General features: G+C 69.2%; 198 protein-coding genes and 4 pseudogenes (1 of these 202 only partly in view). 106 read left to right on the forward strand and 96 right to left on the reverse strand.

Annotation, left to right across the window (positions count from 1 at the left end; all coding sequences use genetic code 11):
- Together C3L37_RS16450 and cyaB are read right to left on the reverse strand one after the other, a co-directional pair.
- Positions 1-364 carry the 5' portion of a methionine adenosyltransferase gene (locus tag C3L37_RS16450; protein WP_129115688.1) on the reverse strand. It extends 842 nt beyond the left edge of the window, so only the first 364 of its 1,206 coding nucleotides appear in the window; the start codon lies at positions 362-364; the stop codon falls past the left edge of the window.
- A 60-nt stretch (positions 365-424) separates the two neighbouring features.
- Positions 425-988: a class IV adenylate cyclase gene (gene cyaB / locus C3L37_RS16455; protein ID WP_129115689.1), complete on the reverse strand. Its 564-nt coding sequence runs from the start codon at positions 986-988 to the stop codon at positions 425-427.
- Positions 989-1,170: 182 nt separating this feature from the next.
- On the opposite strand from cyaB, the gene C3L37_RS16460 reads away from it, so the two are divergent.
- Positions 1,171-2,259: a LeuA family protein gene (locus C3L37_RS16460; protein ID WP_129115690.1), complete on the forward strand. Its 1,089-nt coding sequence runs from the start codon at positions 1,171-1,173 to the stop codon at positions 2,257-2,259.
- Between the two features lie 18 nt (positions 2,260-2,277).
- On the opposite strand, the gene msrA is transcribed toward C3L37_RS16460, so the two are convergent.
- On the reverse strand, positions 2,278-2,826 hold the full coding sequence (msrA, locus tag C3L37_RS16465; protein WP_129115691.1) for a peptide-methionine (S)-S-oxide reductase MsrA: 549 nt from the start codon (positions 2,824-2,826) through the stop codon (positions 2,278-2,280).
- Between the two features lie 157 nt (positions 2,827-2,983).
- Between msrA and C3L37_RS16470 the strand changes: the two genes are divergently transcribed.
- Both C3L37_RS16470 and C3L37_RS16475 read left to right on the forward strand, forming a co-directional pair.
- Positions 2,984-4,021, forward strand: coding sequence for an FKBP-type peptidyl-prolyl cis-trans isomerase (locus tag C3L37_RS16470; RefSeq protein WP_129115692.1), 1,038 nt, complete (start codon positions 2,984-2,986; stop codon positions 4,019-4,021).
- A gap of 62 nt (positions 4,022-4,083) precedes the next feature.
- Positions 4,084-4,356 (forward strand): hypothetical protein, encoded by a 273-nt coding sequence (locus C3L37_RS16475; protein ID WP_129115693.1) that lies wholly within the window; start codon positions 4,084-4,086, stop codon positions 4,354-4,356.
- A gap of 37 nt (positions 4,357-4,393) precedes the next feature.
- Here C3L37_RS16475 and C3L37_RS16480 read toward each other — a convergent pair whose 3' ends face one another.
- The 4 genes from C3L37_RS16480 to C3L37_RS16495 all read right to left on the reverse strand — a co-directional run bounded on the left by C3L37_RS16480 (position 4,394) and on the right by C3L37_RS16495 (position 7,452).
- Positions 4,394-5,020 carry an RAD55 family ATPase gene (locus C3L37_RS16480; RefSeq protein ID WP_129115694.1) on the reverse strand — a complete coding sequence of 209 codons (627 nt, stop codon included), beginning with the start codon at positions 5,018-5,020 and terminating at the stop codon, positions 4,394-4,396.
- Positions 5,021-5,044: 24 nt separating this feature from the next.
- Positions 5,045-5,668 (reverse strand): MinD/ParA family ATP-binding protein, encoded by a 624-nt coding sequence (locus tag C3L37_RS16485; protein WP_129115695.1) that lies wholly within the window; start codon positions 5,666-5,668, stop codon positions 5,045-5,047.
- 102 nt (positions 5,669-5,770) lie between these two features.
- Positions 5,771-6,505: a TMEM175 family protein gene (locus C3L37_RS16490; protein ID WP_129115696.1), complete on the reverse strand. Its 735-nt coding sequence runs from the start codon at positions 6,503-6,505 to the stop codon at positions 5,771-5,773.
- A complete protein-coding gene (locus C3L37_RS16495) occupies positions 6,502-7,452 on the reverse strand; it encodes a DMT family transporter (RefSeq protein ID WP_164974781.1) in 951 nt (316 codons plus the stop codon). Before C3L37_RS16495 ends, C3L37_RS16490 begins: the two co-directional genes overlap by 4 nt.
- Before the next feature lie 299 nt (positions 7,453-7,751).
- On the opposite strand from C3L37_RS16495, the gene C3L37_RS16500 reads away from it, so the two are divergent.
- The 4 genes from C3L37_RS16500 (at position 7,752) to C3L37_RS16515 (ending at position 14,547) form a co-directional block, all read left to right on the forward strand.
- Positions 7,752-10,382, forward strand: a complete 2,631-nt coding sequence (locus C3L37_RS16500; protein WP_228546293.1) for a hypothetical protein — start codon at positions 7,752-7,754, stop codon at positions 10,380-10,382.
- A gap of 84 nt (positions 10,383-10,466) precedes the next feature.
- Positions 10,467-11,216: a helix-turn-helix domain-containing protein gene (locus C3L37_RS16505; RefSeq protein ID WP_129115698.1), complete on the forward strand. Its 750-nt coding sequence runs from the start codon at positions 10,467-10,469 to the stop codon at positions 11,214-11,216.
- Positions 11,217-11,357: 141 nt separating this feature from the next.
- A complete protein-coding gene (locus C3L37_RS16510; protein ID WP_129115699.1) occupies positions 11,358-13,655 on the forward strand; it encodes a heavy metal translocating P-type ATPase in 2,298 nt (765 codons plus the stop codon).
- 100 nt (positions 13,656-13,755) lie between these two features.
- Positions 13,756-14,547 carry a glucosaminidase domain-containing protein gene (locus tag C3L37_RS16515; protein WP_129115700.1) on the forward strand — a complete coding sequence of 264 codons (792 nt, stop codon included), beginning with the start codon at positions 13,756-13,758 and terminating at the stop codon, positions 14,545-14,547.
- Positions 14,548-14,831: 284 nt separating this feature from the next.
- Here C3L37_RS16515 and C3L37_RS16520 read toward each other — a convergent pair whose 3' ends face one another.
- The 3 genes from C3L37_RS16520 to C3L37_RS16530 form a co-directional block, all read right to left on the reverse strand.
- Positions 14,832-15,206: a YlbF family regulator gene (locus C3L37_RS16520; protein WP_129115701.1), complete on the reverse strand. Its 375-nt coding sequence runs from the start codon at positions 15,204-15,206 to the stop codon at positions 14,832-14,834.
- A 72-nt stretch (positions 15,207-15,278) separates the two neighbouring features.
- The gene (locus C3L37_RS16525) at positions 15,279-15,938 is read right to left on the reverse strand and encodes an alpha/beta hydrolase (protein WP_129115702.1); all 660 of its coding nucleotides are present in this window, start codon (positions 15,936-15,938) and stop codon (positions 15,279-15,281) included.
- A 60-nt stretch (positions 15,939-15,998) separates the two neighbouring features.
- Positions 15,999-16,199, reverse strand: a complete 201-nt coding sequence (locus C3L37_RS16530; RefSeq protein WP_129115703.1) for a hypothetical protein — start codon at positions 16,197-16,199, stop codon at positions 15,999-16,001.
- Positions 16,200-16,345: 146 nt separating this feature from the next.
- On the opposite strand from C3L37_RS16530, the gene dph2 reads away from it, so the two are divergent.
- On the forward strand, positions 16,346-17,380 hold the full coding sequence (dph2, locus tag C3L37_RS16535; RefSeq protein WP_129115704.1) for a diphthamide biosynthesis enzyme Dph2: 1,035 nt from the start codon (positions 16,346-16,348) through the stop codon (positions 17,378-17,380).
- A gap of 51 nt (positions 17,381-17,431) precedes the next feature.
- On the forward strand, positions 17,432-17,680 hold the full coding sequence (locus C3L37_RS16540; protein WP_129115705.1) for a hypothetical protein: 249 nt from the start codon (positions 17,432-17,434) through the stop codon (positions 17,678-17,680).
- 26 nt (positions 17,681-17,706) lie between these two features.
- Here C3L37_RS16540 and C3L37_RS16545 read toward each other — a convergent pair whose 3' ends face one another.
- On the reverse strand, positions 17,707-18,063 hold the full coding sequence (locus C3L37_RS16545; protein ID WP_228546294.1) for an SLOG cluster 4 domain-containing protein: 357 nt from the start codon (positions 18,061-18,063) through the stop codon (positions 17,707-17,709).
- 89 nt (positions 18,064-18,152) lie between these two features.
- Here C3L37_RS16545 and C3L37_RS16550 point away from each other — a divergent pair, with 89 nt between their 5' ends.
- On the forward strand, positions 18,153-18,440 hold the full coding sequence (locus tag C3L37_RS16550) for a GYD domain-containing protein (protein WP_129115706.1): 288 nt from the start codon (positions 18,153-18,155) through the stop codon (positions 18,438-18,440).
- 22 nt (positions 18,441-18,462) lie between these two features.
- Here C3L37_RS16550 and C3L37_RS16555 read toward each other — a convergent pair whose 3' ends face one another.
- Together C3L37_RS16555 and C3L37_RS24460 are read right to left on the reverse strand one after the other, a co-directional pair.
- Entirely contained in the window at positions 18,463-19,242 is a 780-nt protein-coding gene (locus C3L37_RS16555; protein WP_129115707.1) for an SIR2 family NAD-dependent protein deacylase, read from the reverse strand.
- Positions 19,243-19,288: 46 nt separating this feature from the next.
- Positions 19,289-19,426 (reverse strand): hypothetical protein, encoded by a 138-nt coding sequence (locus tag C3L37_RS24460; protein ID WP_164974782.1) that lies wholly within the window; start codon positions 19,424-19,426, stop codon positions 19,289-19,291.
- A 96-nt stretch (positions 19,427-19,522) separates the two neighbouring features.
- On the opposite strand from C3L37_RS24460, the gene C3L37_RS16560 reads away from it, so the two are divergent.
- The 5 genes from C3L37_RS16560 to C3L37_RS16580 all read left to right on the forward strand — a co-directional run bounded on the left by C3L37_RS16560 (position 19,523) and on the right by C3L37_RS16580 (position 24,742).
- On the forward strand, positions 19,523-20,356 hold the full coding sequence (locus tag C3L37_RS16560) for an MBL fold metallo-hydrolase (protein ID WP_129115708.1): 834 nt from the start codon (positions 19,523-19,525) through the stop codon (positions 20,354-20,356).
- A gap of 123 nt (positions 20,357-20,479) precedes the next feature.
- The gene (locus C3L37_RS16565) at positions 20,480-21,931 is read left to right on the forward strand and encodes a hypothetical protein (RefSeq protein WP_129115709.1); all 1,452 of its coding nucleotides are present in this window, start codon (positions 20,480-20,482) and stop codon (positions 21,929-21,931) included.
- Between the two features lie 117 nt (positions 21,932-22,048).
- On the forward strand, positions 22,049-22,945 hold the full coding sequence (locus C3L37_RS16570; protein WP_129115710.1) for a hypothetical protein: 897 nt from the start codon (positions 22,049-22,051) through the stop codon (positions 22,943-22,945).
- 109 nt (positions 22,946-23,054) lie between these two features.
- Positions 23,055-23,648 carry a small multi-drug export protein gene (locus C3L37_RS16575; protein WP_129115711.1) on the forward strand — a complete coding sequence of 198 codons (594 nt, stop codon included), beginning with the start codon at positions 23,055-23,057 and terminating at the stop codon, positions 23,646-23,648.
- A gap of 68 nt (positions 23,649-23,716) precedes the next feature.
- Entirely contained in the window at positions 23,717-24,742 is a 1,026-nt protein-coding gene (locus C3L37_RS16580; RefSeq protein WP_129115712.1) for an FAD-dependent monooxygenase, read from the forward strand.
- 262 nt (positions 24,743-25,004) lie between these two features.
- On the opposite strand, the gene C3L37_RS16585 is transcribed toward C3L37_RS16580, so the two are convergent.
- The gene (locus C3L37_RS16585) at positions 25,005-26,042 is read right to left on the reverse strand and encodes a tyrosine-type recombinase/integrase (RefSeq protein ID WP_164974783.1); all 1,038 of its coding nucleotides are present in this window, start codon (positions 26,040-26,042) and stop codon (positions 25,005-25,007) included.
- The gene (locus C3L37_RS16590; RefSeq protein ID WP_129115713.1) at positions 26,032-26,460 is read right to left on the reverse strand and encodes a DUF5805 domain-containing protein; all 429 of its coding nucleotides are present in this window, start codon (positions 26,458-26,460) and stop codon (positions 26,032-26,034) included. Before C3L37_RS16590 ends, C3L37_RS16585 begins: the two co-directional genes overlap by 11 nt.
- 1,286 nt (positions 26,461-27,746) lie before the next feature.
- Between C3L37_RS16590 and C3L37_RS16595 the strand changes: the two genes are divergently transcribed.
- A complete protein-coding gene (locus tag C3L37_RS16595; RefSeq protein ID WP_129115714.1) occupies positions 27,747-28,412 on the forward strand; it encodes an HD domain-containing protein in 666 nt (221 codons plus the stop codon).
- Positions 28,413-28,638: 226 nt separating this feature from the next.
- Here C3L37_RS16595 and C3L37_RS16600 read toward each other — a convergent pair whose 3' ends face one another.
- Complete coding sequence (locus tag C3L37_RS16600) at positions 28,639-29,793, reverse strand: epoxide hydrolase family protein (protein ID WP_129115715.1); 1,155 nt, start codon at positions 29,791-29,793, stop codon at positions 28,639-28,641.
- Between the two features lie 134 nt (positions 29,794-29,927).
- On the opposite strand from C3L37_RS16600, the gene C3L37_RS25380 reads away from it, so the two are divergent.
- Positions 29,928-30,062 (forward strand): hypothetical protein, encoded by a 135-nt coding sequence (locus C3L37_RS25380; RefSeq protein ID WP_267195333.1) that lies wholly within the window; start codon positions 29,928-29,930, stop codon positions 30,060-30,062.
- Positions 30,063-30,079: 17 nt separating this feature from the next.
- Here C3L37_RS25380 and C3L37_RS16605 read toward each other — a convergent pair whose 3' ends face one another.
- Positions 30,080-30,763: a dienelactone hydrolase family protein gene (locus C3L37_RS16605; RefSeq protein ID WP_129115716.1), complete on the reverse strand. Its 684-nt coding sequence runs from the start codon at positions 30,761-30,763 to the stop codon at positions 30,080-30,082.
- A gap of 157 nt (positions 30,764-30,920) precedes the next feature.
- On the opposite strand from C3L37_RS16605, the gene C3L37_RS16610 reads away from it, so the two are divergent.
- A complete protein-coding gene (locus C3L37_RS16610) occupies positions 30,921-32,132 on the forward strand; it encodes a cation:proton antiporter (protein WP_129115717.1) in 1,212 nt (403 codons plus the stop codon).
- A 4-nt stretch (positions 32,133-32,136) separates the two neighbouring features.
- Here the strand turns inward: C3L37_RS16610 and C3L37_RS16615 are convergent, their stop codons facing one another.
- The 3 genes and pseudogenes from C3L37_RS16615 to glnA2 form a co-directional block, all read right to left on the reverse strand.
- Positions 32,137-33,078, reverse strand: coding sequence for a DMT family transporter (locus C3L37_RS16615; RefSeq protein WP_129115718.1), 942 nt, complete (start codon positions 33,076-33,078; stop codon positions 32,137-32,139).
- 144 nt (positions 33,079-33,222) lie between these two features.
- Positions 33,223-34,455, reverse strand: a complete 1,233-nt coding sequence (locus tag C3L37_RS16620) for an MFS transporter (protein WP_129115719.1) — start codon at positions 34,453-34,455, stop codon at positions 33,223-33,225.
- Between the two features lie 3 nt (positions 34,456-34,458).
- A pseudogene (gene glnA2, locus C3L37_RS16625) lies at positions 34,459-35,805 on the reverse strand (gamma-glutamylputrescine synthetase).
- A gap of 232 nt (positions 35,806-36,037) precedes the next feature.
- Between glnA2 and C3L37_RS16630 the strand changes: the two are divergent.
- Positions 36,038-37,865, forward strand: a pseudogene (locus C3L37_RS16630) (IucA/IucC family protein).
- Positions 37,866-37,877: 12 nt separating this feature from the next.
- On the opposite strand, the gene C3L37_RS16635 reads toward C3L37_RS16630, so the two are convergent.
- The 6 genes and pseudogenes from C3L37_RS16635 to C3L37_RS16660 form a co-directional block, all read right to left on the reverse strand.
- Entirely contained in the window at positions 37,878-38,603 is a 726-nt protein-coding gene (locus C3L37_RS16635; protein ID WP_129115720.1) for a maleate cis-trans isomerase family protein, read from the reverse strand.
- A 40-nt stretch (positions 38,604-38,643) separates the two neighbouring features.
- Positions 38,644-40,242: a hydantoinase B/oxoprolinase family protein gene (locus tag C3L37_RS16640; protein WP_129115721.1), complete on the reverse strand. Its 1,599-nt coding sequence runs from the start codon at positions 40,240-40,242 to the stop codon at positions 38,644-38,646.
- A complete protein-coding gene (locus tag C3L37_RS16645) occupies positions 40,239-42,281 on the reverse strand; it encodes a hydantoinase/oxoprolinase family protein (protein ID WP_129115722.1) in 2,043 nt (680 codons plus the stop codon). Before C3L37_RS16645 ends, C3L37_RS16640 begins: the two co-directional genes overlap by 4 nt.
- Complete coding sequence (locus tag C3L37_RS16650) at positions 42,282-43,538, reverse strand: Nramp family divalent metal transporter (RefSeq protein ID WP_129115723.1); 1,257 nt, start codon at positions 43,536-43,538, stop codon at positions 42,282-42,284.
- Positions 43,539-43,633: 95 nt separating this feature from the next.
- Positions 43,634-44,187: pseudogene (locus C3L37_RS16655) on the reverse strand (ribbon-helix-helix protein, CopG family).
- A 52-nt stretch (positions 44,188-44,239) separates the two neighbouring features.
- Positions 44,240-44,956 carry an SOS response-associated peptidase gene (locus C3L37_RS16660; RefSeq protein ID WP_129115724.1) on the reverse strand — a complete coding sequence of 239 codons (717 nt, stop codon included), beginning with the start codon at positions 44,954-44,956 and terminating at the stop codon, positions 44,240-44,242.
- Positions 44,957-45,105: 149 nt separating this feature from the next.
- Between C3L37_RS16660 and C3L37_RS16665 the strand changes: the two genes are divergently transcribed.
- Together C3L37_RS16665 and C3L37_RS16670 are read left to right on the forward strand one after the other, a co-directional pair.
- Positions 45,106-45,855: a ribonuclease H-like domain-containing protein gene (locus C3L37_RS16665; protein ID WP_129115725.1), complete on the forward strand. Its 750-nt coding sequence runs from the start codon at positions 45,106-45,108 to the stop codon at positions 45,853-45,855.
- 471 nt (positions 45,856-46,326) lie between these two features.
- On the forward strand, positions 46,327-47,244 hold the full coding sequence (locus tag C3L37_RS16670) for a hypothetical protein (RefSeq protein ID WP_129115726.1): 918 nt from the start codon (positions 46,327-46,329) through the stop codon (positions 47,242-47,244).
- A gap of 40 nt (positions 47,245-47,284) precedes the next feature.
- Here the strand turns inward: C3L37_RS16670 and C3L37_RS16675 are convergent, their stop codons facing one another.
- The gene (locus C3L37_RS16675; protein ID WP_129115727.1) at positions 47,285-47,482 is read right to left on the reverse strand and encodes a DUF5800 family protein; all 198 of its coding nucleotides are present in this window, start codon (positions 47,480-47,482) and stop codon (positions 47,285-47,287) included.
- Positions 47,483-47,578: 96 nt separating this feature from the next.
- Between C3L37_RS16675 and C3L37_RS16680 the strand changes: the two genes are divergently transcribed.
- From C3L37_RS16680 to C3L37_RS24465, 3 genes are all read left to right on the forward strand, one after another.
- Positions 47,579-48,436, forward strand: a complete 858-nt coding sequence (locus C3L37_RS16680; RefSeq protein ID WP_129115728.1) for a polymer-forming cytoskeletal protein — start codon at positions 47,579-47,581, stop codon at positions 48,434-48,436.
- Positions 48,437-48,518: 82 nt separating this feature from the next.
- Complete coding sequence (locus C3L37_RS16685; protein ID WP_129115729.1) at positions 48,519-49,700, forward strand: redox-regulated ATPase YchF; 1,182 nt, start codon at positions 48,519-48,521, stop codon at positions 49,698-49,700.
- Between the two features lie 50 nt (positions 49,701-49,750).
- Positions 49,751-49,927: a hypothetical protein gene (locus C3L37_RS24465; RefSeq protein WP_164974784.1), complete on the forward strand. Its 177-nt coding sequence runs from the start codon at positions 49,751-49,753 to the stop codon at positions 49,925-49,927.
- A 42-nt stretch (positions 49,928-49,969) separates the two neighbouring features.
- On the opposite strand, the gene C3L37_RS16690 is transcribed toward C3L37_RS24465, so the two are convergent.
- Positions 49,970-51,091 (reverse strand): pyridoxal phosphate-dependent aminotransferase, encoded by a 1,122-nt coding sequence (locus C3L37_RS16690; RefSeq protein WP_129115730.1) that lies wholly within the window; start codon positions 51,089-51,091, stop codon positions 49,970-49,972.
- 137 nt (positions 51,092-51,228) lie between these two features.
- Between C3L37_RS16690 and C3L37_RS16695 the strand changes: the two genes are divergently transcribed.
- A complete protein-coding gene (locus C3L37_RS16695; protein ID WP_129115731.1) occupies positions 51,229-52,578 on the forward strand; it encodes a DEAD/DEAH box helicase family protein in 1,350 nt (449 codons plus the stop codon).
- Between the two features lie 91 nt (positions 52,579-52,669).
- On the opposite strand, the gene C3L37_RS16700 is transcribed toward C3L37_RS16695, so the two are convergent.
- Positions 52,670-52,903 carry a hypothetical protein gene (locus C3L37_RS16700; RefSeq protein WP_129115732.1) on the reverse strand — a complete coding sequence of 78 codons (234 nt, stop codon included), beginning with the start codon at positions 52,901-52,903 and terminating at the stop codon, positions 52,670-52,672.
- A gap of 102 nt (positions 52,904-53,005) precedes the next feature.
- Positions 53,006-53,419: a transcriptional initiation protein Tat gene (locus C3L37_RS16705; protein WP_129115733.1), complete on the reverse strand. Its 414-nt coding sequence runs from the start codon at positions 53,417-53,419 to the stop codon at positions 53,006-53,008.
- Between the two features lie 146 nt (positions 53,420-53,565).
- On the opposite strand from C3L37_RS16705, the gene C3L37_RS16710 reads away from it, so the two are divergent.
- Together C3L37_RS16710 and C3L37_RS16715 are read left to right on the forward strand one after the other, a co-directional pair.
- Positions 53,566-55,107, forward strand: coding sequence for a DUF790 family protein (locus tag C3L37_RS16710; protein WP_129115734.1), 1,542 nt, complete (start codon positions 53,566-53,568; stop codon positions 55,105-55,107).
- Between the two features lie 108 nt (positions 55,108-55,215).
- Entirely contained in the window at positions 55,216-55,422 is a 207-nt protein-coding gene (locus C3L37_RS16715) for a hypothetical protein (RefSeq protein WP_129115735.1), read from the forward strand.
- Positions 55,423-55,437: 15 nt separating this feature from the next.
- Here C3L37_RS16715 and C3L37_RS16720 read toward each other — a convergent pair whose 3' ends face one another.
- Together C3L37_RS16720 and C3L37_RS16725 are read right to left on the reverse strand one after the other, a co-directional pair.
- On the reverse strand, positions 55,438-55,965 hold the full coding sequence (locus tag C3L37_RS16720; RefSeq protein WP_129115736.1) for a DUF7122 family protein: 528 nt from the start codon (positions 55,963-55,965) through the stop codon (positions 55,438-55,440).
- Positions 55,962-56,897, reverse strand: a complete 936-nt coding sequence (locus C3L37_RS16725; RefSeq protein WP_129115737.1) for an RsmB/NOP family class I SAM-dependent RNA methyltransferase — start codon at positions 56,895-56,897, stop codon at positions 55,962-55,964. Before C3L37_RS16725 ends, C3L37_RS16720 begins: the two co-directional genes overlap by 4 nt.
- A gap of 120 nt (positions 56,898-57,017) precedes the next feature.
- Here C3L37_RS16725 and C3L37_RS16730 point away from each other — a divergent pair, with 120 nt between their 5' ends.
- A complete protein-coding gene (locus C3L37_RS16730; protein WP_129115738.1) occupies positions 57,018-57,758 on the forward strand; it encodes a proteasome assembly chaperone family protein in 741 nt (246 codons plus the stop codon).
- Between the two features lie 23 nt (positions 57,759-57,781).
- On the opposite strand, the gene C3L37_RS16735 is transcribed toward C3L37_RS16730, so the two are convergent.
- Positions 57,782-58,783 (reverse strand): glycerophosphodiester phosphodiesterase, encoded by a 1,002-nt coding sequence (locus C3L37_RS16735; protein ID WP_129115739.1) that lies wholly within the window; start codon positions 58,781-58,783, stop codon positions 57,782-57,784.
- A 283-nt stretch (positions 58,784-59,066) separates the two neighbouring features.
- Here C3L37_RS16735 and C3L37_RS16740 point away from each other — a divergent pair, with 283 nt between their 5' ends.
- The 4 genes from C3L37_RS16740 to dnaJ all read left to right on the forward strand — a co-directional run bounded on the left by C3L37_RS16740 (position 59,067) and on the right by dnaJ (position 64,472).
- Positions 59,067-59,810, forward strand: coding sequence for a nucleotide exchange factor GrpE (locus C3L37_RS16740; protein WP_129115740.1), 744 nt, complete (start codon positions 59,067-59,069; stop codon positions 59,808-59,810).
- Positions 59,811-60,056: 246 nt separating this feature from the next.
- Positions 60,057-61,928 carry a molecular chaperone DnaK gene (dnaK, locus tag C3L37_RS16745; protein ID WP_129115741.1) on the forward strand — a complete coding sequence of 624 codons (1,872 nt, stop codon included), beginning with the start codon at positions 60,057-60,059 and terminating at the stop codon, positions 61,926-61,928.
- 204 nt (positions 61,929-62,132) lie between these two features.
- Positions 62,133-63,278, forward strand: coding sequence for a sugar-transfer associated ATP-grasp domain-containing protein (locus C3L37_RS16750; RefSeq protein ID WP_129115742.1), 1,146 nt, complete (start codon positions 62,133-62,135; stop codon positions 63,276-63,278).
- A gap of 51 nt (positions 63,279-63,329) precedes the next feature.
- Positions 63,330-64,472, forward strand: a complete 1,143-nt coding sequence (gene dnaJ / locus C3L37_RS16755; protein WP_129115743.1) for a molecular chaperone DnaJ — start codon at positions 63,330-63,332, stop codon at positions 64,470-64,472.
- Between the two features lie 10 nt (positions 64,473-64,482).
- Here the strand turns inward: dnaJ and C3L37_RS16760 are convergent, their stop codons facing one another.
- A complete protein-coding gene (locus tag C3L37_RS16760; protein WP_129115744.1) occupies positions 64,483-65,043 on the reverse strand; it encodes a metal-dependent hydrolase in 561 nt (186 codons plus the stop codon).
- A 180-nt stretch (positions 65,044-65,223) separates the two neighbouring features.
- On the opposite strand from C3L37_RS16760, the gene C3L37_RS16765 reads away from it, so the two are divergent.
- Positions 65,224-65,946: an AMP-binding protein gene (locus C3L37_RS16765; protein ID WP_129115745.1), complete on the forward strand. Its 723-nt coding sequence runs from the start codon at positions 65,224-65,226 to the stop codon at positions 65,944-65,946.
- Between the two features lie 31 nt (positions 65,947-65,977).
- On the opposite strand, the gene C3L37_RS16770 is transcribed toward C3L37_RS16765, so the two are convergent.
- Positions 65,978-67,969: an AMP-binding protein gene (locus tag C3L37_RS16770; RefSeq protein ID WP_129115746.1), complete on the reverse strand. Its 1,992-nt coding sequence runs from the start codon at positions 67,967-67,969 to the stop codon at positions 65,978-65,980.
- 198 nt (positions 67,970-68,167) lie between these two features.
- On the opposite strand from C3L37_RS16770, the gene C3L37_RS16775 reads away from it, so the two are divergent.
- The 4 genes from C3L37_RS16775 to C3L37_RS16790 all read left to right on the forward strand — a co-directional run bounded on the left by C3L37_RS16775 (position 68,168) and on the right by C3L37_RS16790 (position 71,714).
- Complete coding sequence (locus tag C3L37_RS16775) at positions 68,168-68,650, forward strand: peroxiredoxin family protein (protein ID WP_129115747.1); 483 nt, start codon at positions 68,168-68,170, stop codon at positions 68,648-68,650.
- 89 nt (positions 68,651-68,739) lie between these two features.
- Positions 68,740-69,513, forward strand: a complete 774-nt coding sequence (locus C3L37_RS16780; RefSeq protein ID WP_129115748.1) for an SDR family NAD(P)-dependent oxidoreductase — start codon at positions 68,740-68,742, stop codon at positions 69,511-69,513.
- A 79-nt stretch (positions 69,514-69,592) separates the two neighbouring features.
- Positions 69,593-71,047 carry a short-chain fatty acid transporter gene (locus tag C3L37_RS16785; protein WP_129115749.1) on the forward strand — a complete coding sequence of 485 codons (1,455 nt, stop codon included), beginning with the start codon at positions 69,593-69,595 and terminating at the stop codon, positions 71,045-71,047.
- 79 nt (positions 71,048-71,126) lie between these two features.
- Positions 71,127-71,714, forward strand: coding sequence for a GNAT family N-acetyltransferase (locus tag C3L37_RS16790; protein WP_129115750.1), 588 nt, complete (start codon positions 71,127-71,129; stop codon positions 71,712-71,714).
- Positions 71,715-71,775: 61 nt separating this feature from the next.
- Here C3L37_RS16790 and C3L37_RS16795 read toward each other — a convergent pair whose 3' ends face one another.
- Positions 71,776-72,039, reverse strand: a complete 264-nt coding sequence (locus C3L37_RS16795) for a hypothetical protein (protein ID WP_129115751.1) — start codon at positions 72,037-72,039, stop codon at positions 71,776-71,778.
- 37 nt (positions 72,040-72,076) lie between these two features.
- Positions 72,077-72,331, reverse strand: a complete 255-nt coding sequence (locus C3L37_RS16800) for a DUF7520 family protein (RefSeq protein ID WP_228546295.1) — start codon at positions 72,329-72,331, stop codon at positions 72,077-72,079.
- Between the two features lie 101 nt (positions 72,332-72,432).
- On the opposite strand from C3L37_RS16800, the gene cdd reads away from it, so the two are divergent.
- The 5 genes from cdd (at position 72,433) to C3L37_RS16825 (ending at position 76,412) form a co-directional block, all read left to right on the forward strand.
- Positions 72,433-72,843, forward strand: a complete 411-nt coding sequence (cdd, locus tag C3L37_RS16805) for a cytidine deaminase (RefSeq protein ID WP_129115752.1) — start codon at positions 72,433-72,435, stop codon at positions 72,841-72,843.
- 41 nt (positions 72,844-72,884) lie between these two features.
- Positions 72,885-73,715 carry a nucleoside phosphorylase gene (locus C3L37_RS16810; RefSeq protein WP_129115753.1) on the forward strand — a complete coding sequence of 277 codons (831 nt, stop codon included), beginning with the start codon at positions 72,885-72,887 and terminating at the stop codon, positions 73,713-73,715.
- Positions 73,716-73,762: 47 nt separating this feature from the next.
- Positions 73,763-74,257, forward strand: coding sequence for a universal stress protein (locus C3L37_RS16815; RefSeq protein ID WP_228546296.1), 495 nt, complete (start codon positions 73,763-73,765; stop codon positions 74,255-74,257).
- Positions 74,258-74,373: 116 nt separating this feature from the next.
- Complete coding sequence (locus C3L37_RS16820; RefSeq protein WP_129115754.1) at positions 74,374-75,555, forward strand: NAD(P)/FAD-dependent oxidoreductase; 1,182 nt, start codon at positions 74,374-74,376, stop codon at positions 75,553-75,555.
- A 191-nt stretch (positions 75,556-75,746) separates the two neighbouring features.
- The gene (locus C3L37_RS16825; protein ID WP_129115755.1) at positions 75,747-76,412 is read left to right on the forward strand and encodes a helix-turn-helix domain-containing protein; all 666 of its coding nucleotides are present in this window, start codon (positions 75,747-75,749) and stop codon (positions 76,410-76,412) included.
- A 68-nt stretch (positions 76,413-76,480) separates the two neighbouring features.
- Here C3L37_RS16825 and C3L37_RS16830 read toward each other — a convergent pair whose 3' ends face one another.
- Positions 76,481-77,014, reverse strand: a complete 534-nt coding sequence (locus tag C3L37_RS16830) for an Rrf2 family transcriptional regulator (RefSeq protein ID WP_129115756.1) — start codon at positions 77,012-77,014, stop codon at positions 76,481-76,483.
- Positions 77,015-77,199: 185 nt separating this feature from the next.
- Between C3L37_RS16830 and C3L37_RS16835 the strand changes: the two genes are divergently transcribed.
- Positions 77,200-78,132 (forward strand): NAD-dependent epimerase/dehydratase family protein, encoded by a 933-nt coding sequence (locus tag C3L37_RS16835; protein ID WP_129115757.1) that lies wholly within the window; start codon positions 77,200-77,202, stop codon positions 78,130-78,132.
- On the opposite strand, the gene C3L37_RS16840 is transcribed toward C3L37_RS16835, so the two are convergent.
- Entirely contained in the window at positions 78,129-79,424 is a 1,296-nt protein-coding gene (locus tag C3L37_RS16840) for a TIGR00341 family protein (RefSeq protein ID WP_129115758.1), read from the reverse strand. The two genes, C3L37_RS16835 and C3L37_RS16840, sit on opposite strands and share 4 nt — an antisense overlap.
- Before the next feature lie 176 nt (positions 79,425-79,600).
- On the opposite strand from C3L37_RS16840, the gene rocF reads away from it, so the two are divergent.
- Positions 79,601-80,509, forward strand: a complete 909-nt coding sequence (gene rocF, locus C3L37_RS16845; protein WP_129115759.1) for an arginase — start codon at positions 79,601-79,603, stop codon at positions 80,507-80,509.
- Between the two features lie 67 nt (positions 80,510-80,576).
- Positions 80,577-81,917, forward strand: a complete 1,341-nt coding sequence (locus C3L37_RS16850; RefSeq protein WP_129115760.1) for a DUF389 domain-containing protein — start codon at positions 80,577-80,579, stop codon at positions 81,915-81,917.
- On the opposite strand, the gene gyrA is transcribed toward C3L37_RS16850, so the two are convergent.
- Together gyrA and gyrB are read right to left on the reverse strand one after the other, a co-directional pair.
- Complete coding sequence (gene gyrA, locus C3L37_RS16855; protein WP_129115761.1) at positions 81,885-84,359, reverse strand: DNA gyrase subunit A; 2,475 nt, start codon at positions 84,357-84,359, stop codon at positions 81,885-81,887. The genes C3L37_RS16850 and gyrA overlap by 33 nt on opposite strands.
- A 115-nt stretch (positions 84,360-84,474) precedes the next feature.
- Positions 84,475-86,391: a DNA topoisomerase (ATP-hydrolyzing) subunit B gene (gyrB, locus tag C3L37_RS16860; RefSeq protein ID WP_129115762.1), complete on the reverse strand. Its 1,917-nt coding sequence runs from the start codon at positions 86,389-86,391 to the stop codon at positions 84,475-84,477.
- A 216-nt stretch (positions 86,392-86,607) separates the two neighbouring features.
- On the opposite strand from gyrB, the gene C3L37_RS16865 reads away from it, so the two are divergent.
- From C3L37_RS16865 to C3L37_RS25385, 3 genes are all read left to right on the forward strand, one after another.
- Entirely contained in the window at positions 86,608-89,040 is a 2,433-nt protein-coding gene (locus C3L37_RS16865; protein WP_129115763.1) for a DNA topoisomerase VI subunit B, read from the forward strand.
- On the forward strand, positions 89,040-90,134 hold the full coding sequence (locus C3L37_RS16870) for a DNA topoisomerase IV subunit A (protein WP_129115764.1): 1,095 nt from the start codon (positions 89,040-89,042) through the stop codon (positions 90,132-90,134). The genes C3L37_RS16865 and C3L37_RS16870 overlap by 1 nt, the downstream gene beginning before the upstream one ends.
- 158 nt (positions 90,135-90,292) lie before the next feature.
- The gene (locus tag C3L37_RS25385; protein ID WP_267195334.1) at positions 90,293-90,415 is read left to right on the forward strand and encodes a hypothetical protein; all 123 of its coding nucleotides are present in this window, start codon (positions 90,293-90,295) and stop codon (positions 90,413-90,415) included.
- Positions 90,416-90,462: 47 nt separating this feature from the next.
- On the opposite strand, the gene C3L37_RS16875 is transcribed toward C3L37_RS25385, so the two are convergent.
- On the reverse strand, positions 90,463-91,173 hold the full coding sequence (locus tag C3L37_RS16875; RefSeq protein ID WP_129115765.1) for an MBL fold metallo-hydrolase: 711 nt from the start codon (positions 91,171-91,173) through the stop codon (positions 90,463-90,465).
- 55 nt (positions 91,174-91,228) lie between these two features.
- Positions 91,229-92,893: an ATP-dependent DNA ligase LigA gene (ligA, locus tag C3L37_RS16880; protein WP_129115766.1), complete on the reverse strand. Its 1,665-nt coding sequence runs from the start codon at positions 92,891-92,893 to the stop codon at positions 91,229-91,231.
- A gap of 193 nt (positions 92,894-93,086) precedes the next feature.
- Between ligA and C3L37_RS16885 the strand changes: the two genes are divergently transcribed.
- The gene (locus tag C3L37_RS16885; RefSeq protein ID WP_129115767.1) at positions 93,087-94,643 is read left to right on the forward strand and encodes a hypothetical protein; all 1,557 of its coding nucleotides are present in this window, start codon (positions 93,087-93,089) and stop codon (positions 94,641-94,643) included.
- Positions 94,644-94,662: 19 nt separating this feature from the next.
- Here C3L37_RS16885 and C3L37_RS16890 read toward each other — a convergent pair whose 3' ends face one another.
- The 3 genes from C3L37_RS16890 to C3L37_RS24470 form a co-directional block, all read right to left on the reverse strand.
- Positions 94,663-96,852 carry a cation:proton antiporter gene (locus C3L37_RS16890; protein WP_129115768.1) on the reverse strand — a complete coding sequence of 730 codons (2,190 nt, stop codon included), beginning with the start codon at positions 96,850-96,852 and terminating at the stop codon, positions 94,663-94,665.
- 84 nt (positions 96,853-96,936) lie between these two features.
- Positions 96,937-97,662 carry an archaeal proteasome endopeptidase complex subunit beta gene (gene psmB / locus C3L37_RS16895; RefSeq protein ID WP_129115769.1) on the reverse strand — a complete coding sequence of 242 codons (726 nt, stop codon included), beginning with the start codon at positions 97,660-97,662 and terminating at the stop codon, positions 96,937-96,939.
- Between the two features lie 139 nt (positions 97,663-97,801).
- Positions 97,802-97,975 carry a hypothetical protein gene (locus tag C3L37_RS24470; RefSeq protein WP_164974785.1) on the reverse strand — a complete coding sequence of 58 codons (174 nt, stop codon included), beginning with the start codon at positions 97,973-97,975 and terminating at the stop codon, positions 97,802-97,804.
- A 251-nt stretch (positions 97,976-98,226) separates the two neighbouring features.
- Between C3L37_RS24470 and C3L37_RS16900 the strand changes: the two genes are divergently transcribed.
- The gene (locus C3L37_RS16900) at positions 98,227-98,583 is read left to right on the forward strand and encodes a DUF555 domain-containing protein (protein ID WP_129115770.1); all 357 of its coding nucleotides are present in this window, start codon (positions 98,227-98,229) and stop codon (positions 98,581-98,583) included.
- A 51-nt stretch (positions 98,584-98,634) separates the two neighbouring features.
- Positions 98,635-99,174 (forward strand): CBS domain-containing protein, encoded by a 540-nt coding sequence (locus tag C3L37_RS16905; protein WP_129115771.1) that lies wholly within the window; start codon positions 98,635-98,637, stop codon positions 99,172-99,174.
- Positions 99,175-99,333: 159 nt separating this feature from the next.
- On the opposite strand, the gene purM is transcribed toward C3L37_RS16905, so the two are convergent.
- Positions 99,334-100,311: a phosphoribosylformylglycinamidine cyclo-ligase gene (purM, locus tag C3L37_RS16910; protein WP_129115772.1), complete on the reverse strand. Its 978-nt coding sequence runs from the start codon at positions 100,309-100,311 to the stop codon at positions 99,334-99,336.
- Positions 100,312-100,653: 342 nt separating this feature from the next.
- Between purM and C3L37_RS16915 the strand changes: the two genes are divergently transcribed.
- The gene (locus C3L37_RS16915) at positions 100,654-100,923 is read left to right on the forward strand and encodes a hypothetical protein (RefSeq protein WP_228546297.1); all 270 of its coding nucleotides are present in this window, start codon (positions 100,654-100,656) and stop codon (positions 100,921-100,923) included.
- 65 nt (positions 100,924-100,988) lie between these two features.
- Here the strand turns inward: C3L37_RS16915 and C3L37_RS16920 are convergent, their stop codons facing one another.
- The 4 genes from C3L37_RS16920 to C3L37_RS16935 form a co-directional block, all read right to left on the reverse strand.
- Positions 100,989-102,563, reverse strand: coding sequence for an acetolactate synthase large subunit (locus C3L37_RS16920; protein ID WP_129115773.1), 1,575 nt, complete (start codon positions 102,561-102,563; stop codon positions 100,989-100,991).
- Complete coding sequence (locus C3L37_RS16925; RefSeq protein WP_228546298.1) at positions 102,563-103,954, reverse strand: NAD-dependent succinate-semialdehyde dehydrogenase; 1,392 nt, start codon at positions 103,952-103,954, stop codon at positions 102,563-102,565. Before C3L37_RS16925 ends, C3L37_RS16920 begins: the two co-directional genes overlap by 1 nt.
- An 86-nt stretch (positions 103,955-104,040) precedes the next feature.
- Entirely contained in the window at positions 104,041-104,691 is a 651-nt protein-coding gene (locus tag C3L37_RS16930; protein ID WP_394345801.1) for a metalloprotease, read from the reverse strand.
- The gene (locus C3L37_RS16935; RefSeq protein ID WP_129115776.1) at positions 104,673-106,343 is read right to left on the reverse strand and encodes a TraB/GumN family protein; all 1,671 of its coding nucleotides are present in this window, start codon (positions 106,341-106,343) and stop codon (positions 104,673-104,675) included. Before C3L37_RS16935 ends, C3L37_RS16930 begins: the two co-directional genes overlap by 19 nt.
- A 195-nt stretch (positions 106,344-106,538) precedes the next feature.
- Here C3L37_RS16935 and C3L37_RS16940 point away from each other — a divergent pair, with 195 nt between their 5' ends.
- The 5 genes from C3L37_RS16940 to C3L37_RS16960 all read left to right on the forward strand — a co-directional run bounded on the left by C3L37_RS16940 (position 106,539) and on the right by C3L37_RS16960 (position 110,359).
- A complete protein-coding gene (locus tag C3L37_RS16940) occupies positions 106,539-107,885 on the forward strand; it encodes a glycerate kinase type-2 family protein (protein WP_129115777.1) in 1,347 nt (448 codons plus the stop codon).
- Between the two features lie 95 nt (positions 107,886-107,980).
- Positions 107,981-108,595, forward strand: coding sequence for an ArsR/SmtB family transcription factor (locus C3L37_RS16945; RefSeq protein WP_129115778.1), 615 nt, complete (start codon positions 107,981-107,983; stop codon positions 108,593-108,595).
- A gap of 194 nt (positions 108,596-108,789) precedes the next feature.
- Positions 108,790-109,278: a bifunctional nuclease family protein gene (locus C3L37_RS16950; protein WP_129115779.1), complete on the forward strand. Its 489-nt coding sequence runs from the start codon at positions 108,790-108,792 to the stop codon at positions 109,276-109,278.
- 79 nt (positions 109,279-109,357) lie between these two features.
- Positions 109,358-109,843: an acyl-CoA thioesterase gene (locus C3L37_RS16955; RefSeq protein ID WP_129115780.1), complete on the forward strand. Its 486-nt coding sequence runs from the start codon at positions 109,358-109,360 to the stop codon at positions 109,841-109,843.
- A gap of 60 nt (positions 109,844-109,903) precedes the next feature.
- Positions 109,904-110,359, forward strand: coding sequence for a hypothetical protein (locus tag C3L37_RS16960; protein WP_129115781.1), 456 nt, complete (start codon positions 109,904-109,906; stop codon positions 110,357-110,359).
- 478 nt (positions 110,360-110,837) lie between these two features.
- On the opposite strand, the gene C3L37_RS16970 is transcribed toward C3L37_RS16960, so the two are convergent.
- The gene (locus C3L37_RS16970; protein WP_129115782.1) at positions 110,838-111,470 is read right to left on the reverse strand and encodes a ferritin-like domain-containing protein; all 633 of its coding nucleotides are present in this window, start codon (positions 111,468-111,470) and stop codon (positions 110,838-110,840) included.
- 548 nt (positions 111,471-112,018) lie between these two features.
- Entirely contained in the window at positions 112,019-112,192 is a 174-nt protein-coding gene (locus tag C3L37_RS24965) for a hypothetical protein (RefSeq protein ID WP_228546299.1), read from the reverse strand.
- A gap of 69 nt (positions 112,193-112,261) precedes the next feature.
- Here C3L37_RS24965 and C3L37_RS24970 point away from each other — a divergent pair, with 69 nt between their 5' ends.
- Together C3L37_RS24970 and ileS are read left to right on the forward strand one after the other, a co-directional pair.
- Positions 112,262-112,498, forward strand: coding sequence for a hypothetical protein (locus C3L37_RS24970; protein WP_228546300.1), 237 nt, complete (start codon positions 112,262-112,264; stop codon positions 112,496-112,498).
- 147 nt (positions 112,499-112,645) lie between these two features.
- Positions 112,646-115,969 carry an isoleucine--tRNA ligase gene (ileS, locus tag C3L37_RS16980; protein WP_129115784.1) on the forward strand — a complete coding sequence of 1,108 codons (3,324 nt, stop codon included), beginning with the start codon at positions 112,646-112,648 and terminating at the stop codon, positions 115,967-115,969.
- A gap of 49 nt (positions 115,970-116,018) precedes the next feature.
- Here the strand turns inward: ileS and C3L37_RS16985 are convergent, their stop codons facing one another.
- The 4 genes from C3L37_RS16985 to C3L37_RS17000 all read right to left on the reverse strand — a co-directional run bounded on the left by C3L37_RS16985 (position 116,019) and on the right by C3L37_RS17000 (position 118,790).
- Positions 116,019-116,861 carry a hypothetical protein gene (locus C3L37_RS16985; protein WP_129115785.1) on the reverse strand — a complete coding sequence of 281 codons (843 nt, stop codon included), beginning with the start codon at positions 116,859-116,861 and terminating at the stop codon, positions 116,019-116,021.
- 55 nt (positions 116,862-116,916) lie between these two features.
- Positions 116,917-117,726 (reverse strand): hypothetical protein, encoded by an 810-nt coding sequence (locus tag C3L37_RS16990; RefSeq protein ID WP_129115786.1) that lies wholly within the window; start codon positions 117,724-117,726, stop codon positions 116,917-116,919.
- Between the two features lie 69 nt (positions 117,727-117,795).
- Positions 117,796-118,131 (reverse strand): hypothetical protein, encoded by a 336-nt coding sequence (locus C3L37_RS16995; protein WP_129115787.1) that lies wholly within the window; start codon positions 118,129-118,131, stop codon positions 117,796-117,798.
- Positions 118,128-118,790 carry a hypothetical protein gene (locus C3L37_RS17000; protein ID WP_228546301.1) on the reverse strand — a complete coding sequence of 221 codons (663 nt, stop codon included), beginning with the start codon at positions 118,788-118,790 and terminating at the stop codon, positions 118,128-118,130. Before C3L37_RS17000 ends, C3L37_RS16995 begins: the two co-directional genes overlap by 4 nt.
- A 228-nt stretch (positions 118,791-119,018) precedes the next feature.
- Here C3L37_RS17000 and C3L37_RS17005 point away from each other — a divergent pair, with 228 nt between their 5' ends.
- Complete coding sequence (locus C3L37_RS17005; RefSeq protein ID WP_228546302.1) at positions 119,019-120,263, forward strand: FAD-dependent oxidoreductase; 1,245 nt, start codon at positions 119,019-119,021, stop codon at positions 120,261-120,263.
- 5 nt (positions 120,264-120,268) lie between these two features.
- Here the strand turns inward: C3L37_RS17005 and C3L37_RS17010 are convergent, their stop codons facing one another.
- From C3L37_RS17010 to glpA, 3 genes are read right to left on the reverse strand one after another with little or no spacing between them, the layout of a single operon-like run.
- On the reverse strand, positions 120,269-121,681 hold the full coding sequence (locus tag C3L37_RS17010) for an anaerobic glycerol-3-phosphate dehydrogenase subunit C (protein WP_129115788.1): 1,413 nt from the start codon (positions 121,679-121,681) through the stop codon (positions 120,269-120,271).
- 16 nt (positions 121,682-121,697) lie between these two features.
- Positions 121,698-122,966 carry a glycerol-3-phosphate dehydrogenase subunit GlpB gene (gene glpB, locus C3L37_RS17015; protein ID WP_129115789.1) on the reverse strand — a complete coding sequence of 423 codons (1,269 nt, stop codon included), beginning with the start codon at positions 122,964-122,966 and terminating at the stop codon, positions 121,698-121,700.
- Complete coding sequence (glpA, locus tag C3L37_RS17020; RefSeq protein ID WP_129115790.1) at positions 122,956-124,716, reverse strand: anaerobic glycerol-3-phosphate dehydrogenase subunit GlpA; 1,761 nt, start codon at positions 124,714-124,716, stop codon at positions 122,956-122,958. The genes glpB and glpA overlap by 11 nt, the downstream gene beginning before the upstream one ends.
- Before the next feature lie 275 nt (positions 124,717-124,991).
- On the opposite strand from glpA, the gene glpK reads away from it, so the two are divergent.
- From glpK to ptsH1 (C3L37_RS17040), 4 genes are all read left to right on the forward strand, one after another.
- Positions 124,992-126,530, forward strand: a complete 1,539-nt coding sequence (gene glpK, locus C3L37_RS17025) for a glycerol kinase GlpK (RefSeq protein ID WP_129115791.1) — start codon at positions 124,992-124,994, stop codon at positions 126,528-126,530.
- 3 nt (positions 126,531-126,533) lie between these two features.
- Complete coding sequence (locus tag C3L37_RS17030; protein ID WP_129115792.1) at positions 126,534-127,607, forward strand: hypothetical protein; 1,074 nt, start codon at positions 126,534-126,536, stop codon at positions 127,605-127,607.
- A gap of 177 nt (positions 127,608-127,784) precedes the next feature.
- Positions 127,785-128,963 carry a Cdc6/Cdc18 family protein gene (locus C3L37_RS17035; RefSeq protein ID WP_129115793.1) on the forward strand — a complete coding sequence of 393 codons (1,179 nt, stop codon included), beginning with the start codon at positions 127,785-127,787 and terminating at the stop codon, positions 128,961-128,963.
- Between the two features lie 90 nt (positions 128,964-129,053).
- Positions 129,054-129,323: a phosphocarrier protein HPr gene (ptsH1, locus tag C3L37_RS17040; protein ID WP_129115794.1), complete on the forward strand. Its 270-nt coding sequence runs from the start codon at positions 129,054-129,056 to the stop codon at positions 129,321-129,323.
- 50 nt (positions 129,324-129,373) lie between these two features.
- Here the strand turns inward: ptsH1 (C3L37_RS17040) and dhaM are convergent, their stop codons facing one another.
- The 3 genes from dhaM to dhaK form a co-directional block, all read right to left on the reverse strand.
- Entirely contained in the window at positions 129,374-129,778 is a 405-nt protein-coding gene (dhaM, locus tag C3L37_RS17050; protein ID WP_129115795.1) for a dihydroxyacetone kinase phosphoryl donor subunit DhaM, read from the reverse strand.
- Entirely contained in the window at positions 129,778-130,491 is a 714-nt protein-coding gene (dhaL, locus tag C3L37_RS17055; protein ID WP_129115796.1) for a dihydroxyacetone kinase subunit DhaL, read from the reverse strand. The genes dhaM and dhaL overlap by 1 nt, the downstream gene beginning before the upstream one ends.
- Before the next feature lie 298 nt (positions 130,492-130,789).
- Positions 130,790-131,791 (reverse strand): dihydroxyacetone kinase subunit DhaK, encoded by a 1,002-nt coding sequence (gene dhaK, locus C3L37_RS17060; RefSeq protein ID WP_129115797.1) that lies wholly within the window; start codon positions 131,789-131,791, stop codon positions 130,790-130,792.
- Positions 131,792-132,124: 333 nt separating this feature from the next.
- Between dhaK and C3L37_RS17065 the strand changes: the two genes are divergently transcribed.
- A complete protein-coding gene (locus tag C3L37_RS17065) occupies positions 132,125-132,790 on the forward strand; it encodes a phosphoglycolate phosphatase (RefSeq protein ID WP_129115798.1) in 666 nt (221 codons plus the stop codon).
- 3 nt (positions 132,791-132,793) lie between these two features.
- Here C3L37_RS17065 and cutA read toward each other — a convergent pair whose 3' ends face one another.
- Positions 132,794-133,099 (reverse strand): divalent-cation tolerance protein CutA, encoded by a 306-nt coding sequence (cutA, locus tag C3L37_RS17070; protein WP_129115799.1) that lies wholly within the window; start codon positions 133,097-133,099, stop codon positions 132,794-132,796.
- A gap of 141 nt (positions 133,100-133,240) precedes the next feature.
- On the opposite strand from cutA, the gene C3L37_RS17075 reads away from it, so the two are divergent.
- Positions 133,241-134,626 carry a dihydrolipoyl dehydrogenase family protein gene (locus tag C3L37_RS17075; RefSeq protein WP_129115800.1) on the forward strand — a complete coding sequence of 462 codons (1,386 nt, stop codon included), beginning with the start codon at positions 133,241-133,243 and terminating at the stop codon, positions 134,624-134,626.
- Between the two features lie 129 nt (positions 134,627-134,755).
- Here the strand turns inward: C3L37_RS17075 and C3L37_RS17080 are convergent, their stop codons facing one another.
- Complete coding sequence (locus tag C3L37_RS17080) at positions 134,756-134,941, reverse strand: HEWD family protein (protein ID WP_129115801.1); 186 nt, start codon at positions 134,939-134,941, stop codon at positions 134,756-134,758.
- A 109-nt stretch (positions 134,942-135,050) separates the two neighbouring features.
- Here C3L37_RS17080 and C3L37_RS17085 point away from each other — a divergent pair, with 109 nt between their 5' ends.
- The gene (locus C3L37_RS17085; RefSeq protein WP_129115802.1) at positions 135,051-135,368 is read left to right on the forward strand and encodes an EthD family reductase; all 318 of its coding nucleotides are present in this window, start codon (positions 135,051-135,053) and stop codon (positions 135,366-135,368) included.
- 53 nt (positions 135,369-135,421) lie between these two features.
- On the opposite strand, the gene C3L37_RS17090 is transcribed toward C3L37_RS17085, so the two are convergent.
- Positions 135,422-135,988 carry a GNAT family N-acetyltransferase gene (locus C3L37_RS17090; RefSeq protein ID WP_129115803.1) on the reverse strand — a complete coding sequence of 189 codons (567 nt, stop codon included), beginning with the start codon at positions 135,986-135,988 and terminating at the stop codon, positions 135,422-135,424.
- A 76-nt stretch (positions 135,989-136,064) separates the two neighbouring features.
- On the opposite strand from C3L37_RS17090, the gene C3L37_RS17095 reads away from it, so the two are divergent.
- Positions 136,065-136,619 (forward strand): class I SAM-dependent methyltransferase, encoded by a 555-nt coding sequence (locus tag C3L37_RS17095; protein ID WP_129115804.1) that lies wholly within the window; start codon positions 136,065-136,067, stop codon positions 136,617-136,619.
- 104 nt (positions 136,620-136,723) lie between these two features.
- Here C3L37_RS17095 and C3L37_RS17100 read toward each other — a convergent pair whose 3' ends face one another.
- From C3L37_RS17100 to C3L37_RS17130, 7 genes are all read right to left on the reverse strand, one after another.
- Positions 136,724-137,017, reverse strand: coding sequence for a PadR family transcriptional regulator (locus C3L37_RS17100; protein WP_129115805.1), 294 nt, complete (start codon positions 137,015-137,017; stop codon positions 136,724-136,726).
- A 427-nt stretch (positions 137,018-137,444) separates the two neighbouring features.
- Positions 137,445-138,407 carry a DUF368 domain-containing protein gene (locus C3L37_RS17105; RefSeq protein ID WP_228546303.1) on the reverse strand — a complete coding sequence of 321 codons (963 nt, stop codon included), beginning with the start codon at positions 138,405-138,407 and terminating at the stop codon, positions 137,445-137,447.
- Positions 138,408-138,568: 161 nt separating this feature from the next.
- Complete coding sequence (locus tag C3L37_RS17110; RefSeq protein WP_129115806.1) at positions 138,569-141,871, reverse strand: oligosaccharyl transferase, archaeosortase A system-associated; 3,303 nt, start codon at positions 141,869-141,871, stop codon at positions 138,569-138,571.
- Between the two features lie 103 nt (positions 141,872-141,974).
- Positions 141,975-142,871, reverse strand: coding sequence for a glycosyltransferase (locus C3L37_RS17115; RefSeq protein WP_129115807.1), 897 nt, complete (start codon positions 142,869-142,871; stop codon positions 141,975-141,977).
- Positions 142,872-143,005: 134 nt separating this feature from the next.
- Complete coding sequence (locus C3L37_RS17120) at positions 143,006-144,598, reverse strand: sulfatase (protein ID WP_129115808.1); 1,593 nt, start codon at positions 144,596-144,598, stop codon at positions 143,006-143,008.
- 1 nt (position 144,599) lies between these two features.
- On the reverse strand, positions 144,600-145,562 hold the full coding sequence (locus C3L37_RS17125) for a hypothetical protein (protein WP_129115809.1): 963 nt from the start codon (positions 145,560-145,562) through the stop codon (positions 144,600-144,602).
- A 193-nt stretch (positions 145,563-145,755) separates the two neighbouring features.
- Complete coding sequence (locus C3L37_RS17130) at positions 145,756-146,019, reverse strand: hypothetical protein (RefSeq protein ID WP_129115810.1); 264 nt, start codon at positions 146,017-146,019, stop codon at positions 145,756-145,758.
- 141 nt (positions 146,020-146,160) lie between these two features.
- Between C3L37_RS17130 and C3L37_RS17135 the strand changes: the two genes are divergently transcribed.
- The 3 genes from C3L37_RS17135 (at position 146,161) to C3L37_RS17145 (ending at position 150,667) form a co-directional block, all read left to right on the forward strand.
- Positions 146,161-147,573 carry a sulfatase-like hydrolase/transferase gene (locus C3L37_RS17135; RefSeq protein WP_129115811.1) on the forward strand — a complete coding sequence of 471 codons (1,413 nt, stop codon included), beginning with the start codon at positions 146,161-146,163 and terminating at the stop codon, positions 147,571-147,573.
- A gap of 104 nt (positions 147,574-147,677) precedes the next feature.
- Positions 147,678-149,213 carry an alkaline phosphatase family protein gene (locus C3L37_RS17140; RefSeq protein WP_129115812.1) on the forward strand — a complete coding sequence of 512 codons (1,536 nt, stop codon included), beginning with the start codon at positions 147,678-147,680 and terminating at the stop codon, positions 149,211-149,213.
- A gap of 5 nt (positions 149,214-149,218) precedes the next feature.
- Positions 149,219-150,667, forward strand: coding sequence for a lipopolysaccharide biosynthesis protein (locus tag C3L37_RS17145; RefSeq protein ID WP_129115813.1), 1,449 nt, complete (start codon positions 149,219-149,221; stop codon positions 150,665-150,667).
- A 16-nt stretch (positions 150,668-150,683) separates the two neighbouring features.
- Here C3L37_RS17145 and C3L37_RS17150 read toward each other — a convergent pair whose 3' ends face one another.
- Both C3L37_RS17150 and C3L37_RS17155 read right to left on the reverse strand, forming a co-directional pair.
- Positions 150,684-151,847, reverse strand: coding sequence for a glycosyltransferase family 4 protein (locus C3L37_RS17150; protein WP_129115814.1), 1,164 nt, complete (start codon positions 151,845-151,847; stop codon positions 150,684-150,686).
- A complete protein-coding gene (locus C3L37_RS17155; RefSeq protein ID WP_129115815.1) occupies positions 151,844-152,986 on the reverse strand; it encodes a glycosyltransferase in 1,143 nt (380 codons plus the stop codon). Before C3L37_RS17155 ends, C3L37_RS17150 begins: the two co-directional genes overlap by 4 nt.
- Positions 152,987-153,124: 138 nt before the next feature.
- On the opposite strand from C3L37_RS17155, the gene aglJ reads away from it, so the two are divergent.
- Positions 153,125-154,093: an S-layer glycoprotein N-glycosyltransferase AglJ gene (gene aglJ / locus C3L37_RS17160; protein WP_129115816.1), complete on the forward strand. Its 969-nt coding sequence runs from the start codon at positions 153,125-153,127 to the stop codon at positions 154,091-154,093.
- On the opposite strand, the gene C3L37_RS17165 is transcribed toward aglJ, so the two are convergent.
- Positions 154,070-154,396 (reverse strand): DUF5789 family protein, encoded by a 327-nt coding sequence (locus C3L37_RS17165; protein ID WP_129115817.1) that lies wholly within the window; start codon positions 154,394-154,396, stop codon positions 154,070-154,072. The genes aglJ and C3L37_RS17165 overlap by 24 nt on opposite strands.
- 151 nt (positions 154,397-154,547) lie before the next feature.
- Between C3L37_RS17165 and C3L37_RS17170 the strand changes: the two genes are divergently transcribed.
- The gene (locus C3L37_RS17170) at positions 154,548-154,757 is read left to right on the forward strand and encodes a ribbon-helix-helix domain-containing protein (protein ID WP_129115818.1); all 210 of its coding nucleotides are present in this window, start codon (positions 154,548-154,550) and stop codon (positions 154,755-154,757) included.
- Between the two features lie 69 nt (positions 154,758-154,826).
- On the opposite strand, the pseudogene C3L37_RS17175 reads toward C3L37_RS17170, so the two are convergent.
- Positions 154,827-155,237: pseudogene (locus C3L37_RS17175) on the reverse strand (hypothetical protein); the annotation flags it as partial.
- A 213-nt stretch (positions 155,238-155,450) separates the two neighbouring features.
- Between C3L37_RS17175 and C3L37_RS25390 the strand changes: the two are divergent.
- Positions 155,451-155,585, forward strand: a complete 135-nt coding sequence (locus C3L37_RS25390; RefSeq protein WP_267195335.1) for a DUF7503 family protein — start codon at positions 155,451-155,453, stop codon at positions 155,583-155,585.
- 40 nt (positions 155,586-155,625) lie between these two features.
- Here the strand turns inward: C3L37_RS25390 and C3L37_RS17180 are convergent, their stop codons facing one another.
- Both C3L37_RS17180 and C3L37_RS17185 read right to left on the reverse strand, forming a co-directional pair.
- Complete coding sequence (locus C3L37_RS17180) at positions 155,626-157,692, reverse strand: hypothetical protein (protein WP_129115819.1); 2,067 nt, start codon at positions 157,690-157,692, stop codon at positions 155,626-155,628.
- A 98-nt stretch (positions 157,693-157,790) separates the two neighbouring features.
- Positions 157,791-158,477, reverse strand: a complete 687-nt coding sequence (locus tag C3L37_RS17185; RefSeq protein WP_129115820.1) for a hypothetical protein — start codon at positions 158,475-158,477, stop codon at positions 157,791-157,793.
- A 121-nt stretch (positions 158,478-158,598) separates the two neighbouring features.
- Between C3L37_RS17185 and C3L37_RS17190 the strand changes: the two genes are divergently transcribed.
- Positions 158,599-159,321: a VOC family protein gene (locus C3L37_RS17190; RefSeq protein ID WP_129115821.1), complete on the forward strand. Its 723-nt coding sequence runs from the start codon at positions 158,599-158,601 to the stop codon at positions 159,319-159,321.
- Between the two features lie 31 nt (positions 159,322-159,352).
- On the opposite strand, the gene C3L37_RS17195 is transcribed toward C3L37_RS17190, so the two are convergent.
- Entirely contained in the window at positions 159,353-159,640 is a 288-nt protein-coding gene (locus C3L37_RS17195; RefSeq protein WP_129115822.1) for a DUF5779 family protein, read from the reverse strand.
- Positions 159,641-160,045: 405 nt separating this feature from the next.
- Here C3L37_RS17195 and C3L37_RS17200 point away from each other — a divergent pair, with 405 nt between their 5' ends.
- The 15 genes from C3L37_RS17200 to C3L37_RS17270 all read left to right on the forward strand — a co-directional run bounded on the left by C3L37_RS17200 (position 160,046) and on the right by C3L37_RS17270 (position 174,523).
- Positions 160,046-161,206, forward strand: a complete 1,161-nt coding sequence (locus C3L37_RS17200) for a LeuA family protein (RefSeq protein ID WP_129115823.1) — start codon at positions 160,046-160,048, stop codon at positions 161,204-161,206.
- 350 nt (positions 161,207-161,556) lie between these two features.
- Positions 161,557-163,323 carry a biosynthetic-type acetolactate synthase large subunit gene (ilvB, locus tag C3L37_RS17205; RefSeq protein ID WP_129115824.1) on the forward strand — a complete coding sequence of 589 codons (1,767 nt, stop codon included), beginning with the start codon at positions 161,557-161,559 and terminating at the stop codon, positions 163,321-163,323.
- A complete protein-coding gene (gene ilvN / locus C3L37_RS17210; RefSeq protein WP_129115825.1) occupies positions 163,320-164,015 on the forward strand; it encodes an acetolactate synthase small subunit in 696 nt (231 codons plus the stop codon). Before ilvB ends, ilvN begins: the two co-directional genes overlap by 4 nt.
- A 21-nt stretch (positions 164,016-164,036) precedes the next feature.
- Positions 164,037-165,089: a ketol-acid reductoisomerase gene (ilvC, locus tag C3L37_RS17215; protein WP_129115826.1), complete on the forward strand. Its 1,053-nt coding sequence runs from the start codon at positions 164,037-164,039 to the stop codon at positions 165,087-165,089.
- 64 nt (positions 165,090-165,153) lie between these two features.
- A complete protein-coding gene (locus C3L37_RS17220; RefSeq protein WP_129115880.1) occupies positions 165,154-165,396 on the forward strand; it encodes a hypothetical protein in 243 nt (80 codons plus the stop codon).
- On the forward strand, positions 165,389-166,810 hold the full coding sequence (gene leuC, locus C3L37_RS17225; RefSeq protein WP_129115827.1) for a 3-isopropylmalate dehydratase large subunit: 1,422 nt from the start codon (positions 165,389-165,391) through the stop codon (positions 166,808-166,810). Before C3L37_RS17220 ends, leuC begins: the two co-directional genes overlap by 8 nt.
- Positions 166,807-167,472, forward strand: coding sequence for a 3-isopropylmalate dehydratase small subunit (gene leuD, locus C3L37_RS17230; protein ID WP_129115828.1), 666 nt, complete (start codon positions 166,807-166,809; stop codon positions 167,470-167,472). Before leuC ends, leuD begins: the two co-directional genes overlap by 4 nt.
- Complete coding sequence (gene leuB / locus C3L37_RS17235) at positions 167,465-168,451, forward strand: 3-isopropylmalate dehydrogenase (protein WP_129115829.1); 987 nt, start codon at positions 167,465-167,467, stop codon at positions 168,449-168,451. The genes leuD and leuB overlap by 8 nt, the downstream gene beginning before the upstream one ends.
- Before the next feature lie 155 nt (positions 168,452-168,606).
- On the forward strand, positions 168,607-169,371 hold the full coding sequence (gene glpR / locus C3L37_RS17240; protein ID WP_129115830.1) for an HTH-type transcriptional regulator GlpR: 765 nt from the start codon (positions 168,607-168,609) through the stop codon (positions 169,369-169,371).
- Positions 169,368-170,276 carry a 1-phosphofructokinase gene (pfkB, locus tag C3L37_RS17245; protein ID WP_129115831.1) on the forward strand — a complete coding sequence of 303 codons (909 nt, stop codon included), beginning with the start codon at positions 169,368-169,370 and terminating at the stop codon, positions 170,274-170,276. Before glpR ends, pfkB begins: the two co-directional genes overlap by 4 nt.
- A 138-nt stretch (positions 170,277-170,414) precedes the next feature.
- Entirely contained in the window at positions 170,415-171,569 is a 1,155-nt protein-coding gene (locus tag C3L37_RS17250) for a PTS fructose transporter subunit IIC (RefSeq protein WP_129115832.1), read from the forward strand.
- 68 nt (positions 171,570-171,637) lie between these two features.
- Positions 171,638-172,099 (forward strand): PTS sugar transporter subunit IIA, encoded by a 462-nt coding sequence (locus C3L37_RS17255; RefSeq protein WP_129115833.1) that lies wholly within the window; start codon positions 171,638-171,640, stop codon positions 172,097-172,099.
- The gene (gene ptsH1 / locus C3L37_RS17260; RefSeq protein WP_129115834.1) at positions 172,099-172,377 is read left to right on the forward strand and encodes a phosphocarrier protein HPr; all 279 of its coding nucleotides are present in this window, start codon (positions 172,099-172,101) and stop codon (positions 172,375-172,377) included. Before C3L37_RS17255 ends, ptsH1 (C3L37_RS17260) begins: the two co-directional genes overlap by 1 nt.
- On the forward strand, positions 172,374-174,074 hold the full coding sequence (gene ptsP / locus C3L37_RS17265) for a phosphoenolpyruvate--protein phosphotransferase (protein ID WP_129115835.1): 1,701 nt from the start codon (positions 172,374-172,376) through the stop codon (positions 174,072-174,074). The genes ptsH1 (C3L37_RS17260) and ptsP overlap by 4 nt, the downstream gene beginning before the upstream one ends.
- Entirely contained in the window at positions 174,071-174,523 is a 453-nt protein-coding gene (locus C3L37_RS17270) for a PTS fructose transporter subunit IIB (RefSeq protein ID WP_129115836.1), read from the forward strand. The genes ptsP and C3L37_RS17270 overlap by 4 nt, the downstream gene beginning before the upstream one ends.
- On the opposite strand, the gene C3L37_RS17275 is transcribed toward C3L37_RS17270, so the two are convergent.
- A complete protein-coding gene (locus C3L37_RS17275; RefSeq protein ID WP_129115837.1) occupies positions 174,520-175,302 on the reverse strand; it encodes a class I fructose-bisphosphate aldolase in 783 nt (260 codons plus the stop codon). The two genes, C3L37_RS17270 and C3L37_RS17275, sit on opposite strands and share 4 nt — an antisense overlap.
- Positions 175,303-175,441: 139 nt before the next feature.
- On the opposite strand from C3L37_RS17275, the gene C3L37_RS24475 reads away from it, so the two are divergent.
- Positions 175,442-175,591: a DUF7557 family protein gene (locus C3L37_RS24475; RefSeq protein WP_164974786.1), complete on the forward strand. Its 150-nt coding sequence runs from the start codon at positions 175,442-175,444 to the stop codon at positions 175,589-175,591.
- Positions 175,592-175,597: 6 nt separating this feature from the next.
- Here the strand turns inward: C3L37_RS24475 and C3L37_RS17280 are convergent, their stop codons facing one another.
- Positions 175,598-176,059, reverse strand: coding sequence for a DUF5799 family protein (locus C3L37_RS17280; protein ID WP_129115838.1), 462 nt, complete (start codon positions 176,057-176,059; stop codon positions 175,598-175,600).
- 100 nt (positions 176,060-176,159) lie between these two features.
- Here C3L37_RS17280 and C3L37_RS17285 point away from each other — a divergent pair, with 100 nt between their 5' ends.
- Positions 176,160-176,675 carry an MOSC domain-containing protein gene (locus C3L37_RS17285; protein WP_129115839.1) on the forward strand — a complete coding sequence of 172 codons (516 nt, stop codon included), beginning with the start codon at positions 176,160-176,162 and terminating at the stop codon, positions 176,673-176,675.
- A 39-nt stretch (positions 176,676-176,714) separates the two neighbouring features.
- On the opposite strand, the gene C3L37_RS17290 is transcribed toward C3L37_RS17285, so the two are convergent.
- The 6 genes from C3L37_RS17290 to C3L37_RS17315 all read right to left on the reverse strand — a co-directional run bounded on the left by C3L37_RS17290 (position 176,715) and on the right by C3L37_RS17315 (position 182,149).
- Positions 176,715-177,695, reverse strand: coding sequence for an acetamidase/formamidase family protein (locus tag C3L37_RS17290; protein WP_129115840.1), 981 nt, complete (start codon positions 177,693-177,695; stop codon positions 176,715-176,717).
- A gap of 169 nt (positions 177,696-177,864) precedes the next feature.
- Entirely contained in the window at positions 177,865-179,103 is a 1,239-nt protein-coding gene (locus C3L37_RS17295; RefSeq protein ID WP_129115841.1) for a mandelate racemase/muconate lactonizing enzyme family protein, read from the reverse strand.
- Positions 179,104-179,196: 93 nt separating this feature from the next.
- Entirely contained in the window at positions 179,197-179,646 is a 450-nt protein-coding gene (locus tag C3L37_RS17300) for a luciferase domain-containing protein (protein ID WP_129115842.1), read from the reverse strand.
- 142 nt (positions 179,647-179,788) lie between these two features.
- Positions 179,789-181,018 carry an HAD family hydrolase gene (locus tag C3L37_RS17305; RefSeq protein ID WP_129115843.1) on the reverse strand — a complete coding sequence of 410 codons (1,230 nt, stop codon included), beginning with the start codon at positions 181,016-181,018 and terminating at the stop codon, positions 179,789-179,791.
- 90 nt (positions 181,019-181,108) lie between these two features.
- Positions 181,109-181,306 (reverse strand): DUF7835 family putative zinc beta-ribbon protein, encoded by a 198-nt coding sequence (locus C3L37_RS17310; protein ID WP_129115844.1) that lies wholly within the window; start codon positions 181,304-181,306, stop codon positions 181,109-181,111.
- Positions 181,307-181,513: 207 nt separating this feature from the next.
- The gene (locus C3L37_RS17315) at positions 181,514-182,149 is read right to left on the reverse strand and encodes a rubrerythrin family protein (protein WP_129115845.1); all 636 of its coding nucleotides are present in this window, start codon (positions 182,147-182,149) and stop codon (positions 181,514-181,516) included.
- Between the two features lie 127 nt (positions 182,150-182,276).
- On the opposite strand from C3L37_RS17315, the gene C3L37_RS17320 reads away from it, so the two are divergent.
- The gene (locus C3L37_RS17320; RefSeq protein WP_129115846.1) at positions 182,277-183,464 is read left to right on the forward strand and encodes an MBL fold metallo-hydrolase; all 1,188 of its coding nucleotides are present in this window, start codon (positions 182,277-182,279) and stop codon (positions 183,462-183,464) included.
- Positions 183,465-183,556: 92 nt separating this feature from the next.
- Here C3L37_RS17320 and C3L37_RS17325 read toward each other — a convergent pair whose 3' ends face one another.
- Entirely contained in the window at positions 183,557-183,892 is a 336-nt protein-coding gene (locus C3L37_RS17325) for a 2Fe-2S iron-sulfur cluster-binding protein (protein ID WP_129115847.1), read from the reverse strand.
- Between the two features lie 196 nt (positions 183,893-184,088).
- Here C3L37_RS17325 and C3L37_RS24480 point away from each other — a divergent pair, with 196 nt between their 5' ends.
- Entirely contained in the window at positions 184,089-184,247 is a 159-nt protein-coding gene (locus C3L37_RS24480) for a hypothetical protein (RefSeq protein ID WP_164974787.1), read from the forward strand.
- Between the two features lie 49 nt (positions 184,248-184,296).
- On the opposite strand, the gene C3L37_RS17330 is transcribed toward C3L37_RS24480, so the two are convergent.
- Positions 184,297-184,797: a universal stress protein gene (locus tag C3L37_RS17330; protein WP_129115881.1), complete on the reverse strand. Its 501-nt coding sequence runs from the start codon at positions 184,795-184,797 to the stop codon at positions 184,297-184,299.
- Positions 184,798-184,943: 146 nt separating this feature from the next.
- On the opposite strand from C3L37_RS17330, the gene C3L37_RS17335 reads away from it, so the two are divergent.
- Positions 184,944-186,578: a flippase activity-associated protein Agl23 gene (locus C3L37_RS17335; protein WP_129115848.1), complete on the forward strand. Its 1,635-nt coding sequence runs from the start codon at positions 184,944-184,946 to the stop codon at positions 186,576-186,578.
- 25 nt (positions 186,579-186,603) lie between these two features.
- On the opposite strand, the gene C3L37_RS17340 is transcribed toward C3L37_RS17335, so the two are convergent.
- Positions 186,604-187,557 (reverse strand): transcription initiation factor IIB, encoded by a 954-nt coding sequence (locus C3L37_RS17340; RefSeq protein ID WP_129115849.1) that lies wholly within the window; start codon positions 187,555-187,557, stop codon positions 186,604-186,606.
- A 310-nt stretch (positions 187,558-187,867) separates the two neighbouring features.
- Between C3L37_RS17340 and C3L37_RS17345 the strand changes: the two genes are divergently transcribed.
- Both C3L37_RS17345 and C3L37_RS17350 read left to right on the forward strand, forming a co-directional pair.
- Entirely contained in the window at positions 187,868-188,281 is a 414-nt protein-coding gene (locus C3L37_RS17345; RefSeq protein WP_129115850.1) for a hypothetical protein, read from the forward strand.
- A complete protein-coding gene (locus C3L37_RS17350; RefSeq protein ID WP_129115851.1) occupies positions 188,281-188,913 on the forward strand; it encodes an METTL5 family protein in 633 nt (210 codons plus the stop codon). Before C3L37_RS17345 ends, C3L37_RS17350 begins: the two co-directional genes overlap by 1 nt.
- 1 nt (position 188,914) lies before the next feature.
- Here the strand turns inward: C3L37_RS17350 and C3L37_RS17355 are convergent, their stop codons facing one another.
- From C3L37_RS17355 to C3L37_RS17365, 3 genes are all read right to left on the reverse strand, one after another.
- A complete protein-coding gene (locus tag C3L37_RS17355; RefSeq protein WP_129115852.1) occupies positions 188,915-190,603 on the reverse strand; it encodes a rhomboid family intramembrane serine protease in 1,689 nt (562 codons plus the stop codon).
- A 101-nt stretch (positions 190,604-190,704) separates the two neighbouring features.
- The gene (locus C3L37_RS17360; RefSeq protein WP_129115853.1) at positions 190,705-190,983 is read right to left on the reverse strand and encodes a UPF0058 family protein; all 279 of its coding nucleotides are present in this window, start codon (positions 190,981-190,983) and stop codon (positions 190,705-190,707) included.
- Positions 190,984-191,076: 93 nt separating this feature from the next.
- Entirely contained in the window at positions 191,077-191,286 is a 210-nt protein-coding gene (locus C3L37_RS17365; RefSeq protein ID WP_129115854.1) for a ribbon-helix-helix domain-containing protein, read from the reverse strand.
- Between the two features lie 200 nt (positions 191,287-191,486).
- On the opposite strand from C3L37_RS17365, the gene C3L37_RS17370 reads away from it, so the two are divergent.
- The 6 genes from C3L37_RS17370 (at position 191,487) to C3L37_RS17395 (ending at position 197,435) form a co-directional block, all read left to right on the forward strand.
- The gene (locus C3L37_RS17370) at positions 191,487-192,080 is read left to right on the forward strand and encodes a sulfite oxidase-like oxidoreductase (protein WP_129115855.1); all 594 of its coding nucleotides are present in this window, start codon (positions 191,487-191,489) and stop codon (positions 192,078-192,080) included.
- Positions 192,081-192,112: 32 nt separating this feature from the next.
- On the forward strand, positions 192,113-193,579 hold the full coding sequence (locus C3L37_RS17375) for an isochorismate synthase (RefSeq protein ID WP_129115856.1): 1,467 nt from the start codon (positions 192,113-192,115) through the stop codon (positions 193,577-193,579).
- A gap of 97 nt (positions 193,580-193,676) precedes the next feature.
- Complete coding sequence (gene menD, locus C3L37_RS17380) at positions 193,677-195,431, forward strand: 2-succinyl-5-enolpyruvyl-6-hydroxy-3-cyclohexene-1-carboxylic-acid synthase (protein WP_129115857.1); 1,755 nt, start codon at positions 193,677-193,679, stop codon at positions 195,429-195,431.
- A gap of 67 nt (positions 195,432-195,498) precedes the next feature.
- Positions 195,499-195,834 carry a hypothetical protein gene (locus C3L37_RS17385; RefSeq protein WP_129115858.1) on the forward strand — a complete coding sequence of 112 codons (336 nt, stop codon included), beginning with the start codon at positions 195,499-195,501 and terminating at the stop codon, positions 195,832-195,834.
- A gap of 83 nt (positions 195,835-195,917) precedes the next feature.
- Positions 195,918-196,412 carry a hypothetical protein gene (locus C3L37_RS17390; RefSeq protein WP_129115859.1) on the forward strand — a complete coding sequence of 165 codons (495 nt, stop codon included), beginning with the start codon at positions 195,918-195,920 and terminating at the stop codon, positions 196,410-196,412.
- 111 nt (positions 196,413-196,523) lie between these two features.
- A complete protein-coding gene (locus C3L37_RS17395) occupies positions 196,524-197,435 on the forward strand; it encodes a 1,4-dihydroxy-2-naphthoyl-CoA synthase (RefSeq protein ID WP_129115860.1) in 912 nt (303 codons plus the stop codon).
- Positions 197,436-197,927: 492 nt separating this feature from the next.
- Here C3L37_RS17395 and C3L37_RS17400 read toward each other — a convergent pair whose 3' ends face one another.
- A complete protein-coding gene (locus C3L37_RS17400; protein ID WP_129115861.1) occupies positions 197,928-199,226 on the reverse strand; it encodes an MFS transporter in 1,299 nt (432 codons plus the stop codon).
- A gap of 135 nt (positions 199,227-199,361) precedes the next feature.
- Here C3L37_RS17400 and C3L37_RS17405 point away from each other — a divergent pair, with 135 nt between their 5' ends.
- Together C3L37_RS17405 and C3L37_RS17410 are read left to right on the forward strand one after the other, a co-directional pair.
- Positions 199,362-200,297, forward strand: coding sequence for a 1,4-dihydroxy-2-naphthoate polyprenyltransferase (locus C3L37_RS17405; protein ID WP_129115862.1), 936 nt, complete (start codon positions 199,362-199,364; stop codon positions 200,295-200,297).
- Position 200,298: 1 nt separating this feature from the next.
- On the forward strand, positions 200,299-201,426 hold the full coding sequence (locus C3L37_RS17410) for a mandelate racemase/muconate lactonizing enzyme family protein (protein ID WP_129115863.1): 1,128 nt from the start codon (positions 200,299-200,301) through the stop codon (positions 201,424-201,426).
- A 103-nt stretch (positions 201,427-201,529) separates the two neighbouring features.
- Here C3L37_RS17410 and C3L37_RS17415 read toward each other — a convergent pair whose 3' ends face one another.
- Positions 201,530-201,910: a halocyanin domain-containing protein gene (locus tag C3L37_RS17415; RefSeq protein ID WP_228546305.1), complete on the reverse strand. Its 381-nt coding sequence runs from the start codon at positions 201,908-201,910 to the stop codon at positions 201,530-201,532.
- 138 nt (positions 201,911-202,048) lie between these two features.
- Here C3L37_RS17415 and C3L37_RS17420 point away from each other — a divergent pair.
- On the forward strand, positions 202,049-203,171 hold a 1,123-nt coding region (locus tag C3L37_RS17420), incomplete at its 3' end, for an AMP-binding protein (protein ID WP_129115865.1).

Genomic DNA, 203,171 nt, shown 5'->3' on the forward strand with positions numbered 1-203,171 from the left:
GAACCTTCTCGTTCAGGTAGTCGCGCGCCGCCGCGAGCGCGACGGAGTCGACCGGGATCTTCTGCCCGTCGTATTCCCGCGTCGCGCGTCCGACGATGAGCACGTAGATGGGCTCTATCACCTCTCCGCCGCCGAAGGCGGGAGCCGCCGATCCGGCGACGAGCTGCGTCTCGTCCGTGTTGTAGTGGAGCACCTTCCCGACGCGATCGATGTACGTCTGCGACAGCGCCCGGGAGACGCTCTCTGCGATCCCGTCGCAGATCGAATCGGGGTGGCCGATCCCCTTCCGCTCGACGATCTCGACCGCCTGGTCCTCCACCGCCGTCCGGTCGAGCTCCGCGATCTGGATGTTCCGCGTGGTCATTGGTCCGAACTTCTACACGCCGGATGCTATAACTTGCGGAAACCTCCAGCGAGTGCAAGATTACTCTTGGTTATTTTCCCGCAGCAGTAGCCCGAGGTACGAGGTTCGGATCCCCTCGTCGGGATCGAGATCGAGCGACCGCAGCACCGCGACAGCCCCTTTCCTCACGGATTCGACGCGGTCTTCGGTCGCCTCGCGTTCGACCTCCACGAACTCCCCCAGTCCGTCGACGCGGTCGAGCGTCACCGCGTACCCGTCCAGCGAGTAGCGCTCCCGCTCCTTTTCGACGACCGCGGCCTCCTCGAATCCCAACCCGCGCAGTATCCCGGCCATCGCGCCGTCGTCCGCGACCTCCGTCTCGAACTCCTCGCGCGTCTTCGACTCGGCCTCGACGAGCGGGCCCTTGTACGTGACCTTCGTGGCCGATTCCGCCTCGCCGTCGCCGTCCGCCGGCGTCTCCCGGCGAATCCTGAGCGCCTCGTCCGTCTCGGCGAAGTCGCGGTGGGGTGCGTCGTAGTAGGTGTCGCGCTGCGCGACCGCCGCGACGCGCTCCGCGCCTCGTTCGTCGAGTCGCCGCCGCGCGGTGACGTGGTCGGCCCGGACCTTGAGTTCGACCTCGTACATGGGTGTCGGATCGGGCGACGGGGGCAAAAGACGCCCGCTCTCGGATCGGCGGGGACATAAACGGCCTACCTGTGAGGGAACAACGCTCTTTCCGCGTTCGACCGTATACGAGCTATGGTACCACTCGACTCGGTCACCGGGGCGCGAACGCGCGGGCGGTTCGGACCGACGGGCGTCGTCCGATGAAGCTGTGCGACGTGACCCTCCGCGAGGGCGACCAGATGCCCGGCCGATCGTACTCGGTCGAACAGAAAGCCGAGGCGGGCCTGGCGCTCGACCGCCTCGGCGTCGACTTCGTCGAAGCCGGCTTCCCGGCCACGGGCGAGAAGGACCGGCGCGCCGTCGCCGAACTGGCCGACGCCGCCGAGGCGGACGTCGCCGCGATCGCCCGGGCGGTGCCGGCCGACGTGGAGGCGGCGCTCGAAGCGGAAGCGGACGTGATCTCCGTGTTCGGGCCCGTGTCGTCGCTGCAACTGGAGCACGCCCTCGGGAAGACCCGGGAGGAGATGCTCGACGCGATGCGCGACGCGGTCGACCTCGCGCACTCGGGCGGCGCGCGCGTCCACCTCAGCCTCGTCGACGCGTTCCGAACCGAACGCCGGTACGTCGTCGACGCCTGCGAGCGGTTCTCCGACGCCGAGTACGTCGTCCTCGCCGACACGGTGGGCGTCCGCACGCCCCGCTCGGTCGCGAGCACCCTCGCGGCGCTCGGCGAGTCGGTCGACCTCGGGCGAGTCGGCGTCCACTTCCATCAGGATCTCGGGGTGGCCACCGCGAACGTCCTCGCCGCGTACGAGGCCGGCGCGGGCAAGGCGGACGTGAGCGTCGCCTCGCTCGGCGAGCGGGCCGGCAACGCCGCCCTGGAGGAGGTCGTCGTCGCCGGAACGATCGAGCACGGCGAATCCTTCGGCGTCGACGCAGCCCGTCTCGTTCCGGCCTGTCGCGAGGTGCTGTCGGCGCTCGGCGAGCGCGTCGACGCCAGAAAGCCGATCCTCGGTCGAGAGGTCGCAGAACACGAGTCGGGCATCCACACCGCCGCGATGCTCGGGGAGCCGGGCGTCTTCGAGCCGTTCGACCCCGCCGACTTCGGCGGCGAGCGGCGGCTCGTCTTCGGGGCGGGGACGGGCCGCGGCGGCGCGCGCGGGCTGCTCGAACGCGCCGGCTTCGAACCGACGGACCGGCGGGTCGAGTCGCTGCTGTCGGCGCTCGCGGACGAGGGGCCGATGGGGACGGACGGGGCGGTCGCGCTCGCGCGGCGGCTGTTCGGCTGACCCGCGTTCGGCTCCGCTCTACCCCTTCAGCTTCGACGCGAAGTTCTCCCGGAGCTTGTCGAGCTTCGGCGGGATGTGAACCGCACAGTACGCCTGCTCCGGGTTCTTCTCGTAGAAGTTCTGGTGGTACTCCTCGGCCTCGTAGAACGCCTCCAGCGGTTCGACCTCCGTCACGATGGGGTCGTCGTACGCGCCGGCCGCCTCCAGTTCCTCGATGAGGGCCTCCGCCGTCTCCCGCTGCTCGTCGTCGTGGTAGAAGACGGCCGAGCGGTACTGCGTTCCGACGTCCGGCCCCTGTCGGTTGAGCGTCGTCGGGTCGTGGATGGTGAAAAAGACCTCCAGCAGCTCCCGGTATCCGATCTCGTCGGGGTCGTAGGTCACCTGCACGACCTCCGCGTGGCCGGTTTCGCCCGAGCACACCTCCTCGTACGTCGGGTTCTCGGTCGATCCGCCGGCGTAGCCGGAGACGACGGATTCGACGCCCCCGAGCCGCTCGAACGGGGCCTCGATGCACCAAAAGCAGCCGCCCGCGAGGGTCGCCTGCGCCGCTGTTTCGCGTTCGCTCATCGCGTCCCCCTTGGTGCTCGACGCGTTAAGCGTCTCTGGTCGATCGCGATCCCGCGCGCTCGCCGGCGGTGCGGGCCTCGATCCGTCCCTCGCGTCGACGTTTCGCCGACGGGGTCGAAACGTGATTCTTAAGGGCGGCACGGGAGACGTACCCTACATGAGCGATGAACAGCAGGCAGAGTCGGCGGACGAGCGCGGAGACGCCGACGCATCGGACGAAACCGAAGGCGGGATCCAACGCGACGACTTCGTCAGGCTCGACTACACCGTCCGGACGGTGGAGGAAGGGACCGTCGTCGACACGACGAGACAGGACGTCGCCGAGGAGGAGGGCATCGACGACGAGGACTACGACTTCTCCCCTCGCGTCATCGTCGTCGGCGCGGGCCACGTCTTCGAGGCGGTCGACGAGGAGATTCAGGGGAAAGAGCAGGGCGACTCGGGCACCGTCGAGATCCCGGCGGCCGAAGCGTTCGGCGAGTTCGACCCCGACGACGTCCGGACGATAAGCGCCGAGAAGATCTCGGAGGACGACCGCTACCCCGGCGCGCGCGTCACCATCGACGGCCAGCAGGGGCACCTCGAAACGATCATCGGCGGCCGCGCCCGCGTCGACTTCAACCACCCGCTCGCCGGCGAGGACCTCGAATACGACTACGAGATCGTCGGCGTCGTCGACGACCGCGAGGAGAAGGCGCAGGGGCTGCTCGGCATGTACCTCCAGCAGTCGCCGGAGGTCTGGATCCAGACCGACGAGGTCGAAGAGGAGACCGTCGTCGAACCCGACGAGGACGAGGAGGAAGGAGAGGACGAGGACGCGGAACCCGAGACGGAGATCGAAACCGTCGAGAAGGAGACGCTGTACATCGAGGCGACGCCGCAGATGACGATGAACCAGCAGTGGCTGTTCTCGAAGCAGCAGATCGCCCAGGACGTCATGGATCGCCTCGACCTCGACCGCGTGATCGTCCAGGAGACCATCGAGGGGATGGGCGGTATGATGGGCGGCATGGGCGGCATGATGGGTGCCGGCGGCGCGGACATCGAGGAGGCGCTCGAAGACGTCGACGTCGACGCCGACGAGATCGTCGAGGAACTCGAAGGAAGCGAGGCCGAGGAGACCGGAGACGTCGAATCCGACGCTGACGCTGCCGACGGTGACGACGCCGACTCCGCCGACGAGGCGGACGAGTAGTAACTCCACGCGCGCGTCCCGAAACCGCGGTTTTCTTTATCGCCTCGCGCACAGTCGCGCCCATGGACGCCGCAGCGGAGCTGGACATCACCGACGACCTGCTCGTCGCGGGCGTCGCGGCCGGCTGCACGATCGCGCTCACCGCCGCGCTGAAGTACGGTCTCGGCCTCGACGCGAGCCTCGTCGCGCGGCTCGCGCCGCTGTACGTGTACTTCCTCTACGTCTTCTCCCGCAAGGGCGGGCCGTACGGCCGGTACGACACGCCCGCCGCGTGGTCAGTCCTGCTCGTCGCGGTGACGGCGGGGACGGCGCTGTTCTACGTCGCGACGGGGTAGGCGTCCGAACCGCGCAGGCCGATATCGTGGAACCGCGCTACGCGATGTCCCGGCTGGTGTCGATGGTGACCCGCTCCGCGAGGGTGAGCTTGATCGTCTCGTCGAGCGCGGCGCCGCCGCGGAACTTCGGCACGGCGAGGCGGTTTTCGATCTCCGACCCCTTGACCCGCGTCCGCAGGTCGAACACGACGTCCGCCACGTGCGCCGTGACGTCGCGATTTTCGGGCACGGCACCGCCGCTGAGCGCGTGGAGCACCGCCACGCCGCCCGTGTTGACCATGTGGGTCTGGAGCGCGTTCAGGAAGTTCCGGTAGCGGGCGGGCTCCTCCCGTTCGAGCACGTCCACCGCGTCGACGATGAGGTTCGAGTCGTCGGGGAGCGCCCCGACTAGCCGGTTCGCGTGGTCGAGCGGCGCGTCGCTGCCCACGTCGCGGATCGTCGGCTTGCCGACGCGGGCGCTCGATCGGTCGAACGCGTCCTGGACGGCCTCCGCGGAGCGGATCGTCGTGAGGTAGAGCGTCCCCCGCGCCGCGGTGAGTTCGTGCAGGAACAGCTCCGACTGGCTCGCGGGGCTCGCCGACAGCAGGACGAGACTGCCGGCCGGGATGCCGCCGCCGAGCCGGCGATCGAGCACCGTGATTCCCGTGGGGAGCCGGCCGGCCATACCCCGAACGATGTATCGCGATCGTTATATGTCTTCCTCCACGTCGAGCGTCGACGCGAGTCGAGCGTACGCCCTCCGGAGGGCGGGGGCGGAGAGCACGGGCGGGTCGACCTCCGGTACTGCCGCCAGAATCGGACACCCCAGGAGGTCCGCGACGCGATCCGGCGCGAGTCGCGTCCGCGTCAACACCGCGCCCCGGACGGGCGTTCCGAGCGCCCGCGCCATGGCGGCGGTCTTCGCCGCGTCGCGCAACCCGGGCGCGCAGAGCGTCGACACGAGCAGGACGCCGTCGGCGACCCGCAGCGGCGCGGCCGCGTCGACGCTCGCGCCGGCTGGGCAGTCGACGAGCACCGTCGCCTCCGCGGACGCGAGGCGCGTCAGCCCCCGCCGGACGTCGGCGTCGCTCCCGACCGGCGGGGCGGGCAGCACCGACACGCCGTCACCGTCGGAGCACGGCTGCGCGGTGGCGACCGGATCGCTGCCGACGTCGGCGAGCGTCGGTTCGCGCTCGACCCCCGAAAGCGAGTGGAGGTTCGGCATGTCCCGGTCGGCGTCGACCGCGAGCGTCGATCCGGGGAGCGCGGCCGCGAGGCCGAGGGTGGTCGTCGTCTTTCCGCAGCCGCCCTTGCCGCCGCCGATCGCGAGCATACCGTCGGTGGTTCCGGCTTCGGATTTGAACCTGCGCAGGGCGAGCCCGCTCGGCTCGCTTCTCGGGGCGGACGGTCGTTAGCCCTTCGGACGGACCAGTCGTCACCCTTTCGGGCGGACCAGCCGCTCGAAGAACGGATCGGAGACGAGGAGCAACAGCCAGGTGTACATCGCCAGCCGCGCGCTGTAAAACGACACGCCGACGGAGAGGAGGAACACGCCCGTGGGAACGAGCGACTTGAGGACGCCGTAGCGCACCTGTTCGCGGTCGAGTCGGCGACTCGTCAGCCCCTCGTGGCTGGCCGCGTACCACCACAGGGCGGCGAAGACGATCCCGACGGCGGCCAGCGTGGCGGCGTAGAGTCCGACCGAGAACCGTCCGGTGTAGTCGCCGAGGAGCGCCGTCGTGAAGGGGATGAAGGCGATAAACAGCAGGTAGACGACGTTCAGCCAGAGCAGCTTCCAGTCGTAGCGGTCGATTCGCTGGAAGACCCGGTGGTGGATGATCCAGTAGTTCCCGATGATGAGAAAACTGACGACGTAGCTGACGACGTCGGGCCACTCGCCGAGGACGAACCCCACCGCCGTCGTCCCCGGCGGGAGGCGGTCCGGAACCTCGATGTTCAACACCAACAGCGTGATCGCGATGGCGAAGACGCCGTCGCTGAAGCCGACCAGCCGGTCGACCCCCCTCCTGTGTTCGGCGTCGGTCAGCGACTCGTCGTCGAACGCGTCGAACCCGTCGCCCGAGTCCGTCGACGATTCGGACCGTGACGAATCGGACGGCAGAGGGTCGTCCCGCGACGATTCGGACCGCGCCGGGTCGGACGCCGTCATCGCCGCCCGATCGCGCCCGAACGGGCTCGGATGCGTTTTCCGGCACCCTTGGCCGCGTCGGCGTTCAACAGGACGAACCCGAGGAAGACGAGGAGGAAGCCGACGGCCGCCTCGGGCGGGAGTCGCTCGCCGAGGAGCGCCCAGCCGCCGAGGACGGCGAAGATCGGGATCACGTACTGGACGAGGCTGGCGCGAGCGGGGCCGACGTCGTCGATCAGCTCGAAGTACAGCGCGTAGGCGATGGCGGTCGAGAAGACGCCGATGTAGACCATCGCGACGAGCGCCGTCTCCGTGAGGCGGACGGCCGCGAACGACTCGCCCGCGAGGAGGCTCGCGGCGTGCATCGCGGGGGCCGCGAGCGCCATCGACCAGGCGGTCTGCGCCGTGGCCGGTATCGACGACCCGGCTCGCCGGACGAGCACGCTCCCCGTGGCGATGCTCGTCGCGGCGAGCAACACGAGTTCCTCCCCTTCGAGATCGCCGCCGAGGAGGTCGCTCGGATTCGGTTGGACGACGATCGTCACGCCGATCAGCCCGACGACGAGCCCCGCGACGCCGGCGCGGGAGAGGCGCTCCGCCGGGAGGAGAAACGCCGCGAGGGCGGTCGCCAAAACCGGATCGAGCCCGTAGATGATCGCCGCGACCCCGCTCGTCGTGTACTGCTGGCCGAGGAACAGGAACGCGTTACTCGCGAAGACGACGAGCGCGCCGCCGGCGAGGATCGCGCGCGCGTCCCTCCCGGTGGTCGGCCGCCAGCCGTCGGTTCGGAGCACCACGTACGCCAAAAGCAGCGCGGCCGCGATGTCGATCCGGAACGCGGCGAAAAGAAGCGGCGGGAAGAACGCGAGGCCGGCTTTGATCGCGACGTAGCCGAACCCGAGCAACGTCGAGACGAGGAGAAACGCGACCGCGCTCCCGTTTCTTGTCAACGATATCTTATGTAGCATGACGGGATACAGGACTCCCGGCCAGCTAACGCTTCCGTCCGTCAATCGACCCGACATTTGCCGGCTCTGACTTTCGTTCGCCGCTCGGTCGAAGGCGATCGGCTCCCTTCCGTTCGCACCGACCCGTGCCGACCGAATCGAGTCGACGAGCGCCCGCCGGTCACCCGGCCGCTTCCGCGGCGCCGAACTTCCATCCACAGACAAGTATGGTAACGTAGAATTCAGGTATTTTTAGTAGTAATTCATGATAGTACGACAAAAATTACTATATGTTGTGTAAAAAATTGTCCCGGGTAGATATGACAGACGATCGTTTGACCGGTCGGCGGCTCTCTCGACGGCGATTCGTACGTGGAACGGCGGCGGCGGGTGCCCTGCTCGCCTACCCGTCTCTCGGGGGGCGGGCGGTCGGCGACGACGCCGCGACGTCGATCGACGTCGACTCGCCCGCGCTTTCGGTGACGGACAGGCTCGAAGACCGTCGGTACGTCGTCCCCGGGAGTCGGGCGTACGCGGTCGGCACGCAGGACGGTCGGTTTCCGGCGATGGGCTTTCACACCCGCGGGGAGATGGGCGGGATCTGGAGCCCGCCGATCAAGCTCCTCGACGGGATCTGGTTCGGTATCGACGGCGAGTGGTTCGACGCGGCGGAGCGCTTTACGAGCGGCTACGGCCACGTGGAGATGGACCTGCCGGACCGCGGTTCCTTGGAGATCACCCGGACGGAGTTCGCGCCCGACGGGACCCGCGCGGTCCTCTTCGGGCTGTCGTTCGCCGCCCGCGGCGACGACGAGCGGTTCACGCTGACGGTGGACGCCCACTCCGAACTCATGAACTCCTACCCGTGGGGCGAGACGGATCCCTCCCAGGAGGAGTACGACCTGGCCGACAGCGCCGAGTTCAACGGCGAACGGCTCGTGTTCCGCGACCGCGGCACGCCGCCCGTCGAGAACGCGCTGGAGCACGACTGGGCCGCCGTCGTCGGATCGACGCTGTCGCCGACCGACGGCGAGACCGGCGACGACTACCGCGGCCCGCAGGACCCGCCGGAGGTGTGCCCGGCCACGGGCGACGCGCCCGACCGCTGCGACGACACCGAGTTCGGAAACGGCGCGGGCGGCCGACTCAGCTACGACGTGTCGGTCGCGGCCGGCGAGACCGAGACGGTGTGGATCGCCGTGGCCGGGGCCGACTTCGACGGCCCCGATCCGGACGACGCGGTCGACGCCGCGATCTCCGAACTCGACGCCGCGCTCGCGGACCCGGCGGGCGAACTGGCGGCGAAAGTCGAGGACAGGCTCGACCTGCGCGAGCGCACGCGGCTCGACCTCCCGGACAACCCGGAACTGGAAGCGAGCATCGACTGGAGCAAGCAGAACCTCGCGGACTGCGTCCTCGAGATGGAGGATCTCGACATCCGCGAGACGAACGCGGGTGAGAACTACCCCGAACCCGAGGGCACGATCGACCGCGCGCGCTTCGTGGCCGCCGGCTACCCCGACTACCCGTGGCTGTTCGCCACCGACGGCGAGTACACGGCGTTCGCCAGCGTCGCGGTCGGCCAGTTCGGGCCGATCAAGGATCACCTGCGCGCGCTGAAGGAGGCGAGCGAGATCGACAACGACGGGAGCGGCAAGGTCGTCCACGAGGTCGTCTACGACGGCTCCGTGTACTTCGGTTCGAACGACGACGACGGGAACACGGACGAGACGGCGAAGTTCCCGAGCGCGGTCGCGCTCGTCTGGCGCTGGACGGGCGACGACGACTTCCTCGACGAGATGTACGACTTCGCGCGGCGGAACCTGGAGTACATCTTCGAGGAGCTGGACGAGGACGACGACGGCTGGCCGGAGGGGCTGGGCAACGTCGAGCGCGAGGGCATGGGCGAGGAGAAACTCGACAACACCGTCTACACGATCCGCGGCCTGTACGATCTCGCCGACATGGCGCGGGCGGTGGGCGACACGGCGACCGAAAAGCGGTCTCTCGCCCGCGCGAGGCGGCTCGAAAACCGGTTCGAGGGGACGTGGTGGTTCGGACGCGACGGCGCGACGCAGTACGCCGACTCGCTCGAAGACGGTGAGCCGGTGTTCCAGCGCCACTGGATCGGCGTCACGCCGATGGAGATCGAACTCGCCGACGAGGACGGCGAGGCGCGGCCCGGCCTCGCGTCGAACGAGCACGGTACCGCCGCGCTCGAAGAGCGCGAGGGCGACTGTTACACGGACGAGTACGGCATGTACCACACCGGGACCGGCCCGACCGAAGCCGAGGGCGGCAACCCCGGCTCGAGCTGCGACGACCACGTCTCGGAAGTCCCGTCCGAACGCCAGATCTTCACGCTCAACACGGCCGTCATGGCGGTCGGCGAGGGCAACTACGGGCGGCTCGGCGAGGAGCAACAGGAACGTTACCTGAACGCCAACGCCGCGCTGCAGCTCCGACCGGACGAACAGCCGGGCGCGATGCCGGAGATCGCGCCGTCGCCCGACTACGGCCGCTCGATCGACCTGCCACTCAATGAGCGGGCGATGGTCCTCCAGGCGTGGGGCGCGTACGGCACGGTCTGGCCCGTCGTCCACCAACAACTCGGCGTCCGACCCGACCTCGGACGCGGGCGGCTCTCAGTCGTCCCGCAGGTGCCGCCGCAGTCGTCGGAGCTCTCGGGGGAGAACGTCCGCCTCGGCGACGGTTGCGCGGCGGTGTCCGTCCGCGCCGACGGCTCGACCTACGAGACGGCCGTCGACCCCGACGTCGACCTCGACGAACTCGTCGTCGGTCACGCGGTCCCGCGCAACGCCGAAGTGTCGTCCGTCACCCTCGACGGCGAGGAGGTCTGCTACGAGACGCGCGAGACGAACAGGGGACTCGAGATCCTCGTCGAGGCCGATCCGAGCGGCGAGCGGACGCTGGTCGTCGAGACGCGGTAAGCGCCCCCGATCCGCACGTTCGCCTCCGCGGCCGTCGACGCCGCCGACGGTGCCGTTTTTGTCGCCGCGGTCTTATCGTCCCGCATGCGAGAGTTCGTCTTCGCGCTCGACTACGAACCCGACTCCAATCCCGTCGCCGACGTGCTCGCCGCCCACCCGGAGACGACCGTCAGGTCCCTCTCCTGTCACGTCACCCCGGAGAGCCTGTGGCGCGTCGACCACGCGACGGGACCGCCGGACGCGCTGGCGGCGCTCGAAGACGCGTTTCTGACAGCGGACTACTGCTCCGACTGCCTCGTCACCGAAGACTGCGGCGCGGACTGCGACTCGCAGGTTCTCGACCGGGCGGACGGCACGCTCGTCCTCTACACGTACTGGGCGCGGACGCCCGTCTGCACCTCCGTCCCCCACCTCGCGCTCGAACACCTCGGGGAGGGACTCCTCTTCGAGACGCGCCGCGAGGGCCGGCGCTACCGCTGGCGGATCGTCCTCTCGGACGCGGCGAACGTCCCCGGCTTCTTCGCCGCGCTCGGCGACGAGGTCGGCGAGTGCGCCGGCATGGAGATGATCCGCCTGACCGATCTCTCCCCGCGCCGCGCCCGGGCGGACGCGGACGAGGAACTCCTGCCGCGCGAACAGCGAGACGCCCTCCGCGCCGCCGTCGAGCACGGCTACTACGAGACGCCCCGCGACGTGGACCTCTCCGAACTCGCGGCCGATCTCGGCGTCCCACGGTCGACGCTCTCGTACCGGCTCCGCCGCGCCGAAGCGCAACTCGCGACGCAGTTCGTCGCGGGCGACGACCGGCTCGACTCGCTCTCGCCGACGGTTTGAACGGCCGTCCGAGCCGCCCGAGCGCGCGTCGCCGCTCGGATCGAAGCCCCGCGAGCCGACCGCGACCATTCGTCGCTCGCCAACCACGACTTGGCGCACGACAAATAACTCCTATCGGCCATCCGGACGTAGCGACGGTCGATGAGTGACTCCTCGGAACGGCCGCGGGCGGGGGCGACTCGGACGGTTCGGGCTACCGTCCCGGAGATGGACTGTCCGTCGTGCGCGGAGAAGGTGACGAAGAGCGTCGCCGCGCTCGGCGACGGCGTCCGAGAGATCGACGCACGCCCCACGACCGGCGCGCTCGTCGTCGCGTTCGATCCGGCGGACGCGACGGCGGAAGACGTGCTCGACCGCGTTCGGAAGGCCGGGTACGACGCGACCGCGGTCGCCGCCGACGAGTCGGATCGGTCGGTCGAGATCGCGGAGTCGGCCGAGATCTGGACGGGCCCCCGAGCCGTCAAAACGTGGATCGGCGCGGGCTTTCTCGCCCTCGGACTCCTCTTTCAGTTCCTCCTGCCCGGCCAGAACGCCGTCGTCGCCGCGCTCGGCGTCGAGTTCACCCTCGCGGACGCGCTCCTGCTCGCGGCGACCGCGAGCAGCGGCGCGCCGGTCGTCCGGAGCGGGTACTACTCCGCGCGCAACCGCAGCCTCGACATCGACCTGCTGATGGGGACCGCCATCGTCGCCGCGACCGGGATCGGCTACTACGTCGAGGCGGCGACGCTCGCGGTGCTCTTCAGCATCGCCGAACTCCTCGAAACCTACGCGATGGATCGGACGCGCGACTCGCTGCGCGAGCTGATGGAGTTGTCGCCCGACGAGGCGACGGTCCTCCGAGACGACGGGCGCGAGGTCACGGTCCCCGTCGAGGACGTTCACGTCGGCGACGTCGTCGCCGTCCGACCGGGCGAGAAGGTCCCGATGGACGGCGTCGTCGTCGACGGCGCGAGCGCGGTCGACGAGTCGCCGATCACCGGCGAGAGCGTCCCGGTCGACAAGGGGGAGGGAGACGCCGCGTACGCGGGGACGATCAACGAGACGGGCTACCTCGAACTCGAAGTCACGTCGGAGGCGTCGGACAACACCCTCTCGCGGATCGTCGAACTGGTTCGGGGCGCACGGGAGACGAAGACGGAGAGCGAACAGTTCGTCGACCGCTTCGCCGGGTACTACACGCCGGCGGTCGTCGCGCTCGCGATCCTCACCGCCGCGGTGCCGCCGCTCGCGTGGAGCGCCCCGTGGGAGCCCTGGTTCGTCCGCGGGCTGACGTTCCTCGTCATCGCGTGTCCGTGCGCGTTCGTGATCTCGACGCCCGTCAGCGTCGTCTCCGGCGTCACGAGCGCGGCACGCAACGGCGTCCTGATCAAAGGCGGGAACTACCTCGAAGCGATCGGCGAGGCCGACGCCGTCGCCTTCGACAAGACGGGGACGCTCACGCGGGGCGAACTCGCCGTCACCGACGTCGTTCCGCTGAACGGGTGCTCCGAGTCCGAGCTGCTGGCGTGCGCCGCCGGCCTCGAACGGCGGAGCGAACACCCGATCGCCGACGCGATCGTCGCGCACGCGGCCGACCTGGACGTCGACCCCCGCGACGTATCCGGGTTCGAGAGCATCCCGGGCGAGGGTGTCGTCGGCGAAATCGACGGCGAGACGTACTCCGTCGGCAAGCCCGCGCTCTTCGCCGAACTCGAGGACCATCCGTCGCACGCCGATCGGACGACCGACGGCGGCGTCGCCGATCCCACGATCGAGGGGACGCGCGCCGCCGATCCCTTCGGTCGGCTCGTCCCCGACCTCCAGGCGGCGGGCAAGACCGTCGTCCTCGTCGGCGCTGGCGCGACGGTCCTCGGGGCGATCGCCGTCGCGGACGAGATCCGTCCGGAGGCGAGGAGGTCGGTCGAACGCCTCCGCGACCGGGGCGTCGAACGGATCGTGATGCTCACGGGCGACAACGAGCGGACGGCGCGGGCGATCGCCGCGGAGGTCGGCGTCGAGGAGTTCCGGGCCGACCTGCTGCCCGAAGAGAAGGTCGACGCGGTCGACGAGCTGTCGGACGAATGCGGGACGGTGGCGATGGTGGGCGACGGGGTGAACGACGCGCCCGCGTTGGCGACCGCTTCCGTCGGGATCGCAATGGGCGCGGCGGGCACCGACACCGCGCTCGAAACCGCCGACGTCGCGCTCATGGGCGACGACCTCTCGAAGCTCCCCTACCTGTACGCGCTCTCGCGCAAAGCCAACGGCGTCATCCGCCAGAACGTCCTGGCGAGCCTCGGAACGAAAGCCCTCCTCGCGGTCGGCGTCCCGCTCGGCTACGTGAGCGTCGCGCTCGCCGTCGTCGTCGGCGACATGGGGATGAGCCTCGGCGTCACCGGCAACGCCATGCGGCTCTCGCGGCTGTCGCCGACGCAGTTCTCCGAGCGGACGTCGAAGTAGGCCGCCGACGGGATATCGTGGCGAACGTAGCAGTATATATTTCCTATCTTTTAAGCTAGAAAAGAATTAATGTCAACGTCTTCCTCCGCTCGGCCGGAGCATGAACCACTCACGACGCACCGTCCTGAAGCTCGCGGGCGCGGGTCTCGTCGGACTCGGCGGACCCTCGCTCGTCGGCACCGCCGCGGCGCAAACCACGTACACGGTCGACAGCGATCTCACGAACACCGTCTCGGCGACCGGGGCGGAACTCGACGAGGCGGTCCGAGGCGTTCGATCCGACAGTCCGCTCGTCGGCCTCGGCGACACGTGGGTCGCCGTCGGTAACGAGGAGGGAATAAACGCGGTCTACATGGCGGCCCACGCGGCGTGGGAGTCGGCGTGGGGGACCAGCACGATCGCCCAGGACAAGAACAACATCTACGGCTGGGGGGCCGTCGACAGCGACCCGTACGACGGCGCGAAGGCCTTCGACTCGTTCGACGAGTGCGTGCGGTACGTGATGCCGCGGATCAAGGACCTCTACCTGAGCCCGGACGGACAGTACTACACGTCGCACGGCCCGACCCTGCGGGGGATGAACGTACACTACGCGACCGACGACAACTGGGCCGACGGCATCGCGGGCGTGATGAACAGCATCGCCGACGAGCTCCCGTCCGGCGGCGACGGCGGCTTCGGCGACGGCGACCGCGTCGTCGCGACGGAGGGTCTCAACACCCGCGAGCAGCCGGGACTGGACTCCGAGGTCGTGGCGACGATGGCCGCCGGCTCCGTCGGCGAGATCGTCAACGGACCGACCGCCGCCGACGGCTACACGTGGTGGGGGATCCACTGGCTCGAACGCGACATCTGGGGCTGGTCCGTCGAGCAGTACCTCGATCCGGCGTAGCCGCGAGCTACGAATACCGCAATTCGAGTTTTTCGATTCGAGAGGATCCGCGAATTGTTCGCGAGCGGCGAGCACGCCGGAACCGACGCGTGACCGATCCGAGGGCTCACCGGCCCGCTCTCACCGCGACGACCGGACCGACCTCGGTTTCATATCGCAGAGTTTGATTTATTTACTCGGTGTCGGTCGCGATCGTCGCTTCGGTGGCAACCGGGCCGAGTGCGCGAGACGCGTCGCTCTTCCAGCAGGTGGCCCGAAAAACGCGCTCGCTCCACGGCCGCCGATCAATCGTGACAGCAGCCGCCCGCCTCGCCGCCGAAGTCGACCGCGAGCGGCTCCGAGATCGCCTCGTTGACGCCTTCGAGTCGGCTCTGGAGTTCCTCCTGCGCCTCCAGGTACTCGGCCATCACCGGCAGCGCGTGGAGCTCCTGCTGGGCGCGCTGGACCTTCTGGAGGCCCTCCTGCGTCGCCTGTCCGGTCTGCCGCGCGAGCATGAACTCCTGTCGGAGCTGTTCGAACTCCGAGATCGTCTCCTGTGCCTCCGCGTCGTTCTCGACGGCCGCCTTCGCCTCCTCGAAGGCCCGATACTCCGAGGTCTCGGCGATGGCGTCGCCCAGTTCCCGGCCGAGGTCTTCGATGGAAGTCGTTTCGACGCTCATGGTCTCGATTGGGACCGGATTCGTTTAGGCCTGCCGGATGCGCGCGTCGGTCGCCGCGACGCTCGGTTCGCTCTACTCTACCACTCGCTCCGCGAACGCCACCAGATCCGCCAGCTCCTCGGGGCCGACGCCGTGGGCCGCCTCGTACGCGCCGAACGCCACGTCCGCCCCCAGTTCGCGCAGGCGGCCGGCCGCCGCCTCCGCCCGGTGCGGCGGGATCACCTGATCGGCCGATCCCGCCGAGACGAACACCGGTTTGCCGTCGATCCCGTCGGGGTCGAGGGCGGCGTGTGACTCGGCGAGGTAGCCGTGGAGCGCGGCGACCCACGCGTACCGGTCGGGATCCTCCAGCAGGAGCGCGAGGCTCGTGATGGCCCCCTGACTGAACCCGAGCAGGCCGATCCGATCGGGGTCGATCGCGTACGCTTCCACCGCGGCGTCGACGGATTCGGAGACGAGGTCGAGGCTCCGGCGGAAGTCATCGCCGTCAGGCTGACTGCTGTGCAGGCCGCCGGCGGACGTGTCCAGCTCGTACCACGTGTACCCGCCCATCAGCCGCTCGGGGGCGCGGAGACTCACGACGCGAAGCTCGTCGGGAAACCGCCGCGCGAGAGGGAGCAGGTCCTCCTCGTTCGCGCCGCGGCCGTGCAGGACGAAGACCGCGGGCGCGGGTCCGTTCGACGTTCGCTGCGGCTCGACGTGGACGTGTTCGAGCGGGAGGTCGTCGCTCATACCTCCGATTGGGACGCGAGCCGCTTCAATCACCCAGTGACGCGTCCGTCACCGGTCCCGCTAGTTGACGCCGAGCACCTTGCCGCAGCGCCTGCAGAGCCAGAGGTTCCGCCGTCCGGCCCCGAGCACGACGCGGGGCGGTTCGTCGGTCCCCTCACGCTCGTCGAAGGTGATCTCGCGGACCGTCTCCCCCTTCTCGACCCCGTCTTTCGACGCGATCTCGGCCCCGCAGTCCGGACAGTCGAACGATTCGTCGCTCATGTCGGGAGGGTACGATCGCCGCGGGCATAATCCCGAGCGGTCGGTGTGCGATCGGCGCACGACCCGTTCGCCGGTCGCCCGCGACGCCGCTGAGCGACTCCGCCGAAGCGCGGTCGTTAAACGTCCCGGCCCGCAACGACGAGTCAATGAGTCGGGACGCCTATTCCGAGGGGGATCTGCGGAAGACCGGGATGGCCCTCAAACACGACAGGGAGTGGGACTACGAACTGGAACGGATCGTCGAGGCGATCGAGGAACGCGGGGCGACGAAGGTCGGCCTCCAGTTCCCGGAGGGACTGAAGCGCCGCGGCCCGGCCGTGGCCGACGACCTCCGGGCGCTCGTCGGGGACGGGGTGACGTTCATGCTCTCCGGGCAGCCCTGCTACGGCGCGTGCGACCTCGACACGTACCTGATGCGCCGGACGGACGTGTTCGTCCACTTCGGCCACTCGCCGATGAAGGAGTCGGACAAGATCATCTACGTCCCGCTGTTCTCGAACGTCGATCCCTTCCCGATCATGGAGGAATCCCTCGACGAACTCGAAGCGGGCGACGTGGGTCTCGTCACCACCGCCCAGCACATGAACCGCTTCGAGGAGATGGCCGACTGGCTCGAAGCGCGCGGCTTCTCCGTGCACACCCGACGAGGCGACGACCGCCTCACGCACGAGGGGCAGGTCCTCGGCTGCAACTACGCCTCGGCCGACGTCGACGCCGATCAGGTGCTCTACGTCGGCGGCGGGAAGTTCCACCCGCTCGGCCTCGCCATGGAGCACCCCGAGAAGACGGTCGTCATCGCGGACCCGGTCAACAACGTCGTCACGGTCGCGGACACGGAGAAGTTCCTGAAGCAGCGCTACGGCGCGGTCCACCGGGCGATGGGGGCCGAAAAGTGGGGCGTCATCTTCTGCACCAAGATCGGCCAGGGTCGCTGGGAGACCGCCCAGGAGATCCTCGACGACAACGAGGACGCCTACCTCATCACCATGGACGAGGTCACGCCGGACCGCCTGCGCAACTTCGACATGGACGCGTTCGTCAACACCGGGTGTCCGCGCATCACGACCGACGACGGCCCGCGGTTCCACAAGCCGATGCTGACGCCGGGCGAGTACCGGATCGTCGTCGGCGACGAACCGCTCGACTCGCTGTCGTTCGACACGTTCCACGGCACCTGGTGATCGCGACCGACGCCGTTTCGACTCGCCTCGCTCCTCGTCATCACGATCATCGTGACGATTCCGGCGTTTTTCGTCCTCGCCATCGTCGGCGGCGCGACCAGGACCGTCGCGCTCGGCACCGTCGTCGGCGAGGAGTTCACCGATCCGGGCCTGTTCGCCGCGCTCGGCATCGGTGCGCTCGTCTCGGCCGTCGTCGGCGTCGTGCCGATCCTCGGCGGGCTGTTCAACGTCTCTCTCGCCCTCCTCGGCGGCGGTTCGATGGTCCTCGGGCTCTGGAAGAAACGGGAAGCGTCGTCCTGACCGGAGCCGGGGTCGTGCGCCACGACTCACCCGACGGCCCGCTCGACGTACTCGACCGCTTCCTCGGGAGTCTCGACGGATTCGATGCCCGAGACGTCGTGCGTTCCGATGCCCGCGACCGGTCGGTCGAACACGCCCGCGAAGCCGATCTCCGAGAGCGTCCCCGCCGCACCGCCGATCGCGACGACCGCGTCGCCGTTCATCGCGACCAGCGCGTTCCGGGCGTGACCGATCCCGGTCGCGATCGCGGTGTCGACGTGGGGGTTCGCGGCCGTCGGGTCGTCCCCGGGGAGGATGCCGATCGTCTCGCCGCCCGCCGCCTTCGCGCCCCGGCAGGCCGCCTCCATCACCCCGCCGAGACCGCCGCAGACGACGACGGCCACGAAGTCGCCGGACCGTCGGCGCGGATCGAGTCCGACCCCGTCCGCACCCGGCCGGAATCACTTTTAAACTTCGACCGTTGTGTCCCGATATGGGCACGTACTCGGCACTCGTCGACGTGGACGAGTCGTCGTTCCAGAACGCGCAGGAGCTCGCGACCGTCTGGGGCGAGATCCGGCGCGACGTCGAAGAACTCGGCGGGGAGCTTCTCGACGCCTACGCGGTGCTCGGCGAGCGCGACTTTCTGGTGCTGTTCGAGGCCGACGACCGCGATCAGGCGTTCAAGATCTCCATCGCGATGGAACGGTACGGGCTCGACACCCAGACGATGGAGATCATCCCGGTCGACGACCTCGGATCGATCGTCGAGGACTTCTGAGCGGGATCGCCCGGCGACCTGCTCACCGGGAGACGAGTTCCGCGAGCTTCGACAGCGTCGCCGCCGCGTCCGCGCGGAATTCGGCGTGGGCCCGGTCGCTGTAGGGCGTCTCCTCCCTGTTGACGAGCACGAGCGTCCCCCCTTCCGCCGCGACGCCGGGGAGCGACGCCGCCGGCTCGACGGTGAGCGACGAGCCGACGGCGAGGAACACGTCGCTGTCGGCCGCCAGCCGCCGCGCCTCCGCGAACGTCTCCCGCGGGAGCGCCTCGCCGAAGAGCACCACGTCGGGCTTGTAGACGCCGCCGCAGCCGTCGCATCGCGGCGGGAGTTCGCCCGTCCGGACGCGCTCTCGGACGGGCGCGGCTTCCTCGCGACGGCCGCAATCGCGACAGACGACGCGGGCGCCGGTGCCGTGGAGTTCGAGCACCCGATCGCTCCCGGCCTCGGCGTGCAACCCGTCGGTGTTCTGTGTGATCACCGCGTCCAGAAACCCCTCCCGTTCGAGCCGCGCGAGCGCCTCGTGGGCGGCGTTCGGGGCGACCGACTCCGGGAACATCGCCTCGTGGAGGCGCAGCCGATCCCGCCAGAACCCCGCCGGATCGGCGTCGAACCGACCGATCCGAAAGTCGCCCGGGTCGAACTCGGTCCTCCAGATTCCGCCCTCGCCGCGGAAGCTGGGAACGCCGGAGGCGGTGCTCACGCCCGCCCCGGTGAGCGCGACCGCGACGTCCGCCTCGGTGAGCGCGTCCGCGACCGCCGCGAGATCGTCGTCCGTGGTCGACGACGGGAGGGAATCACCCATGTCCGACGGTGGGTGGGATGCGAGAAAAAACGCGCGCTCGCGCCGGTCACCGGCGTCGGGCGTCGCGGGTGAGCCGGCGCTTCGGGGCCGGCGTCGTCAGCCGGATGAAACGGAGCATGTCAACATACGTCGCGCTCGGTCGACCGACGGGGTTGCGGCGATCGTTCACGGTGTCGCGTCTCACGCCTCGCGGACACCTGTACCTTCTGCCTGTACTGCCCGGGCGGGCCGCCGCCGCGACTCCACAACGTTTAGACCGTCCGCGCGCGCAGGGGTGCGTATGACAGTCAGTGACTGGGGCGACTGGCTCCCGCGCGCGGTCGACGACGCCGACCCGGACACCGTCGCCGTCTGGTACCTCGGCTGCAACGGCTTCGTACTCAAAGGTAGCGGCGGAACGACGCTGTTCATCGATCCGTACGTCGGCACCGGCGACCCGCCGCGGACGGTCCGGATGGTGCCGGTTCCGTTCGACCCGGCGGACGTCGAGGCGGCCGACGCGATCCTGGCGACCCACGAGCACACGGATCACACCCACGGTCCGAGTCAAGCGCCGATCCTCGCGAACACGGGGGCGACGTTCTACGCGCCGGACGACAGCCTCGCGGTCGCCCGGGAGGACGAGCGTTGGACCGAGAACTGGGACGTCGCGGAGGACCAGTTCGAGGCGGTCGAGGAGGGAGACGCGCTGGAGATCGGCGAGTTCACCGTCCGCGTCGAGACCGCCGACGACCCCGACTCGACCCACCCCGTCAGTTACGTCCTCGAGCACGACTCGGGGACGATCTTCCACGGCGGCGACACGAAGCCCGCGGAGGCGTTCGAGGACCTCGGCGAGCGGTACGACGTCGACCTCGGCATCCTCGCGTTCGGCGCGATCGGCAACGTCCCGGACAAGGAGACGGGCGAGCCGATCCGGACGAAGTGGTACTCCACCGAAAACGAGATCGTGAAGGCCGCGAGCGACCTGCAGTTCGATCGGCTACTCCCCAGCCACTGGGACATGTGGAAGGGGATGACCGCGGATCCGAAGGCGCTGCACCACCACGCGCGGAGCTACGAGTATCCCTCGACGCTCGAACTCGTCGAGATCGGCGACAGGGTCGATCTGTAGGCCGGCGAAGCGGACGAACGACGGAGGATCGATCGAGCGGACGAGCGATCGAGCGATCGAGCGATCGAACGGACGGACGTTCTCGCCGATTGATTTATGTGGTGTGTCAGAATTGTGTTGAATATGAGCCAGGGCTCCGCAGGGGACGAGGTGGTCACGGTCGAAAGCGAGGGGATAACGGTGAGAAAACGGTTCGTCGCGGACGAATTCCCGGTTCCGGCGATCAGGTTCGAGATCGACTCCGACCGGTCGGACGACGTCATCATACGGGTGACAGATACGATTCCGGAATCGTTCTCGATGGAGCGGGTGGGCTTTCACCCCGACTACGAGAACGACAACTGGACCGCCTACAAGGATCACCGCGTCGAGTACCGCCGCGCTCTCCAACCGGGGGAGTCGGTCACGACCGTCTACGGCGTCCGCCTCGACGATCCGGCCGAGGGCGCGTCGTTCCTCGGCGAACCGGTCCTCGAACGCGTCGTCGGCGACGCGGACGACGAGCGCGGCGGCGAATCGCTCGACGACGTCGTTGGCGAGGACCGAACCCAGGTCGTCCGCGAGGCGCTCGCGGGCGACCGGGAGTCCCTCCCGGGGATGGGTTCGGGCGAAGCGGACGGTCCCGCGGAACTCGACTTCGACGACCCGACCGGCGCGGGCGGCGCGGATCCCGGCGAGACCGCGGACGCGTCGAGCGAGGTCGACGCTGACGATCCGACCGCGTCGAACGACGACGACGCGAAGGAATCGGTCGACGGACCCGAAATCGAACCGCTCGCGCTCGAAGATCCGGAGGAGCCGAGCGAGGTGGACGAGAGGCACGACGCCGACGAGACCGTCGAGGGTGTCGAAACCGACGTCACCGCCGACGAATCGAGTCCCCGCGCGCTCGCCGCCGACACGACGCCGGCCGTTACGACGCGCGATTCCGGTTCGGATCCGATGGACCCGACGGACCCGACGGCAGACCCGTCGACGGCTCCGACCTCCGCTCCGACGGTACCCGAAGCGGCGTCAGCCGGCGTCGCCGAGGCGCTGGCGGCCGAAATCCGCGACGGTCGGGTCGACGACGACGACCTCGCGCTCTTGCGGCGCGAACTCGACCTCGAAGAGCCGACGGCCGGGGAGATTCCCGCCAGCGTCGACGCGCGGATCGGCCACCTCCAGTCGAAGGTGGACGATCTCGAAGCCTACAGCGACGCGCTCGCCGCGTTCCTCGACGAGGAGGGGACGGGCGAGGCGATCATCGCCGACCTGCGAGAGCGCGTCGAGACGACGGACGAGGCGATCTCCGACCTCGCGTCCGAATTCGACGACGCGGCGTCGGAGCGGGCCGACCTCCGCGACGCCGTGGAGGGCTTCGACGGCCGACTGGACACGCTGGACGCCGCCACGGAGACGAACGCCGAGGCGTTCGAGCGCCTCGACGAGGAGATGGGGGACGTGCGCGCGGACCTCGCCGATCTCGACGGCGACGTCGTCGCCCTGCGGGAGGAACTCGCCGCGTTCGACGACGAACTCGCAGAGTTCCGCGCCTTCCGCGCGCGCCTCGACGACGTCTTCGGCGGGGCCTGAGGCGTCGATCCGTCGGAAATCCACCTCGGACGGTCCACGTTATCGAATAACGCGCTGACGCGCCCGGAAGTTGCGAAAAGCGCAATCGGTTTAGCCCCCGATACCCTCGGTCCGGTAATGAGCCGGACGGTCAGCGTCGCCGTGCCCCGAAAGGGGCGACCACTCGAAGCGGTTCTCGAACGCCTCGCTACCGGGGCGGGCGTCCACGACCTCGCGGACGAGATCGCCTCGACGCTCCGCTACGAGAAGGCCGTCACGAAGGGCCGAACGCAGCCCGACCGCGACGTGTACGAGCGCCTCGCCGAGTACAGCGACATCTCGGATCCCGCCGCGCCCGAGTACACGCTCCTGCGCGACGACCGGGACGGCAACCCTCGACGGATCGTGTTCGACAGCGCCACGGTCTCCGTCGACGGCGTCGACGTCAGGTTGGTCGGCCGCGAGGAACCGTTCCGCGCCCTCCGGACCCACGAGTTCGCGCTCGGGTTCGACAGCGCCGACCTCGTCCTGGAGGAGGTCGTCGCGCTTCGCCCCGACGGCATCGAGGATCTCGGCGACGTCAACGCCCGCATCGATCCCCGGGACACCGACGTCCGGGTCGTCACCGGCCTCGGTGATACCGTTTACCACACCCTGATGGCGACGCCCGAGGTGTTGCCGCCCGGGGCGGATCTGACCCGAGGGTTCGTCGCGGACTACGAGGGCGGTCTCTGCATCTCGCCCCGCTACGAACGACTGGTCGAGGCGGTCATCGGAACCGACGCGCTGGACGGCATCGAGTTCGCCTATCCTGCCGCGGGCGTGGAGGAGGAGGCAGCGATCGCCGACACCGGCCTCGGCGTCTACCTCACCGTGACGGGTTCGACCGCCCGGGAGCACGGGATGGTTCTCGGCGAACACCTGTTCCCGAGCGAGACGGTGCTGATGGAGAACGTCGCGGAAACGAACGCGACGACGGAGCGGCTCACGTCCCTACTCGTCGCGCAGCCGCTCGAAACGGCGATCCGGGTCTGACGGGTCGCGCCCGGATCCGTTTCCCCCGTTCGAAATAACGACAATAAACTGGTAGTACGTGGGTTCACGTTCGAGAACGGCTATCTCCGCTCGAAGGCTCTACGCGGACATGCCGACGAGATCATCCGAAGCGATCGTCCCGTCCTTCTCGCCGAGGCTCTCCGCCGGAGGATCGCCCGCGGACGCCGCGTGGCTGTTCGATGCACCGGGGATCGTCGGTATCGAGAGCGCCGCGCGCGACCTCCTCGCGTCCACCGACGGACCGGCACAGTATCTGCTGATCTTCCTGCTCGCGGCGACGCCGCTACTGGAGATTCTGGTGGTCATTCCGATCGGCGTCGCGCTCGGGTTGAATCCGCTGGCCGTCGCCGTCGTCGCTTTTTTCGGAAACGTCGTCCCGATTTACGGGCTGATCCTGGCGCACGAACGCGTGGATCGGTACCTCCGCGCTCGACGAGGAGGCCGATCCCCCTCCAAACGCGGCGCGCGAGCGCGGCGGATCTGGGCCACGTACGGGCTCCCCGGGCTGGCGCTCTCCTCGCCGATCATCACCGGCGTACACGTCGCCGCACTGCTCGCCCTGGGGCTCGGCTCCCCGCGTCGCTCGACGGCCATCTGGATGACGGTCGGTATCGCGCTGTGGACGGTTTTCGTCACGTTCGTCGCCGTCACCGGCGCATCGATCCTCTCGGGAGCCCTCTGACGCTCTCCGACGGGCCCTTTTACGACGACCGAAAGATTTAGGTCGTTGTTTAGGTATGCCTAAATCATATGTCCGACGGCTCATCGACCGGCGGCGGGCGACTCACGTCGAGCGACGGGAGCACCTCCTACGACGTGCTCGTCGTCGGCGGCGGTCCGGCCGGTTGTTCGGTCGGCGTGTTCACGGCGCGGTACGGCCTCGAAACGTGCATCCTCGACCGCGGAAACTCTTCGATCAAGCGGTGTGCGTACCTCGAAAACTACCTCGGGTTCCCCGCGGGCGTCGACGTCGACACCTTCTGCGCGCTCGCGCACGACCACGCCCGGGAGGCGGGCTGTGAGATCGTCCGCGATCTGGTCGAGGCGGTCCACCGAGACGACGCCGCGTCGCGCTCGAACGGCCGAGGACCGGGCGCCGCGTCCGGCGCGTTCCGGATCGAAACGCAGGACGGACGCGAGTTGACCGCGAACCGCGTCGTCGCCGCCGCGAAGTACGACGCGGAGTACCTCCGACCGCTCGACGCCGAGGGCGCGATGTTCGAGACGTACGAGTACGACGGCGAGGAGCACGAGCGGTTCGACCGCGCGTTCCCCGACGCTGACGGACGAACGCCGATCGAGGGGCTGTACGTCGCGGGACCGCTCTCCGGCGTCGGCGATCAGGTGATCATCAGCGCCGGCCACGGCGCGCAGGTCGGACGCAGCATCATCGCCGACGCGCGGCGCGAGGCGGACTACTGGGACGACGTGGCGGAACGCTACGACTGGATCCGCCGGAACGCGGAACTGGACGACGAGTGGCGCGATCGGGATCGCTGGCGGGAGTGGTTCGACGGCAACAAGGTCCCGGATTCCCCCGCCATCGACGACGACCGGGTCGAATGCGTCCGCGAGGAGTACATCGATTCGACCCTCGCGACGTACGTCGAAGCCGACGAGATCGACCGTCGGACGGCGCGCGGCCAGCGGCGGATCGCCCGACACCTCGACGACGCCGCGCTCCTCGACGCCGTCGACGACGACCGAATCGTCGAGTACGCTCGCCGGCTGGAAGCGGGCGGTTCGCGGGCGGAGACGGTCAGGAGCGCCGAGTAGCCACCCGCCCGCTGTTCCCGCTACGGTCAGTCCTCCCGGTCTCGCCGCCGGCGCTCGCGCCGCCGCTGTCGTCGCTTCTTTCGAATCATTCGCCTCGTCCGGCGCGCGAGACGGCGCGCCAGCCGACGAAACTGTCGGCGGTTGCTCACTGTGTTACCCCCCGTCGCGTACTTCCCGAAGGACGCGAATAACCGTGGCGGCCGCGAGGGTTCGATTTGATATATCGACATACGATTCATTCGACCCGGTTCGACCACGGATCTTAGTCGAACAGCCGATAGACGTTCGCCTCGTACGACGTTCTGACCCGATCGCCCCAGTTGTGCGTGTAGGTGTCGATGATGTCGTCGGCGACGTCGCCCCGGAGGTACTTGACGATCCCGCGGTCGCCCGTCCGATCCCGCAGGTGGGTGGTGAAAAAGTGCCGGAAGTAGTGCGGGGTCACGTTCTCCTCGGCTCCGCCCCCCGGCCTGTGCCAGTTTCGCCGCGCGGCGTGCGCTTCGACGGCGTGGTGCACCATGTGCGGGGTGAGCCGCTCCCCCCAGCGCTCGCTCGTGCTGAGAAACAGCGGCTCGGCGGGCGAGACGGGGTCGGGGCGGATCGCGAGCCAGCGGATCAGCTCCCGCCGGAGTTCGTCGTCGACAGGGACGACGGTCGAGCGCTTCCGCTTGTTCGAGGCGGTTCTGCGCTCGCCGTCCGTGACGTCGCCCGCGCTGTGGTCCGCGGAGACGTACAGCGAGTCCCCCCGCCCGTCCAACTGCGGGCGGACGCGTACGCCCTCCATCCCTCGAACCACGTCGACGGAGAGGTCCCTAAGGTCGAGGTTGCAGAGTTCTCCGGCCCGGATGCCGGTCTTCAACAGCGTGACGACGACCGCCCTGTGAAGCGGGTGGGCGATCTCGTCGACGAACTCGCGCATCTCCTCGACCGAAATCTCCCTGCGGGTGGGGTTGGCGTCGATCGACTCGTCCAGTTCCTCCATGACGAGGACCATCGGATTCGTGTCGAACTCACCGACCTGCGTCATGTACGAGTAAAACCGGTGGAGGTAGGACGCGTACGTGGCGACCGTGCTCCGGGCGACGCCGCCGCGCAGCGTGTGGATCCACGCCATGCACTCGCGGTGCGTCGCGGTTTCGAGCGATGCGTCCGGCCGTCGCTCGGCGAGGAACGCCTCGAACTCCCGAAGGACGCGCTCGTACGCCTCGCGCGTCCGCCGCGTCTTTCCGTGGTACGTCATGTCCTCGACGAAGTACGCGATCGCGTCTCCCGACGCGTGAGTGGACGACTCAGTCGCCACGAGCGCCTCCCGAGAGTGCGTATCCGTCCGCCCGGCCGCTGTACCGAATCCGACCCGTCGTCTGGAGCCGCTGCAGCGTCTCGTCGAGCCTGCCCTCGATGTCGTCGGTCAACCGGTCGATGAGTTCCTCCCAGGAGAGGTGCTCTCCGTCGGCGAGCAGACGGACGACGCGCCGCTCCAACTCGCCGTCCGCGTCCGCCGGGCTTTCCGAGTCGTCGTCCGCAGCATCGGTCGATCCCGCGCGCGCTCGGGCGGACGGTATTTCGAACTCCCGTCGTCCGGCCTGAACCATCGTTCGAACGAACTCGCTTTGGCTCATCTCCAGCCGCTCCGCGTGTCTTCGCCACTCGTCTTTTTGATACGCCGGTACGTACGTCTTCACCGCCGACCGCGACGTGTCCAGATCGGCGTCTTTCATCACGCCGATACACTCTCGTCGACCGTCATCAAGTTATGCCTTGTAGCACAAATAAGGGCTCTTATTTGTGGGTACAGACCTACCTTCTCCGCCGAGATGGTCAATTATTTGTGTAGATGGGTATACTATGTCGGCAGATCGTGACTACACACACAACTAAAGAATACGGTCCCTCGTCGCCGGACATCGCCGCGTCGGACGGTCCGACTCCGTGATCGTCTCGCCGCGCGCGCCCGGTCGAGCGGATGGCGTTCCACGCGTGTTCGAGATCCCAGTTTTGGGGCGGTTCTGGAGGGCCGTTTTCTGTGCGTCACCCCTGGGGGTTCGCACCCGAAAAAGTACCTTCGACGAACCAATGTACCGATCGAACGATCCGCTTGAATGACCTCTTTCGGGATGGTACCTCGCGCGCGCTTCGATGGTTGACTCGCGAATTCACGAGCGCGGACTCAAAGTTGCTCCCCCTCTGACAAGGCGCCGTGCGCTGACTTTGGAATCATCGACGTCCGAGCGGAGAATCGGACGGGACCGACCGAACGTCGAGGCGGCCGGTGTCGTGAAAGCGCACCCTCGGACGGAAACCGCGCGTCCGGTGGGAGCGTTCGAGGGCCGAGACGGCGGGTGATCCGGACGGTCAGCCGGTCGGTCGAACCTCGGCCACGCCGTCCTTCGTGCGCCGCGTCGATCGGCGACGAGGCGGATCGGTCTCGATCGTCCTTCTCGGCGGGATCGCCGGTTTCGCGTCGGCGGTCACGCGACCGTTTGAGCGTTTCGCGTCTTTCTCCCCGTTCGTTCGGGAGGACTCTCCAGCCGTCGAGAGGGAAGCCGCGGCCGACGGGCGTCCTCGTCGTTACGGCTTTGCGACTTCCCGCAGTTTCGACTCGGCGGTGTGATTCCGACCGCTCGTCTGCGGCTCGACCGCGTCGAGCGTTCTGCGCCGTCAGTCGCCGGCTGACCCTGGCCGCGTGGCGCGGTCGCGTATTTGCGATCGTGCGTTGTTCGCTCGTCGCCCGGGAGCGCGCATCCACCCCCGACCACGCGACGGCCCACCGAAGATTTTCGGCGGTGTCGCTCCGTTGTCGTAAATTCATCGAATGTTTAACGTTTGTTGTTTAGCAGAGTTCTCAGTCCGTAGCGAGGAATATACACGTTATATCGCTATACGTAATGTGGTCCGGGTTGCGAATTCCGCCGAAAACGTTCACGATTCGCCAGTTTCGGCGGCCGTTCCGTCCTTTCTCGCTCCACAATCACTATACGGTCCCCGAGGGATTTCTCGCGCACTTATGCCACAGAGAGTCGGTCCCCTCGCGCGGACTCTCGCGTTGCCTTATTACGAAGACGCCCTCCCCGCGCACGATAGCTTCCACGCCAATCGAGTCCGCGATCTATCGCTCCGGTTAGCGAACGAGTGTGAGCGGGCCGTCGATCGAGACGTCCTTTCCGCAGCGGCTTGGCTGCACGACATCGGCCGCCCACTGGAGCGGTCGGGAGAAATCGACGATCACGGTAAATGGGCTACGGTAGAAGCAGAAGAACTACTCGAAGCCAAGGAAGTTCCAGCTGATCAACTCGAGGCAATCAAACACTGCATTCGGGCACACAGCATCCGGGCTAGCTCTCCAGACCCGGAGACGCTCGAGGCAGAATTACTCTTTGATGCGGACAAGTTAGACACGACTGGCGCGGTCGGTATCGCTCGCCTGGCCTGCATTGTCGGGGAGCGGTCGGGCCGGGCGGGCGAAAAATACGCGGTGATCGACGATCTGTCGGCTCCCCGGAGGGTGACATCAGATCACCCCGATGTTTCGTTACTTCAGGAGTGGGCGAGAGAGCGTCTGGATGAGCTGCATACCGGTCCTGCGCGCCGACTGGGGAAGTCCAGGTGGGAGTTCATGGAAGACTTCTTCGCCCGATTTAACGACGAAATAGGACTCGAAGGAGAGCGCTGAATCGGTTCGACTCGAGTCTGTGAATGTAACTCGCGGACGTCTCGTGGGGTATATACATTCACCGACAAAATTTCGGTTCCTCGAGGATTCGAAAGAGCGGCCAGAAATCTCTCTCCGTCGTCCGGTTCGTCTCCGTATCGGGCGGTCATCGGCCACGAGTAGTACGCTCGACGATACGGCTCCGGCGTTCCGAAGCCGACGCCCGAGCGTGGGAGTTCGAACCGCCCTACTCGATCGCCGTCTCGTCCTCTCGACCCTCTCCGAAGAACGCCCGGAGGTCCTCGGCGACGGTTTTCGGAACCTCCCACTCGAGGAAGTGCCCGCCGCGCGTCGTCTCCGTCCACCGGTCGATTCGGTAGGATCGCTCGGCCCACTCCCGCGGCGTCGGGAACATATCTCGCGGCGACATCAACATCGCCGTGGGAACCTCGGGTTTTCCCCACTTTCCGGGGTCGCGCGCCGATTCGTAGTAGAGTCGCACTGAAGAACCGATCGTCTCCGTCGCCCAGTAGACGGTGAGGTTCGTGAGGAGGTCGTCCTTCGCGTAGACGGCCTCCAGATCGCCGTCGTGGTCGCTCCACGACCAGAACTTCTCGAGTATCCAGCCGGCCAGACCGGCCGGCGAGTCGTTCAGCGCGTAGGCGAGCGTCTGCGGCTTCGTCGACTGTTCTTTCGCGTAGGCCATCTCCCGGATATCCCACTCGCGCGCCGTTTCGACGAACTCGGCCTCCGCCTCGGACAGGTCGTCGGGAACCTCACCGAGGTACGGATTCGTCCCGGAGAGGTGGATCCCGATCAGCGCGTCGGGGTGCGCGAGGGCGAGCTGTTGGATCACGCCCTCACCGAGATCGCTCCCGCGAGCGGCGTAGCGCTCGTAGCCGAGCTCCTCGGTCATCAGCCGGTGGAAGTACTCGGACATCTCCGCGACGCTCATACCCGGTTCCCTCGGCCGGTCCGAGAACCCGAAGCCGATCAGCGACGCGGCGACGACGTCGAACGACTCTTCGGGCTCACCACCGTGGGCGCTCGGATCCGTCAGCATCGGGAGCAGATCCAGCATCTGGACGAACGAACCGGGCCACCCGTGCAGGAGGAGCAACGGGGTCGCGTCCCCGCCCGTCCCCCGTTCGTGGACGAAGTGAATCCCGAGACCGTCGACTTCGGCTCTGTAGTGGTCGAACCCGTTGAGTCGCGTCTCCTGAGCGCGCCAGTCGAATTCCTCGCCCCAGTAGGCGACGAGGTCGCGCAGGTACTCCCCGTTCGTTCCGTAGTCCCAGCCGACGTCCGAGAGCGAATCGGGCCACCGGGTGGCCGCGAGCCGCCCGTTTAGGTCGTCGGTCTCCTCTTCTGGAATGTTGATTTCGAAGGAACGAACGCTCATGCAACCACCTTACAGGAGAGTACCGACGCGATCGATCATAAAACGAGCCGTGCAGTGTACGTTGCCGAGACGTTCGTCGGGGGCCGGATCCGACCTTCCAGTGCGCGGAGTGCGACTCGCCCGCTTCGTGAGCGATGCGTTCGGAGTTCGAGGGTCTCGACGCGGCCCGCCACCCCTACGAGGAACGCGGTTTCGAACTCGGCGAGGAGGACGTCCACGACGAGTGGGGGCCCGAGGTGCGGTACCGGTGGTTCGAACGCGTCCGGTGACGACGGGACATCGTCCCTCAGTCGCACGCGTCGGCGACGAACTCCCGAAGGAGGCGACGTACGTCGTCGCCACGGTCGCCGGAGAACAGCCGCTGTGCGTGGTCGTCGCCATCGTACGCCACCAGCTCCTTCGGCTCCGGCGCGGCGGCGTGCAGTTCCCGGCCGATCCTGACGTACTTTTCGTGCTCCCGCTCGCTGATCACGAACAGGAGCCGCCCCTGGAGGTCGGGCGCGTGATCCACGCCGCCGCTGGCCGAGAGCGTGACCGTTCCGTCGACGGTGCCGGACGGAGCGTGCGCGTTCGCGATGACGGCCGCCCGGCCGCCGACGCTCGCTCCGACGAGCACCAGACGGTCCACGTCTTGCGCGTCGCGCATGTACCGTATCGCCCCCCGAACCGAGCCGGAGCGGTCGTCGGCGTCGACGTCGATCGCGAGGACGTGTCTCCCCCGACGGGCGAACCGTTCCGCTTGCTCCTTCCAGCTCGTCCTCTCCCTGTCGATCTGCGGGATCAGCACGACGCCGCACGCGCCGTCCCCGTAGAGCGTTCCCTCGACAGTCGAGCCGCGCGCCGCGTCGAAGGTGACGTCCCGGGGCCGCCTCGGTTCTTCGTCGTCGCCGAGACAGCCGACGGTCGCACCGGCGAGCGCGAATCCGGCGAGCGTCAGGATTCGCCTTCGATTCGCCGCCCGGAGTCCCATGCGTCCGGAGAGGCCTCGTTCGTATATTGTTAACCGCGGCTTACGCGTCGAACGCCCCCGGTCGCCGACTGAGCGCTTATGACGATCGACGATCGTTATCTCCCTCGGGTGTGTAGATTGAATTACACGAATCGGGCGGCGAGCGGGGACGGCGTCGATGGCTGACGTCGAACTGTACCTGATCATCGGAGCCGGACTGCTCCTCGCGCTCGTCCTGAGCGAGGCGATAGAGCGCCTCGGCGAGCCGGGATTTCTCGGCGAAATCCTCACCGGCGTCGTCTTCGGACCCTCGCTCTTGATGCTCGTCAATCCGCGGCAGGGGACGCCGTTCGAACTGTTCGCGCTCCTCGGCGGCGTCCTCCTGTTCTTCGACGTCGGTTACGAGCAGATCGACCTCGACGACCTCCTGAAGGCCGGGCGACCGGCGCTGATCATCGGGCTCTCCGGTATCCTCCTCCCCTTCGCGACCGGTGTCGCGCTGGGGTTCGAATTCGGGTACCGACTCGAGGCGAGCCTCTATCTGGGGCTCATCCTCGGCGTCACCTCGATCTCTATCGTGGTCCGGACGCTGATGTCGCTGGAGCGGCTCGACACGGAGTACGGGCGCTGGATCCTCGGAGCGTCGGTCGTCGACGACGTGATCGGCCTCCTGAGCATCTCGCTTCTCCCCCTCTTTTTCGTCGGCGGCTCGACGACGGCGACGCTCGAAACGGTCGGCGTCGCGCTCTCGTTCTTCCTCGTCGCCGCGGTCTTCTACCGCTTCTTCCTCGGTCGGATCTCGGGGCTCCTCTCGCGCGCGACGGAGGGTCAGGCGGATTTCATGGGCGTCATGGGACTGCTCTTCCTGTTCAGCTACGCCGCCGAGGCGGTCCGGCTCTCGGCGACGATCGGCGCGCTGACGATCGGGCTCATCATCTCGACCGACCGCCGCTTCGAGGAGAGGGACATCCGCGGGAGCGTCGAGGGGATCGCCTACGGCATCTTCATCCCCCTCTACTTCATCTTCGTCGGGTCGAACGTCAACCTGCGAGTCCTCGCCGACCTCAACCCGTTCATCGTCGTCTTCACGGTCGTCGGTCTCCTGTCGAACTTCGTCGCCGGCTACGTCGGCAACATCCTCGCCGGCGGAAAACGGGAGCTGTCGATCGTGTTCGGCGTCGGCCTGCTCCCCCGATCCGAGGCCGGCGTCGCGCTCGTCGCGCTGGCGGTCGCGCAGGGCATCGTCCCGAACGAGATACTCATCGCCTACCTCGTCATGTTCGTCCTCTCCGTGTTCGCCACGCCGTCGCTCCTGAAGCGGGCGGTCGACCGCGCCGACCCGAGGGGCGGCTCGAAGCCCGGTTCGAGGGCGGACTCGAAGACCGGCTAACGCGTCAGTCCCCTCCGCTCTCCACGGACGTCGCGTCCCGGCGGAATCGGGCCAGTTCCGCCGCGAGCGCCCGCCGTTTTATGAGCGCGAAGCCGACGAGGATGACCAGAAAGCCGACGACGGTCGTCGATTCGACGGTCTCGCCGAGCGCGAGCCAGCCGGCGAGCGCGGCGAAGATCGGGATGACGTACTCGATGAAGCTCATCTCGATCGGACCGACCCGTTCGAGCAGGTGGAAGTACGTCAGAAAGCCGAGCGCGCCGGCGACGACCCCGAGGTACGCGACGGCGGCGACGGCATCGATCGCCCACGTGACGTCCGAGAGCGGTTCGGTCGGAAGCGCGAGGCTCGTCGCGTGGAGCAAGAGCGCGCCGATCGCCATCATCCACGCCTGCGTCGAGACGAGCGGGAGCGACGGCTCCCGGCTGTAGGTGGCGACCGCGCCGACCGCGAAGGCGACGGCCGCCGCCAGCACGAGCGCGACGCCCCGGACGTCGCTCGAAAGCAGGTTCGTCGGATCCGGATCCGCGATGACGACGACGCCGACGAAGCCGAGGGCGACGCCCGCGACCCCGAGCGGCGAGAGGCGCTCGCCCGTCGAGAACAGCCGCGTGAGCGCCGGGGTGATGACCGGAACCAGCCCGAGGAGGACGGCCGCGACCGCGCTCGACACGTGTTGTTGACCGGCGAACAGGAACGCGTGGTGACCGCCGATGGCGAGCGCGCCGCCCGCGAGGACGTACGCGGCGTCGTCCGCGGTCCGCGGCCGCCAGCGCGCGCCGGTGGCCGCCACGTAGCCGAACAGGAGCGCGGCGGCGAGATCGAAGCGCAGCGCCGCGAAGAGCGCCGGCGGGAGGTGGTCCAGCCCGGCCTTCGTCACCATGAACGCCGTCCCCCAGATCGCGGAGAGGGCGAGAAAGATCGCCGCGTCTCGGTATCGTCTCATCGTCCGCCGCTCCGAAGCGCGCGCGGATAACGACTGTTTTTCCGGTCGGCGCGTCCGCGATCGACGCGCGGTTCCGGATCGGCGCACCTCCGCTCGCGCACGGGCCGGCCGTTCGTGCAGCCCGTCCCGCTCGCGGTCGGACGTTCACGCGGTCCGTTCCGCGGCCGGGAGGACGCTCCCGGTGACGCGGTACACGCCGCCGAGGAGAACGAACGCGGCGACGATCGGGACGACCGCCGCCGCGCGATACAGGGTGAGGTAGCCGATTCGTTCGGCCACGGGGAGCGCGACGAGGTGGCCGAGCGCGCCGCCGAGATCGCCGAGCGCGTTCATCGTCCCGGTGGCGCGCCCCATCCGCTCGGCGGGGGTGAGGTCGGCGAGCAGCGCGAGGAGCGGTCCGTTCACGCCGCCCTGCCCCCCGCCGAGGAGAACGATCGCCGCGACGACCTCCGCGAGCGAATTCGCGGCGGCGAGCAGGACGAACCCGACCGCCATCGTCCCGAGCGAGACGAGCAACACGGGAACCCGACCGCCGCGTCGGTCGCTCAGCGTTCCCCCGGCGACGGTGCAGGCCGACGCCACGAGGACGCTGAGGCCGATGAAGACGCCCGACGCCCCTTCCGGTCCGAATCCCGCGACGCCGACGTCGGTCGCTCCCAGATAGGTGACGAGCGTCGCGAACACGATGCCGCTGTAGGCGAAGAGGAGGCCGAAGTTCACGAACCCGACGGTGAGCGATCCGACGCCGAGGTCGAGATCCCGAAAGCCGACCGCGCTCTTTCCCCCCTCGACGTGCGTCTCCGGGATCGCGACGGCGGCGACGACCGCGGCGATCGCTGCGAGCGACGCGGCGAATTCGAACGCGACGGTCGGTCCGTAGAGTTCGCTCGCGACGCCGCCGAGGGCCATCCCCGCGGGAAAGCCGATCGAACTCCCGCCGCGGATCAGGCTCATCGTCCGTCCCCGCGAGTCGCTCTCGCTCACGTCCGCCGCGATCGTGTACGCCGTCGCGAGGACGAGCGCGCCGCCGAGCCCCCACAGCGCGCGCGCCGCGGTGAACCACGCCTCGGGCACCGGCGACCCCATCCCGACGACGTACCCGAACGTCGCCGCCGCCTCGAGCGCGACGCCGGCGACGAACGGCGTTCGCGTCCCGACCCGATCGGCGAGCGCGCCCGCCGGCGCGCTCGCGACCAGCCTGACGAACCGGCTCGCGCTGAGGACGACGCCGACGAGGACCGGCGAGACGTCGACGATCGCGCTCAGGTTCGGCAGGATCGGGAAGATGACGCCGCCGCTGAAGCCGAGAAAGAGCGTGCTCGCGACGACCGCGACGACGGTGGCGCGGGCGCTTTGGCACCTCCGAGATCCCGCCATGGCTCAGTACACGCTCCGAAGCCGGTCGATCTCCCACCCGACCGCGCTCTCCGTGAACTGCTCCCAGTGACCCCGCTTCACTTCGAGGTACGCCTCGTGCAGTTCGGTTCCGAGGGCCTCCTCCAGCACCGCGTCGGCTTCGAGCGCGTCGAGGGCCGCGCCCAGCGTCCGGGGGAGCCGTTCGATCCCCCGCTCCGCTCGCGCGTCCGCCGAGAGGTTCCCCGGGTCGACGCCGACCGGATCGGGCGGCGAGAGCCGGCGGTCGATCCCGTCCTCGCCGGCCGCGAGGATCCCGAGGAGGGCGAGGTACGGGTTCGCCGTGTTGTCCGCCGCGCGGAACTCGATGCGCGTCGTCTTCCCGCCGTCGTTCGGCTGGGGCACGGGGATGCGGACCAGCGCCTCGCGGTTTCCGAACCCCCAGCAGACGAACGCCGACGCGCCGATCTGGGGGCGGAGGCGCGCGTACGAGTTCGCGGTCGCCGACGTCAACGCGACGAGGGCGGGCGCGTGTTCGAGCACCCCGGCGACGAAGCGGCGCGCCGTCTCGCTCAGCCCGTCCTCCGCGTCTGGATCGAAGAAGGCGTTGTCCGGGCCGTTCCACAGCGAGAGGTGCACGTGACACCCGTTCGTCGAGTGCTCGAACGGCTACGGCAGGAACGTGGCTCGCAACCCGCGGTTCGCCGCGACGCTCTTTACCGTCTCCTTGCAGAGGACGTACTCGTCCGCGGCGTCGACCCCCGGCGCGTGGCCGGTGACGATCTCGTGCTTTCCCGCGGCGTACTCGGGGTAGTACTTCTTCACGTCGATCCCCTGCGCCTTCAGCGCGTCCACCGCCGCGAGCACGAGATCGTGCGTCTCGCGCAGGCTCTCGGTCGAATACGCCCCGCGCTCGTCGACCCGTTCGATCGCTCCATTTTCGTCCTCCCCGAGGAGGTGGAACTCGCTTTCGAACGCGACGGCGGGGGAGAGGCCCTCGGCCGCCATGGCGTCGACGCGCGCCCGAAGCGAGGCGCGCGGATCGACCGCCCACGGCTCGCCGTCGAGCGTCGAGATGTCGCAGAGCATCGCGCCGCACCGGTCGGCGTACGGGAGCGCGCGGAAGGTCTCCGGGTCGGGTCGAAGCCGAACCTCTCCGGCGGCGTCGAACCGCCCGTCCTTCCGACGGCGACCGAGTGCGTTGTACGTCTGAACGAGCTTCGAGAGCGTCACGCCCCCGTCGACGGCGTCGTCGACGCCCGACGCGTCGACGGCGTGTGCGCGGGTCGCCCCGCTCATCGTCACGAACAGCAGTCGGACGAGATCGATGTTCTCGGCGGTGCAGCGTCCCTTCGGCGTCTGATCTGCCTCCACAGTTCGTTCCTCCGGTAGTACGAAAGAGATTTAGGTCTACCTAAAATATTTCGGCACGCGGAAGCGCGCGTTCCATCCCGGCTTTCGCGTCCGCCACGTTTTAGGTTTGCCTTAATTACTGATCCTCGACGAAGCAAAAACATTTTATTGTTTTAGGCGGGCCTAAACTCATGCACAATCGAAATCGTCGTTCGGACGCACCGACGGTCGCACCGGCGTCGGGGGTGCGCGGATGAGCAACGCCGAGACGCTCCGTGACGCGCTCGGGGACGGTGTCTGGGACGAGGTGAACCGACGACTGCTGCGGAAGGTTCTCGCGGAGTTCATGTACGAGGAGCTGATCGTTCCAGCCCCCGTCGACCGCGACGGCGACTGGACCCGGTATCTGCTCCGGCTGACCGACGGCATCGAGTACCGCTTCGACGCGCAGGAGCGCCTCTTCGACAGCTACCGCGTCGCCTCCGGGTCCGTCGAGCGTCGCGTCGACGGCGGCGCGTGGGAGGCGGCCGCGGACCCCGTTCGGTTCGTCCTCGACGCGCGCGATTACATCGGCATCCCGGCGGCGACCGCCGCCCACCTCGTCCGCGAGTACAACAACACGCTGCTCGCGGACGCCCACATCCGCGTCCGGAAGGCGGCGCTCCCGGCGGACGAATCGATCCTCGACGCGGAGTACGCCGCGGTCGAAGGCGAGATGGAGGGCCACCCGTGGTTCACCTACAACAAGGGTCGGGTTCAGCTACGACGAGTACCTCCGGTACGCCCCGGAGCGAAAGCGGACGCAGACGCTCTCGTGGGTCGCGGCCCGCCGCGACCGGGCCGCGTTCTCCGCGGTCGAGGGGCTTTCGTACGACGCCCTGCTCGCCGACGAACTCGGCGAGCACTGCGCCGCGTTCGAGGATCGGCTGGCGAGCGAGGGGCTCGACCCGGACGGGTACTACTTCCTCCCGGTCCACGAGTGGCAGTGGGACCACCGCATCGTCCAGCTGTTCGCCGCGGAGATCGCGGACGACGCCCTCGTCCCGCTGGGCGACGGCCCCGACGAGTACCTCCCCCAGCAGTCGATCCGGACGCTCACCAACGTCGACGACCCGGCGAAGCGGCACGTCAAACTCCCGCTCGGAATCCTCAACACGAACGTCTACCGCGGGTTGCTCGGCGAGCAGGCGAGAGCAGCCCCGCGCGTGACGGAGTTCGTGCAGGCCGTCCGCGACGAGGATCCGTTCCTCCGCGACGAGTGCGAGCTCCTCCTGCCCGGCGAGGTCGCCAGCGTGACCTACGAACACCCCCGGTTTTCCGGACTCCCGGACGCCCCCTATCAGTTCCACGAACTGCTCGGGTGCGTCTGGCGCGAGAGCGTCGAGGGGCTCGTCGACGACGGCGAGACGCCGCTCACCCTCGCCGCCCTGCTGCACGAGGACCGCGACGGGACGCCCATCGTCTCGAAGCTCGCGGAGCGCGCCGGGCTGTCGCTCGACGAGTGGCTCGATCGCTGCTTCGACGTCCTCCTGCACCCGCTCTTGCACTACCTGTACCGCTACGGGACGGTGTTCATGCCGCACGGCACGAACGCGATGCTCGTGCTCGAAGGCGGCGTTCCCCGTCGGCTCGCGCTCAAGGACTTCGTCGACGAGGTCGCGGTCACGGACCGTCGACTCCCGGAACTGGAGGCGGTCATCCCGGACGACCTGTACAGCGACGAGGGGTACGCCCACCACATCGTCCACCAGCTCCCGCCGGAGCCGCTCTGCCAGCACATCGTCGGAACGCTCTTCGTCTGCGTGCTCCGGTACGTGTCCGACCTGCTGGAGCGCCACCGCGGCTACCCCGAAGCGCGCTTTTGGGAGCAGGTCCGAGCGTCCGTCGAGCGCTACCAGGCCGAGTTCCCCGAACTCGACGAGCGTTTCGAGCTGTTCGACCTGCTCAAGCCGCGCTACACGAAGCTGTGTCTGAACCGCAACCGGCTCGTCGACTACGGGTACGACGACTACAGCACCCGCCCCAAGGTCACCGGCTACGGGACCGTCTCGAACGCCCTGTACGAGGTCGGGGAGGAGTGATCGGCCCGGATCTCACAGCCGGCCGAGCCGCCCCGGCACCGCGTCCGTCGCCACGCCGACCGTCCGCAGCGCGTCCCACAGCGTCGCCCCGTTGCTGGTGACGACCGGAACGCCGAGGTCGGCCTCCAGCCGCTCGATCGCGGGAAACGTCCGGTAGTTCGTACACGAGACGAACACCCCGTCCAGTTCGTCGGTATCAAGGGCGCTTCCCTCGACCGTCCGGCGGACCTGCCGATACGCGTCCTCGGGGCCGAGCGCGCCGATCGCGGCGTTGTCCTCGATCCCGCGGCCGTCGACGGCGACGACCGACCGTCCGCCCGCTTCGAGGTAGCGCACCTCGCGCTCCGTGAGGTCGTCGACGTAGGGCGTCACGAGCGCGAGCCGATCGACGGAGAGCGCCGACAGCGCCCGGTCGACGGATCGGGCGGTCGCGACCGCCGGACGCCCCGCCGCCGCCGCGAGTTCGTCCTCCAGCCCGGCGGCGAACTCCCGGCCGTGGAGCAGGCTCCCGGAGGTGCAGGCGTAGGCGACCGCGTCCACGTCGGCGTGGGCGAGCCGCTCCGCGCACGCGGTCGCCGTCGAGGCCATCTCGTCCAGCCCCGACGCGGTCACGGACGAGAGCGGCATCCGCGCGGCGTGGACGCTCACGCCCGCCGGGACGGCCGCGGCGAACTCCGGCTCGACGGTCGAGTTCGACGAGGGCACGACGATCCCGAGCCGGGCGCGCCAGCCGAACATCAGCGTTCCCCCCCGTCGGCCGTCACCGACCCGCCGGCGGTCATCGGCTCACCTTCCCGTCCCGTCGGTCGCGCTCCTCGGCCGCCGGATCGCGCTCGTCCGGGTCGCCGTGGCCGCCCCCGCCCGGCGTCCGCACGGTGACCGTCGTCCCCGGCTCGACCTCGCGGGTCGTCTTCGCCGGCACCGGCTCGCCGTCCACGAGGTTCTCGCCGAGCGCGCCGGGTTCGCCGCCGGCGACGCCCTTCGGCGCGATCCGTCTGCGCTCCGTCAGGAGCGACACCGTCGCCGCCGCCTCGACGGTGACGGCGCGTTCGACGCCGAGACCGCCGCGGAACCGGCCGCGGCCGCCGCTCCCCGACCGGAGCGCGTACCGCTCGACGCGGAGGGGGTACTCGGCCTCCAGCGCCTCGATCGGCGTGTTGAGGGTGTTCGTCATGCCGACCTGCACGCCGTCCATGCCGTCGCCGTCCGGCCGCGCGCCGAAGCCGCCGCCGATCGTCTCGTAGTAGGTGAAGCCCTCGCTCGTTCGGCTGCCGATCGTGAGGTTGTTCATCGTCCCCTGCCCCCCCGCGGGGACGCGATCGGGCGCGGCCTCCGACAGGGCGGCGAGGACGACGTCGGTCACGCGCTGGCTCGTCTCGACGTTGCCGCCGACGACCGCCGCCGGCGGCCGCGGGTTCAACACCGACCCCTCCGGGACGTCGATCGAGACGGGGTCGTAGCAGCCCTGGTTCGGCGGGATCTCCGGGTCGGTCACGCAGCGGACGACGAAGTAGACGGCGCTCGCGGCCACGGCGAACGGGGCGTTGACGTTGCCCGCGACCTGCGGCGCGGTACCGGAGAAGTCCACCTCGACGCGCTCGCCGTCGATCTCGACGGCCACCTCGATCGGCACGTCCTCGTCCGTCACCCCGTCGCCTTCGAGCGCGTCGCGCGCCGCGTACCGCCCGTCCGGCAGCGCCCCCAACTCGGCCGCCATCCGGTCGCGCGAGTAGTCGATGACGGCGTCGAACGCCGCGAGCACACGCGCTTTGCCCTCCGATTCGATGAGCGCTCGGACGCGGTCGCCGGCGCGGTCGTTGGCCGCGATCTGCGCGCGGAGGTCCGCCCGGCGCTCGCTCCCGTTGCGGACGTTCGCGAGGAGGAGGGCCATCACGTCGTCGTTGATCTCGCCGCGGCGGACGAGCGGCACGGGCGGGAGGCGGAGCCCCTCCTGGTAGATCTCCCGCGCGCCCGCGGGCATGCTGCCCGGCGTCATCCCCCCCACGTCGGCGTGGTGCGCCCGCGAGGCCGCGTAGCCGACGACCTCGCCCTCGTGGGCGATCGGCGACACCATCGTCACGTCCGGCAGGTGAGTGCCGCCCGCGAAGGGGTCGTTCAACACGTACACGTCGCCCGGCTCGGGGTCGCGATCGAGCACGACCCGGACGGCCTCCGGCATCGCGCCGAGGTGGACGGGGATGTGCTCCGCCTGCGCCACGAGCCGGCCGTCGGCGTCGAACACCGCCGTCGAGCAGTCGCGGCGCTCCTTGATGTTCGGCGAGTAGGCGCTCGTGACGAGCACCTGCCCCATCTCCTCGGCGATGCCTTCGAGTCGGTTCCGCATGATCTCCAGCGTGATCGGATCCAGTTCGGTCATTCTTCCTCACCCCGCTCGAGGACGACGGTGCCGTCGTCCCGGACGGTTCCGTCCCACCCCGGCGGGACGACCGTCGTGCTCTCGTCCTGTTCGAGGATCGCCGGCCCGGACAGGTCGATCGCCGGGTCGTCGGACGAGCCGTCGCCGCCTCCGCGACCCGAGCCGACCGGGAGCGCGTCGCGGTCGTACACCGGCGTCTCGCGGAAGCCGTCGTCGAAGAACGCCTCGCGTGTCCCTTTCTCTGGGTCGCCCTCGCCGCGGTACGTGAGGTCCACGGGCGGGCGCTCGCCGACGGCGGTCGCCCGGAGGTTCACGAGTTCGACCGGATCGTCCATCCGGTAGCCGTACGCCGACTCGTGCGCGTCGTGGAACCGCGTCGAAAGCGAATCGGGGTCGAAGCCGTCGCCGACGGACACGGTCAACTCGAAGCTCTGGCCGACGTAGCGCAGGTCCGCGGCCCGCCGCACGCGGGCGTCGGCCGCCTCGCTCGCCCGCGATCGAACCTCCGCCGCGAGGTCGTCGTACGCCGCCTCGACGGCCGCGGGGTCGACCTCGGAAAGCGGCGTCCGGAACGTTCGAACCGCGTCGTGCTTCTCGTCGGCCGCGAGCAGCCCGAACGCGGAGAGCACGCCGCACGGCCGGGGGACGACGACCCGCCCGACGTCCAGTTCGGCGGCGAGTTCGGCCGCGTGCATCGGCCCCGCGCCGCCGAAGGCGACGAGCGAGAACCCCCGCGGGTCGTGGCCGCGCTCGACGGTCACGGCCCTGATGGCGCGGGTCATGTTCGCGTTGGCGACGCGGTAGACGCCGCGGGCGGCGTCGAGGGCGTCGTCCAGCCCCGCCTCGTCCGCGAGCCCGGAGAGCGCGTCGAACGCCGCGTCCTCGTCGAGGGAGAGTTCGCCGCCGAGCGCCAAACTCCCGCCGATGTAGCCGAGCACGACGTTCGCGTCCGTGACGGTCGGTTCGGTGCCCCCGCGGCCGTAGCAGGCGGGTCCCGGCTCCGCCCCGGCCGATCGGGGACCGACCCGGAGCGCCCCGCCGGCGTCGATCCACGCGACGCTGCCGCCGCCCGCGCCGACGGTCGTCACGTCGACCATCGGCACCTTGATCGGCCGGCCCCCGATCTCGGCGTCGGTCGTGCGCTCGACCTCGCCGTCGCGGACGAGGCTCACGTCGCTCGACGTCCCGCCCATGTCGAAGGTGACGAGCCCGTCGCCCTCCGTCTCGACCGCACTCGCGCCGACGACGCCCGCCGCCGGCCCGGACAGCGCCGTCGTGACGGCGCGCTCTCTGACCGTCCCGGCGTCGGCGATACCGCCGTTCGACTGCATGATGCGCGGCGCGGGCACCCCCGCCTCGGCCGCGCGCTCCTCCAGCCTGCCGACGTACCGGTCGATCTTCGGCGTGACGTAGGCGTCGACGACCGTCGTCGACGTGCGCTCGTACTCGCGGAACTCCGCGAGCACCTCGTGGGAGGCTGAGACGCGCGCGTCGAGTTTCTCGCGGAGCGCCGCCGCGACCCTGCGCTCGTTTTCGGGGTGGGCGTACGCGTGCAGCAGGCTGACCGCGACACTCTCGACGCTCTCATCCGCGAGCGCCGCCGCCAGCGACCCGATCTCGGCGTCGTCGACGGGCGTCTCGATCCCCTCGACGGTGGCGCGCTCTCGGACCTCGAACCGCCGGCGTCGGGGAACGAGCGGCGCGGGCTTCTCCGCGCCGAGGTCGTACAGCGACGGCCGATCCTGTCGGCCGATCTCCAGCACGTCCCGGAAGCCCTCCGTGGTGACGAGCGCGGTCTTCGCGCCCGTCTTCTCCAGGAGCGCGTTGGTGGAGACGGTCATCGCGTGGGCGAACGCGTCGACGTCTCCGGGGGCGACGCCCGCGGCGTCGCACGCCTTCCGGATGCCGCGCATGACGCCGACGCTCTGGTCGTCCGTGGTCGGCACCTTCACCGTGGTGAGCTCGTCGGCGGGCGACAACAGCGCCACGTCGGTGAACGTGCCGCCGACGTCGACGCCGACCCGGTAGCCCTCGTCCATCTAGAGCCCCCCCGCGATCGCGGGGCCGAGCAGCGCTCCGAGGCTCTCGACGAACGCCGGGGCGTTCTCGGCGAGCGTCTGGAGGCCGATGACGATGACGACGAGCGTCACGATCCCGCCGAGGACGTTCTGGACCGCGCTGTTCGTGTTCGCGCCGAGGGTGTCCCGGTTGTTCATCACGGCGATGAGGAACAGGGCGACGACGGGCAGGAGGATGCCGTTTGCCACCTGCGCGAAGAGGATCACCTGCACGGCGTCGTAGCCGAGCACCGAGGAGACGACGCCGACGAGCAGGATGACGCCCCAGATCGCCCGAAAACGAGTCGACTTGAGGTCGCGCTCCCACCCGAGCGCGCCGGCGGTCGCGTACGCGCCGGCGAGCGGTGCGGTCGTCGCGCTGGTGAAGCCGGCCGCGAACAGGCCGACGCTGAACAGGAGCTTCGCGTTCGTGCCCGCGACCGGTTCGAGCTGTTCCGCCATCTGACCGACGTCCTCGATGTTCGTCCCGACGGGGAAGACGGCCGCCGCCGCGACGACGATGGCGAGCGTGATGACGCCGCCGACGAGGATGGAGGCGATCGTGTCGGTCCGGCACTCGGGCAGGTCCTCGGGCCCGGCCCACCGCTCCTGCACGCTGCTCGCGTGCAGGAAGAGGTTGTAGCCGACGATGGTCGTGCCGATGAGGCCCGTGATGAGAAACAGCGACCCCTCGGGGACGCTCGGTACGAACCCGAGCGCGAGCGCGCCGAGGTCGGGCCCCGCGAGCGCCGCGGCGACGACGAACGCGAGGGCCATCACCGCGACGAGCCCGACGAGCGCCCTCTCGATGAGTTCGTACCGGCCCGTAAAGAGCAGGACGCCGGCGCACGCGCCCATGAGCGGTGCCCACGTCGTTTCGCTCACGCCGGTGAGCGTCGCGAGACCGGCGGCCCCGCCGAGGATGTTCCCGGCCTCGAAGGCGGCCGTCCCGATCCCGATGGCGCTGACGACGAGCGCGATGCTCGCCGCGCTGGCGACGGGACTGTCGAACTGGGTCCGCAGGGCCTCCCCGAGTCCCTCCCGGGAGACGATCCCGAGGCGCGCGCTCATCTCCTGGAGGATCATCGTCGCGATGATCGAGAAGGCGAGCGTCCACAGGAGCGCGTAGCCGAACTGCGCGCCCGTGACGCTCGCGGTCGTTACCGTGCCGGGGCCGATGAACGCGGCGGCGACCATCGCGCCCGGGCCGATCGATTTCAAACGTCGTGTGATGCTCATTTCGTCTCACCGTGGTATATGGTCGCACATCTCCCACGACGCGGTATAACACCTGTTATGATCGGTGCGTACTCGGGTCGCATCGAGTATGAACGTCAGCTCTCCGCGACCAGCACCTTCGAGACGCCCTCCTCGACCGAGAGATCGAACGGCAACCCCTCGGCGCTCCGCTCGATGAACCGGAGCATGAACCACTTCATCGACTCCGAGGGGAACACGACGTGGTAGGTGCGCTCGCCCGCCTCGCGGACCGTGAGAAAGCCGCAGAAGGAGAGCCAATCGAGCAGTTCGCCGGCCGAATCGAACCGGTTCCGGTACTCCTCGGCGTGGTAGTCGGAGACGCGGTCGGCGCAGTCGAGAAATGAGGGGTCCGGTTCGCCCGCTTCGCCCTCACCCTCTCCCTCGACGAACCCGAGAAAGCAGTGGAGGAAGTCCACGTCGAGGAGGACGTGCTCGCCGGAGGAGAGCATCTGGTGGTACGCTTCGAGGTTGGCGTGGCGTCGGCCGTCGCCGCCTCGAAGTTGGCGGCGTAGAAGGTGAGCGCCCGCCGGACGAGTTCGCTCTGCCCGCGCCCGGTCCGCGAGACGAGGGTGTCCAGCGCGGATTGCGCGTCCGCGTCCATGGACACCGTGACTCTGTTCGTTGCCATACCTCCCCGTGGCGCCGGAGGGAGTAAGGGTTTCGCGCCCCCGGAACCTTCGCTACCCCTCGACCGGCTCGACCAGGTCCGGCGAGTCGTTGGCCGGGCTGTTCACCCGCGTCGACACCGGGTAGGCGACGAGTTCGTCGTCCGGGTGCGGGTCGAGGAGCGCCCGCGCGTCGTCGGGGTCGGCGTCGAGCCACTCGCGCTCCTCCTCGGGCGCGAGGACGACCGCCATCCGGTCGTGGAGGTCCGCGATCAGGCCGTTCGGCTCCGTCGTGAGCACGGCGAACGTCTCGACGGCCTCCGTCTCCGGTTCGCTCGCGCCGCCGCCACCGCCGCCGAAGTCCGAGAGGCCCGTCTGCGTCGTGGGCGGCGTCCACCGCTCCCAGATGCCCGCCATCGCGAACGGCCGGTCGTCCTCGAAGGCGACGCGGTAGGGTCGTTTTCCGCTCCCGTCCTCCCGCTCGGTCCACTCGTAGAAGCCGTCGGCGAGGACGAGACAGCGCCGCCGCTCGAACGGCTCGCGGAAGCTCCGCTTCTCGCGGACGGTCTCCGCCCGGGCGTTGATGAAGCCCCCGTCCGACTCGTCGTCGGCCCACGACGGGATCAGCCCCCACTTCTGGAGGCCGATCGCGTCGGGCGCGTCGTTCGCGATCACGGGGAGGCGCTGGCCGGGCGCGCAGTTGTACCGCGGCTCCACGGGCCGGTCGGCCTCGGCGTCGAAGCGGTCTTCGAGGGCAGCCTGCGAGGCGAAGAGGGTGTATCGGCCGCACATGCTTGTACGGAGGGGCGCGAGCGGCATAACCGCTCCCCGTGCGCTCTCCGGTTCGGTCCCGTGATGCTTCGGCACGCGCTCACGCTTCGCTCGACGCGACGGTCACGAAGGGCGGGGGTTTAGGTGGTACGCCGCGTACGCCGCGCCACGTGCGAATCGAGAACAGCTTCATTCCGGTCCGCGGCGTCGGCGAGGCGACCGAACGAACGCTCTGGCGGCGCGGGATCACCCACTGGGACGAGTTCGACGGCTCCGCCGTCGGCGAGACGACCGCCCGCCGCATCGAGTCGTTCATCGACGAGGCGACCGCCCGCCTCGACGCCGGCGACTCGCGATTCTTCCACGACGCCTTCCCGAGCGGGGAGCGGTGGCGGCTCTACGAGAACTTTCGCGACGACGCGTGCTTTTTCGACATCGAGACGACCGGCCTGAGCCACGACCGCGACGACGTGACGACCGCGAGCTTCCACCGCGGCGGCGAGACGACGACGCTCGTCCGCGGCGACGACCTCGCGGCCGAGACGGTTCGAGAGGCGCTTTGCGACGCGCCGCTCATCGTCTCGTTCAATGGCAAGCGCTTCGACGTTCCGTTCCTCGAACGCTCCTTCGACGTCGAGATCGACAACCCGCACCTCGACCTCATGTACCCCTGCAAGAAGCTCGGGCTGACCGGCGGGCTGAAGCGGGTCGAGCGCGACGTGGGGATCGAGCGCGACCGACCCGATCTCTCCGGCCGCGACGCGGTCCGCCTGTGGCGCGAGTACGAACGCGGCGACGACGCCGCGCTCGACGCGCTCGTCTCGTACAACCGCGACGACGCCGCGAACCTTCGAACCCTGATGGACCGGGTCGCCGACTCGCTCCACGAGGAGACGTTCGGCGTCGTCGAGTCGGCGTGAGTCGGGCGACGTCGAGTCGGCGCGAGTCCGTCGTCGGCGAATCGGCGTCCCCCGGCGGCCTCTCGTCCTCGGTGATCGGCGTTCGGTACCGGCGCGGTCGTCCACCGCGTCCGGATCGCCAACCGCGTCCAGATCGGCAACCCCATCCAGATATCTGGATAGATGGTCAGAAATCTATCCGTATATCCCGTCGAAGGGGACCAAATCCGTTCGTGTGCGCGGATTAACCTGTCCGCGAGACCGCCGAGGCGCTCGCTGGAGCGTACTCGCGCATTTTCGGCGGTAGCGAAGGTACGGCTCGGATTCCGTCGGCCGACCGCGTGGATTTATACGTTCTCCGAGGTTGACACCATCCGTGATCGTCCTCCACGCGAATCCGTCGCGAACGATCGGCTCCCGTCCTCGAAGCGCCCGTCGAACTGACTCGCAGACGCGGCCGAGCGCGACCGTTCGCCCGAGGGGGTGGCGCTGATGCCGCCGTTCGCGACGCGGCTCGCGGACGGGTGGAATGCGGCGCAGTCGAACCTCCCGCTGGCCCTCGTGCCGCTCGTCACCGCGCTGCTCGACACGAACAAGGTCGGCAAGGTCCTCGCCAACGGCGGGATGCACTTCGGACTCCAGTTCGGATTGCCGGCCGGGGTGGTCGACCTCTGGCAGTTCGTCAGCGTCCCGAACGGCGGCGCGACCGTCGACCCCGGCGTCGGCGGCGTCGGAACCGGCGTCGGTCTCCTGTTGCTGCCGATCGCGCTCGCCGTTCAGGCGGCGTTGTCCGCGGGGTACTTCGGAAGCGTCCGCGACGCGCTTCGCGCCGGCTCCTACGACTTTTCGTCGAACGCGCGCCGCTACTTCCTCCCGTTCCTGCTGTACGCCCTCGTTCCGGTTCTGCTCTCACTGCCGCTCGCGTTCGTCGCGACGACCGGCGCGAGCCGGTCGTTCTTCGTTCTGTTCCTCGTGCTGATTCTCGCGATCCCCGTCGTCACCTACCTGTTCTACGCGACGCCCTACCTCGTCGTCCTGCGCGAGACGGACCTCCTGTCGGCTGCCCGCGGGTCGTACGCGCTCGCGATCGCCGGCGGCCCCTACCTGACGTTCGCGCTCAACTTCGCGGCGTTCGTTCTCGCGAGTTCGCTGCTCGCGACCGCCGTCGTGGTGAACCTCGGGGCGGCGGGGGTCGTTCTGGGCGCGCTCGCCGCCGCCCCCGTCGGCCTCGCAGCGAACGCGATGACGATGCGCTTCGTCGCCGACGTCGACCCCCGATCGCCGCCTCTGGGGACGTGGGGGGACGAGGACGGCGGGAACGAGGAAGCGGCCGAGGACGACGAAACGGCCGAGGACGACGGAGCCGGCCCCGGCGCGGGGCCGTACTCCGGGAACGAACGGAGACCGTGATCCGGGAAGCGAGAAGAGCGGGGCGGCCGACGCCGCCCCCTCACCGCAGGATGTCGGCTATCCGCCGCGGTTCGCCGCTGAGCGCCGGTTCCTTCTCGACGATCTTCAGCACCTCGTGGTCGGTCACGTCGGGGTAGGACTTGCGCGTCGCCTCCTCGATGAGATCCTTCTCCAGCCGAAACTCGGTTCCTTCGTAGATCACGTCGACGCCGTCGTCGTCGAAGGAGAGAACGGTCATACCGACCCTACCGCCGCGGAGGATAAAAGCGCACGGCTCCGCGTCAGACGGCCGTCTTGCGGGCCGTTTATTAGGGGCGGCGTGCTGGTGCGGACTGTGTCACTCGGGAAGGATCCCCTCGACGCGCTCGCCATCCCCGACGGCACGACCGCCGAGGAACACGACCTCGTCACGGACGGCGACGTGGTCGTCGGCGGCCAGAGCACCGTCGAGTTCGGCGTCCGCGGGCGGAACGTGATCGCCGGGGAGCGGGTCACCTTCGGCGGCGACATCGAGGCCGAGGCCGACTGCCGTCTCGACGTGTGGTGCGACGTGGCGGGGAACGTTCTCGTCGGGAAGGACGCCTACCTGGGCGAGCGCGTCCACATCGGCGGACAGCTGATGGTCTCTGGCGACCTCGACATCGGCGACGACGTGGACATAGAGCGGGGGTTCGAGGCGAACGGCTGGATCGTCATCCGCAACCCGGTCCCGACGCTCGTCTTCTACTTCATCGTCCTCTCGCAGCTCCTCCGCCTCGGCGAGAACGACGCGGCGAACGAACTCGCCGCCGCGCTCGGCGAGGAGGGGGAAACGGCGGTCGACCCCCTCGTCATCCCGCGCGGATCGAGCGTCTCGGACGACGCCTGGCGCGTCTCCGCCCCCGCGACGGTCGGCGACGGCTGCCGCCTGCACGGCAACATCCGCGCCGAGTCCATCGAGGTGGGCGCGGACGACAACATCTTCGGGAGCCTCCGCGCCCGCGAGGACATCTCCGTCGGCGAGGGGACGCGCGTCCACGGCGACGTGACGACCCGCGGCGGCGAGGTGCGCATCGCCGAGGGCGCGCGGGTGCTCGGCGACGTGCTCTGTTCCGACCTCACGGTCCACGAGGGCGCGACCGTCGACGGCACCGTCCGCGCCCGCGGGAAGGTGCGGCTCGTCCGCGCCGATCAGGCCCGCGAGGCGGAGTAGGTCGCACCGGGCGAGCGCCGAGCGTCGCCGGGGCGGGCGCGCAGACCGAAAGGCCATTTTCACCGACGCCTGTACTCCCCCTATGATCTCCATCGCGCTCGCGGGCAAGCCGAACGCGGGCAAGTCGACCTTCTACAAGGCCGCGACCATGTCCGACGTGGACGTGGCGAACTACCCCTTCACGACCATCGACGCGAACCGCGGCGTCAGCTACGTCCGCACCGAATGTCCCTGCCTGGAGCGCGACGAGCGCTGCGGTAACGAGGCGTGCCACGACGGCAAGCGGTACGTCCCGGTCGAACTCATCGACGTGGCCGGCCTCGTCCCCGGCGCGCACGAGGGCAAGGGCCTCGGCAACCAGTTCCTCGACGCGCTGACGAACGCGGACGTGATCGTGAACGTCGTCGACGCCTCCGGCGGCACGAACGCGGAGGGCGATCCCGTCGAGGTGGGCAGTCACGATCCGATAGAGGACGTGAACTTCGTCGAGGAGGAGATGGACCTCTGGCTGGCCGGCATCGTCGACCGCAACTGGGAGTCGATCGAGCGGAAGTCCCGATCGCCCGACTTCGACCTCGACGACGCGCTCGCGGATATGCTGACGGGCTTCGGCGCGACGGAGGCCGAGGTCGCCGCGAGCCTCCGGAGCATCGACTACCCAGAGGACCCCATCCAGTGGACCGACGAGCACCGCGAGGCGCTCGCGCGCGACGTCCGCGCCCGGACGAAGCCGATCGTCCTCGTCGCCAACAAGGCGGACGTCGCCCCCGAGGAGAACGTCGCGCGCTTGCGCGAGACGGGGGAGATGGTGATCCCGGCGACGGCCGACGGCGAACTCGCGCTCCGGAAGGGCGCGGAGGCGGGCCTCGTCGACTACGATCCCGGCGACGAGGACTTCGAGATCGCGGGCGACGTGAGCGACGCCCAGCGGACGGGCTTAGAGCGGATCCGCGAGGTGATGGCGGCGCACGGGGGCACCGGCGTGCAGGAGGCGCTCGATCGGGCCGTCTACGAACTGCTCGATCACGTCACCGCCTTCCCGGTGCAGAACGAGACGCGCTGGACGGACGCGAAGGGGAACGTCCTCCCCGACGCCTTCTTGCTCCCCCGGGGCTCGACGCCGAGGGACCTCGCCTACGCCGTCCACTCCGACATCGGCGAGGGGTACCTCCACGCCGTGGACGCGAAGTCGAAGCGGCGGATCTCCGACGAGTACGAACTGGCGGAGGGCGACGTGATCAAGATCGTGAGCACGGCGAAGTGACCGCGGCGATCGAGCGACCTTTCAAGTACGTCCCGGCGTAATGGTGCGGTATGTACCGCGCGATCCTCCCCGACGGCGACATGCAGTGCGACGACTACGAAAAGGAGGAGTACGGCGTCATCCTCTACACCGAGAGCGACGAGGTGATCGCCTTCGTCCCCTACGCGAACCTCATCGCGGTCATCAACGAAGAGGTGGACATCGGCGACGAGCCGGCGATCGCCTGAGAACCGCCGACGGGCCGATTTTGCGCCGTGCGTTCGACCCGTTCAGCGGACCGCCCGCGCGGCGTCGCCCATGATCGAGAGCGCCTCCTCCAGCTCGTCGACGCCCGTCGCGTAGGAGATGCGGGCGTAGCCGTCGCCGTGCGCGCCGAACGCCTCGCCGGGCACGACGATGACGCCGCGACCGATGCACTCTTTCACCCACCCCGCCGGGACCTTCGGCATGGCGTAGAACGCCCCGCGCGGGGTCGGACAGTCGATGCCGATCTCGGCGAGGCCGTCGAGCAGGAGGTCGCGGCGCTCCTCGAACGACGCGGTCATCTCCTCGACGACGTCCTGCGGTCCGGTCAGCGCCGCCTCGGCGGCGAACTGGGCGGGGGCGCTCGCGCAGGCCTGCGCGTACTGGTGGACGCGGACCATTCGGGCGATCCGGTCGCTCGACGCCGTCACCCAGCCGAGCCGCCAGCCCGTCATCGAGTAGAGCTTCGATGCCGAGTTGATCACGGCCACGTTGTCGCTTTCGGCGAACTCGATCGGCGACCGGTGTTCGCCGTCGAACACCGTGTACTCGTACACCTCGTCGGAGATGCAGAGCACGTCGTGCTCGTCGGCGATGCGGGCGAACTCGCGCACGTCCGCCGGCGACGACACCGCGCCGGTCGGGTTGCCGGGGCTGTTGACGACGAACGCCGCGGTGCGGTCCGTGATCGCCTCCTCGACCGCCGCCGGGTCGATGGTGAGGTCCTCGCGGAGCGGCACCGGTACGGGCGTCCCGCCCGCGAGCTTCGTCAGCGCGTCGTAGGAGACGAACCCGGGATCGGGGATGAGCACCTCGTCGCCGGGGTCGACGTGCGCCTCCAGCGCGAGGTGGAGCGCCTCGCTGCCGCCGGCGGTGGCGATGACGTCGTCCGGGTCGAGTTCGACCCCCTGGTCGCGTCGGTGCTTGTCCGCGATCGCCTCTCTGAGGCTCCGACGCCCCTTGTTCTCGGTGTACGCGTCGGCCCGCCCGTCCGAGATCGCCTCGATGGCCGCCTCGCGGGCGTGTTCGGGGGCGGGGAAGTCGGGCTGTCCGATCCCGAGGTTGATCGCGTCGGCCCCCGCCGCCTCGAACACCTCGCGGATGCCGCTTATGGAAACCTGCTCCACGCGCGCGGAGAACTTCGTCATGGCCTATTCGGGGCGGGGAGGCGTGATAGTTCTTGCTACGCGGGGTCGACGACGGCCGCGTTCGGCGGTTTCCGCGGCGTCCCGACCGCCGATCGCGTCCGGTGTCGATTTACCCCTCCGATCCGAACGGTCACCCGGTGACCCTCACGCTGTCGTTCGAGGACGGGACGATCCGGATCGACGGGGACGACGCGGCGCTCCCGGCGCTTCCGTTCGTCGAGGCGGACCCGCGGAGCGGAACCGCGCGGGCCCCCGCCTTCCGCTACGCCGACCTGCGGGACGCGCTCGACGCGCGCGGCGTCGACTACGAGGACCGCGTCCTCTCGCTTCCCGACGACGACCTCGATCTCGACACCGCGTACGAACTGCGCGAGTACCAGCGCGAGGCGCTCGACGCGTGGCGAGAACGTGGAGACCGCGGCGTGCTCGAACTCCCGACGGGGAGCGGAAAGACCGTCATCGGGATCGCGGCGATCGTCGCGCTCTCGACCCCGACGCTCGTGGTCGTGCCGACGATCGACCTGCTCGACCAGTGGGGGCGCGAACTCGAAGCGGAGTTCGACCGCCCGATCGGTCGGTTCGGCGGCAGCGAGCAGCGGCGGGAGGCGATCACGGTGTCGACGTACGACTCCGCGTACCTGCGCGCGGACGAGGTCGGCGGCGACTTCGGCCTCGTCGTCTTCGACGAGGTGCACCACCTCGGCGGCGAGGGCTACCGCGACATCGCCCGCCTCCTCGCCGCGCCCGCCCGGATGGGCCTCACGGCGACGTTCGAACGGCCCGACGGCGCACACGAGGTGGTCTCCGACCTCGTCGGTCCGCGAGTCTACGCGGCGGACGTGGACGACCTCGCGGGCACGCACCTCGCCGACTACGACATAAAGCGCATCGAGGTGGAGCTCACGGACCGAGAGCGCGAGCGCTACGAGGAGGCGCAGGGGACGTTCGTCGACTACGTCCGCACCAGCGCGATCTCGTTCGACAGCGGGAGCGACTATCTGGAACTCGTAAAACGCTCCGGGACGGACCCGCGGGCCCGCGAGGCGCTGCTCGCGAAACAGCGCGCGCGGGACCTCATGATGAACTCCGACAACAAGGTCTGCGAACTGGCGCGCATTCTCGACCGCCACCGCGACGACCGGATCATCGTCTTCACCGCCCACACCGACCTCGTCTACCGACTCTCCGAGCGCTTTCTCCTGCCCGCGATCACGAACGAGACCGGCGCGGCGGAGCGCCGGGAGATCCTCGAACGGTTCAGACGGGGAACGTACGGCCGGGTCGTCACCGCGAACGTCCTCGACGAGGGCGTCGACGTGCCCGACGCGAACGTCGCCGTCGTGCTCTCGGGCAGCGGCAGCGAGCGCGAGTTCACCCAGCGGCTCGGGCGCGTCCTCCGGCCGAAGGACGACGGCGGGCGGGCGCTCCTGTACGAACTCGTGAGCCGCGAGACGGCCGAAGAGCGCGTGGCGGCGAGACGGCGGTGATACGAGACGACGGCGAAACGAGGCGACGACGCGAAACGACGGCGACGGGGATCGACCGGCGCGAGAACCGAGCGGCAGCGGAGTGCGGACGCTACCGCCGGTCGTCCTCGCCCGACTTTCTAACTCGCAGATAGTGTTCCGCGTTCAGCCCCGACTCGCGGGCCGATTGCAGCTGAGCGTTGACGAGCTTGTTCTGTTGCGGTCCCCTCGTTTCGGGCGGGTTCTCCTCGATGTAGGCCACCCAGCGCTTCACGGCTTCGATGCGCCGCTCACGGTTTCGCTCGCGTTTCTCCGCCAGCGCCTCACGCTCGTTCGAGTCGTTCATACTCCTCCTCCACGCCCAGCCGTTCTACCCGTCCCCCGGAGTTCGATCCCGCTCATACCGGCCGTTCGATCGGCCCGAATATAAGCCCGCCCGACGGACGCGTCACTCCGCCGACGCCGTCACCGACGGGGTGAACGACCCGTTTCGCTCGAAGTCCTCGTAGGCGACCGGATACGCGAACCGAACCTCGGCGACGCCGTCGCCGGCGACGGTCACGTCCTCGCTCTCCTCGTGCTCGTCGTCCCCGACCGTGACCAGTCCGACCACCGTGCCGTCGAGGTCGTCCCCGGTCCGGTTTCCGACCGTGACGATCGCCCGAAGCTCGCCCTCCGCGGTCTCCTCGAATTCGAAGTCGTCCACGTACAGCGGCGGCTTCTCCTCGGTCTCCTCGCGCGGCGTCGGTTCCGGCGACTTCGGCGGCGTCCGGGGACCGGTCGGTCCCGGCGGGTTCGAGAGGCAGCCGCCGAAGAGACCGAGCCCGAGCGCGCAGAGCAGGGCACGTCGCTTCGTTGCCATATCCCCGGGTTTCGCCCCGGCGGTACGAGCCTTGTCGTCCGCGCCGGACCGACGATCCCCGTCCGCGCTACCCGCGCTTTCGGCACCCGTCGCGCGCCCGCGACGGGTCCGCGGCGCTTTTAGCTCTCCGACGGGAAGGCTCCCCCGTGCTCACGAAGGATCTCCTCCGCGTCTCCCGTGCCGGCGGCGGGTACCGCCCCCGGTTCGTCGGGAGCGAGGCGCGCCCGCTCGCCGCCCGCGTGCTCGGCGTCTATCAGGGCCACGTCGGCGAGCGACGCGGCCGGCTGGAGGAGGCGCTCGCGGAGCTCGAATCCGAGGCGGTCGAGCGCGACGCCGACGCCCCGCGGCGGTCCACGGACGGCTTTAAGATCGTTCGCGGCTTCGCCGCCCTGCTCGACCGCGAGGCGTCGTTCGAAACCGACGCCGCGATCCCGCCGGAGCGCGTCCGGCGGACGGTCTTCGAGTGCGCCGAGTCGGTGGGCGTCGCGAGCGCCGACGAGCGCGAGACCGCGCTCGACGCGGCCGCCGATCGACTCGGCGTCGGCGGCGACGCCCTCGAACGGTCGCTCTACGCCGACCGCGAGACGAATCAGGTGCTCGTCGCGTTCGATCCGCGCTGGGGCCCGGACGAACTCGTCGCGCAGTACAACCTCTCGCTCGCGCAGACGGCGCTGTTCGACGCGACCGAGGTCCGCGTCCGGAGTTCGGACCCGCGCGCGCTCGTCTCCGCCGTGAAGCGGCTCCGGCTGATGTACGAGATCCGGAAGACGGAGGACGGGCGGGAGGTGGTCGTCACCGGCCCGGACGCGCTCTTCCGGCGAACGCGCCGGTACGGGACGGCGTTCGCCCGCCTGCTTCGAACCGCCGCGGGAACGGCCGAGTGGACGCTGGTCGCGACGATCGACGACCGCGGGACGGAGCGCGAGATGCGGCTCTCGGAGGCCGACGTGTCGGTCCCCGGGGTCGACCCCGTCGCGGAGCCGACGTACGATAGCGGCGTCGAGTCCGACTTCGCGGCCCGTTTTTCCGGACTCGATCTCGACTGGGGACTGGTTCGCGAGCCCGAACCGCTCGAAGCCGGCCACCGGGTGATGATCCCGGACTTCGCCTTCGACTACCGGCACGCGGACTTCCGGGTCTACTTCGAGATCATGGGCTTTTGGACCCCGGAGTACGTCGAGAAGAAGCTGGGCCAACTCGCGACCCTCGAAGACGTGGAACTCCTCGTCGCCGTCGACGAGGGCCTCGCCGTGAGCGACGAGGTCGAAGCGCGCGACCACCGCGCGATCCCCTACCGCGGGACCGTCCGCGTCAAGGACGTGGTCGACGCGCTCCGCCGGTACGAGCGCGACCTCGTCGCCGACGCGGCGGCCGACTTGCCGGACGAACTCGAGCCCGACGCCGACGTCGTCACCCTCGCGGACCTCGCCGCCGCCCACGGCGCGAGCGTCGACGCCGTCGAGGACAAGCGCTTCCCGGCCCACGAGCGGATCGGGCGGACGCTCGTCCGCCCCGCGGTCCTCGACGGCCTGCGCGACGAGATCGAGCCGGGGATGTCCCTCGCCGAGGCGGAAGCTGCGCTCGAAGCTCGCGGCGTCGACGACGCGAGCGCCGCGCTCTCCGCGCTCGGCTTCCGGGTCGAGTGGGAGGGGCTCGGCGGCGGCACGCTCCGCGAGAAGGCGGAGTGAGGCTCGGAACGGTCGGATCGACGGAATCGGAACGGTCGAGCCGACGAGGAGCGAGGATCGGGACGCGCGGGGGGACGATTTTTGTCCTTCGAGTGCCAACGTGATGGTATGGCCCTCAAGAAGCTGCTCGGTTCGAAGTGGTCGCGCCGTCTGAGCGCCCTCTCGTTCGTCGCGCAGGCCGCCTCGGCGCTGAAACGCGGCAAGACGAAGCTCGCCGTCCTCCTCGTCACCGCGGCGGCCATCGCCTACCGGTCGAGCGCGGCCGGCGTCGTTCTCGAACTGCTGCTCCGCGGCTACCGACGAAAGCGCGCGTAGCCGAACGGCGCGTCGTCACAACTCCTTCATCGACTCCCGGCGTCCCTTCGGGATCGTCGACCGGAGTTCGCCGTGGAGGTACAGGCCGACGCCGATCGGCTCGCGCCCGCCGGCCAGTTCGTGGGCGACGACGAGGTAGCCCCAGTCGCCGTCCCACTCTATTTCCTGATCCTCGCCGGCGGCGAAGCGCGACGCGCGCGCGCCGTCGAGTTCGATCACGTTCCGCGTCGCCGCCCGACCGAACCGCTGGACGGCGTTCGTCGTCGGCTTCCAGTGCTCCTGTCGCGTCCGCAGGATCGTCATCCCCAGCCCCTCGACGGCGATGGGATCGACGACGTCGCCCGCGAGCGCCCAGATCTTCCCCGCGCCCTTCTCCCAGAAGCTGTGGCCTTCGAAGGCGTTCGGGTCGACGCCGAAGCGGTCCTCCCACCACCGCAGGACCTCCTCGCGGGTGGCGCGCCCGGGAACCTCGCGCTCGTCGGCGGTCGCCGGCAGGCGGTCGAACCGCCCGCCGTCGTTCGTCGGTTCGTCGTCCCCGCTCATCCGGCGGTCACCTCCAGTTTCGCGCAGAAGAACCCGCCGGTGTCGTTCTGGTGGGGGTAGACGCGGCGGGCCTTCTCGACGCTCGGGTCGTACTCCTCGCCCTCCCACTCCGTGACGCCCGGCGATGCGTCGAGCGGCGCGTCGAACCCGACGAGCCGGCACGCTTCCTCGCCGAGGACGTGATCGAGGACGCCCTCGTTCTCCTCGGGCGCGAACGTGCAAGTGGAGTAGACGACCGTGCCGCCGGGTTTCGTCGCCTGCACTGCCCGCCGGAGGATCCCCTTCTGGACACCGACGACGCTCCTCACGTGGTCCATCGTCCACTGATCCAGCGCGTCGGGGTTCTTCCGACAGGTTCCCTCGCAGGAGCAGGGCGCGTCGACGAGCGCGCGGTCGAACGCGTCGAAGGCGTGCGGCTCCTCCCCGTCGCCCTCGAACGGCTTCAGCGAGAAGTTTCGCGCGTCCTCGTTCGTCACCGCGAGGTTCGTCACGCCGAGGCGCTCGGCGTTCGAGCGCAGCGCCGACAGCCGACCGAGGTTGTTGTCGTTGCCGACGACGAGGCCGCGGTCGTCCATCAGCGCCGACAGCTGGGTGGTCTTGCTGCCCGGCGCGGCGCAGGCGTCCCAGACGCGCTCGCCGGGTTGCGGGTCGAGCACGAGCGCCGGGAGCGCGGACACCTCCTCCTGCCCGTGGAGCCAGCCGTGGAAGTACGGCCACGTCGCCCCGACGCCGCCGCCGTCGAGCCGGAGGAGACCGGGGTGCCAGTCGGCGGGCTCGTACGTCGCGCCGACCTCGTCGAGGGCGGCCCGGGCGCGCACCGCGCTCGCCTTGATCGTGTTGACTCGGACGACGTACGGGAGCGGCCGCCCGCAGGCGTCGAGGAACGCCTCCTCGTCGTCGACGAGCGGCAGGTACCGCTTCAGTGGGTTCATTGGGGCCCCTTTCCGACGCGGTCGCTTGTCGGTTTCGGACTCGCGCCCTCACCGTCCGCGATTTGCCCGCGTTCCGGGCTCGCCAACGGCTTTACTACGACGCTACTCGTTGGCACGGACATGGCTCACGTCAACATCCTCGACGAGGATCTCGCGCTCGACTCGCCGATGCTGATCGAGGGGCTGCCGGGCGTCGGACTCGTCGGCAAGATCGCGGCGGACCACGTCGCGAGCGAGTTCGAGATGACCCACTACGCGAACGTCCACTGCGAGGGCATCCCGCGCGTGGCGGTCTACGCCGACGGCGACCCGGGGCTTCACACGCCCGTCCGCCTGTACGCCGACGAGGAGCGGGACTTGCTCGTCCTCCGGAGCGACGTCCCGATCTCGCCGGCCGCCGCGACCGAGTTCGCGAACTGCGTCGCCGACTGGTTCGACGAGAACGACGTGACGCCGATCTACATAAGCGGTATCCCCCGCGAGCAGCCCGCCGAGGTTCCCTCGCTGTACGGCGTCTCGACGGGCGAGGGTGACGAACTGCTCTCCGACGCGGGGATCGACACGCCGATGGAGGCCGGACTCGTGTCGGGGCCGACCGGTGCACTCTTGAACTTCTCCGTGGAGAACGACCGCACGTCCGTCGGGCTCGTCGTCGAGTCCGACCCGCAGTTTCCCGATCCGCAGGCGGCGCGGACGATCATCAAGGACGGCATCGAACCGCTCGCCGGCGTCGACGTGCCCACCGAGAAACTCGTCGACCGGGCCGAGGACATCCGCGAGGCGAGGGAGCGGCTCGTCCAGCGCCTCCAGGAGGCGAGCGAGGAGAGCACGCAGGCGCAGCCGCTCCGGATGTATCAGTGAGGGAAATCGCGGACCGAAGCGGCTTAGCGGTTCCGCGAGCCGAACCGAAGCAGCCCCGGGAAGTCCGAGATGATGCCGTCGACGCCGACGGCGCGGAGCCGTTCGGCCTCGTACCAGCTCCGCGTCGTCCAGACGTTGACCGTCCGCCCCTCCTCGTGGGCGACCTCGACGAGGTCGACGTCCTCGACGTCGCTGGCCCACTCGTCGCCGAAGAATGGCGTCCCCCTGATCAGGTACAGCGGCGGGTGGAGCGCCTCGCAGTCGTACTCGCGGGTGATGTCGAGGCCGTCCTCGATGGAGTCCCAGAAGAGGAACGCGACCGGCACGCTCGGGTCCGTCTCCCGAACCGTCGCGATCGCGGCCTCGTAGAACGACGAGACGAGGATCTCGTTTTCGTACTCGGCGACGATCTCCAGCGCCCTCTCGGTGAACGGTCTCCAGAGGTCCTTCTGCGCCTCCAACTCGTCCCCGTCGAGGTTCTCGGCGAACCGGACGTCCTCCGAACCGGGGTTCTTGAACTCGACGTTGACGCCGACCGACGGCGGGATCGCGTCCATGACCTCCGTCAGGAGCGGCACCGTCTCGCCGCTTTCGAGGACCTCCGCCGACAGCACCTCCTCGGTGGGCGTCTCCCAGACGATGCCCTCCTTGTCGGTCAGGCCGCGCTCGCCGCCGTCGCGCTCCGCGAGTCCGTCGTCGTGGAAGACGACGACGTCGCCGTCGGCCGTCGGGACGATGTCGATCTCGATCATGTCCGCGCCGCGGACCCGGGCGTCGTTCGACCGGCCGCCCTTGGCGGACTCGCGCACCGCCCCGACCGTGTTCTCCGGGTAGACGCCCGCGAACCCGCGGTGTGCGATGACCGCCGGTTCGTCGCCGTCGAGCGGACGCCCGCTCATCTCGCCGTCGGCCGCGCTCCGTTCGTCCGCGGCGGCCGTCCCGGCGCCCAGAGCCGCCCCGGCGACCGCGACGCCCGTCCCTTGCAGAAACCGCCGTCGGTTGACTTCGCGTGATTCGTCACCCATGACGACTCTCTCTGCGGCAACAAAAGATTAATATTTTTATAATAATATGAAATATCACACAACGTATGATGGTTGCGAAAAGATGACGCTCGAAGCGGTACGTACCGCACGGTACCGCTCCGGAGCGCCGCGCGGACGTGACTCGTTCGTTCGATGCCGTCGGTTCGAGTCCGTCGCGTCACACCCTGACCTTGACCTCCGTCGGTCATCCGAGAACCGGCGGACGTCGGCGGTTCGGGCCGTTTCTACAAGTCTTATACTCCGCGGGCGGTTTCCCCCGGGTATGACCGAAGACGCTGGCGATGCCCGCGGAGACGAATCCGAGCAGTTCGACGACTCGCCCGAGGCGGACGCCGTCGGCGCGAACGGCGACGAGACCGCTTCCGACCGCGACGAGAGTGTCGAGGAATCCGCCGACGAGACGGCGGAGAACGCCGAGGAGGCGAGCGACGCGTCCGCCGAAGAGGCGGCGAACGCCGCCGTCGAAGAAGCAGACGAGGAACCCGCAGACGAAGCCGACGACGACGTCGACGACGAACTCGCCGCCGAGGTCCGCGAGCTTCGGACCCGCGTCGACGACCTCGAATCGGAGCTGGCGGCGCGGGAGGAGCGGATCGACGACCTCCAGAATCGCCTGAAGCGATCGCAGGCGGACTTCCAGAACTACAAAAAGCGCGCGAAAAAGCGCCAGCAGCAGATCCGAGACCGGGCGACGGAGGATCTGGTCGAGCGGGTCGTGACCGTCCGGGACAACCTCGTGCGGGCGCTCGACCAGGACGAGAGCGCCGACATCCGCGACGGGTTGCGGGCGACGCTCGACGAGTTCGACCGCATCCTCGCCGACGAGAACGTCTCGGTCATCGAGCCCGAGCCGGGCGAGGAGGTCGATCCCCAGCGCCACGAGGTGATGATGCGCGTCGAGAGCGACCAGCCCGAGGACACCGTCGCCAGCGTGTACCAACCGGGCTACGAGATGGCCGACAGGGTGCTCCGCGCGGCGCAGATCACGGTGAGCAAAGACGAGTAGCCGCGGTACGACGATGAGGAGCAGCCGTACGGAGGACGAGCGGCCGCGGTACGAAGGGGTGAGCACCCGGGCGGAAGACGTGCGGTCGCGGGGCGGCCGAACGGCTTGTTTGCGGTCGGCTTAAACGCACCGACCTCCCGTCGGACGCTTTGTCGAGAATCGATAGACAGCGTTCGATCGTCGCGCGCGCCGAAGCCGCCCCGACTAGTAACCTTTAACCGACACAAGGCGGTAGTCCCGCCAAAGATGGCGAGTAACAAGATCCTGGGTATCGACCTCGGTACCACGAACAGCGCGTTCGCGGTGATGGAAGGTGGCGACCCGGAGATCATCGTGAACGCCGAGGGCGACCGGACGACGCCCTCCGTCGTCGCGTTCACCGATGACGAGGAGCGACTCGTCGGGAAGCCGGCGAAGAATCAGGCGATCCAGAACCCCGACCGGACGTTCCGCTCCATCAAGCGCCACATGGGAGAGGAGGGGTACACGGTCGAGGTCGAAGGCAAGGAGTACACGCCGGAGCAGATCTCGGCGATGATCCTCCAGAAGATCAAACGCGACGCGGAGGACTACCTCGGCGACGACGTGGAGAAGGCGGTCATCACGGTCCCGGCGTACTTCAACGACCGCCAGCGGCAGGCGACGAAGGACGCGGGCGAGATCGCGGGCTTCGAGGTCGAGCGGATCATCAACGAGCCGACGGCCGCCTCGATGGCCTACGGCCTCGACGACGACTCGGATCAGACCGTGCTCGTCTACGACCTCGGCGGCGGCACCTTCGACGTCTCCATCCTCGATCTGGGCGGCGGCGTCTACGAGGTCGTCGCCACGAACGGGGACAACCGGCTCGGCGGCGACGACTGGGACGAGGCGATCATCGACTACCTCGCGGAGGAGTTCGAGAACGACCACGGGATCGACCTCCGCGAGGACCGCCAGGCCCTCCAGCGCCTGAAGGACGCCGCCGAGGAGGCGAAGATCGAGCTGTCCAGCCGCAAGGAGACGGACATCAACCTCCCGTTCATCACCGCCACCGACTCCGGCCCGGTCCACCTCGAAAACTCCCTGACGCGCGCGAAGTTCGAGAGCCTCACGAAGGACCTCATCGACCGAACCGTCGAGCCGACGGAGCAGGCGCTCTCCGACGCCGGCTACGACGAGGACGAGATCGACGAGGTGATCCTCGTCGGCGGGTCGACCCGGATGCCGCAGGTGCAGGAGAAAGTCGAGGAACTCGTCGGTCGGGAGCCGAAGAAGAACGTCAACCCCGACGAGGCGGTCGCGCTCGGCGCGGCCATCCAGGGCGGCGTCCTCGGCGGCGAGGTCGACGACATCGTCCTCCTCGACGTCACGCCCCTGTCGCTCGGCATCGAGGTCAAGGGCGGCCTGTTCGAGCGGCTCATCGAGAAGAACACGACGATCCCGACCGAGGAGTCGAAGATCTTCACCACCGCGGCGGCCAACCAGACCTCCGTGCAGGTCCGCGTCTTCCAGGGCGAACGCGAGATCGCGAACAAGAACGAGCTGCTGGGCGAGTTCCAGCTCTCGGGCATTCCGCCGGCCCCGGCGGGCACGCCGCAGATCGAGGTGACGTTCAACATCGACGAGAACGGCATCGTCAACGTCTCCGCGGAGGACAAGGGCTCCGGCAACGCCGAGTCGATCACCATCGAGGGCGGCGCGGGTCTCTCCGACGAGCAGATCGACCGGATGCAGGAGGAGGCCGAACAGCACGCAGAAGAGGACAGGGAGCGCCGCGAGCGCATCGAGGCGCGCAACGAGGCCGAGAGCGCCGTCCAGCGCGCCCAAACCCTCCTCGAAGAGAACGAGGAGAACGTCGACGACGACCTCCGCGAGGACATCGAGGCGGCCGTCGAGGACGTCGAGGAGACGCTCGAAGACGAGGACGCCACGACCGAGGAGCTGGAGGCGTCGACCGAGGCCCTCGCGAAGCAGCTCCAGGAGATCGGAAAGCGCATGTACCAACAGCAGGCGCAGGCGCAGGCGGGCCCCGGCGGCGCGGGTCCCGAAGGCGCGGGTCCCGGGGCTAACCCCGGCGGCGACGGGGACGAGTACGTCGACGCCGACTTCGAGGACGTTCAAGACGACGACGAGTAGTCGTCGTCTTGAGCCAATCAGAACGCTTCGCGTTCTGATGACGTGGACGACGAGGACCGGTAGGGTCGGTTCGGCGTCGCAACCGCGGATCGAATTCGCGGCCCGACGCTCCGGTCAATTATTTTTGACGATTCGAGCCGATCGCAAAAAGACGCGCGGACGTCGGCCGCAGGACGTATATACGGATTTCACGTACGCTGACACGTGAATATTCGGAACGTCTATCTGTCGACGCGGAAGCTCTACGAACTGATAGAAGAGGAGGTGACCTCCCTCTCGACGTACGAGCGGTCACCGAGCCGGCGGCTCTGGCTCTGGCGTCGCGGGTTTCTCAGCAAGTCGGACTTCCTGTACGACCTCGACGAGTCGACGTACCGGCGGTACGTCTCCGACTTCGAGCGTTTCGTGCGGACGAAGCGGATAAACGGCCAGTGGGCCATCGCGCTGGACAACAAGCTGTTCTTCCACCGGATGCTCGAACCGTTCGCCGAGCACCGGCCGGCGGTGTTCGGGATGATCCGCGACGGTCGGTTCCTGCCCGTCGATTCGCTGCGCCCGAAGACGCCGACGCCCGACGGCGGATCGCCCGCGCCCGCCGAACCGATCGAGTCTGCCGACGAGTCCGTCGTTTCGGCGGCCGGGCCGCGCGTCTCCCGGCTCCTCGAATCGGAGGGAAAGCTCGTCCTCAAGTGGATCAAGGGCGGCGGCGGCAACAACGTCCTCCTGTGTTCGTGGGAGGACGGCGAACCCGCGGTCAACGGCGAGCGCATGGGCCGCGGGGCGTTCGAGTCCATGGTCGAAGAGCGGAACGAGTACCTCGTCTGCGAGTTCGTCGAGCAGGGCGAGTTCGGCGCGTCGCTGTTCCCGAAGACGCCGAACACGATCCGGATCGTCACGATGTACGACGACGAGCGCGGGGAGGCGTTCGCGCCCATCGCGATCCACCGGATGGGGTCGGATCGATCGGGGGCGATCGACAACTTCGTTCAGGGCGGACTCAACGCCGAGGTGGACGTCGAGACGGGCGAACTCGGGCGGGCGGTGCAGCTCCCCACCGAGACGACGCTCGTCCGGCACTCGACGCACCCGGACACCGGCGCGCAGATCGAGGGGACGCGCGTCCCCTCGTGGGACTCGATCCGCGATCGGGTGTTGGAGATGGCGAACGCGTACCCCCACATCCCGTACGTCGGGTGGGACGTCGTCCCGACGGACGCCGACGGCGGGTTCAAGATCATCGAGGCGAACAGCTACCCCGGGACGAACTCGCTGCAGGTCCACCGTCCGCTCCTCGCCGACGACCGCGCTCGACGTTTCTACGAGCGCCACGGCGTGCTTCGGCGGGACTGAACGCGACCCGCGCTTTTCAAGTAGCTCGCCCGAGTACACGTTCGACAACCGATGAGCGAGGACTTCTACAGCGTGCTCGGGGTATCGGAGGACGCCACCGAGGACGAGATCAAGAAGGCCTACCGGAAGAAAGCGGCACAGTACCATCCGGACGTCAGCGACGAACCCGACGCGGAGGAGAAGTTCAAGCAGGTAAAAAAGGCGAAGGAGGTCCTCACCGACGAAGAGAAGCGATCGGCGTACGACCGTCTCGGGCACGACCGCTTCGAACAGGCGCAAAAGCGCGGCGGCTTCGACGGCGGCGGGGCCGGCGGAGATCCGTTCGGCGGGGCCGGCGGCTTCGGCGGGGGAGGCGGCTTCGAGGACCTGTTCAACCAGTTCTTCGGCGGCGGTCGCGGTCGGGACGACCGACCGCGACAGGGCCCCGACCTCCGGACGAGCATCACCCTCGACCTGGAGGACGCGTACGAGGGCGCGGAAAAGCGGATCACGATCACCCGCCCGGAGCGCTGTCCCGACTGCGACGGCAGCGGTCACCCGCCGGACGCGGACGTGCGGACCTGCCCCGAGTGTAACGGGCAGGGGCAGACCACCCGAGTCCAGCAGACGCCGTTCGGTCGGATGCAGCAGACCGCGACCTGCCGGCGCTGCGGCGGCGAGGGCCAGCTGTACGACGAGACCTGTCGGCGCTGCGGCGGCGACGGACGGGTTCGCGAGGAGGCGTCGATGACGGTCGAGATCCCCGCCGGAATCCGCGACGGACAGACCCTTCGGATGGAGCGCGAGGGCGCGCCGGGCGAGAACGGCGGCCCCAGCGGCGACCTGCTCATCGAGGTGACGGTGCGCGACCACGAGCGGTTCGACCGCGACGGCGACGACCTCCGTCACACGCACCCGATCTCCTTCCCGCAGGCCGTCTTCGGGTCGTCGATCGAGATACCGACGGTCGGCGGAAGCGTCGAGATGGACGTCCCCGAGGGCACCCAGAGCGGCGAGACGTTCCGGCTGAAGGGGAAGGGAATGCCCCGCCTTCGCGGCCGCGGGCACGGCGACCTCTACGTGCAGGTGCAGGTGGTGACCCCCGAGGCGCTCAACCGCGAGCAGCGCGAGGCGCTCGAAGCGTTCGCCGAGGCGGGCGGCGAGGAGGTCGAGGTGAAGGAGGGCTTCTTCGAGAAAATCAAAAAGAGCTTCTAGATCCCGACTTTCACGGCCCGGCGTCGCCCTCGCCGAGCACCGGCGCGTTGCCACGAGGCGCGTCCGTCACGCCGGGAAGGACGGTGAGCCTGCCGGCGCGCGCGAGCGCGTGGCTCGCCGCGAACGCGCCCACGCCGAGGGCGAAGAACGCGACGTTGACCGCCGGCGTCCGCGAGTACACGAGCGCGAGGGAGTACGTCGCGTCCGAGAGGGGGTAGAGCGGCCGCAGCCCCAGCGGCGTGATCACGTCGCCGGCGAGGTGCGACCCGACGCCGAGCGCGCCGACGGCGAAGCCGAAGCGCGCGGACGACGCCGCGCGCGATCCGTGCCGGCCGGTCGCCCACCCGGTGATTCCGAAGACGAGCGCGACCGCCAGCGCCATCCAGAGCGTGTGCGTGATCCCCCTGTGCATCAGTTGTATGATATATAGGTCCGCGTCGGGAAGAGCCGCGCAGACGAGCACGCCGACCGTCCCCGCGCGGCGCTCCCGGTGGCGGCCGTTGTGGGTCAAGAGAGCCGCGACTGGCGAGTAACAGAGGAGCGCGATTCCCACGTGACCCGGCGCGTACACACCCTATCAATTATGTTCTTCTATAAAAATTTCTACCCATTAGTCAGCTCGCTGACTCCGTAATCCGTCGGTTACCGGCGCGCCGTTCGCGGTAGGGATCGCTTACGCCGCGAGATCGGTTCCGCGCGACGATCGGCGCGATGTCGTCGCGCTTTTCGTCCGCGCGTCGGTAGGGCGACCATGGAGACGCTCTGCGACCTCGTCGCGCGCGACCGGCGCAGCGAGCGCCCCGCGCTCCGAATCCCCGGGGTGTCCCGCGCCTACAGCTACCACGACGTCTGTACGACCGCGTGGAAGGCCGGAAACGCCCTGCGCTACCTCGGCGTTGGGCGCGGTCGGCGCGTCGAACTCGACGACGACCCCTTCGTCGCGCCGGTCGTGACGTTCTTCGGCGCGCTGCTTCTCGGGGCGGAGACGAGCTTCGTCCCGGGCGAGGGCGAGGCGCGCGCGGTCGTCGTCCGCCGGTCCCGGGAAGCCGAGTTCGACGACCTCCCGCCGGGCCGCAAACTCGTCGTCTACGGCGGACCGCCGTCGTCGCCGACCGTGGCGCACTGGGAGCGGGACGTCTGGAGCGAGAACCCGTCGTTCCCGCCCGTCGCGGTCGCCCCGACCGATCCCGCGCTCGTCACGGACGGGCGGGCGTACGCCCACGCGGACCTCCTCGCGGCCGCGCGGCGCGTCGTCGACCGGTTCGGCCTCGACGCCGACGGCGACGTGGCGGTGCGCGCTCCGCTGCGTCGTCCGGGGACCGTCGCGGCCGGCCTCGTCGCGCCGCTCCTCGCGGGGGGGACGATCGTCTTTCCGGACCCGGATGCGGGGGGAGAGCGCGTCTGCGACCTCGGCGTCGGAACCGACTGTCCGGACGCGGCCGAGATCGCGCCGGACGCGGTCGAACTCGATTGAACGCCTCGCGCGGACGCCGATCCCGGTCCGTCTACTTCGCGGCCGCGACGTCTTCGAGCGCGTCCGGATTCTCGATGCTGCTCATGTCGCCGAGCTCCTCGCCGGCGTAGATGGAGGCGATGGCCCGGCGGATGATCTTCCCGCTCTGGGTCTTCGGGAACTCGTCGACGAACAGCACCTCGCGCGGGCGGAACGGCTTGCCCAGTTCGTCGCCGACGAGTTCGCGCAGCTCCTCCCGGAGCGCGTCGCTCACGCCGCGGCCCTCCTCCAGCACGACGTAGGCGACGACCGCCGTCCCCGTCGTGTCGTCCGGGACGCCCACGGCCGCGGCCTGATTGACCGCGTCGTGTTCGATGAGCGCGCCCTCGACCTCCGCGGGGCCGACCTTCCGCCCCGCCACGTTCAGGGCGTCGTCGGCGCGGCCGTGGAGGAACCAGAAGCCGTCCTCGTCCTTTTGGGCCCAGTCGCCGTGGTCCCAAAGCGGCGGGTCCTCGAAGGTGGACCAGTACTCCTCCAGGTAGCGCTCGTCGCCGTCCCAGAGGCCCTTCGTCATCGAGGGGCAGGAGTCGCGCGAGACGAGAAAGCCCCGCTCGTGGGTGTCCGCGATCGACTCGCCGGCCGAGTTCACGACGTCGACCGCCATCCCGAGACCGGGACCGCCCAGCGTGCAGGGCTTGAGCGGCTGGGTCGGCATCGGCATGAGGAAGCAGCCGCAGATCTCCGTCCCGCCTGAGATGTTGATGATCGGGGCGTCGCCCCCGCCGACGTTCTCGTAGAACCACGTCCACGACTCGGGGTCCCACGGCTCGCCCGTCGACCCGAGCAGTCGGAGGCTGGAGAGGTCGTGGCCGTCGAGCCACCCGTTCCCGTGCTTTCGGAGCGCGCGGATGGCGGTCGGGGAGATGCCGAACACGGTCAGGCCGTGGCGGTCGATCATCTCCCAGAAGCGGTCGGGGTCGGGGTAGTCCGGCGCGCCTTCGTACATGAAGATCGTCCCGCCGAATGTGTGGTTACCGACGAGCGTCCACGGTCCCATCATCCAGCCGACGTCCGACACCCAGAAGAACCGATCCCACGGCTTGTGATCGAAGCCGAAGTGGATCTCCTTCGCGCACTGCAACTGGACGCCCGCGTGGGTGTGGACGATCCCCTTCGGCTTGCCGGTCGTCCCCGACGAGTACAGGAGCATCGACTCCGACTCCGACGGGAGCGACTTCGTCTCGTAGTCGTCGTCCGCCGCCCCGACGGCGTCGGTCCACCACTCGTCGCGCTCGTCGTCCCACGGGATCTCGACGTCGCTCTCGGGATCGCTCGACCCGAGACGATCGAAGACGATCGCGTGCTCGACGTGGCCGGCCTCCGCGATGGCCTCGTCCGCGGTGTCCTTCAGGACGATCTCGCCGCCCCGGCGGTAGAAGCCGTCGCCCGTGAAGAGAACCGAGCACTCGGCGTCGGCGATGCGCGTCGCGACGGCGTCGACGCCGAAGCCGGAGAAGATCGGGACCGCGATCGCGCCGACCTTGAAACAGCCGTAGAGGATGGAGATCACCTCGGGCACCATCGGCATGTAGAGGCCGACCGTGTCGCCGGTGTCGACGCCGCGCTCTTCGAGGGCGTTCGCGACCTCGTTCGCCTCTCGCCGGAGTTCGTGGAAGGTGATCTCCCGCACGTCGCCGGGTTCTCCCTCCCAGACGCACGCGACCTTGTTGCGCCTCTCGCTTTCGAGGGCTGCGTGGCGGTCGACGAGGTTGTGCGCGAGGTTGAGCCGCCCGCCGGGGTACCAGCGGGTGAACTGCGGGCCGTCGGCGTCGTCGCGCACCTCGTCGTAGTCCTCGTAGAAGTCGATCCCGAGGTAGTCCGGGAGTTCGTCCCAGAACCAGTCCACCTCGCCGCAGGTGCGCTCGATCAACTCGTCGTAGTCGTCGATCCCGTACGCCTGCATGAACGCGTACACGTTGGTGGACTCGACGAACTCCCGGCTCGGTTCGTGGACCACCTCGTCCGTGTCAGGTACTCTTTCCATGGACGATCTCGGTGGGACTACAGCGCAGGGCGACGTAGTTCTTGCTCAAACGATCATGGGGAACCGACCGGTCCGTCCGCCGGTCATCGGGCGGCCGTCGTTTCGACCTTCTCCGACCGCCGATCGTCGCCGGACGGCTGTGTGCGCGACGCGCCACGACGACCAAGCCATAACTCCCCGCCGACCCACCGATCTCGTGTGACACTCGAAGATCAGACCGCGCCCGATTTCGCGCTGTCGAGCACCGGTCACGGCGACGTCAGGCTCTCGGACACGCTGGAGTCGGGTCCGACGGTCGTCCTCGTCAACCGCGGCGCGTGGTGTAGCTTCTGCGCCGAACAGCTGCAGACGTTCAGCGAGGTCGCCTACGACCTCTGGTTCCACGACGGCGTCGACGTGCTGCCGATCGTCACCTCGCCGCTGTCGAAGGTGACGGAGATGCGCGACCGGTACGACCTCGACGTCCAGCTGCTCGCCGACCCGGACGGGGAGGTCGCGGCGCAGTACAGCGGGACCGAAGAGACCGGCCACGGCGTGACCGGCATCGCCGGCACCTACGTCGTCGACGGCGACGGCGTCGTCCGGTACGAGCAGGTGGCGGACCACCCCGCCGACCGGACGTACGGCAACTGGATCCGGTACTTCGTCCGCAACGACTTCGAGGATCCGTTCGACGGGTAGCCCGTCGGTTCACCGCTACTCCTATCCGGTCCGCCGGACGGGGCGAGACGTACCAACATACATGTGACGGCCGTTCGTAGCCACCGCCCATGCGACTCGAAGATTCGTTCGACCTGTCCGGTCGCGTCGCCGTCGTTACCGGGGGAACGCGCGGCATCGGCCGGGCCATCGCGGAGGGGCTGGCGGAGGCGGGCGCCGACGTGGTGCCGACCTCGCGCACCCGCGAGGACGCGAGCGCCGCGGCCGAAGCCGTCCGGGAGCGGGGGGCGTCGTCGCTCGTCGCCCCGACGGACGTGACCGACGACGGCGACGTGACGGACCTGTTCGAGCGGACGGCGGCGGAACTCGGCGGGGTGGACGTGCTCGTCAACAACGCCGGCATCAACCCCGCCGCCGCGCTGGGTCGACCCGAGCGGGTGGAGATGGCGGGCTTCGACGAGACGCTGGCGGTGAACCTCCGAGCGGCGTTCCGCTGTTCGCGGGCCGCCGCGGCGTTCCTGCGCGAGAGCGACGGCGGGGCGGTGGTGAACGTCGCGAGCGTCGGCGGCGTCGTCGGCCTCCCCCGACAGCACCCCTACGTGGCCTCGAAACACGGATTGGTCGGTCTCACGAGGAGCATGGCGCTGGACTGGGCGCGCGAGATCCGGGTGAACGCCCTCGCGCCGGGCTACGTCGCCACCGACCTCACGTCCGAGGTGCGGGAGAACGAGGAGTTACGCCGGTCGATCGAAGAGCGGACGCCGCAGGGGCGGTTCGCCGACCCGGCGGAGATCGCCGCCCCCGCCGTCTTCCTCGCGAGCGACGCGGCGTCGTTCGTGACGGGCGAGTGCCTCGCCGTCGACGGCGGGTGGACGGCGCGGTAGCGGCGGAGCGGGCGGTTCGGTTTTTTCAAACGGATCACAGAAACGCTTATGATTTGCCGTCGATCTTTCGGAATAGACCATGACATCCGACGGCAGCGAGACGATCGTGCAGCGATTCGGACGCGCGGTAGCCGGCGTCGTCGAAGCGGTGATGCCGAGCCCCTTCCTGTTCGCGATCCTCCTGACCTACGTCGTCTTCGTCGCCGGCATCGCGGTCGAGGGTGCCGGCCCGACGCAGATGGTGGGGTACTGGTCGGACGGCTTCTGGGACCTGCTGGAGTTCGCGATGCAGATGGTGCTCGTGCTCGTGACGGGCTACGCGCTGGCGTACCATCCGGCGGTGCGTCGACTGATCGGGCGGCTGACCGCCGTTCCGAACACCGGCGCGGGGGCGGTCGTGCTCGTCGGCGTCATCGCGATGGTCGTCTCCTGGGTACAGTGGGGGCTCGGCCTCATCGTCGGCGCGGTCATGGCCCGCGAGATGGGACGGCAGGCGCACGAGCGCGGGATGGCGGTCCATTACCCGCTCCTGTGCGTCGCCGGGTACATGGGCCTCGGGTTGACGTGGCATTGGGGGCTCGCCGGCTCCGCGCCGCTTCTCATGAACACGCCCGGCAACGTCTTCATCGAGGAGGGCGTGGTCGACGGTCTCATCACCACCTCGCAGACGATCTTCTCGCCGTACTCGCTCGCGCTGACGACGCTCGGGATCGCCTACAGCGCCGTCGTCCTGTACCTGTTGTCTCCCCCCGCGGAGCAGTGCGAGGGGATCACGGCGTTCGTCCCGGAATCACAGCTCGGGGACGGGACCGACGACGAGACCGGTGCGGACGCGTCCGGCGACGGAACGACGGCCGACGGGGGAGTCGAAACGACGGCCGTCGGAACCGACGTCGACCGGGCGACCTTCGGCGAGCGCGTCGACAACAGCCGCCTCGTGGGATTCGTCGTCGCGGCCACGGGCGTCGCCGCCGCCGTCTACGCCTTCGCCACGCAGGGATTCGGCGCGCTGAATCTGGACACCGTCAACTTCGCGTTCCTCTTTCTCGGGATGCTCGTCTTCCTCCGACCGTCGGCCTACCGCGAGCAGTTCTACGAGGCGGTCGGCTCGACCGGCGGTATCGTCCTCCAGTTCCCCTTCTACGCCGGGATCATGGGGATGATGAACTCCTCGGGGCTCTCGCAAACGCTCGCGGAGACGATCGTCTCCTACTCGACGCCGCAGACGTTCCCCGTCGTCGCGTGGATCACGGCCGGCGTGATCAACTTCTTCGTCCCCTCGGGCGGCGGCGAGTGGACCGTCATCGGCGGCACGATCCTGACCGCGGCGCAGGACCTCGGCGTCCCTCCCGGGAAGGCCGTCGTCGCGACGGCGGTCGGCGACGCGCACACCAACCTCTTTCAGCCGTTCTGGGCGCTGCCGCTCCTCGGGATCACCGGCGTGCGGGCGCGCGAGATGTTCGGCTACACCGCGACGATGCTCATCCTCCTGATTCCGTTTCTCGCGCTCGCGCTCACCTTCCTCCCGTACTGACCGCCCCCTCCTTCCCTCGTAACCGTCGCCCGGATCGACCGGGAAACGCTTTATGCTGCCGTGGGGACAACTCTCGGGTATGTACGTCCGCGATGCGAAAAACCGAGACGAGGTCTGGTTACTGGACCACATCGAGGCCATGGGGCTCGACGACGCCGCCTTCCGCTCCCGGGACTACGTCATCGCGGTCGACGAGGAGACGAACGAGCGGGCGGGCTTCGGGCGGATTCGCGTCCACAAGACGGACGACGGCGATCTGTGCGAGCTGACGGGCGTCGGCGTCCTCGAGGAGTGGCGCGGCCAGGGCGTCGGCGCGCACGTGGTCGAACGGCTCGTCCACGAGGCCGGGGATCAGGGGTTCGAAACGGTGTACGCGCTCACGGACGGGGCCGAGTACCTCGCGCAGTTCGGCTTCGAGCCGGTCGAGACGGACGCTCTCCCGGAGAAGATCCGCGACAGGCTGGCGACGAAGCGCGACGAGGTGGGCGAGGAGGTCGTCGGGACGGCGCTCGACGCGGCGGAGTTCTCCATGCCGCCGCGGTTCCGCGAGGCGTTCAAGAACGCCGCGCCCGCCGCAGGCGACGGCGAATCCGAGGTCGAGGAGACGGCCGAGGACTTCGGCATCGACCCGGACACGGCGACGTACAAGTACGACACCGGGCGGTGAGTCGAACGTGTTCACCGGGCGGTGAGTCGGTCACGTTCGCCGGACGGTGAGTCGGACCCGTTCAGGTCCGGCCTTCCAGGAAGTCGGTGCTGAAGACGATCCACGCCAGCACCGAGCAGAAGAGAATCGGCGGAAGGATCGCGAAGGCCCAGAGGGGTTCGATCCCCCAGAACAGGAGCAACACGACGTCCGCGAGGCCGATCGCGAGGAAGGGGAGCACCGCGAGGAACGCCCGCTTGCGGTTTCGGCCTCCCTCCTCCCCCAGCGGTCCCCGATCGCCCGAGCTGGCTGTCTCCGAATCGCCCTCGGTCGTACTCGCGGCCATACCCCTCATCGGAGCCGCCGACTAAAAAGCGACCCGCTTACGCTCGGTTTTCGAGCGTCGACGCGTACTCCACGGCGACGAACAGCGCTCCGAGCGTGAACAGCGCGAGGAGGCCCGCGTACAGCGCCACCGCCGTCGGCGTCGCCGGGAGGGCGACGCCGCCCAGCACCTCGATCTCGGCCATCCGTTCGCCGCTGTTGGCCCCCACGAAGAGGCCGACCACGCCGGAGAGGATCACCGTGACCGCCCCGAGCGCGAGCATGATCCGCCGGCCGCGCAGTCCGTCGCTCACGGGTGCGACTGGGCGGCGGACGCTATAGACTCTTTCCGTCGCCGGTTTCGCCCCTCCCGCGAGCCGGGGCTTATAAGCGCCCGCTCGCGGTACCGTCGGACATGCCCGACGACCTCGTTCGACAGGCCCGAGAAGCGCTCGACGACGCGTACGTTCCGTACTCCGAGTACCGCGTCGGCGCGGCCCTTCGCGCGGCCGACGGTTCGGTCTTCGTCGGCTGCAACATCGAGAACGCGAACTACAGCAACAGCCTCCACGCCGAGGAGGTGGCCCTCGCGGAGGCGGTGAAGAACGGGCACACGGCGTTCGACCGCATCGCCGTCACCTCGGGCGCGCGCGACGGCGTGACGCCGTGCGGGATGTGCCGGCAGACGCTCGCGGAGTTCTGCGACGACGACTTCCTCGTCGTCTGTGACGAGGGGGGCGAGGAGACGACCGAGTACGCGCTCGGCGAACTGCTCCCGAACACCATCTCGCTCGACACCCTCGACGAGGCGAAGCGACGGCGGTGAACGACGGGAACTATATTAGTGCGCGCGAGCGGAGCGTCCGTATGACCGGCGACAGCGAGGACCCGAGCGACGAGGTCCAGTACCACGTCGACGTCGGATCCGACGAGGTCGCGGAGAGCGTTCTCCTCCCCGGCAACCCGGAGCGCGTCGACAAGATCACCGCCCTCTGGGACGACCACGAGGAGGTCGCCCGACACCGCGAGTACCGGACCGCGACGGGCAGCTACGACGGCCGGCCGATCTCGGTCACGTCGACCGGCATCGGCGGTCCGTCGGCGGCGATCGCCGTGGAGGAACTGGCGCGCGTCGGCGCGGACATCTTCGTCCGCGTCGGATCCTGCGGGGCGATCCAGCCCGAGATGGACGTGGGCGACCTCGTCATCACCTCGGGGGCGGTCAGACAGGAGGGGACGAGCGACGAGTACGTCCGCGAGGACTACCCGGCCGTCGCCCACCACGAGGTCGTCTCGGCGCTCGTCGCCGCGGCCGAGCGCCTCGGCCACGAGTACCACGTCGGCCTGACGATGAGCGCGGATAGCTTCTACGCCGGGCAGGGCAGGCCGGGTCTCGGGGGGTTCCGCGCGGCGGGCAGCGAGGATCTCGTCGCGGAGCTGCGGGCGGCGAACGTGAAGAACATCGAGATGGAAGCGAGCGCGATCCTGACGATCGCGAACGTCTACGGCCTCCGCGCGGGCGCGGTCTGCTCCGTCTACGCCAACCGCGTCACCGGGGAGTTCCGGACGGCGGGCGAATCGAAGGCGGCGGAGACGGCGAGCCTCGCCGTCGCGCTGCTCGCTCGGATGGACGAGAAAAAGCGCGAGGCGGGCGTCGAGCACTGGCACGCCGGCCTCTCGCTGGACGGCGACGAATAGCGCCCGTCGGGACCCCCTCGGATCCGACGTCCGAGCGCTTATGCACCGTGGCGTGGTATCGCCTCGCAAGGAGCCGCGTCGAATCGGAAGCGGCGGCGCGGCGGGGGGACGATGTGTTCACACGGGTTCTCATTCCGACGGACGGCGGCCGAACGGCCGAGCGAGCGACCGAGACCGGATTGGAGATCGCGGCGAGACACGGCGCGTCGGTCGACGCGCTGTTCGTCGTCGAGAGCGGGGAGGGCTGGGACTTCTCGATCGAACAAAACGAGCGCGTCGGCGAACGAGCCGTCGAGGAGATCGCGGCGCGGGCCGCGGAGATCGGCGTCCCGGTACGCAAATCGTTTCGGTACGGAACGCCCCACGAGGAGATCCTCGAGTACGCCGCCGACCACGGGGTCGATCTCGTCGTGATGGGTTCGCACGGCAGGCGGGGAGTCGGCAGGTTCGTCCACGCCGGGAGCGTCGCCGAGCGGGTGCTTCGCGGGGCGACCGTCCCCGTCCTCGTCGTGCGACACGAACGCCGCTCGACGGAACGGTAGCGACGTTCGACGGCACGCCGTCCGCGTCTCCCGCGTTCGAAATCCGAACGATTGTCGGGGACGAAAGTCGTGTCCGTTTCAAAGCCCTCTTATCGGAGGACTTCGGAGTACGGCGTATGCCTAAGCAGGTCGTCGTTCTCGGCGCAGGTTACGCCGGGACGGGTGCGGTGAAGGCGTTCGAAGCGGAGATAGACGAGGGTGAAGCCGAACTCACGTGGGTCTCCGAGCACGACTACCACCTCGTCCTCCACGAGGCTCACCGCGCGATCCGCGACCCGAGCGTCGAGTCGAAGATCGCCCTCCCGATAGACGACATCAAATCCCCCGGGACCGACTTTCTGAAGGGGTACGTCGAGAACGTCGACACCGACGAGCGCGTGGTCGAACTCGACGACGGCCGGACGGTCGAGTACGACGTCCTCCTCGTCGCACTCGGCAGCGCGACCGCTTTCTACGGAATCGACGGTCTTCGCGAGCACTCGCTCACGCTGAAGAGCCTCGACGACGCGCGCGAGGTCCACGAGGAGGTCAAAGGCGCGGCGCGGGCCGCCTCGCGGAGCGACCCGGCACAGATCCTCGTCGGCGGTGCCGGTCTCTCCGGCATCCAGGCCGCGGGCGAGATCGCGGAGTACCGCGACAAACACCGCGCGCCGATCGAGATCAAACTCGTCGAGGGGCTCGAGGAGATCTTCCCCGGGCAGGATCCGGAGGTCCAGGGCGCGCTCCGAAAGCGGCTGCTCGAAAAGGACATCGAGATCCTCACCGGCGACTTCATCTCGAAAGTCGACGCCGAAACCGTCTACCTCGGCGGCGGCGAGGACGAAGAACCGGACGAACTCGCGTACGACGTGCTCCTGTGGACCGGCGGCATCACCGGACAGGAGGAGATCGCCGAGGCGAACGTCGACAAGGACGAACGGAGCAACCGCATCTTCGCGGAGTCCGACTTCCAGACGAGCGACGACCGCGTCTTCGCCATCGGCGACGCGGCGCTCGTCGATCAGGGCGGCGAGACCGTCGCGCCGCCGACCGCCCAGGCCGCCTGGCAGGCCGCAGAAGTCGCCGGCGAGAACCTCGCCCGCGCCGTCCGCGGCGCGCCCCTCACGTCGTGGACCCACGAGGACAAGGGAACCGTCATCTCGGTCGGCGACAAGGCGGTCGCCCACGACGTGAAGGGGATCCCGATCAACACGTTCGGCGGCCCCGGCGCGAAGACGCTGAAGAAGGCCATCGCCGCCCGCTGGATCGCCGACGTCACCTCCGTCCGCCGGGCGTACGACGCCTGGGAGTACCTGTAAACACGTCGAGACGGCGTCGCTCGGTTCGACCGTCGCCGCGTCCGTCTCGACTCGTCATTCCGTCAACGGATATTGTTTCCGACGGGTACATCTCTGCTGCTATGAGAAAATGCTAAATACCGTCTGATTCAGTTCTCACACCAGGGGCGAAACCGGCCGTCGGATCACGTCGCGTAAAAACCGCACAACCGATGATTTCCGCCGAATTCCTCATAAAATTAGATCTGCTCAACGAATCGCTCGATCGAGCTTCGGACGTGACGCTCTCGATCGAATCGGGGCAGTTCCCGTTCGTCGGCGAGAAGAACTCCAAGCTGCTCGTCTGGGCGAGCGGGGGCGATCTCGATCGCTTCGAATCGAGCACGGAGGACGACCCGACCGTCATGGAAGTGACGCCGCTCGCGACGCGGGATTCGAAGCGGCTCTATCGGATCGACTTTCCGCGGGACGAACTGGAGTCGCTCTTCGACACCCTGTTTTACGATCACGACACGCTGCTCGTCGACGGCGTCATAACCGCCGACGGGTGGGACCTTCGGATGCGCGCGCTCGACAAATCCGCGATCTCGCGCGTCTACGACGAGTTGCAGGAACGCGGGCACGCGGTCCACTTCCACTCGATCCACTCGGAGTGCGACGATCACTCGGTCGACGCGAAACTATCCGAAGCGCAGTACGAAGCCCTCTCGGCCGCGTTCGAGCGGGGCTACTACGACGTCCCCCGGGAGACGAACCTCGAAGAGCTGGCCGAGGAGTTCCCCGTATCGAGTCAGGCGCTCTCCGAGCGCCTCCGTCGGGCGACGGCGGCCGTCCTCGAGGACGCGCTGGACGACGCCGCCGTGAACGCGGACGGGTGATCACCTCGCCGTCGCTCGATCGGTACCGCTCGCGGCCGCGAAAAATCGAGAGGAGAGACGGAGCCGAGTCAGTGCGCCGGTTCCTCCGCCGGTGCGACCATGTCCTCGATCCGGAGGATGAGGATGTTGCTGGTGTCGTCTTTGCCGTCGACGACGCCGTCGATGACGAGCTTCGAAAGCGGCGTCGGGCCGACGGTGACCTCGTCGCCCTCGTGGAAGTCGCGGACCGAGCCCTGCAGGTGAATCTCGGCCCGGCAGAGCTCTGGGTGGTGGACGCTGGAGAGGTCGATCTCCTCGACGTTCGCCCCGTCGACGGGCTCGCCGTCGTGAAACAACGGTACCGACGCCGGTTCGTCCATCTGGTCGACGTCGAGCGCCTCGTACGCGTTCGCGGTCGGTTTGTAGCCGCCTTTCGGTCCCGGTACGCCCTCGACCAACTGCAGCGCCTTCAGACTCTGCATCTGGTTGCGGATCGTCCCCGGGTTTCGGTTTACCTCCGCCGCGATGTCTTCGCCCTTCACCGCGTCCTCCGTGTCCCGATACAGATTTATCAGCGCGGTGAGGATCGTCTTCTGACTCGGCGTCAGCTCTATCGATGACATGGCGAAACGTTCGCAATAGATGTTCTTAAATGCGATGGATGACGGGCTTCGTGACGTTCACCCCGGAGCGGTCAGTTGCCGTGGAGTTCGCGCCGGAGGTTCTATTCTTTCTCGTGATTACCCTTCGTTGATATTTTCTGCCGTGATAAGATAACTCTTTACCCCGTCCGACGGGTCACTCACGCATGCAGGGCAAACGAGTCCTCGTGACCGGCGGTGCGGGATTCATCGGTTCCAACCTCGCAAACCACCTCGCCCCGGAAAACGAGGTGATCGCGCTCGACGATCTGTACCTCGGCACGCCCGAGAACCTCGACGACGACGTCGAGTTCGTCGACGGCAGCGTGCTCGACGACGACCTCCCGTCGGACGTCGACGTGCTCTTTCACCTCGCGGCGCTCTCTTCGTACAAGATGCACGAGGAGAACCCCCGACTCGGGGCGCGCGTGAACGTCGAAGGCTTCGTCAACGCGGTCGAACAGGTCCGCGACGACGGCTGCGACACCGTCGTGTACGCCTCCACCTCGTCCATCTACGGCGACCGGACGGAGCCGTCGCCGGAGGACATGCCGGTCGAGGCGCAGACGGGCTACGAGGCCTCGAAGCTCGCCCGCGAGCGCTACGCCGAGTACTTCCACCACCACTACGACATGACCATGGCCGGCATGCGCTTTTTCTCAGTGTACCAGGGGTACGCCGGCAACGAGGAACACAAGGGCGAGTACGCCAACACGGTCGCGCAGTTCACCCACCAGATCGCAAACGGCGAGCGTCCCGAACTGTTCGGCGACGGCACGCAGACGCGCGATTTCACCCACGTCGACGACATCGTCCGCGGGCTCGAACTCGCCGCCGATCACCGCATCCACGGCATCTACAACCTCGGCACGGGCGAGAGCTACGACTTCAACGCGATGATCGAGATGATAAACGACGAACTCGGGACGGACGTCGAACCGACGTACGTCGAGAACCCCTTCGACGTGTACGTCCACGACACCATGGCCGACTCGACGAAGATGAAGGAGGCGACCGGCTGGGAGCCGCAGATCAGCTTCGAGGAGGGCGTCGCGCGGGTGTGCGAGCCGTACCAGCGCGAGTCGGAAGCGGAGGTCTAACTCGCCCGCTGCTGTTCGACGAACTCCACCGTCACGTCGACCCGTTTTCCGGTCTCGGCGGTGATCTCCGCGCCGATCTCGTCGGCCAGCCGCGGATACGTTCCGCCGTCCGGTCGGGCGACCTCGACCGTCACCTCGCGCTGCGTTTCGACCGGACCGACGCCGCCGAACTCGACGTCGACGGCGCGCAGTTCGAGGTCGCCGTGTTCCCGTTCGAGGAGGTCCTGTACGGCGGTCTTCGTCTCGTTCTCGAAGGAGAGTTGTCCGGCCATGACCGTCCCGGGGCCGACCAGCATGACGACGAGGCTCGCCGCGAGCACGACGGCGGTCGACGAGCGCGCCAGCATCGCGAGTCTGCCCCGTCGGTCGCGCTCTCTCCACCCGTCCGGTCGGTAGCCGAGGTACCAGAAGACGCCGGCGGCGGCGACGTTGATCGAGACGACGTTCGCGACGACGACGACCGCCGCGCCGATCGCGACCGCCGGCAGGGCCCACGCGACGCCGATGCCGACGGCGGCAGCCGCGGGGATGAGCGCGGCCGCGACGGCGACCCCGACGAGCGACACGGGGAACTCGGTCGCCAGCCCGAACGCCCCGGCCGCGCCGGCGCAGACGCCGACGACGAGCGTCAGGAGGCCGGGGGAGGTTCGACCGCTGACCTGGCTCACCGTCTCGACCGAGAGCGCGGGCGGGACGAACTGCGCCGACTTCAGGAACCACCCGAAAGCGACGGCGGCGAGTATCGCCGCGAGGAGGCTGAGAACCTGCGACCTGACGCCCGCGACGAGCATCCGACGGTCGCCGAGCGTCGTCCCGACGGCTGCGGTCAGCGCCGAGCCGACCTGCGGTGCGATGACCATGGAGCCGACGACGACGGCCGGCGAGTCGAGCAGCAGGCCGGCCGTCGCGACGAGCGCGCTCAGGAGCGTCATCGCGTAGTACGTCACCCTGTCGGGCGTCATCCGCTTCGCCTTCGCGCGGATCTCGTCGTTCGAGATGCTCTCGTCCTCCTCGCGGCCGTCGACGAACCGCCGTTCGAGTTCCTCGTAGCCCGGCGTGATCGCCGTCTCGGCGTTCGCGATGACGGCGTACGAGTCGTCGTCGAGACCCGCCTCCCGAAGTCGGTCGAGGATCGCGTCGACCGCCTGCGTCGGCAGCGGGAAGTGGACGACGACCGACTCCTCGCTCCCGTCGGTCTCCCGCGTGGCGACGTAGTCGATGCCCTCGTCCCGGAGGAGTTCTCGGATCGACCCCAACCGATCCTCCGGAACCAGAAGCTGAATGAGGCGCATACCCCGGCACTGTCGTCGCGCCACATAGGTGTGTCCGATCGGGCGACGGGGGGATCGGTCGCACCCGCAGACGGCCCCGAACGAAGATCGCACGGTCCGTCGCTTCCCGGCCGCCGCCCTCCCGTCCCGTCGACGGAATCGGTTCCGATAAGTCGCGCGCGGCGCGACTCTCGGGCATGACGCGATCCGTCCGAATCATCGGCGCACCGACCGACTACGGCGCGAACCGACGCGGCGTGGACATGGGTCCCTCGGCGATCCGCTACGCGGGACTGGCTGACGAGCTCGTCCGGGCCGGCGTCTCGACGGTCGACGCGGGCGACGTCGCCGCCCCGCGGGCCGAAGAGCGCGACCCCGACGCGACCGCCCCGCCGGCGGGCAAGGCGAAGTTCCTCCGCGAGACGGAGGAGGTCTGCGCGCGGTTGGCCGACGAGGTCGCGGCGGCGATCGACGGGGGTGAATCGCCGCTCGTCCTCGGCGGCGACCACTCGGTCGCCATCGGCACGCTCGCCGGGTCCGCCCGCGACGCGGACGTCGGCGCGATCTGGTTCGACGCCCACGGCGACCTGAACACGCCGACGACCTCCCCGAGCGGGAACGTCCACGGTATGCCGCTCGCGGCGGCGCTCGGCGTGGGGGAGTTCGCCGACCTCGACTGGGCGGTCGCCCCCGGTCTGCGCGAGCGCAACGTCGCGCTCGTCGGCCTCCGCTCGCTCGATTCGGCGGAGAAGAAGGTCATCCGCGAGAGCGACCTGACCGCGTTCACCATGTCCGACATCGACGAACGTGGCATCCCGGACGTCGTCGAGGAGGCGCTCGCCGTCGCCGGCGACGGCACGGACGGGGTTCACGTCAGCCTCGACCTCGACTGGCTCGACCCGAAGGAGGCGCCGGGCGTCGGAACGCCGGTCCGGGGGGGCGTCACCTACCGCGAGGCGCACTCCGCGATGGAGGCGGTCGCCGAGTCGGGCGCGCTGCGCTCGTTCGAACTGGTCGAGGTGAACCCGATCCTCGACGAACACAACGAGACCGCCGCGCTGGCGACCGAACTCGCCGCGAGCGCGTTCGGGAAGCGAATTCTCTAGGTCCGACCCTCGGCGGCCTGTATATTCATGCGCCGCGGTTTTCCCCCCGCGCACCGGGAGTGTTCCCGTGAGGCTCGTCCACGTCTTCGTTCCGGCCGATCAGCTCCATTCCGTCCGTCGCGAACTCGAAGCGCACGACGTCGATTACGTGGCGACCCGAGGTGACGACGGGCAGGCCGACCGCACGCTCGTCCAGTTTCCCCTCCCGACGGACGCGGTGCCGGACGTGCTCGACGCCCTGCACGGGGCGGGGCTCGACGAGGACGCCTACGTCGTCGTCGGCAGCGCCGAGAGCGCGCTCACGCCGCACATGGAGTCGCTCGTCGACCGGTACGCGGAAGACTACTCGCCGCTCGCGTCGTTCGAACTCACCTCGAAGGCGCGCTCGCTCAGCCGCGACACCTACTCGTTCGTCTGGATGATCCTCCTGAGCGCGGTCATCGCCACCGCCGGCCTGCTGCTCGACTCGCCGGCCATCGTCGTCGGCTCCATGGTCATCGCGCCCATCGTCGGTCCGGTCCTCACCGCGAGCGTCGGCGCGGCCGTCGGCAACGAGCGGATGATGGCCGCGGGAATCGAACAGCAGGCGCTCGGTCTCGCGGTCGCGATCGTCGGAGCGGCCCTCACGGCCGCGTTCCTGAAGGAGTTCTCCTTCGTCTCTCCGATCCTCGAACCGAGCACGATCGAACTCATGCGGGTTCGGCTCGCGCCCAGCGCCGCCGCCGTCCTCGTCGGCGCGGCCGCCGCGGGGGCCGCCGCGTTCGGCGTCACGACGAAAGGGCCGCTGTCGCTCATCGGCGTGATGATCGCCGCGGCGCTCATCCCCGCGGCCGCGGCCACCGGCATCGGCATCGCGTGGGGGTCGCCGCTCGTCGCCGTCGGGACGCTCGTCCTCCTCCTCGTCACGATCGTCGTGATCAACGTCGTCCTGTTCGCCTCGCTGTGGGTCCTCGGCTACCGGTCGACGCCCGGATTCGACTCGCTCTTCCGCGGCGACGCCCGCCGGACCGCCGCCGTCGCCCTCGCCGCGCTCCTCCTCGTCGCGGTCGTCGGCGTCGTCTTCGCCGGAACCGCCCAGCAGATAGCGTTTCAGCGGGGGGTCCACCAGGGGACGACGGACGTCCTCTCGCAGCCGCGGTACGACGACGCGAGCGCCGCGAGCGTCTCCGTCGAGTACGCGTATCCGCCGCTCTCCTCGCAGCCGGAGACGGTGACGGTCACCGTGAACAAACCCGCCGACGAGTCGTACGCGTCGCTCCCGAGCGACCTCGCGGACGGGATACGGAACCGGACGGGCGAGCGGCCGATCGTTCGGGTGCGGTACCAGAGTTACGAGCAGGCGCGATCGACCCCGGCGTCCACCGCACCGACCGGACTACTCGCCCCCGCCGCCGATCCGATCGGCTGAGACGACGTCGACGGAGGCGACGGCGTCGCCGTCGTCGAGGTCCATCACGATGACGCCCATGGTGTTGCGCCCGACCGTCGAGATCCCGTCGACCGGGGTGCGCACGATCTGGCCGTCCCCGCTCATCACGACGAGGTGATCGCCCGGACCGACCGCCTCGATGGCGCAGCTCGGACCGTTGCGCTCGTTCGTCTTGATGTCGATGAGGCCCTTCCCGTTGCGCGACTGACGCCGGTAGTCGCCGATGTCGGTTCGCTTGCCGTAGCCGTTCTCCGTGACCGTGAGCAGCCAGCTGTGGGTCGCCCCGTCCACCGCGGCCACGCCGGCGACCCTGTCGTCCCCTTCGAGGCGGACGCCGCGGACGCCGCGCGCCGTGCGACCCATCGCGCGGACCTCCGACTCGTCGAAGCGGATGCTCATCCCGCCCTCGGTGGCGATCACGAGGTCGCGCTCGCCGTCGGTCACCTCGACGTCGACCAGCGCGTCGCCGTCTTCGAGCCGGATCGCGCGGATGCCCGTCGAGAGGATGTTCCCGAACTCGTCGACGCCGGTGCGCTTTATGTAGCCGTCGCGGGTGACCATCGTCAGGAACTCGTCGTCGTCCATGTCGTCGGTGTTGACGACGGCCGCGATCTCCTCGCCGTCGCCGAGGTCGACGACGTTCACCGCCGACTTCCCGCGCGCGGTTCGGCTCATCTCCGGGATCTGGTAGGTCTTCAGCTGATAGACCCGTCCGCGGTTGGTAAAGCAGAGCAGGTAGTCGTGGCTGTTCGCGACGAACACCGACGACACGCGGTCGCTCTCCTTGAGGTCGGTTCCGATGATTCCCTTCCCCCCGCGGTTCTGCGCGCGGAACGTCGAGAGGGGCATCCGCTTTATGTAGTCGGACTCGGTGACGACCACGACGACCTCCTCCTCGGGGATGAGGTCCTCGCGGGTGACGGTGCCCGCGTCTTCGATGATCTCGGTTCGGCGCTCGTCGGCGTACTGCGCTTTGATGTCGAGCAGTTCCTCCTCGATGACGCCGAGCAGTTCGGACTCGTCTTGCAGGATCTCCTCGAGGCGCGCGATGGTCGCCTGCACCTCTTCGTACTCCGTTTCGATCGCCTCCGCCTCCATCGAGGTGAGGCTGCCGAGCTGCATCGAGACGATGTGTTCGACCTGCGCCTCGCTGAAGCCGTACGCGTCCATGAGCGCCGCCTTGGCGGCGTCTCGGTCCTCGGCGCCGCGGATCACGTCGACCACGTCGTCGACGTTTTCGAGCGCCGTGAGCCGCCCTTCGAGGATGTGCGCGCGGTCTTCGGCCTCGGCCAGATCGTACTCGCTGCGCCGCCGGACGACCTCGCGGCGGTGGTTCAGGTACTCTTCGAGGGTCTCCTTGAGGTCGAGCACCCGCGGCTGCCCGTCGACGAGCGCGAGGTTGATGACGCCGAACGTCGATTCGAGGTGGTGTTCGAGCAGCTGGTTCTTCACCACCTCGGCCATCGCCCCGCGCTTGAGTTCGACCACGACGCGGATGCCGTCACGGTCGGACTCGTCGCGGAGGTCCCGGATCCCCTCGATCTTCCCCTCGTTTACGTCGTCGGCGATGCGCTCTATGAGCCGCGCCTTGTTCTGCTGGAAGGGGAGCTCCGTGATGACGATCCGCTCGTCGTCCTCGCCCTCGTTTTCGACCTCGAACTCCGTGCGGACGCGGATGCGACCGCGTCCGGTCTTGTACGCCTGGTGGATGTCGTTCCGGCCGACGATCTTCGCCCCGGTCGGGAAGTCGGGACCCTTGACGTGCTCCATCAGGTCCTCGACCTCGCAGTCGGGGTGCTCGATGAGGTGGACCGTCGCGTCGATCACCTCGCCGAGGTTGTGCGGGGGGACGTTCGTGCTCATTCCGACCGCGATGCCGGAGGAGCCGTTGACGAGCAGGTTCGGGAACGCCGCCGGCAGCACCTCCGGCTCTTCGAGGCGGTCGTCGTAGTTCGGCGCGAAGTCGACGGTGTCCTTTTCGATGTCGGAGAGCAGCTCCTCGGCGATGGCGGACATCCGGGCCTCCGTGTACCGGGGCGCGGCGGGCGGGTCGCCGTCGACGGAGCCGAAGTTGCCCTGGCCGTCGACCAGCGGTTCGCGCATGGAGAAGTCCTGCGCCATCCGCGCGAGCGCGTCGTAGATGGCCGAGTCGCCGTGCGGGTGGAAGTCGCCCATCGTCTCGCCGACGATCGACGAGGACTTCCGGTGGGTGGACCGGTTGGTGACGCCGGCCCGCTGCATCGCGTAGAGGATGCGCCGGTGGACCGGCTTCAGCCCGTCGCGCGCGTCCGGGAGCGCCCGGCCGGCGATGACGGACATCGCGTAGTCGATGTACGACTGTTCCATCTCGTCTTCGATGCGTGCGGTCGTGACCTGCGCGGCGTCGACCGCGTCCTCCGGGTTCGGGATGTCTGAACTCATCGTGTCTCTTTCGTTCGATCGATGGTCGCGCGAGCCCCCTCGGGCGTCCGTCGCCTCGGACGCTCCGCGTCGGCGTCGCCGCTATCGCTGGTGGGTCGTCGTCCGTCCATGCGGCTCAGATGTCCACCCACCGGGCGTCGGTGGCGTGTTCCTTGATGAACTGCTTTCGCGGCTCGACGGCGTCGCCCATCAGGACCGAGAACATGCGGTCGGCCGCCGCCGCGTCCTCGACGGTGATCTGCTTTAAGATCCTGTTGTCGGGGTCCATCGTGGTCTCCCACAGCTGCTCGGGGTTCATCTCGCCGAGCCCCTTGAAGCGCTGGACCTGCGTCGGGTTGCCGTCGCACTCCTCCTCGACGATGCGGTCGCGCTCCGCCTCGGTCATGGCGTCGTACGTCTTCCCGCGGTAGCGGACGCGGTACAGCGGCGGCTGCGCCGCGTAGACGTACCCCGCCTCGATGAGCGGCCGCATGTGGCGGTACAGGAGCGTGAGAAGGAGCGTTCGGATGTGGGCTCCGTCCACGTCCGCGTCGGTCATGAGAATGATCTTGTGGTAACGCGCGTCGTCGATGTCGAACTCCTCGCCGATGCCCGCGCCGACGGCCGTGATGAGAGAGCGGACCTCCTTGTTCTCCAGGATGCGGTCGAGCCGGTGTTTCTCGACGTTCAGGATCTTCCCGCGCAGGGGCAGGATGGCCTGGAACCGACGGTCGCGACCCTGCTTCGCGCTCCCGCCGGCGGAGTCGCCTTCGACGAGAAACAGCTCCGCCTCCTTGGGGTCGCGGGTCTGACAGTCGGCCAGCTTGCCCGGCAGCGACGTCGATTCGAGCGCGCTCTTGCGGCGGGTGAGCTCCTCCGCCTTCTTCGCGGCCTTTCGCGCCTTCGCGGCCTCGACGGCCTTCCGGATGATCGCCCGCGCCGTCGCCGGCGTCTCCTCGAAGTAGGTGCCGAGACCGCCGTGGGTCGCGCTCTCGACGATGCCGCGGACCTCGCTGTTGCCGAGTTTCGTCTTCGTCTGCCCCTCGAACTGGGGGTCGGGGTGTTTGACCGAGATGACCGCCGTCAGGCCCTCGCGAACGTCCTCCCCCTTGAGGTTGTCGTCGAGGTCGTCCGCCAGGCCGTTCGCGTTCGCGTAGTCGTTGACGACGCGCGTCAGCGCCGTCTTGAAGCCCGTGAGGTGCGTCCCCCCCTCGCGCGTGTTGATGTTGTTCGCGAACGAGTGGACCGATCCCTGCAGCTCGTCGGTCGCCTGCATCGCCACCTCGACCTGGATCCCCTCCGTCTCGTCGGCGAAGTAGATCACGTCGTCGTGCAGCGGGGTCTTCGTCTCGTTGAGGTACTCGACGAACTCGCGGATCCCGCCCTCGTAGTAGAAGACCTCCGACTCGTCGGTCCGCTCGTCCGTCAGGACGATCTCGACCCCGGAGTTCAGGAAGGCGAGCTCCCGAAGCCGGTTGGCGAGCGTCGAGTAGGCGAAGTCGGTCGTCTCGAAGATGTCGTCGTCGGGCCAAAACCGGATCTCGGTGCCGGTCTCCTCGTCGGCGTCGAGGTCGCGGACCCGCTGGAACGCCCCGGCCTCGGGTTCGCCGTGGTCGAAGCGGTGGACCCAGACGCCGCCGTCGCGCCTGACTTCGACCTCCAGCCACTTCGAAAGCGCGTTGACGACGGAGACGCCGACCCCGTGGAGCCCGCCGGAGACCTGGTAGGACTTGTTGTCGAACTTCCCGCCGGCGTGCAGGACCGTCATGATCACCTCGACGGCGGGGCGGTCGTACTCCGCGTGCGTGTCGATCGGGATGCCGCGACCGTCGTCGACGACGCTGACGGATCCGTCCTCGTGGATCGTCACGTCGATGTGGTCGCAGTAGCCCGCCAGCGCCTCGTCGATGGCGTTGTCGACGACCTCGTAGACGAGATGGTGAAGTCCGCGTGCGTCGGTCGACCCGACGTACATCGCGGGCCGTTTCCGTACGGCTTCGAGCCCTTCGAGGACCTGAATCTGCCCGGCCCCGTACTCGCTTTCTTGTGCCATAGAACTTGAGTACCGTACGAAAGCACCGTCCTTAAACCCCTCGCACGCGGGCGCGCGTAGGAAAAAATAAAACGCCCGCAGCCGGAATCGACCGTCCACGACACGCCCATAACCGGAATCTACCGTCCCGACTCCCCGACCGCGTCCCCCGGCTGTTCACTTTCACCCCGGTGCCGAACAGGTTTTAACCGTCGGTCCGATACCACACTCTACAGAATGACGTCGTTCCAGTCGACACTCGGCGACGAGCCGGGGATCGCAGAGGAGTTGGCGGAGAGCCAACGCGAGATCTCCATCGCCGAGTTCTTCGAGAAGAACAAGCACATGCTCGGGTTCGACAGCGGGGCCCGAGGGCTTGTGACCGCCGTGAAGGAGGCGGTAGACAACGCGCTCGACGCCACCGAGGAGGCGGGGATCGCCCCCGACATCTACGTCGAGATCTCCGAGGTCGGCGACTACTACCGGCTCGTCGTCGAGGACAACGGTCCGGGCATCACGAAACAACAGGTCCCCAAGGTCTTCGGGAAGCTCCTCTACGGGTCTCGGTTTCACGTCAGAGAGCAGAACCGCGGCCAGCAGGGGATCGGAATCTCGGCCGCGGTGCTCTACTCGCAGCTGACGAGCGGGAAGGCGGCGAAGATCACGAGCCGCACGCAAGGCAGCCCCGACGCGGAGTACTTCGAACTCATCGTCGACACCGACGCGAACGAGCCCGAGATCAAGGCGTCGCGGACCGCCTCGTGGGACCGATCGCACGGGACGCGGATCGAACTGGAGATGGAGGCCAACATGCGCGCACGCGCGCAGTTGCACGGGTACATCAAGCACACGGCGGTCGTCAACCCGCACGCGCGGATCGAACTCCGCGAGCCCGGACTGGACGGGCCGCTGAAGTTCGAGCGGGCGACCGACCGACTCCCGGCACAGACAGAGGAGATCCGTCCGCACCCCCACGGGGTCGAACTCGGGACGCTCATCAAGATGCTCGGCGCGACGAACTCGCACTCCGTCTCCGGCTTCCTCCAGGAGGAGTTCACCCGCGTCGGAAAGAAGACGGCCGACAAGGTCGTCTCCCGCTTCCGCGACCGGCACTTCGGCCGCGAGATGGCCTGGAGAGGGCCCGACGTCGCGGTCCAGTCGAACGGCGGCGACGACCTCGAAGCGGCGGTCGTCGAGTCGGTCTCGAACAAGGGGGCGGACGCGACGGCGACGTTCGCCGCGGGGATCGCGGACGTCGTCCGGAGCCGCGAGCGAACCGCCCACCACGAACTGCGGACGATCGTCGCGAACGCGGCCGACGCCGCGGAGGAGGAGACCGGAACGACGTTCGGCGACACGGTCCGCGAACGGGCGCTCGACGCCGCCTGGGGAGCGATCACGGCGCACGACGAGGCGTCCGGGATCGACCGACTGACGCCCTCTTTGTACCCCCTCGTCGACGAGGCGACGAGCACCCGGAAGGACGACGCGACCGTGCGGGCGCTCTCGGAGCGCATCGCCCGCAAGTTCGCGGCCGAAGCGGACGGTCGACACCGCGTGACCCGACGGCGGCTCCGAGAGTACGTCGTCGCCGCGGCCGACGCGACGGCGGAGTACGACGACGCGACGGTCGGCGAGACGGCCCGGGAGAACGTCGTCGAGGCGCTCTGGGCGGCGATGCGAACCGTCCCCGACGATCCGCCGAAGGTCGCGGCGGTCGCAGAGAGTCGGGACACCGCCTCGGAGTTGCTGGAGGCGATGCGCGAGACGGACATCCTCGCGCCGCCGACCGACTGCCTCTCGCCGATCACGGCCGAACTCGTCGAAGCGGGGCTGAAAAAGGAGTACGACGCCGACTTCTACGCGGCGGCGACCCGCGACGCCGAGGTCCACGGCGGCGACCCGTTCATCGTCGAAGCCGGCATCGCCTACGGGGGCGACCTCCCCGCGGAGGGAGGCGTCGATCTCCTCCGGTTCGCCAACCGGGTGCCGCTCGTCTACCAGCGAGGCGCGTGCGCCACGACCGACGTGATGAAGGGGATCGGCTGGCGCAACTACGGGCTCGACCAGCCCGGCGGGAGCGGGATGCCGAACGGCCCCGCGGTGGTCATGGTGCACGTCGCCTCGACGAACGTTCCCTTCACGAGCGAGTCGAAGGACGCGCTCGCGAACGTTCCCGCCATCGAGGACGAGATCGAACTCGCGATCCGCGAGGCGGCCCGCGAGCTCAAGTCCTACCTGAACAAGCGCCGGTCGCTCCAGAAACGTCAGAAGAAACAGGACGTGCTCGGCACCATCCTCCCGCAGATGGCGGACAAGCTCGCCGAGGTGACGGGTCGCGACCGCCCGGACATCGGCGGCGCGCTGGCGCGGATCATGAACAACGTCAGCGTCGAGCGCGAGGTCGAGGACGGGACGGTCACGCTGACCGTCGAGAACCACTCCGACCGGAGCGAACAGCCGGACATCACGGACATCGTCTCCGAGGAGCCGGGCGAGTTGAACGGCGACGCCACGGTCGTCGATCTCGACGGCGAGTGGTTCGTGAAGTGGTCCCCGTCGGTGCCGGCGGGCGAGACGGCGACGCTCACCTACACGGCGGGTGAGGCGGCGGAGTTCGACATCGACGTCGACGGCGTCGAAGCGGAGAAACTCACGGTGAACGCATAATGAGCGGTCAGACACAGGAAGACAGAGCGCGCGAACAGCTCATCGACCTCGCGGCGGAGTTTTACGACCAGTTTGCGGGCGGGCAGATCCCCGAGATGAAGCTGCCGACCCGGACGAAGAGCAACATCGAGTACGACGAGGACTCCGAGGTGTGGGTGTACGGCGACCGAACGAGCACCCGGAGTGCGAACAGCGTCCGCGGGGCGCGCAAGCTCCTCAAGGCCGTGTACACCATCGACTTCCTCGCGAAGCAGCTGGAGGAGGATCGCTCGTCGACCCTCCGTGAGCTGTACTACCTCTCGGAGTCCTGGGACACGAAGGAGGCGCACTTTACCGACCAGGACGAGTCGAACCAGCTCGTCGAGGACCTCGAGATCGTCAGCCACGTCACGCGCGAGGACTTCCACATGCGCCCGGAGGAGTCGGGCGCGACGCTCATGGGACCGCTCCGACTCCGCGAACAGACCCGCCGCGGCGAGCGCGAGATCCACTGCCAGGAGGACGTCGGCGAGGGCGGCTACCAGATCCCGAACAACCCCGACACCATCGAGTTCCTCGACCACGACGTCGACTTCGTCCTCTGCGTCGAGACCGGCGGGATGCGCGATCGGCTCATCGAGAACGGCTTCGACGATGAGTACAACACGCTCGTGGTGCACCTGAAGGGCCAGCCCGCCCGGGCGACCCGCCGCATCACGAAGCGGCTGCACGACGAACTCGACCTGCCGGTCGTGGTCTTCACCGACGGCGACCCGTGGTCGTACCGTATCTACGGCTCCGTCGCCTACGGGTCGATAAAGAGCGCGCACCTCTCCGAGTACCTCGCGACGCCCGAGGCGGAGTTCGTGGGCATCCAGCCGGCCGACATCGTCGAGTACGACCTGCCGACGGATCCGCTCGCGGACTCGGACGTGAACGCCCTCCAGAGCGAACTGGAGGACCCCAGGTTCCAGACCGACTACTGGCGCGAGCAGATCGAACTCCAACTCGACATCGAGAAAAAGGCCGAACAGCAGGCGCTGGCCTCGCGCGGCCTCGACTTCGTGACCGACACGTACCTCCCGCAGCGCCTCGACGAGATGGGCGTTCTGTAGCGCGCCGGTATCGGTATCGGAGACGCGTTAAAAGTGCGTCGGTACCGGGGGCGGTTCTTCCCGACTCGATCGCCCGGAGACGGTCCCGGGCGCGCGACGGTCGCCGCCGGTGGAATTATATCGAAAAACAATGTAGGTTGCGCCGGTGGAGACCAGCCATGGCGACCACCAACCTGGCGAACTGCCCGAACTGCGACTGGACGGGGACGCCGACTGATCTCGACAACCGGCACGGCAGGCCGGCGTGCCCGAACTGCGGCCGACGCGTCACGCTGGCGTAGCCCGGCCGTCTCGGTCGGTATCGCCTTTTTCGCGTTCGATCGCCCGGTTAGCTCACGCCCCGCTCGTCGAGGACGACCGGCACGCCGCGGCCCGCCACGTCCGCCGCGAACGCCGCCGAGTCCGCCTCGAGGAGGTCGAACGTGTCGTAGTGGATCGGGAGCACGAGGTCGGGGTCGAGCGCCTCGGCGAGCGCGGCGGCCTCGCGGCGGTCCATCACGACCGAGCCGCCGATGTTCGCGAGGAACAGGGACGCGTCGAGGTCGCGGAACGCCTCCAGCGCGTCCGAGTCGCCCGGCCAGAACACCGTCGTGTCGCCGAGCGCGAGCAGGAAGGCCACGCCGAGCCCCCTCGGATGGTGCGGCTCGCCGTTCTCGTCGACGTGCGGACCGTCGGGTTCGTTGTACGCCGGCAGCGACCGGACCTCCGCGCCGTCGAGTTCGAGCCGTTCCGCCTCGCCGACGCGGACGACCTCGTACGGGAGGTCGTCGACGGGCGTCAGGTCGCGATCCGAGTCAGCCGCGTCGACGCCCTCGTAGACGACGACGGTCGCGTCCTCCTTCGCGACGCGCTCGATCCCGTCGGGATCGTAGTGGTGGACGTGCGTGACGCAGACGAGGTCCCCGTCGCGGGCGTCGTAGTCGTCCAGCACGCCGTACCGACCGGGGTCGAGGTAGGCGACGAAGCCGTCCGCTGTCTCCAGCCGCGCGGTCGCGTAGCCGAGCCACTCGACGAGCGTGCCGTCGTGTCGAACAGTCATACCGACCGGTACGACGCGACGGGCTAAGCCCTTTGGGTGTCACGACGTCGCGCGCTCACCGACTCTCCGCCAGCCGCTCGATCCGCTCCAGCGAATCGGCGTCCGCCGGATCTTTGTCCGCGCGAACCGAGACGAACCGCGGGAACCGCAGCGCGTATCCGGACGAGTACGTCGGCGACCGCTGGATCTCCTCGTAGCCGACCTCGAACACGGTCGACGGACGGATCGTCACGTCCTTGCCCCGCTGTGATTCGATCTCGGGTTCCAGCAGCTCGGTGAGTTCGGCGAGCTTCTCGTCGGTGATGCCCGTGGCGACCTTGCCGATGGTTTCGTACCCCGACGGCGTCCGCGCCGACAGGAGGAACGTCCCGAGGAACTTCGCGCGCCGGCCCTCGCCCCACTCCGCGCCGGTGACGACGAGGTCGAGCGTCTCCACGTCGGGCTTGTGCTTCAGCCAGTTCTTCCCCCGGCGACCGGGCGAGTAGGTCGACTCGGGGTTCTTGAGCATGATCCCCTCGTGGCCGTCCTCGAGCGCCACCTCCTCGATCGCGGCGATCTCCTCCGGGTCGTCTGTGAGCGTGAGCTTCGAGACGCCGTCTGCGAGCGCGTCAGTCAGTCGCTCGTGACGTTCCACGAGCGGCGCGTCGAGGAGGTCCTCGCCGTCGACGTGGAGGCAGTCGAAGGCGTGGAGCCACAGCGTGACCTCCTCGAGCATCCGCCCGACGTCGTGCTTGCGTCTGAAGCGCCGGAGCACCTCCTGGAACGGGAGCGGACGGACGCCGTCGCCGTCGGGTCGGGGCTCGACGGCGACGACCTCGCCGTCGAGGATGGCGGGTTCTCGCAGGTTCTCCTCGACGAACGCCACGATCTCCGGGAGCGCGTCCGTCACGTCCTCCATGTTGCGCGAGAAGACGGCGACGTCGTCGCCGTCGAAGTGAACCTGCACGCGCGCCCCGTCGTACTTCGTCTCGACCGCGACCGTCTCCCACGCCTCCAGCGCGTCCGCGACGGTGCCCGCCTGCGCGAGCATCGCCTGCACCGGCCGGCCGATCTCCAGTCGGACGCGCTCCAGCCCGTCCTCCCCCTCGTCGCGGGCGAGTTCGGCCACGCGGCCGTAGTCGTTCGACACCTGCAGCGCCCGCTTTACCGCCTCCACCGGCGCGTCGAACGCCTCGGCGATGGCGTCGCGGACGGTCCCCTCGCCGACGCCGATCCGCATCTCGGAGAGGACGAGTCGCGCCAGGTAGCGCGCCTCCGCGGGCGACGAGCGGTTGAACAGCCCGAAGAGGACGTCCACCTTCCGGTCCTGGCTACCGGACCCCTCCGCCGCCGCGAGGCCGCGGAGCGAGCGGTCGACCTCGGCGACGGTCAGCCCGTCGCGTCCGCCGGTTCCGAACGACGCGAGCCCCCGCTGGCCGCCGAACTCGTAGCTCGCGGCGACCGCGCCGATCTCGCCGGTCTCCGCGAGCCGCGACTCCACGTCGTCGGCGTCGACGTTCGGGCCGGCGGCGCGGGCGATCGCCTCGTAGCAGAGGTTCGGCCCGACGTCGAGCGTCGTCGAGTCCCACGCGGGGAAGACGCGTCCCTGAACGAACCGGGCCACGATCGGCAGGTCGTCGTTCGCGTCCTCGAACAGCGCGCGAACGAGCGCCGTGATCTCGAGATCCGCCGTCTCGGCCTCGATCTCGTCGGCGCGGGCGGCGAAGTCGGCGAACTTCATCACCCGTGGTAGTGAGCTTACGGTGTTAAGCGCCCCGACTGACGCGTCGTCGGACCACCGCTCCCGGGGCACGAGTGACACTCTGTCCCGACGGCTATACGCTGTCGCCGAACCGTCTCCTCCGCCGGCGTCGGGATCGTCCCACGGCGGCGACCCGTCGCATTCAAGGCCGTCCCTCGCGCAGAGGGTGCGTATGGAAAAAGACCTCGCGGCGCAGGTCGAATCGGTGCTCGCCGTCGACGCCGAGGAGTTTCAGGCGCAAGCGGAAGCCGACGCCGAGGTCGTCAAAGCGGGGCTCCGGGAGGGCGCGTTCGACAACCACCAGTCGATCGTCGGGCTGGAGTACGAGTTCTACGCCGTCGCCGACGGAAAGCGGTGGGCGGACGAGGGGAACGACGAGCGGACGGGGCCGGACAACACCTACGCGCTGACGCGCGTGCCGCGCCGGCTGCTCGAACTCATCGGCTTCGAGAAGGAACTCGGTCTCCACAACGCCGAGATGAGCACCAGCCCGCAGCCGTTCAACCCCCACGGCCTCCGGGCGCAGGAGTCCGAGGTACTCGCGCGGCTCAGCGCGGCGCTCGACTGCACCCGCCCCGAGGGGATGCGCCTCGTCAGCGACGCGATGTGGACGATCCCGCCGGCGGGCGAGACGGCCGGGGGCTACCTCTCCGACAGCATCGTCGACGGGGGGATCCGCGTCGCGACGAACATGAGCGACTCGGTCCGGTACCACGCGATGGCGAACGGCGAGAACGTCGACGACACCCTCTCGGTCGACGCACCGCACGTCTCGCTCGACGCGGACACGGTGATGCCCGAGAGCCTCATCACGTCGATTCAACCGCACTATCAGGTCTCGCACGCGGCCGACCTCCCCGAGTACTTCAACTACGCCCTCCGGGTCGCCGGGCCGCTCCTCGCGCTCGGCGTCAACTCGCCGTTCTTCCCGCCGGACCTCTACGAGGACGTCCCCCCCGAGGAGATCCTCGCCGACGCGTGGGACGAGGGGCGGATCACCGTGTTCGAGTCGGTGCTCAACAGCCGCGGGGGCGCGGACAAGGTCACGTTCCCGCGCGACCTCGACACGGTCGAGCAGGCAGTCGACCGGGTCGTCGACGACGAGGTCATGATCCCGATGCCGGTCGATCGGGGCGACCGCTTCGACGACCGGTTCGCCACCCTCCGGACGAAACACGGCACGTACTGGCGGTGGGTTCGGCCGGTGTTCGACGGGGCGACGCGCTCGTCGGCGAACGCCCGCATCGAGTTCCGGCCGATCCCGGCGCAGCCGACCGTCCGCGACTCGATCGCCTTCCAGGCGGCGTTCGCCGGACTGATGGAGAGTCTCCCGCGGCGCGAACATCCCGTCGCGGATCAGGCGTGGGAGGTCGCCCGCGAGAACTTCTACGCGGCCGCCCGCGACGGCCTCGACGGCGGCCAGCGGTGGATCACCAACGCCGGGCAGGAGACGACGAACCCCGTCGAGGTGTACGACGACCTGCTCGCGCACGCGGCCGACGGGCTCACCTCCGCCGGCTGTTCGCAGTCCGAGGCCGACCGCTACGTCGCGCCGCTCCGCGCCCGGGTTGAGGCGGCGCGAACCCCGGCGGACTGGAAGCGCGAGCGAGTTCGGACGCGACTGGAGGCCGGGGCGGACCTCGCCGACGCGATCGCGGGGATGCAGCGGACCTACATCGAGCGCCAGACGGAGTCGCTGCTCGACGGCAGCTTCGTCGACTGGGTGTGATCGAACCGCCTCCCGACGTTCACGTCCGAAGCAGGTACTTGCGGTTCGGCTCGCCCTCCTCCTCGGCGAGGTAGAGCACGATCAGGTTCTCGGGGCCGCGCTCCGCGAGGTCGCGCTGGGCGCGTTCGAGGCCCCGATCCCACCCGCGAGCGCCCCGACGCGGCCGTATCGGAACGACGAGATCGGTCCCCTCGAACCGATCCCCCGAGCCGAGTTGCGACCAGCTCGACACCGTCTCGATCTCGAACGGGACCTCCGGTTCGACCGAAGCGACGAGGCGCTCGTACTGGTCGGGGTCGCCGTCGACGAGCAGGCAGTGGATCTTCGATCCGAGTTCCTCGGCGATCGTCTTCGCGGCGTGGATCCCCCCGTAGAAACCTGGGTTGGCGGCGGCGCGACCGGAGAGCACGATCACGACCCGCTCGGTGGCGTTTATCGGCCCGTTCAGGTTCGCCACGAGCACCCGTTCCCGCGTCCGGTCCACGAGCCGCTCGATGGTCGTCCCGAAGACGCGCTGGCCGAACCCACGCCGACCGTTCCACCCGATGACGACCGTCGTGATGCGGTTGTCCCGGATCGCGCGGACGATCCCGGTGACGACGTTCGCGTCGACGCGCGTCTGCGTTTCGACCGGGACCTCGGCCCCCGCCGCGTACTCCTCCGCGCTTTCGAGCGTGCGCTCGGCGTCCGCCACCTCCGATTCGGTGTCGCTCTCGTCGGATTCGTCCGTCCCTTCCACCCCGCCCGCCCCTTCCGCCCCGCCGTTCGCGGCCGTCTGACCGCCGTCACCCGGCGTTCCCTCCCGGCGCACTCCGGCGCCGATCCCCTCGACCGACGACTCGTCCCCCTCGTCCTCGACGACCGTGAGGGCGCGGATCGGCTCGGCCGAGTCGTCGTCGCCGCGGAGGAGCATCGCGAGGTCCAAGAGCAGGTCCGCGTTCTCCGTGCGCTTCGTGAGGGGGAGCAGGATTCGCTCGGGGCGATCGCTCGGCTCGTACTCACCCTGCGCTTCGGCCTGGACGATCTCGCGCCCGAACCGTTCCGTGAGGTACGGACTCGCGACGCTGACGACGAGGATCATCAGCACGACCCCGTTGACGGTCGGTTCGCCGAAGAGTCCGATGTCCGAACCGATGAGCGTGATCGCCAGCGCCGCGGCGGCTTGTCCCGTCGATAGGCCGAACATCGTCTTCCACTCCGCCCCGTCGTACCCGTAGATGCGGCTCGCCACGATGACCGCGGCGAGCTTGCCGACGACGAGCGCCGCGATGGTGCTCCCGGCGATCAGCCAGACGTCCAGTCCGCCGAGGAACACGCGCACGTCGACGAGCATGCCGACGGAGAGTAAGAAGAACGGGATGAAGAGGGCGTTGCCGACGAACTCGATGCGGTTCATCAGCGTGCCGGTCGAGGGGACGAGCCGGTTCAGCGCCAGCCCCGCGAGGAACGCGCCGATGATCGCCTCGACGCCCGCGACCTCGGCGAGAAAGGAGCTCACGAAGAGCACCGCCATCACGAACAGGAACTCGAAGTAGCTCTCCTCGTCGAGGTTGCGGAAGAACCAGCGTCCGACGCGGGGGACGGTCGTCCAGACGACCGCGAAGAAGACGACCAGCCCGCCGCCCAGCTGCGCCCAAAACGCCGCGTCGAGCTGTCCCTGCGTCGCCCCGGAGACGACGGCGAGGACCAGGAGCGCGAGCGTGTCGGTCAGGATCGTCCCGCCGATCACGGCCGTGACGGCCTCGTTTTTCACGATCCCGAGTTGGTTCACGATCGGGTACGCGAGCAGGGTGTGCGAGGCGAAGACGGACGCGAAGAGCACCGCTGCGAGCGCGGAGAAATCGAGCAGCCAGAGGCCGGCGGCGGTGCCGAGCGCCATCGGTATCGCGAAGGAGATCGCGCCGAACGTCACGCTCCGATCCGCGTTCTCGATGAAGTCGTCGAGGTCGATCTCCAACCCCGCGATGAACATCAGGTAGATGATCCCGACCTCGCCGAGGAGCACGATCGTCTCGCTCCGCCGAAGCAGGTCGAGCGCGTTTGGCCCGACGACGGCACCGGCGACGATGACGCCGATGATTCCGGGGAGTTCGTACCGTTCGAGGAGAAGCGGCGCGACGAGGAAGACGACCATCGCGAGGGCGACGATCATCACCGGATCTTCGAACGGCGGGTCGAGCGACACGCCGCCCACGAGCGGAATCATCATCTGGCGCAACAGTACGAAATTCGATCCCTTAGCTACCCCGGCCGATCGGCCGGCGTCTCAGAAAACGGTGCGACGGCCGCCGGCTCAGAGCAGCTCTTCGATGTCCTTGTGGCGGTCGATCTCGACGCCGTCGGACGTCACGACGGCCACGTTGATGCCGTTTCCGGAGGCGAGATCGCGCTCGACGGCGGACTTGATCGCGCGGGCGGCGACCCCCCGGGCGTCGTCGACGGAGAGCGCGTCCTCGTAGTCCTGTTCGAGGACCCCGAGCGCGTACTGGCTGCCGGAGCCGCTGACGGTGTAGTCCTCCTCGGTCGTCCCGCCGGCGGGGTCGATGCTGTATATGTGCGATCCGTCGGCGTCGACGCCGCCGAGAATCGGCTGAACGATGAAGAACGCGCCGGAGCGAAGGAAGTTCCCGACGAGCGTCGACAGCGCTCGCATGCTCATGTTCTCGCCGCGGCGCGCCTCGTACAGGCTCGTTTCGGCCCGCAGCGAGCGAATGAGCGACTGCGCGGCGGAGACGGAGCCGGCGATGGTGAGCGCGGCCGTCGGGTGGATCTGCTCCACCTTCTGGACGTCCTTGCTCGCGACCATGTAGCCCGCGCTGGCGCGCATGTCGGTCGCGAGCACGACGCCGTCTTCGGTCTTGATGCCGACCGTCGTCGTCCCGGTCTTCATCTCCTTTTCGCTACCCTCGGCCGCCCGACGATCGGCGTCCGGGAAGTCGCCGAGTTCGGGGCCGAACACGTTCGAGTGATCGCCGTTCAGCGGTGGAAGGGAACCCGAGAAGTCGGTGGGAGTTCGCATTACCTCCCCTTAACGTGCGGCGCTGATAAATGCAACCCTTCCCACTCGACTTGCCCCTGCCGTCAAGAGCCCGCGATCCGGCTCGAATACGGCCGTCGCTGATCGGTTCGGCGTTCGGACGAAAATTCCGGTGGAACCCTCAGTTCGAGTCCGCGTCGTCGTAGGCCGCCTCCAGCGTTTCGATGAGTCGTCCGACGGGAAGACTGACGCCCGCGCGGCGGGCGAGCACCGCCACCGGCAGGAGCAGGATGCCGACGACGACCGTGGTCTGGTACAGTGCGAACAGGGTGAACCGGCGCAGCGATTCGATCATTTCCTCACCCGGGTGTGCCGGGAGACGTGTATATAAACCTTCTCACCCGTCTCGCGCGCTGATCGCGCCGCAGTCTATCGATTAAACCGAAGTTGCGGCGGGAGCAACTCGACTGGCCGAAGTCGCCGTCACGGGGGATGAACCGGATCGGTCACTCGGGTGCTACTCATAAGTTATCGGCATCATCGACGAGGGATGCGCGCCGCCGCGCGAACCACAAAGCACGAAACCCCGGGGAGCGTGGTATCCGTATGAGTGATTATCTCGTCGCCATGGAGGCCGCCTGGTTGGTCCGCGACGTCGACGGCGTCGACGACGCCATCGGAGTCGCCGTGAGCGAGGCCGGAAAGCGCCTCAACCAGAAGAACAAGGAGTACGTCGAGGTGGACGTGGGCGCGACCGGCTGTCCCGCCTGCGGCGAACCGTTCGACTCGGCGTTCGTCGCCGCGAACACCGCCCTCGTCGGTCTCCTGCTCGAAATCGACGTGTTCAACGCGGACAGCGAGGAGCACGCCGCCCGCATCGCAAAGAGCGAGGTCGGCGGCGCGCTCCGGGACGTCCCGCTCGCCGTGATCGAGGTCGTCGAGACCGCGACCGACGAGGCCTGACCTCGACCCGCCGTCGAAAGCTTTTCTAATAACCTCGGGTTATACGACCGTATGGAACTGCCGACGCCACAGGATCTGCGGGAGCGGCGGACGTCGCTGGATCTCACCCAGAGCGCGCTCGCCGAGCGCGCGGGCGTCTCCCAGCCGCTCATCGCCCGCATCGAGGGCGGCGACGTCGACCCGCGCCTCTCGACGCTCCGTCGCATCGTGAATGCTCTCGACGAAGCCGAGGGGAGCGTCGTTCGCGCCGGCGACCTCATGCACGCGGAGGTAGTCAGCGTCGCCCCCGACGACTCGGTGCGCGACGCGCTGAGCCGGATGGAAGACGAAGCGTACTCGCAGCTCCCCGTGCTGCAGAACGGCATCCCCGTGGGTTCGATCAGCCAGAGCGACGTCATCCACGCCGGCGAGAACGTGGGCGACCTCCCGGTCAGCGAGGTGATGAGCGAGTCGTTCCCCACCGTCGCGCGCGACGCGACGGTCGACGAGGTCGGCAACCTGCTCGACCACTACAAGGCCGTGATGGTCACGCAGGGCGGCGAGACGGTCGGTATCATCACCGAAGCCGACATCGCGAAACAGCTGTCGTAGGGGGTTCGACGCGTCGCGCCCGCGGGCGAACGTTCAAATACGGGAACGCGACCACCGACGGTGTGTCCTGAACGATCACCGCGCGGCGGTCAGCGGTCGCACGGCGCGCCGCCTCGCGCTCTCCCCGTCGCCGTCCGTTCGCCATTCCGGTCGAAGACGCTACAGCTCCAGCCCGCGGATCGAAACGCCTTCTCCCTCCTCGACGCGGCCGATCACCCGCCCGTCGGTCTCGTCGGCCAGCGCTCCGGCGCTCTCGGGCGCGAGCGCCGCGACGAATCCGGTGCCCATGTTGAACGTCCGGTGCATCTCCTCGTCGGAGACGCCCCCCTCCGACTGCACGAACTCGAACACCGGGTGCGGTTCGAAGGCGTCCTCGACGACGTATCGAAAGTCGCCGAGCCGGTGCAGGTTCGTCCAGCCGCCGCCGGTGACGTGCGCCGCGGCCCGGACGCCGCGCTCGCGCATCGGATCGAGCAGGTCGGTGTAGATCCGGGTCGGCTCCAGCAGCGCCTCGCCGAGCGTCTCGTAGCCCTCGAACGGACAGGGGTCGGCGTACTCCCGGTCGAGCGTCGCGGCCTTCCGCGCGAGCGTCAGCCCGTTGGAGTGGACGCCCGACGAGCGGAAGCCGACGAGGGCGTCGCCGGCGCGAGCCTCCCCTGGAAAGAGCGCGCCCTTCGCGGCCAATCCGGCGCACGTTCCCGCGAGGTCCAGCCCGCGGACGACCTCCGGCATCACCGCGGTCTCGCCGCCGACGAGCTCGACGTTCGCCCTCTCCGCCCCGGCGGCGAGCCCCTCGCCGACCTGCGTCGCGAACGCCTCGTTCGGTTCGTCCACGGCGAGGTAGTCGACGAACGCGACCGGTCGGACGCCCGCCGCGACGAGGTCGTTCACGTTCATCGCGACGCAGTCGACGCCGACGGTCGAGTAGTCGCCGAGTGCCTCCGCGACGAGGAGCTTCGTCCCGACGCCGTCCGTCGCGAGCGCCAGGTACCGGTCGCCGATGTCGAGGAGTCCCGCGTAGTCCCCCTCGCTCTCGCCGACTGCTCCGATGAGCGCCGCCGTCGCCGCCTCGCTCGCTTCGATGTCGACGCCCGAGTCGGCGTAGGTCAGCCCGTCGTCCCTGTCGTCCTCGCTCATGGGGAAAGGCGGGCGGGCGGCACGCAAAAGCCCACCGTTCGATCGCGCGTTATTCGCCCGCTAATTCGGGCGTATCTGGACGGTAACTCGGCGGTATCCTCTCGCTAATTGGAAAGAAAATTTGAGATTTCATTCAGAATATATCTTCATTCAAGCTTTCATATCAATATACTTTTATTTATCGGAGAGCGCCTCAAATCGGACGATGAATAGTATTCTGCCCTCTCGCGCGGTAGAATGGGGAGAAAACCCACAACGTTCGAGGAGTGAATCGGATGAACCGGCTGCAACGCTCGTGCGTTTATATGTCGTCCCGGCGGGTACTCACTTTCGGTGTCTTACATGTCAGGTGCGTCCTCCGCCGCCGCCGATTCCGCCGACGCGAGTCCCGGAGAGGGTCTGGCTCTCCGCACCGCCGCCCTTCGAACGGCCGCAGCCCCCGTCAGGTTCGTGGGCTTCTGGGCGGCCGTCGCGCTCCCCTTCCTGTACGTGCCGCTGCTGTACGACGGCCTCGAAGGGGGACGAACGATCGTTTTCGTCTTCCTGGTCGCGCTCAACGCTCTCGCGCTCGTCGCGGGTCACGGCCATCGACGAGCGCGCGGCGAAGCGTAGTCGGCCGTCGCTCCTCCGTCGACGGCACCCCGTCCCTCGTCTCGCGCCGCCTCTCGTTTCTCCCTTCAATCGAGCGCGATCTCGACGAGCCGCATCTCGTCGCTCTCGACGGCCGCGACGAGCGCGTCGGCGAGTTCGGTCCACGACGTCGGCCGCGACGCCGAGACGCCGAAGCTCTCGGCGAACGCCGCGAAATCCGGATTCGAGAGGCGCGTCCCGAACGCCTCGCCCGTGTGCTCTCGTTGTTTCTCCGAGATGAGCCCGTAGTCGTCGTCGTTGAACACGATGACGGTGAAGCCGCAGTCGAGCCGCGTCGCCGTCTCCAGTTCCGCCGCGTTCATCAGGAAGCCGCCGTCGCCCGTCGCGACCACGACGTTCGAATCGACGGCGAGGTCGGCCGCCACGCCCCCCGGAACCGCGATCCCCATGCTCGCCAGTCCGTTCGAGATGATGCAGGTGTTCGGCTCGTACACCGGGAAGTGCCTGGCGATGGCCATCTTGTGGCTCCCGACGTCGGAGATCAGCACGTCGTCGTCGGCCATCGCCTCGCGCAGAATCGGAAGCGTGCGTCGGACGGAAAACGGCTCGTCGGGGTCCGGCTTGCGGCGCGCGTCCGTGAGCACGACGTCGTGGGCGTCGGTGCACCACGTGGTCCACACGTCGTCGACCGCGTCGGTGAGCCGCCGGAGCCCCATCGAGATGTCGGCGACGACTTCGACCTCCGGATTGTAGTGCTCGTACACCTCCGCGGGCTCGTGGTCGAGGTGGATCACCGTCTTCGAGCGGTCGGGGTTCCACCGCTTCGGGTCGTGCTCCGCGATGTCGTAGCCGACGGCGACCACGCAGTCCGCCTCCTCGATCGCCCCGGCGGCCTCGTCGTTCGGCCCCGAGTCGAGCGTCATGAGCGACTGATCGGACCTGTCGGACACCGCTCCCTTGCCCATGTACGTGCCGATCACGGGAACGCCGGTCCGCTCGACGAACTCCCTGAGCCGCTCGGAGGCGTGCGTTCGCACCGCGCCGTTGCCGGCGAGCACGATCGGCCGGTCGGCGTCTCCGAGCAGGTCGGCCGCCCGTTCGATCGATTCGGCGTCGGGGTCCGGGCGTCTGACCTTGTTCCGATGCGGCAGCGGCTCGGCGTCGACGGCCGTCGCGGCGACGTCCTCGGGTATCTCGAGGTGCGTCGCGCCGGGTTTCTCGTACTCCGCGAGCTTGAACGCCTTGCGGACGGACTCGTTTATGATCTCCGTGTCGTTGAGCTGGGTGTTCCACTTCACGACTGCCTCGAACGTGTGGACCACGTCGAGCGCCTGGTGGCTCTCCTGGTGCAACCGTTCGAGCCCGCCCTGTCCCGTGATCGCCACCAGCGGCGACTTGTCGAGGTGCGCGTCCGCCACGCCCGTGAGGAGGTTCGTCGCGCCCGGCCCGAGCGTGGCGAGACAGACGCCAGCCTCGCCGGTCAACCGACCGTACACGTCTGCCATGAACGCCGCCCCCTGTTCGTGTCTCGTCGGGACGAACCGGATCGACGAGTCGCGGAGCGCGAACAGCACGTCCTCCAGTTCCTCGCCGGGGAGCCCGAACACGTACTCGACGTCCTCTGCTTCCAGACACCGGACCAGCAGGTCTGCGCCGTTCATCACTCGACGAGCGTCCCCGAACCGGCCCCGTGCTGGACCCAGATCGTCTTGCGGTTGACGAACTCGCGGATGCCGTGACGGCTGAGTTCGCGTCCGTACCCGGAGTCCTTGACGCCGCCGAACGGGACGCGCGGGTCGGACTTCACCATCTCGTTGACGAAGGTACAGCCGGCCTCGAAGCGGCGGGCGAACCGCTCCCCGCGATCGAGGTCTTCGGTCCAGACGCTCGCGCCGAGACCGAACCGCGTGTCGTTCGCCTTCTCGACCGCCTCCTCCTCGTCGGCGACCCTGAACACGGACGCGACGGGGCCGAACAGCTCCTCGGTCGCCGCGGGCGCGTCCTCGGGGATGTCGACCAGCACCGTCGGCGGGTAGTACGGTCCCTCGCGATCCATCGGTTCGCCGCCCGTGAGCACCTCGGCCCCGGCGTCGACGGACGCCCGAACCTGCTCGTGAAGGTCGTCCATCAGGTCCTCCCGCGCCATCGGCCCGACGTCGGTGTCCTCGTCCGTCGGGTCGCCGACCGTGAACGACTCCATCTCCCCGACGAATCCGTCGAGGAACTCCTCGTAGACGTCCTCGACCACGACGAACCGCTTCGCCGCGATGCACGACTGGCCGGTGTTCTGGACGCGCGCCCACGCGGCCGTCTCGACCGTCTGCTCCATCGGGGCGTCTTCGAGGACGACGAACGGGTCGCTCCCGCCGAGTTCGAGCACCGTCTTCTTCAGGTTCTTCCCGGCGGCCTGCGAGATGGCGCGGCCGGCTCCCGAACTCCCGGTCAGGGTCGCCGCTCTCACCCGATCGTCGTCGAGGACGTCCTCGATTTTGTCCGACCCGACGAGCAGCGACTGGAACGCCCCGTCGGGGAAGCCGGCGTCCCGGAAGACCTCCTCGATCGCGAGCGCGCAGCCGGGGACGTTCGAGGCGTGTTTCAGGATCCCCACGTTCCCCGCCGCGAGTCCGGGGGCCGCAAAGCGGAACACCTGCCAGAACGGGAAGTTCCACGGCATCACCGCGAGCACCGGCCCGAGCGGTTCGTAGCTGACGAGCGCCCGCGCTTCGGACTCCGCGCCGACGATCTCGTCTTGCAGGTGCTCTTCGGCCCGTTCGGCGTAATAATCGCACACCCACGCGCACTTTTCGACCTCGGAGCGCCCCTGCGTTATCGGCTTGCCCATCTCCTCCGTCATGAGCTCCGCGTACTCGTCGGTTCGCTCACGGAGTATCTCCGCGGCCGCCTCCAAGAGCGACCGCCGCTCCGCGAACGACGTCTCCGCCCACGCGCCCGCCGTCTCGTCCGCCCGCCGGAGCGTCGCCTCAACGTCCTCGTCGCTCGGCTCGTCGTACGTTTCGATCGTTTCGCCGGTCGCCGGATTGACGCTCTCCATGGTGTACGAGAGACCAGCCATCTGTATAGGCGTTCGTGCCGACCGATCGACTGAACAGTACGTCGGAGCGACGGCGAACGCGGGATTCAAAAGAGACCGACGACGAACAGCGCGACGAACGCGAGCGCCGCCGACGGGAAGAACACGAGCGCCCAGACGAGCTTGCTCCAGCCGAGCACCGTCCGCCCGTCGAGCGGTCCGTACGGGATCATGTTGAACGCCGCGAGGAGGAGGTTGATCCCGAGACCCCACTGTCCGATCTGCGCGACGAGTCCCGATCCGACCGCCGCGCCGGCGACGATGATCGGCACGCAGACGGCCCCGAGCACGAGGTTCGTGACCGGTCCCGCGAGCGCGATGAGCCCGTGCTCCCGCTTCGTCAGCATGCCTCGGTGGTGAACCGCGCCGGGCGCGGCGAACAGGAAGCCGATCATCGCGCTCATGACGGCCAGGAACAACATCCCGTAGTCGGCGCGGAACTCGGCCACCTGGCCGAACCTGACGGCGACCACTTTGTGAGCCAGTTCGTGCAGCAGGAACGCGACGCCGGCCGTGAGCAGGCTCACGACGAAGATCGTCGCGCCGCCTCCCTCCTGGACGGTCGCGAGGAATCCGCTCCCGCCGCCGGCGAAGAAGACGGCGAACGCGACGCCGAGCGCGAGCCACGCGACGACGAGGTCGCGCGTCTCGCGCGCGCTGAACCGCAGCGTGCCGACGCTCACGTCACCGCCCTCCAGATGGCGTCGGCGCTCCGGCCGGCCCCTTCGAGCATCAGCCGCGTGACGCCGTCGACGCCGCCCAGTTCGGCCCCGAACAGGGGGAGGATGTACGCCGTGAAGAGCACGCTCGCGATGATGCTCCCGACGTTCGTCATCGCCACGATCATGATGAGGCGAAACAGCGGCACGTCGAACATCTCCGAGACGAGTCGTTTTAGCGGTTTCTCCTCGTCGCCGAGCAGTTCGTTCAGCGTCGCGATGTCGCTCACGTTCACGCGGGTGTGTCGAAGTTCGACGTACCCCGTGAACCACCCCGGCGCGAGGAGCGGATTCACCGAGGTCATCCAGGCGACGCCGCCGCCGACGGCCGCGGAGGTCCACCGCGCGCCGGCGAGTTTCGCGAGGCCGGCGGCGAAGAGCCCGTTGACGAGGAACCACGCGCCGAAAAGCTGCAGGAGGAACGCGTTTCGGACGCCCGCCATCGCGAGGAGGAGAAAGAACGCGAGGAAGCCGACCGACATGAGGACGCCGACGATCTCGAACCACGGGACGCCGCGCTTTTTCGCGGTGCCGACGAGCGACTCCATCGGCGGCAGCGTCTCCGGGTTCGCGAGGTACCGCTCTATCCCCTCGCGGTGGCCCGCGCCGACGACGGCGACGACGTCCGCCCCCCGCCGTCGGAGCGCGACGAGCCGGTGGGCGATGTACGCGTCGCGCTCGTCGATCAGCGCCTCCGCCCCGCCGGGGCTGAACTCGCGGAACTCTTCCATCATGACGCTCACGACGTCGGTGTCGGTGAGCTCCGACATGTCGAACTCCTCTACGTCCTCCGGCTCGGGGGCGACGAACGGGAACACGGCCGCCGCGACGAGGCCGACGCCGAGCCCGGCGACGAGGCCCAGTCCCATGCTCCCGATCGCGTGGACGGCGAAGCTTCCGAACGCCGAGACGACCCCGTCGGCTAGTCCCAACCCCACGCCGGCGATCAGCCCGACCGCGACGCCGCCGCCGACGGCGACGAGCAGCCGCCCTTTCCCGTCGAGGAACGCGTCGCCGACGTAGTCGAGCGCGAAGCCGACGACGACCGCGAGCAGCAGACCGCCGGTCACGCGCGTCAACAGCGCGTCCGTCACGCCGAACGAGCCGCCGAACAGGCCGATGAGCGGGCCGAGGAACACCCCGACGAACAGGCCGGCCACGAGTCCCACGACGCGGCTGTCCGTCACGCCGAAGGCCAGCCCGCCGATCATCCTGAGCTTCTCTACGATCCCCATCCGCGCCCAGAACCGCTGGATGGTCACCTGGATGTCGCGGTCGACGAGCGCCACGTCGAGGCCGTGGCGTTCCGCCGTCTCGATCGCCGCGAGCATGTCCGCGCCGGGTCGGACGTCGAACTTCTCGCCCAGCTGGGCCTGCACGTACGACAGCATCCAGTAGGCGATGAACTGAAAGACGGTGTTGCCCCGGAGGAGGTCGCCGGCGTCCAGATCGTCCGGCGTCTCGCCCTGCATCTGGCGGTAGCGCCCCTCGTCGAGTTCGACGGCGACGACGTCCGGACGCTCGGCCTCGATGGCTTCCTCGACCTCGCGGACGCTGTCCGCGGAGACGTGCGCCGTCCCGACGACGCGCACGCTCCCCTCGGCGGGGGGCGGCCCCGCTTTGTCACTCATTACCCCCGCTACAGCCCCGCCCGTTTTACCGTTGTCGGAGTTTTCGCCGTCCGAGACGGGGGTCGGGTCGCATCCGACGACCGCGGCGGCCCGCGAGTCGGCGGGGCCGCGACGCCGCCGAACCGCTCCCCGGCGTCGGCCTCGCGTCTTTGTCGTCGTGGCTACCCTTTTGGTGCCCCGCCGAGAGACGCCCGTATGATCCGAAACGCGGACGACTTGGGCGGGACCGACGCCCGAGAGATTGCCCTCGACTGCGTCGAGGCCGGCATCGAGGCCGCGACGCCCGAGCGCGTCGTCGCCGATTCCGTCTCGATCGACGGGGACGCCCTCTCCGTCGCCGGCGACCGGTACGACCTCGCCGACTTCGATCGAATCGTCGTCGTCGGCGGCGGGAAGGCCGCGGGCGGCGTCGCGCGGGCGCTCGAATCGGTCCTCGGCGATCGGCTGGCCGGCGGCGTCGTCGTCACGACGGAGCCGGCGGAGACCGACCGGATCGACGTCGTCGTCGGCGACCACCCGGTGCCGAGCGAGCGCGGCGTCGCGGGTGCCCGGCGGGTGCTCGACCTCGCGCGGGAGGCGGACGAGCGGGCGCTCGTGCTCGCCGCGATCACCGGCGGCGCGAGCGCGCTGTTGGCCGCGCCGGCGGCGGACGTTCCGCTCGCGGACCTGCGCGCGACGACGGACGCGCTCCTCGACAGCGGCGCGGACATCCACGAGATCAACGCGGTCAGAAAGCATCTCTCCGCGATCAAGGGCGGTCGACTCGCCCGCGCGGCCGCCCCCGCGACGATCGTCGGGCTGGTTCTGAGCGACGTCGTCGGCGACGACCTGAGCGTGATCGCGAGCGGCCCGACCGCGCCGGACGACTCGACGTACGCGGACGCGCGCTCCGTGCTCGACCGCTACGGCATCGACGCGCCCCGGTCGGTGCGCGAGCGTCTCGAACGCGGCGCGAACGGCGAGATCGAGGAGACCCCCCGCGCCGACGATCCGGCGTTCGACCGGACGACGAACCACGTCCTCGCCGACGGCTTCACCGCGCTCGACGCCGCTCGCGACGCCGCGAGGGAGCGCGGTTACGAGGTCTGCGTGCTCTCCTCGCGAATCCGCGGCGAGGCCCGCGAAGCGGCGAAAACGCACGTCGCGGTCGGCGAGGAGGCGCTCGCCACCGGAAACCCGGTGTCCGCCCCGGCGGTGGTGCTCGCCGGCGGCGAGACGACGGTCACTGTCCGCGGCGACGGGACCGGCGGGCCGAACCAGGAGTTCGCGCTCGCGGGGGCCGTCGAACTCGCGACCGGTCCGTTCGGGACGGCGGACGCCGACGCGGCGCTCGCCTGCGTCGACACCGACGGAAAGGACGGAAGCACCGACGCCGCGGGGGCGCTCGTCGACGCGAAGACGGTCACGGACCTCGGCGACGCCCGCGCCGCGCTGGCGGACAACGACGCGTTCTCCCACCTCGACGGCCTGAACGCGCTGATCCGAACCGGCCCGACCGGGACGAACGTCAACGACCTTCGCGTGTTCGTCGTCGACGCGTGACCGTTCCTACCAAGAGTCGTGTACTCGTTCCTCCCGATCGTCGTGTGCTCGTTCCTACCAATAGCTTTGTTTACACGCGCCGTCTACGGCGCGTCATGGCGCGACTGCTGCCCTCCACCTCCGACACCGCCGCCGTCGAGGACGCCGAACCGCGGGTCATCGGCGTCGACAGCGAGGACGCCGACGACCTCCTCTCCGCGCTCTCCTCGGAAACGTCCCGTCGATTGCTCGCCGCGCTCCACGAGGAGCCGGACACGCCCTCCGCGCTCGCGGGACGGGTCGACACGTCGCTGCAGAACGTCCAGTACCACCTCGGGAAGCTCTCCGACGCGGACCTCGTCGAGGTCGCGGACACCGTCTACTCCGAGAAGGGCCGCGAGATGAACGTGTACGCCCCCGCCGACCGCCCGCTTGTGGTCTTCGCCGGTCGAGAGGCGGACGGCGTCGGGTTGCAAGCCGCCCTGAAGCGCCTGCTCGGCGGCGTCGGCGTCCTCGGCTTTCTCAGCCTCGTCGTGCAGTACCTGCTTACCGACGGCCCGTGGCTGCCGTCGATCACGAACGCCGCCGACGGCGGCACCGGCGCTTCGGCCACCGCCGAATCGGCCGACGCCGCCGCGACGGCCGCCGGATTTCCGCCGGGGCTCGTCTTCTTTCTCGGCGGGGCGGCGGTGCTCCTCGTCGGGTTCGTCGCGTGGTACGTTCGGCCGTAGTCGTCGGTTCCCGTCGCGATCGGCCCCGTCGGTTTCGTAACTGTCGGTTTCGTAATTGTCGGTTTCGTAATTGTCGACTCTCGACACAGTCGGCCGACGGCGAGTTTCGCTCGCCGACGAAGTCGTTTCCCTCGCGCGGCTACCATTCGTATCCCGGGGGTAGCTATTCATACCTCGAACGCCAACGTGTGTTCATGAATCACACTGCCGAAGTAGAGGGGATCGCCGTGGGCGTCGGCCCGGACGGCGCGAACGTTCCGGCAGTTGTGCTCTCGGCGCGCGGCGAGTACCTCCCCATCTTCGTCACGACCGATCAGGCGCAGGCGATCCAGCTCGGCCTGACGGGCGAGCCGTTCGAGCGGCCGCTGACCCACGACCTGCTCGTCGACGTCGTGACCGAGTTCGGCGGCGCGATCGACGGCGTCCGGATCGACGACCTCTCCGACGGGACGTTCTACGCCAAACTCGACGCCGAGCGCTACGAGAACGGTCACCCCCAGAAGTTCGTCTTCGACGCCCGCCCGAGCGACGCGATCGCCATCGCGGTCCGCGCCGACTGCCCCGTCACCGTCTCCGACGAGGTGCTCGACGCCGCGGGCCGCCCCCCCTCCGCGGTCGACCTCGTCTCCGACGAAGGTCGCAGCCGCAACCCGTTCGGCGAGATCGACGACGACGAACCGTGACGCTCCCGGACGCGGCGATGTTCTCCCCTCTGTAGGCGAATCGAGTGGCTTCTTGACGGGACGCGCCGAACCCGTTTCCATGTCCGACACGGGAACCGCGACCCTCGCGGAATCGCACACGGAGATGACCGAACTGCTACTCCCGAACGACACCAACAACCTCGGCCGGGCGCTCGGCGGGGCGGTGCTTCACTGGATGGACGTTTGCGGCGCGATCGCGGCGATGCGATTTTCGAACCGCCAGTGCGTCACGGCGTCGATGGACCACGTCGACTTCATCAGCCCGATCGACCTCGGCGAGGTGGCCGTCATCGAGGGGTACGTTTTCAACACGGGTCGGACGAGCGTCGACGTGAAGGTGGACGTGCGCGCGGAGAACCCCAAGACGGACGAGGAGCGCGAGACGACGACCTCCTACTTCACCTTCGTCGCCCTCGACGACGACGGGCGGCCGACCCCCGTGCCGAAACTCGCGTGCCCGACCGAGGACGAACGGGTCCTCCGCGACGCCGCGATCGACGGCCGGAAGGCGCAACTGGAGGCGGTCGTCGAGCGGCTGGAGTAGTTTCGCCGCCGACCCCGCGCGACGGCGACGTTTTAGGTCCCCGCGCCCCTCGACCGAGGTATGGCACTCGACGTCGAGACCCCCGACCCGCCGGAGTTGAAGGAGGTCGACCCCAACGAGTACGAGGACGCGACGATCGTCGGCGACGCCGACTACCGCCGCGAGGAACTGGGCGCGTTCCTCCGCGAAGGCGCGTGGGAGGAGGCGTTCGAGGGGTGGGCGGCGGACGCGAACGTCACCGAAGCCGAGTGGGCGATCGTCGCGGACCTCGATCTCGTCTCCGGATTCGACTTCTTCTGGGACGACTTCGCCGACCGCGTCGGCTACCACGCGCCCGGCATCCCGGAGGACTGGAAGGAGCGGGCGGTCCACCCCGACCTCGAAAGCTGGGGGCAGGTGTCGTCGATCAACGCGGGCCTGACGGAACTCGGACAGGTCGTCTGCGACGTGCTCAAGGAGGAGTACGTCGACTGGGAGGCGGCGTACGAAGCGCCGGACGACCTGCCGGATTTTTAGTAATTTATTTATCATTTCTCACCCGACAGTAACGCATCCACGAATATCGCACGACAAGTTGACCCGTGGGCAGAGAGCGTCCCGATTGACAAAGCGGTGCGCGATGACGCGTCCCGGGATGGGTGCAATTGTGATACCGCCACGGATCCGACTGAGACGACGGAGCCGCCTCGTGGTCACAAAAGACGCTCCGTGTCTTTCGAACGACACCGTGAGAAGAGCTACCAGCGCAGATGACGGTCACAGCGTTCGGGAGACGCAAGTCGTCTTCCGCAGTCCACAAGAAACGAAAAGCGTTTCTGAGGACGTTTCGAGGGTCGAAACCCTGCCAGCGTTCACGAGACCCCGTCTCGTGAGCCAACCAGAACCTTCTGTCGGGTGACGAAGACTGACTGGTTTTTCCCATGCGTGGTACCTCTCGCCTTTTACGGCGAAAAGGATGTCACACGAATCATGGGGAGCCGATCGCCTCGTTCGGTCACTCGACAATGAACTGCGAAGCTCTTTCCAGAACCTCCGAACGGGAGAGTGCCTCGTCGAACGCTTCCGGGAACGGCACTTGCTGGCCGAGTACCCGGAGGAACGAAGCGTGGCGCGCCTCGACGCTGTGGATGCTCAGTGCTGGCGGAACCAGGTCCCCATCCTCGATGAACGGGGCCGCTCCGGCGTATGCCCCGACGCCGGTGTCCTCCAGCACGATCGCCGTGGCGATAAACTCCTCGGGATCTTCGACCGTGGAGCCGAAGTCAAACTCGGGCTCCGCGACAGGCTCTCCCCCGAGGTCCTCGACGATCGAGCCGAGCGTCTCGAAGTGAGTCTCTTCGTGGTCCCGAATCAACCCCAGGTAGTCGTAGACGTTATCTGTGATGGGTGTGCCGAACTCCCTGAGCGGACCACAGCCGACGAGTTCTTGTTCGCTGATATTATTCAGCGCCCTCTCGTAGAATCGGTACTCGAGTGCCTCGAGCGTCCGGGCGTAGTTGAGGATGGCAACGTCGTCTTCGAACTGGTCGTCGTTTTCGCCCTCCTGCTCGTCAGCCGCAAGCACCGGAGTGGAGAACGCACCACCGATAGCAAGGGCACTGAGCGCGCCTGTTCCCGCGAGAACCATCTCTACGAGTGTTTGTCATGTTTGAACGTTGCGCCGGCCGGCCGGTGTCGTTATTTTCGGTGGGCACCACGAAAGCAAGTTCAGAGCGAATTCGTTTAGTTATTCAGAGTATACACGCTCAGAGAGTCATTTCGGAATTAGTAGGTCACTCTTATCACAGAGTACGACAATATAAGGGAGATGTGATAGATTGGTGTACAATGATTTTCTATCGTCCGCAAGCCCATCGTATACCGAGAACGACGAACCGAAAATCGTTCGTGGGGCCTGTAACCCATTCTAACAGTGGATTAATTCGTTCTTATAAAAGATATTATATTTATACAGGACATTTTTTATATTTATTATATTACATAGACAAGAATAGTGTATTTCATCTCCGTGTAAAATAACAAGTTCCTGTTCCACGTCGTGGACGATGCACATGGAGAGGAGTTCGCGAGGAACGATCCGTTATACGGCTTACCATATGAAACCTATCGGTCGTGGTTCTTCACTGAGACGAACGAACTGATTCGATCCTCGGCGTTTCGTCTCCGGCGCATTCTTTACGCCCTGACGAGAACCGACCGGACAGGTGAGCGTCTATCTACTCGAAGCATCACTTCGCCATCTCGGTCGTCGTCGGCGCGCTCGTCGTCCTCCTCCTCGACTCGCCGTTTCCGGCGTGGTTCGTCGTCGCCTACGCCGCCGTCGTCGGCGTCGGCATCGACTTCGATCACTTCCTCGTCGCCCGCCTGAACACCGGCGAGTGGCGGGCGGCGAAGGGGTGTCTCCGAAACCCGACGCGGGTGGTCGCCGGCCAGGACGACATCTTCGAGGAGGGCGAGGTGGGGACGCTCCGTCGACTCCTGAGCCACGTCGTCATCGGCGGCGTCGCCGTGCTCGCCCTCTCCCTCTCGAGCCCCTTTCTCGCCCTCCTGACCGCGGTCACGCTGTACGCCCACCTCCTCGCGGACCTCGTCTGGGACGTCCACCTCGAACGGGAGCGCGGCTCGCCCGACGTGCCGACCGCCTCGCGGGAGTGAGGCACGGACGAGGGCGACGGCGGCCGACGCGTTCGATCCGTTCGGCGCGTCCCGTCGTATCCCCCGCCGTCACCGCGCCGCCCCTCGGTCCGACACCTCCGGTGCAGGACCACCGTTTTGATATACGCAGCGGATCACAGAACCGGTATGGAAGACCTCAGCGACCAGTACGCCCCCGAGGAGGTCGAGTCCTCGGCGGAGGCGCACTGGGAGGAACACGACGCCTACGAGGCGACGAGGGAGGCGCACGCCGACGACCCGCCCTTCTTTTTCGTCGACGGGCCGCCGTACACCTCAGGGCAGATGCACCTCGGGACGGCGTGGAACAAGACCCTGAAGGACGCCGTCATCCGCTACAAGCGGATGTGCGGCCACCGGGTGACCGACCGCCCCGGCTACGACATGCACGGGCTCCCCATCGAGGTCAAGGTCGAGCAGGAACTCGGCTTCGAGAACAAGCGCGACATCGAGGAACTGGGCGTCGAGGCGTTCATCGAGGAGTGCAAGACGTTCGCCGAGCGCAACCGCGAGGCCATGGACGAGGACTTCGAGTCGATGGGCGTCTGGATGGACTGGGACGACCCCTACAAGACGCTCAGCCCCGAGTACATGGAGGCCACGTGGTGGGCGTTCGAGCGGGTCCACGAGAACGGCCTCGTCAACCGGGGCAAGCGCGCCGTCAACCAGTGCCCCCGCTGTGAGACCGCCATCGCCGACAACGAGGTCGAGTACCACGAGATCGAGTCGCCCAGCATCTACGTGAAGTTCCCCCTGCGGGACCGCGAGGGCTCTCTCGTCATCTGGACCACCACCCCGTGGACCATCCCGGCGAACACGTTCGTCGCCGTCGACGGCGAGATGACGTACCAGGCCGTCCGCGCGGAGAAGGACGGAGAGGGCGAGGCTCGGAGCGCCTCGGAGAGTTCGAGCGGCGACGAGCCGCGAGAGAGCGAACTGCTCTACCTCGCCGAACCCGTCGTCGAGGAGGTCCTGAAGAAGGGCCGCTACGACGACTACGAGGTCGTCGACGAGGTCGCGGGCGAGGAGATGGTCGGCTGGGAGTACGACCACCCCCTTGCCGAGGAGGTCCCCGACCACGTCGACTTCGAGGGCGCGCTGCAGGTGTACACCGCCGACTACGTCGAGGCCGACAGAACCGGTCTCGTCCACTCCGCGCCGGGACACGGCCAGGAGGACTTCCAGCGCGGCCGGGAACTCGGGCTGGAGATCTTCTCGCCCGTCGCCGGCAACGGCGAGTACACAGAGGAAGCCGGAAAGTACGCCGGGACGTTCGTCCGCGACGCGAACGACGAGATCATCGCCGATCTCGACTCGAAGGATCTGCTCCTCGCCAGCGGGACGCACAGCCACCGGTACGGCCAGTGCTGGCGCTGCGACACCGACATCGTGTTCCTCGCCACCGACCAGTGGTTCATCACGGTCACGGACGTGAAGGACGACCTCCTCGCGAACATCGACGACAGCGAGTGGCACCCGCAGTGGGCGCGGGACAACCGCTTTCGCAACTTCGTCGAGGACGCGCCGGACTGGAACGTCTCCCGGCAGCGCTACTGGGGCATTCCGCTGCCCATCTGGGTGCCCGAGGACGCCGACGGCGACGTCTCCGCCGAGGAGGTAATCGTCGTCGGCACCCGCGAGGAGCTCGCAGAGCGAGTCGATCAGGACGTCGACCCCGACGAGATGGACCTCCACCGCCCGGCGGTCGACGACCTGACCATCACCGAGGGGGGAACGACCTACCGACGGGTCCCGGACGTGTTCGACGTGTGGATCGACTCCTCCGTCGCCTCGTGGGGGACGCTGAACTACCCGAGCGAGACGGACGAGTTCGAGGAGCTGTGGCCCGCGGACCTCATCATCGAGGCGCACGACCAGACCCGCGGCTGGTTCTGGTCGCAACTCGGGATGGGGACCGCCGCCGTCGGCGAGGTGCCCTACGAGGAGGTCCTGATGCACGGGTTCGCCAACGACAAGGACGGACGGAAGATGTCCAAGTCGGTCGGCAACATCGTCACGCCGCACGAGGCGATCGAGCGCGCGGGGCGCGACCCCCTCAGGGCGTACCTGCTCAGTCACGACCAGCAGGGCGCGGACCTCGCGTTCGAGTGGGACGGCCTCGCGGACACGCAGGCCACCCTCAACATCCTCTGGAACGTCTTCCGTTTCCCGCTGCCGTACATGCGGCTGGACGGGTACGATCCGGCCGAGGCCGACCTGTCGGACGGGGACCTCACCGTGGTCGACGAGTGGGTGCTCTCGCGCCTGCAGTCGGTGAAAGCGGAGGTGGCGCGGGCGTGGGACGACTACGAGATTCACGTCGCGCTGAACGCGCTCTTCGACTTCCTGACGGACGACGTCTCGCGCTTCTACGTGAAGGCGATCCGCGAGCGGATGTGGGAGGAGGAGGACTCCGCCTCCAAGCGCGGCGCGTACGCGACGCTCTCCGTCGTCCTCCTCGAAACGGTGCGGCTCCTCGCGCCCTTCACGCCGTTCCTCGCAGAGGAGATGTACCAGCACCTCGACGGGGGCGAGGCGACGGTCCACATGCTCTCGCAACCCGAGTTCGACGCCGACCGCCACGACCCCGAACTGGAGGAGAACATGGCCGTCCTCCGGAAGGTCGAGGAGGCCGCCGCGAACGCCCGCCAGCAGGGGGGTCGGAAGCTTCGCTGGCCCGTCCAGCGCGTGATCGTCGAGACGGACGACGAGCGCGTGGCCGACGCGGTTCGCTCGCTCGACGAACTGCTCCTCGACCGCGTCAACGCCCGGTCGCTGGAGGTCACGGAGGAGTTCGACGAACTCATAGAGCGCGCCGAACCGCAGATGAGCGTCATCGGGCCGGCGTTCGGCGGCGACGCGCAGAAGATCATGGGCGCGGTGCAGGGCAAGACCCGCGACGAGATCGAGTCGGGGGTGACGGTCGACGGCGAGACGTACGACCTCACGGACGAGATGGTCGCCTACCGCGCGGAGCCGCCGGCGGACGTCTCCGGCGCGGAGTTCGAGGGCGGATCGGTGTACGTCGACACGGCGCTCACCGAGGACATCGAAGCCGAGGGGTACGCCCGCGACGTCGTCCGCCGGGTACAGGAGATGCGAAAACAGCTCGACCTCGACGTGGAAGAGCGCATCCGGACCCGCCTCGACGTCGCCGACGAGCGCGTCCGCGAGCTCGTCGACCGCCACCGGGAGTTCGTCGCCGAGGAGACCCGGACGGCCGAGTTCGTGGACGAGCCGTCGGATGTGGGCGACGTCGTCGCGGACGTCGATCTCGACGGTGACGAGACCGTCTCGGACGTCGATCTCGACGACGACGATGTCGTCTCGAACTTCGATCTCGACGGCGATGAAGCCGTCTCGAACTTCGATCTCGTCGAAACGTGGGACGTCGAGGGCGTGACCGTCACCATCGGGATCCAGCGCCTCGAAGCCGAAGAACAGGCGGCTTGAATCGAGAGCGAACGGCCCGATCCGGGACGGTCGCGACCGCAACCCGGGGCTATTTCTTCTTTCGCGATCCCTGCCGGAGCGTCGAGTATCGCCGCACCGCGTTCATGTCCGCCCGATCGCTCGACGGCACGGTCGAAACGTGGGACCGACCGCGTCCGCCGACGCCAGACGACGCGCCGCCCGCGTCCGCTTCGTCCGCTTCGTCTTCGCTCTCCGATTCGTCCGCTTCGTCGCCCTCCTCGTCGCGTTCGTCCCCCTCGCTGACGGATTTGAGCGCGTCCGTGACCCCGCGAAGCTTGTCGGAGAGGTCCGAGACGGAGCCGAGACCGCTCTCGTCGTCCGTTTCCTCGCCTTCGTCGGCGTCGCGCGCTCCGGTGCCGCTTTCGTCGGCATCCTCGCCATCGCCGCTCTCGTCCGCGTCGCCCTCGGCCTCGCCCTCTTCGTCTTGGTCGGGTAAAAACTCGGACAACAACCCGCTCAGGCTCGTACCCTCCTTCCCCCCGCCTCCGTCGCCGTCCGCGGCGTCGGCGTCGGGGAAGGTCGCGAGCCGCTCTTCGAGCTCTCCGTCGTCTCCCGTCGCCGCGGCTTCGAGGCGGTTCAGCCAGAGGAGTTTGCGCAGCCGGACGAGCGGCTCGGGGTCGGCGCGGGCGACGATGCCGGGGAGGTCGGACGGCTCGATCTCCTCCGGCAGGTCGGTGAATCCCGCCGCCGCGAGCAGGTCTTCGAGCGATGCGCGTTCGAGCGCGTCCCCGCCCTCCCGAGCGATGCGCCGGAGTTCCTCCCGGTCGTCCTCGGAGAGTTCCGGTCCGCCGTCTCCCCCCGTCGCCGACTCCACGCGGTCTTCGACGTCCACGAGGAGTTCTTCGAGCGTTTCCGCCTGTTCGTTCGTCATGGTGAATCGGGTACGCGAATCGGTTCGGGTCGAGTACGGCTCCCCCGCGACTCTCTCAGTCCGTCTCTTCCCCCTCCGATTCGTCCTCCCCTTCGGGTTCGCTTTCCGCCTCCGTTTCGCTTTCGGCCGCCACGTCCTCGGAGAACCGTTCCGCGATCCGCTCGGTCATTTCGTCCTTGCCGAGGTTGGCCTTGACGCCGACCTGCTTCGCGAGCGACTGGAGGTCCCGGTACGACATGACGTCGAGGAGTTCGCGGTACGTCTCCGCTTTCAACTCTCCGAGGTCGTCCTCCGAGAGGTCGCCGAGTTCGATCGGGACGGCTTCGTCCGTCCCGCTTTCGGCCTCTCCCTCTTGCGCTTCGGTTCCCTCCTCCGTCTCGCCCTTTTCCTCTTCGGTCGCTTCGGCTTCGGCCTCCTCGGCTTCGTCCTCCTCCGTCTCGTCTTCCTCCGTCTCGTCCGCTTCGACCGCCGTCTCCTCCGTTTCCTCTGGCCCCGCCGCCCCCTCGGCGAGTTCGGTCAGCCGGTCTTCGAGCGCGTCGCGGAAGCCGCTCGTCTCCGCCGCCGTCCGCAGCGCGGTCCAGAACGCTTCGAGCACGCGTTCGAGCGACGACGGCGTCGCTCCGTCGCCCTCGTCGCGTTCCTCGCTCTTCCTCGACGGGGCGTCCCGGACGCGCCTCCCGGCGCGCCGACCGACCTCGCGTCCGGCCGTCGCCCCGACCGCGCCGCCGACCGCCTTTCCGAGCTTCGCGCCGTCTATCTTCTCGGCGACGTTTCCCTCGCCGATCAGATCGCCGACGTCGAGTTGCTCGTCCAGTTCGTCCCTGATGGCCCGCTTGATCGCCGACCCGCTCCCGTCCTCGCTCACGGCTCACCACCGCCGGCTCTCCGCGTGTCCGTCGGCGCGGGGCGCTGGACCGGACGGGGCACTCCCGATTCACCCCTCCTCGTCCGTCTCGCTGGTCTCATCGTCGTCCCCGTTTCCGTCGTCGCTCCCCTCGGCCTCGTCGCTTTCGGCCGCCTCGTCGTCCCCCTCGGCTCGACCTTCGGACCGCAGGACGTTCGCGGCCAGCCACGTACCGAGGAGGCCGCCGAGCCACTCGCCGAGGTGTCGGCCGACGAGCTCGCCCAGCCGACCGCCGATCGCCTCGGCGGCGGACTCGCCCCCTTCGAGCGCGCCTTCGAGCTCCGTCCCCTCGAAGATGTCCTCGAAGTCCACGTTCTCGCCGACCTCGTCGACGCCGACCGCTTCCACCAGCGTTTCGTCGCTCACGCGTCGGCCCCCTCCCCGCCGTTGTCGTCGCCGCTCGACTTGCCGTCGAAGAGCTGGCGGACGAGTTCCTTGAGCAACTGCGTGAGCAGTTCCTCGAGCGGCAGCTCTTTCACGATGTCGCCGAGCACGCCCCGAACCCGCTCCGCGAGCGACGAGACGAACCCCTTCGAATCGTCGTCGTCGTCCCCGCCTCCGAAGAGACCCCCGAGCAACCCGCCGGGGAGGAGGTCGTCGAGCCCGCCGCCGTTCAACAGGTTCGCGACCGCCGAGAGGAGATTGCCGACCAGCCGACCCTCGCCCGGGACGGCCGAGACGTCGAGGACGACCTCGTCGAGGTCGAGCTCCAGACCGAGGAGGTTCAAGAACAGCCCCTCGAGGTCGAGAAACAGGACCGTAGCCCCTTCCTCCTCGCCTTCGCTCTCTTCTCCTTCGCCCTCCTCTTCGCCGTCCTCACTACCTTCCTCCTCTCCGCCGTCCTCGCCTTCCTCTTCGCCGTTGCTCTCTTCTTCTCCCTCGTCTTCCTCCCCGCCGTCTGTCAGGAGCCGAACCTCCGTCAACGACCCCCGCGGGGCGGCGGACGGTTCGTCGAATTCGGGGTTGAGGACGCGGATCTTCTGTACCTGTTCGCTCTCGGGGGAACCTCTTCTCTCGGCGGTCATGTAGTACTCACAACAAAACACACGCGTTTTGATTAAATCCCTACTGGCCGCTCCCGGACGGCCGACCGGAACGACGGCCGACCCGCGAGAGTTCGTTCCCCCCACCCCGGGTGACAGAACGGCGGAGCGCTCGCCTCCGGACCGCGGAGGGGTTTTGTCCGCTCGGCACTTCGTCCCTCACGTGATGCAGGACCTCACTCGCCTCCGTCGAATCGGGGTGCGTCGAACGTGAGACGGTCGACCGCGCTCGTGATCGGCGGCGGGGTGACCGGCGTCGGCGTCGCGCGCGACCTCGCGATGCGGGGCGTGGACGTGACGCTGATCGAACGCGGCGGGCTGTCGAGCGGCACGTCGGGCAGATCTCACGGATTGCTCCACAGCGGCGCGCGCTACGCCGAGGCCGACCCGCTCGGCGCGGAGGAGTGCATCGTCGAGAATCGCACCCTCCGGGAGATCGCCGGCGAGTGCGTCGCCGACACCGGCGGCTTCTTCGTCCAGGTCGACGGGGACGACCGCGACTACTACGAGCGGAAGCTTCGGGCCTGCCGCGACCTGGGCATCGACGCCGAGGACGTCGACGTCGAGGTCGCGCGGAACGCCGTGCCGGACCTCGCGGACGACGTCGTCCGGGTGATGCGCGTCCCGGACGCGGTCGTCTACCCCTCCCGCCTCGTCGCCGCGACGGCCGAGAGCGCCGCCGAGCACGGCGCGGAGATTCGTACGCACGCGCCGCTGGAGGGGCTGCGCGTCGAAGACGGGCGGATCGTCGCCGCCGACGTCGGCGGGAGCGTCGGCGGGCGAATCGAGGCCGAGTACGTCGTCAACGCCGCGGGCGCGTGGGCGGGCCGGTGCGCCGCCCTCGCCGGCGTCGAGGTGCGGATGCGCCCGACGAAGGGCGTGATGGTCAGCGTGGACTACCCGGGGCTCGGGCCGGTGCTCAACCGCTGTCGAAAACCCGACGACGGCGACATCGTCGTCCCCCACGAGTCCGAGGCCGTCCTCGGGACGACCAGCGTCGAGGTGGACGACCCCGACGAGTTCGACGAGGAACCGTGGGAGGTCGAGACGACCGTCGAGCAGTGCGCCCGGATGCTCCCGGCGGTCGCCGACGCGCCCGTCGTCCGGACGTGGTGGGGCGTCCGTCCGCTGTACGCGCCCGACGAGGAGGCGAGGCGGGAGGCGGACGAGGACGCGCGCGGCATCTCGCGCGACTTCGTCCTGCTCGATCACGCCGCGGGCGGCGTGGAGAACTTCGCCACCATCGTCGGCGGGAAGCTCACGACGTACCGGGGGATGGCCGAGGCGACGGCCGACCTGACGTGCGAGAAGCTCGGCGTCGAGGCGACCTGCGAGACGATGAACGAGCGGCTGCCGGGCGCGGACGATCCGGCGGCGCTGGACGAGCTGGTGAAAAAGTACGACGCGCGGTCGCCGTCGGACGAGGACGTGGTCGCCGAACCGGACGCCCGGTAGGTCGCTTACGTCAGCGCCTCTTCGAGAACCTGCAGGGGGTGGCGGATCTCGTACCCCGTCCCGTGTTCCATCTGCATCGAGCAGGTCGGACACTCCGTCATGCCGACGTCGCCCGTCGCGTGCTCCATGTGCTCGAACATCTCCTCGCCGATCGCCATCGACGTGTCGTACTTCTCCGACTTCCAGCCGTAGGTGCCCGAGATGCCGGAGCAGGAGGGCCCGACGTCCTCGATCGTCACGCCGTCGAGGTCGCGGAACAGTTCGACCGCCTGCCGGTCGAGCCCCTGGTTGCGAGCGTGACACGGCGCGTGGTACGCGTAGGTCTGCTCCGAGACCGAGGCGTCCGCGAGCGCCCCCTCCAGATCCTCGTGGATGCGGAGGTACTCGATCGCCTCGTAGGTGTGGTTCGAGAGGTCCTCGACGCCGTCCATCGAGAACAGCTCGGGGTACTCCTGCCGGAGCGACATCGAACAGGAGGTGCACGACGCGATGACGTCGTACCCCTCCTCGATCAGCCCGGAGAAGCTCTCGGCGTTGACGCCGGCGGCGCGCCGCGCGTCCGCCAGCATCCCGTTCGCGAACATGGGCGTCCCCGAGCAGCGCTGCGGCGGGGCGACGACCTCGTAGCCGAACGACTCGAAGACGCGGACGAGCGCCTTGCCGACCTCGGGGGTGTTGTAGTTCGAGTAACAGCCGTGGAAGTACGCGACGCGCTTTTTCTCCGCGTCGGCACCGTCGATCCCGCCGGCCCGGGCCCGCGCTCGCTCGTTTCGCGCGTTCCGCGCTCGTTCCCTCGACGCGGCCGCGCCGCCTCGCTCCGCTCTCGCCTCCTGCGCTCGCTTTTTCGAGGCGGCCGCGCCGCCTCGCTCGTCCCACCACTCGCGGAACGTCTGCTCCGCGAACGCCGGGAACTCGCGCTCCGACGTGATCCCGAGCACCGTCTCGTTGAACAGCTTGGTGATCCCGAGCCCCATCACGAAGTTCGTGAGGCGCGGCACCTTGCTCCCCAGCTCGGCCATCGTCCGGTAGTTGGCGAGGATGCGGTTGCGGACGTACTCCCGGGATCGTTTGTCCATCCCCGCTTCGACGTACTCGCCGCGGGCCGCGTTGTGCATCTGGCTCAGCGGCACCGACGACGGGCAGGCGTTGTCGCAGCGCATGCAGTTCGAACAGGACATGACCGAGGGGTCGATGTCCTCGTCGCCCTTGCGCTTTAACCGCCACTGCTCCGGTCCCTGGAACTTCGGTCCCGGGAACTCGTCGTCCACCTCGGCGACCGGGCAGACCGAGTCGCACGTCGTGCACTTGTAGCAGTCGTCCGCCCCCGGGCGGAGATCCATCTCGTCCGCCTCCGGGAACACCTGTACCGGCTCGAAGTCGTCGTCCGCGCCCGTCGCGGGTCGTTCTGCGTCGCTCATGTCGTGTCCTCGTCGCTCATGTGGTAGCCTCTCCCGCGTTGCGGCCCGCGACCAGCCCGGTCGCGAGCGAGACGCCGCCGCCAGATTTCTCCGCCGCGAAGTCCGCGCCGCCGAGCACGCTGCCCGCGGCCCGGAGGTTCGAAAAGCGCGCGTCGCCGCCCTCGTCGGTCGGCCGGAGTTCGGCGTCGGGGACGACCCCGAACCGCGCGAACGCGTGGTCGCCGAACGCGTCGCCGTCGAACCAGTCGTACCGGTCCGGGGCGTGCGGGACGCGACAGTCGAAGATCGGCTCCCGAACCCGCTCGCGGTCCGAGTCGATCCCCTTGCCGACGAGCCCGCCCGTCGCCAGCACGAACTGCTCCGCGTGGTACGGGACGCGCTGCCCCTTGCGGTCGACGTACACGGCCCGAACCCGCCCGCCGTCGGCCTCGTAGTCGACGACCGGGTTGCCGGTGCTGATCCTGACGCCCGCCTCGTCGAGCGCCTCGTAGAGCCGGTCCTCCAGCGCCAACCCGAGGAGGCTCGGCGGCCCCGTCGGAACCTCGAACACCGCCGCGCCAAGTTCGGCCGCCAGTTCGGCGCGAACCTCGTCCGCGCGCTCGTCGCCGAGCAGCGCGGGGAACCCGACCCGCTCCGCGGAGCCGAGGTGGGGGGCGACCGTCTCCGCGAGCGCCCGGCGAACGCGCGTTCCGTCCGCGCGCTCGTCGCGGTCGAGCGACCTCGAAAAGCGCGTCAGCTTCGCGTCCGCCCGGAAGCGCCGCGGGAACGACACGGTGACCCCCTCGACCGAGAAGGGGACGCCCGCGGCCGACAGGTGGCGGGCGGCGAGCGGCGCGTCGAAGTCCGTGAGCGACTCGAAGCCGACGAGGAGCGCGTCGCGCGAATCGCTCGCCAGCCCCGACGCGGCGCGCGCGGGGTACCGCGCGGTCGGCTTGATCGTCCCGCCGTGGGTGAGGACGAGCGCGTTCGCGTCGGTGTGCCCGCCGCGGTAGGCGTCGCCGGTCACCTCGTCGAACAGCGCGAGCCCCTCGCGGACGGCGTCCGCGCCGACGACGCCGTAGGGGTGGTCCGCCGGGAGTTCGGCGATCGCCTCGAACGGGTCCGCGATCGGTCCGTCCCCGTTGGGCGCGTAGCCGAGCGCGTCGACCAGCCCGCTCGCGAAGCGGAGGGTGCTCTTCTTGTAGGAGACGAGCCGGACGGACGCGCCCGTCTCCGCCGCGGAGAGCGCCGCCGCGGAGCCGGCGAGGCCGCCGCCGACGACGAGCACGTCCTCGCTAATCGGCACGGTCGCCTCCCGCCGCGCCGCCGTCGGTGGCGGCGCGGTCGTCGCCCGCGTCGCTCGCGCCGACGCCCGCCGTCGCCGCGGGGCCGGCGTCGAACGCGGCGAAGTCGACGACCTCGTCGCGGGCGGCCGGGTCGCCGTCGCGGTTCATCGTCGTCGCGTGCAGCGCGTACTTCAGCATCGCCTGCGAGAGCTGCTCGCCCCACAGCGCGTGCCGCTCGCCCTTCCAGCGCTCCTGGTACAGCTCGTCGAGCGCCGAGCGGACGGTGAACTCGTCGTGGTCGGGGTGGAGTTCCTGCGCCATCCGGTGACAGCAGAACGCGCCCTGACAGTTGCCCATGGAGGCGCGGGTGCGAATGCGGACCGCGTTGAGGTCGGTCCCCGAGCCCTCGATGGCGTCGTGGATTTCCGCGCGCGTGACCGCCTCGCAGTCGCAGACGACCGGGTTCGGACCGTCCCACTCGCCGAGGACCTCGCGTGAGCGCGAGCCGAGTCGCTGGGTGCTCCGCCGCGCGATCGGCGAGCGGAGGCCGAACGACTCCATGTAGTCGTCGAGGACGCCCGCGTCCTCGCTGCCCGGCAGCGGCACCTCCGCGGTTCGGCACGTCGCCTCGACGCCGAGCTTCTCGCAGACGTGATCGGAGATCTTCTCCGCCATCATCCGGTAGGTCGTGAACTTCCCGCCGACGATGCTCGTCATGCCCGGCAGGCCGTCGCGCTCCTCGTGATCGAGCAGGAAGAAGTCGCGGGTGATGTCCGTCGGATCGACCGTCCCGGTGCCCGGCGGCTCGTAGAGGGGACGAACGCCCCAGAACGAGCGGATGGTGCGCGCCTCCCGCAGGATCGGCACCAGTTCGGAGAGGGTGTCGACCATGAGGTCCACCTCCCAGCCCTCCTCGGGGTAGTCGTCGGGGTCGTCGACCTCCTCGTCCGTCGTCCCGAGGATGGCGGTGGTCTCGTGGGGGACGATGATGTCGGCGTCGCCCTTCGGCCGACAGCGGTTGATCACGGTGTCCACCTGCCGGGTGTTCATGATGACCATGACGCCCTTCGAGGGGCGGACTTCGACGCTCACGTCGGCCATGTCGCCGATCTGTCCGGCCCACGCCCCCGACGCGTTCACCACGTAGTCCGCGCGGATCTCCTCGGTCGTACCTGGTGCGTCGTGAACTCGTTTCCCCGGCCCGGCGGCGTGCTCGACCTCGGCGCCGACGACCTCGTCGCCCTCCCTGAGCACGTCGACCACCTCGGCGTGCGTCTCGATCCGCGCGCCGTGTTCCTCCGCGCTGGCCGCGTTCGCGACGCAGAGCCGGAACGGGTCGATCGCCCCGTCGGGGACGCGGATCGCGCGCGTTACGTCCCTCGCGAGGTACGGCTCGATCGCGCGAGCCTCCTCGCCGGACAGTTCCTCGGCGGGGATGCCGCACTCGCGACAGCCCGCCAGTTTCTCCTCGAAGTAATCGTCGGGGTCCTCGGGGCGCTGGACGAACAGCCCGCCCGTCATCTCGACGCAGTGGTTCGCGATGTCGCGAAGGACGCGGTTCTCCTCGATGCACTCCTTCGCGCTCGCCTGATCGGAGACGGCGTAGCGCCCGCCGCTGTGGAGCAGACCGTGCATGCGCCCGGTCGTCCCGTGGGTGAGGTTCCCTCGCTCGACGAGCGTCACGTCCACGCCCCGCATCGCGAGGTCGCGGGCGATCCCCGTCCCGGTCGAGCCGCCCCCGATGATCACCGCCGTCGGTGCTTCTGTCATCGGTCTACCCGTAGGTTGGCCCCCGCCTACTTTACTTTACCTCTAACGCGCCCCCGAACGTAAACTAGTTCCCGACTGGAACGACCCGATCTCACGAACCCGAAACATCGCTTGATTCGACCTGAATACGCGTAATATACACAGATATCATTATGGAAAATTGAACAGATACGGTTGTTAGAGTAAGGTTTATAATGATACTCCATTCAGTTTACGTGTGGAACGGCACCGTCGATAAAGAACGGCCGTGCCACCTGCGGGAGTGGTGACTACACATGACAGACCGATACGTCGGCGCGATCGACCAGGGGACGACCGGTACGCGGTTCATGGTGTTCGACCACAGCGGACAGGTCGTCGCCAACGCGTACGAGAAGCACGAACAGATCTACCCGGAGCCCGGATGGGTCGAGCACGACCCGCTCGAAATCTGGGAGAACACGCAGTCCGTCATCCAGGAGGCGCTGTCCAAGGCCGACCTCGGTCCCGACCAGCTCGCAGCCCTCGGGGTGACGAACCAGCGCGAAACGACGCTGCTCTGGGACGCCGAGTCGGGGCGACCCGTCCACAACGCCATCGTGTGGCAGGACCGCCGGACGACCGACCGCGTCGAGGAACTGGAGGCCGCGGACCGGGTCGGCACGATACGCGAGAAGACCGGCCTGGAGGCCGACGCCTACTTCTCGGCGACGAAGGCCGAGTGGCTTCTCGACAACGCCGACCCGATCAAGCTCCAGCGCGCCCGGCCGCAGGACATCCGCGACCGCGCCCGCGAGGGCGAGATCCTCTTCGGCACGATCGACACGTGGATCATCTACAACCTGACGGGCAACCACATCACGGACGTCACGAACGCGTCGCGGACGATGCTGTTCAACATCCACGACATGGACTGGGACGACGAACTCCTCGCCGAATTCGACGTCCCGCGCGCGAGCCTCCCGGAGGTCCGGCCGTCCAGCGACGACGAGTACTACGGCCACACCGACCCCGACGGGTTCCTCGGGGCGGAAGTGCCCGTCGCGGGCGCGCTCGGCGACCAGCAGGCGGCGCTCTTCGGCCAGACCTGCTTCGACGCGGGGGACGCGAAGAACACCTACGGTACGGGCTCGTTCTTCCTGATGAACACCGGCAACGAGGCGGTCGAAAGCGAACACGGGCTGCTCACGACCGTCGGCTTCCAGCGCTCCGGCGAGCCGGTCCAGTACGCGCTCGAAGGGGCCATCTTCATCACCGGCGCGGCGATCGAGTTCCTCGAAGACCTCGAACTCATCGACGACGCCGCGGAGACGGCCGAACTCGCCCGCAGCGTCGACTCGACGGACGGCGTCTACTTCGTGCCCGCGCTGACCGGGCTCGGCGCGCCGCACTGGGACGGCCGCGCCCGCGGCACCATCGTCGGGATGACCCGCGGTACCCGAAAGGAACACATCGTCCGCGCGACGCTCGAATCCATCGCGTTCCAGACCCGCGACGTCGCGGAGGCGATGGAGGCCGACAGCGGCATCGAACTCGGCGACCTCCGCGTCGACGGCGGCGCGGTCAAGAACAACTTCCTCTGTCAGCTCCAGGCGAACATCGTCGGCTCGACGATCGTCCGTCCCGAGGTCGACGAGACGACCGCTCTCGGATCGGCGTACGCAGCCGGCCTCGCGGTCGGCTACTGGGAGACCGTCGACGAACTCCGAAACAACTGGCAGATCGACCGCGAGTTCGAACCGGACGCGAGCGCGAGGGACGTCGACGGTCGCTACGCGCGCTGGGGCGAGGCCGTCGAGCGCTCGCTCGACTGGGCCAGAGACGGGGGTGAGTAGGCCGTGACGGCACCGCTTCAGCTCGACCTCGCTGCCTTCGTCGATCCGACGCTGCTCCTCGCGGCGCTCGCGGGCGGCGCGTTCGGCGCGGCGCTCGGCGCGCTCCCGGCGTTCATCTTCACCGGGTTCATGGTCATCGCCGGGCAGGTCGCGGAGTACGTCAACCCCGACGCGGCGGGCATCACGACCGCGGTCGCCTTCGGACCGCCGTTCTCCCCGGCCATCAGCTTCGCCGGCGGGGCGGCCGCCGCCGCCTACGCCGCAAAGCGAGGGTACATGGACACCGGCTTCGACTACCACGAGGCGAAGAACATCGCCTTCGCGCAGGGGACGAAGCCGGACGTGCTCGCCGTCGGTGCCGTCTTCGGCGTCGTCGGCTTCTGGCTGACGGAGCTCTCCAACGCCTTCCTCCTGCCGTGGGACAGCATCGCGATGGGCGTCACGCTCTCGGCGCTCATTCACCGGGTCGCCTTCGGGTACGCCATCATCGGCGACCGCGGCGGCAGTCTGCTCGACATGTCGCCGTTCGAGCGCGAGGAGACGCGCGTGATCGGCGATTCCGCGACCGACGGGGGCGACGACGCGGCGACCGACGGCGGGACCGCGACCGGAAAGACGCGATTCGCCGTCGAGCCGTGGCTCCCCCACCAGTACAAGTGGTCGGGCGTCGCCACCATCGGCGTCTTCGGCGGTCTCCTCGGGGCGTTCATCGCCCTGGAGACGGGGCTCGTCTTCATGGGATTCGGCATCAGCGCCGCGACGCTCGTGTTCCTCAACTGCGGCGTCGAGAAGATCCCGGTGACGCACCACATCACGCTCATCGGCGCCGCCGGGGCCGTCGCGGCCGTCGGCGGCGATCCGGCCGGGGCGACGACGCTCGGCCTCGTCGCCGGCGGCGTCTTCGGCGTGATCTCGGCGCTGTTCGGCGAGGCGTTCCAGCGCGTGTTCTACGCTCACGGCGACACCCACTGGGACCCGCCCGCCGCGGCCATCGTCCTCGGGTCGCTCCTCATCGGGCTCCTCGCGATCGTCGGCGTGCTTCCGGATTCGTCGTACGTTCCGACGCTCGGCCTCTGAGCCGAGTCGAACGTTTTCGTCGGCACCGCCCATGAGACCGAGTACCCACACCGTCGGCCGCTCCCGGCCAGCGCGCGCATCGCGAACCGACCGGCCGCCGCGGATCGACCCAACCGATCTCGCCGGGGAGCGAGACCACCCGGCGCGCGACCGAAGCGCCGACCCCGTTGGTATCACATGAACCTCAAAGAGCGAATCGCGCGGCGACAGCGCACCGACCGCGAGCCGCGGCTCGTCCACGACCCCGACGCGGTTGACCCGACCGTCCACCCCGCCGAACCGACCGGCCGGGGGCCGGTGCTCGAACAGTTGCTCGACCACCTCGACCCCGTCTTCGACGGCGGCCTCCCGCCGGACCTCTACGTCTGGGGACCGAAGGGCGGGGGTAAATCGGCCGTGCTCTCGGCGCTGTTCGAGCACCTCTCGGAGCTACGCGGCGGATCGCGGTCGGTCATCCTCACCACGACGCGCGCCGAGGAGCCGCGGACGACGGCGTTCGTGTACGTCGACGCGAGGCGCGCGAAGAGCGACTTCGGCCTGTACCACGCCGTGCTCGACGCCCTCGTGGAGGAGTCGATCCCCGAGCAGGGCGTCGGGACGGCGCAGCTCCGAACCCGCCTCCGGGAGGAACTCCGCGAGGCCGACCGCGGCGTCGTCGTCGCGGTCGACCACGTGGGAGAACCGGAAACGCTCTCGCTTTCTGCCGTCTCCGACCTGTTCGAGGCGCGCGGCGACGCCGTGTCGCTCGTCGCCGTCGGCAGGGACCGTCCGGAGGCCGTCGCCTGCGACGCCGCGGCGATCCGAGTCCCGCCGTACCGCCGCCACGCGCTCGCGGACGTCCTCACGAGCCGCATTTCGACCGGGCTGGCGAGGCACGCGCTGACGCACGAACAGGTCCGCGAGATGGCCGAGTGGGCCGACGGCGACGCCCACGACGCGCTCGCCGCCGTGTTCGGCGCCGCCGACGCGGCGATGCGGGCCGGCCACCGGAATGTCCTCCCGGAGGACCTCGACGCCGGCATCGAGGCCGTCCCGAAGCCTGGCGTCTCGCTCGGCCGGGTGCTCGCGCTGTCGACGAACCGCCGCCGCGTGCTTCGTCGGCTCCTGAAGCTCGACGCCGAACAGCGGCGCTCCGTGGGGGTCGCCGCCGAGGCCGTCGCCGCGTCCGGGGGGATCGACCTCTCGGAGGCGACGGTCACGCGCATCCTGTACGAACTCGCGGAGCGCGGGATCACCCGCCGGATCACCGTCGAGGACGCGGCGGGGATCGGTCGCCCGCCGAGCCGGCTCGAACCGCGCTTTGCGACCGCCGTCTTCGAGCGGCTGTCCGAACTGGACGACGGCGAACTGCGGTGAGGCTTCGCGCAACCTCGGCGACGCTTCTCCCGGACGCGCGCGGCGATCGGAAACGGAACGAGTAAAGAGGCGGCCCGCCGAACGCCGGCCATGGACCGAACCGTCACCGTCGTCCCCGAGGCGGGACTGCACGCCCGCCCGGCGGCGACGTTCGTCGAGACCGCCAGCGAGTACGACGCGACCGTCACCATTTCGCCCGCCGACGGGGACGCGAACCCGGTCGACGCGAGCAGCATGCTCGCCGTGACCGGCCTCGGCGTCAAGAGCGGCGAGGACGTTCGACTCGTCGCCGAGGGCGACGACGCCGAGGCGGCCCTCGACGCGCTGGAGGACGTCCTCTCGACGCCGGAGAGCGGGTAGGACGAGGAAAAAAGGCGGGAGAGGCGGGAGGTCGCGGGCGGCCGGTCCGATCAGGACGCTTTCCGGTACTCCCTCGCCTCCTCCGCGGCGTCGACCACGGAGTCGATCGTGGCCTTCGACCCCGAGGCGTTCACGGCCGCGTTGAGCGCCCCCTCGAGGATCGGCGCGTCGGCGATCCGAATCTCGCAATCCAACGTCTCCTCGGCCATCTCGACGGCGAGTTCGGCGTTCATCACCGCGCTGCCGAGATCGACGAGCACCACCACGTCGTCGCCGCGTTCGCCGGCCGCGGCCTCGATGGCCTCCCTGATCCGGGGGGCGCTGGTGCCGATCCCTCCCTCGCCGTCCCCGCCCGCGGGCTCGATCCTCGCGTCCGCGCCGCCCATCTGCGCGGCGATCTCGCAGATCCCCTCCGCCGCCTTCGCGCTGTGGGAGACGACCACCAGCCCGACCATCAGTCGTCCTCCGGGGTGGGTTCCTCTTCGGGCTCCTCGGGCGACTCCGCGTCGACCTCGACCTCGCCTTCGAGGTGCTCCTCCGCGGTCGCCAACAGCTCCTCCATGATGAACAGGGTGCTCGTCGCGCCGGGGTCCTGGTGGCCGACGGAGCGCCAGTCGAGGTAGGAGGCGCGGCCCTTCCGCGCCTTGATCGGCGTCGTAAAGCGGACGCCGCGCTCGCAGGCGTCGACGGCCTTCGCCAGCGCCGACAGCGGCGGCAGATCGTCCTGTTCGATCGACTTCTTGTACGTGTGGACCGCTGGCGTGAGCGCGTCCACCATCGTCTTCGCCCCCACCTCCGCCTTTCCGCGCTCCCGTACCTTTTCGAGGTACGCCTCCGCGAAGGCGACGCTCGTCTCCGCGGTGATCCCCTCCGAGAGGGTCGCGCTCGCGCTCATGATCGACCCGCCGTACAGCGGCCCGGACGCCCCGCCGACCTCCGAGATGATCGTCATCCCGACGGTCTTTACGACGTCAGAGACGTCGGCGTCGTCCATCTCGGCGGTCTTCTCCTTCACCGCTCGGAACCCCCGGTCCATGTTCGCCCCGTGGTCGGCGTCGCCGATCGCCGAGTCGAGTTCGGTGAGGTACGTCTTCTCCTCGGCGATGCGTCTCGCAACGTTGTCGACGGCGGCGAGAACCGCCTCGCGCTGGGTCTCCGTGTCGGCCATACGGGTATGCGGGTCGGAGCCGGCAAAGCGTTTGTGCAACGCGGGTTCGAGCGCAGGCGGACACAGGAAGAAACGGGTCTCTCGGTCGAGTCGATCTCCCTCGCCGACGTTTATACGCGAAAGGCCGGCGAGTACGGCCGGTACTGTCTGGTCGTTCACGCGTACCACTGCGCCGTAACCGGCGGTGAATTCCGGCGGGAGTCGCGGGGGAGGTCCGCACCGTCGCCGACCGTCCTTCGCACTGGCCGATCGGAACGCGTTCAGCGAGGAAACGGCGTCAAAAACGAGCGCCGCCGGGCTACTCGGTCACCGTCAGCGCGGGCGTGTCCGCGGGCGCGCCGAGCAGCTCCTTCAGCTCCTCGTCGACCGCGCACACCGTGATCGAACAGCCCATCATGTCGAGCGAGGTCATGTAGTCGCCGACCCACGCGTCCCACGTTTCGAGGCCCTCTTCGCCCATCAGCTCCTGGAGGCGGCGGTTGACGACGAAGAGTTCCATGAGCGGCGTGCCGCCCATCCCGTTGACGATGGTCAGGACCTGCCGACCCTCGTCGAGGTCGAGGTCGTCGAGGACGCGCCCCGCGAGATGCTCCGTGATCTCGTCGGCGGACATCATCTCGGTGCGCTGGGTGCCCGGTTCGCCGTGGATGCCGATGCCGAGTTCGATCTCGTCCTCGCCGAGGTCGAACGTCGGTTCGCCCTTCTCGGGCGTCACGCAGGAGGTCAGCGCCGTTCCCATCGTGCCGACGTTCTCGACGACCTTCTCGGCGACGGCTTTTACCTCCCCGAGGTCGCCGCCCCCGGCGGCCTTCGCGCCGGCGGCCTTGTGGACGAGGATCGTCCCCGCGACGCCCCGGCGGCCGCTCGTGTACAGCGAGTCCTCGACCGCCACGTCGTCGTCGACGACGACCTGCTCGACCTCGACGCCCTCCATGTCGGCCATCTCGGCGGCCGTGTCGAAGTTCATCACGTCGCCCTCGTAATTTTTGACGACGCAGAGGACGCCCTCGCCGCCGTCGCACGCCTCCACCATCGCGTGTAACTGGTCCGCCGTCGGCGACGTGAACACCTCGCCCGCCGCGGCCCCGTCCAACATCCCGTCGCCGATGTAGCCGGCGTGGGTCGGCTCGTGGCCGCTGCCGCCCCCGGAGACGATTCCGACCTTCCCCTCCACGGGCGCGTCCTCGCGGACGAGCACCTCCATCCCCTCCAGCCGGCGGAGTCGGTTCGGGTACGCGGCCACCATGCCGTCCAGCATCTCGTCGACGACGTCCGACGGGTCGTTGATGAGTTTCTTCATAGTACGTGGTATCAATCCACGCGTTGTGTAAAAAGCGTTTGTAGCGCCGGAACGCGGCTCCGAGCCGCGGACGCGTCGCCCTCCGCGCGCGCGGCGGTTCGTTCCCGGCTCCCGGACTGTCAGGTCGGCAGTCCGACGAGTACAAGTCCCGGAAGCGCCTAGAGCATGCGCGTTCTCCGGCGCGCACGGCGCTCGACGGGCGCACGACCGGCGCGGAACCGCTCTCGTCAACGTGTACCTCAAGTCATCTTCGGCGAGAGCGTCGCACAGCGCGGTCCGGCGCTCGACGTCCGTACTCGATCCCTTTATTTCGACGGCCCCGAACGCTCTTTTATGACCCCACCGCTCGCGCTCGACATCGACGGGACGCTCACTACCCCCGAGGGGACGATCGACCCGCGCTTCTTCGACGTGTTGCCGGCGTGGGACGCGCCGGTCGTCCTCGCCACCGGGAAGGCGTTCCCGTACCCCGTCGCGCTCTGTCACTTCCTCGGCGTTCCAGAGACCGTCGTCGCCGAGAACGGCGGCGTCGTCCTCGCCGCCGAGGAGGTCTCCTTCGTCGGCGACCGCGAGCGCGCGCGGGCCGCCGCGGAGGCGTTCGAGGAACGCGGCGGCGACCTCGGCTGGGGGGCGGCCGACACGATAAACCGGTGGCGGGAGACGGAGATCGCCGTCGACGTCGCCGCCGACGAGGCGCTCCTCCGGGAGGTCGCCGCCGAGTACGGGATGGAGGTGTTCGACACCGGCTACGCGTACCACCTCAAAGCGCCCGGCGTGGAGAAGGGCAACGGCCTCCGGGAGGTCGCCGAGATCCTCGGCCTCGACGCCGGCGAGTTCGTCGCCGTCGGCGACTCGGAGAACGACGTCTCGCTGTTCGAGGTCGCGGGCGACTCCTACGCGCTCGCCAACGCGGACGAGCGGGCGCGGGCGGCCGCCGCCGCGATCGTCGACGGGTCGTACAGCGAGGGGACGCTCTCGGTGCTCGAATCGCTCCGTTGATCCCTACTCTTCGACCGCCCCGGCGCGCCACGCGCCGAACGGTTCCAGGACGTCGGCTTCGTCGAACCGCTCCACGCACGGAACCTCGTGGGGGTGGCGCTCGACCACGCGCGCCTCCAGCGCCGGGTACCGCTCCGGCGTCGTCTTCGCGAGCAGGATCACCTCCTCGTCGTCGTGCACCTCCCCCTCCCACCGGTAGACGGAGGCGCAGGGGACGCGGTTGACGCAGGCGGCGAGTCGTTCCTCCACGAGCGTCCGGGCGAGGTCGTCCGCCGCGTCGGGCGGCGCGGTGATGTACGCTGTGACCATGTGCGATCCTCGATCGCGGTTCCCTTGATTCTACAGGGACGCCCCCGCCGCCGACCGTTCATTCGGGATGCGGACGACGGACGGACCGACCTCGGCCGAGAGAGCACTCTTTGCGGTGGCGACCGTACCGCCCTTCCGTCCATGACCACGTTCGACCTGCTCGTGCTCGGCGGCGGAACCGGCAACATCGTCGCGTCGGCGGCGGCGGACGCGGGGCTCGACGTCGCCCTCGTCGAGCGCGATCGACTCGGAGGAACCTGTCTCAACCGCGGTTGCAACCCATCGAAGAAGCTGATCCACCGCGCGAACGTCGTCGAGACCGTCCGCGAGGCGGGATCGTACGGTATCGACGCCTCCGTCGACGGGATCGACTTTCGCGGCATCGTCGAGGCGGTGAACGCCGAGGTCGCGCGCGAGGCGGAGGCGAAGGCCGAGCGCGCCCGCGAGGACGAGAACCTGACGCTCTATCGATCCGAGGGACGGTTCGTCGACGAGCGGACCGTCGAGGTCGACGCCGACGGCGGGACGACCGTCACCGGCGAGCGGGTCGTCCTCGCCGGCGGCTCCCGCCCGACGGTCCCCGACTCCATCGACGGGACGGACGACGCGGCGTTTCTGACGAGCGACGAGGCGCTTCGACTCGACGCGTGCCCGGAGCGCCTCGTCGTCGTCGGTGGCGGCTACATCGCCGTCGAGATGAGCCACTTCTTCGCCGAGATGGGCGCGGAGGTCACGATCGTCGGCCGCGGCGACGCGCTTCTCGCCCGCGAGGACCGCGACGTCGCCGAACGGCTGACCGAGGCCTACGGGCGGAAGCACGACCTCTACCTCGGCTACGAGGCGACCGCGCTCCGGACGGCGGGCGAGGGGACGACGGTCGTCGCCGAGGCGGACGACGAGGAGATCGAAGTTCGGGGCGACGAGGTGCTCCTGGCCGTCGGACGCCGGCCCAACTCCGACGGGTGGAACGTCGCGGCCGGCGGTATCGAGACCGACGACCGCGGGTTCGTCGAGACGAACGAGTACCTCGAAACGTCGGCCGACGGCGTGTGGGCCATCGGCGACATCGCGGGAAACTACATGCTCAAACACTCCGGCGACAAGGAGGCCGAGTACGCCGTCGAGAACGCCGTCCGCGGGAACCGGACCGCGGTCGAATATCCCGGGATGGCCCACGCCGTCTTCGGATCGCCGGAGGTCGCGAGCCTCGGGCGGACCGAATCGGAACTCGACGACGAACGATCCTACGCGGTCGGAACGTACGAGTACGACGAAACGGCGCTGGGGTCGGCCCTCTCGCCCGACGTCGGGTACGCGAAAGCCATCGTCGGGGCCGACGGCGAGATCCTGGGCTTTCACATCGTCGGCCCGCACGCGTCGATACTCGTCCACGAGGTGAGCACCGCGGTCGCGGCGGGCGCCGACGCGACCCGGCTCGCCGAGACGATCCACGTCCACCCCGCGCTCTCGGAAGTGGTCCAGGGAGCGTTCCGCGGCGTCCGCGACGTCGCCCCGTCGGGCGTCTGAGGCGGGCGGTCGAGACGTTCGCGCCCGTCATCCCGGGCGGATTTCCGTATATCTATCCGTATATCTATCCGTATATCTCACCGGATATACCAACGTCGACTCCGACGACGATCCGATCCGAGCGGCGGTTCACTCCTCCTCGAACGGGACGAAGGTGCCGTTTATGTTCCACTCGTGGATGCAGTAGACGCTGCCGACCCGTTCGTCGCCGTCCTCGCGCGCGGCGATGCGCCAGCTTCCGTCCTCCCACACCTCGCGCCGCCCGCAGCGTTCGCAGGCGCGCTCCGTCGGCCGGCGAAGTCGCGTGTCGCTCATACGAGAACGGGGGGCCGCGAGGGATTTAACCCTGACTTCGGCGGCAGGCGTTCGCCCCGCCGCCGCCGCGCACCGGTAGAGCGAAGTCTTGCATGATCGTTCGAACGGTATGGTCAAACTGATCGAACTGCTGGTCCGCAAGGAGGGACTGTCCCACGACGAGTTCGTCGACTACTGGTTCGAGACCCACGGTCCGATCGCGAAGGAGCTTCCGGGGCTGCGACGGTACGTCACCTCGGTGCCGAAGGACCCCGAGCGCGCGGGCTACGACGGCGTCCTCGAACTCGTCTTCGAAGACACGGCGGCGCTCGCGGCGGCGTTCGACTCCGAGGCCGGCGAACGGACGATGGCCGACGCCGAGAACTTCATCGAGGTGGGGGCGGGCCCGCGGCTCGTCGTCGACGAGACGGTTCAGTTCGAGGTCTGAGACCCGTCCGGCTCGCCGGCCGAGCGTTCCGAACCTGCGGCGTCGTCCCCCGTCTACGGGTACGACTTCCGTTTCGACCCTTCGTGTTCCGGCCGGACGCGGTCGACGTATCCTCGCTCGCGGTCGAACAGCGACTCCAGCGGCGCGGCGAGCACGAACTCCTCCGCGGTCGTCTCGCCGAAGCGCGCGCTCCGCCGTTCGACCTCTTCGAACCCGCGCGCCTCGTAGAACTTCCGCCCGACCCGGTTGTCCGCGAGGACGACCGCCCGGAGCTCTTCGTGGCCCGCGTCCCAGAGGTTCGCGGCGACCGCGGCGAGCAGCCAGCTTCCGATGCCGCTGTACCAGAACACGCGTCGAGCGTAGATCCGGTGGAGGATCGCGCGACCCTCGCCGTCGACGCCGCCGTGGGCGAAGGCGACGATCTCGCTCGCGTCCGCGCCGACGTAGAACGGGTCCTCGCCGTCGATCTCCGCTCGAATCGTCTCCTCGTCGTACCACTCGTCGAGCGTCCGGTCGATCACCTCCGCGGGAAGGATCCCTTCGTACGCCTCGTGCCACGCCTCGCGCGCCACGTTCACGACCATCGGCGCGTCCCCTGCGGTTGCGCGTCGAACGTCCATGCCGCGACCGTTGTAACGACTCGGTATATGCTTTCTGTGACCGGTTTTTTAATGTAACCTCCGACGTACGTCCGCTATGGGCTTTCACACCTACGACGTGGGGCGCGCCGACGCGCTCGAGGACGAAGGGCGCTACCGGTTCTGTTCGCGCGAGGAGCTGCTCTCGCTCGTGCGTCCCCACGGCGACGCGGTCGTCGCGGACCTCGGTTCCGGGACCGGCTTCTACACCGACGACGTCGCCCCCGCCGTCGAGACGCTGTACGCGGTCGACGTGCAGGAGGAGATGCACGACCTGTACCGCGCGAAAGGCGTCCCCGAGTCGGTCGAGTTCGTCACGGCGGACGTCGCGGACCTCCCCTTCGACGACGGCGCGCTCGACGCCGCCTTCTCGACGATGACCTACCACGAGTTCGCGGGCCCGGAGAGCCTCGCCGAGCTTCGACGGACGATCCGCCCCGGCGGGCGACTCGTCACCGTCGACTGGTCGGCCGACGGCGAGGGCGAGGCGGGTCCGCCGGTCGACGAGCGGTACGACCTCGCCGACGCGGTCGCCGCGCTCTCCGAGGCGGGGTTCGCGATCGAGTCGGCGGAGACCAGGACGGAGACGTTCGTCTGCGTCGCCCGCCGGTGAGGCGGAGCGTCGTATCACTCCCACGGCCGACGCTCAGCGGGTAGACGGCCGGTTCCTGTGAGAAACGCGTCGGTACCGCTTCGACGGGGGCCGACCCCCGTCGGCTACGCCTCCGCGAACCGTTCGGACGAAACGTACTGGTTCTCCCATTTGCGTCGTTCCTCGAGTTGTTCGCGCCCGTACTCCGAGAGGCTGTAGGAGTTCGTCCGCCGGTCGATCGTCCCCTTCTCGACGTACCCTCGCTGGACGAGCACGTCCAGATTCGGGTACAGCCGTCCGTGGTTGATCTCCTCGTCGAACCGCGTTTCGAGCTCTTCCTTCACGTCCTGCCCCGACGGTTCGTCGAAGCCGGCGATCACGTACACGAGGTCGCGCTGGAACCCTGTCAAGTCGAACATGCCTGTCGGTGGGATAGATCGCCCCCTCGCATAGTTATCTGCATGTTACATAGTGTTAATAATATCCGTAGGGACGAAACCGACGCCCCTCGGCGCTCGCGGGCTTCGTTTCGGTCTGTTCCTCCCATCGCGGCTCGGCCTCGTCCGAGGGCGGGTTCACCTCCGGCGGCGGACGTCGCGACGAACTGTGTGCGAGTCGCATCTCGGCGACCCTTTCGGCGGGTAAGCCGATCATACACCCGGACCGGCGGGTCGGCGATCTCGCCGGCGGGCCGTCGTTCGACGAGTCAGCTGGTCGGTATCGCGCGACGGGACGCGCTCGTAACGCGCCCCTACCGCGCGTTCCTTCGCGGTAACCGGTCGCTAGCGGCGCGGCGACTTCGCGCCCGTTCGGCCGTCGCGAACGGATCGCGGTGCCCCACCGCCTTCAATACTCGATGTCCGCGGCGTAGCGGTCGACGAGGACGACCGCGACCGCGCCGACCACGCCGGCCGCGGCGAACGCGAGGACGACCTCCGTCGTCCACGCGGCCTCTTTGCTCACCTCGACGATCGGCGCGCGGAGCGCCCCGACGATGAGGCTCACGAGGAACACGAGCGTCGCCTCGCGGTAGTGCTCCAGCGCCCACCGGACGACGTGCGAGATCGTGAAGAGGCCGATCACGGCCCCCGTGACGAACGTCACGACCACGATTCCCGGTTCGACCACCCTGCCCACGTCGCCGCCGGTGAGGACGGCGAGCACGCTGTCGATGAACACGGACAGCGTGGTCACCATGCGCTCGTACTGCCCGAGGAGGATCAAGAGGAGCGACCCCGAGATCCCCGGCAGGATCATCGCGCTCACCGCGATCGCCCCGGCGACGAGGACGACGAGGTAGCTCCCCCCGAGGTTTCCGGCCGCCTCCCCGGAGATGAGAAAGGCGAGGACGAATCCCGCGATCGCGGCCGCGACCCTGCCGGGCGTGTCGAGCCTGACCTCGCCGTAGAGGACGAGCGCCGACGCGGCGATGAGCCCGAAGAAGAACCCGAACGTCTCCACGGTGTAGTGTTCGAGCGTGAATTCGAGCGCGCGCGTGATGGTCGCGACGGCGGTGAAGATGCCCGTCCCAAGCACCAGGAGGAACAGGCCGTCCATCTCGAAGAACGCGTCCCGGGCGTCCGGGCGTTCGCTCGGCTTCACCCCCTTTACTACCCGCAGAACGCGCTCCGGGCCGATCGCCGTCACCGCGCCGATGAGCCGCTCGTAGATCCCCGTGATGAGGGCGATGGTGCCGCCCGAGACGCCGGGGACCGCGTCCGCGGCACCCATGCAAAAGCCCTTGAGGTACACGACGATCCACGTGCGGACCCCGTCGGCTCGCAACCCCGTTCGAACGTCACCCGCCATCGGCGGTCTCCCGTCGCCGCGGGTTGCGCGCCGTCAGCGCATCCGTCGGTGCGTCCGCCGTCGATGCCGCGCCGCGCCGCGGTCCGCCGAACCGTCGGCTACGGTCGCCTCTGCCGCCTGCGCCGTCGGTGACGGGAGGCTCGTCGTCGGCGTCTCCGCCCTCAGTACCTGACCGCGCTCGCGACGAGCGCGGGGCGCGGTTCGGCGAGGGACGCCGCCCCGACGTCGTTCGTCTGCTCGCTACCATCGCTACCGTTCCCGCTTTCTGTGTCGTTGTCATCGGTGTCGCTGTCGGCCGCGCTCTCGTTGCCGTCGGTTTCGTTTTCGGACGACGAGTCGTTACCGTTCTGGCCGTCGTCCTCGCCGGGGACCGGCTCCTCGCCGTCGGCCGGTTCCCCGTTCAGTTCGTCGGCGGGCGTCCGTTCGAGTTCCACTCGCGCGGGACTCCCGTCCTCGCCGACGACCTTCCCCTCGGACACGTCGACGGTGCCGTTGTAGACGACGCGCTCGCCGTCCGCGGTGGTCGGCTCGGAGACGACCTGGTACGGCCCGGTCGCGCGGACGCTCACGTTCGAGTACCCGTTCTCGGGGCCGAACTCGCCGTAACCGGTCGTCGAGTACGGCAGCGTCATCGTGAAGTCGCCGTTCTCGTCAGTCTCGGCGTACTGGGCGTACTCGAAGGTGCTCCCGTCGGGCATCCGCATCTGCGCGGTCGCCCTGACCTCCGAGTTCGGCTCCGCGCCGGTGCCCTCGAGCGTCGCGCCCGGGACGCGCTCGAACGTCTTCACCCACGAGGGGCTGGTCTTCGTGAGGAGTTCCGGCGGGATGCCGGTCGCCTGCGCGGTCGCGAGCGCGACCTGCTGGTACCCGCTGTCGTCGTACGCCGAGGCGTCGCTCGCGTCGACGAGCCGGTAGTGCTCCATCGCGGGCACGCGCTCCTCGGGGTACGGGCCGACGCCGCCGATCTGCGCGTCGCCGTCCGATTCGACGTACTCGCGCGCGGCGGACATGTTGTCGAACGTCTTGACGGTCTCGCCCTCCTGCGGCGTCACCTTGATCGTCGTCTCGCCCCCGCCCCGCGTCGGGACCGTCCGCTCGTCCCAGTCGATCACGAACGGCGCGGGGTCCATCGCGCTGCCGTGGTACTGGTACAGGCGGACCATCGTGCTGTCGTAGTAGCGCTGGTCGTTCGCGAGGAGGATCGGCGAGTAGCCCCGGTTCGACTCGTCGTAAACGTAGTCGAAGAAGTCCCCCGAGGAGAGCTGTTCGTCATCGTAGAACACGACCGGGGCGGTGAACTTCTGATCGGGAGACACCATCTGCCAGTCGACCATCACGTACCGCGTCTGGTTCCCCTCGGTGCTCTGCGATTCGAGCACGCGTTCGCTCCGCTCCTCGCTCGGCGCGAGCAGGAAGTTCGCGGCCTCGGTCGCGCCCTGCTGGAACGGGTTCGCGTTCGGGATGCGCTCGCCCTGGACGGTGATCCAGTGGCCGTAGTCCCACCAGGACATCACGCCGTATGCGCCATCCGGGTAGTCGAAGTCGTCCGTCCGCTCGTAGCGGTCGTAGTACCCCATCTCGTTGTCCGCGCCGCCGTAGGTGCCCTCCGCGGGCGTCTCGTTCGCCAGCCAGGCGAGACTGTCGTCCCAGTTCGCGATGTCGCCCGGCGCGTGCCCCGCCGCGACGTTCAGCGCGGTCGCGCTCCTGTCGTACTGCGGCGTCCCGGTGTTCCGAACGTCGACGGGGACGACGAGCGCCGGCGCGAGGATGAGCAGGACGACGGCGGCCACGACGAGTACCTGGTACCCCTCGATGTTCTCCACGGCCGCCGTCGCCGACCGTCGGAGATCCAGGATGCGGAGCACTTCGCCGAGCAGGAAGGCGTTCATCACGGCCACCACGGGCGCGAGGTAGTAGTTGAAGCGCACCTGCGTGAACGCCGCGGCGGTGATGAACGCGGCCCACGAGAGCACGAACAGGTGCTCCGCGCGGTACCTGCTCAGGAGCGTCGCGCCGAGGATGAGCGCGCTGATGACGAACATCCCGACGAGCTGTCCGGTGACCGGGAAGCCCCCGAGCGCCGCGTCGAGCGGATCGGCGACCGCCCGGAGCGCACCCGGCGCGAGGAAGACGAGCGCGACGACGGCGATGCCCGCGCCGACGTAGCCCAGCCGCTCGCTGCCGCCGTCGCGGACGAGCGGTTTGGCCACGAGCCACGTCACCGCCGCCACCCCCGAGAAGATGGTCAGCCCGTACTCGCTCACGAGCATGCCCGTGGCGTCGAGTCCCCGCTGTTGGAGGCTGCCCGGGTCGAGGAACGGCTGCGCCTCGGCGATCGTCCGCGTCTGCGCGCCGGCGTTGAAGCCGAGCGTCCCGAGGAAGTTCCGCTGGAGCAGGCCGGCAACCTCCGGGAGCGCGACGGCGATCGCGGCGAGCGACGCGGCGATGAGCCCGAAGACGGCGACGGGGTACAGCGACGTGGAGAGGTCGCGCGCCTCCCACTCGCGGGCGAGCCACGCCATGAAGACGCAGCCGCCGGCGACGGCGAACGCGAATGCCGGCTGGAGGAGGGAAAACTGGGTCGCGGAGAACCCGAACGTCTGCAGCGGCACCAGCATCAGCGCGCCGGCGACGCCCATGGAGACCGCGCCCGCGAAGGCGATGGGTTCGGGGCTGTCGCCGTGGACCGTGTCGCTCGCCATCTTGACGACGAGGAACGCGCCGGTCAGACCGACGAGGAGCACGCCGGGCGGCCACACCCACATGTACGCCCCCGTCGCGACGCCCGCGAGCGCGGCCCACCGGAGCGGGTTCCGCAACCCGTCGAGGTCCTCGTCGACGACGAGCTCCCAGACGGGCTTTTCGCGCTCCGCGACGGCGAAGGCGACGAGCAGCGCGAACACGGCGATCGTCTGGAAGAACGGCTCGACGCCGTTGTGGTCGGCCGCGCCGACGAGCGACCGCGCGAGGAACGTCCCCGGCAGGAGCATCAGGATCGTCGCGCCGAAGACGCCCGCGAGCCGTCCGCCGAGTCGCTTGCCGACCAGGTACACCGGAATCGCCGCCAGCGCCCCGCCGACGGCCGGCGCGACGAGAAGCACCTGCGCGACGAGCGTCTCGCTCGGGTTGCCGAGGCCGAGCACGAGCGCGACGGTCGCGACGATCTGGTCGTACAGCGTGCCGAACTGGCCGGTGCTCGTCCCGTAGGGGAAGTACGTCCACGGGTCGAACGGCATCGTCCCCGGCCAGTTTCTGACCGTGTAGTTCACCTCGCGGAGGTGATACCACGCGTCGTTTCCGGAGAACAGCACCCTCCCGTCCCGCACGAACCGCCCGTAGGGGAGCAGGCGGATCCACAGCATGACCGCCATGATCGCCGCGAGGGCGGGGACGTGATACCAGCGTTCCAAGAGCGCGAGGGCCGAGGACCCGTACCCCTCATCGCTCTCGCTGCGCAGACTCATTTGCCGGAAAATCTGGCAAAACGCGCATAAGCCTTGTCATCTCCTCACGGGTTTTCGCCGACCGGGTTCCGACGGCTACGCGAACGCACATATCGGAAATCAATCAGAAACAGAACCGCTCTCGGCCCCGCTCGGAGAGCGCCTCCCGGTCGACGGTCGCGCCGAGTTCGGCTTCGTGTTCCGAGAGCGGTTTTCGATCCCTCGCGATCAACCGCTCCAGCGTCCCCCGACGGCGGACGCCGTCCGGCGTGTCGAACCGCGGCCGGTCGCGCGCGACGTAGTACGCCGCCGGATACGTCAGCAGATCGTACAGCGACTTGGCGGCCCGGCCGACCGGTCCGCGGCGCTCTTCGAGGATGTGGTACCGGGGGTGGCGCGCGCTCCACCGGAGACAGGAGCGAAAGTCGATCCCGACCTGCGCGTCGGCGACCTTGTCGCTGAAGTCGCGTTCGAGCCGGTCGCGGAGGGACTTCTCGTAGCCGATCCGCTCGCGGACCGGCTCGTGTTCGAGCCAGCGGATCTTGCCCGCGGCGAACAGCCGCCGCCAGAGGTCGCGGTCCTCCGCGCTCGCGAGGTTCCGGTACGGGTGTTCGAGGTAGAGGTCCCGCGGGGCCGCGTTGATGCCGGTCCCGCTGAGGAGGAACGGTCGATCGGCACCCGCTTCGAGGTCGCGGTAGATCTTCACGAAGTCCCGCACGACCGGGTCGTACCGATCGTCCACGTCCAGTTGCGTGAGGACGTACTCCCCGCGGCACTCCTCGATCGAGCGCTGGCGATCCGCGCCGAGGTGCCGGTCGGGATCCGGATCGAGCGCGACGACCCGGAGGGAGTCGTAGGCGTCCGAGAGCGCGCGCAGGCGCGCGACGGTGCCGTCCGTGGAGCCGCCGTCGACGACGACCACCTCGAAGTCGTCGTCGAGCTGATCGAGGACGCTCCTGAGGGACCGCTCGACCGTCTCGGCCATCTCGTAACTGCAAACGGCGACGCTGTACCGCGGCATCGTCCGGAGTGTGTCGGTACGACCGCATAAACGGGACGGATCGGCGGGCGAGCGCTCGGACGGTCGGTTCCGGGCGACTTTCGGGCGACCGGCTCTCGGGCGACCGACGTTCGGGCGGCGCGCCGGTGCGCCCCTCACTCTGCGTACCCCAGGTCGCGCAACCGCCGCCGAGTCGCCTCGTCGACCCCCTCTACGCCCGCCCCCGACGCCCGAACCCTCGCGTCGGCGAAATCGTCGAACGCGTCCGCGACGCGCCCGCCGTCCTCTCGCGCGCGAACGTACGAGGTCCGCGCGTCGACCGACCGGACCGTCGCCGCCGCCGTCGGCTCCCCCTCCCGCTCCCACGTCGCGTACTTCAGCGCGGAGCCGCGATCGCCGCCGCCCGCGTTCCCCTTCGCATCCGATCCCGCGCCGGACCCCGATCCCGACTCCGCCTCGTAGACCGCCCGGAGTTCGCCCCGGAACTGCCGACGGTCGTCGGGATCGCAGTACCGCCGGGCGAGCGCCGCGTTCGGCGCCGTCAGCCCGTGCGCGGACGCGACGATCGGTCCCGCCGCGAACCCGCCGGTCTCCGAGCGCCCGTCGAGCGCCGCGCGGACGACGGCCGGGAACCGCGTCAGCGACGCCGGCTCCCGGACGCGCTCGCCCTCGGTCTGCCCCGGCAGCTTCACCACCAGCGGGACGTGCAACAGCGCCTCGTGGATCCCGTCGACGTGCCCGGCGATCCGGATTCCTTTCAGTCGGCTCACCTCGCCGAACCCCTCGCCGTGGTCGCTCGTGATCACGAGGAGCGTGTCGTCCAGGTCGCCCCGCCGCTTCAGCGCGCCGACGAGTCGCCGAAGCTGGGCGTCCATCCCCCGGATCGCCCCGTCGTACAGCGCCTCTAACGCGCGGCACTGCCACCACGGCGCGAGGCCGCCGTGGAACGACCAGACGTGCTTTTCGAGGCCGTTCTGGAGCTTTCGCAGGCGCTTTCCGCCCCAGCGGTCGTGCTCCTCCGCCGGTTCGTACGGCGCGTGGGCGTCCATGAGGTTGACGCAGGCGGCCCACGGCCCCCGCCGCTCCGCGTGCCAGTCGAGAAAGCGGTCCACGTAGGCGCTCGCCGGCGCCGACGCGGTCAGCGACCCGGGGACGAGTCGGGGGTGGTCCCACGCGAGCTTCGTCGCGACGCCGTTCGCGACCGACCTCGCCGGGCGGCCGTCTTCGAGACACCGACGCAGGAACGCGAGGTACCGCCCCTGCCCCTCGGCGGCCGTGAACTCCGTCGGGTTCGCCGCCTCCGGAAAGGGCACGTTCAGCGGGCCGCAGACGGCGTCGAAGCCGGCGTCGAGGCCGACGTCCATCGTCGCGAGCCACGGGTTCTCCGAGAACGCCGCCGTCGCGTACCCCTCCTCGCGAAGCGACTCGAAGATCGCGTGCCCCGGTTCGAGCCGGTGGCTCGGCTCCGTGATCCGGTGCTCTGCGACGTGCAGTCCGGTGAAGATGCTCGCGTGGCTCGGCAGGCTCCACGACCCGGGCGCGCGCGCCTGCTCGTACAGCGTCGCCCGCGAGGCGAACGCGGAGAGGAAGGGCGTCGTCTCGTTCGCGTGGCCGTACGCGCTCGCGTTCGCCGCGCGAACGCTGTCGAGGACGACGAGCAGGACGTTCGGCGTCGGCGGCCCTCGCGCCGCGGCTGCGGTCGCGGGGCCGTCCGCGCTCGCCTCACGCGCACGTCCACCCCGGCGCATCTCAGACGTACCCCAGGTCGGCGAGGCGTTCTTCGAGGTCGGATCGCTCGGACTCGCTGCCGGATCGAACGTCGCCGGCGCGGACCGTCCGCCGCGGCCCGGCGTCGACGACGGCCCACGGCACCTCGACCAGTTCGCGGCTCCGCACGCCCTTCGGGTGACCGTAGACGTGGATCGGGAGCGGAAACGTCCGCTCGCCGAGCATGTTCCCGTGGTCGCTCGTCACGACGACCCTGCCGTCGATCTCCGAGAGCAGATCCGAAACCGCGTCGAGCGCGAGCGTCAGGTTGTCGCCGTAGGCCAGCCAGAGGTCGTCCCGGTCGACCGCGCCCATCCAGAGGGCGTCCCACGGGGTGTAGGGACGGCCGTGGGTCTCCGTCGGCTCGCCGTGGCCCTCGCCTTCGATCCGCCAGCCCGAAAAGCGGAGGTCGCGCTCGCCGACGAACGGGTGGTGCGGCTGCATGAAGTGGACGACGACGCGCTTGTCGGGGTGTTCCTCGTGCGCGCGGCGCGCCGCCTCGACGACCGCCTCCGGGGGGACCGTGCGGAGGTCGCCGTCGAACGCGTCGATCCACGGCTCGTACAGCCGGTGGAAGGCGTCGCCCGCCTCCCGGGAGACGTAGGGGTTCGCGGTGACGTAGACGACGTCGCCGAACGTGCCGCCGGCGAAGTTCCGCCGCACCCACTCGCGGGTCGTGCTGCCGAGGCTCTCGACCGTCCGGTACTCGTCGTAGGCGCGGAGATCCGCGCGCTCCGCGAAGAGGTCCGCCCGGCAGGCGTCGAGGACGACGAGCGTGTCCCAGTCCTCGTCGACGACGCGGACGGCGTCGCCGCGACCGGGGTACAGGTTGGCGTGGATCGGCCCGACGAGGAACTCGCAGGCGCGCTCGCGCCACCAGAACGGATCGTCGTAGCTCCCCCGGAGGCCGTTCCAGACGTGCGAAACCGCGCCCCTCAGACCCATCGGCGACCTCCCATTACCTGTGTCGCGTGCGCCGGGACGCTAAAAGTCTTCCACATGTCGCCTCCGGGAGCGTTCGGACGAGAGACGTTCGTCGGATTCGGCATCGTCGCCGACGCCTCCGAAAGCCTCCGACGTGGCCGATGACGCGTCCGAAAGCCCCCGCCGCGGTCGACGACGCGACGGGAGGGCGGCGTCACCGCCAACCCAACAGCCGAACCCGATAGTGCCAGTACGCGACCGCGCAGAAGACGAGTCCGAAGGCGACGACGAACGCGCTCGCGGTGACGGCGAAGCCGGCGGGGCCGGTCGACAGCCCGTCGAGGCCGGCGACCCCGACGACCGCGTCGAAAAGGCGCGCCAGCGCGACCGCGAGGTACCACCACGCGCCGGCCAGCACGGCCGCGCGGACGACGACGAACGCCACCCTCCCGGCCGATCGTTCGGTTTCGACGGACATACCGGGGCATGGCGATAGATGTTAGTATATTTTACCATTCTCTACGGTAATAACTGAGAAAGAACACGTCGGCGAGACGCTCGACCCGGCCGACGCCGACGTGCCAAGCGATTTATACCGCGCACCCGCAACCCTCCACCGATGCGAAACGTCGTTCTCATCTGTCTCGACACGGTCCGCAAGGACTTCTTCGACGAGTACGCGCCGCGGATCCGGTCGCGCGCCGCCGTTTCCTTCGAGGACTGTCGGGCCGCGAGTTCGTGGTCGATCCCCAGCCACGCGAGCGTGATGACGGGGGCACTCCCCTCCGAACACGGCGTCCACGACCACAACCGCGACTTCTCCGGGATCGCCCGCGAGGACACGTTCCTCGCGGATCTCCCGGACCACCGCGCCGTCGGCGTCAGCGCCAACGTCTACGCCTCCTCGGCGTTCGGCTTCGACGGACTCTTCGACGACTTCCGCGACGTCTCCCCCGACCGGCGGTTCCCCGACGGCATCCACGTCGGCCGATTCGGGTACGAACACCGGGACGAGGGCGCGAAAAAGTTCCTCGCGTTCGCGAAGGCGTGCCTCGACCACGACCACCCCGCGAAGAGCCTCGCCAACGGCGCGGCGGTCCAGCTCGACGAGGCGCTGGCGCGGCTTCCCGTCCCGAAGCTCCTCGACGACGGCGCGAACGTCATCGCCCGCGAGGGGGCGAAGGCCGCCCGCGAGACGACGGAGCCCTTTTTCCTCTTCGCCAACGTCATGGACGCGCACGCGCCGCTGCGGCACGTCCTCGGGTACGACCGGTCGCTCCACGACGCGTCGAACGCGTGGAGTTCGGCCGACTTCGACAAGTGGGAGCTGAACCTCGTCGGGAAGGCGGGGTTCGACCGCAACGCAGCCGACGTGCGGACCCACAGGAAGCTGTACGGCGCGGCGATCGACTACCTCGATCGGAGGATCGTCCGCTTCATCGACCGGGTGCGGGAGGCGACCGACGGCGAGACGACGTTCGTGATCACCGCCGATCACGGCGAGAACCTCGGATACGCCGCCGAGGACTACCTCTTCGGCCACGACAGCAGCCTCTCGGAGGCGCTGTTGCACGTCCCGCTGTACGTCGTCGACCCGCCGGCGGGGTACGACGGCAGGGAGCGCGGCTACCTCTCGCACCTCCGGCTCGGCGACCTGCTCGTCGGCCTCGCGGCGGGCGAGACGCCGGACGTGACCGAGCGACGGATCCCGGCGGAACTCGTCGGCAGCAGCATCGCGGACCCGCCGGAGGACCCCGAGTACTGGAACCGGATGCTCCGCTGCGTGTACGAGGGCTCGAAAAAGGTGGAGTGGGACTCGCTCGGCGGGAGCGCGCGCTACGAACTCGACCCCGATCGTCCGTGCTGGCAGCGGAGAGTCGAGGGGGGAGTCGCTTACGACGACCTCGAAACCGAGTTCTTCGACGAGGAAATCGCCGCGTACAAGCGCCGCGCGTCGGCGGCGGGCGACCCTCACGGGGCCGACGTGGACGACGCGACGCGCGGGCGGCTGGCGGATCTGGGGTACCTGTGAGACCGGTCGGGTACCCGTGACGCCGCGGTCCGCCCGCCACCGAGCGCCGTCGGACCGCTAGGAACCCGCAAGTGACATATCCGTCCGCTCGGTACCCCGGGCCGATGGAACTCCTCGTCGCCGGGCTCGACGGGCTCTCGTACAACATGTTGGATCGGTTCGACGTCGACGCCCCGTTCCTCCGTCGGACCCGCGGAGAGGGCGTCTCGGGCGACCTGATGAGCGTCGACACCCCGACGACGATCCCGGCGTGGACCTCCTTCGCGACCGGAAAGGACCCCGGCAGCCACGGCATCTCGAACATGCTCCGGCAGGACGCGAGCTACGAGGTCGGGCCGAGCCGCCCGAACGCGACCGACGCGGCGGTCTACGACTTCCTCGACGACTCGGTCTTCGTCAACCTCCCCGCGTCGGTCGGCCGCGTCCCCGCCGCCGAGAACGCCCACCTCGTCTCCGCGATGCTCGCGCGGGACGAGGCCGACGCGGTCCCGGACGAACTCAAGGCGCTCGACGCCTACGACGACTACGTCCTCGACCACGACGCGAGCCTGAAGGTCAGACCCTCGGCGTACCTCGATCACGTTCTCGGCATCTCGACCGCCCGCCACCGGTTCGCCCGCGAGGCGTTCGAGACGTTCAAGCCGCGCGTCGGCTTCGTCCTCTTTTCGACGCCCGACTGGGCCGGCCACATCCTCTCGAACCTCTCCTCCGACGCGGCGCGCCGGGACTTCTACGCGCGGCTCGTCGAACTCGTCGACGAACTGGCGGCCGACCTCGCCGGACTGGCGGACAACGTCGTCCTGTTGAGCGACCACGGCTTCGAACACAAACACACGAACGTCCACCTCGCGGAGTGGCTCGGAGACGAGGGCTACTTCGCGGAGGAGGAGACGACGACGGGCGCGACGGACGTGGCGGTCGCCGCGGCGAGGGCGGCGGCGAAGCGCTCGGACCGCCTCTACGCGCTCATCCGCCGCGTCCACAACCACATCATGGGGACGGCGGTCGGCGCGTCGCTCGAATCCGCCGCCAGCCCGCAGATCGACTTCCCGAACTCCCGGGCGTGGCAGCTCAGGTACGGCTGCGTCTACGTCAACGACGATCGGTTCGACCACCCGACGGTCGACGACGCCGACGCCCTCCGACGGGAGATCAGGGAGGGCCTCCGGGAGCTCACCGACGACGAGGGGCGGCGGATCTTCCGCGACGTGCTCCTCCCGGGGGAGGCGTACGAGAACCCGGGTCCCGACGCGCCGGACGTGATCGCCCGCCCCGCCCCCGGCTTCTTCCCGACGACGCTCTGGTCGCCGACCGGCGGCGTCACCAGCCCGACGGACAACTACGAACACCGGTACCGGGGGATCTTCGCCGCGAACGGCCCGCTGTTCGCCGGCGGCGAGGCGATCGAGGGGCTGTCGATCGTCGACGCGCTCCCGACGATCCTCGCGGCGCTCGGCGAACCCCTCTCGCCCGAGTTCGACGGCGAGGCCCGGCTCGACGCGCTCGCGGAACCCGCGGAGCCGAGCGTCCTGTCGGCGGACGAGGTCCCCCGTCCCCGGACGCGCCCGGGCGACCTCGACGGCACAGACCGCGACGGGGCGGTCGAGGATCGGTTGGCGGACCTCGGGTACATCGAGTGACGAACATGAAGGACGCCCCGTCGCTGTCGGTCGGTCGGGAGGCGCTCTTGGCCGCCGGCTCGAAGTTTCTCATGGCGGCGATCGGCTTCGGCGGGGTCGTGATCTTCGCGAACGTTCTCGGCGACGTGGGGCTCGGCGAGTATCGGACCGTCATCGCGGCCGCGTTCGTCCTCACGCAGGTGCCGGCCGGCGTCGCGACGGCGGTGAAAAAGCGGGTGAGCGAGGTGTCCGTCGCGCCGCCGGAGTTCCTCGGCCTCGGCCTCGTCGTCCACGCCGCGTTCACCGCGCTCGTGCTCGTCGCGTTCGTCGCCTTCGAGCCGTTCGCCGTCGACTACTTCGACACGGCCGAACTGGCCTACGGCGTCGTCCTCGTCACCGCGACGCTCGGCTTTTTCACCGTCACGAACCGTCTCTACTCCGGGATCGGCTACCCGGCGCTCTCCTCGTGGGTCGACGCCGTCCGGAGCGTGCTTACGTTCCTGTTGCAGCTTCTCTTCCTGTGGCTCGGGCTGGAGGCGTTCGGCCTCGTCGCCGGCCTCGCGATCGCGACGCTCGTCACGGCCGCCTTCTCGTGGCTCGCCGCGCGCGTCAGGCCGGCGGTTCCGACCGTCGAGACGACGACCCGCGTCTACGAGTTCGCCCGGTGGAGCGTCCCGAACGCCCTGCTCACGAACCTCTATCTGAGCGCCGATCCGCTCATCGTCAAGTCGCTCGCCGGCGCGGGCGCGGTCGGGGTGTACACGGTCGCGTACAACCTCGTCATCCCGGCCGCGATGTTCGCCGCGAGCATCCAGGACGCGCTGGCGGTCAAATCCAGCGGCGTCGACTCCGTCGGCGGCGCGGTGCGCGAGGATCTGAAGAACGCCGTGTCGTACACGGGCCTCCTCGCCATCCCGATCTTCTTCGGCGCGCTCGCGATCCCGAACGCGCTCATGACGACCGTCTTCGGCGCGTCGTTCGCCGACGCCCCCGGGCTCGCGCTCGTCGGCCTCGCGCTCTATCAGGTGTGTAACGTCTACCGGCTCCCCTTCGAGGCGGTCCTCGAAGGCACCAATCGCCCGGGGATCATCTTCCGGGTGAACGCCGCCGTCCTCGTCCTCTACCTCCCGCTCGCGTTCGGCCTCGGCGCGCCGTACGGCCTGCTCGGCGTCATCGCGGCGACGATCGTCGCGGAGGCCGCCCGCGTCGTCGCCTACCAGTACGTCGCGCACGCGGCGTACGGCGGCGTCGTCGTCACGAAACCCGTCGCCGAGCAGGTCGCGGCCGGACTGGTCATGTTCTGCGCGGTCTGGTCGCTCGCGACGTTCGCGGTGCCCATCGCGGGCTGGGTCGAACTCGTCGCCGTCGTCGGCGTCGGCGCGGTCGCGTACTTTCTCGCGCTGTCCGCCGTCAGCAGGCACTTCCGGCAGACGGTCCGCCGCACGGTGCCGCAGCTGACGCTCGCCGAGGGCTGACGGGAGCCGAGCCGCATCACGCGACGCGCCGGTAGAGGGCTTCGAGCGCGTCGACCGCCTCGTCCCACGTCGGCAGCGGTTCGCTCGGCGCGCGACGGCCGACCGCCTCCGCCACGCCCGCGGCGACGGCATCGGCCGGCCGGGCGTTCCCGTCTCCGCCTCCGCCTCCGCCGGCATCGATGGCGGACGCGTCTCCGTCGCCGTCGAACTCGACGCCGACGCAGTCGTCCCTCGCCGCCCAGTCGCCGAGCGCGCCCGCCTGACGCACGACGCAGGGCGTCCCGGCGGCGAGGGCCTCCGCGACGGTCATCCCGTAGGCCTCGAACGCCGACAGCGCGACGAACGCCTCCGCCCCGGCGTAGAGACCCGGAAGCTCGTCGTCTGGGACGTACCCGAGAAAGCGGACGCGGTCCTCGACGCCGACCTCGCGGGCGACGCGCCGAAGGTCCGACTCGGCGGGCCCCGTTCCGGCGACGAGGAGCGCGTGCTCCAGCCTCGGGAGCGCCCGGATCGCGTGCTGGACGCCCTTGTACGCCTCCAGCCGTCCGACGCAGAGGAGGTAGGGACGGTCGCGGGCCGCGTGCGTCGCGGGCGGTGCGGGCGTCGCCTCCGCGAACCGCTCGACGTCGAGGCCGTTCGGGATCACCTCGGCGGCGACGCCGAAGTCGCGGGCGAGCGCGCGCCGCTCCCGGTCGCCGACCGCGACGACGGCGTCGGCTCCGCGGAGCGCCCGCCCGCCGATCGGCCGGTACGCGCGGAGGAGCCGGTTCCTGAACCGCGACGCGCTCGCGCCGTGGTAGTGCGGCGTCGCGACGAAGGTCGCGCTCGAACCGCCGCGAACCCGCGCGCTCGATCCGAGCGCGGCGAGCAGAAGCGGGAGGGAGTGGTAGTTGTGCGCGTGGACGACGTCCGCGTCCGCCCGCCGGACCGCGGGGAGGACGCCGGGCGCGACGTGGAACGCCCCGCCGGGGGTGACGCTCCGGTGGCGGACGACGCGCGCGCCGTTCCGGCGCTCGCGTCGGGCGGGGGTTCGCGTTCCTCCCCGCGCGACCGTCGCGTCCGCCGTTCGAACGGTCACCTCGTGGCCGCGCGCGACGAGTCGCTCCGCGACCGCCGAGACGTGTCGCTCGACCCCGCCGGTGTACGGCGGATACCGGGACGTGACGAGCAGGATCCTCACTCGAACGCCTCCCGCGACTCGCGGTCGATCTCCCACGTCCCGTCGCCGCCGCCGCGGAGGAGCCGGATCGCGGCGAAGAGGAGCGACGCCTGCGCGTCGAACACCGCGTAGAGGGGCTGGGCGGGGCCGAGTCGTTCGCGTCCGCCGAGCCACCCGAACGCGAGCGTCCCGGCGGGGATCGCGAGGCCGAACGGGCCGGCCGCGGCGACGGCGGCGAGCGTGGCCGTCGCCAGCGCGAGGGCGACGAGCCACGGCGAGACGACCATGAACCACCAGTTGAACGGCAGGACGACGCGGCCGTAGCGGCCGTATCGCCCCAGCATGTCGCGGTTGCGGACGAGCAACGCGAGAAGCCCCGTCGCGCGGCGGTCCTTCCGTCGTCTGCGCTTGCGGAAGTCGGAGACGCCCGACTCGGCGAAGCGCACCGCGGGATCCATCACGACGCGCTTGCCCCGCCGACGGATCCGCACGGCGACTTCGGTGTCGTCGGCGAGGGAGTCCGGGTCGATCTCGACGACGTCCTCGCGGCGGAACGCGAAGCACGGGCCGTGGAAGATGAACGTCGAGTCGAGGTGCGATTCGAGCGCCTGTAGCTTCGAGAGCGCGTCCCGGTAGTCGGCCTCGACGGCGCTGTCGCCGAGCACTTCGGCCTGCCGTCCGGTGACGGCCCCGATCCGGTCGTCGGCGAGGTTGGCGACGGCCTCCCGGAGCGCGTCGGGCGCGAGCGCGGAGTCGGCGTCGGTCCGGAAGATCACCTCGCCCTCGGCGGCCCGGAAGGCGTCGTTGAGCGCGGGCGCGACGCCGCGGCGACGATCGTCGCGCAGCACCGTCAGCCGGGGGTACTCCCGGTCCTCGAAGTAGGACTCGACGATCTCGGCGGTGCCGTCGTCGCTCGCGTCGGCGAGGACGAGTTCGATCCGCTCCGTCGGGTAGTCGAGCGCGAGGAGGTCGTCCAGCTTCCGCTCGACGATGGCCGCCTCGTTGTACGTCGGCAGGACGACGCTCACCGTCGGTTCGACGGGGCGCTTTTCGGCGGGCGATCCGGCGGGTCCGATAGCCGCGTACAGCGCCGCGCACGCGAGGTACGGGACCGACGCCGCGACTCCGAGCGCGAGCGCGATCCCGGCGCGGACGTTCATGGGTGCGGCTACGCGCGAGCCCGGATAAAAGGCGCGGGACGACCGTCCCCCGGCGGACGCGTTTTTTCGGACGCGAGGCGAACATCTCGCGGATCGGAGAGGAAGCGTTTTTACTCCAGCCGCGCAGAGGTGCGCCCGATGGACCGCGCCGACGTCTGTGTGCTCCTCCCGACGTACGACGAAGCCGAAACCATCGGCGAGGTGATCGACGGCTACCGGCGCGAAGGGTTCACCGACATCCTCGTGATCGACGGCGAGTCCACGGACGGGACGCGGTCGATCGCCGCCGAACGCGGCGCGCGCGTCGTCATCCAGTCCGGATCGGGGAAGGGACAGGCGGTCCGCGAGGCGATGGAGCACGTCGACGCCGAGTACGTGCTGATGGCCGACGGCGACGGGACGTACCTCCCGTCGGAGGCCGACGCGATGCTCGCGCCGCTCGAAGAGGGGTACGAGCACGTGATCGGCGACCGGTTCGCGGACATGGACCCGAACGCGATGACGCGGCTCAACAGGCTCGGCAACCGGGCGATCAACGCGGCGTTCGCCTACATCCACGGACAGAACCTGCGAGACATCCTCAGCGGCTACCGCGCGTTCACGCGCCGATCCTTCTCGAAGTTCACGCTCAGCGCGAACGGCTTCGGCATCGAGACGGAGATGGCCGTCGAGTGCGTAAAGCGGAACGTGAAGACGACGGTCGTCCCGGTCACGTACCAGCCCCGACCGGACGGGTCGAACACGAACCTCCACCCGCTGCGCGACGGCGGGATCATCTTCCTCGAACTGTACCGGCGCGCGAAGACGCACAACCCCCTCTTTTACTTCGGGAGCGTCGGCCTCCTCTCGACGATGACCGGCGGAGCGCTCGCGATCTACGTCGGCGTCGAGTGGGTCACCCAGCGGATCTCCCACGAGGTGATCGCCGTCGTCGCCGCGGCCGCGATCCTCTTCGGCGTCCAGCTTCTGATGTTCGGCGTCCTCTCGGACATGATATTCACGCTCCACCGCGAGCAGCTCCAGAAGATCGACGACGTGCGGGATCGGGCGACCGACTCCTCCGGACCGGCGGGGTCCGACGAACTAAAACGGAAGCAACGCCCGTAGCCGGCCGACGAACCCCCCCGAGGAGGATCGGCGGTGCTCCTCGAAGATCGGGTGGAGGCGGTCGAGCAGTTCCGACTCCGACTCGAAGCGGTCCCGCGAGAGCCGGTCCAGCGCCGCTTCGAGGTCGAGCGTTCCCCCCGAGGCGTCGGTCGGGATGGCCGTGTCGTCGAGCGCGCGGACAATCTCCTCGCTCGTCGCCGGGAACTCCACGCCGGCGGCGTCGAGGCGCGCGTCGACCGCGGGGATTCCGAACTCGATTACGTCGGGGGCCGACGACTCGCCCTGTGGTGGCCTGGCTGCCATCTCGCCGAGGCGTACGCCCTCCTCCGTGAAAAACGTCCGCCCGAGTCGGGGGCGGTCACGCCCGTCCGGACCGTGGTCGGTCGGCCGTCCCCGACTCGGCTCGGGCGGACGGCCAGCCAAATTTATCCCGCGCGCGGCCCTCCGGTCGGGTATGACGGATTACACGACCGTTTCCATCCCGAAGGAGCTGGCGGAACGGGTCGACGAGACGATCGAGGGGACGAGCTTTTCGAGCACCAGCGATCTCGTGCGCTTTCTCCTGCGGAGCATCGTCATCCAGCACCAGCGACAGGGGCAGCTCACCGAAGCCGAGTTCGAGGAGATCGCCGCGCAGCTGACGGATCTCGGCTATCTGAAGTGAACGGGGCGACGGCCTCGACGGGTCGCGGGCCGCCGATCCGAGCCGCGTCAAGGTCGCGATCGAACCCGCTCAGGCGAACGACTCCTGCGGCGGCTCGGCGTCGAGCACGGAGAGGCCGAGCCGCGCGCCGGTCCGGTCGAACGCGGCGATCGATCGCTCGTCCCACGGCGGGACCGCCACGAGCACGACCGCCGCGAGGTCGTCGCGCTCCGTCAGTTCGAGTTTTCCCTGCGGGTGCGTGAGAAAGCGGGCGCGACCGCGACCGACCGGCGTTCCGAGGTCCATCCCGAACACCGCGGCCACGGGTCGGCCCGCGTCGGGGAGGTAAAAGTGCGTCAGGACGGGCGTCTCGGGATCCAAGCCGAGGTCGCGGTCGAATTCGCCCGCCGGCGTCGAGGCGAGCACGACGTTGATCGCCTCCGGTTCCGCGTCCTCCGCGAGGTCGAAGAGGACGTTCACGAGACCGCGAGTCGCGTAGACCACGCCGGTCGTACGGCAGCGGAGCGTATAATCCCGTCGGGCGAGAGATAGCTCTTAACCGCCGGTTAACCGACGCGACCGCCGACTATTCACCCATTAGCCAATGTGATCGACGACGTGAAACTATCGCCGACAGTCCTAAAATACTATTTTAATTCTGTAAGATAAATCTCAGAAATATTTAATGTGCACCCGCGAGAAGTCGTGACCGCGATGAAAGAAGACGACCTCAAATCGTACCTGGCGGAGAACCCACGGATGATCGGCGTCCTGTTCACGATGGTGCTGCTGCTCGCGCAAGCGGGGAACGCGGCCGCAGGTTACGCGACGGCGTGCGCCGGCCCCTGAAGGAAAATCCAACCGCGTTAGATTCTGGAATCCGTACGAGCTATATATCAGCCGTATCGAGGTCGGTGGTCCACGTTAACTCGCCGTCGAAAAGCAACGGGAGTTCCTCGACGCTGAGCGTTTCACGAATCTCCGTAGCCGAAACTGCGTACGTTTCGACCTCTCCGGACGCGATGTAGTGCACTCCGGGCTCTCCGTTGAACGTCCCCGCTATCGTCCCCATCCCGTGCGTCGACGTGGGATACATCTTCGGCGTGATCTCGTACCCCTCTCCGAGCGTCTCGACTCGCAGGAGCACCGGCGTCCGACTGTCCGACTGCACCACGTCGAGGTTCCCGTCGCCGACGACGATGTAGTGGCCGCCGACGATCGACTCGTCCTTTGCGATGTCCAGCGCCGCCCGCAACGGGAACCCCTGATTCAACAGCCGGACCATCGTCTTGCCGACGTTCACCGCCCCGCTGTTTATCACCTCCGCGAGGGTCACGACGCCGCCGATCGCGCCGCCGTCGATGAGCGCCATTCCCTGCTCGTAGGAGCTACAGGCGTTCAGGAAGAACGCGTCGACGCCGACGGCGTCGATCCCGCGCGCGTCCAGCCGCCCGTCGGCGCACTCGAACCCCGCGTCGTCGATGTGTCCGATGTAGTGGAGGAAATCGCCGTCCGTCTCGACGACGGCGCGGAGCGCCTCGGTCGAGAGGTTCCGGTGGATTCGCACGTCGAACGGGAGGTCGTCGCGGGTGCCGTACACCTGCGCCGCGAGGTCCCCCTCTTCGTCCATCGCCGGGTCGTTGCAGACGACCGTGATGTCGATGTCGCCGTCGGACGCCTCCCGCCCGAGGCGGTTGCGAAACGCCCGCACGGACGCCTTGCTCGCGCCGATCGGCGCGTCGTCGCCGGCCCACGCCTGTTCGATCGAGTTCGCTTCCGCCGGCTGGATCAACGCGGGGGACTCGACCGACGCCCCCGCCGCGCTACGGGTGAACTCGTCCCGCGTGAAGTCGTCTATCGCCGCCATCTGCGCCTCCGACGGTGAGATCGACCGTCCCTCCGGGAGCCGGATGACCGCGAGATCGTTCACGAGAAACGGCAGCAACTCGGCGTTCTCCGGGGTGGGATCGACGTGCGTCGTCAGCTTCCACTCCGGCAGGTGCGGCTCGACGACGGCGTACGGCACGTCGAGGTACGCCCGGAGCTGCGACGCGAGCGGCCGGTCGTAGAGGTCCGCGAAGTCGAGGTCGACAAGCCCCTCGACCGCCCGCCGCTCGTGCAGGTCGACCTCGTAGTAGCCTTCCGTCCGGGTGAGACAGTCGAGGAAGAACGCCTGCTTGAGGACGCGTTCCGCCTCGCTCTCGAACCCTCGCGGCGTCTCCAGCGAGTGCTCGAACCCGTCGTCGGTGACGAGCCGCGCCGCCGGGCCGGGCTCGACCCGCGCGCCGAAATAGTACGAGAGCGGCGCGACGGGGTACACGTACCGCAGCTCCGGCGGAACCTCGATCCGGACCCCCGTCTCCGGCGGTTCCAGCTCGGACGGCACGCGGACCGCGTCGCCGAGTTCGACGGTCGGCGGGTGCCCGCGCAGGGTCGGGTACGACCGCTCGCACGTCGTGGTTTTCAACGCCGACCCGAGTGCCGACACCGCCCGCATGAGGGCGCGCGGATCGCCCGTCGTCGTGATCGTCGCCGCCGGGCGCTCGTGGTGCGAGCGCGCGCCGACGAGCAGTTCGTCCGTCCGCTCGAGTTCGATCGAGATCCGATTCTCGGTCGCGCTCACCCGCAACGGGCCGTCCGCCCGGACGTACAGCTTTATCGGAGCGCACAGCTCCACGCTGTACCGTCCGGCCGGAAATTCGCAGGCGTCGAAGTGGGCCACCTCGGCGCGCATCGCGCCGTCGGCGTCCCTGACGTACGTGGCCACGACGCTGGGCAGCGTCACAGTCCTCGCCCGAATCGAGACAGCGTCGTCGACGGGAAACCGGAAGCGGTCCGGATCGGCCGGCGTCAACGTCTCGAATGCGTCCGTTTCGAGCGTGTACTGCCGACGCTCGATCGCGTCGGAAACTGTCACTCCGTCGCACTCGGCCGACCGGGTGAACGAGACGCTCACGGCGCTCGCCCCCTTCCCCCGCTTCGTTCCCGGGCCGCCGGAGTCATACGACCGTCGTTTTTCACCGGATTTACAAAAACTTACCGACGAGTTGAAAACTACCCCGAGAGGAACGTCCGAATCGCCTTCCCGTACAGAGCCGGCGCTCGCCGCCGCGACCCCGAGAGCGCCGTTTGCAAAGCGCCGGTCGCGTCGTCCAACACGCCCGCTCCGTGCCCGACGAGAATCCGCTCCGGTCGGAGCCCGCCCAGCGGCCGGGTCGGCGGGAGGAGCCGCCGCATCGGGTGGACGCCGAGGCGCTCGCCGCCGACGCGGAAGAAGTCGCTCGTTCCGACGGATTCGGGGACGAGCAGGGTGCCGTCAGCCTCGCGGTACAGGCCGACCTCCTGCCAGGGCGGCACCGACCAGTCCGCGACCGTGAGCGCGCGGTACCCGGTGTCGGCGAGTTCCCGCCCGAACCGCTCGACGGGCGCGTCGAGTTTCGACGCGACGCCGGTCATCCAGTCGGGAACGTACACCGGCGCGTCGTGTCGCTCCGCGAGAGCTGCGGCGTCCCGTCGGTGGCGGTCGAGTCCGACGACCACGCCCGCGACCTCGCCGAACTCGGCGAGCAACTCGTCCACCCCCCGCGCGTCGACCGGGTCGACGACCCACACCTCGCCGTCGACCGCGAGCGCGTGGCTGGCGCGCTGCATCGCCTCCTCGGGGTACGCGATCCAGCCGACGCCGCCCTCCCACCGGTCGATCTCGCGCAGGTCGGTCGTCCCCTCGCCTTTGAGCTTCATGCGCCGAATGTAGGACGGAAGGCGCATAATCCCTCCGACGGGCGGTCCCGCGTCCGTGGCCGTCCCCACGCGGTAGTCGCCGCACGCGGATACTTTACCGTCCGCGCGCGTACCGCGGACGATGCTCGACGCACTCTCCCACCTCGCGCTCGAAGTGAAGTACCTGGACCGCGCGCGCGGGTTCTACGTCGACCGCCTCGGACTGACGCCGACGGAGGAGACCGATACCGAGGTGGCCTTCTCGCTCGGCGGAGGCGATCGGCGCGACGACGGCACCACGCAGTTGATCCTCCGCCGCCCGTCCCGCGTCCCCCGCGGCGGCCTCCACGTCCACTACGCGTTCTCAACGTCCGAAGCGGCGTACGAGGGGTGGCTCGAACGGCTGGCCGACCTCGACCCGGAGGAACACACGTTCGGGTCGTACCGGTCGCTCTACGTCGACGATCCCGACGACCACTGCGTCGAGATCGGCGGCCTCGCGGACGGGGGCACCGACGTCGGTCTCGTCGGGATCTTCGAGGTCGTCCTCGAAGTCGTCGACCTCGATCGATCGGAGGAGCTGTACTCGGCACTCGGGTTCGAGACGGTCGACCGCGGCGACGAGCGCCGGAGAGTTCGGCTCCGAAGCCCGTTCGGCCTCGACCTCGAACTGTGGGAACCGCAACTGGGGCTCGCGGACGCCCGCGGCGGCGTCCACGTCGACCTCGCGTTCGATGCCGGGGATCCCGACGGCGCGGCCGACGCGATCGACCGGTGGGTCTGCGAACGCGAGCGCGTCGGCGACGGCGTCCGGGTATCCGATCCCGACGGGCACTCGCTGACGTTCGTTCGCGCGTCCCGGTGAACCGCGGCCTCGATCGAAAACGGGAGGCGGGCTATAGTCTGCTCCTGTCGATCTCGACGTCCGGCGGGCTCACGACGAGGAACTTCCGAAAGTGCATCAGCTCGCCGCCCATGTCCTTGATCTCGCGCGCGAAGCCCGACGCGAGGACGTTGAGGTCGCCCTCGATCGCGAGGACGAGGACGTTCCCCGCGTCGACGTTTCGGATCCACTCGTCGGGGTCCGTCTCCCCGTCGAGGATCCCGAGCACCACGTCCCCCGCGATCCCGTCCTCCTCCATCTGCTCTTCCGCGTTGCGGAGATCGAGGTCGAAGTCGCTCATATCCGCCCCTCGATTCCGGGCGAGAAAAACGTTCGGAACGACCCGTCCCGCCCCGCCGTCGGGACGGGATCGCTCTTGACGTCCGTCCACTCGACGGCGCGCGCGAACCCACTCGAATATAATTTCTAAAATTCACAGATGAATTTTTACCCCGCCCGGTCGATCGACCGGCCGCGCACGCCGACCCATATTAGTGATATTAGGACGTTCGTCGAAATATAGGTCGATTACGTCGGTCGATTTCTCGAACCCGTCGGCGTCGTGACAGTGATCGTCGATTGCCACCAACTGTCTCAGGGACAGACTTATATACGGGATGCGCACTCGTAGCGAACACGATGTCCAACAACGACACTGAGGACTCGTCGGTAACCAGTCCGGCGGGTCGAGTTCTTCCAGGGCACACTGGACTGCACTTCTGAAATCGAAACCGTACGAATCTTCGACACGACGCTCCGCGACGGAGAGCAGTCGCCGCGCACCTCGTTCAGCTACGACGACAAGCGCGAGCTGGCGGCGACGCTCGACGGGATGGGAACCCACGTCATCGAGGCGGGTTTCCCCGTCAACTCCGACGCGGAGTTCGAGGCCGTGAGCGACATCGCCGCCGCGACGGACGCGACCACGTGCGGGCTGGCCCGCGTGGTCGACGGCGACGTGGAGGCGGCGCTCGACTCCGGCGTCGACATGGTACACGTGTTCGTGAGCACGAGCGACGTGCAGCTGCGCGACTCGATGCACGCCTCCCGCGAGGAGGCCAAAGAGCGGGCGGTCGCGTCGGTCGAACGCGTCCGCGAGGCGGGCGTCGAGGTGATGTTCTCGCCGATGGACGCGACCAGAACGGACGAGTCGTTCCTCGTCGAGGTCGTCGAAGCCGTCTCCGAGGCGGGCGTCGACTGGATCAACGTCCCCGACACGTGCGGCGTCGCGACGCCGACGCGCTTTGGCGACCTGATCCGGCTCGTCACGGCGCACACCGACGCCCGCGTCGACGTGCACACGCACGACGACTTCGGGCTGGCCTCGGCGAACGCGCTGGCCGGCTTCGAGGCCGGCGCGCACCAGGCGCAGGTGTCGGTCAACGGGATCGGCGAACGCGCCGGCAACGCTGCCTACGAGGAGGTCGTCATGGCGGCAGAGAGCATCTACGGCGTCGACACCGGGATCGACACGACGCGGATCACGGAGCTGTCGCGGACGGTCGAGGAGAAGTCCGACATCCCCGTCCCCGCGAACAAGCCGGTCGTCGGTCGCAACGCCTTCTCCCACGAGAGCGGCATCCACGCGGCGGGCGTCATCGAGAACTCGGACACGTTCGAACCGGGCGTGATGACCCCCGAGATGGTCGGCGCGAGCCGCGAGTTCGTGCTGGGCAAACACACCGGCACGCACTCCGTCCGGATGCGGCTGGAGGACGCCGGCTACCGCCCGACCGACGCCGAAGTCACGCAGGTTACCCGGCGGGTGAAGGACTTCGGCGCGGAGAAACGCCGCGTCACGGTGTCCGAACTGGAGCGGTTCGCCCGGGAGATCGGCGTCGATCGCAAGGAGGAGGTCAGGGCGTAGGATGGTTCGACCGCCGATCGCACCGTCCGGAGAGCGCCGGGTGGCGCGCGACGGTCGACCATCGAGCAACGATTGCGCGCCGCGAAAGGATTATGAGCGTCCGCGTGATTCGGGTTCACACGATGATTCGGCGCGCCGCCGCCCGTCGCACGCAGGCCGCGAGCGCGCGGTCCGCCCGCGGCGACGTGGCCGCCGTCCGGTCGCTCATTATTGTAGGGGCAGCCTAGCCCCTCACTACCCCACGTTCAGATTCGGCGTCGAACCGTTTTCCGACAGCCACGCGGTCATCCGCACGATGTACACCACAGATCGACGACACCACACACGCGACAATCGAGGAGGGACAGCACATGAGTGAACGCGCGACGCAGGCGACACCGGAGGAAGAACGGGACGCGGACGGGACGAACGCCGGGGCGGACGCGCCCCCCGTCACGTCCGGCGCGGAGTCGCTCGTCCGCGCGCTCGAAAACGAGGGCGTCGAGGCCATGTTCGGCGTGCAGGGCGGGGCGATCATGCCCGTCTACGACGCGCTGTATCACTCCGACGTCCGGCACGTCATGATGGCCCACGAACAGGGCGCGGCCCACGCCGCGAGCGCCTACGGCGCGGTCAGGGGCGAGCCGGGCGTCTGCCTCGCCACGTCGGGGCCGGGCGCGACGAACCTCGTCACCGGCATCGCCGACGCCAACATGGACTCGGACGGCCTGCTTGCGTTGACCGGACAGGTCCCGTCGACCATGGTCGGCTCGGACGCCTTCCAGGAGACGGACACGACGGGCATCACCGCGCCGGTCACGAAACACAACTACTTCGCGGGCGACGCGGACACGGTCGGCGACACGGTCGGCGAGGCGCTCGCGCTCGCGGGTACCGGCCGGCCGGGACCGACGCTCGTCGACCTGCCCAAGGACGCCACGCTCGGCGAGACGGGCCGCGAGCCCGGTCCGGCGCGGCTGCCCGAGACGTGCGCGCCGCAACTGGAGGCCGACGAGGACGCGGTGGCGCTCGCCGCGCGCGCGATCGAGCGCGCGGACAAGCCGCTCCTGCTCTTCGGCGGCGGCGTGATCAAGGGCGACGCGACCGACGTCGCCCGCGAGTTCGCGGTCGAACACGGCATCCCCGTCGCCGAGACGATGCCCGCGATCGGCGCGATGCCGGACGACCACGAACTCTGCCTGGAGTGGGCGGGGATGCACGGCACCGGGTACGCGAACATGGCGATCACGCACACCGACACGCTGATCGCCGTGGGTTGCCGGTTCGACGACCGCCTCACCGGCGGCGTCGACACGTTCGCGCCGGAGGCGGAGGTCGTCCACGTCGACATCGACCCCGCCGAGATCTCGAAGAACGTCCACGCGGACTACCCGTTGATCGGCGACGCGGGGCGGGTGCTGGAACAGCTCGCCGAGGAGCTCGAACGGCCGCCTGACGCCCGCGAGTGGCGCGAGCAGTGTCTGACGTGGAAGGAGGAGTACCCGATGGACTACGCCACGCCGGACGACGAACCGCTGAAGCCGCAGTTCGTCGTCGAGGCGCTCGACGAGGCCACGTCCGACCGCGCGATCGTCACGACCGGCGTCGGCCAACACCAGATGTGGGCCGCCCAGTACTGGACGTTCCGCCACCCGCGGACGTGGATCTCCTCGCACGGGCTGGGGACGATGGGATACGGCCTGCCCGCCGCCATCGGCGCGCGCCTCGCCGCCGAGGACGACCAGGAGGTCGTCTGCGTCGACGGCGACGCCTCCTTCCTGATGACGCTGCAGGAGCTTTCGGTCGCGGTCCGCGAGAACCTCGACGTCACGGTCGCCGTCCTCAACAACGAGTACATCGGGATGGTCCGACAGTGGCAGGACGCCTTCTTCGACGGCCGTCGGATGGCCGCGGACTACGGCTGGTGTCCGGAGTTCGACAAGCTGTCCGAGGCGTTCGGCGCTCGCGGCTGGTCCGTCGACGACTACGACGACGTCGCGCCCGCGATCGAGGCGGCGCTGGACCACGACGGGCCGTCCGTCATCGACTTCCGGATCGATCCGGCGGAGAACGTCTACCCGATGGTCGCGAGCGGCGGCGCGAACGGGAAATTCGCCCTGTCGGAGGACCAGCTATGACGGGCGGATTGGACGGCCCGGCACCCAAAGAACGGCCGCACCCCGACGGCCGGCGCAACGCGCAGGGGATCCGCATCGATCCCGAGGCGGAGGCCGACCCCGCGGTGCGGACCGCGGTCGTCTCCGCGCTCGTCGAACACGAGCCGGGCGTCCTCTCGCGCGTCTCCGGGCTGTTCTCCCGGCGGCAGTTCAACATCGAGAGCCTCACGGTCGGCCCGACGACCGTCGCCGGCAACGCCCGGATCACGCTGGTCGTCGAGGAGACCGACCCCGGCATCGACCAGGTGAAAAAACAGCTCGCGAAGCTCAAACCGGTCATCTCCGTCGGCGAACTCGACGGCGACGCCGTCCGGGCGGAGCTGGTCCTCCTGAAGGTGCGCGGCGACGAACCGGATAAGGTCCACGCCATCACCCGCATGTACCAGGGCCAGACGCTGGACGCCGGCCCCCGGACGATCACGGTCCAGATCACCGGCGACCAGGGGAAGATCGACGACGCCGTCGACGCCTTCCGCCAGTTCGGTATCATCGAGATCGCCCGGACCGGCCAGACCGCGCTCGCGCGCGGCGACACGCCGACCACGCCCGGCGAGGAGCCGGCGCACGCCCGCGCGCGGGCCGATGGGGCCGAAGAGGCGCACGCGGACGGCGGCGAGACGGACCGAGACGAGACCGAAACACACGACCCCTGACGACACACACCACGACATACGATGACCGACGAATTCACCACCGAGGTATACTACGACGACGACGCGAACCGATCGTACATTGACGACAAGACCGTGGCCGTACTCGGCTACGGCAGCCAGGGCCACGCGCACGCGCAGAACCTCGCGGACAGCGGGGTCGACGTGGTCGTCGGCCTGCGCGAGGACTCCAGCTCGCGGGCCGCCGCCGAGTCGGACGGGCTCGACGTGGCGACGCCGGCCGAGGCGGCCGCGCGCGCGGAGATCGTCTCCGTTCTCGTCCCGGACACGGTACAGCCGGCGGTGTTCGAGGAGATCAAGGACGAACTGGAGCCGGGGAACACCCTCCAGTTCGCCCACGGGTTCAACATCCACTACAACCAGATCCAGCCGCCGGAGAACGTCGACGTGACGATGATCGCCCCCAAGACGCCCGGGCACATCCTCCGACGCAACTACGAGAACGACGAGGGGACGCCGGCGCTGCTCGCGGTCTACCAGAACGTCTCGAACGAGGCGAAGGAGGAGGCGCTGGCGTACGCGCAGGCGCTCGGCTGCACCCGCGCGGGGGTCGTCGAGACCTCGTTCCGCGAGGAGACGGAGACGGACCTGTTCGGCGAACAGGCCGTCCTCTGCGGGGGCATCGCGAGCCTCATCAAGCAGGGCTACGAGACGCTCGTCGACGCCGGGTACAGCCCCGAGATGGCGTACTTCGAGTGCCTGAACGAGATGAAGCTCATCGTCGACCTGATGTACGAGGGCGGGCTCGGCGCGATGTGGGATTCGGTGTCCGACACCGCCGAGTTCGGCGGCCTCACGAAGGGCGACGTGATCGTGGACGAACACGCCCGCGAGAACATGGAGAAGGTGCTCGAAGACGTACAGAACGGCGCGTTCGCACGCGAGTGGATCGTCGAGAACCAGGCCGGCCGCCCCGCGTACACGCAGCTGCGCGAGGCGGAGAAGAACCACGACATCGAACGCGTCGGCGCGCGCCTGCGCGACCTGTTCGCGTGGGCGGAGGAGGGGGAGGAGACGGAGAAAGACGAGAAGACCGAGGTGACGGCGGATGACTGAGGGAACGGACCGAGCCGACGAGCGCGGCGACGGACGGTCGCCGACGAACGCGAGTCGGACGACGATGAAGGACGTGAACCACACGAACCCCTACACGGGCGAGACGTTCGGCGCGGCGTTCCAGCGCGGCCCGGCCGTCGCCGACGGCGGCGCGGTCGACGACCGCGCGGACGCCCGATCCGGCGAGGCGATGCGCGACGTCGACCACACCCCGCTGAACGGCGAGAGCGCGAACCGCGTGTGGGCGCGCGGCGCGAACGAGGCCGAGGAGGCCGACGTACGGGACCGGAGTGCCGTCGATGAGTGAGGGAACGCTGTACGACAAGGTGTGGGAGAACCACAGGGTCGCCGACCTGCCGACCGGCCAGACGCAGCTTTTCGTCGGCCTCCACCTCATCCACGAGGTGACGAGCCCGCAGGCGTTCGGAATGTTGCGCGAGCGCGACCTGGAGGTCGCCTACCCCGAGCTCACGCACGCGACCGTCGACCACATCGTCCCGACGGCGGACCAGTCGCGCCCCTACGGCGACGACGCCGCCGAGGAGATGATGGCGGAGCTGGAGGAGAACGTCCGCGAGGCGGGCATCCGCTTTTCCGACCTGGACAGCGGCGATCAGGGGATCGTCCACGTCATCGGGCCGGAGCAGGGACTCACCCAGCCCGGCAAGACCATCGTCTGCGGCGACAGCCACACCTCGACGCACGGCGCGTTCGGCGCGCTCGCGTTCGGCATCGGCACCTCACAGATCCGCGACGTGCTCGCGACCGGAACGATCGCGATGGAGAAGCAGAAGGTCCGAAAGATCGAGGTCGCGGGCGAACTCGGCGACGGCGTCGAGGCGAAGGACGTGATCCTCGAAGTCATCCGGCGGCTCGGCACGGAGGGGGGCGTCGGCTACGTCTACGAGTACGCCGGCGAGGCGATCGAGCGCCTCGGCATGGAGGGCCGGATGTCCATCTGCAACATGTCGATCGAGGGCGGGGCCCGCGCGGGCTACGTCAACCCCGACGAGACCACCTACGAGTGGCTGCGGGAGACGGACGCCTTCCGCGACGACCCCGAGCGGTTCGAGGAGCTGAAGCCGTACTGGGAGTCCGTCCGCTCCGACGCGGACGCCGAGTACGACGACGTCGTCGTGATCGACGGCGACGAGCTGGAGCCGGTCGTCACCTGGGGTACCACCCCCGGACAGGGCGTCGGCATCACCCAGCCGATTCCCGCGCCCGAGGATCTGCCCGCGGACAAGCGGGAGACCGCCCAGCGCGCGCAGGAGCACATGCGCGTCTCGCCCGGCGAGACGATGGAGGGCTACGGGATCGACGTGGCGTTCCTCGGCTCCTGCACCAACGCGCGGCTGCCCGACCTTCGCCGCGCGGCGCGGATCGTCGAGGGTCGGGAGGTCCACCCCGACGTGCGCGCGATGGTCGTCCCCGGCAGCCAGCGCGTCCAGCGGGCGGCCGAGGAGGAAGGACTCGCGGACGTGTTCAGGGAGGCCGGCTTCGAGTGGCGAAACGCCGGCTGTTCGATGTGCCTCGGCATGAACAAGGACCAGCTGGAGGGCGACGAGGCCTGCGCGTCCTCGTCGAACCGGAACTTCGTCGGCCGGCAGGGGAGCAAGGACGGCCGGACGATCCTCATGAACCCCCGGATGGTCGCCGCGGCGGCGATCGAGGGCGAGGTGACCGACGTGCGCGACCTGAAGGAGGTGACGCTGGCGTGACGACCGAGGAGATCCCGGAGGTCGAGTCGGTGACGGGAACCGGCGTTCCGATCCGCGGCAACGACATCGACACGGACCAGATCATCCCGGCGCGCTTCATGAAGGTCGTCACGTTCGACGGCCTCGGCGAGTTCGCATTCTTCGACCAGCGGTTCGACAGCGCGACGCCGCGGGCGTCGCGCGGTGGAGACGGCGAAGCCGTCGAAGCCCAGGACAACCGGAAGGAGCACCCGTTCAACGACGGGCGGTTCCGCGACGCCTCCGTCATGGTCGTCAACGCGAACTTCGGCTGCGGCTCCTCGCGCGAGCACGCCCCGCAGGCCCTGATGCGCTGGGGGATCGACGCGATCGTCGGCGAGTCGTTCGCCGAGATCTTCGCGGGCAACTGCCTCGCGCTCGGCATCCCGACCGTGACCGCCGACACCGAGACGGTCGAGACGCTCCAGGCGTGGGTCGACGCGAACCCGGACGGGGAGATCGAGGTCGACGTGGCGGCCGAGACGGTGACGTACGGCGACGACGCCGTCGACGTGACCGTCGACGACGCCCAGCGAAAGGCGCTCGTCGACGGCGTCTGGGACACGACGGCGCTGATGAAGTCGAACGCCGACGCGGTCCGGGCGACCGCCGAATCGCTCCCCTACGTGAGCCTCGATGACTGAGGAGATCGCGGTCATCCCTGGCGACGGCATCGGCCGCGAGGTCGTCCCGGCCGCGGTCGGCGTGCTCGACGCTGTCGGCGACTTCGACTTCGTCGAGGCGGACGCGGGCGACCACGTGAAGGACGAGGCGGGCGAAGCGCTCCCGCAGGAGACGTACGATCTCGCCGCGAGCGCGGACGCGACGCTGTTCGGCGCGGCGGGCGAAACCGCCGCTGACGTGATCCTCCCGCTCCGCGGGGCGGTCGAATCGTTCGTCAACGTCCGCCCGGCGAAGGCGTACCCCGGCGTCGACGCGCTCCGCCCCGAGACCGACCTCGTGTTCCTCCGCGAGAACACGGAGGGCGTCTACGCGGGCCACGAGGACCGCCTCACCGACGAGGTGTCGACGTTGACGCGCGTCGTCACCGAGTCCGCCTCCAGACGGCTCGCGCGGTTCGCCTGCGAGTTCGTCCGAACGAGCGACGAACACGACGCGCTCGCCGTCGCGCACAAGGCGAACGTGATGCGCGAGACCGACGGCCGGTTCCGCGAGGCGGTCCTGTCGGTCGCGGCTGAGCGCGGCGTCGAGGCGGACGAGGTCCTGATGGACGCGTTCGCGACGCGGGTGTGTCTCGACCCGACGCAGTTCGGCGTCGTCGTCTGCCCCAACCTCGCGGGCGACGTGCTGTCGGACCTCGCGGCGGGGCTGGTCGGGGGCCTCGGCCTCCTCCCGAGCGCGAACATCGGCCCCGAGCGGGCGCTGTTCGAACCGGTCCACGGCACTGCGCCCGACATCGCGGGCGAGGGCGTCGCCAACCCCTCCGCGACCATCCTCTCGGCGGCGATGCTGCTCGATCACCTCGGCCACGACGAGGAAGCGGCGGCGGTCCACGAGGCCGTCGAACGGACGCTCGCGGACGGTCCGCGAACGCCCGACCTCGGCGGCGACGAAACCACGGCCGACGTGACGGAAGCCGTGATCTCCCGCCTCGACGACTGATCGGACGGGATCGATTCGGACTTCTTCGGCGTTTCGGTCGGAGGCGAGCGACCGACGGATATATTTCTCATGTATCGATCAGAAACGATCTCAAAGACGACAAGAACAGTTAAAACCGTGGGAAAACCAATCAGAGACGAGATCACCCGAAAACCATGCTACCCGCAGAGCGAAAACGGAAGATCGTCGAACTCGTGTCGGAGGCCGACGGGCGCTCGGTCGAGGGTCTCGCGGACGAACTCGACTTTTCGAAGGCGACCATCCGTCGCGACCTCCGCGATCTGGAGGACGACGGGCTCATCGAGCGTTCTCACGGCGGCGCGGTGCCGGTGACGACGGTCGGCCGCGAGCAGACGTACGGACAGCGCGAAGTGCAGAACCTCGACGGGAAGCGCGCCATCGCGGCGCGGGCGGTCGAGGAGATCCGCGACGGCGAGGTCGTCTTCTTCGACGCCGGGACGACGACGATGCAGGTTGCAAAGCGGGCACCGAAGGACGGTTCGCTGCTCGCGGTGACGAACGCGCCGCGGCTGGCGGTCGAACTCGGCGGGGAGGACACCGAGGTGATGCTCACGGGCGGGACCCTTCGCCGTCGGACCCGCGCGCTCGTCGGCCCCACCGCCGAGAGCTTCATGGAGCGGATGAACTTCGACCTGCTCTTTCTCGGAACGAACGCGATCGACGCCGGGGAGGGGCTGACGACGCCGAACGAGGACGAGGCGCGGATGAAGGAACTGATGGTCGAGAAGGCGGAGCGGGTCGTCCTCGTCGCCGACGCCGGCAAGGTCGAAAAGCGGAGCTTCGTGCGGTTCGCCGGCCTAGCGGACGTCGACGTGTTCGTCACCGACCGGAAACCGCCGACGACGGTGCGCGAGGCGTTCGAAACCGGCGGCGGCGAGGTCGTGGAGGTCTCCGCGTGATCCTCACCGTCACGCCGAACCCCGCGCTCGATCACACGCTCACGCTCGACGAACCGCTCCGCTCCGGCGTCGTCCACCGGACGGACGCCGCGCGGTTCGACGCCGGCGGCAAGGGGATCAACGTCTCGCAGTACCTGCGCGCGCTCGGCGAATCCACGCTCGCGACGGGCTTTCTCGGCGATCCGTTCGGAAGCGTCCTTCGGGCGCAGCTCGGAGAGGAGGGCGTCGACGCCGACTTCGTCGACATCGACGACACGACGCGCCTCAACACGACCGTCCTGACGCCGGACGGCGAGTACAAGCTCAACCACGGCGGTCCGCGCGTCGGCGAGAACGCCGTCGACTCGCTGCTCGAGACGATCGCGCGACACGACCCCGAGACCGTCCTCGTCGCCGGGAGCCTCCCACGCGGCATCGACGCGACGGCGATCGATCGGATCTCGGCCGCCGGCTCGTGGGAGGTCGCCGTCGACGTCGGCGGCGACCTCCTCCGGTCGCTCTCCGGCCGGTACGCCCTCTGCAAGCCGAACCGGGAGGAGCTCGCCGCCGCGACGGACGAACCGGTCGACACCGTCGAGGGGTGTACGGCGGCGGCGGAGGCGCTTCGCGCCCGCGGGTTCGACCGCGTGGTCGCGTCGCTGGGCGCGGACGGCGCGGTGATGGCGACCGAGGCGGGGGCGCTGTACGCCCCGGCGCTGGAGACGGACGTCGTCGACACCGTCGGCGCGGGCGACGCGCTCCTGTCGGGCGTGCTCGCGGCGCTCGCCCGGGGGGAGCCCGACGCGGTCGCGCTCAAGTACGGCGTCGCGGTCGCCTCCCGCGTCACGGCGGTGGCGGGGACGGTCGTCCCCGGCTTCGACGACGTCCGGGCCGACGTCGAAGCCGTGTCCGTTTCTGAATGCTGATCAGGTTTCGCCCGCTGTCCGCCCGTCGGTGGGTGTCCGTTCGCGATTCTCCGGAATATCGCGCGACAATCAATCAGAAACGATCACATTCGAAAGTATTTTTGAACACTTGCAGAAACTATCGTGATGATACAGGCTATGTCGACGAGAGATTCGGCGGAAGGCGCGCTACGGGCGCACGTCACCTCCGTCAAAGAGGACCTGATGACCGGCGTATCGTACATGATACCGTTCGTCACCATCGGCGGGATCTTCCTCGCGCTCGGGTACGCGCTCGTCAACCTCCCGTTCTTCCCGGGGACGACGGAGACCATTTCCGAGCAGGCGGGCACGATCCCGTGGTACCTGGCCGAGATCGGCGGCCTCGGGCTGTCCGTCATCGCGCCGATCCTGGGGGCGTACATCGCGTACGCGATCGCGGATCGTCCCGGCCTCGCGCCGGGGTTCATCCTCTCGTACGCGCTCCAGCAGGAGGGGCTCATCGCCGAGGCGGGGGCGACCGTCGGGTTCGGCGCGGGCGAGGCGAGCGCGGGGTTCCTCGGGGCGCTCGTCGCCGGACTCCTGGCCGGCTACGTCGCGCGCTGGTTCAAGAATTTGAGCGTGCCGCGGGTCCTCGAACCGATGATGCCGGTGCTCATCATCCCCGTGCTCACGACGATGGTGCTCGCGCCGGTCATGCTGTTCGTCCTCGGCGTGCCGATCGCGCTCGCCTACCAGGAACTCACGACGTTTCTCACGTCGATGCGGGGGCAGAACGCGTTCATCGTCGGCCTGATTCTCGGCGCGATGATGGCGTTCGACATGGGCGGCCCGGTGAACAAGGTCGCCTACGTGTTCGCCGTCGGGCTGATCAGCGCGGATCCCCAGCCCATCACCGGACCGATGGCCGCCGTGATGATCGCGGGGATGACCCCGCCCATCGGGTTGGCGCTGTCGAACCTCGTCGCCCCCCAGAAGTACGACGCGGAGCTGTACGAGAACGCCGTCAGCGCGATCCCGCTCGGCTTCTCGTTCATCACCGAGGGCGCGATCCCGTACGCCGCGGCCGACCCCGTTCGGATCATCCCGAGCGCGATGGCCGGGAGCGCGGTCGGGGCCGGCGTCGCGATGGCGCTCGGCGTCACCATGCCCGCGCCCCACGGCGGCATCTTCGTGTTCTTCCTGTCGAACCGGCCGCTCGTGTTCCTCGGCTGCATCGTCCTCGGTGCCGTCGTCACCGCGGTCGTCGCGACGGCGATCAAGCCCGACTACGAGGTGACCGTCGGGAGCGAGAGCGCCCAATCGAGCGACTAACCAGAGGACTCACAGTACCGGGCCGCCAACTGGAAACGCGCTTCCACCGACACGGACCCTGACAAGCCATGGACTACGACATCGACACGTTGATGCCCGAATCGCTGATCTCGCTCGAAGAACCGCCCGCGGAGAAGGACGCGGCCATCGAGTACCTGCTCGACCTCGCGGTCGACGCGGGCCGCGTCGACGACCGCGACGCCGCGCTCGACGCCTTGTTCGAACGCGAATCGCAGACGACGACCGGCGTCGGCATGGGGATCGGCATCCCCCACGCGCAGACCGACGCGGTCGCCCGACCGTCGGTGTCGTTCGCCCGCTCCTCGGCGGGGATCGACTTCGGCGCGATGGACGACGAGCCCGCGACGCTCCTCTTCATGATCCTCGTCCCCGAGGAGGGGGCGGACGAGCACCTCGAAATCCTGAGCTCGCTGTCGCGGACGCTCGTCCACGACGAGGTCCGCGAGGACCTCCACGCCGCGGAGACGGAGGCGGACGTCCAGCGGACGCTCCGGGAGGCGATGCGCTGATGGAGCGCGTCGTCACGGTCGTCCCCGAGGCGGGGCTGCACGCCCGCCCCGCGGCGAAGTTCGTCGAAACCGTCCAGGCGTTCGACAGCGAGGTGAGCATCGCCCGCGCGGACAACGAGTCCGACGTCGTCTCCGCGGGGAGTATGATCGCGGTGACGAGCCTCGGCGTCAGGCGCGGCGAGGACGTTCGACTCGTCGCCGAGGGCGACGACGCCGAGGCGGCTCTCGACGCGCTGGAGGACGTCCTCTCGACGCCGGAGGACGAACTCGACGCATGACCGAACGAACGCTTTCCGGAACGGGCGTCACGCCGCGCGCCGGCGTCGGCACCGCCGTCTGGTACCGCCCCGAGGCCGGCCTCGAACTCCCCGAGCCGCCGGCCGAGGGCCTCGACGCGGCGGCCGAGCGCGAACGCTTCGAGACCGCCCGCGGGGAGGCCCGCGAGGAACTGGAGCGCGAGCGCGACCTGACCGCCGACCGCGTCGGCGACGAGGAGGCGGCGGTGTTCGACGCGCACGTCCAGTTCCTGAACGACCCGCAGATCGAGTCGGGCGTCGAGGAGGCCGTAGACGACGGTCTGACCGCGGAGCACGCGGTGCAGCGCGCGTTCGCCGGCCCGATCGAACAGTTCGAGGGGATGGAGGGGCGGATGGCGGAGCGCGCCGACGACCTCCGGGACGTCCGCGACCGCCTCCTGCGCGTCCTGACGGGCGGCGAGCGGGTGAATCTCGCCGAACTTCCGGCGGGGACGGTCGTGCTCGCGGAGCGGCTGACGCCGAGCGACACCGCGCAGCTCGACCCCGAGCGCATCGCGGGCTTCGCGACCGTCACCGGCGGACGCACGTCGCACGCGGCCATCTTCGCGCGGGCGCTCGCGCTCCCGGCGGTCGTCGGCGTCGGCGACGATCTCGACTCGATCGAGGAGGGCGCGGCCGTCGTGATCGACGGCGACGCCGGAGAGGTCGTCGTCGATCCGAGCGACGAGCGCCGCGAGGCGGCCGCGGCGGACGACGCGGTCGAGGTACGTCCCAACCCGGTGACGACCGCCGACGGGACGACCGTCGAGGTCGCGGCGAACGTCGGCCGCCCGGCGGAACTCGGACCCGCGGCCGACCGCGGCGCGGACGGGATCGGTCTCTTTCGGACCGAGTTCCTCTTTCTCGACCGCGACGCCCCGCCGTCCGAGGAGGAGCAGTACGAGGCGTACGCGGAGGCGCTCTCGACGTTTCCCGACGGCCGGGTCGTCGTCCGGACGCTCGACGTCGGCGGCGACAAGCCGGTCCCCTACCTCGACCTCCCCGAGAGCGAGAACCCCTTCCTGAGCGAACGGGGAATCCGCCGGTCGCTCGGCCCGGACGCGGCGCTGTTCGAGACGCAGCTGCGCGCGCTGTTGCGGGCCGCCGGGAGCGAAGGCGGCGACGGGCTGGCGGTGATGCTACCGCTCGTCGCCACGATCGAGGAGGTCGAGGAGGCCCGCGAGGTCCTGGAGTCGGTCGCCGCGGACCTCGACGAGGAGGGCGCGACGTACGCCCGACCCGAGTTCGGCGTGATGATCGAGACGCCGGCGGCGACGTTCATGGCCCCGGAACTCGCCTCGCGCGTCGACTTCCTCAGCGTCGGCACGAACGACCTCGCGCAGTACGTGATGGCGGCCGATCGCGGCGACGAGCGCGTCGCCGACCTGCACGATCCGCTGCACCCGCCCGTCCTTCGGGCGATCGCCCGAACCGTCGAGGCGGCCGACGGCGAGGAGTGCTGGGTCGGCATGTGCGGCGAGATGGCCGGCGATCCCGACCTGACCGAACTGCTCGTCGGGCTGGGCCTCGACGAGTTGAGTATGAGCGCCGTCACCGTCCCCGATGTGAAGGCGAACGTCGAGACGACGGATCGCGAGGCGGCCGAGGCGCTCGCGGCGCGGGCGCTGGCCGCCGGTACCAAACGTGAAGTAGACCAACTGCTAACAGATACCGCATGAAATTCGTCGCAGTCACATCCTGTCCGACCGGCATCGCACACAGCCAGATGGGGGCCGAAAACCTCCGGACGACGGCCGAGGAGCTCGGCCACGAGATCAGCGTCGAGGTGCAGGGCGCGATGGGCGCGCAGGACGAACTCACCGCCGACGAGATCGCCGAGGCGGACGCCGTCGTCATCGCGGCCGACACGGCGATCTCGCGGGATCGGTTCGAGGGCAAGCCCGTCGTCAAGTCCACGATCAAGGAGGCGGTCAACGACGCGGAGGGCCTGCTCGAACGGGCCGAAGAACTCGCGCGCGAGGGCGACACCGGGGCGGCCTCCACCACCGACGCCGGAGAGTCGGGTGACTCCGGGGCGAGTGATCCCTCGCAAAACGAAGAGCCCCAGCGCGTCGGCGGCGATCCCTCGAAGGGGCTGTTCGCCCGGCTGAAGCGGCTGCTCTCCTAGACGACCGCGTCGGCCGACTCCCCTTCGAAGACGACCGCTTCGAGCGCGTCGAGGAACGGCTCCGGCTCCTCGCGCTGCCAGATGTTCCGGCCGACCGCGAGCCCGGAGACGCCGGCCTCGAACGCTTCCTCGACGGTTCGGAGGAACGCCTCGTCGCTCACCTTCGAGCCGCCGCTCAGGAGGACCGGCATGTCGCCGGCCGCCTCGCAGGCCCACGCGAGCGCCTCCCTGCTCCCGGGGTGTTTGACCTTCGCCATGTCCGCGCCGAGTTCGAGGCCGATCCGCGTCGCGTACGCGATGACCTCCGGGGCGCGGTGGTCCTTGAGGGCCTGTCCGCGCGGGTACGACCACATCCCCACGGGGAGGTCGAGGTCGCGGGCGGCCTCCTGCACCTCGCGGAACTCCTCCGTCATCTCGACCTCGTGGTTCGCGCCGGGGTAGACGGTGAAGCCGACGGCGTCGGCGCCGAGGTCGGCGGCGTAGTCGACCGACCAGCTGACCGAGCTGTCGGGCTCGCCCATCCAGAGGCTCGACGTGCCGTTGAGCTTCGCCAGGAGCGTCACGTCGTCCTCGTACGAGGGATAGTACGTCTCCGCGAGCCCCTTCCCGACCGCGAACGCCGTCACGGCGTCGTGGGTCGCCATCTCGAACACCGCCTCGGGGTCGAGTCGCTGCCGCGTCGATTCGAAGGCGGCCGGTCCGTGTTCGAGCCCGTGGTCGTGCGCGAGCACGAGCACCCTGCCATCCCGCTGTATCGGACTGTCGGCAAACGATCGCATCAGCAGTAACACGCACTACCGATCGCAAAATATTTGCGGATTTGATCGTTTCTGTTCTAAGACGCATGTTATTTTCTGATCACGGGCAGCGATCGGGGGACGCTCAAGCCTTAAGTGCGTCCTGCCCGAATCAGGACGTATGCCCCAGGTGCACCTCGCCGACGAGACGCTGGAGCGGCTCGACTCGCTCCGGGAGGAGGACGAAGACTACGACGAGCTCATCACGGAGCTCATAAACATCTACGAGGCGGAGGAGCTGACGCTGTATCACAGCGGCGACGAGGTCTGACGCCGCTCACTCCTGGTACGCGATACGGACCCGGTCCCACTTCCCCTTCGATTCGAGGTGACGCTGGAGTTCGTCGGCGTACTCCTGCGTGAGTCGCTCGGCCGCTTCCAGCCGCTGCTGGTCGACGCCGCCGGTCCCGTCCCCGAAGCCGAACGCCCGCTTTATCGACCCGAACAACCCGCCGCCGCTTCCGCCGCCCCCACTTCCCCCGCTCCCGCCGGTCTGGCCGCCCATCGACCGCACCTGCGAGCGGATGTTTTCGAGCTCCGGGACGATCTGCGGGAGCTTCTCGGTGTCGGCCACGATCCGCGCCCGCTCCGGGTCGTCGGCGTCCTCGATCTCGAACTCGGTGGCAGTCATGATGAGCCCCCACTCCTGACTCGTGAACTCCGAGTCCCGCACGCGGCTGTTGAACTCCCGATCGACCGCCATGCGATCGCCGACGATGCTGTCTGTCCAGTTGGCCATGGACGCCCTTCGCGGAGCGGTTGTATCAGCGTTGTGCCGGTCGCGGGCGCGGGGGTCGAGACGCACAACGGCTTTGCCGCTCCGCGTGCTACCCCTTCGCATGAATGGGAGCGTCGAAGCCGTCTTCATCGCGGCCGAAGATTCAGCGCCGATGGAGCGCGTCGAGTCCGTGGAAGCCGTCGAGGGCGGTCTCAGCGGGGATCGGTACCTGCGGGGCACCGGCTACTACTCGCCGTTCGACGTGTGCGAGGTGACGCTGATCGAGGCCGAGGCGATAGAGGAGATCCGCGAGGAGTTCGACATCGACCTCGCGGACGGGCGTCACCGTCGCAACGTCGTCCTCAGGGGCGTCGAAGTGTACGACCTCCTGGACGCGACCTTCCGGGTCGGCGACGCGGTGCTCCGCGGAACGCGCCCTCGGCCCCCCTGCGCGCACGTCGAACAGGTCGCCGGCGAGCAGGGCGTCGCCCGGGCGCTGAAGAACAAACGCGGCGGCGTCTGCGCGGACGTACTGGAACCGGGAACGATCGCCCTCGGCGACGAACTGGCGGTCGTCGAGCGGGACCCGCGGACGATGGGCCGGCGGATCGCGGACCGGCTGCGCGGGGGCGACTAGCCTCCCCGGGTCGACGCGACGGACCGTTCGACCGGGACGTTACTCCGGGAAGATGCTCTCCGGCAGGAACGCCGTCACGGTCCAGTTCGGCGCGTCGACCACCTCGCTGATCTTCAGATCGACGGCCGCCGAGCAGAGGATGTACGCCTCCCCCCGCGTCAGGCCGCGTTCGGCGTGGAGGTGTTCGATCATGTGGCGGATCGCCTTCCGCGTCGCCTCCATCAGGTCGTCGGCGATGCCGGTCGTGCCGCACATCCGCTCGTCCGCGCCGGTCGGGGTGAACGGCCCGTCGGTTTCGAGCTGCGGCTGTTCGATCTCCACGTCCGTCCGGAGGGTGAGCCGCGCGGTGACGAACATCTCGGCCTCGATGCCGGTCACGCACACCTCGCCGTCGCCCTGCGCGGCGTGGCAGTCGCCGGTCGAAAACAGCGCGCCCTCCGCCTCGACCGGGAGGTAGACGGTCGAGCCGGCGGTTATCTGCTTTACGTCCATGTTTCCGCCGACCGACCGCGGCGGCAGCGTGTCGTGTTCGCCCCCCTCGCCGGGCGCGACGCCGATGACGCCCGGGAACGGGTCGAGCGGCACCTCGATGCCGTTCACGAACCGGCCGACGTCGCCGTCGAGGTCCCAGACGTGGAGGCCGGCGTCCGGGAAGTCCTCCGGGAGCAGGCCCAGCCCCATCTCCCCGGGGAGAAAGCCCGTGTACCCCCACCCCTTGTGCTGGAAGTCGAGCAGGTCGACCTGCAGGACGTCGCCGGGCGCTGCACCCTCGACGGCGACGGGCCCCGTCAGCGGGTGGACCGGGTCGAAGCTGACGTTCGCGAAGTCCTCGGGCGTCGACTCGACGGTTATCTGCCGGTCGACGGCGTCGCGGCACTCGAACCGGATCACGTCTCCCGACTCGACCGTCAACGCGGGATCGAGGCCGTTGTCCCAGACCCGGTGGACGTTGTGCTCCCCGTCGCTCAGCCGGTGGTCGATGGTGTAGTCGCGCACCTCCGCGCCCTCGCGCTGGCTCATGCCCCATTTGTTAATTATCGTTCAGAATAAACTCCGCGTTCGCGGCGAAACGGTCCGACGGTGGCTCGCCCGCGTCCCGTCGAACCGCGCAGATCGGGACATTGCGCGCCCGACGAGGCGTAAGCCTCGTCGAACGACGCAAATTGAAGATTCGCTGGCTCGATGAGGCTTACGCCTCGTCAAACAACGTCTCGCCGTCGACCATGTGCTCCTCGACGGCGTCCATGTCGAGCGTCAGGCCGAGACCCGGCTCCTCGGGGATCTCGATGTACCCGTCCTCGATGACGGTCTCTTCGACCAGATCCTCCCACCAGCCGAGCTGGTACGAGTGGTACTCGACGGCGAGGGAGTTCGAGATGGCCGCGCCGACGTGCGCGCTCGCCATCGTCGCGACGGGCGAGGAGACGTTGTGCATCGCGACCGGGACGTAGTAGGTGTCCGCCATGTCCGCGATCTTCCGCGTCTCGCGCATGCCGCCGACCTTGGGCATGTCCGGCGCGACGATGTCGACCGCCTGCTCTTCGAGGAGGCGGCGCATGCCGTGCTTTCGGTAGACGTTCTCGCCGGCCGTGATTGGCGTCGTCGTGCTCTGGGTGACCATCCGCTGAACGTCGTGGTTCTCCGGCGGGACGGGGTCTTCGAGCCACCACACGTCGAAATCCTCGATGGCCCGGGCCAGCCGCTTCGCGCTGTTCGACGAGAACGTCCAGTGGCAGTCGAACGCGGCGTCCGCGCGGTCCTTCACGCGCTCCGTGACGGCCTCGACGATCTCCGCCTTGTGGCGGATCTCCCCCGGTCGGAGGTGGCGGTTGGCGCGGTCCTTCTCCAGCCCCGACGGGACGTCGAGGTCGAACTTCAGCGCGTCGTAGCCGAGTTCGTCGACGACGCGTTCTGCCTCGTCGGCGCACGCCTCGGGGTCCGCCTCGTCGGCCGTGTGGCAGTCGCAGTAGACGCGGACCTCGTCGCGGTACTTCCCGCCGAGAAGCTGGTAGGCCGGCACGTCGAGGATCTTGCCCGCGAGGTCGTGCAGCGCGATCTCGATGCCGGAGATGGCGGTGACGGTGACGCCCTCGATCGACCCCTCCCCGGACATCTTCTGGACGAGGTGCTCGTAGAGTCGGTCGATGTCGAGGGGGTTCTCGCCGACGACGAACGGCTTCATCCGCTCGATGAGTTCCGGGACGCCCGCGCCCCAGTACGCCTCGCCGGTGCCGACGACGCCGGCGTCGGTGTAGACGCGGACGAGTGTCCACGGGAAGTTGCCGTCGACCATCGTCGTCTGCACGTCCGTGATCTCCACGTCTCGGCCGCCCCCTCGCTCGCCCGTGACGCCCATCGTCTCCGCCGAGAGGTCCCGCATCGTGTACTCCGCGTTCGGGTCGTGGAGCTTCGCGTAGTCGAGGCTCATAGTTGGCCGTTCATTCGAGGGAGGGTAAATCTTTGGAGATCCGAACCGACGCGGGCGAGGCGATCGGCCGGCGGCGGCCGGGCGGCCGACCGATCACGACCCCGACGGTCGGGACGAGGCGGACGTGGCGCGCTCGACGAGGCTGCGGAGCTCCGGCGAGGCGTTCAGTCGGTCCAACCGGTCTCCGATTCGGACGGCCGGCGCGACGCGCGCCCGGGCGTCGTCGGGGAGCGCGACGAGGTTATACAGGTACGCGAGCCGAAGCAGCCAGAGCCCGTCCTTTACGTCCTCGGGCGTTCGGACGCGGAACGTCACCCAGTCGGGGCGGCCGGGGTAGCGGTCCGCCTTTCCTTCGGTCAGTAGCTGATCGCGCAACTCCCGCGTGAGCGGAACGTCGATCACGCCCGCGTCGGGGCGGACGGCACCGATCGCAGTACCCGCTAGCGAGAATTCGGCTCCCGTCGAACCGCGCGGTTCGACGCTCACCCCGGGCCACGCTCGGACGCGGCGGACGATCGGATCGAGACGTTGTTGCACTTTCATCGATTCACCCTCGACACTGTCGGTCCCGAGTGAATATGCTCCCGAGGAGAATAACTCTGACGCGCAAATTATCGGTTCTGAAACTTGGCCTCGAACGCCGCCGAAACTCGGTCGCCGGCGTCGGGTGGCGGGCGGGAGGCGATCACCCGAGCTTCGCGAGGAGGTTCTGCACGTAGATCGTCCGGAGCATCGCCGCCGACTGCCCACGGTCGAACACCAGTTCGTCCGTCTCCATCACGTGCCGCAGCACGTCGCGGGAGGCGTGGCCGGGCGCGGCCGCGACGCCGCGGTCGTTCGCTGCTGCCCACTTCATCACCCGGAGGTCGGACTTGCTGTCGCCCATCACGAGCACGAACGGGTCGTCGACCGCGAGCACGTCGAGGGCGGCTTCGACGCCGCCGACCTTGTTCAGTTCGAGCGAGCCGATCTCCGCGGCGTCGGCGTGATAGTACGCCACGTCGATGCGTTCGAACCGCCCGCGGATCTCCTTCGGGATCGCCTCGGGGTCGAGTTCGACGCCCTCGCCCTCCGATTCGAGCACCTCCCGGATCTCGGGGTCGGCGTCCGCGTAGTACGCGCGGGCCCACGTCGGCCCCGCGTCGTCGTCCGCGATGGCCTCGCCGAGCAGGTCGAGCAGGTAGACGAGCCCGCCGTCGATCACCTCCTCGGCGCGGCTGCTCCCCGTCTCGAAGTTCGGCTTGAGCGTGACGTTGAACTCGTTGCCCTGCAGGTGGACGCCCCGCCGGAGGTCGTCGGGCGCTTCAGGGAGGACGCGCGATCGGATCTCGTCGAAGACGCGCTGGATCTCGTCGTCGAGACCCTCGTAGAGCAGCTGCTTGGTCTTCGAGCCGTGCCCCGGCGTGAACACCCCGGTCCCGGCTTCGTAGACGATGCTCAGGTCGCCCGAGTGGACGAGTTCGTTCCCGAGTCCCTGGATCATGAACCCCTTGACGTTTTCGAGCGTCTGCCCCGTGCAGATGACGATCGGGACGCCCCGCTCGTGGAACTCGGTGAGCACGTGCAGCGTCTCCCGGGGGATCTCGTTGTCCGTTCCGCCGGCCGACCGGAGCGTCTCGTCCACGTCGAGCACGAGGGCGTTCACCGCGCGGTCGTACTTCGTGTACAGATCGAGCCCCGTGAAGGCCTGCTCGCGGTCGGCGTGGGACGCGATCTCGGCGAACGTCCCGCCGGTGGCGAACGCCCGGCGGATCTCGTTCTTCCGGCGCTCCAGCTCGTCGCTCGCCTCTTGCCAGTGGTCGAGCGCCACGCGCGAGTCGACCGGCGGGAACACGTCCACGAAGTCCTGGTACTCCCGAAGCGTGTCCGTGTCGAACTCGTCGTAGAGCCGATAGAGAAGGTCGTACCGCTCCATGCGTGGGAACTGTCTCCGCCCGTCATAAGCCCCTCGGGAACCGCAGATACGGCCGGTTCATCCCGCTCAGCGTACACTCGCGCTTCGACGTCAGGCGTTGTTCATCCTGAGTCGAGTGCTGTTGCCGCACGCGCGGCACGTGCTGATCCGGTAGGGTTCTTTCGAGAACTCCGCGTTGGTCTCCTTTTGGCTCTCCGTGACGATCTCGATGGAGACCTCGTGTTCCGTTTCGCGGCCACAGTACTCACACAGTTCTACTACCCCGGTCTGTCGTCGATTCTCACTCATTCTCGATCGCTCCCTGCTGCGTGACGTTCGGCACTCTGTGCGTCTGGAGGGCCGCTTTCGTCCCAGACGAGAGGACGCAAAGCGCGCGTATAAATGTGGCGTAGGTCTGTATGAAAGAATGTCCTCGGGAGCGACGCTGAGCCTCGAAACCCGCGATCGTCCGGGACGTCGAGAAAACTCTCGGGAGGTCCTCGCGGCGAGCGACGCCTAACAGATCGACTTCGGATTCACGCCCATCGCCTCCAGCGAGTCGGCGTAGTCGTCGTAGGCGACCCGGATGACGTACTCCGCCACCGCCCGCGCGCGGTCCCAGTCCTCGTCGGTCTCGCAGCGCTCCGCCAGCAGTTCCAGTCCGAGATCGACCTCCTCTCCCGTCTCTCGTTTCAAGTCCCGGAAGAGATCCGCCCGCCACTCGTCGGCCTCGTTGACGAAGAAACTGATGAGCTGCGCGTGCGTTCGCAGGCTCACGAGGCCCCGTCCGACGAGCCCCGACGCCACTCTCTCAACGGTGTCCTCCCGGCCGCGGAGGTACGTGTGCATCGGGCCGCCGTCGGCCGGTTCGAACGACTCCTCGTCCATCGACGCGACGACGCGCTCGTAGTGTTCTGCCTCCCGATCGCGAACCCGCTCGAACGCCTCGCGCGCGCCGTCGTCGGCTTCGCCGTCGGCCCACCGCCGGAACGTCTCGCGGGCCGCGTGCTCGCTGTTCGCCGCGGCGCGGAGCACCGGTCCCCGCTCCAGTTCGGCGTCGGTCAGCGCGACGAGCAGCTTGCTCGACCCGATGCGGTCGAGCTCCGTTCCCATCTCCTCCTCGACCGTCTCGCGGAACGCGTCGGCGTCCATGTTCGTCGAGAGGGGCGTGCGGCGTTTCAACGTTCCCCCGAGGAGGGGCGCCGCGCACCTCTGGCCCCGGTGCTCTATACGTCTCCCGCGCCTCGCGCTTTTGAGCGTCGACGACGTACGGAACGTCATGACCGATCCCTCCCCCGACTCCGCGGACGCCGCACCCGCCCTCTCGCCCGAGGAACTTCACGAGCGGATCGAGGCGGGCGAACGCGTCGCGCTCCTCGACGTGCGCGACCGAGACGAGTTCGAGGAGTGGCGCATCTCCGGGGAAAGCGTCGAGGCGACGCAGGTCCCGTACAACGAGTTCGTCGCCGCGCGGGTGACGGGAACCGTCGGCGACCTCGCGGCCGAGTACGACCTCGAATCGCCTGTCGTCGCCGTCTGCGGCCGCGGAGAGGCGAGCGACGAGGTCGCCCGCGCCCTCTCCGCAGCCGGAATCGAGGCGACGAACCTCGAAGACGGCATGGAGGGGTGGGCGCGCGTCTACGTCTCCCGCGAGATCCCCCACCCGGACGCGACGGTGCTCCAGTACGCCCGCCCGTCGAGCGGCTGTCTCGCGTACCTCGTCGTCAGCGACGGCGAGGCGGCGGTCGTCGACCCGCTCCGGGCGTTCGCCGATCGGTACGTCGAGGACGCCCGCGACCGCGGTGCCGAACTCCGGTTCGCCGTCGACACGCACGTCCACGCGGACCACGTGAGCGGGCTGCGCGCGGTCGCCGCCGCGGCGCGCACGTCCGGGATCGATCCGGAGATGGTCACGCCGGCCGGCGCGGAAGAGCGGGGCCTCTCGTTCGAGCTACGGACCGTCGAGGACGGCGACGAACTCGCCGTCGGCGACGCGACGCTCGCGGCGCTCCACGCGCCGGGGCACACGACCGAGATGACGGCGTTCCGGCTCGGGGACCTGCTGTTCGCGGGCGACCTCCTGTTTCTCGAAAGCGTCGCCCGCCCCGACCTCGAATCGGGGGACGAGGGCGCGCCCGCGGCCGCCCGGCGGCTCCACCGGACGCTCCGCGACCTGCTCTCGTCGCTTCCGGGGGATACCCTCGTCGCGCCCGGACACTACGGCGACGCCGCGGAGCCGGCCGCGGACGGGACGTACACCGCGACGCTCGACGACCTCCGCGACCGCCTCGCGACGCTGTCGATGGACGAGACAGCGTTCGTCGAGTTCGTCCGCTCCGATCTGCCGCCGCGGCCGGCGAACGACGAGGAGATCGTCGAGATCAACCTCGGTCGGCGAGAGACGGACGACGAGGAGGCCTTCGAACTCGAACTCGGCCCGAACAACTGCGCGGCGACGGGCGGCTGAGTCGGCGGCGCGGCCGCGGTCGCCGTTCGACGGCGGTCGCTCGCGGTTTTCGGAATCGACCGGCCCGGTGCGAACCCGGGGCGAGAATCGGCTCAGTCGTCGTCGGCAGCGGCGGCCGCGTCGTTCGTCGCCTCCGCGTCGGCCTCGATGCTCGGCGGGTACTTCCCGCGGTCGAGCTTGAGATCGCTCTGCGGTCGCGCCATGCAGGTGAGGGCGTACCGCTCCGCCTCCTCGTCGGTCAGGCCGCGCGCGGCCGGCTGTGTCACCTCGCCCTCGACGATCTCCGCCGAGCAGGCGAGACACATCCCCACGCGGCACGAGTACTCCTGTGCGATTCCCTCCTCGATGCAGGCTTTGAGGATGGTCTGCTTGTCGGAGATCTCGATGGTCTCGCCCGTGCCGACGAACTCGACGGTGTACTCGGTCATATCACGGAGTACGAATGACCCCGGCAAAACTCTTTATCCCGGTTTGTGTCGTCCGTCTCCCGTCGGAACGGTCGACGTTTCGGGACGATGCGCGTCCGTCCACCCATCGGTCGCCGCGAAACACCGCTCGGTTGGCAGTATCGGCGCGCTGACGGACGTCTCACTTTTGTCCATCCGCGTCGTAACCTGTCCCACGATGTCGACCACCGTCGTCCACGCCTGCCCACTCTGCGAGCGCGAGCTCGTGAGCCAAAACCACCTGCGGTGCCACCTGCACGAACGCCACCGGAAGATCGAGATCATCGACGCGTACCTGAAGACGAATCGACGCCCCCTCGAAGTCGGCGTCGCGTGACGGCGCGCGGCGACCGCTCCTCTTCGGCTCCGACGCCGCTCTCGTCGGTTCACGCCACGTCGGTCGACTCGTTCCCTTCCGTTTCGCTCTCACCCGCTCCGCCTTCTTCGGTTCCGCTTTCCTCCCCGTGGTACCGAACGGTCAGCACGGGGGCGTCTGCGGCCCGGACGACCCGTTCCGTCACGCTGCCGATGAGATACCGGTCCAGCCCGCTGCGGCCGTGTGTTCCCATGACCACGAGGTCGATCCCCGCCTCGTCCGCGTACGCCAGAATTTCCTCGTAGGGACGACCCTCCGCGACCGTGGTGACGACGTCGATTCCGTTCTCCGACGCGGTCGCCTCGATCCCGTCGAGGGTGGCTCTGGCCTCCTCGTCGAGGGCGTTGGCGATGACCCCGGCGTCGGCGGTGAATCGCGTGTACACGTCGTTTTGGACGACGAACAGCGCGTGGAGGCGCGCGTCGTATCGCTTCGCGAGGTCGAACGCGTGTTCCAGCGCCGCGTCGGCGGGCGGGCTTCCGTCCGTCGGCAGCAGTATCTCCGTGTACATCCCGTCTTCGCTGTACGCGCTCGGGGAAGGTGAATCCACGCACCGAAGTCGTCACTGCGCGCACCGAATCGTCGCTGACGGGGTCGCTCGCCCGCCCCGTTTCGCGAAACCGAAAGGCTTTGCCGGGGGACTCTACATGGGGGGACATGTCCCGCTTCGACGACCCGGATCGCCGCCCCGACCGGGTCATCCTCTCCGTCTGTGCGCTCGCCGCCGTCGCGCTCGCGGCCCGCCTCGTCGGCCTCGGCGCGCGCCCGTTTCACTGGGACGAGGGGCGCGTCGGTTACTGGACCCTCCGGTACGCGGCGACCGGCGCGTTCGAGTACCGCCCCGTCGCGGGCGGCCCGTTCCTCCCGATCGTGAACAACCACGTGTTCGGGCTCCTCGGCGCGTCGGACTTCTCCGCGCGGCTCGTCGTGGCCCTCCTCGGCGGACTGTTCCCGCTCGTCGCGCTCCTGTTTCGCGGTCGCCTCCGGGACGACGAGACGGTCGTCCTCGCCGCCTTTCTCGCCGCCAACCCGCTGTTGCTCTACTACTCGCGCGCCGCTCGCGGGGACCTGCCGCTCGCCGTCTTCGGGTTGCTCGCGGTCGGCTGCGCGGTCCGCGCGATCGACGCCGACGACCGGCGCTACCTCTACGGCGGGGCGATCGCACTGGGGCTCGCGCTCGCCACCTCGGGGTTCGTCGTCGCCTACCTCGCGTGCTGGACCGTCGCGGCCCTGCTGGTGTTCGATCACGCTCGGCTGCGCGGCGACGGCCCGGCGGTCGCGCTCTCGCGGCTCGACCGCTACGCCCGCGCCCTCCGCGCCCGCGCGACGCCGCTGGCCCGCGCGTTCCTCCTGACCGTCGCCGTGTTCGTGTTCTTCTACGCGCCTCGCTCGCGCGAGGCGAACGCGCCGGACCTGTGGAACCCGCTCACCCTCCCCGCGGTGCTCGACGCCGCGCTCGTCGGGAGCGTCCGGACGTTCTACGGCGTCCGCGTCGAGTACCGCGTCGACCACGACTTTCTCACCTACGTCTTCGACTTTCTCGGCTTTCTCGCCGTCGGCGCGCTGGCGCTCTCGGCGTTCGCGGTCGTCGGCGTCCTCGTCGAGCGCTACGGCCGCCGGAGCCGACCGCTCGTCGCCTTCGCGACCTACTGGGGCGCCGCGGCCCTGCTCGTCTTCCCAGTCGTCACCGAGGTGAGCGCGCCGTGGGTCGCCGTCCACGCGGTCGCGCCGCTCGCCGTCCCCGCGGCCGTCGGCGGGGCGGTCCTCCTCCGCTTCGGCGCGAGCGCCGTCCGCCGCGAGAGCGCCGCAAACGCCGGCGTCGCGTCGCTCTTTCTGATCGCCGCGGTCGCCCAGACCGGCGCGGTCGTCTCCGCCGACGTGTACGGTCCCCAGGGGTCGGACACCTCCCTCTCACACTACGCTCAACCGGCGGACGACCTGCGCCCGCTCGTCGACAACGCCTCGGCGGCGATGGCGGGCAACGAGGGCGTCGACGTGCTCTACGTCGGCGAGTCGTTCTACACCTCCGACGAACCCGGAAACGACGAGCCGCCGGTCGGGGACGAGTGGGGCGAGCGCCTCCCGCTGCCGTGGTACTTCGAACGAATGGACGCGGAGACGTCGAGCGTCCAGCGTCCCGAGGACGTCGCGAACGACGCCGAGTTCCCGCCGGTCGTCGTCGCCGAGCCGAGCCACCGCGAGGAACTCGAACCGCGGCTCGACGGCTACGAGGTCGCGGAGTACAGGCTCGGGCTGTGGAACCGGACGGTCGTCGTGTTCACGCGGGCGTAGAAGTGTTCGGTTTCGGCCGACGCTTCTACCGAAAGCCCATCGCTTCGATCTGTTCTTGATACCTGTTTCGGATCGTGACCTCGGTCACCTGCGCGACGTCGGCGACCTCGCGCTGGGTCTTCTTCTCGTTACAGAGCAGCGACGCCGCGTAGATCGCCGCCGCCGCAAACCCCGTCGGCGACTTCCCAGACAGCAACCCCTGCTCGGCCGACACGTCGATGATCTCCGTGGCTTTCGCCTGCACTTCCTCGCTCAGGTCGAGCGCCGAGGCGAAGCGCGGGACGAACTGCTTGGGGTCGACGGGCTTGAGTTCGAGGCCGAGTTCCTGGGAGATGTAGCGGTAGGTCCGCCCGATCTCCTTCTGCGGAACGCGCGAGACCTCGGCGACCTCGTCGAGGCTGCGGGGGATGCCCTCCTGCCGGCAGGCGGCGTAGAGCGCGCTCGTGGCGACGCCCTCGATCGAGCGCCCGCGGATCAGGTCCTCGCTCAGCGCCCGGCGGTAGATCACCGACGCGACCTCCCGAACGGAGCGAGGGACGCCCAGCGCGCTGGCCATGCGGTCGATCTCCGAAAGCGCGAACTGGAGGTTGCGCTCGCCGGCGTCCTTCGTGCGGATGCGCTCCTGCCACTTGCGCAGCCGGTGCATCTGGCTGCGCTTTTCCGACGAGAGCGATCGACCGTACGCGTCCTTGTCCTTCCAGTCGATCGTCGTCGTCAACCCACGATCGTGCATCGTCTCCGTGATCGGCGCGCCGACGCGCGACTTGCTCTGTCGCTCCGAGTGGTTGAACGCGCGCCACTCGGGCCCCCGATCGATGGACTGCTCGTCGATGACCAGACCGCAGTCGTCGCAGACGAGTTCCCCCTGGTTCGCGTCCGTAACGATCTCCGCCGAGCCGCACTCCGGGCATTGTACGGTTTCGTCCGACTCCTGTTCGGTTTCGTGCGCTCGCTGACGCTGACGGGTGGGACGCTCCATTATAAGGTTTGTGGGCAAGAGTGAATTTAAACCTTTGTACTGTTCGCTTCTTGAACACGTGTCTGCGCCCTCAGGACGCGGATGCGTCTCGCGCAGCGGTACGGTTATTATCTTGGAGTCGTCCTACTTTAAGAACCGCACGGATACGTCACCGCCGGACGGTCGGGTGGCGCGCCGTCGACGAACGGTCGTGTTCACCGTCGGTCGCGAACCCGACGCCCGAACCACCGCCCCCGATTACGCGCCGGGGAGAATTACTACTGCGCATCTGCAAAGATTTTTGTATAACCGCAGAATATGCAACGGTGAGATGAGCACGTCACACTCGCCGAGCGTGGAACAGGCGGTCGAGGCGTGTCGCCCGTCGGACGTCACCCCCGTCCGGATCGCGGGCGACGCGCTCGAATCCCTCGCACCTTCGCACCTCCGGGATCTGAAGGCGGAACTCGCGGCGGAGAGATACCAGCCCGCGACGTTCGCGGTCGCGGGCTGTTTCAGCGAGGACTGTTCGCTCGCGACGCAGGCCGAGGTGGATCGGCTTCGGGGGCACGTCCGGGCCGCCGCCTTCCTCGGCGCGAGCCGGTTCGAACTCGCCGTCGACGAGGTGGAGGACGCGGAGAAGGTTCGACCGGCCCTCGACGCGCTCGCCGAGCGGGCGCGCCGCGAAGGGGTTCACCTCGCGCTCGTCGGCGACGCGGACCTCTCCATCCGGACGACGGGCTGATGGCGACGAAGCGCGCCCTCGAAGGCCAGCTCGCCGTCGTCGCCGGATTCGAGAACCCGAGCGTCGCGCTCGAACAGTATCCGACTCCGCCGGATCTCGCGGCGCACGTCGTCCACGTCGCGGACCTCCAAGGCGACGTCGAGGGACGGACCGTGGTCGATCTCGGGACGGGGACGGGGATGCTCGCGCTCGGCGCGGCGCTGCGCGGCCCGGCCCGGGTGGTGGGCCTCGAACTCGATCCGTCGGCGCTCCGGACCGCTCGGGAGAACCAGCGACGCGTCGGCACGACCACGCCGATCCACTGGGTCGTCGGCGACGCCGCGCGCGCGCCCCTGTGTCTGTGTCCGACCGAACCGACCACGGTCGTGATGAACCCGCCGTTCGGCGCGCAGGACGGCGCCAGCGGGGCCGACCGGCCGTTTCTCGCGACCGCGGCGTCGATGGCGGACGTCTCCTACTCGGTGCACAACGCCGGGAGCGAGGCGTTCGTCGAGGCGTTCGCGGCCGACAACGGCGGCGAGGTGACCCACGCCTTTCGCGCGACCTTCGAACTCGACAGGCAGTTCGACTTCCACGAGGCGGACAGGGCGGAGATCGAGACCGAGGTGTTCCGGATCGAGTGGACCGGCTAGCTCACCGGTACCGCTCCTTCGTCGCGATCCGCACCCGCGTGTCGTCCGCCCTCGCGAACAGCCTCTCCCCGTCGCGCACGAACTCCACGCCGTCTATCGTCACTCGCTCGTCCGCACCCGGGACCGGGCCGGACGCAGCGCCCTCCCCGTCGTAAACCACGATCGAGAACCCGCCGCGGTCGGCGACGAGCGAGACGTTCCGACCCTCGACGACCGGTTCGGCGACCGACGGGGGCGACGCGTACGCCGGTTTCCGCTCGCCGTCGACGGCGAGCGACACGCGGTACACCGGGTCGGCCCCGACCGGCTTCCACCCCTCCCGACTCGCGACGACCGTCTCGCGCCAGCCGACGCCGCCCACGTGGACGCTCGCGTTTCCGTCGGTTGCGAGGCGCGACTCGGGAACGGCCGTCATCCACACGTTTCGCTCCCCGCTCCGGACGATGACCCCGGACGTGTTCACGCTCGTCGTCTCGCCGAACGCCTCCACGTCTATCACCGCGACCATCCCGTCGGAGACGTTCTCGGCGTACGTCACCTCGTAGTCGCGGACCGTCACGCTCTCGCCGGGGAGCTCGCCGTCGTCCGCGGCGAAGAGCAGGTTCACGCCGACGCCCGGTCCCGCGACGACCGCCGCGAAGAAAACCAGCAGCGCGAGCGCGAGTTCGCGACCGCTCATCGAGGCGACGTAGCCGCGAACGGTGTCGCGACCGGACGCCCCCGCGTCCGCGACGCGCGCGAGCGGTCTCCGATCGGGGGCCGTCGCGGCCGCCGTCAAAAGCGTCGCCAGGAACACCACGAGAACGAATCCCACGGCGCGGTAGAGCACGTACGTCCCGTTTCCGCGGAACCAGTAGACGGCCCACATCGATTGCGCCACCGCGAAGAGCAACAGCCCCGTCCACAGTCGGAGCGCCGACGGGAGATCGTCGCCGCGCCGGCGCGCCAGCCAGAGCGCGGCGAGCGCCCCGAGGAGGAATCCGAGCAGGTGCCCCTGCACGGCGATGTCCGCGAACCACGGGACGGAGAAGGTGGTCCGGCTCGTCGCGGTCGAGACCGGGTGGAGGAGCGCGTCGTACGCGAGCTGGAGGACGCGCGTGGCGGCGAGCGCGAGCACGGTGGCGAACGGGTAGTACACGAGGGCGAACCCGGCGAACGCGAAGACGACGCCCGAGAAACCGATGACCGGACCGAGGCTGAGCGCGGCCGTCAGGAGCCCGCCCGCGACCACGCAGAGCGGGAACAGGACGAACGCCCGGGCGTACGGGTTCGTCCGCCAGGACCCGAACGAAGCCGACCCGCGAGCGTGAGGAAAGTGTCCCCACGCGTACTCGACGAGGGGTGCGAGCGTCAGCGTCGCGACGAGGTTGCCGGTGAGGTGTCCGGGTCCGGAGTGAGAAAAGGCCGCGGCGAGCACGCCGAGCGGGTAGGAGTACGACCACGCGGCGAAGGGGATCGTGACGGGCGCGTTCCACCGATCCCAGCCGCCCTGAACGAAGAGGTAGACGGCGAGCACGAACAGCGCGGACGCGACGGTTCCCCACGGGACGCCGGCGACGAACCGACCGCGGAGCGCGGCGGTTCGGCGGTCGAACCGGCCGTCGAGGAGGCGGACGACCGCGAGCGCGGCGACGAGCGCGAGGACGACCGCGAGCGCCTGGAGGGAACGCGACCCGAGAGCCGGTGCCATAGCTCACAGAATCCGTCGTCCGGCCTTGAATCCGCTGGTTCGAGGCCGACGCGGTCACCCGCTGGCGTCCGCTCGCGGCCGAGACGCCGGTCGACCGCGGATTACAGGTTCGACTCGGCGTCCTTGGCGAGTTCTTCCATCCGCTTGCCGACGCGGCCGGCGCTGGAGAACTCGTCGTCGCTCATCCCGGTGGCGAGCGCGTTACCGAGGACGAACACGGCGTGTTTGTGCTCGCTCTTCGATTTGTGCACGTGCGATGGGTCGACGCCGAGCTGCTCGTACGGCTCGAACAGCGCGTCGTCGACGTTCTCGCGGGCCCGGAAGTGCTCCATGATGATGACCATCTGCTCGTGGAGTTCGAGGAGTTCGTCTTTGTGCATGTCCGTGGGTACGCGCGTTTCGGTTTTAAGGATTGTTACGTTGGCGGTTCGGGTTCCCCCGGGCGGCGGTAGAGCGTGTGCGGGGACGCCGACTCAGAAGACGTACTCGTCTTCGTGGCCCATCATTCCGTCGTCCTCGAAGCCCGGTTCGTCGTCCATCGGACCGCTCGTCTTGTACGCTTTCAAGCCCGTCGCGAGCAGGTCTTCGACCGCCTCTTCGCGGTTGACGAACTCGCCCTGCTCGACGAGCTGGGCGATCTGCATCTCCAGATGTTCGGGGATGTTGATCTCGACTTTAGGCATCTGAACGTGCGGGGCTTTGAAGAGGGTCTATTTAAACTTGGCGGGGTGGAGGCCGCTTCGACCAATCGTACTACGCGTATTTTGAAATGTATTTCACTGATATCTAAGAACAACTCCGATTTTTGCAACACGTTTGATGAAAAGCGGTATCGAGCGGACCGAGTCGGTAACCATACGTGAGCGACGCTCGAATCGCCGGTATGGCGAGAGACGTCACCGACGTACACGAGGAGTACGGGGGCGACAGGCTCCCACCGGGGCAGCGCGAGACGTCCGCCTTCCCCGTGCTGTCGAAGAGCGGAACGCCGTCGTGGGAGCCGGACGAGTGGCGCTTCGACGCGTGGGGCGCGGTCGAGAACGACCTCGAACTCTCCTGGGAGGAGTTTCAGGACCTGCCGTCCGAGACGCAGATTCAGGACTTTCACTGCGTGACCGGCTGGAGCAAGTTCGACTGCGAGTTCACCGGCGTCGCGTTCCCCACCATCGCCGAGCGCGCCGGCGTGAGGGACGACGCCGTCCACGTGATGTTCCACGCGACTGACGGGTACACGACGAACCTCCCGCTCGACGCGTGCATGCGGGACGACGTGCTGTTCGTCTACGAGTACGAGGGCGACCCGCTGCCGGCGGACCACGGCGGGCCGCTCCGCGTCGTCACGCCGCACAGGTACGCCTACAAGGGGGCGAAGTGGGTCGACGGCGTCGAGTTCCTCACCGAGCCGGAGCGCGGCTACTGGGAGCTTCGCGGCTACTCGAACACGGCGAACCCGTGGAACGAAGAGCGCTATAGTTAGGGTAAAGAGTCCGGGGTCCCGACCGATTGGTGATGAACGCGCCGCGCGCGGACCGGACGGCCGCCGCCGAGGGGATCGTCAGCCGGGCGGTCCGCATCCCGCCGCCGTCGTTCCGGGCGGTCGTCCGCGAGGCCGCCGCGCCGCGGACGGTGTGGACCGCGCCCGACGAGGCGATGGTCGTCGGGAGCGGCGCGGCGGCGGCGCTCACCGCGTCCGGGCCGGATCGGTTTCGACGGATCCGCGAGACGGCGCGGGCGCTTTTCGCCGCCGGGGACGTCCACGCCGGCACCGAAGCCGCCTGTCCGCGGCTGTTCGGCGGCTTCGCGTTCCACGACGACCCAGACGGGCCCCCCGACGATCGCGACGGGACGACCGCCGCCGATCACGACCGAACCGACGCCCGGTCGGCGTGGAGCCGCTTCCCCGGCGCGCGCTTCGTCCTCCCGCGCGTGCAGGTCACCGACGCCGACAACGGGACGTGGCTCACCGTCAACGCCGTCGGCCCGGACGCGACGCCCGCGGCGGTCGAAGCGCGGCTCGGCCGAGAGCGCGATCGCCTCGCCAGTCTCGCGGACCCGGGACCGATCGCGGACCCACCGGGCGTCGCCGCCCGGCGGCGGACGACCGACATCGACGACTGGCACGCGGGCGTGAACGCCGCGGTAGAGCGCATCCGCTCCGGCGAGCTTCGGAAGGTCGTCCTCGCGCAGGCGCTCGAGTGCACTCTCGGGTCGGAGCTGTCGGTCGCCGACGCGCTCGCGCGGCTGGGCGGGACGTACCCCGACTGCCACCGCTTTCTCGTCGAGCCCGACCTCTCGAAGGGGGACCCGCGAGGAGCGCAAGACGGCTGCGCCGCCTCCGAAAAGCGAGCGAAGCGAGACGCCCCGCGGACGAGCTTCTTCGGCGCGACCCCGGAGCGCCTCGTTGGTCTCCGCGGTCGGACGGTCGAGACGGGGGCGCTCGCGGGAACGACCGGGCGGGGGGAGACGCCCGCCGAGGACGAGTGGCTCGCGGCGGAGCTCCGAAACAGCGAGAAGGACATCCACGAGCACGAACTCGTCGCCGAGACGATCCGCGAGCAGCTCGCGCCCTTCGCCGCCGCCGTCTCGACCGGCGAGCGGCGAATCCGCCGGCTGGCGACCGTCCAGCACCTCTGGACGCCGATCACCGCCGAACTCGACCGCGACGAGCACGTCCTCTCGCTCGTGGAGGCGCTGCACCCGACCCCGGCGGTGGGTGGTCTCCCGCCCGAACTGGCCATGGAGACGATCCGCGAGACGGAACCGTTCGATCGCGGGTGGTACGCCGCGCCCGTCGGCTGGTTCGACGCGGCGGGCAACGGGACGTTCGCCGTCGCGCTGCGCTCTGCGGTCGCGTCGGGACGGACGGCGACGCTGTTCGCCGGCGTCGGCATCGTCGCCGACAGCGACCCGGATCGCGAGTGGGACGAGGTGCAGTTGAAGTACCGGCCGATCCTCGACGAGCTGGAGCGGCAGTAGGGCCGGCTATCGCGGGACTCCCGCCGGCTGACGAGAAACGCGTCTCCGCGCGACCCGTCCCGACGGAGTATTGACGCTCGCCTCACAAGCGTCGGCGATGACCGCACCGAACCGGAACACGCTCTGGGCACGGGTCTTCGTCGACGAACTCGCGGCGGCCGGCGTCTCGGCCGCCTGCATCACGCCGGGGAGCCGGTCGACGCCGCTGACGGCCGCGTTCGCGCGTCACGAGGAGATCGACGTCTTCTCGCACCTCGACGAACGCGCGTCGGCCTTCTTCGCGCTCGGCCGGGCGCGCCGGACCGGCGACGTGACGCCGCTCGTCTGCACCTCGGGCACGGCGGCGGCGAACTACCACCCCGCCGTGATCGAGGCGTCGCAGGCGCGGGTGCCGATGCTCCTCCTGACGGCGGACCGGCCGCCGGAACTCCGCGACGGCGGGGCGAACCAGACGATCGACCAGGAGAAGCTCTACGGCGACGCCGTCCGATGGTACAGGGATCTCCCGGAGCCGGAGGCGGAGCCGCGGAAGCTCCGGTCGCTTCGGACGACCGCCGCGCGCGCGCTCGCCGAGGCGACGGGCACCCCCGCCGGACCGGTCCACCTCAACTTCCCGTTCCGCAAGCCGCTGGAACCGACGCCGGTGCCCGGCGACGTCCCGGACGACCTCCCGGCGCTCGCCGCCGACGGGCGCGAGGGGGCGTTCCTCCGAACGGCGGCCGGCGCGCCGGAACTCGACGACCGCGAGGTTCGACGAATCGCGGAGGCGCTGTCGACCGACCGCGGCCTCGTCGTCGCCGGGCCCGCCGATCCCCCGGGATTCGACAGGGAGGCGATCGCGGCGCTCGGCCACGCGACCGGCTTTCCGATCCTCGCGGACCCGCTCTCGGGCCTCCGCTTCGGCGGGCACACGCGCGTCCTGCCCGTCGCGGGCGGCTACGACGGCTACCTCGATCCGGCCGTCACCCGATCGTGGCCCGATCCCGAGGTCGTCCTCCGGATCGGCGCGTCGCCAACCTCGAAGCCCCTCCTGGAGTACCTCGCCCGGATCGACGCGCGACAGTTGCTCGTCGACCCCGCCGGCGAGCCGCGGGAGGCGGCGTTCGTCGCGTCCGACCTCGTCGTCGCCGACCCGTCGCGGCTCGCCGCACGCCTCTCGCGGCTCCTCGGCGGGGCGGGCGCGGCCGATACCGAGTGGCGCGCGCTGTTCGAGCGGGCCGAGCGGATCCACTGGGAGGCCGTCGCCGACGCCGACGGGTTCTTCGAGGGTCGCGTCCTCGCCGACGTGGCCGACCTCACGCCGGAACCCTCGACGCTGTTCGTCTCGAACAGCATGCCCGTCCGCGACGCGGACCGGTTCGCCCGCCCGACGTCGAAGAGCCTCACCGTCCTCGGCAACCGCGGCGCGAGCGGCATCGACGGAATCGCGAGCACCGCGCTCGGCGCGGGCAGCGCCACGACGGACCACCTGACGCTCGTCGTCGGCGATCTGGCGTACTACCACGACCTGTCCGGCCTGCTCGCCGTCGGTCGCTGCGACGTGGACGCGACGATCGTCCTCGTCAACAACGACGGCGGCGGCATCTTCCACACGCTCCCCATCGAATCGTTCGATCCGCCCTTCACGTCGCACTTTAAGACCCCCCACGGCCTCGACTTCGAGCCGACCGGGGACCTGTTCGGCCTCGACTACGTCCGCGCCGACGACCGGGAGTCGTTCCGCGACGCGTACGCCGAGGCGGTCGCCGCCCCGGGTTCGACCCTCGTCGAGGCCGTCACGGACGCCGAGGAGAGCCACCGACGCCGCGAGGCGATCGCGACGAGCGTCCGCGAGGCGCTCCGATCCGACTGATCGCGTCGGCGCTCGCGGAGCGGTCACGACGGCAAACAGTTTTGTCCGATGACACGGTAGCGAGCGCATGCCCTCCGCCGCGTGGAACGTCGCCGTCTGGACCGCCATCACAGCGATTCTCGCGTACTTCTTCGTCTTCGTTCAGCGACCGCTCGTCGGCGTGCTCCTCGCGGCGGCGTTCTACGCGCTCGCGTGGATCCTCGCCGAGTACTCGGCTTCGGCCGGACTCACGCCCGCGTTCAGCACCGGCAGGGCCGTCGTCACCGCCGTCGTCGTCGTCCTCGTGCTCGCGTACGCACTGCTCGTCGCCGGGCAGATACTGCTCGGCCTGCTCGCCGCGGCCACGGTCCTCGCGGTCGCCTGGCTGACGAGCCCCACGGGACCGCTGGCGAAACCGAGGTAGCCTTCGCCGGCGACCCGGTTCGAGTCGGGACGCGCCGAACTGACGTCCGAGGACTTATTGGGGATTCGACGCAACCCAGGGGTATGGCTGGACGCCGCGGATTCGACTACGCCGCCGACGAGCGCCAGCTGCGGCCGCGCGAGGAGAACGACGCGGTCGGCACGTGGCTCGAAACGCTCTTCGACGGGACCGTCGAGGTGATCGTCTTCGGGCTGCCGACGCTGCTGTGGGTCGCGCTGTCGCAGGGGGCGGTGACGACGCTCGTCGCGATCGTCTCGCTTTCCGCGGCGGCGTTCGGCATCGGCGCGGTTCGGAACGACCGCCTCCGCGTCGGTCCGCCGTGGCCGCCGGTGTCGCCGTCCCTGGCCGCGCTCCGCGTCGGCTACTACAACCTGCTGTTCGTCGCCGTCTCCCTCGCGACGCCCCGCGTGGTTCCCGAATCCGTCACCGGAATCGACCTCCCGTGGTCGTCGACGGACGTCGTCGTCGCGGGCGCGGTGGCGGCCGGGGCGACGCTCGCCGCCGTCGTCGCGTTTCCTTCGATCGCGATCCGAATCGAAGAATACCGCGACCGGTGATCGTAGACGCGGAATCGCCGCCGCGGCGCGGGCCGCGAGGCCGCCGACCCGTCGCGGCCGCGTCGCCTTCGGACGGGAATCTTTTTGCGCTCGCCGACCCCCGTCTCGGGCATGATCTCGGAGATTATGGACGCCGACCGCTGGGAGGAGGTCACGGGGGAGTTCGAGGACGTCACCTACCACCGGGCGGTGGACGTGCCGGCGGTCCGCATCGCCTTCGACCGCCCGGAGGTGCGGAACGCCTTCCGCCCCGGCACGGTCGACGAACTCTACGCGGCGCTCGACCACGCCAGAAAGCGGGCCGACGTCGGCTGCGTCCTCCTGACGGGGAACGGTCCCTCGCCGAAGGACGGCGGCTGGGCGTTCTGCGCCGGCGGCGACCAGTCCGTCCGGGGCGACTCGGGGTACGAGTACCGCGACGACGACGAGGCGGCGGCCGACAACGATCCCGCCGTCCGCGAGGCGAGGGCCGGCCGCCTGCACGTCCTCGAAGTCCAGCGGCTCATCCGCTTCATGCCGAAGCCCGTCGTCGCGGTGGTGCCGGGGTGGGCCGTCGGCGGCGGCCACTCGCTGCACGTCGTCTGCGACCTCACGCTCGCCTCCGAGGAGCGCGCGAAGTTCCTCCAGACCGACCCCGACGTGGCCTCCTTCGACGGCGGGTTCGGCTCCGCCTACCTCGCCCGGCAGATCGGCCAGAAGCGGGCCCGCGAGGTGTTCTTCCGCGGAAAGACCTACTCCGCCGCGGAGGCGGTCGAGATGGGGATGGCGAACGAGGCGGTCCCGCACGAGAAGCTGGAGTCGGTCGCGCTGGAGTGGGCCGACGAGATCACGAAGAAGAGTCCCACGGCGATCCGGATGCTGAAGTTCGCGTTCAACATGGCCGACGACGGAATGGTCGGCCAGCAGGTGTTCGCGGGCGAGGCGACGCGCCTCGCGTACATGACCGAGGAGGCCCGGGAGGGCCGCGACGCCTTCCTGGAGAAGCGCGAGCCGGACTTCTCGCGGTTCCCCTGGCACTACTGACGTTTTCCGCCTCTCAGGGGCGCTCACGGGGCCTCGTCGATGCCGAACGTTGCTCCCCGATTGGCGTCTGTCGCGCCCGCCTGGACGCGAGGTGAAATTCTTCGCGTCGCAATACCCTCGGACGTCACTCGTCTTCTTCGCCGGGTTCGAGCGGGAACCTCTCCACCTCGAAGTGTATCTTTCCCACGGACGGTGTTCAGCTAGGACGGAGTGGTTGCCTTCGGGAGGAGTGAAACCACGTCGAAAGCCCCCGCCGTCTCAGCTCCCGCGGCTCGCTGCGCTCCTCGCTCGCGCTGCGGTGCTTACGTCGCCGGGGTTCGCCGAGACGGCGGCCCCTTTCAGTCCCACCCGCGTCAGTTGTTCAGCCACCCACCGCGGGTGTGACTTTCGAGGTGTTCACAGCTGTTTCACAGCCAGTCCAAGCGTACTCTAAACGCTGTCGTTCCCACGGAGAGTCGAATCGTCACGCACCTCCGACGAGACGACGTCCGCTCAGTCGCCGCCGGTCCCCGCTCCCTTCGCTCCGGTCCCGGCGCCGTCGACGCGGCGGACGATGGTCCCGACGAGCGCCACGGCGAGGAGGGCGACCGCGGCGATGGCCGCGAACGCCGGGCGGAGGCCGCTCGACTCGATGAGCGCGCCGAAGATCGGCGGCGCGACGGCGTTGCCGATCATGATGCCGACCGTGATCACGGCGAAGTTCTTCCCGACGTCGCCGCGGGCGGAGAGCGCGTCGGCCAGCTTGTCGCGGGCGGGGAGGCTGAGGCTCCCGACGCTTCCGGCGAAGACCGCACAGGCGGCCGCGACGAGCGGTGGGACGGCGAACGACGCGAGCGCGAACACGAACGCCGCGACGAGGAGGTAGCTGCCGACGAGGACGGGTCCGGGGCCGACCCTGTCGGCGAGGTCGCAGCCGACCAGGATGAGACCGGCGCCGACGACGAACGCCGCCGACAGCGCGAGATTCGCCGTTCCGGGGTCCAGTCCGTAGCCCTCCGAGAGGAGCACGACGACGAACGAGGTGACGCCCCACATCACCGTCGAGGCGACGAGCGCGAACAGCCCCAGCCCGAGGATGCCAGGGGCCGACGTGATCGATCGAACTCCGGCGCGAAGCCGATCGCGGACCGACCGCGGTTTCCGCCCGGCGGACGCATTCACGTCCACGTCCACGTTCGGCCGCCGCACCGACGGGTCGACGCCGCGCAGGAGGATCGCTATCGCGACCGCCGCGTACAGGAGGCCGGCCCCGCCGATCAGTCCGAACGCGTGCCGCCACGTCAGCGCCGGGTGGGCGACGATCGCGGTGATGAGCGCGGGCGGCGCCGCGAAGCCGAGGTTGCCGGCGAAGCCGTGGACGCTGAACGCCCGCGCTCGGTTGCGCTCCGCGGTCGCGTCCGCGAGGAGCGGGAAGTGCGCGGGGTGGTGGCCAGCGACGCCGAGTCCGACGACGATCTGCCCGACGAGCAGCCACTCGAACGTCGGTGCGAGCGCCAAGATTAGGGCACCGATCGATCCGAGTGTCAGACAGAGCCCGAGCGTCAGCGTCCGATCGCGGTTGTCCGCGAGATACCCGTACGGGAGCTGACAGGCCGTGTTGACGAACGCCTGCGCGCCCATGGCGACGCCGAGCGCCGCGAGGCTGACGTCGAACTCGCGGGCGAGCGCCGGCAGCACCGGCGGCAACAGCACGAGGTACATGTGGTTCGCGACGTGCGATCCGCTGACGAGACCGACGACGAGGGCCGTCCCGCGGGGGACGTCGGACGCGGAGCGTCGGAGCGTGCGCACCGACGGAGCGACGCACAGCGCGCGGGAGTAGTTACCGGTCCCGGAGAGCCGCGCCGGGCCCGGGTCCGTTCCGGCCGCCGCGCTGGTCGTCGCGAATCCGAACCTTCACCCTCCCGGCGATCCCACACGCCGGTAATGAGTACGCAGAACGTCTCGCGGACGAGGGCCTGGCTGATGGCCGCCCGCCCGCAGACGCTCCCGGCGGCCGCCGCGCCGGTGCTCGTCGGCGTCGGCCTCGCGCTCGGCGACGGCGTGTTCGCCGCCCTCCCGGCGTTCGCGGCGTTCGTCGGCGCGGCGCTCATCCAGATCGGCACCAACTTCGCGAACGACTACTACGACGCGATCCAGGGCGCGGACACCGACGCGCGGGAGGGGTTCACCCGCGTCACGCAGTCCGGACTCATCCCGCCCGAGGAGGTGAAGCGTGCGACCTATCTCACCTTCGCCGCGGCGATCATCGTCGGCACCTACCTCGTCTACGTCGGCGGCGTCCCGATCCTCGTCGTCGGCCTCCTGTCCGTCGCCAGCGGCGTCGCCTACACCGGCGGCCCGTACCCCCTCGGGTACCACGGCCTCGGCGACCTCTTCGTCTTCGTCTTCTTCGGCGTGGTCGCCGTCACCGGGACGTACTACGTGCAGGCGGCGTCGATCCTCGCGTCGCCGTTCCCGCTCGGCGTGCCGCCGGGGACCGTCACGCTCGCCGCCGTCGTCGCCAGCCTGCCGATCGCCGCCATCTCGACGGACATCCTCGTCGTGAACAACGTCCGCGACCGCGAGGAGGACGCCGAGACGGGCAAGCGGACGCTCGCGGTCCGATTCGGTTACGGGTTCAGCCGCGCGCAGTACGTCGGCCTGCTCGCGCTCGCGTACGCCGTGCCGGTCTGGCTCTGGTTCGCCGCCGACCACTCGCCCGCGGTGCTGCTCCCGTGGCTCACGCTCCCCCTCGCGGTCCGCGTCTCCCGAACCGTCCTCTCCGAGACGGGCGGCGCGGCGCTGAACCCGGCGCTCGAACGGACCGGCAAGCTGCTCGCGGCGTTCGCGCTGCTCTTCGCCGTCGGGCTGGCGGTGTGAGATGCCGCCGCGCCTCCGCGAGTTCTCGGTGCGGCTGAAACGTCCCCTCGGGACGGCGACGGGGGAGATCGCGGACCGCCGGGGATTCCTCGTCGGCGTCGAAATCGGCGGGCAGCGCGGCGTCGGCGAGGCGACGCCGCTTCCGGGATGGACGGAGTCGTTCGAGGCGTGCCGCGCGGCGCTCGACCGTCTCGACCATCTCGACCGCCTCGGTCACTTCGATCGCTCCGATAGCCTCGATCGCTTCGATAGCCTCGGCCGCCTCGGCCGCCTCGACCGCCTCGACCGCGCTCCGGCAGCGCGTCACGGCCTCTCTCTCGCGGTCCTCGACGCCGCGGCTCGCGCCGAGGGCGTCCCCCTCGCGTCGGTTCTGTCCGCAGACGATTCGGACGACGGCCCGGTGGGTGACCGGACGCCACCCACCTCGGTTCCGGTGAACGCGACCGTCGGCGACGGCTCGGTCGCGGAGACCGTCGCGGCGGCGGAGGACGCCCTCTCCGAAGGGTACGATTGCCTGAAGGTCAAGGTCGGCGCGCGAGACCTCGGCGCGGACCTCGATCGGCTTCGGGCGGTCCGGGACGCCGTCGGCGACGACGCGATCCTCCGCGCGGACGCGAACGGCGCGTGGGACCGGGGCACGGCCGAGCGCGCGGTCGACGCGCTCGCGGCGCTCGATCTCGCCTACGTCGAGCAGCCGCTTCCCGCCGCCGACCTCGCGGGACACGCCGCGCTCCGCGGTCGCGGCGTCGACGTCGCGCTCGACGAGTCGATCGCCCGGCGCGGCCTCGACGACGCGCTGAGGGCGGACGCCGCCGACGTCGTCGTCCTCAAACCCGCGGCGCTCGGCGGGCCGCTCGAAACCGTCCGCGCCGCCCGCATCGCGCGGGAGCGCGGCGTCACCCCTGTGGTCACCACGACCGTCGACGCCGCCGTCGCCCGCGCGGCCGCCGTCCACGTCGCCGCCGCGATTCCGGACGTGCCGCCGTGCGGACTGGCGACCGGCGGACTGCTGGCGGAGGATCTCGGGGTCGACGCCGATCCGGCTCCCGTCGCGGACGGGGAGGCGAGCGTGCCGGTCGGGCCGGGAAATTGCGGGGCCGCGTTCGACGCGCTGGTGTGGGATCGGTGAGGGAGATGCGGGGCCGGTGGGGCGATGCGGGACCGGTAGCGGCGTCCGATCGTCCTCGCCGATCGACGGTCGACGCCGAAGGGAGCCGACCGCTCCGCCGGAATCACTCCTCGACGACTTCCACGGCACCGATCATCCCCTGCTGTTCGTGGGGAACGCAGACGTACTCGTAGGTTCCGGCCCCGTCGAACGTGTGGGAGAACGTCGTTCCCGCTTCGACGGCGAGTTCGCTCTCGAACGACCCGTCCCTGGCGGCGACGTTGTGCTGGCCGCCGCGGCCGGTCCACTCCCAGACGACGGTCGTCCCGGTCGACACGCGGACCGAGGTCGGGTCGAACTGGTAGCCGTTGCCCGCGCCGACGTCGACGCCGACCTCCGACTCGCCGGTTTCGTCCACCGGTTCGTCGCTTTCGCCCTCGTTGCCGCGAGAGCCGCCGGTACAGCCCGCGATCGCCGCGAGACCCGCCGCGCCGAAAAGACGCATCGCGGATCGCCGGGTAGGATTCCTCATACCCGTTCCGGTTGGGTGCCCGCGCACAAAAGCGACTCCACATGCCGCCGTCGCCGTCGGCGAAACGGGCATAATTATTAGTTCGGGAAACCCCACGTGTCCACTACACACATGACAAACCTCGTCACGAACGCCGCGGCCGCGGTCACGGACTACCCCGAGGAGACGGCGGTCGGCTTCGAGGGACGGTCGATCTCGTATCTGGAGCTGTGGGACCGAATCGGCGCGTTCGCGTCGGGGCTCGCCGACCGAGGCGTCGGGGCGGGCGATCGGGTCGCGGTGTACCTGCCGAACCTGCCCCAGTACGTCGTCGCCTTCCACGGGACGCTGCGCGCCGGCGGCGTGGTCGTTCCGATGAACCCCCAGTACAAGACGCGGGAGATCGGTCACCTGCTGGCCGACAGCGGGGCGACCGTCGTCGTCGCGCTCGCGGACCTCGTCCCCTTCGTCGAGGAAGCGCGCGAGGGGACCGACGTCGAGCACGTCGTGAGCGTCGGCGACGCGGACGCCGAGGACGCGGTCGCGTTCGATGACTTCCTCGCCGACCCGGCGTTCGAAACCGTCGACCGGCCGGACGACGAAGTGGCGGTACAGCCGTACACGTCGGGGACGACCGGGCGGCCGAAGGGCGTGCTGCTCACCCACGGGAACCTGTCGTCGAACGCCGAGACGGCGGCGGCGATCGCGCCGGACGGGATCAGCGCCAGCGACAAACAGCTCGGCGTGCTGCCGCTGTTTCACATCTACGGGATGACCGTGACGATGAACGCGACGCTGTTCAAGGGCGGGGCGTACTACCCGAGGCCGTCGTGGGACGCACAGGAGGCGCTGTCTCTCATCGAGGACGAACGGCTCACGCTGATGCACGGCGTGCCGGCGATGTACAATGACGTGATCAACCAGCCGAACGCCGCCGACTTCGACCTCTCGTCGCTTCGGATGTGCGGCGTCGGCGGGGCGGGCATCCCGATCGAGGTGCTCCGCCGCTTCGAGGAGCTGTACGGCGTCGAACTGTACGAGGGCTACGGGCTGACCGAGACGAGCCCCGTCACGCACTTCAACAGCCCCGACAGGGGACGTCGGGTCGGCAGCATCGGGCAGACGCTGCCGGGGGTGGAGGCGCTGGTGGTCGACGAGGCGTTCGAGCCCGTCGCGCCGGTCGAGCGCGGCCCCGTCGACGAGAGCGAGGTCGACCTCGCGGCCATCACGGGCGAACTCGTGATCCACGGTCCCA

The organism is Halegenticoccus tardaugens, from assembly GCF_004116405.1.
Classification (GTDB): Archaea; Halobacteriota; Halobacteria; order Halobacteriales; family Haloferacaceae; genus Halegenticoccus; species Halegenticoccus tardaugens.

What these genes read in the sequence shown, in the direction of transcription:
- cyaB (WP_129115689.1), bottom strand. Translation starts at nt 988, where the DNA reads ATGTACGAGGTCGAACTCAAGGTCCGGGCCGACCACGTCACCGCGCGG.
- C3L37_RS16460 (WP_129115690.1), top strand. Translation starts at nt 1,171, where the DNA reads ATGAAGCTGTGCGACGTGACCCTCCGCGAGGGCGACCAGATGCCCGGC.
- msrA (WP_129115691.1), bottom strand. Translation starts at nt 2,826, where the DNA reads ATGAGCGAACGCGAAACAGCGGCGCAGGCGACCCTCGCGGGCGGCTGC.
- C3L37_RS16470 (WP_129115692.1), top strand. Translation starts at nt 2,984, where the DNA reads ATGAGCGATGAACAGCAGGCAGAGTCGGCGGACGAGCGCGGAGACGCC.
- C3L37_RS16475 (WP_129115693.1), top strand. Translation starts at nt 4,084, where the DNA reads ATGGACGCCGCAGCGGAGCTGGACATCACCGACGACCTGCTCGTCGCG.
- C3L37_RS16480 (WP_129115694.1), bottom strand. Translation starts at nt 5,020, where the DNA reads ATGGCCGGCCGGCTCCCCACGGGAATCACGGTGCTCGATCGCCGGCTC.
- C3L37_RS16485 (WP_129115695.1), bottom strand. Translation starts at nt 5,668, where the DNA reads ATGCTCGCGATCGGCGGCGGCAAGGGCGGCTGCGGAAAGACGACGACC.
- C3L37_RS16490 (WP_129115696.1), bottom strand. Translation starts at nt 6,505, where the DNA reads ATGACGGCGTCCGACCCGGCGCGGTCCGAATCGTCGCGGGACGACCCT.
- C3L37_RS16495 (WP_164974781.1), bottom strand. Translation starts at nt 7,452, where the DNA reads ATGCTACATAAGATATCGTTGACAAGAAACGGGAGCGCGGTCGCGTTT.
- C3L37_RS16500 (WP_228546293.1), top strand. Translation starts at nt 7,752, where the DNA reads ATGACAGACGATCGTTTGACCGGTCGGCGGCTCTCTCGACGGCGATTC.
- C3L37_RS16505 (WP_129115698.1), top strand. Translation starts at nt 10,467, where the DNA reads ATGCGAGAGTTCGTCTTCGCGCTCGACTACGAACCCGACTCCAATCCC.
- C3L37_RS16510 (WP_129115699.1), top strand. Translation starts at nt 11,358, where the DNA reads ATGAGTGACTCCTCGGAACGGCCGCGGGCGGGGGCGACTCGGACGGTT.
- C3L37_RS16515 (WP_129115700.1), top strand. Translation starts at nt 13,756, where the DNA reads ATGAACCACTCACGACGCACCGTCCTGAAGCTCGCGGGCGCGGGTCTC.
- C3L37_RS16520 (WP_129115701.1), bottom strand. Translation starts at nt 15,206, where the DNA reads ATGAGCGTCGAAACGACTTCCATCGAAGACCTCGGCCGGGAACTGGGC.
- C3L37_RS16525 (WP_129115702.1), bottom strand. Translation starts at nt 15,938, where the DNA reads ATGAGCGACGACCTCCCGCTCGAACACGTCCACGTCGAGCCGCAGCGA.
- C3L37_RS16530 (WP_129115703.1), bottom strand. Translation starts at nt 16,199, where the DNA reads ATGAGCGACGAATCGTTCGACTGTCCGGACTGCGGGGCCGAGATCGCG.
- dph2 (WP_129115704.1), top strand. Translation starts at nt 16,346, where the DNA reads ATGAGTCGGGACGCCTATTCCGAGGGGGATCTGCGGAAGACCGGGATG.
- C3L37_RS16550 (WP_129115706.1), top strand. Translation starts at nt 18,153, where the DNA reads ATGGGCACGTACTCGGCACTCGTCGACGTGGACGAGTCGTCGTTCCAG.
- C3L37_RS16555 (WP_129115707.1), bottom strand. Translation starts at nt 19,242, where the DNA reads ATGGGTGATTCCCTCCCGTCGTCGACCACGGACGACGATCTCGCGGCG.
- C3L37_RS16560 (WP_129115708.1), top strand. Translation starts at nt 19,523, where the DNA reads ATGACAGTCAGTGACTGGGGCGACTGGCTCCCGCGCGCGGTCGACGAC.
- C3L37_RS16565 (WP_129115709.1), top strand. Translation starts at nt 20,480, where the DNA reads ATGAGCCAGGGCTCCGCAGGGGACGAGGTGGTCACGGTCGAAAGCGAG.
- C3L37_RS16570 (WP_129115710.1), top strand. Translation starts at nt 22,049, where the DNA reads ATGAGCCGGACGGTCAGCGTCGCCGTGCCCCGAAAGGGGCGACCACTC.
- C3L37_RS16575 (WP_129115711.1), top strand. Translation starts at nt 23,055, where the DNA reads ATGCCGACGAGATCATCCGAAGCGATCGTCCCGTCCTTCTCGCCGAGG.
- C3L37_RS16580 (WP_129115712.1), top strand. Translation starts at nt 23,717, where the DNA reads ATGTCCGACGGCTCATCGACCGGCGGCGGGCGACTCACGTCGAGCGAC.
- C3L37_RS16590 (WP_129115713.1), bottom strand. Translation starts at nt 26,460, where the DNA reads ATGAAAGACGCCGATCTGGACACGTCGCGGTCGGCGGTGAAGACGTAC.
- C3L37_RS16595 (WP_129115714.1), top strand. Translation starts at nt 27,747, where the DNA reads ATGCCACAGAGAGTCGGTCCCCTCGCGCGGACTCTCGCGTTGCCTTAT.
- C3L37_RS16600 (WP_129115715.1), bottom strand. Translation starts at nt 29,793, where the DNA reads ATGAGCGTTCGTTCCTTCGAAATCAACATTCCAGAAGAGGAGACCGAC.
- C3L37_RS25380 (WP_267195333.1), top strand. Translation starts at nt 29,928, where the DNA reads ATGCGTTCGGAGTTCGAGGGTCTCGACGCGGCCCGCCACCCCTACGAG.
- C3L37_RS16605 (WP_129115716.1), bottom strand. Translation starts at nt 30,763, where the DNA reads ATGGGACTCCGGGCGGCGAATCGAAGGCGAATCCTGACGCTCGCCGGA.
- C3L37_RS16610 (WP_129115717.1), top strand. Translation starts at nt 30,921, where the DNA reads ATGGCTGACGTCGAACTGTACCTGATCATCGGAGCCGGACTGCTCCTC.
- C3L37_RS16615 (WP_129115718.1), bottom strand. Translation starts at nt 33,078, where the DNA reads ATGAGACGATACCGAGACGCGGCGATCTTTCTCGCCCTCTCCGCGATC.
- C3L37_RS16620 (WP_129115719.1), bottom strand. Translation starts at nt 34,455, where the DNA reads ATGGCGGGATCTCGGAGGTGCCAAAGCGCCCGCGCCACCGTCGTCGCG.
- C3L37_RS16635 (WP_129115720.1), bottom strand. Translation starts at nt 38,603, where the DNA reads ATGTTCGGCTGGCGCGCCCGGCTCGGGATCGTCGTGCCCTCGTCGAAC.
- C3L37_RS16640 (WP_129115721.1), bottom strand. Translation starts at nt 40,242, where the DNA reads ATGACCGAACTGGATCCGATCACGCTGGAGATCATGCGGAACCGACTC.
- C3L37_RS16645 (WP_129115722.1), bottom strand. Translation starts at nt 42,281, where the DNA reads ATGGACGAGGGCTACCGGGTCGGCGTCGACGTCGGCGGCACGTTCACC.
- C3L37_RS16650 (WP_129115723.1), bottom strand. Translation starts at nt 43,538, where the DNA reads ATGAGCATCACACGACGTTTGAAATCGATCGGCCCGGGCGCGATGGTC.
- C3L37_RS16660 (WP_129115724.1), bottom strand. Translation starts at nt 44,956, where the DNA reads ATGTGCGGCCGATACACCCTCTTCGCCTCGCAGGCTGCCCTCGAAGAC.
- C3L37_RS16670 (WP_129115726.1), top strand. Translation starts at nt 46,327, where the DNA reads ATGCCGCCGTTCGCGACGCGGCTCGCGGACGGGTGGAATGCGGCGCAG.
- C3L37_RS16675 (WP_129115727.1), bottom strand. Translation starts at nt 47,482, where the DNA reads ATGACCGTTCTCTCCTTCGACGACGACGGCGTCGACGTGATCTACGAA.
- C3L37_RS16685 (WP_129115729.1), top strand. Translation starts at nt 48,519, where the DNA reads ATGATCTCCATCGCGCTCGCGGGCAAGCCGAACGCGGGCAAGTCGACC.
- C3L37_RS24465 (WP_164974784.1), top strand. Translation starts at nt 49,751, where the DNA reads ATGTACCGCGCGATCCTCCCCGACGGCGACATGCAGTGCGACGACTAC.
- C3L37_RS16690 (WP_129115730.1), bottom strand. Translation starts at nt 51,091, where the DNA reads ATGACGAAGTTCTCCGCGCGCGTGGAGCAGGTTTCCATAAGCGGCATC.
- C3L37_RS16700 (WP_129115732.1), bottom strand. Translation starts at nt 52,903, where the DNA reads ATGAACGACTCGAACGAGCGTGAGGCGCTGGCGGAGAAACGCGAGCGA.
- C3L37_RS16705 (WP_129115733.1), bottom strand. Translation starts at nt 53,419, where the DNA reads ATGGCAACGAAGCGACGTGCCCTGCTCTGCGCGCTCGGGCTCGGTCTC.
- C3L37_RS16715 (WP_129115735.1), top strand. Translation starts at nt 55,216, where the DNA reads ATGGCCCTCAAGAAGCTGCTCGGTTCGAAGTGGTCGCGCCGTCTGAGC.
- C3L37_RS16720 (WP_129115736.1), bottom strand. Translation starts at nt 55,965, where the DNA reads ATGAGCGGGGACGACGAACCGACGAACGACGGCGGGCGGTTCGACCGC.
- C3L37_RS16725 (WP_129115737.1), bottom strand. Translation starts at nt 56,897, where the DNA reads ATGAACCCACTGAAGCGGTACCTGCCGCTCGTCGACGACGAGGAGGCG.
- C3L37_RS16730 (WP_129115738.1), top strand. Translation starts at nt 57,018, where the DNA reads ATGGCTCACGTCAACATCCTCGACGAGGATCTCGCGCTCGACTCGCCG.
- C3L37_RS16735 (WP_129115739.1), bottom strand. Translation starts at nt 58,783, where the DNA reads ATGGGTGACGAATCACGCGAAGTCAACCGACGGCGGTTTCTGCAAGGG.
- C3L37_RS16740 (WP_129115740.1), top strand. Translation starts at nt 59,067, where the DNA reads ATGACCGAAGACGCTGGCGATGCCCGCGGAGACGAATCCGAGCAGTTC.
- dnaK (WP_129115741.1), top strand. Translation starts at nt 60,057, where the DNA reads ATGGCGAGTAACAAGATCCTGGGTATCGACCTCGGTACCACGAACAGC.
- dnaJ (WP_129115743.1), top strand. Translation starts at nt 63,330, where the DNA reads ATGAGCGAGGACTTCTACAGCGTGCTCGGGGTATCGGAGGACGCCACC.
- C3L37_RS16765 (WP_129115745.1), top strand. Translation starts at nt 65,224, where the DNA reads ATGGAGACGCTCTGCGACCTCGTCGCGCGCGACCGGCGCAGCGAGCGC.
- C3L37_RS16770 (WP_129115746.1), bottom strand. Translation starts at nt 67,969, where the DNA reads ATGGAAAGAGTACCTGACACGGACGAGGTGGTCCACGAACCGAGCCGG.
- C3L37_RS16780 (WP_129115748.1), top strand. Translation starts at nt 68,740, where the DNA reads ATGCGACTCGAAGATTCGTTCGACCTGTCCGGTCGCGTCGCCGTCGTT.
- C3L37_RS16785 (WP_129115749.1), top strand. Translation starts at nt 69,593, where the DNA reads ATGACATCCGACGGCAGCGAGACGATCGTGCAGCGATTCGGACGCGCG.
- C3L37_RS16790 (WP_129115750.1), top strand. Translation starts at nt 71,127, where the DNA reads ATGTACGTCCGCGATGCGAAAAACCGAGACGAGGTCTGGTTACTGGAC.
- C3L37_RS16795 (WP_129115751.1), bottom strand. Translation starts at nt 72,039, where the DNA reads ATGGCCGCGAGTACGACCGAGGGCGATTCGGAGACAGCCAGCTCGGGC.
- cdd (WP_129115752.1), top strand. Translation starts at nt 72,433, where the DNA reads ATGCCCGACGACCTCGTTCGACAGGCCCGAGAAGCGCTCGACGACGCG.
- C3L37_RS16810 (WP_129115753.1), top strand. Translation starts at nt 72,885, where the DNA reads ATGACCGGCGACAGCGAGGACCCGAGCGACGAGGTCCAGTACCACGTC.
- C3L37_RS16820 (WP_129115754.1), top strand. Translation starts at nt 74,374, where the DNA reads ATGCCTAAGCAGGTCGTCGTTCTCGGCGCAGGTTACGCCGGGACGGGT.
- C3L37_RS16825 (WP_129115755.1), top strand. Translation starts at nt 75,747, where the DNA reads ATGATTTCCGCCGAATTCCTCATAAAATTAGATCTGCTCAACGAATCG.
- C3L37_RS16830 (WP_129115756.1), bottom strand. Translation starts at nt 77,014, where the DNA reads ATGTCATCGATAGAGCTGACGCCGAGTCAGAAGACGATCCTCACCGCG.
- C3L37_RS16835 (WP_129115757.1), top strand. Translation starts at nt 77,200, where the DNA reads ATGCAGGGCAAACGAGTCCTCGTGACCGGCGGTGCGGGATTCATCGGT.
- C3L37_RS16840 (WP_129115758.1), bottom strand. Translation starts at nt 79,424, where the DNA reads ATGCGCCTCATTCAGCTTCTGGTTCCGGAGGATCGGTTGGGGTCGATC.
- rocF (WP_129115759.1), top strand. Translation starts at nt 79,601, where the DNA reads ATGACGCGATCCGTCCGAATCATCGGCGCACCGACCGACTACGGCGCG.
- gyrA (WP_129115761.1), bottom strand. Translation starts at nt 84,359, where the DNA reads ATGAGTTCAGACATCCCGAACCCGGAGGACGCGGTCGACGCCGCGCAG.
- gyrB (WP_129115762.1), bottom strand. Translation starts at nt 86,391, where the DNA reads ATGGCACAAGAAAGCGAGTACGGGGCCGGGCAGATTCAGGTCCTCGAA.
- C3L37_RS16865 (WP_129115763.1), top strand. Translation starts at nt 86,608, where the DNA reads ATGACGTCGTTCCAGTCGACACTCGGCGACGAGCCGGGGATCGCAGAG.
- C3L37_RS16870 (WP_129115764.1), top strand. Translation starts at nt 89,040, where the DNA reads ATGAGCGGTCAGACACAGGAAGACAGAGCGCGCGAACAGCTCATCGAC.
- C3L37_RS25385 (WP_267195334.1), top strand. Translation starts at nt 90,293, where the DNA reads ATGGCGACCACCAACCTGGCGAACTGCCCGAACTGCGACTGGACGGGG.
- C3L37_RS16875 (WP_129115765.1), bottom strand. Translation starts at nt 91,173, where the DNA reads ATGACTGTTCGACACGACGGCACGCTCGTCGAGTGGCTCGGCTACGCG.
- ligA (WP_129115766.1), bottom strand. Translation starts at nt 92,893, where the DNA reads ATGAAGTTCGCCGACTTCGCCGCCCGCGCCGACGAGATCGAGGCCGAG.
- C3L37_RS16885 (WP_129115767.1), top strand. Translation starts at nt 93,087, where the DNA reads ATGGAAAAAGACCTCGCGGCGCAGGTCGAATCGGTGCTCGCCGTCGAC.
- C3L37_RS16890 (WP_129115768.1), bottom strand. Translation starts at nt 96,852, where the DNA reads ATGATGATTCCGCTCGTGGGCGGCGTGTCGCTCGACCCGCCGTTCGAA.
- psmB (WP_129115769.1), bottom strand. Translation starts at nt 97,662, where the DNA reads ATGCGAACTCCCACCGACTTCTCGGGTTCCCTTCCACCGCTGAACGGC.
- C3L37_RS24470 (WP_164974785.1), bottom strand. Translation starts at nt 97,975, where the DNA reads ATGATCGAATCGCTGCGCCGGTTCACCCTGTTCGCACTGTACCAGACC.
- C3L37_RS16900 (WP_129115770.1), top strand. Translation starts at nt 98,227, where the DNA reads ATGAGTGATTATCTCGTCGCCATGGAGGCCGCCTGGTTGGTCCGCGAC.
- C3L37_RS16905 (WP_129115771.1), top strand. Translation starts at nt 98,635, where the DNA reads ATGGAACTGCCGACGCCACAGGATCTGCGGGAGCGGCGGACGTCGCTG.
- purM (WP_129115772.1), bottom strand. Translation starts at nt 100,311, where the DNA reads ATGAGCGAGGACGACAGGGACGACGGGCTGACCTACGCCGACTCGGGC.
- C3L37_RS16915 (WP_228546297.1), top strand. Translation starts at nt 100,654, where the DNA reads ATGTCAGGTGCGTCCTCCGCCGCCGCCGATTCCGCCGACGCGAGTCCC.
- C3L37_RS16920 (WP_129115773.1), bottom strand. Translation starts at nt 102,563, where the DNA reads ATGAACGGCGCAGACCTGCTGGTCCGGTGTCTGGAAGCAGAGGACGTC.
- C3L37_RS16925 (WP_228546298.1), bottom strand. Translation starts at nt 103,954, where the DNA reads ATGGAGAGCGTCAATCCGGCGACCGGCGAAACGATCGAAACGTACGAC.
- C3L37_RS16935 (WP_129115776.1), bottom strand. Translation starts at nt 106,343, where the DNA reads ATGAGTGACAAAGCGGGGCCGCCCCCCGCCGAGGGGAGCGTGCGCGTC.
- C3L37_RS16940 (WP_129115777.1), top strand. Translation starts at nt 106,539, where the DNA reads ATGATCCGAAACGCGGACGACTTGGGCGGGACCGACGCCCGAGAGATT.
- C3L37_RS16945 (WP_129115778.1), top strand. Translation starts at nt 107,981, where the DNA reads ATGGCGCGACTGCTGCCCTCCACCTCCGACACCGCCGCCGTCGAGGAC.
- C3L37_RS16950 (WP_129115779.1), top strand. Translation starts at nt 108,790, where the DNA reads ATGAATCACACTGCCGAAGTAGAGGGGATCGCCGTGGGCGTCGGCCCG.
- C3L37_RS16955 (WP_129115780.1), top strand. Translation starts at nt 109,358, where the DNA reads ATGTCCGACACGGGAACCGCGACCCTCGCGGAATCGCACACGGAGATG.
- C3L37_RS16960 (WP_129115781.1), top strand. Translation starts at nt 109,904, where the DNA reads ATGGCACTCGACGTCGAGACCCCCGACCCGCCGGAGTTGAAGGAGGTC.
- C3L37_RS16970 (WP_129115782.1), bottom strand. Translation starts at nt 111,470, where the DNA reads ATGGTTCTCGCGGGAACAGGCGCGCTCAGTGCCCTTGCTATCGGTGGT.
- ileS (WP_129115784.1), top strand. Translation starts at nt 112,646, where the DNA reads ATGGAAGACCTCAGCGACCAGTACGCCCCCGAGGAGGTCGAGTCCTCG.
- C3L37_RS16985 (WP_129115785.1), bottom strand. Translation starts at nt 116,861, where the DNA reads ATGACGAACGAACAGGCGGAAACGCTCGAAGAACTCCTCGTGGACGTC.
- C3L37_RS17000 (WP_228546301.1), bottom strand. Translation starts at nt 118,790, where the DNA reads ATGACCGCCGAGAGAAGAGGTTCCCCCGAGAGCGAACAGGTACAGAAG.
- C3L37_RS17010 (WP_129115788.1), bottom strand. Translation starts at nt 121,681, where the DNA reads ATGAGCGACGCAGAACGACCCGCGACGGGCGCGGACGACGACTTCGAG.
- glpA (WP_129115790.1), bottom strand. Translation starts at nt 124,716, where the DNA reads ATGACAGAAGCACCGACGGCGGTGATCATCGGGGGCGGCTCGACCGGG.
- glpK (WP_129115791.1), top strand. Translation starts at nt 124,992, where the DNA reads ATGACAGACCGATACGTCGGCGCGATCGACCAGGGGACGACCGGTACG.
- C3L37_RS17035 (WP_129115793.1), top strand. Translation starts at nt 127,785, where the DNA reads ATGAACCTCAAAGAGCGAATCGCGCGGCGACAGCGCACCGACCGCGAG.
- ptsH1 (WP_129115794.1), top strand. Translation starts at nt 129,054, where the DNA reads ATGGACCGAACCGTCACCGTCGTCCCCGAGGCGGGACTGCACGCCCGC.
- dhaM (WP_129115795.1), bottom strand. Translation starts at nt 129,778, where the DNA reads ATGGTCGGGCTGGTGGTCGTCTCCCACAGCGCGAAGGCGGCGGAGGGG.
- dhaL (WP_129115796.1), bottom strand. Translation starts at nt 130,491, where the DNA reads ATGGCCGACACGGAGACCCAGCGCGAGGCGGTTCTCGCCGCCGTCGAC.
- dhaK (WP_129115797.1), bottom strand. Translation starts at nt 131,791, where the DNA reads ATGAAGAAACTCATCAACGACCCGTCGGACGTCGTCGACGAGATGCTG.
- C3L37_RS17065 (WP_129115798.1), top strand. Translation starts at nt 132,125, where the DNA reads ATGACCCCACCGCTCGCGCTCGACATCGACGGGACGCTCACTACCCCC.
- cutA (WP_129115799.1), bottom strand. Translation starts at nt 133,099, where the DNA reads ATGGTCACAGCGTACATCACCGCGCCGCCCGACGCGGCGGACGACCTC.
- C3L37_RS17075 (WP_129115800.1), top strand. Translation starts at nt 133,241, where the DNA reads ATGACCACGTTCGACCTGCTCGTGCTCGGCGGCGGAACCGGCAACATC.
- C3L37_RS17080 (WP_129115801.1), bottom strand. Translation starts at nt 134,941, where the DNA reads ATGAGCGACACGCGACTTCGCCGGCCGACGGAGCGCGCCTGCGAACGC.
- C3L37_RS17085 (WP_129115802.1), top strand. Translation starts at nt 135,051, where the DNA reads ATGGTCAAACTGATCGAACTGCTGGTCCGCAAGGAGGGACTGTCCCAC.
- C3L37_RS17090 (WP_129115803.1), bottom strand. Translation starts at nt 135,988, where the DNA reads ATGGACGTTCGACGCGCAACCGCAGGGGACGCGCCGATGGTCGTGAAC.
- C3L37_RS17095 (WP_129115804.1), top strand. Translation starts at nt 136,065, where the DNA reads ATGGGCTTTCACACCTACGACGTGGGGCGCGCCGACGCGCTCGAGGAC.
- C3L37_RS17100 (WP_129115805.1), bottom strand. Translation starts at nt 137,017, where the DNA reads ATGTTCGACTTGACAGGGTTCCAGCGCGACCTCGTGTACGTGATCGCC.
- C3L37_RS17105 (WP_228546303.1), bottom strand. Translation starts at nt 138,407, where the DNA reads ATGGCGGGTGACGTTCGAACGGGGTTGCGAGCCGACGGGGTCCGCACG.
- C3L37_RS17110 (WP_129115806.1), bottom strand. Translation starts at nt 141,871, where the DNA reads ATGAGTCTGCGCAGCGAGAGCGATGAGGGGTACGGGTCCTCGGCCCTC.
- C3L37_RS17115 (WP_129115807.1), bottom strand. Translation starts at nt 142,871, where the DNA reads ATGCCGCGGTACAGCGTCGCCGTTTGCAGTTACGAGATGGCCGAGACG.
- C3L37_RS17120 (WP_129115808.1), bottom strand. Translation starts at nt 144,598, where the DNA reads ATGCGCCGGGGTGGACGTGCGCGTGAGGCGAGCGCGGACGGCCCCGCG.
- C3L37_RS17125 (WP_129115809.1), bottom strand. Translation starts at nt 145,562, where the DNA reads ATGGGTCTGAGGGGCGCGGTTTCGCACGTCTGGAACGGCCTCCGGGGG.
- C3L37_RS17130 (WP_129115810.1), bottom strand. Translation starts at nt 146,019, where the DNA reads ATGTCCGTCGAAACCGAACGATCGGCCGGGAGGGTGGCGTTCGTCGTC.
- C3L37_RS17135 (WP_129115811.1), top strand. Translation starts at nt 146,161, where the DNA reads ATGCGAAACGTCGTTCTCATCTGTCTCGACACGGTCCGCAAGGACTTC.
- C3L37_RS17140 (WP_129115812.1), top strand. Translation starts at nt 147,678, where the DNA reads ATGGAACTCCTCGTCGCCGGGCTCGACGGGCTCTCGTACAACATGTTG.
- C3L37_RS17145 (WP_129115813.1), top strand. Translation starts at nt 149,219, where the DNA reads ATGAAGGACGCCCCGTCGCTGTCGGTCGGTCGGGAGGCGCTCTTGGCC.
- C3L37_RS17155 (WP_129115815.1), bottom strand. Translation starts at nt 152,986, where the DNA reads ATGAACGTCCGCGCCGGGATCGCGCTCGCGCTCGGAGTCGCGGCGTCG.
- aglJ (WP_129115816.1), top strand. Translation starts at nt 153,125, where the DNA reads ATGGACCGCGCCGACGTCTGTGTGCTCCTCCCGACGTACGACGAAGCC.
- C3L37_RS17165 (WP_129115817.1), bottom strand. Translation starts at nt 154,396, where the DNA reads ATGGCAGCCAGGCCACCACAGGGCGAGTCGTCGGCCCCCGACGTAATC.
- C3L37_RS17170 (WP_129115818.1), top strand. Translation starts at nt 154,548, where the DNA reads ATGACGGATTACACGACCGTTTCCATCCCGAAGGAGCTGGCGGAACGG.
- C3L37_RS25390 (WP_267195335.1), top strand. Translation starts at nt 155,451, where the DNA reads ATGAAAGAAGACGACCTCAAATCGTACCTGGCGGAGAACCCACGGATG.
- C3L37_RS17185 (WP_129115820.1), bottom strand. Translation starts at nt 158,477, where the DNA reads ATGAAGCTCAAAGGCGAGGGGACGACCGACCTGCGCGAGATCGACCGG.
- C3L37_RS17190 (WP_129115821.1), top strand. Translation starts at nt 158,599, where the DNA reads ATGCTCGACGCACTCTCCCACCTCGCGCTCGAAGTGAAGTACCTGGAC.
- C3L37_RS17195 (WP_129115822.1), bottom strand. Translation starts at nt 159,640, where the DNA reads ATGAGCGACTTCGACCTCGATCTCCGCAACGCGGAAGAGCAGATGGAG.
- ilvB (WP_129115824.1), top strand. Translation starts at nt 161,557, where the DNA reads ATGAGTGAACGCGCGACGCAGGCGACACCGGAGGAAGAACGGGACGCG.
- ilvN (WP_129115825.1), top strand. Translation starts at nt 163,320, where the DNA reads ATGACGGGCGGATTGGACGGCCCGGCACCCAAAGAACGGCCGCACCCC.
- ilvC (WP_129115826.1), top strand. Translation starts at nt 164,037, where the DNA reads ATGACCGACGAATTCACCACCGAGGTATACTACGACGACGACGCGAAC.
- C3L37_RS17220 (WP_129115880.1), top strand. Translation starts at nt 165,154, where the DNA reads ATGAAGGACGTGAACCACACGAACCCCTACACGGGCGAGACGTTCGGC.
- leuC (WP_129115827.1), top strand. Translation starts at nt 165,389, where the DNA reads ATGAGTGAGGGAACGCTGTACGACAAGGTGTGGGAGAACCACAGGGTC.
- leuB (WP_129115829.1), top strand. Translation starts at nt 167,465, where the DNA reads ATGACTGAGGAGATCGCGGTCATCCCTGGCGACGGCATCGGCCGCGAG.
- glpR (WP_129115830.1), top strand. Translation starts at nt 168,607, where the DNA reads ATGCTACCCGCAGAGCGAAAACGGAAGATCGTCGAACTCGTGTCGGAG.
- C3L37_RS17250 (WP_129115832.1), top strand. Translation starts at nt 170,415, where the DNA reads ATGTCGACGAGAGATTCGGCGGAAGGCGCGCTACGGGCGCACGTCACC.
- C3L37_RS17255 (WP_129115833.1), top strand. Translation starts at nt 171,638, where the DNA reads ATGGACTACGACATCGACACGTTGATGCCCGAATCGCTGATCTCGCTC.
- ptsH1 (WP_129115834.1), top strand. Translation starts at nt 172,099, where the DNA reads ATGGAGCGCGTCGTCACGGTCGTCCCCGAGGCGGGGCTGCACGCCCGC.
- ptsP (WP_129115835.1), top strand. Translation starts at nt 172,374, where the DNA reads ATGACCGAACGAACGCTTTCCGGAACGGGCGTCACGCCGCGCGCCGGC.
- C3L37_RS17270 (WP_129115836.1), top strand. Translation starts at nt 174,071, where the DNA reads ATGAAATTCGTCGCAGTCACATCCTGTCCGACCGGCATCGCACACAGC.
- C3L37_RS17275 (WP_129115837.1), bottom strand. Translation starts at nt 175,302, where the DNA reads ATGCGATCGTTTGCCGACAGTCCGATACAGCGGGATGGCAGGGTGCTC.
- C3L37_RS24475 (WP_164974786.1), top strand. Translation starts at nt 175,442, where the DNA reads ATGCCCCAGGTGCACCTCGCCGACGAGACGCTGGAGCGGCTCGACTCG.
- C3L37_RS17280 (WP_129115838.1), bottom strand. Translation starts at nt 176,059, where the DNA reads ATGGCCAACTGGACAGACAGCATCGTCGGCGATCGCATGGCGGTCGAT.
- C3L37_RS17285 (WP_129115839.1), top strand. Translation starts at nt 176,160, where the DNA reads ATGAATGGGAGCGTCGAAGCCGTCTTCATCGCGGCCGAAGATTCAGCG.
- C3L37_RS17290 (WP_129115840.1), bottom strand. Translation starts at nt 177,695, where the DNA reads ATGAGCCAGCGCGAGGGCGCGGAGGTGCGCGACTACACCATCGACCAC.
- C3L37_RS17295 (WP_129115841.1), bottom strand. Translation starts at nt 179,103, where the DNA reads ATGAGCCTCGACTACGCGAAGCTCCACGACCCGAACGCGGAGTACACG.
- C3L37_RS17300 (WP_129115842.1), bottom strand. Translation starts at nt 179,646, where the DNA reads ATGAAAGTGCAACAACGTCTCGATCCGATCGTCCGCCGCGTCCGAGCG.
- C3L37_RS17305 (WP_129115843.1), bottom strand. Translation starts at nt 181,018, where the DNA reads ATGGAGCGGTACGACCTTCTCTATCGGCTCTACGACGAGTTCGACACG.
- C3L37_RS17310 (WP_129115844.1), bottom strand. Translation starts at nt 181,306, where the DNA reads ATGAGTGAGAATCGACGACAGACCGGGGTAGTAGAACTGTGTGAGTAC.
- C3L37_RS17315 (WP_129115845.1), bottom strand. Translation starts at nt 182,149, where the DNA reads ATGGACGCCGACGCGTTCCGCGAGACGGTCGAGGAGGAGATGGGAACG.
- C3L37_RS17320 (WP_129115846.1), top strand. Translation starts at nt 182,277, where the DNA reads ATGACCGATCCCTCCCCCGACTCCGCGGACGCCGCACCCGCCCTCTCG.
- C3L37_RS17325 (WP_129115847.1), bottom strand. Translation starts at nt 183,892, where the DNA reads ATGACCGAGTACACCGTCGAGTTCGTCGGCACGGGCGAGACCATCGAG.
- C3L37_RS24480 (WP_164974787.1), top strand. Translation starts at nt 184,089, where the DNA reads ATGTCGACCACCGTCGTCCACGCCTGCCCACTCTGCGAGCGCGAGCTC.
- C3L37_RS17330 (WP_129115881.1), bottom strand. Translation starts at nt 184,797, where the DNA reads ATGTACACGGAGATACTGCTGCCGACGGACGGAAGCCCGCCCGCCGAC.
- C3L37_RS17335 (WP_129115848.1), top strand. Translation starts at nt 184,944, where the DNA reads ATGTCCCGCTTCGACGACCCGGATCGCCGCCCCGACCGGGTCATCCTC.
- C3L37_RS17340 (WP_129115849.1), bottom strand. Translation starts at nt 187,557, where the DNA reads ATGGAGCGTCCCACCCGTCAGCGTCAGCGAGCGCACGAAACCGAACAG.
- C3L37_RS17345 (WP_129115850.1), top strand. Translation starts at nt 187,868, where the DNA reads ATGAGCACGTCACACTCGCCGAGCGTGGAACAGGCGGTCGAGGCGTGT.
- C3L37_RS17350 (WP_129115851.1), top strand. Translation starts at nt 188,281, where the DNA reads ATGGCGACGAAGCGCGCCCTCGAAGGCCAGCTCGCCGTCGTCGCCGGA.
- C3L37_RS17355 (WP_129115852.1), bottom strand. Translation starts at nt 190,603, where the DNA reads ATGGCACCGGCTCTCGGGTCGCGTTCCCTCCAGGCGCTCGCGGTCGTC.
- C3L37_RS17360 (WP_129115853.1), bottom strand. Translation starts at nt 190,983, where the DNA reads ATGCACAAAGACGAACTCCTCGAACTCCACGAGCAGATGGTCATCATC.
- C3L37_RS17365 (WP_129115854.1), bottom strand. Translation starts at nt 191,286, where the DNA reads ATGCCTAAAGTCGAGATCAACATCCCCGAACATCTGGAGATGCAGATC.
- C3L37_RS17370 (WP_129115855.1), top strand. Translation starts at nt 191,487, where the DNA reads ATGGCGAGAGACGTCACCGACGTACACGAGGAGTACGGGGGCGACAGG.
- C3L37_RS17375 (WP_129115856.1), top strand. Translation starts at nt 192,113, where the DNA reads ATGAACGCGCCGCGCGCGGACCGGACGGCCGCCGCCGAGGGGATCGTC.
- menD (WP_129115857.1), top strand. Translation starts at nt 193,677, where the DNA reads ATGACCGCACCGAACCGGAACACGCTCTGGGCACGGGTCTTCGTCGAC.
- C3L37_RS17385 (WP_129115858.1), top strand. Translation starts at nt 195,499, where the DNA reads ATGCCCTCCGCCGCGTGGAACGTCGCCGTCTGGACCGCCATCACAGCG.
- C3L37_RS17390 (WP_129115859.1), top strand. Translation starts at nt 195,918, where the DNA reads ATGGCTGGACGCCGCGGATTCGACTACGCCGCCGACGAGCGCCAGCTG.
- C3L37_RS17395 (WP_129115860.1), top strand. Translation starts at nt 196,524, where the DNA reads ATGATCTCGGAGATTATGGACGCCGACCGCTGGGAGGAGGTCACGGGG.
- C3L37_RS17405 (WP_129115862.1), top strand. Translation starts at nt 199,362, where the DNA reads ATGAGTACGCAGAACGTCTCGCGGACGAGGGCCTGGCTGATGGCCGCC.
- C3L37_RS17410 (WP_129115863.1), top strand. Translation starts at nt 200,299, where the DNA reads ATGCCGCCGCGCCTCCGCGAGTTCTCGGTGCGGCTGAAACGTCCCCTC.
- C3L37_RS17415 (WP_228546305.1), bottom strand. Translation starts at nt 201,910, where the DNA reads ATGCGTCTTTTCGGCGCGGCGGGTCTCGCGGCGATCGCGGGCTGTACC.